The organism is Phycisphaerales bacterium (genome assembly GCA_040217175.1).
Lineage (GTDB): Bacteria > Planctomycetota > Phycisphaerae > Phycisphaerales > UBA1924 > JAHCJI01.
Map to the genome: position 1 here is coordinate 919,204 of JAVJNT010000001.1, position 230,686 is coordinate 1,149,889.

Annotated in this window: 196 protein-coding genes, 3 tRNA genes and 1 pseudogene (2 of these 200 running past the window's edge); 109 read left to right on the forward strand and 91 right to left on the reverse strand. The window is 68.4% G+C overall.

Annotated elements, in window-relative coordinates:
- The 5 genes from RIA68_03975 to RIA68_03995 form a co-directional block, all read right to left on the reverse strand.
- Window positions 1-1,640: the 5' portion of a hypothetical protein gene (locus RIA68_03975; protein ID MEQ8316593.1), read on the reverse strand. Its footprint begins 568 nt before the window's first position; only the first 1,640 of its 2,208 coding nucleotides appear in the window; the start codon lies at window positions 1,638-1,640; its stop codon lies off the left edge, out of view.
- 153 nt (window positions 1,641-1,793) lie between these two features.
- A complete protein-coding gene (locus RIA68_03980) occupies window positions 1,794-6,401 on the reverse strand; it encodes a tetratricopeptide repeat protein (GenBank protein ID MEQ8316594.1) in 4,608 nt (1,535 codons plus the stop codon).
- A 49-nt stretch (window positions 6,402-6,450) separates the two neighbouring features.
- Entirely contained in the window at window positions 6,451-7,350 is a 900-nt protein-coding gene (locus RIA68_03985; protein ID MEQ8316595.1) for an exosortase-associated EpsI family protein, read from the reverse strand.
- Window positions 7,347-8,315 (reverse strand): exosortase/archaeosortase family protein, encoded by a 969-nt coding sequence (locus tag RIA68_03990; GenBank protein MEQ8316596.1) that lies wholly within the window; start codon window positions 8,313-8,315, stop codon window positions 7,347-7,349. Before RIA68_03990 ends, RIA68_03985 begins: the two co-directional genes overlap by 4 nt.
- A 100-nt stretch (window positions 8,316-8,415) precedes the next feature.
- Complete coding sequence (locus RIA68_03995; GenBank protein MEQ8316597.1) at window positions 8,416-9,915, reverse strand: polysaccharide biosynthesis/export family protein; 1,500 nt, start codon at window positions 9,913-9,915, stop codon at window positions 8,416-8,418.
- 271 nt (window positions 9,916-10,186) lie between these two features.
- On the opposite strand from RIA68_03995, the gene lipA reads away from it, so the two are divergent.
- From lipA to RIA68_04010, 3 genes are read left to right on the forward strand one after another with little or no spacing between them, the layout of a single operon-like run.
- Window positions 10,187-11,284 carry a lipoyl synthase gene (gene lipA, locus RIA68_04000; GenBank protein MEQ8316598.1) on the forward strand — a complete coding sequence of 366 codons (1,098 nt, stop codon included), beginning with the start codon at window positions 10,187-10,189 and terminating at the stop codon, window positions 11,282-11,284.
- Between the two features lie 42 nt (window positions 11,285-11,326).
- Window positions 11,327-11,848 carry a hypothetical protein gene (locus RIA68_04005; GenBank protein ID MEQ8316599.1) on the forward strand — a complete coding sequence of 174 codons (522 nt, stop codon included), beginning with the start codon at window positions 11,327-11,329 and terminating at the stop codon, window positions 11,846-11,848.
- A 9-nt stretch (window positions 11,849-11,857) separates the two neighbouring features.
- Entirely contained in the window at window positions 11,858-12,985 is a 1,128-nt protein-coding gene (locus RIA68_04010; GenBank protein ID MEQ8316600.1) for a DMT family transporter, read from the forward strand.
- On the opposite strand, the gene RIA68_04015 is transcribed toward RIA68_04010, so the two are convergent.
- On the reverse strand, window positions 12,975-13,466 hold the full coding sequence (locus RIA68_04015) for a DUF4190 domain-containing protein (protein MEQ8316601.1): 492 nt from the start codon (window positions 13,464-13,466) through the stop codon (window positions 12,975-12,977). The two genes, RIA68_04010 and RIA68_04015, sit on opposite strands and share 11 nt — an antisense overlap.
- A gap of 69 nt (window positions 13,467-13,535) precedes the next feature.
- The gene (locus tag RIA68_04020) at window positions 13,536-13,811 is read right to left on the reverse strand and encodes a hypothetical protein (GenBank protein ID MEQ8316602.1); all 276 of its coding nucleotides are present in this window, start codon (window positions 13,809-13,811) and stop codon (window positions 13,536-13,538) included.
- Between the two features lie 309 nt (window positions 13,812-14,120).
- Here RIA68_04020 and RIA68_04025 point away from each other — a divergent pair, with 309 nt between their 5' ends.
- Genes RIA68_04025 through gmk form a run of 4 tightly spaced genes read left to right on the forward strand, consistent with a single transcriptional unit; the run spans window position 14,121 to window position 17,671 of the window.
- A complete protein-coding gene (locus RIA68_04025) occupies window positions 14,121-15,494 on the forward strand; it encodes a hypothetical protein (protein ID MEQ8316603.1) in 1,374 nt (457 codons plus the stop codon).
- Window positions 15,495-15,536: 42 nt separating this feature from the next.
- The gene (locus RIA68_04030; protein ID MEQ8316604.1) at window positions 15,537-16,616 is read left to right on the forward strand and encodes a lysophospholipid acyltransferase family protein; all 1,080 of its coding nucleotides are present in this window, start codon (window positions 15,537-15,539) and stop codon (window positions 16,614-16,616) included.
- A gap of 60 nt (window positions 16,617-16,676) precedes the next feature.
- Window positions 16,677-17,000 (forward strand): Asp-tRNA(Asn)/Glu-tRNA(Gln) amidotransferase subunit GatC, encoded by a 324-nt coding sequence (gene gatC / locus RIA68_04035; GenBank protein MEQ8316605.1) that lies wholly within the window; start codon window positions 16,677-16,679, stop codon window positions 16,998-17,000.
- Between the two features lie 29 nt (window positions 17,001-17,029).
- Window positions 17,030-17,671, forward strand: a complete 642-nt coding sequence (gene gmk, locus RIA68_04040) for a guanylate kinase (protein ID MEQ8316606.1) — start codon at window positions 17,030-17,032, stop codon at window positions 17,669-17,671.
- Here the strand turns inward: gmk and RIA68_04045 are convergent.
- Window positions 17,668-19,623, reverse strand: a complete 1,956-nt coding sequence (locus tag RIA68_04045; protein ID MEQ8316607.1) for a hypothetical protein — start codon at window positions 19,621-19,623, stop codon at window positions 17,668-17,670. The genes gmk and RIA68_04045 overlap by 4 nt on opposite strands.
- Window positions 19,624-19,672: 49 nt before the next feature.
- On the opposite strand from RIA68_04045, the gene RIA68_04050 reads away from it, so the two are divergent.
- The 3 genes from RIA68_04050 to rpiB all read left to right on the forward strand — a co-directional run bounded on the left by RIA68_04050 (window position 19,673) and on the right by rpiB (window position 21,438).
- Window positions 19,673-19,756, forward strand: a tRNA-Leu gene (locus RIA68_04050).
- A gap of 75 nt (window positions 19,757-19,831) precedes the next feature.
- Entirely contained in the window at window positions 19,832-20,950 is a 1,119-nt protein-coding gene (locus RIA68_04055; protein ID MEQ8316608.1) for a Sua5/YciO/YrdC/YwlC family protein, read from the forward strand.
- Window positions 20,947-21,438, forward strand: coding sequence for a ribose 5-phosphate isomerase B (gene rpiB, locus RIA68_04060; GenBank protein MEQ8316609.1), 492 nt, complete (start codon window positions 20,947-20,949; stop codon window positions 21,436-21,438). The genes RIA68_04055 and rpiB overlap by 4 nt, the downstream gene beginning before the upstream one ends.
- Window positions 21,439-21,447: 9 nt before the next feature.
- On the opposite strand, the gene RIA68_04065 is transcribed toward rpiB, so the two are convergent.
- Window positions 21,448-22,344, reverse strand: a complete 897-nt coding sequence (locus RIA68_04065) for an NAD(+)/NADH kinase (protein ID MEQ8316610.1) — start codon at window positions 22,342-22,344, stop codon at window positions 21,448-21,450.
- Between the two features lie 34 nt (window positions 22,345-22,378).
- On the opposite strand from RIA68_04065, the gene RIA68_04070 reads away from it, so the two are divergent.
- Window positions 22,379-22,756 carry a hypothetical protein gene (locus RIA68_04070; GenBank protein MEQ8316611.1) on the forward strand — a complete coding sequence of 126 codons (378 nt, stop codon included), beginning with the start codon at window positions 22,379-22,381 and terminating at the stop codon, window positions 22,754-22,756.
- 9 nt (window positions 22,757-22,765) lie between these two features.
- Here RIA68_04070 and RIA68_04075 read toward each other — a convergent pair whose 3' ends face one another.
- From RIA68_04075 to RIA68_04100, 6 genes are all read right to left on the reverse strand, one after another.
- A complete protein-coding gene (locus RIA68_04075) occupies window positions 22,766-23,140 on the reverse strand; it encodes a hypothetical protein (protein MEQ8316612.1) in 375 nt (124 codons plus the stop codon).
- Window positions 23,141-23,170: 30 nt separating this feature from the next.
- Complete coding sequence (locus tag RIA68_04080) at window positions 23,171-23,344, reverse strand: YqaE/Pmp3 family membrane protein (protein ID MEQ8316613.1); 174 nt, start codon at window positions 23,342-23,344, stop codon at window positions 23,171-23,173.
- 48 nt (window positions 23,345-23,392) lie between these two features.
- The gene (gene dpsA, locus RIA68_04085) at window positions 23,393-23,944 is read right to left on the reverse strand and encodes a DNA starvation/stationary phase protection protein DpsA (GenBank protein MEQ8316614.1); all 552 of its coding nucleotides are present in this window, start codon (window positions 23,942-23,944) and stop codon (window positions 23,393-23,395) included.
- Window positions 23,945-24,347: 403 nt separating this feature from the next.
- Complete coding sequence (locus tag RIA68_04090; protein ID MEQ8316615.1) at window positions 24,348-25,760, reverse strand: HAMP domain-containing sensor histidine kinase; 1,413 nt, start codon at window positions 25,758-25,760, stop codon at window positions 24,348-24,350.
- A gap of 46 nt (window positions 25,761-25,806) precedes the next feature.
- Window positions 25,807-26,496 (reverse strand): response regulator transcription factor, encoded by a 690-nt coding sequence (locus tag RIA68_04095; protein ID MEQ8316616.1) that lies wholly within the window; start codon window positions 26,494-26,496, stop codon window positions 25,807-25,809.
- Between the two features lie 53 nt (window positions 26,497-26,549).
- Window positions 26,550-27,551 carry a deoxyhypusine synthase family protein gene (locus tag RIA68_04100; GenBank protein MEQ8316617.1) on the reverse strand — a complete coding sequence of 334 codons (1,002 nt, stop codon included), beginning with the start codon at window positions 27,549-27,551 and terminating at the stop codon, window positions 26,550-26,552.
- A 232-nt stretch (window positions 27,552-27,783) separates the two neighbouring features.
- Here RIA68_04100 and RIA68_04105 point away from each other — a divergent pair, with 232 nt between their 5' ends.
- Entirely contained in the window at window positions 27,784-29,286 is a 1,503-nt protein-coding gene (locus tag RIA68_04105; protein MEQ8316618.1) for a S8 family serine peptidase, read from the forward strand.
- A gap of 62 nt (window positions 29,287-29,348) precedes the next feature.
- Window positions 29,349-30,065: a GC-type dockerin domain-anchored protein gene (locus tag RIA68_04110; GenBank protein ID MEQ8316619.1), complete on the forward strand. Its 717-nt coding sequence runs from the start codon at window positions 29,349-29,351 to the stop codon at window positions 30,063-30,065.
- A gap of 8 nt (window positions 30,066-30,073) precedes the next feature.
- Here RIA68_04110 and RIA68_04115 read toward each other — a convergent pair whose 3' ends face one another.
- On the reverse strand, window positions 30,074-30,961 hold the full coding sequence (locus RIA68_04115) for a class I SAM-dependent methyltransferase (GenBank protein ID MEQ8316620.1): 888 nt from the start codon (window positions 30,959-30,961) through the stop codon (window positions 30,074-30,076).
- 150 nt (window positions 30,962-31,111) lie between these two features.
- Here RIA68_04115 and RIA68_04120 point away from each other — a divergent pair, with 150 nt between their 5' ends.
- The 5 genes from RIA68_04120 to RIA68_04140 all read left to right on the forward strand — a co-directional run bounded on the left by RIA68_04120 (window position 31,112) and on the right by RIA68_04140 (window position 36,238).
- Window positions 31,112-32,491 (forward strand): UDP-glucose/GDP-mannose dehydrogenase family protein, encoded by a 1,380-nt coding sequence (locus RIA68_04120; GenBank protein ID MEQ8316621.1) that lies wholly within the window; start codon window positions 31,112-31,114, stop codon window positions 32,489-32,491.
- A 96-nt stretch (window positions 32,492-32,587) separates the two neighbouring features.
- On the forward strand, window positions 32,588-33,076 hold the full coding sequence (gene secG, locus RIA68_04125) for a preprotein translocase subunit SecG (protein ID MEQ8316622.1): 489 nt from the start codon (window positions 32,588-32,590) through the stop codon (window positions 33,074-33,076).
- 28 nt (window positions 33,077-33,104) lie between these two features.
- Complete coding sequence (locus tag RIA68_04130) at window positions 33,105-33,983, forward strand: YicC/YloC family endoribonuclease (GenBank protein ID MEQ8316623.1); 879 nt, start codon at window positions 33,105-33,107, stop codon at window positions 33,981-33,983.
- 4 nt (window positions 33,984-33,987) lie between these two features.
- Window positions 33,988-35,106 (forward strand): phosphotransferase, encoded by a 1,119-nt coding sequence (locus tag RIA68_04135; GenBank protein ID MEQ8316624.1) that lies wholly within the window; start codon window positions 33,988-33,990, stop codon window positions 35,104-35,106.
- Between the two features lie 22 nt (window positions 35,107-35,128).
- Window positions 35,129-36,238: a PDZ domain-containing protein gene (locus RIA68_04140; GenBank protein MEQ8316625.1), complete on the forward strand. Its 1,110-nt coding sequence runs from the start codon at window positions 35,129-35,131 to the stop codon at window positions 36,236-36,238.
- A 3-nt stretch (window positions 36,239-36,241) separates the two neighbouring features.
- Here the strand turns inward: RIA68_04140 and RIA68_04145 are convergent, their stop codons facing one another.
- From RIA68_04145 to RIA68_04155, 3 genes are read right to left on the reverse strand one after another with little or no spacing between them, the layout of a single operon-like run.
- The gene (locus RIA68_04145; GenBank protein MEQ8316626.1) at window positions 36,242-37,723 is read right to left on the reverse strand and encodes a glycosyltransferase family 2 protein; all 1,482 of its coding nucleotides are present in this window, start codon (window positions 37,721-37,723) and stop codon (window positions 36,242-36,244) included.
- Window positions 37,724-37,735: 12 nt separating this feature from the next.
- A complete protein-coding gene (locus tag RIA68_04150; protein ID MEQ8316627.1) occupies window positions 37,736-38,713 on the reverse strand; it encodes a carbon-nitrogen hydrolase family protein in 978 nt (325 codons plus the stop codon).
- Window positions 38,710-39,480, reverse strand: coding sequence for a hypothetical protein (locus RIA68_04155; GenBank protein ID MEQ8316628.1), 771 nt, complete (start codon window positions 39,478-39,480; stop codon window positions 38,710-38,712). The genes RIA68_04150 and RIA68_04155 overlap by 4 nt, the downstream gene beginning before the upstream one ends.
- A 57-nt stretch (window positions 39,481-39,537) precedes the next feature.
- Here RIA68_04155 and RIA68_04160 point away from each other — a divergent pair, with 57 nt between their 5' ends.
- Together RIA68_04160 and nth are read left to right on the forward strand one after the other, a co-directional pair.
- A complete protein-coding gene (locus RIA68_04160) occupies window positions 39,538-40,191 on the forward strand; it encodes a hypothetical protein (GenBank protein ID MEQ8316629.1) in 654 nt (217 codons plus the stop codon).
- Window positions 40,192-40,250: 59 nt separating this feature from the next.
- Window positions 40,251-40,787 (forward strand): annotated as a pseudogene (gene nth, locus RIA68_04165) (endonuclease III).
- 132 nt (window positions 40,788-40,919) lie between these two features.
- On the opposite strand, the gene RIA68_04170 reads toward nth, so the two are convergent.
- Window positions 40,920-40,993 (reverse strand) — tRNA-Arg (locus tag RIA68_04170).
- 51 nt (window positions 40,994-41,044) lie between these two features.
- On the opposite strand from RIA68_04170, the gene RIA68_04175 reads away from it, so the two are divergent.
- From RIA68_04175 to RIA68_04230, 12 genes are all read left to right on the forward strand, one after another.
- Window positions 41,045-42,358 carry a hypothetical protein gene (locus RIA68_04175; protein MEQ8316630.1) on the forward strand — a complete coding sequence of 438 codons (1,314 nt, stop codon included), beginning with the start codon at window positions 41,045-41,047 and terminating at the stop codon, window positions 42,356-42,358.
- A 209-nt stretch (window positions 42,359-42,567) separates the two neighbouring features.
- Window positions 42,568-44,901 (forward strand): S41 family peptidase, encoded by a 2,334-nt coding sequence (locus RIA68_04180; protein ID MEQ8316631.1) that lies wholly within the window; start codon window positions 42,568-42,570, stop codon window positions 44,899-44,901.
- Between the two features lie 145 nt (window positions 44,902-45,046).
- Entirely contained in the window at window positions 45,047-46,153 is a 1,107-nt protein-coding gene (pdhA, locus tag RIA68_04185; GenBank protein ID MEQ8316632.1) for a pyruvate dehydrogenase (acetyl-transferring) E1 component subunit alpha, read from the forward strand.
- A 404-nt stretch (window positions 46,154-46,557) separates the two neighbouring features.
- Window positions 46,558-48,804, forward strand: coding sequence for a hypothetical protein (locus RIA68_04190; protein ID MEQ8316633.1), 2,247 nt, complete (start codon window positions 46,558-46,560; stop codon window positions 48,802-48,804).
- Between the two features lie 18 nt (window positions 48,805-48,822).
- Window positions 48,823-50,394 carry an asparagine synthase-related protein gene (locus tag RIA68_04195; GenBank protein MEQ8316634.1) on the forward strand — a complete coding sequence of 524 codons (1,572 nt, stop codon included), beginning with the start codon at window positions 48,823-48,825 and terminating at the stop codon, window positions 50,392-50,394.
- A 9-nt stretch (window positions 50,395-50,403) separates the two neighbouring features.
- Window positions 50,404-51,027 carry an acyltransferase gene (locus tag RIA68_04200; protein MEQ8316635.1) on the forward strand — a complete coding sequence of 208 codons (624 nt, stop codon included), beginning with the start codon at window positions 50,404-50,406 and terminating at the stop codon, window positions 51,025-51,027.
- The gene (locus tag RIA68_04205; GenBank protein ID MEQ8316636.1) at window positions 51,024-52,349 is read left to right on the forward strand and encodes a glycosyltransferase; all 1,326 of its coding nucleotides are present in this window, start codon (window positions 51,024-51,026) and stop codon (window positions 52,347-52,349) included. Before RIA68_04200 ends, RIA68_04205 begins: the two co-directional genes overlap by 4 nt.
- Complete coding sequence (locus RIA68_04210) at window positions 52,349-53,797, forward strand: hypothetical protein (GenBank protein ID MEQ8316637.1); 1,449 nt, start codon at window positions 52,349-52,351, stop codon at window positions 53,795-53,797. The genes RIA68_04205 and RIA68_04210 overlap by 1 nt, the downstream gene beginning before the upstream one ends.
- On the forward strand, window positions 53,688-54,650 hold the full coding sequence (locus tag RIA68_04215) for a glycosyltransferase family 2 protein (protein ID MEQ8316638.1): 963 nt from the start codon (window positions 53,688-53,690) through the stop codon (window positions 54,648-54,650). The genes RIA68_04210 and RIA68_04215 overlap by 110 nt, the downstream gene beginning before the upstream one ends.
- Window positions 54,647-55,726 (forward strand): sulfotransferase, encoded by a 1,080-nt coding sequence (locus RIA68_04220; GenBank protein MEQ8316639.1) that lies wholly within the window; start codon window positions 54,647-54,649, stop codon window positions 55,724-55,726. The genes RIA68_04215 and RIA68_04220 overlap by 4 nt, the downstream gene beginning before the upstream one ends.
- A gap of 31 nt (window positions 55,727-55,757) precedes the next feature.
- Window positions 55,758-57,320, forward strand: coding sequence for a lipopolysaccharide biosynthesis protein (locus RIA68_04225; GenBank protein MEQ8316640.1), 1,563 nt, complete (start codon window positions 55,758-55,760; stop codon window positions 57,318-57,320).
- Complete coding sequence (locus RIA68_04230) at window positions 57,317-58,261, forward strand: glycosyltransferase (GenBank protein MEQ8316641.1); 945 nt, start codon at window positions 57,317-57,319, stop codon at window positions 58,259-58,261. The genes RIA68_04225 and RIA68_04230 overlap by 4 nt, the downstream gene beginning before the upstream one ends.
- Here the strand turns inward: RIA68_04230 and RIA68_04235 are convergent.
- Window positions 58,218-59,588: a DUF1015 domain-containing protein gene (locus tag RIA68_04235; protein MEQ8316642.1), complete on the reverse strand. Its 1,371-nt coding sequence runs from the start codon at window positions 59,586-59,588 to the stop codon at window positions 58,218-58,220. The two genes, RIA68_04230 and RIA68_04235, sit on opposite strands and share 44 nt — an antisense overlap.
- Window positions 59,589-59,726: 138 nt before the next feature.
- On the opposite strand from RIA68_04235, the gene RIA68_04240 reads away from it, so the two are divergent.
- Window positions 59,727-60,521: a phosphoribosylformylglycinamidine synthase subunit PurQ gene (locus RIA68_04240; protein MEQ8316643.1), complete on the forward strand. Its 795-nt coding sequence runs from the start codon at window positions 59,727-59,729 to the stop codon at window positions 60,519-60,521.
- A 674-nt stretch (window positions 60,522-61,195) separates the two neighbouring features.
- On the opposite strand, the gene RIA68_04245 is transcribed toward RIA68_04240, so the two are convergent.
- A complete protein-coding gene (locus RIA68_04245) occupies window positions 61,196-61,549 on the reverse strand; it encodes a hypothetical protein (GenBank protein MEQ8316644.1) in 354 nt (117 codons plus the stop codon).
- A 514-nt stretch (window positions 61,550-62,063) separates the two neighbouring features.
- Between RIA68_04245 and RIA68_04250 the strand changes: the two genes are divergently transcribed.
- The 4 genes from RIA68_04250 to RIA68_04265 all read left to right on the forward strand — a co-directional run bounded on the left by RIA68_04250 (window position 62,064) and on the right by RIA68_04265 (window position 67,477).
- Entirely contained in the window at window positions 62,064-62,666 is a 603-nt protein-coding gene (locus RIA68_04250) for a hypothetical protein (protein MEQ8316645.1), read from the forward strand.
- A complete protein-coding gene (locus RIA68_04255; protein MEQ8316646.1) occupies window positions 62,659-64,455 on the forward strand; it encodes a right-handed parallel beta-helix repeat-containing protein in 1,797 nt (598 codons plus the stop codon). The genes RIA68_04250 and RIA68_04255 overlap by 8 nt, the downstream gene beginning before the upstream one ends.
- Before the next feature lie 160 nt (window positions 64,456-64,615).
- Window positions 64,616-66,382, forward strand: a complete 1,767-nt coding sequence (locus tag RIA68_04260; protein ID MEQ8316647.1) for a GC-type dockerin domain-anchored protein — start codon at window positions 64,616-64,618, stop codon at window positions 66,380-66,382.
- A 387-nt stretch (window positions 66,383-66,769) separates the two neighbouring features.
- Window positions 66,770-67,477, forward strand: a complete 708-nt coding sequence (locus tag RIA68_04265; protein MEQ8316648.1) for a hypothetical protein — start codon at window positions 66,770-66,772, stop codon at window positions 67,475-67,477.
- 8 nt (window positions 67,478-67,485) lie between these two features.
- Here the strand turns inward: RIA68_04265 and hpt are convergent, their stop codons facing one another.
- Window positions 67,486-68,082, reverse strand: coding sequence for a hypoxanthine phosphoribosyltransferase (hpt, locus tag RIA68_04270; GenBank protein MEQ8316649.1), 597 nt, complete (start codon window positions 68,080-68,082; stop codon window positions 67,486-67,488).
- 138 nt (window positions 68,083-68,220) lie between these two features.
- On the opposite strand from hpt, the gene RIA68_04275 reads away from it, so the two are divergent.
- Complete coding sequence (locus RIA68_04275) at window positions 68,221-69,384, forward strand: DegT/DnrJ/EryC1/StrS family aminotransferase (protein ID MEQ8316650.1); 1,164 nt, start codon at window positions 68,221-68,223, stop codon at window positions 69,382-69,384.
- Here the strand turns inward: RIA68_04275 and RIA68_04280 are convergent.
- From RIA68_04280 to RIA68_04290, 3 genes are all read right to left on the reverse strand, one after another.
- Window positions 69,381-70,625 (reverse strand): sigma-70 family RNA polymerase sigma factor, encoded by a 1,245-nt coding sequence (locus RIA68_04280; GenBank protein ID MEQ8316651.1) that lies wholly within the window; start codon window positions 70,623-70,625, stop codon window positions 69,381-69,383. The two genes, RIA68_04275 and RIA68_04280, sit on opposite strands and share 4 nt — an antisense overlap.
- Window positions 70,615-70,965 carry a YciI family protein gene (locus RIA68_04285; protein MEQ8316652.1) on the reverse strand — a complete coding sequence of 117 codons (351 nt, stop codon included), beginning with the start codon at window positions 70,963-70,965 and terminating at the stop codon, window positions 70,615-70,617. Before RIA68_04285 ends, RIA68_04280 begins: the two co-directional genes overlap by 11 nt.
- A 104-nt stretch (window positions 70,966-71,069) precedes the next feature.
- Window positions 71,070-71,660: a biotin transporter BioY gene (locus RIA68_04290; protein MEQ8316653.1), complete on the reverse strand. Its 591-nt coding sequence runs from the start codon at window positions 71,658-71,660 to the stop codon at window positions 71,070-71,072.
- A 74-nt stretch (window positions 71,661-71,734) separates the two neighbouring features.
- On the opposite strand from RIA68_04290, the gene RIA68_04295 reads away from it, so the two are divergent.
- From RIA68_04295 to RIA68_04310, 4 genes are all read left to right on the forward strand, one after another.
- Window positions 71,735-71,821: transfer RNA gene (locus tag RIA68_04295), tRNA-Ser, on the forward strand.
- Between the two features lie 138 nt (window positions 71,822-71,959).
- Window positions 71,960-73,177: a hypothetical protein gene (locus tag RIA68_04300; protein ID MEQ8316654.1), complete on the forward strand. Its 1,218-nt coding sequence runs from the start codon at window positions 71,960-71,962 to the stop codon at window positions 73,175-73,177.
- 63 nt (window positions 73,178-73,240) lie between these two features.
- On the forward strand, window positions 73,241-74,026 hold the full coding sequence (locus RIA68_04305) for a GC-type dockerin domain-anchored protein (GenBank protein ID MEQ8316655.1): 786 nt from the start codon (window positions 73,241-73,243) through the stop codon (window positions 74,024-74,026).
- A gap of 155 nt (window positions 74,027-74,181) precedes the next feature.
- Window positions 74,182-75,327: an endonuclease/exonuclease/phosphatase family protein gene (locus RIA68_04310; protein ID MEQ8316656.1), complete on the forward strand. Its 1,146-nt coding sequence runs from the start codon at window positions 74,182-74,184 to the stop codon at window positions 75,325-75,327.
- Between the two features lie 177 nt (window positions 75,328-75,504).
- On the opposite strand, the gene RIA68_04315 is transcribed toward RIA68_04310, so the two are convergent.
- The gene (locus RIA68_04315; GenBank protein ID MEQ8316657.1) at window positions 75,505-76,194 is read right to left on the reverse strand and encodes an ANTAR domain-containing protein; all 690 of its coding nucleotides are present in this window, start codon (window positions 76,192-76,194) and stop codon (window positions 75,505-75,507) included.
- 104 nt (window positions 76,195-76,298) lie between these two features.
- On the opposite strand from RIA68_04315, the gene RIA68_04320 reads away from it, so the two are divergent.
- The 6 genes from RIA68_04320 (at window position 76,299) to RIA68_04345 (ending at window position 81,875) form a co-directional block, all read left to right on the forward strand.
- Window positions 76,299-76,805 (forward strand): BLUF domain-containing protein, encoded by a 507-nt coding sequence (locus RIA68_04320; protein ID MEQ8316658.1) that lies wholly within the window; start codon window positions 76,299-76,301, stop codon window positions 76,803-76,805.
- Window positions 76,806-76,850: 45 nt separating this feature from the next.
- A complete protein-coding gene (locus RIA68_04325; protein ID MEQ8316659.1) occupies window positions 76,851-77,693 on the forward strand; it encodes a pseudouridine synthase in 843 nt (280 codons plus the stop codon).
- Window positions 77,694-77,696: 3 nt separating this feature from the next.
- The gene (locus tag RIA68_04330) at window positions 77,697-79,232 is read left to right on the forward strand and encodes a YhjD/YihY/BrkB family envelope integrity protein (GenBank protein ID MEQ8316660.1); all 1,536 of its coding nucleotides are present in this window, start codon (window positions 77,697-77,699) and stop codon (window positions 79,230-79,232) included.
- Entirely contained in the window at window positions 79,229-79,456 is a 228-nt protein-coding gene (locus RIA68_04335; GenBank protein MEQ8316661.1) for a hypothetical protein, read from the forward strand. Before RIA68_04330 ends, RIA68_04335 begins: the two co-directional genes overlap by 4 nt.
- A 60-nt stretch (window positions 79,457-79,516) precedes the next feature.
- Window positions 79,517-80,086, forward strand: a complete 570-nt coding sequence (nuoB, locus tag RIA68_04340) for an NADH-quinone oxidoreductase subunit NuoB (GenBank protein ID MEQ8316662.1) — start codon at window positions 79,517-79,519, stop codon at window positions 80,084-80,086.
- Between the two features lie 79 nt (window positions 80,087-80,165).
- On the forward strand, window positions 80,166-81,875 hold the full coding sequence (locus RIA68_04345) for a hypothetical protein (GenBank protein MEQ8316663.1): 1,710 nt from the start codon (window positions 80,166-80,168) through the stop codon (window positions 81,873-81,875).
- A gap of 80 nt (window positions 81,876-81,955) precedes the next feature.
- Here the strand turns inward: RIA68_04345 and rpmH are convergent, their stop codons facing one another.
- A complete protein-coding gene (gene rpmH / locus RIA68_04350; protein ID MEQ8316664.1) occupies window positions 81,956-82,093 on the reverse strand; it encodes a 50S ribosomal protein L34 in 138 nt (45 codons plus the stop codon).
- Between the two features lie 283 nt (window positions 82,094-82,376).
- On the opposite strand from rpmH, the gene rnc reads away from it, so the two are divergent.
- A complete protein-coding gene (gene rnc / locus RIA68_04355) occupies window positions 82,377-83,120 on the forward strand; it encodes a ribonuclease III (GenBank protein ID MEQ8316665.1) in 744 nt (247 codons plus the stop codon).
- Window positions 83,121-83,135: 15 nt separating this feature from the next.
- Here the strand turns inward: rnc and RIA68_04360 are convergent, their stop codons facing one another.
- From RIA68_04360 to RIA68_04375, 4 genes are all read right to left on the reverse strand, one after another.
- Window positions 83,136-84,701, reverse strand: a complete 1,566-nt coding sequence (locus tag RIA68_04360) for an endonuclease/exonuclease/phosphatase family protein (GenBank protein MEQ8316666.1) — start codon at window positions 84,699-84,701, stop codon at window positions 83,136-83,138.
- Window positions 84,702-84,781: 80 nt separating this feature from the next.
- Window positions 84,782-85,732 (reverse strand): hypothetical protein, encoded by a 951-nt coding sequence (locus RIA68_04365; GenBank protein MEQ8316667.1) that lies wholly within the window; start codon window positions 85,730-85,732, stop codon window positions 84,782-84,784.
- 132 nt (window positions 85,733-85,864) lie between these two features.
- A complete protein-coding gene (locus tag RIA68_04370) occupies window positions 85,865-86,362 on the reverse strand; it encodes a hypothetical protein (GenBank protein ID MEQ8316668.1) in 498 nt (165 codons plus the stop codon).
- 18 nt (window positions 86,363-86,380) lie between these two features.
- Window positions 86,381-87,505, reverse strand: coding sequence for a class I fructose-bisphosphate aldolase (locus RIA68_04375; protein ID MEQ8316669.1), 1,125 nt, complete (start codon window positions 87,503-87,505; stop codon window positions 86,381-86,383).
- 188 nt (window positions 87,506-87,693) lie between these two features.
- Here RIA68_04375 and RIA68_04380 point away from each other — a divergent pair, with 188 nt between their 5' ends.
- A complete protein-coding gene (locus RIA68_04380) occupies window positions 87,694-88,257 on the forward strand; it encodes a hypothetical protein (protein MEQ8316670.1) in 564 nt (187 codons plus the stop codon).
- On the opposite strand, the gene RIA68_04385 is transcribed toward RIA68_04380, so the two are convergent.
- Window positions 88,207-89,472 (reverse strand): serine hydrolase domain-containing protein, encoded by a 1,266-nt coding sequence (locus tag RIA68_04385; protein ID MEQ8316671.1) that lies wholly within the window; start codon window positions 89,470-89,472, stop codon window positions 88,207-88,209. The genes RIA68_04380 and RIA68_04385 overlap by 51 nt on opposite strands.
- Before the next feature lie 120 nt (window positions 89,473-89,592).
- Here RIA68_04385 and RIA68_04390 point away from each other — a divergent pair, with 120 nt between their 5' ends.
- From RIA68_04390 to RIA68_04415, 6 genes are all read left to right on the forward strand, one after another.
- Complete coding sequence (locus RIA68_04390; GenBank protein ID MEQ8316672.1) at window positions 89,593-89,937, forward strand: DUF2089 family protein; 345 nt, start codon at window positions 89,593-89,595, stop codon at window positions 89,935-89,937.
- Window positions 89,937-90,293: a hypothetical protein gene (locus RIA68_04395; protein ID MEQ8316673.1), complete on the forward strand. Its 357-nt coding sequence runs from the start codon at window positions 89,937-89,939 to the stop codon at window positions 90,291-90,293. Before RIA68_04390 ends, RIA68_04395 begins: the two co-directional genes overlap by 1 nt.
- Window positions 90,294-90,333: 40 nt before the next feature.
- A complete protein-coding gene (gene purB / locus RIA68_04400; protein MEQ8316674.1) occupies window positions 90,334-91,833 on the forward strand; it encodes an adenylosuccinate lyase in 1,500 nt (499 codons plus the stop codon).
- Window positions 91,834-92,073: 240 nt separating this feature from the next.
- The gene (locus RIA68_04405) at window positions 92,074-92,718 is read left to right on the forward strand and encodes an RNA polymerase sigma factor (protein ID MEQ8316675.1); all 645 of its coding nucleotides are present in this window, start codon (window positions 92,074-92,076) and stop codon (window positions 92,716-92,718) included.
- Window positions 92,715-93,677: an anti-sigma factor gene (locus RIA68_04410; protein ID MEQ8316676.1), complete on the forward strand. Its 963-nt coding sequence runs from the start codon at window positions 92,715-92,717 to the stop codon at window positions 93,675-93,677. The genes RIA68_04405 and RIA68_04410 overlap by 4 nt, the downstream gene beginning before the upstream one ends.
- 57 nt (window positions 93,678-93,734) lie before the next feature.
- Window positions 93,735-94,808, forward strand: coding sequence for a transporter substrate-binding domain-containing protein (locus tag RIA68_04415; protein ID MEQ8316677.1), 1,074 nt, complete (start codon window positions 93,735-93,737; stop codon window positions 94,806-94,808).
- Here RIA68_04415 and deoC read toward each other — a convergent pair.
- From deoC to RIA68_04440, 5 genes are all read right to left on the reverse strand, one after another.
- Entirely contained in the window at window positions 94,793-95,602 is an 810-nt protein-coding gene (gene deoC / locus RIA68_04420) for a deoxyribose-phosphate aldolase (GenBank protein MEQ8316678.1), read from the reverse strand. The genes RIA68_04415 and deoC overlap by 16 nt on opposite strands.
- The gene (locus tag RIA68_04425; GenBank protein MEQ8316679.1) at window positions 95,562-96,488 is read right to left on the reverse strand and encodes an alpha/beta hydrolase; all 927 of its coding nucleotides are present in this window, start codon (window positions 96,486-96,488) and stop codon (window positions 95,562-95,564) included. Before RIA68_04425 ends, deoC begins: the two co-directional genes overlap by 41 nt.
- A 3-nt stretch (window positions 96,489-96,491) precedes the next feature.
- Entirely contained in the window at window positions 96,492-98,582 is a 2,091-nt protein-coding gene (locus RIA68_04430; GenBank protein MEQ8316680.1) for a site-2 protease family protein, read from the reverse strand.
- Between the two features lie 98 nt (window positions 98,583-98,680).
- Window positions 98,681-99,352 (reverse strand): thioredoxin family protein, encoded by a 672-nt coding sequence (locus tag RIA68_04435; GenBank protein MEQ8316681.1) that lies wholly within the window; start codon window positions 99,350-99,352, stop codon window positions 98,681-98,683.
- A 55-nt stretch (window positions 99,353-99,407) separates the two neighbouring features.
- The gene (locus tag RIA68_04440) at window positions 99,408-100,325 is read right to left on the reverse strand and encodes a protein-disulfide reductase DsbD family protein (GenBank protein ID MEQ8316682.1); all 918 of its coding nucleotides are present in this window, start codon (window positions 100,323-100,325) and stop codon (window positions 99,408-99,410) included.
- 101 nt (window positions 100,326-100,426) lie between these two features.
- Between RIA68_04440 and RIA68_04445 the strand changes: the two genes are divergently transcribed.
- A complete protein-coding gene (locus RIA68_04445; protein MEQ8316683.1) occupies window positions 100,427-100,963 on the forward strand; it encodes a rhodanese-like domain-containing protein in 537 nt (178 codons plus the stop codon).
- Window positions 100,964-101,059: 96 nt separating this feature from the next.
- Here RIA68_04445 and RIA68_04450 read toward each other — a convergent pair whose 3' ends face one another.
- Window positions 101,060-108,511 (reverse strand): hypothetical protein, encoded by a 7,452-nt coding sequence (locus RIA68_04450; protein ID MEQ8316684.1) that lies wholly within the window; start codon window positions 108,509-108,511, stop codon window positions 101,060-101,062.
- 426 nt (window positions 108,512-108,937) lie between these two features.
- Window positions 108,938-109,642, reverse strand: coding sequence for an amino acid racemase (locus RIA68_04455; GenBank protein ID MEQ8316685.1), 705 nt, complete (start codon window positions 109,640-109,642; stop codon window positions 108,938-108,940).
- A gap of 117 nt (window positions 109,643-109,759) precedes the next feature.
- Between RIA68_04455 and RIA68_04460 the strand changes: the two genes are divergently transcribed.
- The 4 genes from RIA68_04460 to RIA68_04475 all read left to right on the forward strand — a co-directional run bounded on the left by RIA68_04460 (window position 109,760) and on the right by RIA68_04475 (window position 113,172).
- A complete protein-coding gene (locus tag RIA68_04460) occupies window positions 109,760-110,269 on the forward strand; it encodes an iron-sulfur cluster co-chaperone HscB C-terminal domain-containing protein (GenBank protein MEQ8316686.1) in 510 nt (169 codons plus the stop codon).
- A gap of 18 nt (window positions 110,270-110,287) precedes the next feature.
- Window positions 110,288-111,631 (forward strand): CNNM domain-containing protein, encoded by a 1,344-nt coding sequence (locus RIA68_04465; protein MEQ8316687.1) that lies wholly within the window; start codon window positions 110,288-110,290, stop codon window positions 111,629-111,631.
- Window positions 111,628-112,596 carry a CNNM domain-containing protein gene (locus tag RIA68_04470; GenBank protein MEQ8316688.1) on the forward strand — a complete coding sequence of 323 codons (969 nt, stop codon included), beginning with the start codon at window positions 111,628-111,630 and terminating at the stop codon, window positions 112,594-112,596. Before RIA68_04465 ends, RIA68_04470 begins: the two co-directional genes overlap by 4 nt.
- Before the next feature lie 93 nt (window positions 112,597-112,689).
- Window positions 112,690-113,172, forward strand: a complete 483-nt coding sequence (locus RIA68_04475; protein MEQ8316689.1) for a thioredoxin family protein — start codon at window positions 112,690-112,692, stop codon at window positions 113,170-113,172.
- Window positions 113,173-113,187: 15 nt separating this feature from the next.
- Here the strand turns inward: RIA68_04475 and RIA68_04480 are convergent, their stop codons facing one another.
- Both RIA68_04480 and RIA68_04485 read right to left on the reverse strand, forming a co-directional pair.
- Window positions 113,188-115,284, reverse strand: a complete 2,097-nt coding sequence (locus tag RIA68_04480; protein ID MEQ8316690.1) for a hypothetical protein — start codon at window positions 115,282-115,284, stop codon at window positions 113,188-113,190.
- Window positions 115,281-116,414 carry a hypothetical protein gene (locus tag RIA68_04485; GenBank protein ID MEQ8316691.1) on the reverse strand — a complete coding sequence of 378 codons (1,134 nt, stop codon included), beginning with the start codon at window positions 116,412-116,414 and terminating at the stop codon, window positions 115,281-115,283. Before RIA68_04485 ends, RIA68_04480 begins: the two co-directional genes overlap by 4 nt.
- 137 nt (window positions 116,415-116,551) lie before the next feature.
- Here RIA68_04485 and RIA68_04490 point away from each other — a divergent pair, with 137 nt between their 5' ends.
- Entirely contained in the window at window positions 116,552-117,499 is a 948-nt protein-coding gene (locus RIA68_04490; protein MEQ8316692.1) for an MqnA/MqnD/SBP family protein, read from the forward strand.
- A 279-nt stretch (window positions 117,500-117,778) separates the two neighbouring features.
- On the opposite strand, the gene RIA68_04495 is transcribed toward RIA68_04490, so the two are convergent.
- Window positions 117,779-118,468, reverse strand: coding sequence for a hypothetical protein (locus RIA68_04495; GenBank protein MEQ8316693.1), 690 nt, complete (start codon window positions 118,466-118,468; stop codon window positions 117,779-117,781).
- 361 nt (window positions 118,469-118,829) lie between these two features.
- On the opposite strand from RIA68_04495, the gene RIA68_04500 reads away from it, so the two are divergent.
- From RIA68_04500 to tcmP, 3 genes are all read left to right on the forward strand, one after another.
- Window positions 118,830-119,042, forward strand: coding sequence for a hypothetical protein (locus tag RIA68_04500; GenBank protein MEQ8316694.1), 213 nt, complete (start codon window positions 118,830-118,832; stop codon window positions 119,040-119,042).
- 117 nt (window positions 119,043-119,159) lie between these two features.
- The gene (locus RIA68_04505) at window positions 119,160-119,912 is read left to right on the forward strand and encodes a phage Gp37/Gp68 family protein (protein MEQ8316695.1); all 753 of its coding nucleotides are present in this window, start codon (window positions 119,160-119,162) and stop codon (window positions 119,910-119,912) included.
- Window positions 119,913-119,965: 53 nt separating this feature from the next.
- Window positions 119,966-120,745: a three-Cys-motif partner protein TcmP gene (tcmP, locus tag RIA68_04510; protein ID MEQ8316696.1), complete on the forward strand. Its 780-nt coding sequence runs from the start codon at window positions 119,966-119,968 to the stop codon at window positions 120,743-120,745.
- Window positions 120,746-121,058: 313 nt separating this feature from the next.
- On the opposite strand, the gene RIA68_04515 is transcribed toward tcmP, so the two are convergent.
- Both RIA68_04515 and RIA68_04520 read right to left on the reverse strand, forming a co-directional pair.
- Window positions 121,059-123,899, reverse strand: a complete 2,841-nt coding sequence (locus tag RIA68_04515; protein MEQ8316697.1) for an insulinase family protein — start codon at window positions 123,897-123,899, stop codon at window positions 121,059-121,061.
- A 90-nt stretch (window positions 123,900-123,989) separates the two neighbouring features.
- A complete protein-coding gene (locus RIA68_04520) occupies window positions 123,990-124,337 on the reverse strand; it encodes a cupin domain-containing protein (GenBank protein MEQ8316698.1) in 348 nt (115 codons plus the stop codon).
- A gap of 60 nt (window positions 124,338-124,397) precedes the next feature.
- Here RIA68_04520 and RIA68_04525 point away from each other — a divergent pair, with 60 nt between their 5' ends.
- Window positions 124,398-125,696, forward strand: a complete 1,299-nt coding sequence (locus RIA68_04525; GenBank protein MEQ8316699.1) for a hypothetical protein — start codon at window positions 124,398-124,400, stop codon at window positions 125,694-125,696.
- Between the two features lie 2 nt (window positions 125,697-125,698).
- On the opposite strand, the gene RIA68_04530 is transcribed toward RIA68_04525, so the two are convergent.
- The 4 genes from RIA68_04530 to RIA68_04545 form a co-directional block, all read right to left on the reverse strand.
- Window positions 125,699-127,123, reverse strand: a complete 1,425-nt coding sequence (locus RIA68_04530; protein MEQ8316700.1) for a hypothetical protein — start codon at window positions 127,121-127,123, stop codon at window positions 125,699-125,701.
- A gap of 43 nt (window positions 127,124-127,166) precedes the next feature.
- Complete coding sequence (locus RIA68_04535; GenBank protein MEQ8316701.1) at window positions 127,167-127,976, reverse strand: spondin domain-containing protein; 810 nt, start codon at window positions 127,974-127,976, stop codon at window positions 127,167-127,169.
- Between the two features lie 101 nt (window positions 127,977-128,077).
- Window positions 128,078-128,521, reverse strand: coding sequence for a RidA family protein (locus RIA68_04540; GenBank protein MEQ8316702.1), 444 nt, complete (start codon window positions 128,519-128,521; stop codon window positions 128,078-128,080).
- A gap of 18 nt (window positions 128,522-128,539) precedes the next feature.
- Window positions 128,540-130,027, reverse strand: a complete 1,488-nt coding sequence (locus RIA68_04545; GenBank protein MEQ8316703.1) for an aldehyde dehydrogenase — start codon at window positions 130,025-130,027, stop codon at window positions 128,540-128,542.
- A 37-nt stretch (window positions 130,028-130,064) separates the two neighbouring features.
- On the opposite strand from RIA68_04545, the gene glyA reads away from it, so the two are divergent.
- Both glyA and RIA68_04555 read left to right on the forward strand, forming a co-directional pair.
- On the forward strand, window positions 130,065-131,378 hold the full coding sequence (gene glyA, locus RIA68_04550) for a serine hydroxymethyltransferase (GenBank protein MEQ8316704.1): 1,314 nt from the start codon (window positions 130,065-130,067) through the stop codon (window positions 131,376-131,378).
- A 351-nt stretch (window positions 131,379-131,729) separates the two neighbouring features.
- Window positions 131,730-133,034 carry a GC-type dockerin domain-anchored protein gene (locus RIA68_04555; GenBank protein ID MEQ8316705.1) on the forward strand — a complete coding sequence of 435 codons (1,305 nt, stop codon included), beginning with the start codon at window positions 131,730-131,732 and terminating at the stop codon, window positions 133,032-133,034.
- Between the two features lie 3 nt (window positions 133,035-133,037).
- Here the strand turns inward: RIA68_04555 and RIA68_04560 are convergent, their stop codons facing one another.
- Window positions 133,038-133,424, reverse strand: a complete 387-nt coding sequence (locus tag RIA68_04560; protein ID MEQ8316706.1) for a hypothetical protein — start codon at window positions 133,422-133,424, stop codon at window positions 133,038-133,040.
- Window positions 133,425-133,455: 31 nt separating this feature from the next.
- Window positions 133,456-134,955, reverse strand: a complete 1,500-nt coding sequence (locus RIA68_04565; protein MEQ8316707.1) for a PhoPQ-activated protein PqaA family protein — start codon at window positions 134,953-134,955, stop codon at window positions 133,456-133,458.
- 126 nt (window positions 134,956-135,081) lie between these two features.
- On the opposite strand from RIA68_04565, the gene RIA68_04570 reads away from it, so the two are divergent.
- From RIA68_04570 to asnB, 3 genes are read left to right on the forward strand one after another with little or no spacing between them, the layout of a single operon-like run.
- The gene (locus RIA68_04570; GenBank protein MEQ8316708.1) at window positions 135,082-136,416 is read left to right on the forward strand and encodes a hypothetical protein; all 1,335 of its coding nucleotides are present in this window, start codon (window positions 135,082-135,084) and stop codon (window positions 136,414-136,416) included.
- Complete coding sequence (locus tag RIA68_04575; protein MEQ8316709.1) at window positions 136,383-137,570, forward strand: hypothetical protein; 1,188 nt, start codon at window positions 136,383-136,385, stop codon at window positions 137,568-137,570. The genes RIA68_04570 and RIA68_04575 overlap by 34 nt, the downstream gene beginning before the upstream one ends.
- Before the next feature lie 10 nt (window positions 137,571-137,580).
- Window positions 137,581-139,332: an asparagine synthase (glutamine-hydrolyzing) gene (asnB, locus tag RIA68_04580; protein MEQ8316710.1), complete on the forward strand. Its 1,752-nt coding sequence runs from the start codon at window positions 137,581-137,583 to the stop codon at window positions 139,330-139,332.
- A 2-nt stretch (window positions 139,333-139,334) separates the two neighbouring features.
- On the opposite strand, the gene RIA68_04585 is transcribed toward asnB, so the two are convergent.
- From RIA68_04585 to ribF, 7 genes are all read right to left on the reverse strand, one after another.
- Window positions 139,335-140,150, reverse strand: coding sequence for an aldolase/citrate lyase family protein (locus RIA68_04585; protein MEQ8316711.1), 816 nt, complete (start codon window positions 140,148-140,150; stop codon window positions 139,335-139,337).
- Window positions 140,147-141,076 carry an aldo/keto reductase gene (locus RIA68_04590; protein ID MEQ8316712.1) on the reverse strand — a complete coding sequence of 310 codons (930 nt, stop codon included), beginning with the start codon at window positions 141,074-141,076 and terminating at the stop codon, window positions 140,147-140,149. Before RIA68_04590 ends, RIA68_04585 begins: the two co-directional genes overlap by 4 nt.
- Window positions 141,064-141,705 (reverse strand): sugar transferase, encoded by a 642-nt coding sequence (locus RIA68_04595; protein MEQ8316713.1) that lies wholly within the window; start codon window positions 141,703-141,705, stop codon window positions 141,064-141,066. The genes RIA68_04590 and RIA68_04595 overlap by 13 nt, the downstream gene beginning before the upstream one ends.
- Window positions 141,695-142,813, reverse strand: coding sequence for a polysaccharide biosynthesis protein (locus RIA68_04600; protein ID MEQ8316714.1), 1,119 nt, complete (start codon window positions 142,811-142,813; stop codon window positions 141,695-141,697). The genes RIA68_04595 and RIA68_04600 overlap by 11 nt, the downstream gene beginning before the upstream one ends.
- Window positions 142,814-142,908: 95 nt before the next feature.
- The gene (locus RIA68_04605; GenBank protein ID MEQ8316715.1) at window positions 142,909-143,721 is read right to left on the reverse strand and encodes a DNA methyltransferase; all 813 of its coding nucleotides are present in this window, start codon (window positions 143,719-143,721) and stop codon (window positions 142,909-142,911) included.
- Window positions 143,718-144,764, reverse strand: a complete 1,047-nt coding sequence (locus tag RIA68_04610; protein ID MEQ8316716.1) for a DHH family phosphoesterase — start codon at window positions 144,762-144,764, stop codon at window positions 143,718-143,720. The genes RIA68_04605 and RIA68_04610 overlap by 4 nt, the downstream gene beginning before the upstream one ends.
- Entirely contained in the window at window positions 144,761-145,762 is a 1,002-nt protein-coding gene (gene ribF / locus RIA68_04615; GenBank protein MEQ8316717.1) for a riboflavin biosynthesis protein RibF, read from the reverse strand. Before ribF ends, RIA68_04610 begins: the two co-directional genes overlap by 4 nt.
- Window positions 145,763-146,201: 439 nt before the next feature.
- Between ribF and RIA68_04620 the strand changes: the two genes are divergently transcribed.
- Entirely contained in the window at window positions 146,202-149,300 is a 3,099-nt protein-coding gene (locus RIA68_04620) for a proline dehydrogenase family protein (protein MEQ8316718.1), read from the forward strand.
- Window positions 149,301-149,418: 118 nt separating this feature from the next.
- Entirely contained in the window at window positions 149,419-149,802 is a 384-nt protein-coding gene (locus RIA68_04625; protein ID MEQ8316719.1) for a S26 family signal peptidase, read from the forward strand.
- Window positions 149,803-149,812: 10 nt separating this feature from the next.
- On the opposite strand, the gene ccsA is transcribed toward RIA68_04625, so the two are convergent.
- The 3 genes from ccsA to RIA68_04640 all read right to left on the reverse strand — a co-directional run bounded on the left by ccsA (window position 149,813) and on the right by RIA68_04640 (window position 155,457).
- Window positions 149,813-151,606 carry a cytochrome c biogenesis protein CcsA gene (gene ccsA / locus RIA68_04630; GenBank protein ID MEQ8316720.1) on the reverse strand — a complete coding sequence of 598 codons (1,794 nt, stop codon included), beginning with the start codon at window positions 151,604-151,606 and terminating at the stop codon, window positions 149,813-149,815.
- Window positions 151,603-154,152, reverse strand: a complete 2,550-nt coding sequence (locus RIA68_04635) for a hypothetical protein (protein ID MEQ8316721.1) — start codon at window positions 154,150-154,152, stop codon at window positions 151,603-151,605. Before RIA68_04635 ends, ccsA begins: the two co-directional genes overlap by 4 nt.
- Window positions 154,153-154,227: 75 nt before the next feature.
- Complete coding sequence (locus tag RIA68_04640) at window positions 154,228-155,457, reverse strand: amidohydrolase family protein (protein ID MEQ8316722.1); 1,230 nt, start codon at window positions 155,455-155,457, stop codon at window positions 154,228-154,230.
- A 249-nt stretch (window positions 155,458-155,706) separates the two neighbouring features.
- Between RIA68_04640 and RIA68_04645 the strand changes: the two genes are divergently transcribed.
- The 9 genes from RIA68_04645 to RIA68_04685 all read left to right on the forward strand — a co-directional run bounded on the left by RIA68_04645 (window position 155,707) and on the right by RIA68_04685 (window position 165,543).
- Window positions 155,707-156,588: an OmpA family protein gene (locus RIA68_04645; GenBank protein MEQ8316723.1), complete on the forward strand. Its 882-nt coding sequence runs from the start codon at window positions 155,707-155,709 to the stop codon at window positions 156,586-156,588.
- 90 nt (window positions 156,589-156,678) lie between these two features.
- Window positions 156,679-157,125 carry a hypothetical protein gene (locus tag RIA68_04650; GenBank protein ID MEQ8316724.1) on the forward strand — a complete coding sequence of 149 codons (447 nt, stop codon included), beginning with the start codon at window positions 156,679-156,681 and terminating at the stop codon, window positions 157,123-157,125.
- A 12-nt stretch (window positions 157,126-157,137) separates the two neighbouring features.
- Window positions 157,138-158,094 (forward strand): enoyl-CoA hydratase-related protein, encoded by a 957-nt coding sequence (locus RIA68_04655; protein ID MEQ8316725.1) that lies wholly within the window; start codon window positions 157,138-157,140, stop codon window positions 158,092-158,094.
- A 153-nt stretch (window positions 158,095-158,247) separates the two neighbouring features.
- A complete protein-coding gene (locus RIA68_04660) occupies window positions 158,248-159,099 on the forward strand; it encodes a hypothetical protein (GenBank protein ID MEQ8316726.1) in 852 nt (283 codons plus the stop codon).
- A 147-nt stretch (window positions 159,100-159,246) separates the two neighbouring features.
- Window positions 159,247-161,307 carry an acyl-CoA dehydrogenase family protein gene (locus RIA68_04665; GenBank protein MEQ8316727.1) on the forward strand — a complete coding sequence of 687 codons (2,061 nt, stop codon included), beginning with the start codon at window positions 159,247-159,249 and terminating at the stop codon, window positions 161,305-161,307.
- Between the two features lie 225 nt (window positions 161,308-161,532).
- Window positions 161,533-162,666 (forward strand): pyruvate dehydrogenase (acetyl-transferring) E1 component subunit alpha, encoded by a 1,134-nt coding sequence (gene pdhA / locus RIA68_04670; protein MEQ8316728.1) that lies wholly within the window; start codon window positions 161,533-161,535, stop codon window positions 162,664-162,666.
- Between the two features lie 9 nt (window positions 162,667-162,675).
- Window positions 162,676-162,867 carry a hypothetical protein gene (locus RIA68_04675; GenBank protein ID MEQ8316729.1) on the forward strand — a complete coding sequence of 64 codons (192 nt, stop codon included), beginning with the start codon at window positions 162,676-162,678 and terminating at the stop codon, window positions 162,865-162,867.
- A gap of 21 nt (window positions 162,868-162,888) precedes the next feature.
- Window positions 162,889-163,863 carry an alpha-ketoacid dehydrogenase subunit beta gene (locus RIA68_04680; protein MEQ8316730.1) on the forward strand — a complete coding sequence of 325 codons (975 nt, stop codon included), beginning with the start codon at window positions 162,889-162,891 and terminating at the stop codon, window positions 163,861-163,863.
- Between the two features lie 57 nt (window positions 163,864-163,920).
- Window positions 163,921-165,543, forward strand: coding sequence for a dihydrolipoamide acetyltransferase family protein (locus tag RIA68_04685; GenBank protein MEQ8316731.1), 1,623 nt, complete (start codon window positions 163,921-163,923; stop codon window positions 165,541-165,543).
- Here the strand turns inward: RIA68_04685 and RIA68_04690 are convergent.
- Both RIA68_04690 and RIA68_04695 read right to left on the reverse strand, forming a co-directional pair.
- The gene (locus RIA68_04690; protein MEQ8316732.1) at window positions 165,540-166,145 is read right to left on the reverse strand and encodes a hypothetical protein; all 606 of its coding nucleotides are present in this window, start codon (window positions 166,143-166,145) and stop codon (window positions 165,540-165,542) included. The two genes, RIA68_04685 and RIA68_04690, sit on opposite strands and share 4 nt — an antisense overlap.
- A gap of 127 nt (window positions 166,146-166,272) precedes the next feature.
- The gene (locus RIA68_04695) at window positions 166,273-167,013 is read right to left on the reverse strand and encodes a zinc ribbon domain-containing protein (GenBank protein ID MEQ8316733.1); all 741 of its coding nucleotides are present in this window, start codon (window positions 167,011-167,013) and stop codon (window positions 166,273-166,275) included.
- Between the two features lie 636 nt (window positions 167,014-167,649).
- On the opposite strand from RIA68_04695, the gene RIA68_04700 reads away from it, so the two are divergent.
- Window positions 167,650-168,294, forward strand: a complete 645-nt coding sequence (locus tag RIA68_04700) for a hypothetical protein (GenBank protein ID MEQ8316734.1) — start codon at window positions 167,650-167,652, stop codon at window positions 168,292-168,294.
- 97 nt (window positions 168,295-168,391) lie between these two features.
- On the opposite strand, the gene RIA68_04705 is transcribed toward RIA68_04700, so the two are convergent.
- Both RIA68_04705 and RIA68_04710 read right to left on the reverse strand, forming a co-directional pair.
- Entirely contained in the window at window positions 168,392-168,859 is a 468-nt protein-coding gene (locus tag RIA68_04705) for a thioredoxin family protein (GenBank protein ID MEQ8316735.1), read from the reverse strand.
- A 104-nt stretch (window positions 168,860-168,963) separates the two neighbouring features.
- Window positions 168,964-169,596, reverse strand: coding sequence for a hypothetical protein (locus tag RIA68_04710; GenBank protein MEQ8316736.1), 633 nt, complete (start codon window positions 169,594-169,596; stop codon window positions 168,964-168,966).
- Window positions 169,597-169,879: 283 nt separating this feature from the next.
- Here RIA68_04710 and coaE point away from each other — a divergent pair, with 283 nt between their 5' ends.
- From coaE to RIA68_04740, 6 genes are all read left to right on the forward strand, one after another.
- Window positions 169,880-170,500, forward strand: a complete 621-nt coding sequence (gene coaE, locus RIA68_04715) for a dephospho-CoA kinase (GenBank protein ID MEQ8316737.1) — start codon at window positions 169,880-169,882, stop codon at window positions 170,498-170,500.
- Window positions 170,501-171,156: 656 nt separating this feature from the next.
- Window positions 171,157-172,413 carry a transcription termination factor Rho gene (rho, locus tag RIA68_04720; protein ID MEQ8316738.1) on the forward strand — a complete coding sequence of 419 codons (1,257 nt, stop codon included), beginning with the start codon at window positions 171,157-171,159 and terminating at the stop codon, window positions 172,411-172,413.
- An 18-nt stretch (window positions 172,414-172,431) separates the two neighbouring features.
- Window positions 172,432-172,782 carry a hypothetical protein gene (locus RIA68_04725; protein MEQ8316739.1) on the forward strand — a complete coding sequence of 117 codons (351 nt, stop codon included), beginning with the start codon at window positions 172,432-172,434 and terminating at the stop codon, window positions 172,780-172,782.
- Window positions 172,783-172,817: 35 nt separating this feature from the next.
- Entirely contained in the window at window positions 172,818-175,382 is a 2,565-nt protein-coding gene (locus RIA68_04730; protein MEQ8316740.1) for a hypothetical protein, read from the forward strand.
- Entirely contained in the window at window positions 175,379-176,371 is a 993-nt protein-coding gene (locus RIA68_04735) for a hypothetical protein (protein MEQ8316741.1), read from the forward strand. The genes RIA68_04730 and RIA68_04735 overlap by 4 nt, the downstream gene beginning before the upstream one ends.
- 69 nt (window positions 176,372-176,440) lie before the next feature.
- The gene (locus tag RIA68_04740; GenBank protein MEQ8316742.1) at window positions 176,441-176,944 is read left to right on the forward strand and encodes a hypothetical protein; all 504 of its coding nucleotides are present in this window, start codon (window positions 176,441-176,443) and stop codon (window positions 176,942-176,944) included.
- On the opposite strand, the gene RIA68_04745 is transcribed toward RIA68_04740, so the two are convergent.
- The 3 genes from RIA68_04745 to RIA68_04755 are packed head-to-tail and all read right to left on the reverse strand — an operon-like array spanning window position 176,909 to window position 180,731.
- Complete coding sequence (locus tag RIA68_04745) at window positions 176,909-178,957, reverse strand: hypothetical protein (protein ID MEQ8316743.1); 2,049 nt, start codon at window positions 178,955-178,957, stop codon at window positions 176,909-176,911. The two genes, RIA68_04740 and RIA68_04745, sit on opposite strands and share 36 nt — an antisense overlap.
- Before the next feature lie 53 nt (window positions 178,958-179,010).
- Window positions 179,011-179,754, reverse strand: a complete 744-nt coding sequence (locus RIA68_04750; GenBank protein MEQ8316744.1) for a hypothetical protein — start codon at window positions 179,752-179,754, stop codon at window positions 179,011-179,013.
- On the reverse strand, window positions 179,751-180,731 hold the full coding sequence (locus RIA68_04755) for an ABC transporter ATP-binding protein (protein ID MEQ8316745.1): 981 nt from the start codon (window positions 180,729-180,731) through the stop codon (window positions 179,751-179,753). Before RIA68_04755 ends, RIA68_04750 begins: the two co-directional genes overlap by 4 nt.
- A gap of 223 nt (window positions 180,732-180,954) precedes the next feature.
- Here RIA68_04755 and RIA68_04760 point away from each other — a divergent pair, with 223 nt between their 5' ends.
- Window positions 180,955-182,709 (forward strand): response regulator, encoded by a 1,755-nt coding sequence (locus tag RIA68_04760; protein MEQ8316746.1) that lies wholly within the window; start codon window positions 180,955-180,957, stop codon window positions 182,707-182,709.
- A 36-nt stretch (window positions 182,710-182,745) separates the two neighbouring features.
- Window positions 182,746-183,771: a hypothetical protein gene (locus tag RIA68_04765; protein ID MEQ8316747.1), complete on the forward strand. Its 1,026-nt coding sequence runs from the start codon at window positions 182,746-182,748 to the stop codon at window positions 183,769-183,771.
- A 6-nt stretch (window positions 183,772-183,777) separates the two neighbouring features.
- Here the strand turns inward: RIA68_04765 and RIA68_04770 are convergent, their stop codons facing one another.
- Both RIA68_04770 and RIA68_04775 read right to left on the reverse strand, forming a co-directional pair.
- Window positions 183,778-184,800 (reverse strand): FAD-dependent oxidoreductase, encoded by a 1,023-nt coding sequence (locus RIA68_04770; protein ID MEQ8316748.1) that lies wholly within the window; start codon window positions 184,798-184,800, stop codon window positions 183,778-183,780.
- A gap of 96 nt (window positions 184,801-184,896) precedes the next feature.
- Window positions 184,897-186,492: a hypothetical protein gene (locus RIA68_04775; protein ID MEQ8316749.1), complete on the reverse strand. Its 1,596-nt coding sequence runs from the start codon at window positions 186,490-186,492 to the stop codon at window positions 184,897-184,899.
- A gap of 408 nt (window positions 186,493-186,900) precedes the next feature.
- Between RIA68_04775 and ald the strand changes: the two genes are divergently transcribed.
- The gene (gene ald, locus RIA68_04780; protein MEQ8316750.1) at window positions 186,901-188,013 is read left to right on the forward strand and encodes an alanine dehydrogenase; all 1,113 of its coding nucleotides are present in this window, start codon (window positions 186,901-186,903) and stop codon (window positions 188,011-188,013) included.
- Between the two features lie 66 nt (window positions 188,014-188,079).
- Complete coding sequence (locus RIA68_04785) at window positions 188,080-188,496, forward strand: hypothetical protein (GenBank protein MEQ8316751.1); 417 nt, start codon at window positions 188,080-188,082, stop codon at window positions 188,494-188,496.
- Window positions 188,497-188,499: 3 nt separating this feature from the next.
- On the opposite strand, the gene RIA68_04790 is transcribed toward RIA68_04785, so the two are convergent.
- From RIA68_04790 to RIA68_04830, 9 genes are all read right to left on the reverse strand, one after another.
- Window positions 188,500-188,979: a hypothetical protein gene (locus RIA68_04790; protein ID MEQ8316752.1), complete on the reverse strand. Its 480-nt coding sequence runs from the start codon at window positions 188,977-188,979 to the stop codon at window positions 188,500-188,502.
- 218 nt (window positions 188,980-189,197) lie between these two features.
- A complete protein-coding gene (gene erpA, locus RIA68_04795; protein ID MEQ8316753.1) occupies window positions 189,198-189,569 on the reverse strand; it encodes an iron-sulfur cluster insertion protein ErpA in 372 nt (123 codons plus the stop codon).
- Between the two features lie 128 nt (window positions 189,570-189,697).
- Window positions 189,698-190,120, reverse strand: a complete 423-nt coding sequence (iscU, locus tag RIA68_04800; GenBank protein ID MEQ8316754.1) for a Fe-S cluster assembly scaffold IscU — start codon at window positions 190,118-190,120, stop codon at window positions 189,698-189,700.
- 41 nt (window positions 190,121-190,161) lie between these two features.
- Window positions 190,162-191,400 (reverse strand): IscS subfamily cysteine desulfurase, encoded by a 1,239-nt coding sequence (locus tag RIA68_04805; GenBank protein MEQ8316755.1) that lies wholly within the window; start codon window positions 191,398-191,400, stop codon window positions 190,162-190,164.
- A 204-nt stretch (window positions 191,401-191,604) separates the two neighbouring features.
- Window positions 191,605-192,048: an ATP-binding protein gene (locus RIA68_04810; protein MEQ8316756.1), complete on the reverse strand. Its 444-nt coding sequence runs from the start codon at window positions 192,046-192,048 to the stop codon at window positions 191,605-191,607.
- A 26-nt stretch (window positions 192,049-192,074) separates the two neighbouring features.
- Complete coding sequence (locus RIA68_04815) at window positions 192,075-192,434, reverse strand: STAS domain-containing protein (protein MEQ8316757.1); 360 nt, start codon at window positions 192,432-192,434, stop codon at window positions 192,075-192,077.
- A gap of 148 nt (window positions 192,435-192,582) precedes the next feature.
- The gene (locus RIA68_04820; GenBank protein ID MEQ8316758.1) at window positions 192,583-195,837 is read right to left on the reverse strand and encodes a hypothetical protein; all 3,255 of its coding nucleotides are present in this window, start codon (window positions 195,835-195,837) and stop codon (window positions 192,583-192,585) included.
- 448 nt (window positions 195,838-196,285) lie between these two features.
- Window positions 196,286-197,659 (reverse strand): hypothetical protein, encoded by a 1,374-nt coding sequence (locus RIA68_04825; protein ID MEQ8316759.1) that lies wholly within the window; start codon window positions 197,657-197,659, stop codon window positions 196,286-196,288.
- 122 nt (window positions 197,660-197,781) lie between these two features.
- Window positions 197,782-199,050 (reverse strand): GC-type dockerin domain-anchored protein, encoded by a 1,269-nt coding sequence (locus tag RIA68_04830; GenBank protein MEQ8316760.1) that lies wholly within the window; start codon window positions 199,048-199,050, stop codon window positions 197,782-197,784.
- 243 nt (window positions 199,051-199,293) lie between these two features.
- Here RIA68_04830 and RIA68_04835 point away from each other — a divergent pair, with 243 nt between their 5' ends.
- Entirely contained in the window at window positions 199,294-201,636 is a 2,343-nt protein-coding gene (locus RIA68_04835) for a GC-type dockerin domain-anchored protein (protein ID MEQ8316761.1), read from the forward strand.
- Window positions 201,637-201,646: 10 nt separating this feature from the next.
- Here the strand turns inward: RIA68_04835 and RIA68_04840 are convergent, their stop codons facing one another.
- Window positions 201,647-202,408, reverse strand: a complete 762-nt coding sequence (locus RIA68_04840) for a hypothetical protein (protein ID MEQ8316762.1) — start codon at window positions 202,406-202,408, stop codon at window positions 201,647-201,649.
- Between the two features lie 71 nt (window positions 202,409-202,479).
- Between RIA68_04840 and RIA68_04845 the strand changes: the two genes are divergently transcribed.
- Window positions 202,480-202,830 carry a hypothetical protein gene (locus RIA68_04845; GenBank protein MEQ8316763.1) on the forward strand — a complete coding sequence of 117 codons (351 nt, stop codon included), beginning with the start codon at window positions 202,480-202,482 and terminating at the stop codon, window positions 202,828-202,830.
- Here the strand turns inward: RIA68_04845 and RIA68_04850 are convergent.
- Window positions 202,827-203,501, reverse strand: a complete 675-nt coding sequence (locus RIA68_04850; protein MEQ8316764.1) for an HAD hydrolase-like protein — start codon at window positions 203,499-203,501, stop codon at window positions 202,827-202,829. The genes RIA68_04845 and RIA68_04850 overlap by 4 nt on opposite strands.
- Window positions 203,502-204,287 (reverse strand): exodeoxyribonuclease III, encoded by a 786-nt coding sequence (gene xth, locus RIA68_04855; protein ID MEQ8316765.1) that lies wholly within the window; start codon window positions 204,285-204,287, stop codon window positions 203,502-203,504.
- A gap of 253 nt (window positions 204,288-204,540) precedes the next feature.
- On the opposite strand from xth, the gene RIA68_04860 reads away from it, so the two are divergent.
- The 3 genes from RIA68_04860 (at window position 204,541) to RIA68_04870 (ending at window position 208,609) form a co-directional block, all read left to right on the forward strand.
- On the forward strand, window positions 204,541-206,766 hold the full coding sequence (locus RIA68_04860) for a glutamine synthetase III (GenBank protein ID MEQ8316766.1): 2,226 nt from the start codon (window positions 204,541-204,543) through the stop codon (window positions 206,764-206,766).
- A 172-nt stretch (window positions 206,767-206,938) separates the two neighbouring features.
- Window positions 206,939-207,964, forward strand: coding sequence for a GC-type dockerin domain-anchored protein (locus RIA68_04865; GenBank protein MEQ8316767.1), 1,026 nt, complete (start codon window positions 206,939-206,941; stop codon window positions 207,962-207,964).
- A gap of 189 nt (window positions 207,965-208,153) precedes the next feature.
- Complete coding sequence (locus RIA68_04870; protein ID MEQ8316768.1) at window positions 208,154-208,609, forward strand: hypothetical protein; 456 nt, start codon at window positions 208,154-208,156, stop codon at window positions 208,607-208,609.
- Window positions 208,610-208,687: 78 nt separating this feature from the next.
- On the opposite strand, the gene RIA68_04875 is transcribed toward RIA68_04870, so the two are convergent.
- A complete protein-coding gene (locus RIA68_04875) occupies window positions 208,688-210,595 on the reverse strand; it encodes a chloride channel protein (GenBank protein MEQ8316769.1) in 1,908 nt (635 codons plus the stop codon).
- Window positions 210,596-210,754: 159 nt separating this feature from the next.
- Here RIA68_04875 and RIA68_04880 point away from each other — a divergent pair, with 159 nt between their 5' ends.
- From RIA68_04880 to fahA, 3 genes are all read left to right on the forward strand, one after another.
- The gene (locus RIA68_04880; GenBank protein ID MEQ8316770.1) at window positions 210,755-212,173 is read left to right on the forward strand and encodes a GC-type dockerin domain-anchored protein; all 1,419 of its coding nucleotides are present in this window, start codon (window positions 210,755-210,757) and stop codon (window positions 212,171-212,173) included.
- Between the two features lie 284 nt (window positions 212,174-212,457).
- Window positions 212,458-214,080, forward strand: coding sequence for a right-handed parallel beta-helix repeat-containing protein (locus RIA68_04885; GenBank protein MEQ8316771.1), 1,623 nt, complete (start codon window positions 212,458-212,460; stop codon window positions 214,078-214,080).
- Between the two features lie 508 nt (window positions 214,081-214,588).
- Window positions 214,589-215,986 (forward strand): fumarylacetoacetase, encoded by a 1,398-nt coding sequence (gene fahA / locus RIA68_04890; GenBank protein ID MEQ8316772.1) that lies wholly within the window; start codon window positions 214,589-214,591, stop codon window positions 215,984-215,986.
- Here fahA and RIA68_04895 read toward each other — a convergent pair whose 3' ends face one another.
- From RIA68_04895 to RIA68_04910, 4 genes are all read right to left on the reverse strand, one after another.
- The gene (locus RIA68_04895; protein MEQ8316773.1) at window positions 215,987-216,562 is read right to left on the reverse strand and encodes a DUF5698 domain-containing protein; all 576 of its coding nucleotides are present in this window, start codon (window positions 216,560-216,562) and stop codon (window positions 215,987-215,989) included.
- Between the two features lie 191 nt (window positions 216,563-216,753).
- Window positions 216,754-217,365 (reverse strand): PEP-CTERM sorting domain-containing protein, encoded by a 612-nt coding sequence (locus tag RIA68_04900; GenBank protein ID MEQ8316774.1) that lies wholly within the window; start codon window positions 217,363-217,365, stop codon window positions 216,754-216,756.
- A 260-nt stretch (window positions 217,366-217,625) separates the two neighbouring features.
- Window positions 217,626-219,239: a hypothetical protein gene (locus RIA68_04905; protein MEQ8316775.1), complete on the reverse strand. Its 1,614-nt coding sequence runs from the start codon at window positions 219,237-219,239 to the stop codon at window positions 217,626-217,628.
- Between the two features lie 77 nt (window positions 219,240-219,316).
- Window positions 219,317-220,447 (reverse strand): citrate/2-methylcitrate synthase, encoded by a 1,131-nt coding sequence (locus RIA68_04910; GenBank protein ID MEQ8316776.1) that lies wholly within the window; start codon window positions 220,445-220,447, stop codon window positions 219,317-219,319.
- A 177-nt stretch (window positions 220,448-220,624) separates the two neighbouring features.
- Between RIA68_04910 and RIA68_04915 the strand changes: the two genes are divergently transcribed.
- The 3 genes from RIA68_04915 (at window position 220,625) to RIA68_04925 (ending at window position 223,255) form a co-directional block, all read left to right on the forward strand.
- On the forward strand, window positions 220,625-221,776 hold the full coding sequence (locus RIA68_04915; protein ID MEQ8316777.1) for a rhomboid family intramembrane serine protease: 1,152 nt from the start codon (window positions 220,625-220,627) through the stop codon (window positions 221,774-221,776).
- A complete protein-coding gene (locus RIA68_04920; protein MEQ8316778.1) occupies window positions 221,776-222,417 on the forward strand; it encodes a hypothetical protein in 642 nt (213 codons plus the stop codon). Before RIA68_04915 ends, RIA68_04920 begins: the two co-directional genes overlap by 1 nt.
- Before the next feature lie 85 nt (window positions 222,418-222,502).
- A complete protein-coding gene (locus tag RIA68_04925) occupies window positions 222,503-223,255 on the forward strand; it encodes an SDR family oxidoreductase (protein ID MEQ8316779.1) in 753 nt (250 codons plus the stop codon).
- On the opposite strand, the gene RIA68_04930 is transcribed toward RIA68_04925, so the two are convergent.
- From RIA68_04930 to rpsL, 3 genes are all read right to left on the reverse strand, one after another.
- On the reverse strand, window positions 223,252-224,307 hold the full coding sequence (locus RIA68_04930; protein ID MEQ8316780.1) for a ThiF family adenylyltransferase: 1,056 nt from the start codon (window positions 224,305-224,307) through the stop codon (window positions 223,252-223,254). The genes RIA68_04925 and RIA68_04930 overlap by 4 nt on opposite strands.
- A gap of 73 nt (window positions 224,308-224,380) precedes the next feature.
- On the reverse strand, window positions 224,381-224,872 hold the full coding sequence (rpsG, locus tag RIA68_04935) for a 30S ribosomal protein S7 (protein ID MEQ8316781.1): 492 nt from the start codon (window positions 224,870-224,872) through the stop codon (window positions 224,381-224,383).
- A 156-nt stretch (window positions 224,873-225,028) separates the two neighbouring features.
- The gene (gene rpsL, locus RIA68_04940; GenBank protein MEQ8316782.1) at window positions 225,029-225,400 is read right to left on the reverse strand and encodes a 30S ribosomal protein S12; all 372 of its coding nucleotides are present in this window, start codon (window positions 225,398-225,400) and stop codon (window positions 225,029-225,031) included.
- A 113-nt stretch (window positions 225,401-225,513) separates the two neighbouring features.
- Between rpsL and RIA68_04945 the strand changes: the two genes are divergently transcribed.
- Window positions 225,514-225,861 (forward strand): MazG nucleotide pyrophosphohydrolase domain-containing protein, encoded by a 348-nt coding sequence (locus RIA68_04945; protein ID MEQ8316783.1) that lies wholly within the window; start codon window positions 225,514-225,516, stop codon window positions 225,859-225,861.
- A 60-nt stretch (window positions 225,862-225,921) separates the two neighbouring features.
- On the opposite strand, the gene RIA68_04950 is transcribed toward RIA68_04945, so the two are convergent.
- Entirely contained in the window at window positions 225,922-226,872 is a 951-nt protein-coding gene (locus RIA68_04950; protein ID MEQ8316784.1) for a sigma-70 family RNA polymerase sigma factor, read from the reverse strand.
- 340 nt (window positions 226,873-227,212) lie between these two features.
- Between RIA68_04950 and RIA68_04955 the strand changes: the two genes are divergently transcribed.
- From RIA68_04955 to RIA68_04970, 4 genes are all read left to right on the forward strand, one after another.
- The gene (locus RIA68_04955) at window positions 227,213-227,989 is read left to right on the forward strand and encodes a UvrB/UvrC motif-containing protein (GenBank protein MEQ8316785.1); all 777 of its coding nucleotides are present in this window, start codon (window positions 227,213-227,215) and stop codon (window positions 227,987-227,989) included.
- Window positions 227,990-228,004: 15 nt separating this feature from the next.
- Complete coding sequence (locus tag RIA68_04960; protein ID MEQ8316786.1) at window positions 228,005-229,327, forward strand: CCA tRNA nucleotidyltransferase; 1,323 nt, start codon at window positions 228,005-228,007, stop codon at window positions 229,325-229,327.
- Window positions 229,328-229,399: 72 nt separating this feature from the next.
- A complete protein-coding gene (locus RIA68_04965; GenBank protein MEQ8316787.1) occupies window positions 229,400-230,593 on the forward strand; it encodes a hypothetical protein in 1,194 nt (397 codons plus the stop codon).
- A gap of 28 nt (window positions 230,594-230,621) precedes the next feature.
- Window positions 230,622-230,686: the 5' portion of a hypothetical protein gene (locus tag RIA68_04970; GenBank protein ID MEQ8316788.1), read on the forward strand. The gene runs 1,252 nt beyond the window's last position; 65 of the gene's 1,317 nt are visible here — the first part of the coding sequence; the start codon lies at window positions 230,622-230,624; its stop codon lies beyond the right edge, outside the window.

A 230,686-nucleotide genomic window follows, 5' to 3' on the forward strand; every position in this document is an offset into this window, starting at 1 on the left:
GGCACGACCAGCAACGACTTGTGACCACCCGCCCGCATCCGCTTGAGCACGGAGCCGCGAACGTGGCGGTAGCTCTCGCTCATCGCCGTCAAGGGCTGCTCGGCAAACACACGCTCGGGCGTGTCGATGCGAGCGGGATCCTCGGTCGCGTGGGGCACCATGCCCAGGATGCGCACGCTGGGAAGCGCGGCGATGTCGGCCGGGCTCTTCACCCGCTGATCGACCATCTCGAGCAGGTACGCGCCGCCGGCAACGAGGCCAACGACGACAACCACGCCCGCGGGCACGAGGACGTAGATCTTCGGAAATGCCATCTGCGTCGGCACGCGCGGCGACTGGATGACGTCGACGCGTGAGGCCGTCGTCATCTGGCTGGTCGCTTCGAGCATCCGAAGATCGGTCTCGAAGTCCTGCTGCAGCGTCAGGATCTGTTCCATCCGCCGCTCGATGTCGCTCAGTTCGGTCTCGGCGTATACCAGCTCTTGCAGGCGCACGCCGAGCTCGCCGCGACGCTCGACCAGGCTCGCCATCTGCGCGCGCAGCTGCTGCTCGCCCAGGCGGAGCTGGTCGAGCTGGGTCTGGAAGAGCTCTTCCATCAGCTGCTGGCGCTGCTGGTCGAGGCTGCGCTCGAGCGCGGCGATCTGGTCGTCGATCAGGCGGATCGAGGGATTGTCAACGGCCAGACGCTCGAGCTCGGTCGCTCGACGGGCCTGCAAGAAAACGATCTGCGAGCGGAGGTTCTGGATGAGCGGTTGCAGCTCGACCTGTGCCCGCAGCGTGTCGTTGAACTGCAAGCCGCCGGGGTTACGCAGCTGTGCTTCCATCTCCGCCTTCTGGGCGAGCAGGGCCTCGAGCTGCAGCCCGATCTCCTGCATGGAGCCCAGCACGATCATCATCTCGGCCCGCTCCTGGCTCTGGTTGATGTCCAGGACGTCCATGCGGCGAGAGCTCACGATCTCGTTCCGGCGACGATCGGCCTGATCGAAGTCCGACTCGAGGCCCACGATGGCCTGCTCGATGGCCTCGCGGCGCTCGTTGGTCGACCGCGAACCGCGGCGACGAAGGTCCTGCAGATACGAGGCATTAACGACCTCGGCGAGCGTGGCGACCTCCTGCCGATCGCGCCAGCTCACGTTCATGCGGATGAAGTCCGTGCCCGCCATCACGCGGGCGTTCACCTGCTCCTCGAGCTCGAGCGCGGCCTGGCCGACGTCGACGACCCCGCCGGTCGTGAAGCGACCGATCCATTTTGGCGCCTCGTTCAAGAGGCGCGGGTTCTCGACGGCGCTCCGGAGCACGTTCTCGCTGACCATCATCGCCGCTTCGCTGGCCATGAATCGCTCGAACTCGTCGTCGTCGATCGTCATCTGCTCGGGGTTGGGCCGGGTCTGCGGCGGATAGCACTTGTAGATGACCGGCGTGCTCCACGTCGGCCGGAACTCAGCCAGCGCGAAGTGCGCCCCAGCGCCCAGGACGCCGCCCACGACGCCAGCGATGACGAACGCAAACTTGTACTTGCGCAGCACGCGAAGCGGATCGACGCTCGCCGCCGTCTTGGTGCCGATCTGGGCGCCCGACCCACCGCTGGGGCCGTGCGAGCCGTTCAGGGAACCGTTGGTCGATGTCGATGCGATCGTCATGCTGTTCTCTCGTCAATCGGGCCCGCACCACGCCGGACCCATGCTCTACGTCGGCCTTCTGCGCTCGCGTGTTCGGCCCGGGAACCATGTATCGGGCAATCAGTGTCCCTGGCGGCCCACGACGGGCCCGCGACGGGTCCGAAAACCTGCCGCCTAGCGACCCTCCAGGGCTTGCTTCAATTCGTCCAGGATCGACCGATACGCCTCGGCCCGGCCGCCCCAGGCCTCGAGCAAGGCCTCGGCGTCGCGGGCGTGCACCCGCGCGTCCTCGACCCTGTTGTTGGCCAGGTCCAGTTCTCCCTGGCGGATCTCGGCGAGCGTTTCTTCGGGCGTGCCACGCGCCACGGTCGAGAGCTGGTCGACGGCGCGCTGCGCCTCGTCGAGCTGGCCGCACTCGAGATACGCAACCGTGATCGTGCTCTGCACGATCGCCGGCGCCACGCCTCCGGCGGTCTTTGCTCGGCTTGCCAGCTCGATGGCCTCTTGGCATCCGTCGAGCTGGGTCGCCAGGACGTACGCGAGGTTGTTCAGCGCCTGGCCCGACTGCGGGTCGATCGCGATGACGCCCCGCCAAGCCTCGACCGCACGCTCGTAGTCCGCCCGCTCGTAGAGCTTGTCGCCCAAGAGCTGGCCCGAACGGATGGCGACGATGGGCTCGCGATCACCGGCCAGACGCGTGAGCTCGCTGAGCCCCTGCTGCTCGGTCGACGGATCTTGCAGCATGAGCGAGGCCATCATGATCTCGCCAACCCGCTGCGGCGTGCGCTCGGGCGCGAGCTGCAGCGCGATCTCCATGCGTACCGGATGCTGCTTGATGAGTGGCGCGAGCGCGTTGTACCAGCGAACGACCTCGGCCGGATCGTTCCGCACCATCTCGAACGACTGGCGGGCCTGCGCAACCGCACGCGGTCGATTGCCCTCCTGCATCGACAGGGCCGCCGCCATCAGCTGGAGCTGCCATGTTCCGGCGACGTTCAGGTTCGCGTCCGCCAGAACCTGACGCGCCTTGGCACGCCCCTGGCCCGTTTCCATGTTGAGCAGGTATTCGACGAACTGGGCCGCAATCTCTGGATTGCGACGCTGGGCGATCGCCTGCTCGAACAGGCGAATCGCCTCGCCCGAGCGACCCAGGTCGGCCATCAGGCGCGCCATATTCACGCGTAGGTCAACGTCGGCCGGATTGGCCTCGAGGGCCGCGTCGATGACCGACATCGCCCGCGGCGAGTCGCCATCCTGGACGAGTTGGCGGATCAACCGGTTGCGGAGTTGGCCCAGCCCAGGGTTGAGCTCCAAGGCGCGAGCCACGGCGCGAACGGCGTCGTCGTAGCGACCAAGCTCCATCGCGATCAAGGCCTGAAGGCGGTACGACTCCCACTTGCTCGGATCCTGCCGATTGGCCTCGGCAAGGTCCTCGCTGGCGTCTCGGAGCAGCTGCGATCGCTCGACGTCCATGAGCGACTCGTCCGATCGCACCTCGTCGTAGATGATCTCGGCGCGTCGGATGTAGGCCCTGGCCGAGTTGGGGTGCGATGCAAGGGTGTCGCTCACGGCCTGACGGGCCGCTGCGCGATCACCTCGCGCCAGCGCGAGGTCGGTCCGCAGGATGCCGGCGGCCTCGGACCGTGCCAGCGGACCCTCGAGGGCATCGATGGCCTGCTCGGCCTTGTCGAGCGCCTCGCCGCGGATGTACGCCTCGACGCGTGCGAGCTTCAGCATGCCGTCGGTGTCTTGGCCGCCGGCGATCAGCTCGTCGATGACGTCGACGGCCTCATCCGACCGGCCGGCGGCGAGCAGCAACAGCGCCAGGCGTCGACGGATCGGCTGGGTCTCGTCGGTGTCCTTATCCAGTGCGTTGCGGAGCTTGTCGATGGCAAGGGCCGCCTGGTTCTGGCTCTGCAAGAAGTTTGCGTAGCTCAGCACGTCGCGGGCATCGAGCTCTCCGGCTTCGTCACGCTTTGCCATATAGCCGTCGAATTGCGCAATGGCTTGCCGAAGGTCGCCCTGATCGGCGTGCCAGCGCGCGTCGAGCATGACGAGCACGACGTCGTCCTCGGCCTCGCGTAGCTCGTCGATGATGACGCGGGCCTTGTCCCACTCGCCCAGCTTCACGTACACGCTCGCGAGCGCGAGGTTGTTCTGCCGGTCGGTGGGATCGTCGGTGCGGATGTCCTCGCGGCGCAGCATGGCGACCATGGAGTCGCCCACCTGCGCTTCGAGCAGGAGCCACTGATTCAGGTAGGTCTCGTCGGCGCCGGCGATCCGCTGCGAACGACGCGCGATCTCGAGTGCCTGCCGCGTCCGGCCGAGCTCGGCCAGCGCGACGATGACGTCCCGCACGTTCGCCACGCTGTCGGGCTGGCGGCGCAGGATCTCCTGGTAGTCGCTGACGGCGTCTTCGACGCGGTTCAGGCTGCGGTAGACCTGGGCCCGCCGGTACAAGACCGGCACGCTCGTCAGGCCGTCGCCGATGACCGCGTTGATGAGCGCGAGCGCCTCTTCGCTACGGCCCTGGGCCTGCAGGAGATCGGATCGAAGCAGTCGACCGCCGGCCTGGTCGGTGTTGAGCTCGGTCGCACGATCGACCAGGCGGGTCGCCTCCTCGAAGTCTTCGGCTTCGAGAGCGCGGATGATCTGGGTCTGGATGACCTGGCTGTTGTCGGGGTCGATGGCGATCGCGTTTTGGAGGTGCCGATCGGCATCCTCGAGACGACCGTCCCGCATGGCCATGCGGAAGCGGATCATCTCCTCCTGCATGGGATCCAGATCGTCGGGCAGCTCGCCGCCCATGAATCGGAGCTGCGTGCTCAGCCGCTGGAGCAGCTGGTTGTCGGGGAACTTAGCCATGCCCTCGTCAACGGTGGCGATGGCATCATTGATCTTGCGCTGCATGCCCAGCACGGTCGCCAGGGCGTTGTACAAGCGCACGTCATCGCCGAAGCTAGCCATCGCTTCGCGGAGCATCTGTTCGGCCCGCTCGTACTTGGGGGCGACGCCGCCCTCGGTCTCGATCAACCGATCGACCTCGACGAGCAGCTGCTGGATCGGGTCGTCGGACTGGATCTGACGCGTTCGGATGAGGAAGTTGCGGCGTCGGTCCTGGATTCGCTCGTCGTCCGGCGCAAGCTGAGCCGCACGCTCGATCGACTCCCACGCACTCGTCGTGTCGCCGATGCGGTCCTGCAGGTCGCTGAGCTGGGCCCAGGCCTGGGGCACGTTGGGGCTGAGCTCGACGAACTTCTCGAGTTCCTGGACGGCCTGGCCGATCTGGTTGCGGTCCATGTAGATTCGGCTGAGCAGGAAGTGGGCCTGCGGATCGGCCCCTTGCGACTCGCGCTGGTATGACACGGCCAAGCCCTGGGCATTCGCCAGCTCACCCTTCATGTACGCGATGCGTGCGTCGAGCATCAGCACCGAGGGCGTGCCCTGGGGCCAGTACTCGTCGACGTCCTCGCGGTACTCGGCCACTCGTGCCAGCAGGGCGTCGCGCTCGTCCCCCTCGGCGGAACCGGCCATATCGATGGCGCTCTGGGCCCGCCGCAGCACGGCCTGGCCCCGCAGCAGCGTCAGGAGGATGCCCTCGAGGCTCACCGGCACCTGGGGCGCCGCCATGACGGCCTCGAACGCCGGAACGGCCCGCTCGTGGTCGCCGCTGTCGGCCGCAAAAACGCCCTCGAAGAAGGAGATCTTGGCCAATTCGCCCGGCTCGCCATCCGCAGCGGAACGAGCGGCTGCGAGCATCCTGTCGGTGAGCGGGATCTCGCTCGAGTCCGGCTTGGTCAGCCGCTCGAGGCGGTGCACGAGCTGCGCCACCGAGACGTCGAGCAACTCCGGCGGGCTCGAGAGGATCACGCGATCGACGATCGCCTCGACGCGTGGCTGGTACTCCGCGGCGAGGCTGATGTTGGCGCGCACACGCTCTTCTTGCGTGCGGAGCTCGCGCAGCGGAATGGCCGCAACCTGCAGGTCGTAGAACAGGCGGGCGATCAGGGCGCGCGGATGCTCGGGATTGTCGGCCAGGAAGTCGTCGAGCGTCTGCCGGGCTCGATCGAGGAACACCTGCGGATCGGTCCGGCTGCCGCGTGCGTCCTCGGCCTCGGCCATCAGCCACTCGTACAGCCCCACCGCCGCCTCGTCGTCGCTCGGATCAACGCGCAGGGTGGCCTCGAAGTCGAGGATGGTCTTGTCCTTGAAGTCCGGGTCGGCCTCGCCCGAGCCCGTCCGCATGTTGAGGTTGCTCAGCGCGCGGTAGCGCCGCAGGCGATGCCAGTCTGCCTGGTCGTCTTCAGCGGCAGCGGTCGCCAGGAACTGCTCGAGCGCGAAGTTCGTTTCGGCCAGCATGGCCTCCCAGCCCGTGCGGCCGCCGGCGCCGAAGACGTTCCTCTGTTCGTACTGGATCCGAAGGTACTTGTCCCACGCGTCGACGTTGGTCCGCTGGGCGCCGGCAAGCTGCCGCAACCCGGGCAGGTAGCTCCGCCAATACACGTCGGAGTACTTGGTCTGGGTCTCGGGCGTCAGCCGCTCGATCGACTCGATCCACGACTGCAGGTAGACGACGTTGGTCGGCTCCTTGTTGACGGCCTTGCTGAGGGTCTTCTCAGCCTCGACGAGGTTGCCGTCCTGGATGAGCTGCTGGGCGGCCTCGTAGTGGTCGGAGGCCGACTTCTTAACGATGAAGTACGCCGCGCCGGCCATGCCGACGAACACCACGCCGACGATGGTGCACAAGATTGCGACGAATTTGACATTTACGCGAGCCGCCATTGTCCGCCTCCGTGTCGCCCGCGATGACGCCCCTCGGACGCCGTCGCGCTTACCCCCGCGATGCGGGCCTCTTGTCTTTGTCTTCGGGCCAGACGCCCGTGGTAACTTCGGCCCAGTCGGGCACGCACAGCATGAGCTCGCCGAGGATGTCGTCCAACAGATCGCCGGCCACCTCGGCCAGCTCCTGAGGAGATTCCACCCGTTGGCTGTTGAACTGGACCTTCAGGTAGTATGCATAGTCGGTCTTCAGGTCGAAGGCCAGCAGCCGCACGCCCTCGGCGCTCGAACGGTGCTCGCCGTTGACGATGAAGAAGTAGCCGGCATACAGGCTGGGCGCGCCCGGAACCGTGAACTCGGTCACGCGCAACCGGATGTCCTGCGGATCGAGCGGGAGCAGCACGCGCTGGCCCGGTCGATTGGAGTAGCGACCGCGCGCCAGCGTGGTCGTAAAGGCCCGCCCCTGCATGACCTCGGGCGCATCTCGCATCGGCAGCCAGCGGCTGCCGTCGAGCGGCACGTCCACGACCGCGGTGCCACCGCCGATCTGCATGCCGCCGCCCACGAAGCATCGCTCAGGAATGTGCGGCACCGTATCGATCGAGCCCGTGTAGTACGCGAGGTGCACGTCGATGCGGCGAGGCACGTCGCCCTCGGGGTTCTTTTCTTCGTACGTCCTCGTCACGTAGTTGGTCGTGCCGAGCGTGTCTTCGATCTCGCCCGACTCGAAGCGGTCGGGCCCGACGCGACGCCAGTTGGGGCTCTCGGCCGGGACGTCCCGCATCTCCAGACCGGTGCGTGGGTAGATCGGGCTCTTCTGCAGATAGAGGTCGAGCGCTCGGATCGAGAGCCCGAGGACCGCGCCGGATGCGACGAGGAGCGTCACTGCCACCGACGCGGCGATCACGACGCCGCGAGGCAGGCCCAGGAGCCGCGCGCCTGGCTGGCTCATGCCTTCACCGCCTTCGCGTCCTGTGCAACCTCTTGCTCGGGCTCCTCGCTCACCACGCGGTTCAGGATCCACACCAGAAGCAGGAACACGGCTAGCCCAGGAATGAGCAAGAGCGTGCCGATGAGCATGTGGGCCTCACCGGTCGCGAGGTCCGGATCAACGAGGACCGTCAAGAAGCCCAGGACCGCCACGCGAACGACGTTCAGCGCGATGGCAACCGGCAGCGACAGGAGCACCACGGCCACGCGCTGCCACCACTGCCGGCACTGCGTCAGCGCGACGGCGGCCCCCAACGCGATGAACGCCACGACCATCCGCATGCCGCTGCACGCCTCGGCCACGTTGAGCTTGTGCGAGACGCCGGCCTCGTCCATGACGCTGATGATGTTGCCGTCGACCGAAGACTCGATGCCAAACGGGAATCCGAAGATCGTCAGCAGCAGGTAGCCGCCCTGGCTGGCGATGAGCTGGAGCTGGAACGTGATGGCGATCATCACGCGTTCGGAAATCGTGACGGCAAACAGGAGGAAGGCGATCGGCATGATCGCGATGCGCATCACGTGCGGGCCGAACACCAGCAGCACGAAGCCGAACACGGCCAGCACCAGCGCGAACCCCTGGAGCATGTGCGTCGGCACGCCCACGATGAAGAACACGTAGCACGCGATGCCCAGCAGCAAGGGCAGCAACCCGGGCCAGAAGGGCTTAACGGGCGCGGCCAGCAGCCGATCACGCCGCTGGTAGAGCAGGTACGCCGCGATCGCGGGCACGGCAAAGGCGTGGCCCCAATCGTCCAGGTGCTTGAAGCTGATGGTGCCCTGCACCAGGAACCACTCCCGGAAGAGCCAGGCAAAGCCAACCAGGGAGATCATGCCGAGCACCGCGACGCCCTGCCAGCGCAGCGAGCCGAGGGCCGCCGGAGCGCCCTGCTGGCTCATGCTCTGCGATGCCGACGCCACGCTCACGCGACACAACTCCCCTCTTGGGCTCCTGCCTCCGCCGGGGTGCTACGCCCCGGGCGCGGGCGTGTTCTGTCGTGTCCCGGGGAATCCCCGGAACCCTCCGCTAGAAGCGGCTATCCAGCGGCGGCGGGCCAAAGACGTCGTTACCGAAGTTCCGATCCAGCAGAAAGCCGAAGCCGTACGTCGCCCGGAAGCCGTTGCGAATGACCGCCAAGGGGTAGGTCCAAATGGCCGAGCCAACGTTGATGCGGTCGTTGGCCTTGAGGTAGATGTCCGGCTCGACGCCTCGATTGATGGCTCGAAGGTCCAACTGGATGATCGCCTGACGATCGTTGTCGAGCATCCGTACCAATTCGATGCGATCGGGTACGCCCAGCTGGTTCACCCCGCCGGCCTGGTCGATCGCCCGCATGAGCGTCAACCGCTGCGCGAGCGAGAAGCCGCCCGGCCGATTGACGAAGCCTGCGACGAAGTACAGACCGTCTGGCCGCTGGGGCACGCGGATGATGTCGCCCGGCTCGATGACGATGTTGTAGCGCATGTCGCCACGGATGAGCTTCTGCGCGGGAACGCGGATGATGCGCTGGGTGACGAGTTGGCCCGTCGAGGACTCGAAGGTCAGCACGCCGCTGCCACTGCCGGCACCCTGCCGCGCTGCCGTGCCCGGGTTGATGCGGACCCACTCGCCGTCGAGGAACATCCACGTCGTGTCATCGCCCAGTCCCTGGCTGTCCACCGAAGGCTGTACGCGGCGGCTTGGCTCATCGATCAAGTCGACGGCCGGCTGTTCGGCGCCTTCGGCACCGTCTTGGCCAACGCTGAACGTGCCCGGGCGAGCGCCGCCTTCAAGCAGACGATCGACGTCGTCGAGCAGGTCGGTGCCACTGGCCGGTGCGGGCGTTACGTCGTTACCGCCCATGTCGCGAGCGCCGAAGTCGACCTGTCGCCTCTCGGACAGCGGGATCTGCCGGATGACGTAGACCTCATCGATGCCCTCGCGGACCCAGCCGGCCTCGGCCAGCGCATCGACCAGGAACCAATCGGCCTTGGGGATCGGGAACTTGCCGATGCCGGCGACACCCCCCACCATCGTATAGGTCGCTTGACGACGCTCGAGCACGCGGACCAGCACCTGCGGCCTCGTCACGAAGTCGACGACGGCCTCAGATACGGCCTCGCGGATGCCGTCGGCGGTCAGGCCGGCGACCCGGACTTCGCCCACTTCTTCGAGGTACACCATGCCGCGGGTGTCCACGGCGGTGGTGAACTGGGCCGGTTGGCCGGCGGGACGAAGATCGAACACGATGATGTCCAGGAGGTCACCCGGCCCGATGCGATACTCGCGCGGGCGCGGCACCAGGTCGTCGGGCGTGACCTCGCTGTACTGGACGTACTCGTCGTCGGGCCCCTCGATGGCCGCAATGCGGTCGAGGATCGGCGCGGTGGTCGGCGTGACCTCCCACCGGCCCACCACGCTCTGGTCGAACCAGCTATGGATGCCGCAGCCCCCAAGCAGGGTGATGCCCGCGAGCATGGCGGGGGCGAGCAGTCGGCGGCCGCGTCCGGTGAGGCCGCCGGGAGTCGATCGTGTCGTGTCGGTCATCGGGAACGCACCCCTTGCCCTCTGCGAGAACACCGTCTCGTTCGCGTGGCACGAGCCTCCCTTGGCTCGGCCGCAGGTCTCGATTGTTATCAGGCCGACGCCCGAAAGCCGCCAGTGGCTGCAAACGCCCGGCCTGATGCCATACTCCAAGGCCGGCCAAGGGTTCGCCCCCGACCGCCACGATTCCTGCATCGTCACGAACCGGGTGCGGGCTGAGTCGGAACACCCGAGAACCGAACAAATCGTCGACCCGGCATTCCTATCCTCTGGGATGGCCGTTGCCCCGCAAGCAGACTCCCAGCCGACGCCGCCCGTGACCCAGCCGAGGCACGTCCGTCCGGCCGGGGGCAATCCCTTACGCCGCGTCGACAAGCCGGTGCTCAGCCTCACCAGCCGGGTCCTGAACAACGAGGGACCCCAGCACCTCGCCAACAAGCGCAAGCCCAGCTGGCTGAAGGCCAAGCTGCCCGGCGGGCCGGGCTACGAGAAGGTCAAGGCCATCATGGACGAGCACGGCTTGTTCACGGTCTGCCAGGAGGCAGGCTGCCCCAACATGGGCGAGTGCTGGGCCCGCGGCGTGGCCACCATCATGATCCTGGGCGACACCTGCACCCGGGCCTGCGGCTTCTGCAACGTCAAGACCGGCCGGCCCCCCGTGCTCGACAAGGACGAGCCCCGCCGCGTGGCCGAGAGCCTTCGGCTGATGCACGAGCAGGCCAAGCTCAAGCACGTGGTCATCACCAGCGTGAACCGCGACGAGCTGGCCGACGGCGGCGCGGGCATCTGGGCCGAGACCATCATGCGTGGCCGCGAGGCGTGCCCCGGCATGTCGCTCGAGGTCCTCATCCCCGACTTCGAGGGCAACTGGGCGGCTCTCCAGATGGTCATCGACGCCCAGCCCCACATCATCAACCACAACCTCGAGTGCGTCCGCCGCATGTATCCGGCCGTACGCCCGAGCGCGAAGTTCGACCGCTCGCTTGAGCTGCTCCGTCGCGTCAAGGAGCAGGGCGGCGTGGCCAAGACCGGCATCATGGTCGGCATCGGCGAGAAGGACGAAGAGGTGCTCGCCCTCTTCGACGACGTCCTCCAGGGCACCCGCGCTGCCGGCCCCGACGGCACCGAGGACGCCTGCGACATCCTCACCATCGGCCAGTACCTGCAGCCCACCCGCAACCACCTGCCCATCGATCGGTGGGTGCACCCGGACACCTTCGCGATGTACAAGGAAGAGGGGCTGAAGCGCGGCTTCAAGGTCATCGAGAGCGGCCCGCTGGTGCGGTCGAGCTACCACGCCGATCACCAGGCGGACGTCTTGAGCACGATTGAGGCGGAGCGGGCACGGCGCCACCACGAATCCACTCCATAAGAGTCGTCACGAACAGAGTCCGAAGGAGCCCTACCCTTCAACATGTTCAAAGCCGTCGCCATTCTCGTGCTGTACGCCGTCCTCGTAGTCGCCCTCGGAGTGCTCGCGTATAGCGACGCCCCGGAGGGCGCCAACGCCGCGACGGCCCTGATCGTGCCGATCGTCGTCGCCGTGGTCAGCCTGGGCTGTGCGGTGATGGCGCTGCTCATCCACAAGAATCGTCTGGTTGGCATGATCGGCATCCACGCGGGCATCGTCATCCCGCTGCTGGTGGCAATCGCCGTAGGCCACCGGGCGTACGTCGCCCACGAGGCCAGCAAGAGCTACCAGGAGGGCGTGTCGCTCTGGGAGCAGCGGGTGCAGGGCGGCGGCATCAGCACGCCGGCGGCGCGCGAGAAATTCTTCGAAGAAAACAAGTACCCCGAGTACGACAAGGGCTACCTCCGCGGTGCGCTCGTCGCCATCGCGGCCGTGAGCCTGCAGACGTTCGTCACCATGATCGTGGCGCGGCCCAAGCCGCCCGCCCGCAAGCCCAAGCCACGAGTCGAAGCCGATGCGTCCTGAGTGGCGCGCGTGACCGACGCTCCATCGAGTAGCACGAACGCCCCGAGCCAGCTCGGCGGCGTCTTCCTCGTCATCCTGACGCTGCTGGGCTGGTCGAGCATCCCGCTCTTCCTGCGATACTTTGCCGAGGACATCGACGGCTGGACCAGCAACGGCTGGCGCTACGGCTTCGCGGCCCTCATCTGGCTGCCCGTCCTGGTTGTCGTTGGCTTGCGGAAGAAGCTGCCCGCGGGACTCTTCAAGCTCGCCCTCGTGCCCGCGGCGTTCAACATCGTGGGCCAGGTGTGCTTCACGTGGGCCCACTACATGCTCGACCCGGGCATGCTGACGTTCGCGCTGCGGGCCCACATCGTGTTCGTTACGGTCGGGGCGGCCCTGCTCTTCGCGAGCGAACGCGAGGTCATCCGCCGGCCGTTGTTCCTGCTGGGCATCGTGCTGGTCGTCGGCGGCACGAGCGCGACGATCTTGTTTGCACCCGACAAGCCCTCGACCGCCAGCGAGGCCAGCGGCGTGCTGGCCGACAGCCCGGGCACGGCGCGACTCGTCGGCGTCACGCTCTCGATCGCGGCCGGCGGGCTGTTTGCCTGCTATGCCCTGAGCGTGCGCAAGTTCATGCAGGGCGTGAACTCGATCATCGCGTTCGCAGCCATCAGCCAGTACACCGCATTCGCGATGGTGGGCCTGATGCTGGGGCTCGGTACGGCCTACGGCATGACGGCCCTGCCCGACGCGTGGGCCGACGACGGCGCGCTCAGCGTGCTGGGCTTCTGGTTGCTGCTGGCCAGCAGCATCATCGGCATCGCGCTCGGGCACGTGGCGTACTACATGTCGATCAATCGCCTTGGCGTCGCGGTTGCCAGCGGCGTCATCCAGCTCCAGCCCTTCGTGGTCAGCATCGCCAGCCTCGTGATGTTCAAGGAACTGCTCACGGGCGGCCAGTGGGTCGCCGGCGCGATCGCCGTCGCGGGCGCGGGCTCGATGCTGTGGAGCCAGCACCGCGCGTCGCGAGGCAAGCCCCCGCTGCTGGCGATCGGCCGGCATCGAAGGTCAGTCATGACGCCAGAAGACCTGCCCGCCGATCACGTGGCGGCTGCGGCGGAAGCCGAAGACGAGCCCACGCCTGCAATCAGGGGTTGAACCCGCCCGCGGCAGCCATCAGGCCGAAGAAGCCGATCATGACGACCGTTCCGCCGATCTGCACGTAGCTCAGCACGAGTCCGATGATGGCCAGCACCTTGGCAGCTTGGTTGTTGTTGCCCTCGCGCTTCATCTTGCCCAGCGCCATGTGCCCCAGGATCGCGCCGGGAATCGCTCCGAGGATGCTGATGCACAACCAGGACGCAAGTCCCAAGCCAAACGCCCAGCCGGCCAGCGGCTCGAACGGCTCCTGCGTGCTGCCGATCACGGCGGTGGGCGTGACGGGCGGTGCCGAGTACGGCGGAGCCGTGGTGCTTGATCCCCCCAGGACTTCTGCGGCGGGCTTCCACTCGCTGGCGCCCACTTCGGCCACGAGCGCGCCATTGGCGAGCTTGCCCTCCTGGAACATCGAGCGGAGCTCGTCGAGCGGCACGGGGCCGGCCGGCTGGCGGTTCGCGTCGGTGTAGTAGTAGTCGGCCATGCTGGCGATCCCCCCGGTGCAATTTCGGACTGCGGACGCTCTGTCTTTCGGAAAACGCAACGCCGCGTGTCAGGCGGACGCTATCGCGACGATCATCAGGAACACGAAGAAGCCGTTGTACAAAGAGGCGATCGAGCCCAGCACGATGGCGACCCAAGCGTGGATCGCACCGCCCCACGCCTTGCCCTTCGATCGACGGCTCAGGCCGACGATGCCGAGCACCACGGCGGGAACCGCGAAGAGCAGCCCAAGCATCGGAAACAGGCCCACGATGCCGAAGTAGTAGCCGATGAGCGCGGCCGGGTTCTTGTACGGAATGATGCCGCCCGTGGCGTCCGGGGTCACGGCCCCCGGGGCTTGACCCGGGATGGCCTGCTGTTGGACCGGCGGCGGAGGCAAGGGTGGTACCGAAGGCGGGGTTTCCATGGACCACCGTTGGCCGCCACGAAGGCCGAGGCAAGGCCCGCAGATGGGGTCGGGCTTGACCCGGACGCTCTGCAGGCCCACACTTGGCACCCCGGTACGGGCAACAGGATTGCCCGATCCGGCGTATGAGACCTGCGTACGGTCCCGCCTTCTGGGCTGTTCGGCCCGTTGTCGGCATTGGTTTGGTACCGCACGAGTAACCCTTGAGTTGAGCAAAGGGGGCCCCAGATGGCCGGACGTGGTGGAGGAATGGCGATCTTCGCCGCGATTACGAGCATCCTGGTGGTGGTGCTGTTCGTGCTCACCGTGGTGTTCTACTTCCAGGCCGAGGCGGCCAAGCGCGACGTGAACAACATGGAGGCCGCAACGGCCGAGTTCATCCAGCCGGCCGAACGCTCGCAGGACCAGGTCCGCCAGCTCGTGGCCCAGGCCGCGGCCGACCGCAAGAGCCTGGTGGGCTACCTCGTCGACACCCGCCGCGACGTCATGCAGCGCGTGACCGGCGTGGGCGGCGACTCGCTGGCCCAGCTCAACGCCAAGCTCGACAGCGTGCCCGGTGCCGAAGACAGCGCCCTCCTGATGGTCGCCCGCGACGCCGTCCGCGAGAACGAAGACCTGCAGGCCCGGCTGAACCAAGCCCAGGCCGCCGTGACCCGCGCCCAGGAGAACGCCGCCAACGAGACCGCCCGGGTGGCATCGATCGAGGCCGGCTTCCAGGAAACCATCGACCGCCTGAGCGCCGAGGTCGCCGGCTACCGCGATGAGGTGGAGAGCCTCCGCAGCGAGTATGGCCAGGCTCGCCTGAGCATGGACAGCCGCGTCTCGGATATCCGCAGCCGCGCCGACGACCGCGTGTCGATCCTGGGCAGCCAGCTCGACCAGGCCCGCGCCGACTTGCGTGCTGCCGAGGAGCAGGTCCGCGAGCTTCGCGGCCAGGGCCGCAGCACGGGCGTTCGGCCTCGCCCCGAGGAGTCGCTGGTCGACGGCGTAATCGTTGCCGTCAACGAGCGCGATCGTCAGGTAACGATCAACCGCGGCTCGCGCGACAAGGTCACGCTCAACATGACCTTCGCCGCGTACAACGACGCCCAGGAGATCCGCCCCGACGCCCAGGGTAACTACCCCCGCGGCAAGGCAAACCTCGAGATCATCCGCGTGCTCGAGGATCGCTCCATCGCCCGCATCAACGGCTCGGTCGCCGGCCGCCCGCTGCTGCAGGGCGACGTCGTGGCGAATGCGGTCTACGACCCCAACAAGACCTACAAATTCGTCGTCTACGGCTTCTTCGACGCCGACGGCAACGGGATCGAGAGCTTCGGTGAGACCCGTGCGATCGAGGCGGCCATCCGAGGGTGGAACGGCGAGGTCGTCGATTCGCTCTCGGGCGACGTCGACTTCGTGGTGCTGGGTACTCGCCCGACGCTGCCGCCCCAGCCGGACATCACCGCGACGCCCGAGTACATCGAGCAGTACCAAGAAGCCCTGAATCGGGTGGAGCGCTACGACGGCCTGTTCGCCAGCGCCGTTTCGGCGGGCATCCCCGTGCTCAACCAGAACCGGTTCTACACGCTCGTGGGCAAGCCCTACGGCGACGTCCGCTAGGCTCGACCGCCAACGTCCCTCGCGGGCGCGCTATAAAACGCCGTGGCCCGCAAGAAGGACCTGCCCAACCGTGGATTGCCCGCCCCCGTCGTGATCGCCGGGATGGCGGGCGTTCGCATTTTCGTGGGTTCGCTCGCCGCTCCGCCGTGGCCGATCGTCCGCACCGTTGCCCGGTCTGCCGGTTGCTACTACGCGACGCGGGCGATGAACCGCAAGAGGCTCGACCGCGCCCGGACGCATTTGCGGATGGCCTTCCCGGATGCGAGCCCCGAGCGTGTCGAGCAGCTCGCCGTCGAGTCGTACCAGCACTTGTTCCTGCTCGGTGCCGAGATGGCCCGCAGCCCCCGCACGATGAGCACCGACAGCGTGCTGGGCCACGTCGAGTTTCACAACGTCGAGCGCGGGCTCAACGCCATCGTCTCGGGTCGCCCCTGCATCCTCATGACCGGCCACTGCGGCAACTGGGAGGTGCTGGCAACGACCGCCGCCCTCCTCGGCATCCCCATGCACGCGATCTATCGCCCGATGGACTTCGAGCCGCTCGACCGGTGGATCCGCCGGGAGCGAAGCCGGCCCGGCGTCATCATGGTCGACAAGTTCGGCGCCATGCACCAGCTTCCCAAGCTCATGGAGCAAGGCGCTTGCCCGGCCTTCGTGGCCGACCAGAACGCCGGCGATCGCGGCGTGTTCGTGCCGTACTTCGGCCGTCTGGCCAGCAGCTACAAGTCGATCGGCCTGCTGGCCATGAAGTTCGGGGCGGTCATCATCTGCGGGGCGGCCCACCGCATCCCCAGCAGCGACGGCGACACGCGGTATCGCTTCACCATCCACGACACGTTCGGCCCCGAGGACTGGTCGGAGCACCCCGACCCGGTCTTCTACCTCACCGCCCGCTACCGGCGGGCACTCGAGACCGCCGTGCGCGAGGCCCCCGAGCAATACTTGTGGATGTACCGCATCTGGAAGAGCCGCCCGCGGCACGAGCGGCTCGACAAGCCCTTTCCAGACAAGCTCAGGGAGCACCTGCGATTGCTCCCGTGGATGACCGAGGAAGAGGCCGCCGCGATCGAAGAGCGCAGCGAGCGCGACCGCGCCATCGTGCGAGAGGGCGGTCTGATTTAGTCTTGAGCGCTCCATAGCGGCCTCCGGCCGCACACTCGCTCGCGCGTAGAGTCGACACACATGAGCAGCGACGCCCCACCACCAGCCCAAACAACCATCGACGTCCGCAAGGTTGCTCGCCTGGCACGGCTCGACGTCGCCGATGCCGACGTGCCGGCGTTGACGCGCGAGCTGGCGTCGATCTTGGGCCACGCACGCGGGCTCGACGCGCTCGATCTCGACGGCGTCGAGCCGCTCTCGCACCCGAGCGACCTCGATGCGCCCCTCGCCGAGGACGTCGCCGGCGGCGAGTTGTCTCGCGACGCGCTCGAACACATCGCACCGAGCATGGATGGGTCGTTCATCGAGGTACCGAAGGTGCTGGGCGGCCAGGGCGGGGCCTGACGAGTCGCGGTCCCTCGCTACACTGGCCCATGTCCGAGCCCCCGCGACGACCAGCCGATCATCCGTCGAAGCACCGGCTGCCGACCGATACCGACGACGGCTTGCTCGTCGTCATGAGCGGCCCCAGCGGCGTTGGCAAGACGACGATCGCCCGAGCGGTCGACCGCGCGATCCCCGACGCGCTCTTCAGCGTCTCGGCTACGACGCGGGCCCAGACCAGCGCCGACGTCGAGGGCGTGGACTACCACTTCGTCGACGAGGCCGAATTCCGCGCGATGATCGAGCAAGACGAGTTTCTCGAGTGGGCCGAGGTCTTTGGTCGGCTCTACGGCACGCCCAGGGCCTGGGTCGACGAGCAGCTCCGGCGCGGCAGGGTGGTCATCTGCGATATCGACGTCGAGGGCGCCCGGCAGATCAAGGCCAAGATGCCCGATGCGCTGACGATGTTCGTCCTGCCTCCCAGCGAGGACGAGCTGCTCGAACGCCTCCGGGCCCGCAAGCGCGAGGGCGAGGACGCCATCCAGCGCCGCTTCGCCGAGGCCAAGCGCGAGATCGCCGCCGCCCGGGCCAGCGGCGTGTACGAGCACTTTCTCGTGAACGAAGACCTGGACGCTTCGATCATGCAAGCACTCGCGCTCGTGACCAACGCGCGGGCACGGACGAAACGCTAGCCACCGAGGTTGAGCAACGCCGCCTCGAGCGTGTTGCGCTCGGCGTCGGTGCGTGCGCGATTGAGCGCCGTTCGGAGGAGCGTGCGGCCCTCGCCGACGTTGCCCGATCGCGCCAGCGCCTCGGCCAGCTCACGAGCATCCTCGGCCAGCTTCTGCGGGCGCACGTGGGGCGAGAGCAGCCGGGCCATCGTGGCGGCGGCCTCGGGGTCTCGCAGTAGCGGCCGCAGGGCGTGCCAGGCCAGATCTTCGATGACCGTGCTGCCCTGCCGCGCAGCGGGCAGTCGTGCGAACATGGCGGCAACGGCCCGACGCTCGCCGGCCTCGAAGAGCGCGTGGATCGATGCCTCGGCCATGGTTACGCCGACGCGGCCGGGTTCGTCACGCAGGGTCGCAAGGGCGAGGTCGACCAGCGTTTCGTTGCGGCCGGCCATTCGCAGCAGCCACGCCGCATTGCCCAGATCGCCGGCGTCGATGGCGTCCTGGGCCAACGACTCGAGGGTCGCAGCGCCCGGGAGATCGGGCATCGTCTCGGCGGGCTTTCGCGCGCGTGGATCGAGCAACCAGAGCGGGTCGCCGAAGACCGCGAGCTTGCGGTTCTCCAGCAGCCCGTCCTCGCGGCCGGCGGCGCCGAAGGGAAACAGCGAGCCCAGCCGCGCCGCGTACGTCACCTGCGGGATGAAGCTCTGCAGGCCCGGCTCGTCGACCGACCCCATGTACGCGAAGGCGCCGCGCGACAGCCAGGCGCCGGCCACGCTCGTGTTCACGCCCGGCCGCTGGGCCGAGAAGGAGTGCACGAAATAGACCATCGCGGGCGTGCGCAGGATCGGGACGTCGCGCCCCGCGGCCGTGCCAGGCGAGAGGTGGAATTCGCTCATGCGGCCCTTGGTGTTCATCGCGATCAGGCCCGCAGCGATCGGTGATTCGGCCTCGCCGAGGAAGTTGACAAGGCCGCGCGAGCCCGCGTCGTTGATCGCGACGTCGAGCCCGATCTGCCCGTACAACTCGGCCGCCGACGAGAGGGCGTAGTTCGACCACGGCGGATCGCTCGGGTAGCTCTCGAAGAGCCACGCGCTCGTGGTCGGCAGGAAGAGGGAGGCCATCGCGTTGGCCGCCGTCACCGGCGACGAGCCGAAGACGTGGCCGCACCAGGCCCAGCGGTCGGCGTCGCGGGCGGCCGAGCCCGAGCGGCCGACGCGCGCCGTGACCGCAACCGTCCCGTGCCGTTCGCTGACCAGGCGCGCCGGCGCATTCATGCAGAGCGTGACGGCGTCGATCTCGTCGCCCAGCCCGGACCACTCGAGGCCGAGTGCCGTCAGCGAATCCTCGAGCGTCCTGCAGAACGCGTCGGCCTGCTCGTCAGAGATGGTTTGGTTGATGCCTCCGGGTGCGCTGAGCCACACGATCGGTTGCATGCGTGCGGCCGAAAGCGCCAGCGCCGCCGGCCAGGCCGCGTCGCCCTGCCCCACGACCACCACGCCCGGCGGCGGCGCATCGAGCGATCGCCAGCGGGCGATCAAGGCGGGCATGGGCTGGAGGCCCTCGGTCAGCGCTCCCCCCCACGCCCGGACGACGGCCTGCTCGATGGCTTCGCGTCGCGCCGCCGCCGTCCAGAGCTCAGCGACATCCCCGGCCGACCACCGCAGCACGCGACTGGGCTCGAAGGCGTTCACGAACCGGGCGATCGACTGGCGGGCAGCGGGCGTGCCGTCGTCGAGCAACACCGGGAAGCGGCTGGCCAGCGACCAGCGGGCGATCGCCTCGACGAAGCTCCGCTCGTCGGGCACGACGACGACGACGGGCGCGACCCCGACTGCCTGATCGACCGCCCGTACCCGAGCGCCCAACTTCTGCGCCGGCAGCAGGTCGTCGAACCGCTGCTGGCCTGGTTCGGCCTGGCGGGCAACCGCGACGGAAGCAAGAACGAGCAGCGTCAATAGTGTCCAGCATCGCATCGAACAACACTACGCCGAGGGCCCGTACCATCGGGCCGGCAGACTCGCCGCGGGCGTGGCGGAATTGGCAGACGCGCGGGATTTAGGTTCCCGTGGCCGGAAGGCCGTGCAGGTTCGATCCCTGTCGCCCGCATTGATCGGCCGATAGAGTGCCAGGAGGCCGTCCGTATCCCTGTCAACCGGCCCCGACCCGAGTGAGGATCGCAGCGTGACCCCAGAGACTTCTCCAACACGAATCGACGCAGCTCGCGACGCCGCCGCCGTGCTGGACCGCGGCGAGTTGGTGGTCCTGCGCACCGAGACGGTCTACGGGGTCTTCGCGCGCGGCGATCAGCAACGGGCCGTCGATCGGGTGCGGGCATTGCCCAGGCGGAGCGGGAGCTGGGGCACGCTGACCTGGCACGCGCCGAGCGTTGAAGCCGTGCTCGACGCCCACGAGCGTGCGTCGATCGAGGCCTCGCCCGCGTTGCGGCGCGCCATGCGGCGGGTCTGGCTCGGGCCGATCACGCTGCGCCTGCACGGCGAGGGCGTCCGGGAGCTGATCTCGGCCGCCGGACTCCTACCCGGCGTCGCGGACGCACAGGGCGACGACGGGCACGCGCTGTCGGTCCGCGTGCCCGACGATACGTGGACGGCGATGGCCTTGCAGGGTGCCGGAGGTCCGATCATCGGCGCGTCCGCAGAACCCATCGATACGGGCGAAGCGGCGACCCCGCCCGGCTCGTGCCCCAAGGGGCTCGAGCGCGTGGGCGTGGCGCTGGTGCAGGACGAGGGCACGACTCGCTTCGAGAGGCACAGCACGGTGCTGGACGTCCGGCCCGATGGCGATTGGTCGATGCGGGCCGAAGGGGCGCTTTCGATGCAACAGGTGACCGAGAAGCTGGCGACGCTCATCGTCTTCGTGTGCACGGGCAACACGTGCCGCAGCCCGATGGCACAAGCCATCGCCACCAGCCTGCTTGAACGCCGCGGGCAAGCGCACCGGGCCGTCGCAGTGTCGGCAGGCGTGGCAGCCATGAACGGCGCACGGGCCACGCCCGAGGCGGTGCTCGCCGCCGAAGCGGTCGGGGCCTCGCTGTCGGGCCACCGCAGCCAGCCGGCGAGCCAGGACCTGCTCGAAAGGGCCGACGTGGTCTACGCCATGACGAGCAGCCATGCCGATGCCGTTCGGGCTCAGATGCCGCCGGCGCAGCGTTCCAAGGTCCACACGCTCCTGGGCGGCGAAGACGTCGACGATCCCATCGGCGGGCCGCAGACGCTCTATGATGAGCTGGCGCGGACGTTCGTCGGAGCGATCGAACGCCGCCTCGAGGAACTGGGACTATGAAGATCGCCATTGGAGCCGACCACCGCGGCCACGAGGCCGCTCGCAGCCTGGCGCGGGCCCTTGAAAATATGGGCCACGAGGTCATCGTCCACAACGGCGGCGATGCCCCGGAGAATCCCCAGTCGTGTGATTACCCAGAACGAGCCCACCAAGTCGGCGGGCTCGTCGCCAGCGGTGGAGCCGACAAGGGCGTCCTGCTCTGCGGCTCGGGCATCGGCATGTGCATCGCCGCGAACAAGGTGGCCGGCGTCCGCGCGGCGCTCGTCCACGACGAGTTCACCGCGACCATGGCCAAGAGCCACAACGACGCCAACGTGCTGTGCCTCTCGGCCGACATGCTGGGGCAGCGTCTCATCGAGCGCATGGTCGAGGCGTGGATGACCGCCGAGTTCGAGGGGGGCCGACACGCCCGCCGCGTCGCCAAGATCCACGCCATCGAGCGCGGCGAGAATCCGTCGACCGTGAGCAGCGAGTCGGTCTCGGCCTAGATCCTGCCTCTATCCACCAGGCGTGCTCGCCCACCGCAGCTTGTGGATGAGCGTGTGCCAGTAGCTGCGATCAGGATTCACGACCAGGCTAAGCGGCCGGTCGCTCACCGTGACGCGCACGACGTCGCCGCGCTCGAGCGGCACCGAGTGCTGGCCGTCGAGCACGGCGCACGTGCCTGCCGTTGGTTCGTGGCCCTCGGCGTGATTCACGCGGTGCGCGACGACCTCGATGCAGCTTCGGCCCGGCACCACGATGGGCCGGAAGCTGAGCGAATGGGCTGCGATCGGCGTCACGACCATCGCCTCGAGCGTGGGTTCCAGGATGGGTCCGCCCGCGGCGGCGTTGTAGGCCGTGCTGCCGGTGGGCGTCGCGATGATCAGGCCATCGCCCGCGACGCGGGGTGCGCTTTCCGAAGGCGCGCCGTCGATGCACAGGCCAAGTTCGATCATGCGGAATGGAGCGCCGTTGCAGATCGCCACGTCGTTGATGGCGACCTGCCGGGCGATTTCCTCGCCCTTCCGCGATACGCGGGCTTCAAGCGCGGAGACCTTCCGGATCTGGCCTCGACCGGCCAGGAGGGTCGCAGCGTGCTTCGAGAACGCGTTGGCGTCGAACTCGGCCAGGAAGCCGAGCTTTCCAAAGTTGATGCCGAGCACGGCGACGCCTGCCTCCACGGCGCTCCGAGCCAGGCCCAGGATGGTGCCGTCGCCGCCCAGCACGATCGCGAGGTCGACGCCGTCCGCCAGAGCCGCGTGTTCGTCGGTCGAGTCGAATTCGCCCACCAGCCGGGCATGCGACTCGATTGCCCGGCGGACGGCTTTGGCGGCGTCGACGGCCTCAGGCTTGCCCGAGTTGACGACGAGCGAGACTCGGGTGACGGTCGGCGGGGCCGCGGGGTCGGGCATGGCGGATGCTATGGCCGCGTTCGTATCATGTCTGATGCACCACCCAGGCTCCAATCCGCTGGACATGCGGCCCGAGGACTTCGTCTGTGACTTCACGGGCCGCACGTGGGACGGGATGTTTCCCATGGTCGAGGGCCATCAGGGCAGCCTCATCTGCGGCGACGCGCTCCGGATCGCGTTCACCGAGGTCGTGCTGCTGGGCCACGATACCAAGCCCGCGGGCGCGACGTGCACGATGTGCCTCGAGGAACGCGACGACCCCGGCTGGCAGAGCCCGATGCCGGTCGGTGATCGCGACGAACCGGCGATCATCTGCCGCCGTTGCATACGCCAGAGCTCGACCCGACTGGAGAAGGATCCGGACTGGGACTGGACCAAGCCGACCCTCGACGTCCCCGCGACGCGCGATTGACGGGTGCCCTCAGGCCTGCTCACGTTCCTTCGACCGAAGGATGGCCGCCCAAAGCGTGGGGTTGACGAACAGCAGGAAGAGGCCAAGAACGCCCACGCCAAGACCGATCCAGCGGTCGGCGAAGACGGCTACCACCAGTGCCACCGTCAGCAGCAGAACGACACCGACAAACATCAAGCGGGCGACGGTCTTGGAATCCGAGTTTGGATGGGCCGGGATGCCTTCGGGCGAGGCCTCAGCGATCCGCCGCGCCCGCTCGTCAGCCACCGGCGGCGGCTGGTCGGGCTCCGACTGCGTCGAGTACTCGCGACGGTCTCGCTCCGCGTTGGCAGCGTTGGTGGCGGCCGGAGGGGCGCCATTACCCTTCTCAGGTTGTGCACTCACGAGATGAAGCCCTTTCCGGCGGAGCAGCGGTTAGCCGCTCGGCTCGTGCTTGGAGGCGATGAGCCAGATCGCATGGATCTGCCCGGGCAACCAGCCCAGGATCGTCAGGAGGATGTTGAGCCAGAAGTGCAAGCCGACACCGACCTGCAGCAGCGCCGCAACCGGTGGCAGGAAGATTGCCAGGATGATCTTGATGACGAGCAAGGCAGTGGCTCCTGTGTGGTGGCTCGCGGTCCCATCGTCTTTCGGACACTACGCCTCCTGAGCGGAGCCGTCGAGAGCCATGCCCAGGGAGTCCTCTCCCAGGAAGTGATCGAGGTGATGGGCCCGGTCTTCGACCTTCAAGAGAATCTTCTTGAGGAGCGTCTCGCTGCCAAAGTCGCCGTGCTCGGTGCACAGCCTGATCGTGCTGCGGAGCTTTGCGGCAATGTGGCCCTCGGCAGAACGATCTCGCTCGAGCATGTCGCGGATGCGGAAGACACCCTCTGGCTCGTGCTCGATGTAGGCCAGCTTCGACTGGCTCGTGGGGCTGCTCGTCGGCACCCCGCCAATTGCAGTGACGCGCTCCGCAATCGCGTCGAGTTGCTTGTGCACTTCGTTGTAGTTCTCTTCCAGGAAGTGATGGATGTCGCGGAACTGCGGCCCCTCCACGAGCCAGTGATGCTTTTGATACTGGTGGAAGAGCACGAAGAACGACGCGAGATGTGCATCGAGCTCGGGGATGATCTGCTTCGCTGATTCTTCGGGCAGATTGATCGGATTCTCTTCGATGAAGTCCGGGTCGCGCCAGGGAGTCGTACTCATTGTCTGATCCTTTCAAGTCCGTGATCAGGCCGTTTGCACGCCAGCACGTAGCGTGCATCGTGTTGATCACTAGGCGGTCGAGTTCCGCCCTGACTCTCGATCACCCCCTGAAGTGTTTGATCCCCTAGCGCGACCGAGGGATTTCCGCTTTGCGGCGTTTCGGACCTCGCTCTCGCTGCGATACAGCGCGGCCTTGGCCTGTTCGCCGAACTCGATGACGAGTAGTACGAGCAGCAGGAGCATGAGCGCCCCAAATAGAACGGGCAGGGCGTACACGCCTGAGCGACCATCGATGAAGATCGTCCGATAGCCAAGCCAAAGGCACGTCGGTACCAGAGCCAGGATGCACAGCCGTCTGGCCATACGCGAATCTTCGGTTCGCACGCTTACCGGCGGCTGAACATTACGTGAAACGCTCTTCATCTTGCGCGGGAGGTGCAGGCTCCTCTTGCTTGCGCTGCAGGCGGATCGAGAACTCGCAGCCCTTCTCGAGATTGCGTACGCGGACCTCGCCGTTGTGCAACTCAGCGATGCCGTGCGAGATCTGCAGGCCCAGACCCGTTCCGCGGCCGCGCCGCCGTTCCTCCACGCTCTGGGTAAAGGGCTCGAAGAGGCGCTCCATGACCTCGGGCGGCACACCGGGTCCAAAGTCTCGTACGCGGAAGATGACCCTCCGCTTGCGCAAAGCGCAGGTGATGCGGACGCTCGAGCCTCGCGGCGCGAAACGGATGGCGTTGCGGATGAGGTTGCCAATAGCGGTGTTGAGCAGGTCGGCATTGCCCTCGATCTTGGGCGGGTCTTCGCCGTCGTACAAGACGGGCTCGAGGCGCACGCCGTACTGCCGCGCCATCGCAACGCATCCGGCAACCGACTGCATCAGGATGTCGTTGGCATCGTGGCCCTGGGCCTGCACCGTGGTCTTGCCCTGCCGGACGCGCGTGAGCAGCAAGAAGCTCTCGACCATGCGGCCCAAGCGGTCCATCTCCTCTACTGTCGAGTGGACGAAGTCCGACAGTTCCTCGACGGTTGGCTGGCCGGCCATGAGCACCTCGCCCTCGGTGCGAACCACGCTGATGGGCGTCTTGATCTCGTGCGACACGTTGGCGAGGAAGCGGGCTTGGGCGTCGTACCCGGCCGAGATGCGTCGCATGGCTTGTGCCAACTCGTCGCGAAGGGCATCGAGCTCGGGCGCGCTATCTTCGAGCTCGATCGAGTCTTGTACGTTCTCGGCGGACAGCTCCTCGGCAAAGTGCTGCATCCGCCGGATCGGTCTCACGGCAAGGCCCGCGATGTACCATGCCGACACGCCCGAGGCGGCGACGCCCGCCGGCAAGAGCAGGAGCAGGGCGTTGGTGATGGTCCGCAGCGGAAAGCTGGCCTCACTGACCGGCGTGGCCAGGATGAGTCTCCCGGCCTCGCCGTACGGCTCGGCGGCAAAATAAAAGCCGCGAGCCCGCCCGGCATCACGCCGGCCGGCTTGGCCGAAGTCGCCGCTGTCGGTGGCGTCTCGCAGCAGATCGATTTCGACCGCATCGAAGGCGCCAAAGACCTGCACGCCCCGGCCGGCACGACCGTCGATCGCCGCGACGCGTCCGAACCAACGAAGCTGGATCTGGTCAGCGGTCAGCGTGGGAAGCAACTGGTCCGCGTCTTCGGGAGCCTCAGCGGCGATGGCGGCGGCGGCGTCGACGAGACGGGCCACGTTGTTGGCCCGCACGCTCTCGCGATGGAAGAGCACGATCAGCAGTGAGAGCGTGAGCTGCACGGCTACCGAGATCGCCACCACCCACAGCGTGATGCGTAGGCGCAGCGGCACGCGCGACCGCCACCCCCTCTGGACGGGCCCGTGGGCGTGCTCTTGGTCAGACGCCCGAGCGGGCATCGATCACGCCGAATCGATAGCCGGCGCCCTTGATCGTGTGGATGAGCTGGGTGTCGAAGCCGCGGTCGAGCTTCCTTCGGAGGGCCGAGACGTAGACGTCGATGACGTTGCTGGTGGGCTCGAAGTTCATGTCCCAGACTTTTTCGCCGATCTGGATGCGGCTCAGGACGCGATTCTGGTTGCGCATCAGGAACTCGAGCAGCGCGAACTCCTTGTTCGACAGCTCGACCTGCGTATCGCCCCGGGTCGCATGCCGGGTGTAGAGGTCCAGTTCCAGGTCGTCGCAACGAAGCACGCGGCTCTCGCTTGCCTCGCCCCGCCGCAAAATGGCCCGGATGCGGGCCAGCAACTCCTCGAACTGGAACGGCTTGGTGATGTAGTCGTCGGCGCCCGCGTCCAGGCCGTCGATCTTCTCTTCGATGGCCGACAGGGCGGTCAGCATGATCACGGGCGTCGCAACCTTGCGGCGGCGCAGGTTCCGGCAGACCTCGATGCCGTCGCGATCGGGCAGCATCAAGTCGAGTAGCACGAGGTCGTAGTTGCCACCGCTGGCGAGTTCCTCGCCTTCGTAGCCGGTGTTGGAGACATCGGCGGCGAAGCCGTGCTCGGTGAGCCCCTTCTGGATCGCGAGCGCCATCTTGGGATTATCTTCAATGACAAGGATGCGCATGCCAGGCCTCCGGACGCGAGAGCTAGTGTATTCCCGGCGTTGCCCGGCGGCAGCTACCAGCCCAGCACCCACCCGAAGATCAAGGGCGCCACGATGGTCGCGTCGCTCTCGATCATGAATTTCGGTTCACCCGCGCCGAGCTTGCCCCAGGTGATCTTCTCGTTCGGCACCGCACCGCTGTAGCCGCCGTAGCTCGTCGTCGCGTCGGACACCTGGCAGAAGTAGCTCCACCGCGGCACCCGCTTGGCGGCGTCGGCCGCGTCGCGGTAGAGGTCGTGGTTGATCGTCGGCACCACGCAGATCGGGAAGTCGCCCGCGATGCCGCCACCGATCTGGAAGAAGCCCGGGCCGCGCTGCTTGCCGGCCGCCGTCTTCTCGTACCACTCGATGAGCGAGGCCATGTAGCTGGTGCCGGCGAGCACGGCGTCCAGCGAGTATCCGCCGCGCGCGGCGTTGGCGACGAACATGTTGCCCAGCGTGCTGTCTTCCCATCCCGGTACGAAGAGCGGCAGGTCCCGTTCGGCCGCCGCCAGCATCCAGCTGTCCTTCGGGTCGATCTGGTACTCGCTCTCCAGGTCTCCGCTGCGGAGCAGGTCGTACAGGTACTGGTGCGGCAGCGACCGATCGCCCGAGTCGCTGGCGGCCTTCCAACGATCGAGCAGGTGCCCTTCGATCTTCTGCATGGCCTGCTCTTCGGGGATGCAGATATCCGTCACGCGCGGAAAGCCACCCTCGTCGAGCGCGACTTCGTCGGCCTCGGATAAGGCCCGCCAGTCGTGGATGGGCTTGTAGTGGTCGTGGGCGACGAGGTTGAAGACGTCCTCCTCGAGATTCGCGCCCGTGCAACTGATGGCGTGGACCTTGCCTCGGCGGATCATCTCGGCCAACGACCTGCCGAGCTGGGCCGTGCTCATTGCGCCGGCGAGGGTCAGGAACATCGGCGAGCCCCGGTCCAGGGTCTCCTCGTAGGCCTTGGCCGCCTTCACGACCACGCCGGCGTTGTAGTGGCGGTAGTGCCGCTCCATGAAGTCCCGCAAGGGGGTGGGGTTGGTCATCGGCGCGGCATCCTCGTGGGTCGGGGCGAGATCGAAGCTGGGCCAGCGTCCGGAAACGCGTGCATCGCCGGTGCTGGGCGGTCCGAACCGGCCACTGTAACGCCCCGGAGACCGGCGAGCGTAGTGGTCTCATGGATGCCGCGAGTCGGGCCCGCGGGGAGGTGGGCTCGCTCGCGGCGTCTTTCTTGGACTGCCCGCTTGGACTGCCAGGCGATCAACAGGAGATGCGATGATGCTCAGCAAGACGGTCCGTGGATCGACCCTCGTGGCGTTCGGCGTGCTTTTCTCGGCTCCGGCTCTGGCCGACGACGCGGTCGCATGGCCCGACGGGTTCACGCCATTCACCGGCCGCGTCGACCAGGCGGACGTCATGGGCGGGTACACGAGCGAAACGGTCCTGATCCGATTGGCGGCTGGCCGCGCGGTGGACGCTGCGGGCCTCCCGGGGGTCATCGGGCTCGAGCCGGCCTTCGACGCGGCACCGGCCGATGACGTCCTCGCCGAGCGGCACGGCCTGACCCGTCTCTATGTTGCCACGCTCGAGCCGGGCGCCGATGCGAAGCAGGCGATCATCGATCTGGGTGCACTTGCTGGCATCGAACGAGCCGAACTGCTCGGCATCGGCGGCGTGCTCGCCACGACGCCCGACGACCCCGACTTTGGCTTGCAGTACGGACTGCTCAACACCGGGCAGACGATCAACGGCGTCGTGGGCACACCGGGTGCCGACATCAACGCCAGCGAGGCGTGGGTCGTCACCACGGGCGATCCCGACGTGATCATCGCCATCGTCGACACTGGCGTGAGCCAGAGCCACCCCGACCTGCAAGACAACGTGCTGCCCGGGTACAGCTCGGTCGGCGGGAGCTGGGACGACGACATCTTCATCAGCCACGGCACGCACTGCGCGGGCATCGCCAGCGGAGACACCGACAACGGCATCGGCATCGCCGGCGTGGGCTGGGATTGCTCGATCCTCCCCGTCAAGGCGTTGGGCTTCCTCGGCACGGGCACCGAGGCCGACATTGCCGCCGGGGTGGTGTGGGCGGCCGACAACGGCGCCGACGTGATTTCGCTGAGCCTGGGCTCGCCCGACTTCGGCAGCGTGCTCGAGAATGCCTGCAACTACGCGGTCGACCTCGACGTCATCGTGGTGGCGGCCACGGGCAACACGCCGGGCGTGCCGATCTTTGCGCCTGCCAATTTCGACTCGACCATCGCCGTGGGCGCTACCGACAACCGCGACCGGATCGCGAGCTTCACCACGACGGGGCCCGAGATGACCGTGACGGCTCCGGGCGTCGACGTCTGGAGCACCTGGGACACGCTGCCCCTCTTCGGCCCTGCCGACGGGTACGCCTTCCAGAGCGGCACGTCGATGGCCACGCCGCACGTGGCAGGCACCGTGGGCCTGATGCGGAGCGTGAATCGCTCGATCTCGCCCGATCAGGTCCGCGCCATCTTCGAGGCGACCTCGGTCGACCTGGGTGCGCCGGGCTTCGATCCGACGTTCGGCTACGGCCGGATCGACGCGTTCGAGGCAGTGCTCGCCGCGGGCGGCGCCGCGCCCTGCCGGGCCGACATGGACGGCGATGGCTCGCTCACGCTCTTCGACTTCCTCGCGTTCCAGAACCTGTTCGACGCGGGCGACCTCGCCGCCGACTTCGACGGCGACGGCGACTTGACCCTGTTCGATTTCCTGGCGTTCCAGAACGAGTTCGACGCCGGGTGCTGAGGGATCGTCGGCGGCCCGGCGCTCGTTGGTGCCGTGGAGCCGACGCGACAAGGGGGTTCGACATGCTCAGGTCCATCGCAGCGGCTTCGCTGGTAGCGGTCGGTTCGTCGTGGGCGTTCGCCACGCCCTTCAACGACCTGCCCTCGTTCCTCGCGGCGGGCGGTGACGTGCAGCTCGTCGACTTCGACACGCTGCCCGACGGTTCGCCGACGGTGGTTGGAGAGCTGGGGTCGCTGTACGACGAGTACGGGCTCGAGTTTCCGCTGGGCAACTTCATCACCGACACGATCCTCGTGACCATCTCGCCGCCACGCACCTGGGATAGCGACACGCGGGTCGGGCAGGACATCGTGTTCGAGGTCAACATGACGCAGGCGGGCATCCGGGCCGTGGGTGCGCACAACGTCCGCTTCGGCTCGTTCCCCAACGGCGCGACGCTGCGGGCATTCGACGCCACGGGTGCAGAGATCGAGTCGGTCGACTCAGATGCAGACTTCGACACGCTGGACTTCTTCGGCCTCGTGACGGATGTCGACATCGCCCGCGTCACGATCACCGTCGACAACCCGATGGGCTGGGGACTGGACGATCTGTACGTCGGCGTGGGCGAGCCCTGCCGGGCCGACTTCGACGGCGATGGCTCGCTGACGATCTTCGACTTCCTGGCCTTCCAGAACGCGTTCGACGCGCGCGATCCCGCAGCCGACTTCGACGGCGACGGTGCGTTCACGATCTTCGACTTTCTCGCGTTCCAGAACGCCTTCGCGGCGGGCTGCTAGGCAGGGAGTCAGTCGCCCTCGTTCACGATGTAGGCGATCCAGGAGGCGTCCGCGTCGCCCTCGGTGGCGGGCTGGAAGTTGCCGTCACCGCCGCCGTCGCCGTCGTCGCCCTCCCAGTAGACCGTGGTCTTCGCGAAGCCGGCTTCGGCCAGCAGGTCGCGCAGCTCCGAGAGGTTCCACAGCCGCCAGTGGTAGGTGAAGGCGTTGCGCATCTCGGTGCCGTCCTTGAACTCGAAGTGGATGGCCGTGTCGAGCGTGGCGTCGATGGGGTTGTACTTGACCTGCTCCCAGATATACGTGAAGCCGCGGCACGCACGGCTCTCTTCCTGTTCCATCAGGCTCTCGTAGCCGCCGTAGCAATCCATGACGAAGAGACCGCCCGGTGCCAGGCTCTTGCGAACGGCCTTGAAGTACGACAGCAGATCGGCCCGCTGCATAAGCGCGTTGTAGCTGAAGTTCATTGCCAGGATGATGTCCATCTCGCTGCCGCGCTTGCCCGGCTCGCGCACGTCTCGGTTGCGGAGGGTCAGTCGTTCGCGCTGCTCCTCAGTAAGCTGAGAGAGCACGTGGTCGCGCCCCCACTGCAGCGTGGCCTCGTCGAGGTCGAGCCCGACGGCGATGTTCGTCGGCCGTCGGCGGACCCACTCGGCGCTCGTCTGGGCGGTGCCGCAAAAGTCCTCGCGGAGGCGGATGGCCTTGCGATCCCGGAGCGTCTGGTACGTCTCGTCGACGAAGTCGATCTCGCTCTCGACGTTCTGGACGGCGTCGGTGTAGAGCTGGTGGCGATCGGCCGTCGCGGCCGTCAGCTTCGGCGGCCGACCGGCATTCCTGCGGGCCGTGCGCTTCTTCGCGCGGGCGGACTTCGAACCGGACTTGTTCTTGGATTTATCGGCCATCGCCGACTGTAGCGGCTCAAGTCTGCCGGTGCAGGCCTCGATGAATCGACGAGGGCCTAGAGTCGCCCGGCCGGAGCTTGGCCGCGCCGCGCGAGGCGGATCGAGGGATGCGGGTCGCCCATCTGGAGCGGCCGTTCAGGGAGGATCGGCATGAAGCTGACGATGGTGGGCACGGGGTATGTTGGGCTGGTGACTGGTGTGTGCTTCGCGAACACCGGCAACGACGTCATCTGCCTCGACGTGCTGCGCGAAAAGGTCGACCAGATCAACCGCGGCGAGTGCCCGATCTACGAGCCGGGGCTCACCGAGCTCATGCAGCGCAACCTCAAGGCCGGCCGCCTCAGGGCCACCCTCGATAAGGACGAGGCCTACGAGGACGCCGAGATGATCTTCATCTGCGTGGGCACCCCCAGCGGAGCCGACGGCAAGGCCGACCTGAAGTACGTCATGCAGGCCGCCGACGACATCGCCGCCGTCATCAAGCGGCTCGGCCCGGGCCAGACGCCCAAGACCATCGTCGTCAAGAGCACCGTGCCCGTGGGCACCACGCTGGCCGTGCGGGACCGCATCCGCCAGACCGTCGGCGACATTCCCTTCACGGTGGGCGACAACCCGGAGTTCCTGAAGGAAGGCGACGCGATCATCGACTTCAACAAGCCCGATCGCGTCGTCTGCGGCGTCGAGCATCCGGAGGATCCGGACGACCTGACCACCAAGCGGTTCCAGGAGGTCTACGAGCCCTTTACCCGCAACGGGCACCCGATCTTCATCATGGACATCCCCTCGGCCGAGATGGTCAAGTACGCCAGCAACAACTTCCTGGCGACCAAGATCAGCTTCATCAACGAGATGGCGATGCTCTGCGAGCAGTTCGGCGCCAACATCAACCGCGTACGCGAGGGCATGTGCAGCGACAGCCGCATCGGCCACAAGTTCCTCTACCCGGGCCTGGGCTACGGCGGGAGCTGCTTCCCCAAGGACACGCTGGCCGTCATCGGCATGGGCGAGCAGGCCGGCTTCGACACCCAGCTTTCCAAGGCGGTTCACGACGTCAACCAGCGCCAGCGGGCGTTGTTCTTCGACAAGATCCTCGCGCACTATGGCGGCTCCTTGGCGGGCAAGACGCTGGCGTTCTGGGGCATCGCCTTCAAGCCCAACACCGACGACGTGCGTGAGGCGCCGGCCCTGACGCTCATGAAGCTCGCCCACGAGCACGGCGCGACCGTCCGGGCCTATGACTCGGTGGCCGACAAGACCGGCAAGCAGTCCCTCGACGAGATGGGCGTGCCCGCCGAAATCGTCGGCGACATGTACGACTGCCTCGAAGGCTGCGACGGCGTCGTCGTCTCCACCGACTGGGATGAGTTCAAGGCCCCCGACTTCGCACGCATGGGCCACCGCCTGGCGGAGAAGGTCATCTTCGACGGCCGCAACCTCTACAAGCGAGACCAGATGGCCGAGCTGGGCTTCAGCCACCACAGCGTGGGCCGGCCCAGCGTCCGGCAGGCCGGCGAGCCGCAAGGGGCCTGATCGGGCTCGGCTCACTCCGCCAGCGCCCAGCGTGGGCCCTACAGTCACGGCTCCCCGTCGGCCGTCGATCGGCGGGGCTGTCCCTTGGAGGTCTGAATGCCCCTGCTGCTCGCGTTGAACCCGGTGCTTTCGAACCTGCTCATGCTGGTGTTCATCGCCGTGGCGGTCATCATGATCCTCATCGTGCTGATCCAGCGGCCGTCCGGCGGCGGGCTGAGCGGCGCCTTCGGTGCTTCGAGCGGGGGCTCGGGGCAGACCGCCTTCGGCGCCAAGACCGGAGACGCCCTCACGCTCATGACCATCGCCACGTTCATCCTGTTCATCCTGACGGCGATCGTGCTGGTCTATGCCAGCCGGCCATCGTCCACCCCCACCGGCACGCCCGTGGCGGCACCCGAGGGCGAGCAGGTCCCAGCCGAACCTGCGACCGACGCGCCCGAGCCGGGCCTGGGCGACCCTGCGGATGCGCCGGCGGGCGAGACGTCAACCGACGAGCCAACGGACCCTGCCGACGGTCCGGAGACGGCCGATCCTGACCCCGAGCCCGAAACGCCAGCCAGCGGCGATCCGGAGCCCGGGTCGTGACCCGGCCTGTTCTCGTGCGGGGGCTCGCATGATCCGCAGCATGACCGGATTCGGCGACGCGCGGTTGGAGCGCGGCGGGGTGACCTACAGCCTCGAGGTCCGATCGGTCAACCATCGCTATCTCAAGGCGCAGGTCCGGCTTCCCGACGAATTCGCCCCGCTCGAAGGCGGTCTCGAAGAGACGCTTCGCGGCTTGCTCCAGCGCGGCAGCGTGACGGTGCGGTGCTCGGCCGAGGGATCGGCCAACGCTCAGGGCGGCGCGATCAACGAGTCAGTGCTCTCGGCCTACCTCGACGCCATCGACCAGGCCTCGGCAAAGGTATCTGCCGACCGAGCCACGCCAACGGTCGACATGGCGACGCTGCTCTCGCTGCCCGGGGTGCTGCATGCCGAGCCCATGGACGCGCGGCTGGCCGCGGCGAGGACGGCCTTTCAGGAGTTGCTGCCGCTCGCGTGCGACAAGCTCGTCGAGATGCGCGTGAAGGAAGGGCAGGCGCTCCACGCCGAGCTGGTCGAGCTCTGCGGCGTCGTATCGGCTAGCCTCGCGGTGGTGCAGGACCGAGCGCCCGAGGTCAGCAAGCTCTACGAGTCTCGACTGAAGGCCAGGATCGAGCAGCTCTTGCCCGAGTCGGACCCCGTCGACATCGTGCGTGAGGTTGCCGCCTATGCCGAACGCTGCGACGTGAACGAGGAGATCTCCCGCCTGAGTGGTCACGTCGAACAGTTCCTTGCCGGTATGGAAGAGGGCGGGCCCGTCGGCCGCAAGCTGGACTTCATCGCCCAAGAAATGCTGCGGGAAGCCAACACGATCGCCAGCAAGAGCCCCGATGCCGACCTTTCGCGGGCCGCCATCGACGCGAAGGCGGCGATCGACCGCATCAAAGAACAGGTCCAGAACGTCGAGTAGCGTCGTGGGCCGGGACGCACCACAGCAAGAGCAGGCTACGCCAGTCGATCCCGAGGTCCTCGCTGCGGCCGAAGCCCAAGCGGGCTTCGCGGTGGGTGAGGTGCACCATGTGCGCGTGCACTTTCCCATCGGACAGGTCACCAAGGCCGCGCCGCTGAACGCCGGCTCGCCCATGGCGCCCAAGATCGTGCTGATGGGCTCGCTCTCGGGCCCAGTCGTGCTGAAGCGGCTCGCGCCCGGGCGCGACGGACCCGAATTCGTGCACGTCATCCACTCGATCCACCGCCGGCTCGCGGCGCACGGCTTCCCGCTTGCTCCGCTGCTTCCCACGCGCGGCGGCGCGAGCGCGCTGCGGCTGGAGGGCCGGGCCTATGAGGTGTGCGGATTCGTGCGAGGCGGCAAGTGCGATCGCTCGTCGGTGCAGACGCGGCTCGCGGGCGAGGCGCTCGGTCGTTACCACGCGCTACTGGCCAATGCCCACGATCACCTCGGCGCGATGGGCCGTTCGATCGGCGAGCCGCTCACAGGCGTGTACCACGACGATGCGCGCATCCGCCGCGCACTGGCACGGCTGCCGCAAGCCCTGGACGCCCGCGGCGGCGACGAGCTGGCCGCCCGGCTCGGCTCGCTGTACGAGCGATCCGCGGCACGCGCCCGAGACGCCCTCTCGGGCGAGCGTTTCCAGATCGTTCACGGCGACTGGCACCCCGGAAACCTGCTGTTCGATCAGGACGCCATCGCGGCGGTGCTCGACCACGAGTCGGCGGGCATGGCGCCGGCGATGCTCGACATCGCCAACGGCGCACTGCAGTTCTCGCTGCAAGGGACCGGGGCCGATTTCCGACAGTGGCCCACGCCGCCGGATGCCGACAGGCTCGACGCGTTCCTGGCCGGCGTGCACGGCGGGCGGGCGATGATCGGGGTGCCGGGCGTCTCGCAGCAGTCGCTGGAAGGGCTTCCGTGGCTCATGGCCGAGGCGTTGATCGCCGAGGCGGCCGTGCCGATCGCCTCGTCGGGTGCGTTCCACGGCCGCGACCCGGCACCGTTCTTACGCATGGTGGCGCGAAAGGCCCAGTGGCTGGCCGATAACCCCGCCGACGTGCTCGACCACGCCCGGCCCTGAAGGACGCGGTACCATTGGGGCGATGTCACGCGCTCGTGGACATGTCGCCGCCGCCGTGTGCGTCTTGTGCGTGGCCGCGACCGCCGTCCGAGCACACCTGCCGCAGACGCCCGAAGACGAGGCCGCTCGCGAGGCCGTTGCCGCGCTGGCCAGCGAAAACTGGCCCGACCGCATCGCCGCCAGCAGCGAACTGATGGATCTCACCCGCGAGCTCGACCCCGCCCGCGCGTTGGGCGTGCTGGAGCGCGCATTGACCGACTGGCTCTCGGGCGAGCAGCGCGGCGACGGTGACCGAGCCGAGGTCCTCGCACGGTTCGAGCTGGCCGCGGTCGAGGCGTTCTTCGCGGCGCCGCGGGCGGGCCTCGGCATCACGTACGACTCTGCAGTCACGTCCCGAGGCGTCAGGCTGGGTGACACGGTCGAGGGATTCGACGCCCACGGCACGCTCCGTGGCGGCGACATCGTGCTGAGCCTGTCGGACGTTCCGATCGAGGCGCAATCGATGGACCTGGCCGTGGCGATCGCCTCGCACCTGCCCGGCGAGACCTGCACAATCTCGCTGTTGCGCAACGGCGAGCCCATGGAGGTCCGTGTCCGACTCGGGCGGCGAGGCGACCTCAGGGCCGCGGGCCAGCTCCGCGAGTCGGTGCTCCGGCGGGCCTGGGCGCTCCGGATGAACCGCCTGCGTGGCGGCGAAGACTCCGCCGCACTGGGCGCTGAACGGGCCCGCGCGATCACGGCGGCCCCGCCATCGGCCAACCCGCGACGGCTGCGGGTGACGATGCCAGACGTTGCGCTCGGCGGCGAGCCCGGCACGACAACGAATACCTACGCGGGCGTCGTCGCGCGATTCGCCGACGGCAATACGCCGGAAGACGCACTCCAACAAGAGCTTCGCCGCGTGCAGCGCGACCTCGCTCGGGCCTTCCAGCGGTCCAACGAAATCGAGGCGACCCTGCGTCAGCTGTTAGCCGAGGTCCGGATGACGGCAGATACGGCCGACGGCCGGGCGCACGCCCAACGGTTGCAGAAGCGGATCTCGGAGTTGCGTGAGCAACTGGCGTCGGTGCAGCAGGACCAGCGGCGGCTGGCAGATGAACGCAGCCAGATCTTGCGGGCGCTCAGCCAGTAGCCATCAAGGCTTTCGCCACACCCCGCACGTCCACGCATCCACCTCGCGTCCGCTGACCCCCTCCACTGCAACGAACGGTGTCAGCGGGTGCCACGAGAGCCCGCCGTAGGCAATGGACGCCACGCGCTCGAGGCCGGCTTGCTCCATGACCGCTCCGACATCGAGCCCCGCGGGGTGCGGGTGGGCCGCGAGCCATGCCGCGTCGTCGCGCTCGGTCGCAGTTGCCATCGACTGCACCCACGCCATGGCGGCGGGATCGACGATCCAGTCATGGTCCTGGCTGAGCTGCTGATCGATGAGGCGCTGCAATCCCTCGCAGTATGTTCGGAGCCCCGCATCGCACGGTCCGAGCTCTGCCGCCACGATGACGAGACCACCGGGCCGCAGCGCGGCCGTCGCATCGCCGACCACCGCTCGCGGGTCTGCCGAGCGGCTGAGCGCGTGCCAGAAGACCACAACGTCTACATCTGCGTCGTCGGCCGGCCGCATCGAGATCGGCAGGTCCTCGCTTGGCGCTGATCCGACCAGCCTCGTTCGGTAAGGCCGGCGTAGGAGCCCGCGGCCTCGCGGCACATCTGCCAGAACCGCCCGAAGCGGCGCCAGGTGGAACGCGGGGGGTGCCGGATCTCGTGCCACTTCGTTGCCGGCCGCGTCGATGCCCGACCATGGCAGCGCGAGCCGGCGCAGCACCGGCTCGCTCAGGCGCAGCTTTCGCACCAGGGCGTCGAACTCGTCGCTCGCGACCCTTCCAGACTCGCCCGACAGCCGATCCAGAAACGGACGACCGAACTCGATGAGCGACGCGACGATGCGTCGGTTGTCGGCGGTCTTCTGCTGCTCGTGCACCCGCATGCACGCGACGGGATGGTCGATCGACTCGAACCGCGCCCCGGCCTCGAGCAGCCCGAGCCACATTTCGTGGTCCATCGTGAAGTGATTGGCTTCGTTGAGCCCACCGATGCGCGCGAAGAGATCGCGGTCGAAGAAGGCCTCGGGTTGCACGATGAGTTGCCCCGCGAACCACCTCGTTCGCAGGCGGAGCAGGTTGGCCGCGTCGATGGGGTCGGGAGGCGTGGGCGCAAAGATCGTGTTACCGTCCTCGACGAAGCGGCAGCGGCCGACGAGCACATCCGGAGCGTCCTCAGCCGCGAGCCGCTCGAGCATCGGGCCGAGGGCGCCGGGCTCGAGCCAATCGTCGGCATTGAGCCACGTAGCGAAGCGCCCGGTCGCGTGGTCGAGCACGCCCCGATTGATCGCGGCGCTCTGGCCGCCGTCGGGCGCGCTCTGCCAATGCGTGAGATGGGTCGCATCCTCGAGCAGGGCAACCGTGCCGTCGGTGCTGCCGCCGTCCATGACGATGTGCTCGACGCCCCAACGCTGGGCCTCGGGCGTTGCGAGCTCGCGGGCGACCGACTCGAGGCACTCGGCGAGGTACTGCCCCTGGTTCAGCGACGGCGTCACGATGGAGAGCAGCGGCGCGGGCACGGCGGGGCGAGTCTACGACCGGTCGGCCGGGCCGTCCGCGGCCGATCCGTCGACGAAGCTCACGCCTTGACGGGAGCGGTCGACCGAGAGGCGGAGGACGTCAGGCCTCGCGTAGTGGCCCGAGGGATCGAAGTTCTGCCGCTCGGCCAGGACGGTGCTCGGATCGAGGTCGACGACGAGCAGTTCCTCTTTGCCCACGACCGGAGGGAGGACCCACTCGCCATCCGGACCGGCGACGCACGAGCCGCCGTCGTAGAAGCAGCCGTGCGAGACGCCTCGATCGATCCAGGACGCGCGGTGCGGCACATGCTCGGGCACGTCGGCGGGCCGGATGATCGCGCTGGCCGACACCACGTAGCTTCGTCCTTCGCGGGCGATGAAGCGGGTGATGTCCTTCGTGAGACGCTCGCAGCCGGGCCAGAGGGCGACGTGCAGGTCGACGCCCTGGTCGTGCAGGGCCGAACGGGCCAGCGGCATCCAGTTCTCCCAGCAGTTCAGCACGCCCATCGTGAACGGGCCAACGCGATGGGCGCGCAGGCCGTGGCCGTCTCCGGCGCCCCAGGCCAGCCGTTCCTCGTAGGTCGGTACGAGCTTGCGGTGGATGCTGCGGATCTCGCCGGCGTCGTCGATCACGACGGCGCTGCAGTAGATCGTGTGGCCGCCGCGGTCTTCGGCGCGTTCGGCAATGCCGATCGCGACCGTGGTGCGCGAACGCCTGGCCGCTTCCTGGATGGGTTCGAGGTGGCCCGCGCCGATCTGCACGGCCTGATCGAGGTATGCGGCATGGACGTCCTTGACGTCGGCGGCGTCGAAGCGCGAGGCGTCCTGGCGGGCGAGCCACAGCGGGTAGGCCGGCACGAACGTCTCGCCGAACGCGACGAGCGCAGCACCCGCCCGGCCCGCGTCGTCGATGGCCTTGACGACGCGCTCGATGGTGGTGCTGCGGTCGAGCAGCACCGGAGCGATCTGGGCGATGGCGACCTTGATCACGACTCATGCTCCTGCATCCCGAATGGCTCGGTGGCGTCGGTCCAAGCCCGCAGGGCGGACGCGGCGGCGCCGGTGGCATCTCGCAGCGAGCGAACGTCGGCAACGACCGTTACATTCGGGGCCGAGATCGAGAGCGCGGCGGCGTAGGCCGGCACGTCGAGTGTGCCGCCAGCCGAGCCTACCGGCACGTGGCCCGAGACGCCCGCGTCGCGCAGCCGGGCGGTCACGAGGCGGTCGCCGAACTGCGTCGCGGCCTTGGGCGCGCTCTGGTTGGCCATGATGGCCAGGGACGGGTCGAGGCCGAGATCACCCGTCTCGCGCGCGGGCCAGGCGTAGTCGGCCACGGCGACTTCGTGCCTGCGGGCGGCCGCTTCGATGACGGTGATCGCTTCGGGATTCGGCTCGACCGGCAGCACCACGCTCACAATCGCTCGCGTTTCGACGAGGGCCGTCAGCTCCCGTGCCAGGCCGATGGCGTCGACGATGGCCTCGGTCGCGCGCTCGACGTTCGGGCCCTCGGCAAGGTGCGCTGGTGGCAGCCACAGGTCGAAGCCCGTGCAGCGGAGCTGGTGGCGGCGCAGCAGGGCGGCGAGATCCCGGCGGGCCGAGCGATCGAGCGATCTGGGCCGCGTCTGCGGATGCGTCGCATCGAGCTGGACGGCCCGGTAGCCAAGCTCGGCGGCGAGCGCCACCGCCTCGCGCGCGGAGCCGTCGCGCCAGGCGCATAGGCCGAGCCCGAGCATCGCGTTGGAACCCTGCTGGAACACCCAATGTTGTAGGCCACGCGCGGCCGGACGCGGCGCTGGCGCTGCTAGGCTCTGCCCATGCAGCCAGTCGGTGAACGTCCGCCCCCCTACCGCCTCGAGGCCATCCAGGTCGCGGCCTGGGCCACGTGGTCGGGCGCGCTGCTCGTAACGGGGCTCACGGCGTATTTCGTGTTCACGCTGCTGAAGCGGCTCGACCCGACGCTACCCGATTTCTCGGCATACGAGGGGGAGCACTGGCGGCTGCTGGGCGGCTACGTGGCCGAGCGGCTGTTCATCGGGGCCGACGTCGTCGGGTTCCTGGCGATCTGCATCGGAGGCGGCGCGTTCGCTCTGGCCTGCTGGCGCGGCCATCCGCATCCGCGGTCGTGGACGGCCGCCATCCGCGCGTTGCTCGTGATGGCCATGGTGGGTATCATGACGTACCGGTTTGCCGTGCTTGACCCAGCGATGCAGGCCGATCTGGCGGCCTATCGGCAGGCGGCGGCTCTGGGTGATACGCAGAACGCCATCGAGCTGCAGCAGGCCTACGACGTGCACCACAGGACCGCCAGCAACGTCATGGTCGCGAGCCTCCTGCTCTCGCTGGGCGCACTGGGCTTCACGCTGGCGACGACGCGGCGCGTCATGACCGGCGCGGCCGGCGATCGCACGCCCGCCCCAAAACCCTCGAGGTTGCAGGAGCCCGAGCTGGCCAGGGGACCGCGGCGGTGACCGTGCGCACGCCCGACAACCCCCGTGGGTTGCGAGACCTGCCCTTCCGCGTGCCCGAAGTGACCAAGGCCGAGAAGGCGCGGGCCCGGCGCCTCGCCAAGGCCCTGGCCGAGCGGTACCCGGACGCGTACTGCGAGCTCGACTTCACCAGTCCGCACGAGCTGCTGATCGCCACGATCCTGTCGGCCCAGGCGACGGACGTGGGCGTGAACAAGGCGACGCCCGGGTTGTTCCGTGCGTTCCCGACGCCGCAGGACTACGCCAGCGCCACGCCGGCGAAGATCGAGAAGCACGTCCGGTCGATCGGGCTCTTTCGCAACAAGGCCAAGGCCATCCACGCGGCCATGACCAGCGTCGTCGAGGACTTCGGCGGCGAAGTGCCCCGGACCATGGACGAACTGCTCACCCTGCGGGGCGTGGCACGCAAGACCGCCAGCGTGGTGCTCGGAAACGCCTTCGGTATCAACGACGGGTTCGTCGTCGACACGCACATCGAGCGGCTGAGCAAGCGGTTCGGGCTGGCGCCCCAGGACGCGACGGTCGCGATGGTCGAGCGGCACCTGATTGCGCTCTTCCCGCGTGACCAGTGGGCCGACTTGAGCCACCGCATCATCTTCCACGGCCGGCAGGTGTGCAAGGCGAGGGGCTGGCTGTGCGAGGGCGACAGCATCTGCCGGCGATTCTGCGAGAACGCGCGGGGTAGCAAGGGAAGTGCATCGAAGGGGAAGCGAGCCCGCCGCGATTCGAACGCGGAACCTCTGGCTTCGGAGGCCAGCGCTCTATCCAGTTGAGCTACGGGCTCGGAGCGGTCGACCCTGCGTCGACCGACGGGCTCATGGTAAGGACACTCGTGGTGGCAAGCAAGGCCAGCCCCAGCCCACGGGCCGATCAGCCCGCCATGCTGCCAGCCCCGCTGTGGGCCGTCTTGTCGTTTACCTTCGCCGGCAGCGTGGGCACCGCCGTCGCCACGGCCGGCGTGCCGTTCCTGGCGCAGAGCGCGTATGGCTACGGCGAGACCAAGATCTTCCTGCTCGCGCTGCTGTACGGCGTGGTGTACATCCCCGGGGCGCTGGGCGTCGGGCCGGCGCTCCGCCGATTCGCGGCCCGGCACGCGTGGCTGACCAGCGGGCGGCTGCTGGCGGGCATCAGCATCGTGCTGGGGCTGCTGGCCGCGCTCCCGCTGCTGACGAGGCCGTCGGCCGAGGACGGCACGCTGGGGGCCTGGGCCATCTGGCTCATGATGGCGGCCCAGGGACTGCTCAGCGGTGCGACGTGGCCCATCGTCGAGAGCTACTTGAGCGGCGGGCGGCGCGGCCAGAGCCTGCGGCACGCCACGGGCTTGTTCAACATCACGTGGGGCACCTGCATCGTGGTGTCGCTGGCCGCGCTCGGGCCGTTCGTCCGGCCTCACCCGCTCGAGGCGCTCGCAGCGATGCTGCCGGTGTACCTCGCGTGCGCCTTGCTCACGATCTGGATGGGCCCCGAGCCCGCGCGCAGCCTGCCCGATGCGCACCCGACCAGGCCCGCCCGGTACAAGAAGCTGCTCTCGGTGTTCCGCGTGCAGCTTCCGACGAGCTTCCTCGTCATCGCGGTCCTCGAGCCGGCCTCGCCGTTCTTGATCGCCAGCGTGGCCATCGAGGACCCGTGGCGTGCACCGGCGGCCGCGATCTGGCTGGCGACGCGGGTGGCCACGTTCGTATTGCTCACGCGGTGGCACGGCTGGCACGGTCGCTGGGCCATGCCAATGATCGCGGCGCTGCTGCTGCTCGTCGGGTTCGCCGGCATCACGGTCGGCCCGAACATCGATGCAGTTGCGACGGCCCGCGTGCTGGTGCTCGGCGGGCTGGCGGTGCTCGGGCTGGGCGTGGGCATGATCTACACGGGCGCCCTCTACTACGCCATGGAAGTTGGCGACGCCGAGATCGACGCCGGGGGCAAGCACGAGGCATTCATCGGGCTGGGGTACTTGGGCGGGCCGCTGGTGGGCCTGATGGCCTACGGGTTCGCGCAGCCGCACGGCCCGATCGCGACGAGCCCGAGCCTGCTGCTGCTCGCGATCGCCGGGTCGCTGGTGGTGGTGCTGGGATTCGGATCGGTGGCGTGGGCGTTCGCGTCGGGCAGGCGGGAGTCGGCGGCGCCGATCGGCGACGATACGGGAGATCACTGATTCCGATAGCTTTCACCCTGGGTGGTGAACGCCACGCGGCTCGGTTGCGAATAACTGAGGACGGGTGACGGTACAACCATCCCCGACGATCCTTGTAGCTGGGCGAGATCGCAAGCCGCAGGGGTCCATCGAGCCGATGCGATGGCTTGCGGCCCGATCATGCGGCACGATCCTGGATGGATCGTGGGCGAGAGACGTCAGGAGGCACTATGCGACAGACCGGAACGAGCACGCGCGTCTTCACCACCGCGGCGGCACTGCTGGCCGCCCTCGGCGCAGCGGTCGCGTCGCCGACGGCCCTGGCCTCGCAGAACACGGCCGTCGAGCAGGCCAAGACGGTCACGGCTCAAGACGAGCGCGTGTGGTCGGACGATCTGTGGGCCGCTGCGACGCGTGGCGACCGGTCTGCGTTCCACAAGCTGCTCCGGTCCGCCGCCGACGACGTGCGTGACCCCATGCTCGCCGACGTGGCCGAGGCACTGGGCATCGCCCTCGACGAGCACACCATCGCGCGACACGAGAAGGTCGAAGAGCACCGCGAGACCGTCCGCGCGACGCTCGAAACGCTTGCGAGCGAGCCGGAGCCGCGCGAGCGTGAGGAGTCGCTGCTCGAGGGCATGAGCGCCGCAATCGCGTTGCACATGCTGGCCGACGACAAGGAAGGCGTGCTGGAAGAAGGACCGGTACAGGAGCTCGTTTCCGCGGCCGATGCCGAAGCGAGGCTGGCCGAGCAGGACGGCCGGTGGTACGCCGCCGCCGAAATGTTCGAGCGCCTGCATGCGCTGTACGAGGATGAGGGCACGTACCTGGGGGACCGCAAGCGGCAGCTCAAGCGGCTCTCGCTCGTCGCGACGTATGCGCCCGAGCGCAACCACGAGCTGCGCAGCCTGCGGCTGGTCGAGACCGGCGAAGAGGCCCTGCCCCCCTACAACCCGGCGGGCAACTCGGTCGACGAGCGGCTCGAGGACATCGAGCCGCTGATGCTGCTGTACGCCATGGTCAACGCCGACCGGCACCACGTGTCGGGGTCGGCGATGAAGGACCTGCTGGTGTCGGGCCTCAAGGGCCTGCGCCTGCTGGCCGAGACCGAGGATCTGTACGGACAGTATCCGCAGCTCGCCGACGAGCAGGCACGCGCGCGGTTCATCGAGGAACTCGCATCCGCGGCCGCCGACCTCGAGCGGGCGCCCGTCGCCAACGACCGGACGATGCAGACCGTGGTCCGCAACGTGCAGAGCTGGAACCGGCAGACCGTGCGGCTGCCCGAGACGCTCGTGTTACGGGTGTTCGGCGATGGCGCCATGCGGGCGCTGGACGACTACACCGAGATCATCTGGCCCTACGACGTCCGCCAATTCGAGCGCAGCACGCGCGGCAACTTCAGCGGCATTGGTGTTTCCATCCAGATGAACAACAAGCGTGAGATCCAGGTCGTTACGCCGCTGGACGGCACGCCCGCACAGCGTGCCGGCGTGCGGGCCGAGGACGTCATCACCGCCGTCAACGGCGAGAAGACCTTCGGCATCTCGCTCAACCAGGCCGTGGACAAGATCACCGGCCCCAAGGGCACGCCCGTGGATATCACCGTCCGCCGCGGCGAAGAAGACGCCGAGGAAGAGGTGACCTTCACGATCGTCCGCGACACCGTCGAGCTCAAGACCGTGAAGGGCTGGGAGCGTGTCGACGCCGTCGAAGACAACTGGGACTGGATGATCGACCCGATCTACGGGATCGGATACGTCCGCCTGACCGGCTTCACCGAGAACACGACCGCCGACTTCGACAAGGCACTGGCCGAGATGGAAGAGCAGGGCGTGCAGGGCTTGATCCTGGACCTGCGGTTCAACCGCGGCGGCTTGCTCGATCAGGCGGTCGAGATCACCAGCCGATTCGTGGACTACACCAAGAGCCAGCGCACCTTCGGGCAGGTGGTCGTCTCGACCCGCAACGAGCGGACCGACGGCACCGGCATGGCCCCCGAGCGCCTGCAGCGCCGCAACTCGTTCCTGCCCGAGATCCCCGTGGTCGTGCTCATCAACGAGGGCAGCGCGTCGGCGAGCGAGATCGTGGCCGGTGCCATCCAGGACTACGCCGAGCAGTCGGCCGCCAAGGCCGTGGTGCTGGGCCAGACCAGCTTCGGCAAGGGCAGCGTGCAGAACGTGCTGCCGATCGACCCCAACCGCCGCTCGGCACCGCGGGCGCTCATGAAGCTCACCACGCAGTACTACGTGCTGCCCGGCGGGCGGATGATCCACCGCGTGCCCGGCAAGGTCGAGCACGGCGTGGTGCCCGATCTCTCGGTGTCCATGCTGCCCGACCAGGTGGCCGAGAGCCTGATCCTTCGTCAGGAGGCAGACGTGCTGGTGCTCGACGAGGACGGCAACCCGCCGGCCATCGAGGACCGGCCCGATCCGTCGCGCTTGATCGACGAGTCGATGGACCTGCAACTCAACGCCGCCCTCGTGCTCCTGCAGTCTCAGACGCGGCCGACGGCCGGTGCGGCGGCGATGCTGCCCGCCGACGCCGATCGCAGGACTCCCTGAGCACGCGTGCATCTCGGGCGACTTGGGGTGGCCGGCGCGTTAGACTTGGGCGTGCCGGCCGCGCGTGCGCCCTGCCGGAGACCGAATCCTGACGTGCCCGGGCTGGCGGCAGCCTGGCGCAGCCCCCGGGGAGCAGCGACCGACCATGGCCCAAGCCACCACGAATAGCGCCGACGCCTCTTCCGCCGGAGCCAGGCCCAGCGACTCCCTGGACAACGACACGCTGGTGGGGTGGCTGCGGTCGATGCAGCTCATCCGCGAGTTCGAGACGCGTACGCAGCAGGCCTACCAGCAGGCCAAGATCGGCGGCTTCTGCCACATCTACTCGGGCCAGGAGGCCTGCGCCGTCGGCACCATCGGCTGCACCAACCCCGATGACCCGGTGATTACGGCCTACCGCGACCACGGCCACGCCCTCGCGCGCGGCATGACGCCCCGCGTGTGCATGGCCGAGATGTACGGCAAGATCGACGGTTGCGCCAAGGGCAAGGGCGGGTCGATGCACATGTTCGACAAGCCCAACCACCTGTACGGTGGCCACGGCATCGTCGGCGCCCAGACGCCGCTCGGCGCGGGGCTCGCGTTCGCCACACGCTACGAGTGGGAAGTGCTCGGCACAGGCTCGAAGAAGGTGTGCTTGTGCTACCTGGGCGACGGCGCCGTCGACCAGGGCGCGTTCCACGAGGCCCTGAACCTCTCGTCGCTGTTCGGCCTGCCGGTGATTTATGTCATCGAGAACAACGGCTACTCGATGGGCACGTCGATCGATCGGCATACCGCGAACCACAAGGACCTGATCTCGCGCGGCAAGAGCTACGGGATTCACTCAGTCCAGATCGACGGGCTCGACATTCGCGACGTGTACGACCAGTTCAAGCCCGTGGTCGATCGCTGCCGCGAGGAGCAGGAGCCTGCCTTCGTCGATCTCTTGACCTATCGGTACCAAGGACACTCGATGAGCGACCCGCAGAAGTACCGGACGAAGGACGAGGTCGACGAGTACAAGGGCAAGGACTCGATCGCCGCCTTGCTCGATCACCTGATGAACGATCGGGGGGTCATGGACGAGGACTCGTGGAAGACGATGCGGGGCGAGATCCGCGACATCGTCAAGGATGCGGTGGAGTTCGCCGAGTCGGCCGAGGCCCCGGACGTGGAGGCCGAGCTTTATTCGGACGTCTTCGTCTATCCGCAACCAAATCTGAGTCCGACTCGGGACTACGTGCACGGCTCCAAGAACCCGCTGCTCTAGCGGCACTTAGGAATCCGCCGCGAGTCGCGCCGCGCGTACGCCTCGTAGAACTGCACACGAACATAGGGAAACACCCCATCGCGGGATGAGCGTTCGTTCATCCGATGTGCTGTATGGTTGCCCCTTCCGCAGAGAGGCCCGCCGGCGTCGGTGGCTCTCGCGGGCGGCCCCGGCATGGATGTCGGAGCCCGTTCAGGCCCTGGACCTCGAAGCATCGCGTCCAGGGCTGGTCACGACCCACACCTTATCAGGCAGGCAGTACCGCTTCGGTTCGTTGAGATTCTCCGGATTGTGCGGCTCGGGCAAGGTCGAAAAGCCCAACAAGCCGGGCAAGAAGCCGAGACTCGTGGGCGATCGGAATGGAAGCTGGTGGTGCGTCCTGGTGTGGGGCGCTGGAGGACACGATGCTTGATCGCCGCCGTTCTGTAACGGCCATCTTGATGGCCGCTTCTGTGATCGCACTCCCCACGAACCTCCTGGCATCACAGGAGAGTGGTGAGGACAGCAAGGCAGAGAATCGCAACTCGCTGCAGCGGGACGCCCGCGCGACCAAGGAGCAGTTGGAAGCTGCTCGAACCGCCGACCCGCGTTTCTTCCTGACCGGCCCGAGTTCCCAAGCGCTGACGTCCAGCCGCACGCGGGTGCGTGCATCGGGCCTCCGCCGCCAGTACACGGCCGAGGAGCTTGCCGAGATCCGGGCCGCCAGGATGCGGCTGATCCGGGACATGGGCGCCGGCCCCGCTCAAGACCCAGGCGGCGTGGTCCTCAGCCACCCGACGCTCGGCCGCATCACCATCAGGATGCCCGGCGTGAATCCGCTCCCGCCAATCGGCACCGGGCCTGGCTCGATGCAGCAGCCCGTCCCGGGGGTACTCGCCGGTCCGAGCCCGACCGCGGGCACGTACTCGTCGGACCCGGTCGGGGGCTCGAAGGGCGGCGGATCGGGCGACTTCCCCGTTCTGCGTCCGGGGTCGGGCTTCGCCGGCCCGACGCCGCAGCCCGCGGCAGTGGGCAACCCCAGCCTGCCGGGCTACGACGCCCAGGCGATCGCACGGTGGGACGTCGTGCCCTACCAGGACTTCGACGACAAGTTCCACGTGGGCGTGGTTGCGTTCCACATGAACGGCATCGACCGCGTGGAATTCAGCGCGAACGGCGGTCCCTGGTCGCCGGTCACCGAGATGAAGCTCAATCCGCGCACGAACGTGTGGGAGTACACGGTGATCGTGGACGCGAGCGACTTCGATGACGGCCTCGTCGAGATCCGCGCTCGCGCGTTCCCGAAGCTTGCGGGCGAGGTCCGCGTCCTCGGTGGCCCGCTCGACGGCCACAACGACGGCTCGATCGACTTCCGCAACGGCGTGCATTCGATGTTCCTGAACGCGAACGCCGGCGGCAGCCTGCCCAAGCACGAGGTGTACGCCGATGCCCAGAACGGCAACGACGACACCGGCGACGGAACCCGCGACAACCCGTACCGCACGCCCGTGCACGCGTTGGCAACGATCACGGCCGAGCACGGCAGCTCCGACGGCGCCGTGTGCTACCTGCTGCCTGGCGAGTACGTCTGGGAGGGCATCCGCTTCCCCGACGACATCGAGACGATGTACCGCTGGGCCAAGGTGACGCCCGCGCCCGGCGTCGAAGCGGACGAGGTCAAGTTCGTGGACAACGAGCCCGCGGGCTTCCGCACCCGCCTGATCCGAGCGCACAACGTAACGATGACGGGCGAGGGCACGCCGCGCACGGTCCGGTCCAAGGACACGTACTTCTGGCTGAGTAACTCGACGATCGTGGGCGATACGCGCTTCGAGGGCGGAGGCATCGCATCGGGCAGCAACGACTGGGCGGGCATCTACGGCACGGACGTCCGAGCCATCGAGGTCCGCTCGCCGTTCCGCTCGTCGACGTTCGTCCGAAACGTCGAGGCCAGCGGCTTCTCGGATACGCCCTTCGGCTCGGATACGCTCGTGATCAACGCCGACGTCCGCGACTTCACGCGGAACCCTGACGGCACGCACGCGGACGTCTTCCACTGGTTCTGGCGCGACGACATGGATCGCGAGAACCGCCTCATCTACAACCTCCGCGTCTACGAGTTCCCGCTCCTTGGATTCCTCATGAATCCCATCCGCGGCGGCGAGCAGGAACTCGAAGACGTCGCCATCGTAAACGTCCACATCTCCAAGGACGAGGCCAGCGTCGGCTCGAGCATGTGGAACTTCGACGTGGACCACCTGGTCATCTCGGGACTCCAGCTTCCCGACCAGACCTTCCGATTCGACGTCCACCGCCAGGACGACGACGGCGAGCTGACCATCACCAACCTCTCGGTGTCGAACAGCATCTTCGCCAAGATCACCGGCAACGCCCTGCCCGAGGACGGACGCTTCCGCAACATCCACGTCATCGACGGCCAGTCGCACATGGCCTGGGTGCCCCCCGGTGTGAACATCACCGAGGGCAGCGTCCACGGCGGCGACACGCGTGAGGCCATCTTCGTCAGCCCACGCAGCAAGAATTACCAGCCACGGCCTTCGAGCATCGTGTGGGGCCGAATCCCCGCGGCCGACCTGCTGTCGCCCGCCGACGTCATGGGCCGTCCCGCTCGCGGCGACATGGTGTCCCTAGGCGCCTACTTCGGCGGCTGATCGGCGAATAATCCGCCGATGACACCCACCACCAAGATCGATCACCCGCGGCGAACCTTGCGTTCGCCGTGGGTGCTCTTGCGTGGTGAGGCATCGACGCTGCCCGGGTTCTCGGCGTCCGAAGAGGTCGGCCGATGGAGGCTCCTGACCAGAGACGGATCGCGACCGGCGGGCTTCGAAGTGGGCGAACAAGGTTGGAGCTATCGCTCGCGACCCTTCTCGCATGCGGCAGCATGGCACGCGACGTCTGCCGACGGGTCGATCCGAGCGCTCGGCAGCGATCCGGCCATCCTTGCCCGAGCGATTGGTGCACGGCCCGATCCATCGTCGCTCGTCGATGACCTTGTCCTGGGGTTCCGGCCAGATGGGCGATCGCCGTACGAGGGAATCTCGCCGTGCGGTTCGGCAGATGCGATGGTGTACGGGCCAGCGGGCGTCGAAGTCGTGCCCCAATCGAACGATCCGGAGCCCCTCGCAACGCTCGGCGAGCGCATCGCGGCTTCCATGAACGACGGAGCCTGCCTCGAGCTCACGGGCGGCGTCGACAGCAGGCTGCTGCTCGCCCTCGGTATTGGCTCGGGCGGAACGCCCGGTCGAGCGTTCACCATCGGCGACGACGGCGATCCGGACGTCCGCATCGCTCGCGCGTTGGCTGACGAGCTCGGCATGGAACATCGGACGCTGGCCATTGACGCCGACGAGGCCGACGAGGCTCGGCTGCTCGACGATACCCGCGCGTTCGTGGACGAGAGCGGGCAGGTGTGCAACGCCGCGGCCTATGGCTGGCTTCCGTCGATGTTCCGCCGGCTCGAGGACTTCCGTTCCGAGCAACTGTCGGGCGTGGGCGGCGAGGTTGGCGAGGGGTTCTATTACACGGGGCTCGATCGACTGTTCGAACTGGTCAACTCGCCGCGGCTCTGGCTCCGGGCCCGGGCCGTCGTCGATGGCGGCAGATGGGCCCGCCTATTCGAACCCGGAGTGTGTTCTCGTCGGCTGCGCGAGGTCGCACGCGAACGCACGGAACTGTACGAACGCAAGCCCTGGCGACTTCGCACCGACGACTTCTATCTGCACGCTCGCATCCATGGCTGGGCGGTGCCGGTCATCCGCGCATCGGCCGCGTGGTACCAGCCGATCACGCCGTTCCTTTCGGCCGAGTATCTTGCCTGGTCAAAGTCCTTGTCGGCCCAGCAGCGCCACGGCCGTGCCGCCCAACGCGAGCAGATCGCTCGGCTGGCCCCGCAGATCTCGGGCATCCCGTACGCAGCCTCGCTGCCGCCCCAACGGGGAGGCAAGCTTGCCCGCCGGGTGGCCAAGGCCCGGCGCCTGGCGGGCCGGGTGCTGCCGCGCCCGAGCGAGCAACCCGAGCGGTGGGCGGCGACGGCGGGTTCCCTCATGCGGTCGCTCGATGGTGCCGATAGTGTGGTCGATCGCCTGCGTACGCTCGATGGCGTGCGGGTCGACCGCGTCGCGGAGGTCTTGGCGTCCGACCCCCGCACGAGCGCCCACGCGATCGGGGCCTTGCTGACCATGGCCCATGCGATCGATCGGCTGTCGGACGCGCGACCACCAGACGACCGACCGGCGTAGGAACACCCCATGAGCGCACCGCAAGCCATGCCAGTGCCTCAGGAGTATCCCAAGCGAACGCTGCCCGTCCGGATCGTGAACCGCGTGTACAGCACCGCGACCCGGCTGCTCTGGCGGTCCCGGCTCCACGGCCTGGGCCGGGGCGCGTACGTGCACCATACCAGCAGCTTCGTGCGGCCGTCGCGCATCTCGATCGGGCCGCAGGTCACCCTGTTCCGCGGCGCACGCATCGAGGCCGTCGGCGCCGGGCCGGGTCCGCAGGTCGTGCTCGGCGAGCGTGTCTCGATCCAGCGTGACGTGCACATCGGCGCCTGCCAGAGCGTCGAGATCCTCGAGGGTACCGTCTTTGGCTCGGGCGTGTACGTGACCGACCACGATCACGACTACCGCGATCCAAAGCGCGGGTACTTTGGCACGGGCGAACTGCTCGCGGCCCCCGTGCGCATCGGCCCGAGGGCGTGGATCGGGGAGCGCGCGATCATCCTGAAGGGCGTCACGGTGGGCGAGGGCGCGATCGTTGGCGCAGGGGCGCTGGTCAATCGCGACGTGCCGTCGTACTGCATCGCCGTCGGCGTACCGGCGAAGGTGATCCGCCGGTTCGACTTCGAGCAGGGCCAGTGGGTGGCGGCGTGAACGGGCGACGCGTGGCCATCGTGTCGTACTACTTCCCGCCCATCGGCGGCGCGGGCACGCAGCGGGCCGCCAAGCTGTGCCGATACCTCGGCGAATTCGGCTGGACTCCGACGGTCGTCTGCTGCGCCCCCACTGGCGACGGAGCGGCGCGCGGCGTTTCGGCCGCGTATCTCGATGATCGCATGGCCGACTCCGACGTACCCGTCGGCACCCATGTCGAACGCATCGAGGGCGAGGACCATCGGACCTGGCTCGACAAGGCCCAGGCGTACGTCGAATCGCTCGTCAAAGGGCAACAGATCGACGTCGTCCTGGTCACGATGTCGCCGTTCTGGATGGCGCCGCTCGCGGAGCGACTGGCCAGCCGCGTGCCCGTCGTGGTCGACCTTCGCGACCCGTGGGCCCTGGACGGCGTGCCCATCTACCGCCACAAGTGGCAGTGGAAGACCGACTTCGAGGCGATGGCTCGAACCTTGCGGGCCGCGAGCCACGTGGTGATGAACACCGACGAAGCCCGGCGTGCGGCCTTGGACGCGTTCGATGGTCTGGATGCCGACTGCGTGTACGTGATCACCAACGGGTTTGATCGCGCCGACTTCGAGGCCGCCGAGCCAGCAGATCGTCCCGATGGCGCGAGGTTCGTGCTCGTGCACACGGGCACGTTCCTGACCGGCCAGGCCGTCGCACCCGCCGGCGTGGTTGGGCGGCTGAAGCGAACGATCCACTATCGTCCCGAGCCGATCCGCCCCCTGGGGCGTTCGGTGGGCCCGGTGCTCGAGGCCATCGACCTCCTCCGAAGCGAGCGGCCCGAGCTGATGGAGGGCTTCCGCTTCGTGCACGTGGGCAACCTCGACGCGGCGACCAAGGCGTGGATCGACGCGAGCCCGGCGAAGGACCTGGTCGAGCCGGTGGGCTACCTGCCGCACGACGCTTCGATCTCTCGCCTCTTAAGCGCCGATGCTCTATTCCTGCACCTGCACGGCCTGCCGCCCGGCCACCGGGCCCGCATCGTGCCTGGCAAGACGTACGAGTACCTTGCCAGCGGCCGGCCCATCCTGGGCGCGCTGCCCGAGGGCGACGCTCGGGACCTACTGATGGGTCGCGAGCGGTGCTTGCTGGCCGATCCCTGTGACGCGCGGACCATCGCCGACGCACTCGCCACGCTGATCGAGAGGGGCGGCGATCTCGCCGAGCGTCCGCTGAGCGATCCAGGACTGGGTCGGTTCGAGCGGCGCGAGATCGCGCGCCGGATGGCCGGGGTGCTCTCCACCGCCATCGGCGCGACGCCGGCCGAGGCCCCTGCCACGGCGGGTGCGTCGTGATGGCGCTGACCTCCATGCTCGCGCAGATCGCTGGCAGCGACCTGGACTACACGAACCAGACGTCGGTGCACCCGGTCGGCCTGCTCGTGCTGGGCGTGCTGGGCGTGCTGGTGTTCACGCTGCCCCGGCGCTGGTCGCTGGCGCCGCTGCTCGTCCTGGCGTGCTTCGTGCCCGCGGGGCAACGCATCGCGCTGCTCGGGCTGGACTTCACGTTCCTCCGGCTGCTCGTGATCGCCTACTGGGTACGGATCCTGGCGTTCCGAGACTACAAGGGACTCCGGTTGGTAGCGCTCGATTACGCCGTGGGTGCGTGGATCCTGATCGTCTCGCTGGTGTTCGTGCTGCAATGGGCGGGCGTGTCGGCGGTCATCAACCGCGCGGGATACATCTACGAGTCGCTTGGCATCTACGTCACGTTCCGGTGCCTGCTGCGCTCGTGGGCCGACGTCGAGCGCACCATCGTGATCCTGTCGCTGGTAGCCCTGAGCTGCGCGGGCTTCTTCATGATCGAGAAGCAGACCGGGTACAACATGTTCTCGGTCATGGGCGGGGTGCGCACGTATACCCAGGTGCGTGAGGGTCGGCTGCGCGCCCAGGGTGCCTTCAGCCATCCCATCATGGCCGGCTGCTTCTTCGCCATCGTGCTCGTGCTGGCCTCGGGGCTCTTCATGAATCGCCGCAAGCGGGCGACCGCGATGGCCGGGTGCATCGCCTCGGCCACGATCGTCATCATGTGCGCGTCGAGCACGCCGCTGCTCGCGGTGCTCTCTGGCGGCGTCGGGATGGCCTTCGCCTGGATCCGCGAGGTACTCCGGCCGTTCCGCTATGCGTTGGTCGTCATGCTGGTGATGCTGCACTTCGTGATGGAAGGCCCGGTGTGGGCCCTCATCGCCCGCGTGAGCGCCGTGGGCGGCTCGACCGCGTGGCACCGCAAGCACCTCATCGACAAGACCGTCGAGAACTTCGGCGAGTGGGCCATCCTGGGCACCCGAACGACCGAACACTGGGGCTACGGCCTCCAGGACGTGACCAACCAGTACATCCTCGAGGGGGTCCGGGGCGGCGTCTGGGGCATGGCGGCCTTCGTCGTGGTCATCGTCCTCGGATTCCGCGCGGTCGGCAAGGCCCTCAGGAGCGAACCGAATCGCCAGGGGCTGTTCTGGCTGAAGTGGGCCGTCGGCGCCAGCTTATTCACCCACTGCATGGCGTTCATCGGCGTCTCGTACTTCGGCCAGACCCGCGTGTCGTGGTTCCTGACGCTCGCGCTGGCGGCCACGATCTCGCAGTTGCCCAGCATGAAGCCGCGCCCGCGGAATCCCAACGGGAGCCAATCCAGCAATGACCAACGACTCGCGCGTGGCCGTCCTCGTCATCAGCTACAACACGAAAGAGATGACCCTCGCCTGCTTACGCACGATCCGCGAGGGGGCGAGCGCGACCAGCCATGAGGTGATCGTCGTCGATAATGCGTCGAGCGACGGATCGGCCGAGGCCATCGAGCGCGAGTTTCCCGACTACCGCGTGATCGCGTCGAAAGAGAACCTTGGATTCGCGCGTGCCAACAACCTGGCGGCGACGCACGCGACCGCCGAGCGCCTGCTGTTGCTCAACCCCGATACGCTCGTCGATCCAGGCGCGATCGATGCGCTCGTCGGATTCGCCGACCGCACGCCCGACGCTGGCATCTGGGGCGGGCGCACGCGGTTCGGCGATGGTTCGCCCAACCCGACGAGCTGCTGGCGCCGGCCGACGCCGTGGAGCGTGTTCTGCTCGGCCACGACGCTCGCGGGGCTGTTCAAGGGCTCACGGCTGTTCAATCCTGAGTCGGTCGGCGTGCTGCCCGACGGCGCGGAGTTGTCGGTGGACGTCGTGACGGGCTGCTGGCTGCTGATCGACCGCCGACTGTGGGAAGAGCTCGAGGGCTTCGACCCGGCGTTCTTCATGTATGGGGAGGACGCCGACCTCTGCCTACGGGCCCGGGCCCGAGGCGCCCAGCCGATGGTGACCGCGAGTGCCGACATCGTGCACTACGGCGGACAGTCCGACACGGTGAGGCCCGATAAGATCGTTCGCCTCTACACGGCACGGCGCCAGCTCTATGCCCGGCACTGGGGCAAGGGCTGGCAATGGTGGGCCGATATCGGGCCGATGATGAACGTGTTGAGGCGCCGGGCCGTGGCGCGGCTCCGCGGCATGCTGGGCAAGGGCAAGCCCGGTAAGGAGCCGCGGACGTTCGACGAAGTCTGGGCGCGGCGGAAGGAATGGACGGGCTTGAGGGCCCTCGGAGAGCCGGAATCGTGAGCGAGCAGGCGGGACATCCGGGGCCGATCTTCATCTGCGGGCCCTCGCGCTCGGGCACGGCCATGGTGCGCGCCGCGCTGAACCTGCACCCGCTCGTCCACCTGAGCGGCGAGACGCACTACTTCGACGACCTGCGCGTGGCGCTCGGCGCCGGTGGCGACGGGCCGCTCTCGCCCGAACAGGTCTCGCAAGCCGAGGAGTATCTGCTGGCCCTGGGACACCGCCCCTACAGCCATGGCGGCGATCCGGACAAGGGCCGCGTATCTCGGCAAGCGTTTCGCGAGCGGGTGAGTGCTCTTGCGGGCGACGGCCCGCCGACGGCCGACCTCTGTCTGCGGGCGTACTGCGAGCTCGAGGCCGAGCACCATGGCAAGACGATCTGGGGCGAGAAGACGCCGCGCCACATCTTCCGGATCGATGACATCCTGGGTGCTTTTCCCGAGGCGCGGGTGATCTGCATGATCCGCGACGTGCGCGCCGTGGTGGCGTCATACCGCGATTGGAAGAACCAGGGCGGATTCGATTTCGACAAGGACCCGGGTCACAAGGCGACGCTCGAGGCCGACCACCGGCGCGCGAAGAAGTCGTACCACCCGATCATCATCGCCTCGCTCTGGAACGGAGCCATGCGATCGGCCCTGGCCGCCGAGTCGCGGTTCGGCAAGGACCGCGTGCGGCTGCAGCGTTTCGAGGACGTGGTGGGCGATCCGGACGCGAAGATGCGCGAGTTGCTGGACTGGCTCGAGTTGCCCTTCGACGAGGCCGTGCTCGACATGCCGATGTCCAACAGCAGCTACGAGGCGTTTACCGAAGGACGCGGCGTCTCGAAGCAGCCGGTCGATCGCTGGAAGAGCAAGCTGACCGGCGGCGAGATCGCCGTGATCCAGCGGGTGAGCGGCTCGCTGATCGACCGGCTGGGGTACGAGCGCGTGACCGGTGTTTCGATGGCGGCTTCGCTAAAGCACTACGCGTCGTTCCCGGCGGCCGTGCTCCGGGCGTTCCGCGCCAATCGTGCTCGCATGGGCAGCCCGATGAAGTTCCTGTGGCGGCGGCTGCGGCCGATGTTGCAGGGGTGACCCCCGCGAGCAAGGAAGCTATCGCGCCGCCATGTCGAGCCTGCCCACGCACAACCCGCCGCTGAAAGAGCCCGTCGGAGCGGAGGATCCACACCGGCGGTACTTCTCGACCGACCACCTCATGGGTGATCTCAAGGGTCGATCGCTGCGCGGTGGCACGGTGACGCTGACCGCTCAGACGCTCAAGTTCGTGCTGCACATGGGCTCGACGGTCGTGCTCGCGCGGCTGCTGCTGCCCAGCGACTTCGGCCTGATCGCGATGGTGATTGCCGTTACCGGATTCGTCGAGATGTTCAAGGACGCGGGCCTGTCGACCGCCACGGTCCAGCGCAAGGACATCACGCACGCGCAGGTCTCGACGCTCTTCTGGATCAACGTCGCACTCGGCTTCGTGGCGACCGCGGTAATCGCGGCGCTCTCACCGTTGATTGCCGCGTTCTATTCGCAGCCGGCGCTCGTGCCCATCACGCTCGTCCTCGCGACGGCGATGATCTTCGGCGGCCTGACGACGCAGCATCAAGCGCTGCTCCGCAGACAGATGCGCTTCAAGGCACTGGCGATCATCCAGGTCTCGGCGATGACTTCGGGCATCATCGTGGCGATCGTGATGGCGGTGCTGGGCTTTGGCTACTGGGCGCTCGTTGGGAACATCTGCGCTGCAGCGGCCACCAATGCCGTGCTGGTGTGGGTGTTCTGCGACTGGCGTCCGGGCCTGCCGAGGCGGGGCAGCGGCGCCATGTCGATGCTCAAGTTCGGCGGGAACGTAACTGGGTTTTCCTTCCTCAACTACTTCACGCGGAACGCCGACAACGTGATCATCGGGTTCGTGATGGGAAGCGGCCCTCTGGGAATCTACTCGAAGGCGTACAACCTGCTCATGCTCCCGATACGCCAGATCAACGCACCCGTCGGCGCCGTCATGGTGCCTTCGCTGAGCCGGCTGCAGGACGAGCCGGCACGGTACAAGCGCGCCTACCTGCAGGCAATGAGCGCGCTCGCCATGGTCGGCATGCCGGTGGTCGTCGTCGCGTACGTGCTCGCGCACGAGATGGTGCTGCTGCTGCTCGGCGACGAGTGGAAGGAAGCTGCGACGGTCTTCCGCTGGCTCGCGCCGGCGGCGCTCTTCGGCACCGTCAACGTGGCGCCGGGTTGGTTGTGCGTGTCGCTGGGCAAGCCCCAGGTCCAGGTTCGATGGGCGTTGATGTGGGCGCCGATCACGGTGTCGGCGTTCGCCATCGGCGTGCACTGGGGCGTCGACGGCGTCGCCGCCGCTTTCAGCCTGTCGTGGTGCATCGGAAACTTCGTGTTCATCGCCATGGCCTGCCACGGCTCGCCCGTGCGGAAGCGCGACCTCGCCGCCCGGCTGGCGCCGCAGCTCACGGCGTCGCTGCTGTCCGCGGCCATCGGCTTGCTGGTGCTGTGGGCGATCGCCGGGCCGGTACCATCCGCCATCGCACGCATCGCGATCGTCGGGCCGCTGGTCGGGCTGGCGTATCTGGGCGTGCTCTGGCTCATTCCCGGCAGCCGTGCGCAGCTCACGACGCTGCTGCGCGATGGCGTCAAGGCGGCCGCGACGAAGGGTGGCGCTTCATGAGCGACACGCCCGCCATCACCGTCATCATCCCCAGCAAGAACGACCACGAACGACTGGCCGGCTGCCTCGCCGCACTTCGCGCACAGTCGCTCGACGCGAGCCAGTTCGAGATCATCGTGGCCGACAATGGGTCGGATCCATCGCTCGAATCGCTCGCGGAGGAGCATGGCGCGAGGTACGTGCTCGAGCCCGAGGGCGGCTCCTACGCGGCCCGGAACGCGGCGCTCCGGCTCGCACGCGGCGAGATCATCGCCTTCACCGACTCGGACTGCATCCCCGCCGAGGACTGGCTGGAGCTCGGGCTCGCGGCCCTGGCCAGCCGCGACGGCCGCGTCGACCTGCCCGACCTGATCGCGGGCCGGATGGAAGTCTTCGCCCGGGACGCCGACGCCCCCACCGCCGCCGAGATCTACGAGATGCTCTTCGCGTTCCCGCAGCAGGCCTACGTGCACGGCGACTCGTTCGGCGTGACGGCCAACCTGTTCGTGCGCTCCAAGGTCTTCGAAGCCGTTGGCGGGTTCGAGGATGGGTTGCATTCCGGAGGCGACCGCGAGTTCGGCAGGCGCGCGGTACGCGCGGGCTTCAACCTGAACTACGACTCGGCGTGCGTCGTGTGGCACCCCGCTCGGCATTCGATCGAACAACTCTACAAGAAGCTCGACCGCGTCATCGGCGGGCTGACTGACTCGGAGCTGACCGGCACCCGCGGCGCGCGGCTGGCCGAGCAGCGCGCAAAGCATGCCCTCAGGCCGCCGATCGGCCAATGGCGCAAGGTCTGGCGTCGGAAAGACGCCAGCTTCAAGCTGCGTCTTGCAACCTGCGTGCTCATCGCGCGGCTGCGATGGCGGACGGCAGCGCTGTATCGCGAGGCGGCGCGCTCGCTGGCTTCGCCGGCTCCTACGCCTCCGCCCCGACCGGAAGGTCGCTCGTCAGCGGGTTGACGAACAGGCCCGTGGCGAGCTTGGGGTAGAAGAACGTCGACTTCTGGGGCATGAGTTCGCCCGCGGCGCCGATCTCCTTGACGGCCTGCAGCGGCGTCGGCCGCACGATGACGGCGACCTGGGCGAAGCCGGCGCCACCGCCGGCACCGGTCTCTTGGCCGCTGGCGATCTCCATGACCTCGGGCACGGTGTGGGGGAAGGCCCACTTGACGGCCTCGCCGTCGTTGAACTTGGGCTCGCAGATCTTCTCCACGATCAGGTGCTGCACGAGCGCGACGTCCAGCTTGCGCCAGGCCTCGGGCTTCTCGCCGAACTTGTCGGCGAGCGGGTCGCCGTCCTTCAGCGTCAGCACGACGCACTCGTTGGTCGCCAGGTCGATGAGCCCAAGCACGTTCTTGCCGGGCGCAAACCGCTTGTCCATGTGCTCTTCGATCTGGCCCGGCTCGCGGCCGACGCGGTCGAGAGTGAAGTAGTTCTCCAACTCGCTCGCGAGCTTGCCGAAGTCGTAGTCCTTCATGCCGCCCAGCACGCGGTGCGTCGCGCCGATGGCCAGGCCCGGGTCGCTCATGCCCACGAGCACGATCATCGTGCGGCGAGCGGGGTGGTCGGGGCCGATCTCCTTGCCGCCCTCCCCGAGCTTTGCGAGGTAGTTAATCGCGGTCGTGTAGCGGTGGTGGCCGTCGGCGATGAACACGTCCTCGCCCTGCAGGGCCTTCTCGTACGCCGCGAGCGTCTGGTCGTCGCTGATCGTCCAGACCTCGTGCAGCACGCCGTCACCCATATCCGCCGTCATGTCGGCCGGGCGGCTGTCCATGACGCTCCGCACGAGCTCGGTGGCGGCGCCGTCCTCGTCGGCGTGCAGGCCGAAGATGGGGCTGAACTGCGTCGCGCTCGCTTCCATCAGGGCGAAGCGGTCCTGCTTGGGGCCGCTGAAGGTCTGCTCGTGGGGAAGGATGCCGCCGCCGTCGCGCGGACCAAAGGGGCGCGTCTCGACGGTACAGGCCATGCCCGCCCGCTGGTAGCGCTGGCCCAGGAAGTCGAACGTCTGGCGATACGCGAACATGCTGGGCTTTTCGGTCTGGCTCAGCGTGCCGTCCTCGAGCCAGCCGCGGTACATCTCGGCGGCCTTGGTGTAGGCCTCGGGCGGGCCCAGCTCCTTCGCCGGCGTGTGGGGGAGGTCGATGGCCACGATGTTGGCCTGGCTCTTCTCGAGCAGCTTGGCCTTGCCGCGGGCATCGAGCACGTCGTAGGGCGGGGCGATGGAGGCGCTCACGTCGCCGGTGCCCTGGTTGAACTGGACGGCGCGGAAGGGGAACACGGCGGGCATGGCAAGGCCTCCTGACGATCGGGCGACGCGCTGTAATGGTGCAGGGCAGCCACCGGCCCCGCCGGCCCAAGGATATGCCCGATGGCCCCCGGAGGCGTCCGACGCGGACCTTCCTGCAGCCCCGCCATACACTCGCCCATGGCACGAGCGTTGGTCATCCGGGCGGCGGGCATCAACTGCGACGAGGAGATGGCGCGCGGCTTCCGCATGGCCGGGGCCGACGTCGACCTCCTGCACGTCCGCGCCATCGCCAATGACCCCGGCCGGCTCGACCGCTACTCGGTGATCGGCTTTCCCGGCGGCTTCAGCTACGGCGACGACGTGGCCTCGGGCCGCGTGCTGGCCCTGCTCGTCCGCGAGAAGCTCTACCCCGCCCTCCGCCGGGCCGCCGAGCGGGGCGTGCCGATGATCGGCATCTGCAACGGCTTCCAGGTGCTGACCCAGGCGGGGCTGCTCCCCGGTCCGGGCGCCGACGAGCAGTGGAGCCACGAGCCGCACGAGCCGGGCATCGCCCTGTGCGACAACCAGCTCGGCCGCTATGCCGACCGCTGGGTGCGGCTGCACGTGAACCCCGAGAGCCCCTGCGTCTGGACGCGCGACCTTCATCACGATCCGAGCGGCGCGTTCATGCTCCCGGTCGGCCACGGCGAGGGCCGCTTCGTCGCGCCGCAGGCCACCGTCGACGCGCTGCTGGCCAGCGGCCGCGCGCCGCTGACGTACCTGGACAACTTCAATGGCTCGGCCGGTGCCATCGCGGGCGTGTGCGACGCGAGCGGCCGCATCTTTGGTCTGATGCCCCACCCCGACCGCTACCTCGATTGGACGCGCCACCCCCACTACACGCGATTGGACCGCGAAGCGATCAAGGGCGAGCCCGCCCCGGGCCTGCGCCTGTTCATCAATGCGGTGGAAGCGGCGGCCGTCGCGGTCTGAAGCGCGCCGCGCTAACGCACTTGGCGACGCAGCCCCCTCGGAGCACACGGCGCTCGGCTCGAACACGATGCGCCGTGCGCGTCGCGGTTCACGGGCGGGCGTGAGGCCCACGCTCGGTGGAGCCCGGCAAAAGCAAGCGGACCCGCTGCACGCAGCGGGCCCGCCGGCCGACGGTCGTCTCGGCCCCGAAGGCCCGAAAGCGAGTTGCTAGGGAGAACTGCTCGCCCGTCTTCTCTAGTTTACCTCCGAGACGACGATGATGCCCGATTCCCTGGGGAAAGGAGCCGAAGGGGCCCGCCTGGAGCGTCTGGGGCGATCGAGGCCGCGAAAGCTCGCCGGAGGCACGTCCGACGCGGGCCGCGGAGCCGACGCGAGGCATCCGCTCGTGGCGACCGAATCGAGCCCATGTGGTCGAGAGACTGCCGCCGCCCACCGGCCCGCCCGCGAGGAGCCGCGACCGGTGGGCGAGCGAACAGTTCTCCCTCGGCGGCGAGTATACCCGAAGTGCGCAATTCCTGCGCACGTCTCGACGTTCTCCGAGAAAAACCTTGCTCGTAACGACCGCGCGCACGCTGCAAGAAACGAATTCTGTCGGTAACGAGCGCGATTCGGCGCATTGCGCGGCCACTCATGGCCGCGCGCCGTTCGTCTGCGATGCTTGCACCGGCGCGCCTTCACGTTCGTTCGGCGAGCGTGCGGATGAGCCGGGCCAGGAGCTCCAGCTCGGCCGCCGCGTTGGCGTCGCCGTCGACCCCGGCTTGCTGGCCGCGGAACGAGGCGAACGCCATCGACCACCCGACGGCGATGCCCCGCGACTCGAGGCGGCCCTGGAGGCCCGGGCCGTCTTCGTAGCGCAGCTCGGCGTCGAGCAGCGCGGCATCGAAGCGTGTGGTGTCGTGCTCCAGCCGGGCCGCGTGCCGCCAGAGCGTGACGGTCGCCTCGTGCCCCATCGACGCGACGACCAGCGCGACGGCCGCCGCCGCCTCGGCATCGCTCGACACGATCAGGAAGTGCGCCGCGTCGGTCACGCCAGGGTGGCTCCCGCACGGCCCTCCGCGGCCGCGAGGACCGCGTCGGACCGATCGACCGCGCGACCGCCCGCCCGGACGCCCGCCGGAACGCACGCGGGCCCGCCTGGTCGCGGGCCCGCGCGTCGACGGTCACCGGGGCACGCACCGTGCCCGCTGGAAGAGAAGGCAAGCGTGACGCGTCGCCGCGAGGATATTCGAGGGGCACGCCGCCGTCGCCGCCCGCGACGTCGCCAGATCCCCCACCCTAACCGGCCCCGGGCCGGATGCGCCGCCTCCGCGAGACGCGATCGGCCCCCGCGGCGATCCGGGACGAAGCCGCAACCGGCCGGCGCGTGTGCATCGACGCCGAGGACGCGTCGGTGGACACGTTGCAGGCCAAGGCCCACCAAGCACGCCCCAGAGTCTCGAACATGTTGATTCCCCGCTCCGGTGGTCGAAGGCGGGATCGGCGGTAAGGTCCTAAGAGCGAGCGGCCAACGCCGCCATCCTGTTGCCAGGGAGGTTCACTCTTATGCGCATGCTTCGAACCGTGGCCGTGGTGTTGGCTACGGCGGCCGCTTCGGCCCAGGCCGCACTCGAGCCAAGCGGGCTCCGTATTCTCGTGGACGACGAGACCCTCCTGCCCGGCGAGTCGACCACGATCCGCCTGGAGGCCTTCTTCGACTCGGCCCAAGACTACTGCATCGGTGGAATCGGAACATGGCTCGATTCATCAACCGGTGCCGCGGGCCTGTCCGATCTGCGGCTCATTGGCCCGTTGCTGGGACCTGGTGCCACTGCGGGCAGCCCGGGCGAACATGGAGTCCGGGGCATTCAAGCCGGCCAGATCAACGCCCTGGGCGACATTTACGGCGACCCGAGCAACCCGATCGCGTTCTGGGAAGCCACGTACACCGCGCCAGTGGACGTGGCCGCGCCGTTCGACGTCATGCTCGAGACTCGCACGTCGCTCTTCTACGTGTATCCGTATAGGTACTCGGCCGGCACCGAGAGCCGCCTGGATGGCTTCGTGGACGGCACCGCAACCATCCGCGTGATCCCGGCGCCCGCTGGGGCAACGCTGCTGGTTGGCGTCGTCTTCGCTAGCCGACGCAGGAGGATCGAACATGCCTAGGCCGGTCCTCTGCTTCTCGGCGCTGCTCGTGTTGTTTGCCACGCACGCCCATGCGCAGACTCCCGTGGGCGGTACCATCGACGTCGACACCACCTGGGCGCTGGCTGACAGTCCCTTCAGCGTGACCGAGACGGTGCGCGTCACCGGCGACGCGACGCTGACCATCCAGGCGGGCGTCGAGGTCGCGTTCGAACCGGGCACGTTCCTTTCGATCGACAGCGGCGTGCTGGTCGCGCGGGGGACGGCGTCCAGCCGGATCGAATTCCTGCGCGGCCGGGGCGTCATGCTGATGCCCGGCGCTGACTCGGCCGTACTCGACCCAGACACGGGCGCCTACGTCTCGGGGACGGTGCTTGAGCACGTCGTTTTGCAGTACATCGACGCGGAATTCGGGGCGGCCCTAGAGATTAGCTTCACCGAACCGCTGCTCCGCCACGTCTGGATCCGGGAGGTGACCGGCATGGGCGTGGAGATCGTCGCGAGCGAGGACGTCGACGTCCGGCTCGAAGACCTGAGCATCTCGACCACGAGCGAGTCCGGTTTGACCATCAACGGCGGACGCTCGGCCACGCTCGAGCGCGTCCGCGTGGGCAACGTCGCCATCGCCGATCGCCAAGGCGCCGGCATGCACCTCGCGATCAACGATCGCCGCGACCCCACGCCGGCCGAGCCAGACATCGTGCTCATCGATTGCGAGGTCACCGACGTATCGGCCCGCTGGGGCCTGGTCACCGGGGGCGGCTGGCTCGAGACGCGCAACCTCGTCATCGAGGACTGCGATGGCGATGGGCTGGCCGCCAGCACGCGCCGGTTCGACTTGTCCGGCTGCCGCTACGAAGCCAACACGCGGCACATCTCCATCCGATCCGGCGCGGGAACCATCAACTCGGGCGTGTTCCGCCGCGGGGGCGGCGTCGGCGTGGCCGGGGCCGAGGTCACCGGATGCCGCTTCGAGGACAACAACGGCACCGCCCTCTCGGGCGCCACGGTCGTGCGCGACAATCTGTTCCTCAACAACCGCTCCACCGGCGATGGCGGCGCGCTCGCGCTCTTCGGCTTCGTCGACATCGACGACAACCGCTTCGAGGGCAATAGCGCCGTGCGGGGCGGGGCCATCTTCGCCAACGGCAGCATCGTCTCGGGGGGCAACACCTTCGTGCGCAACAGCGCCAGCTTCGGCGGCGCGGCGTGGCTCGACCAGGGCGTGCGCCGGTCCATCCTGGGCGAGCCGGGCAGGCCCGACGTGTACCTGGACAACACCGCGTCCGAAGCCGGCGGGGCGCTCTACGTCGTCGCCGACGAGGTGGACTTTGCCGCCAACGAGTTCGAGGGCAACCAGGCCGTCTTCGGCGGGGCCATCGCGGTCGATCCCTTGGGTTCGGCCCTCTACCTCAACCGGCCCGAGGGCGGCGTTGGCAACCGATTGGTGGCCAACCACGCCCTCTTCGGCAGCGACATCTACCTGTTCCGGCCCGACCCGGCCTTCCCCACCGCCGATACCGACGCCCGGTGCGTCGACTGGGGCACCAGCGACCCTGCCGCCGTCGCCGAGCGCATCTACGACGCCGCAGATGCGCCGGGGCTGCCCGAGGTGCTGTACCTGCCGCTCGGCCCGTTCGTCGATTGCGTGCCCGACTTCGACGGCAACGGCGCCCTGACCATCTTCGACTTCCTGCTGTTCGCCAATCTCTTCGAGGACGGCGACCCGCGCGCCGACCTGGACGGCGACGGCGAGCTGACGCTGTTTGATTTCCTGTCGTTTCAAACGGCCTTTGACGCTGGATGCTAGCTCGATCTGTCGCCTCGCCGGCGGGGCCATGTGCGCGCCTCTCCCGTCGCGGGCCTGAGTTTCGATTCCTGGACTCTGCCGGCGACAACGTTCCGAGCTCAATGAGGAACGCAGTCATGAAAAACTCATCGATGAGGACCCCACTGATGAGGACCCCACCATGCCACTCCTGAGCCGTCTCATCTTCTCCGTCCTGGCCTCCCTGGCCGCCCCCGCCCTCGCGCTGGCCCAGGCACCGTGCGCCGATCCCATGGCCATTTGCCTGCCCGATCTCGACGGGACCACCGGCGTCCGCTTCGACGGGACCGATACGCTGGGCCAGACCGGTGCGTCCGTGGCGTTCGCCGGCGACCTGAACGGCGACGGCATCGATGATCTGGCCATTGGCGAGCCCGACGCCGGTGGTGGCGACGGCGGACCAGGCGCGATCTACCTCGTATATGGGCGCGCGATGCCGTTTGCCCCGAGGGCGTCGCTCGAGTCGCTGCCCCCGGGCGTCGCCACACGCGTGACCCCGCCCGATGGCGTCGTCGGCCTCGGCTTCTACCTCGCCGCCATCGGCGATCTCGACGGCGACGGCTACGACGACCTTGCCATCGGCTGCTACGACCGAACCGAGGCCATCGGCCGGGCCTACGTGCTCTTCGGCCGCCAGGGCGGCTTCCCCGCCAACGTACGTCTGGACGATCCGGGCGTGCGGACGCTGGCGCTCGCCTCGGGCAGCCCGCTCGCGGTTGCGGCCGTCGCCGTCGCGCCGGCGGGCGACTTCAACCACGACGGCTCGCCCGACCTGGCGCTGGGCGCGCCCAACGCGGGCGTGGGCGGGGAGGCCTACGTGCTCTGGGGCCGCGAGGTGCCGGGCGGAAGCGAGCCCTTCCCTCCCTCGCTCACTCTGGGCTCCTGGCCGGCCTCGGTGGGCCTGACGCTGCGCGGCGGCGCCGGGCAATACGCCGGCTCGTCGCTGGCGGGCGCACCCGTTGGCATGACCGCCGACGCTAACGGGGACGGCGTGGACGACCTCCTCGTCGCCGCGCCGCGCACGGAGCCGGCCGGCCGGGACGGGGCGGGCCGGGTGTACCTTGTGTTTGGCTCGCCTTCCCACGGGCTGGGCTCCCCCTCGATCGATCTGCCCGCGCTTCCCCTGGACGCCGGCGCGCGCTTCGACGCCCTCGAGGAACGGACGGGCATGTTCCCGAGGTTCCTTGGCGACCTCAACGGCGACGGCCGCGATGATTTCGGGCTCTTTTCGCCCGCGTACGGCCCCAGCGGCTCGGTCGATGGCAGGGCCTGGATCCGGTTCGGCCGACCGCCGCATGATGGCTTCTGGCCGATCGAACCACTGTGGATCCCCGATGCCTCGAGAGGGACGGAGATCAGCGCGAACTTCGCTGGTACCAGATACTTCGGCACCAGCGCGGCGGCCATCGGCGACTTCGACGGCGACGGCCTTGACGATGCGATCGTCGGCGCCGCCCTCACCTCCTACTCCGATCCATGGCTCGTCGAGCCCGGCCGCGCCTTCATCCTGCGCGGTGCCCGCTCGTGGCCGGCCTTGTTCGATCTAGGCTCACGCCGCGACCTGTACATCCCCATCGACTACGACGTGTGGGGCCAGAACGTTGGCTGGTCCGTCGACGGCCTGGGGGACTTCAACGGCGACGGCCTGAACGATCTGACGCTGGGCGGCCCGGGGCGGCGGGGCAGCGGTGGTGAGCCCGGCTCGGCCTTCGTCGTCTTCGGCGGAGACGCGGGTGGACCGGGGTGCCCGGCCGACGTCGACCGCGACGGCGTGCTGACCGTCTTCGACTTCCTGGCGTTCCAGAACCTCTTCGACGACGGCGATCTGCGCGCCGACCTCGACGGCGATGGCGAACTCACGCTCTTTGACTTCCTGGCGTTCCAGACGGCGTTCGACGCGGGGTGCTGAGGATTTTCTCGTCGCTGCGCCGGCGGGGCCGGACCGCCCGCCGACTCGCCCACCCGCCGCCCAAGCCCCGGCCGCCGTCCGTTCTTGCCCGGCGGCCGCCCTCGCCGTGACGGACCGTGCCTTCGTAGCGAAGGCACGCGGAGCGGCACGGAAGGCGTCCGTCGGCGGGCCCGGGGGTGCCGCCTGGGGTCCAGACCCGGCCGCCGCGGGCGGAGTGGGCCCTGCGCTTGCACCCGCGGCGGCGTTCTTCGCCGTGTTTCCGGCTCGGGCTCAAGCGTCGCATCCTTCATGCCGATGCCAGGACGGCACGAACGCGTCGGGATCGCGGCGCGGCGGCGGTCCGCCGCAACGCGAGGACGACCAGCAGCAAGACGGGGAGCGACCGCGATGGCACGCCGAGCACCGAAGGACGACGCCATGTTCCTGGACACCTGCCGCGCCCTGGCGACGCGCTGGGACGCGGGCACGCCCGGCGACATCGGCCTGTCGTCCCAGCAGGTGGACGCGCTGGTCGAGCTGCTCGAGGAAACCACCGAGTGCACCCGCGAGTACGCGGCGTATCGGAGCAAGGCCAGGGCCTCGAACGACGCCCGACGCGAGGCGATGGCGCGGCTGCGGCGCGCGTTCGGCGCACTCGTGCAGACCATCGACGGGTACGCCCGGTACACGGGCAACGCCGAGGTGTACACGCTGGCGGCCATCGCGCCGCCCGCCAAGGGCGCCCCCCGCGGCACGCCGCCCCGTCCAGTCCCCATCGACGCGAGGGTGCTCAACGGCGGGGCCATCGAGGTCAGCTTCAAGGCCAGCGGCGACGGCGCGGTGTACGAGCTCCAGCGACAGGCCGTGCCCATCGAGGGGCCCGCCGGACCGTGGGCCACGATCGCCAGCGGCGCCAGCAAGCGGTGGATCGATGATTGCCCGCCACGGGGCGTCGCGGCCGTCTACTACCGCGCCCGCGGCGTGCGCCCGTCGCGCCGCGGCACCACCGCCAGCGAATGGAGCGAGCCGGCCACGGCGACCTTCGGCCGCGAGAAGGTAGCGGCCGAGACGAGTCCAACCGAGGCGCCCGAGCCAGCGGGCGATCGCGCGGCCTGAGGATCGGCTCAGCCGCCCGGCTGGCGCAACACCGCAATATTCGGCAGATTCCGATACCACCCGTCGTAATCGAGCCCGTACCCGACCACGAACGCATCGGGCACGTCGAAGCCGACGTAATCGGGCGTCATGTCGACGGCGCGCTCGACCTCCTTGCGCAGCAGCACGGCGGTGCGCACGCTCGCGGGGTTGGTCGCCGCGACGAGGTCGCGGACGGCGGCGAGGGTGCGGCCGCTGTCGAAGATGTCGTCGACGATGAGGACGTGCGCGCCCGTCAAGGATTCGGTCGGGCCCGAGCCCCCCATGTCACTCAGCCTCACGCCCTGGCTCGTCGTCGCCCTGCCGGGGTAGCTGGAAGCCTCGATCAGTTCGAGCCGCAGCCGCATGGGCATGGTGCGGACGAGGTCGGCGGTGAAGACCAGGGCCCCGGTGAGCACCGGCACGACGACGAGGCGGTCGGCCCCGGTGGTGAGCTCGAGGTCGCTGGCGATCTGGGTGCCCATCTCGGCGACGCGCATGGCGATCCGCGTGCGGTCGATCAGGATGCGCTCGATGTCGCCCTGGAAGTCCGGGTGGGCGTCGGGATGGGGGTCATGCGGGACCATGGCGGCCACTGTAGGGAAACCGGAGGCTTCCGGCGGCGCATGGGCCGGCAGGGGCCGCGTCCCTATCATTCCCATTCGCCCAAACGACGGGCCCGCGCCCCCGCGTTCGCGGGATCCGCAGGGCCCATGGAGAGACTGATGACCCAGGCCACGGCCTCAACGCTCGCGCTCGATGGCGGCGCTGCCACCTTCGATTCCCCGGTCGCCTTCATGCGGCCCCAGCTCCAGCCCCAGGACGTCGAGGCCGCCCACGAGGTCCTCAAGAGCGGCATGCTGCGGGCGGCGGGCAAGTGCGGCGAGCTCGAGACGCGGTTCGCCGAGGCCAGCCAGGCGAAGCACGCCCTGGCCTGCGCCAACGGCACGTGCGCCCTGCAACTCGCCTATCGCAGCCTGTTCCAGCGCGGCGACGAGGTGCTCGTGCCCGCGTGGACGTACATCGCCACCGCCAGCATGCTGGTGGCCGAGGGGATGACGCCCGTGTGGGTCGACAGCCTCGAGGACACGATGCAGATCGACGTGGCCGACGCGGCCAAGAAGGTCACCAGCAAGACCAGGGGCATCGCCGCGACGCACCTGTACGGCATGCCCGTCGACGTGCACGCGATCGCCGAGCTCGCCAAGGCCAACGACCTCAAGGTCGTCTACGACTGTGCGCAGAGCCACCTCGCGACCGTCGACGGCGAGGGCATCGGCACCTTCGGCGACGCCTGCACCTACTCGTTCTACGCCACCAAGAACCTGGGCACGGGCGAGGGCGGCATGATCACCGTCAACGACGACACGCTCGGCCACGACGTCGCGCTCCTTCGCAGCCACGGCGAGACCGACAAGTACCTGCACGAGCGCATCGGCTTCAACTATCGCATGAACGACATCACCGGCGCCATCGGCTGCTCGCGCCTCGACCGTTTGCTCGACGAGACCAACGCCCGCCGCGCCGCCGCCGACCACTACGACACCGTGCTCGGTGCCATCGACGGCGTCCTGCCCCCCGGCCGCACGAAGGGCGCCGACTCGGCGTGGCACCTATACACCGTGAAGCTCGACCTAGACCAGTTCACCTGCGACCGCGACGCGTTCACCAAGGCGCTCAGCGCCGAGGGCGTGCCGACGGCCGTGCACTACCCGCGCTCCCTGACGCACCAGCCGGCGTTCAAGGACTACGTGAGCGATCATCCCCCGGTGGCCGAGGCGTTGGCCAGCAAGGTCTTCTGCCTGCCCATGCATCACGAGCTCCATCACGCGACCATCGACCGCATCGGCGAGGCGGTGGCGAAGGTGGCGGCCGCCTACCGCCGCTAGGTCGCCGGCAGCATCGACAGCCGCGACTGCACGAACATCCGCTGCGGCTTCGCGCACGGCAGCGTGAGCGCCCGCTCGAAGCACGCGCGGGCCTCTTTCGTGCGCCCCGCACGCCTCAGCAGCTCGCCGCGCACGACGTCCGCATGGGCGTAGCGCTCGAGCGGGCCGATGGCGTCGAGCTCGGCCAGGCCCGCGCCCATGCCCTTCGCCATCGCAATCGCGACCGCCCGGTTCAGCCCCACCACCGGTCCGGGCTTGATCTCGCGCAGCAAGTCGTAGAGCGAGACGATCTCGCGCCAGTTGGTCTCCTCGAAGCTCGCCGACCGCGCGTGCACGGCGGCGATGCCGGCCTCGAGGTGGTATGCCGTCAGCTCGTCGCCGCTGGCCGCCCGCTGCAGGTGGTGGAAGCCGCGGACGATCAGGCCGCGATCCCATCGAGATCGGTCCTGATCTTCGAGCAGCAGCAGGCCGCCCTCGGCGTCGCTGCGCGTCTCGAGCCGCGACGCGTGGAAGAGCATGAGCGCCAGCAACGCGTGCGCTGCTGGGCTGGCGGTACGCTCGTCGCGCACGAGCATCGCACCCAGGCGGCAGGCTTCTTCGAACCGGTCTCGCCGGATGACCTCGTCGCCCTCGCTCGCCGAGTATCCGTCGTTAAAAAGCAGGTACACCGTCTCCAGCACGCTCCGCATCCGCGGCTCGAGCTCGTCGGCTTCGGGCATGTCCATCGAAGCCCCGCTGTCGCGGATCGCCCGCTTGGCGCGCACGAGCCGCTGGGCGGCCGCCGACTCGGTGACGAGGAACGCCCGGGCGATCTCCCCCGTGCCCATGCCCGCGACCAGCTTCAGCGTGAGCGCGACGCGCTGCTCGGCCGGCAACGAAGGATGGCAGCACATGAGCATGAGTCGGACCTGCTCGTCCAGCTCGCCGTACGCCCGGGCGTATGCGTTGCGCTCGATCCAGTCGCGCAACGCGGGCTCGTGCCGACGCAGCGTGGCATCTCGTCGCAGGGCGTCGAGGGCCCGCCGCCGGGCGACCTGCGTCAGCCACGCGGTCGGGTTGTCGGGCACGCCCTTGAAGCGCCAGCGGCGCAATGCCTCCAACAGCGCCTCTTGGACGACGTCCTCGATCAGGTCGAGCTTGCCGGGCCCGAAGATGGCCACGAGCGACGCCGACAGCCTGCCCGACTCGTGCCGGAACAGGTGGTCGACGAGCGCAAAGACAGCGCCTTCTTCAGACGGCATCGATCTGGCGGACGTGGGTGGCGCAGCCATACTTCGCGTGCGGGCTGTGGCGGGCGATCTCGACGGCCTCGTCGTACGACTCGGCGTTGACGATGAAGAAACCGCCCAGCACCTCCTTGCTCTCGGCGAAGGGACCGTCGGTGACGGTGACGCCCGCGCCGTTGCGGGTGAGGACTTTGCCACCCTCATCGGCCAGCTTCTCGCCGGCGGCGAGCTTGCCGGCCTGGCCGAGTTGCTGCGCCCAGGCGCCGTACTCCTGCACGATCTGCTGCATCTGCTCGGGCGACACGTCGGCGTAGTCGGCGGGGTTGTCGAACAGCATCAGCAAGAACTTCGGCATGGTGGACTCCTTGCGGTTTGCGCAGCCGCAGGGGAGGTGCGGCCGCTGGGTTCATCTCGTAGACGAACAGGCCCTCCCGGATTCGACAGACAATCGCTGAAAATCTACCACACCCGCCGCACGCACCACGGCGCAGCAGCCAGCCCGATGAGCACGGCGATGACGCTCTTGACCACCATGCCCGGCAGGAAGGGCAGCATGCCGCCCTCGACGGCCCGCTCCAGGGTGAAGCCGCGGACGATCGCCAGCCACGGCACGCCCATCGCGAAGATGACCGCGTGGGCCGCCAGCACGGCCGCCACGATTGCGAGCCAGCCGCGGGGCAGTCCGTCGGATCGCCGCACGATCATGCCCACGATCGGCTGGCACGCGACGAACCCGACGATGTAGCCGCCGGTCTGGCCCAGGATGACAGCCAGCCCGACCGACTCCTCGGCGAACAGCGGCACGCCCACGACGCCCGCTGCGACGTAGAGCAGCATGCTCAGCGAGCCCGCTCGCGGCCCGAGGCACAGGGCCGCCAGCACCACGAAGAGCGTCTGGAGGGTCATGGGTACGCCGTCGGGCGGAAGGGGCACGCTGACGTACGCCCCACCGGCGGTGAGCAGGGCGAAGCCCGGAATCCCCAAGGCCCAAAGCTGGGCCTTGGAGAGGGCGCCTTCGTGGGCCGGGCTGGCGTCGCGGATCGTGGCCATAGGACCGACATTGTTGGCACCCGTCAGGCTCGCCAATGGCCTCCTGGCGGCCTACAGATTGCCTTCCCCATCCCGGAGAGGTGGCGGAGCGGTTGAACGCGCCGGATTCGAAATCCGGTATGGCCTTCGGGTCATCGGGGGTTCGAATCCCCCCCTCTCCGCTTGCTCAGGCCCCGCCCTCGGCGGGGCTTTTGCATTGGAACAAAGCTCAATGACGCCAGCTGCCCGATAACCACGAATTGCGTGGGCGTTTCAGAAACTGATATTGAAATCAGACGGATCTGGGTTATGCTCATTCCATGCCGGCTACGTTCCAGGATGAGACGACGGCGGTCGTCGCCGAGATCCGCGACCTGTTCGCGCAGGTGATCGAGTCGACGTGCGGCAGCTCCATCGGCCTGTCGGAGGTCTGCGACGGCTTCGGCATCCATCGCAAGCTGGCATGGCAACTGACCAAGGTTGCCTACGGCGAAGACCCCTTCCAAGCCGCCCGCTACATGCCCACGCCCAAGGGCATCCAGACATGGATTCGCTCGGCCGCTGCACGCGGCGTCGATGCCACGCTGCTCGCCCGCGTCGTTGAGGGATCGTCGAAGTTCGAGGGACTCGTCGAGACGCACGCGGGCAGTCGTACCGCGATGGACATGCTCCTCGAATCGTGCGTGGAAGAGCCGAGCGAGGAGATCGACGTTCGCTGGCGCCAGCGGGCCTTCGAGGGCAACGGATACGTCTGGGGCGTGCAGGCGCGCACGATGGCGGCCTTCGCGATCCTCGCGCCGTCGACCACCAGGCGCGGCTGGCTCGACGTCGCCCAGGTCCGCAGCCTCATCGACTTCCGCCGCACGCGCCCCGATACGCGCTGGATGATCGGTCAGGGCACCGTCACGGGCAGCGGCGACACCGCCGGCTTGCCCGACCGCCAGCCGCTGGACCCCGACTCCGCGCGAAGGGCTGGCGGCGTTCCGGTCATCGGCGAGTTCACGAGTGATCCGTTGCCCGAGCTCGAGCGCCGCAACGCCGAGCCGCCGGTCGTCATCGACGAGTTGCTGCCGGGGCAGATCGGCCAGGCTGGTCAGGTCACCATTACGACAGGCGAAGTGATCCGCAATCTTGCGCCGGCGTTCGCGACCGAACCCGGCCAGCGCGCCCACTTCGGCACGGGCGTCGGTACGCCTGCCGAAGCGATGCTCTACGACCACTTCGTGCACAAGGACCTCTTCGAGGGCGTGCACCGCGAGCTGTGCGTCTTCGGCGAGGTCGGGCGGCCCTACACGCACGACGAGCGGGACCGGCTGCGCGTCCCCGAGCAGGTCCAGCACCTGGGCCGCGGCCTGGCGAGGGTGCACACGCCCGATGCGCCCGGCTATGCGCCGCTGCTGCGGTACGCATTCGGCCGCTGCGACTGGGACGCGGGCGATTTCGACCTATACCGCGTGCGCATGGCCTACCCGCCGCTGTCCACGTCGGTGATGATCCGCCACGAACTTCCCGAGCCTCCGGAGTGGCTGGAGGCTTGACCATCGATCTCGTACGCCTGGGGGCCGACTCGCACGAATGCAGAACTTACCTGGAGGCATGAAATGACCACGTTCCGCTCCGCAACCCTTGCCGTCCTGTTGGCGGCCCCCACCACCGCGCTCGCGCAGACCGTCGACTTCGAGGACCTCGCCGAGGGCTTTTACGGCTCGACGTTCGAGTACGCCGGCATGTTCTTCCAAGACATCAACCAGGTGTCCGGCGTCTTCCCGGATGGATCGACCTTCGGCCCGCAGGAGTTCGACGAGGTCGTCATCGAGGATGCAACGTTCTTCTACGACGACTTCCCCGCGTGGGGCAGCCCCGAGAACGCGCTGACCTTCGGCAACGCCTTCGTGCCGGGCGACAACCTCTCGATCGGCCGCATCTCGTCGGCGACCATCGTGCTCGACGAGGACCAGACCAGCGTCTCCATGGACATCGCCTACTACCAGGATGGCCCGTGGGGCGGCATCGTCGTCCACCTGGACGCCATCAAGCTGGGCGAGGTCGTCGGCAGCGCCGACACGATCACCATCCGCGACGGCGGCGGCCGCGACAGCATCGCCCTGGGCGAGCTCAGCATCTCGGGCGTCGAGTTCGATGAGTTGCACCTCTACGCCACGTTCGGCAGCGAGTTCAGCCTGCCGCGCATCCTCATCGACGACATCGCGTTCGGCACCGGCTGCCGGGCCGACTTCGACGGTGACGGCAGCCTCACGCTGTTCGACTTCCTGGCCTTCCAGGACGCGTTCGACGCGGGCGATCTCGCCGCCGACTTCGACGGCGACGGCAGCCTCACGCTGTTCGACTTCCTGGCGTTCCAGAACGAGTTCGACGCCGGCTGCTGATCAACCGACGAATTCGCACGGTTTCCTATCCGCGACGGCCCGCCTCTTCTCCCTGGGGCGGGCCGTTGCACGTGGTGATCGGCGGAATGGACTCGCGCAACGCCTAACATCGCCGTCGCGACAGGGATGCGGCGCCCGCGCGAGAGAGGCCATGCATGCTCAACGCGGTCTTGTGGTACGTGGCCATCTCGCTCACCGGCCCGCTCGTCGTGCTGACGCTCGCCCCGCTGGTGCTCACGACCGGGTCGTGGGTCGTCCGAGCCTGGGACTTTCCTCGTTTGCAGTTGGCCGCGTTGACCTCGGTACCAGCAGTGCCGCTGCTCGTCATCATCTTGCGAGACGCAGGGGCATGGTTCGCTACCGCCTTGCTCATCCTGCTCTTCGTGATGGCGGCTTCGGGCGTCGTGCAGTTGCTGCCATTCACCCGGCTGTGGTCGCGAGAGGTCGAGGGCTTGGGCGAGGCTGCACGCAACGAGGATTCGCTTCGCATCCTCGTCGCCAACATCCGCTACGAGAGCCGGCAGTTCGAGGCGGTCTCGGACACCATCCTCGAGGCCGACCCCGATCTGCTCCTCCTCATCGAGATCGACGAGACGTGGCACGGCGAATTGCATTCGCTCGCGCAGGGCTATCCGCATCGCATCGAGTCGATCGCGGACGAAGGCCTCGGCCTGGCCTTGTGGTCCAGGCGACCGCTCGGCCAGGGAGGGATCGAGCATCTCATCAGCGAGCGTCGGCCGTCTATCGTCGCCGAGGTGGAGACACAGGACGGCCGAACAATCAGGTTCGTCGGCCTGCATCCCACGCCGCCTGGCCTCCGCGACAGTACCGGCCAGGATCGTCGCGACAGCAACGTCCGGGATGCCGAACTCGTGCTGCTCGCCAGGCGCATTGCCACGGATCCGAACCGCAACTGGATCGTCGCGGGCGATTTCAACGACGTCGCCTGGTCGCACACGACGCGGTTGTTCAAGCGTCTCAGCGGGATGCTCGACCCTCGGGTCGGACGCAAGCTCATGAACACCTTCCACGCAGGGCGGTGGTACCTCCGGTTCCCCGTTGATCATCTCTTCGTCGCTCCGGGCACTCGCATCGGCCGCCTCGATCGCGTCAGGCTGCCCGGCTCGGACCACTTCGGCCTGCTGGCCACGATTGCCCTTGAGCCGAGGTCCGAAACGAGGCCTGCAGATCCGGACAGCGACGCCGATGACGCGCACGAAGCCGCCCATGCGGTCGAGCGAGGGGCCGAGGACGCCGGAGCGAGAGGCGTGAAGTCCGGAGACCCGACGCGATCGATCTAGGGTGATCACGTACTGGTTTCCGGGTCATTACGTATATGTCGGTTGATTTCCCGGATTCGCCGGGCAACGCTTCGTGGACCCTGCCGACGCAGCCAGGGACTGACTCCGAGTCGCAACACGTCGTCTCGTTCGTTCAGCCCGTTGCGTTGGCCCAGATCCATGACCACTCTCGAGACATCACGCGCGTCCGCCCTCTCGAGCATCAGATGCACAGGGCGACGATCCTGCGGCAGGCTGGAAGCTTGGCCCGTGCTCGAGGATGCCCTGAGCGACCTCGACGAGCTTGGTCCGGGCGTTCTGGGCTCGCGTGCGCAGGATGGCGAAGGCTTCGGCCTCTTCGACCTGTTGGTCGGCCATGATGGCGCCCTTGGCGCGTTCGATCACCTTGCGATCCGCGAGCGCCTGCCGCAGCGAATCGACCTCGCCGGCGAGTTCTTCGAATTGCTCGAATCGCGCCCGTGCGACGACGATGGCCGCCTCGAGATCGATCGGATCGATCGGCTCGACGAGGTAGGCCATGACATGGTCGGCCATGGCCTTCTGCACGAGGCCCAGCGAACGCCGCTCGGCGACGATGACCGTCGGCACCGGCTTTTCGGATCCCAGCTTGACGGCGGCTTCGATTCCGTCGCCGTCGGAAAACTCGATACCCGTCACGATCAACTGGGGCCGCTTTTCGGCGGCCGCCTCGAACATCGCTTGGATCGTGTTGCACCGACACAAGACGGCGTGCCGACGTCCGACGATGGACGCGAGTTGCTCGACCATCTCGCCTCGACCGTGGGCGACGATGACGGCGAGCCCATGCAGGGCCTCTGCGGCTCCTTCGACGGCCGCGTGCTCTCCGTGGGGTTGGTCGGCGTTCATCGCGGTCTCCATCTCTCGGGCCCTGCGGGGCAGTCCACGACCGACCAGTGTACCCGCCGCCCGCTCGAGCGGGCACGTTCGACCCCAGCCGAATGAACCCAGAAATGAGCTCACAGATCTTCCAACTCGCCTATGTCAGCAAGCGTCGTTCGAGCGTCACCGATGAAGATATCGTTGATGGCATCGTACTGCCCGCGATCACCAAGAACCGCTTGCTCGGCCTCACGGGGTGCTTGTGGTTTGACGAGCATCACTTCTTCCAGGTGCTGGAAGGCGCTCTCGATGCCGTGGAATTGATGTACGAACGCATCAGCACCGATCGGCGGCACGAGTCGATCACGCGCATCCTCTGCGAAGACACCGGCGGGAGACGCTTCGAGCGCTTCGGCATGCGGGCGATACGCTCGGATGCGGCCAGATCGATGCCCGAACTGGTTACGGCCTATAGCGAGGGACGGTCGATTTCCGTCGGCCGTGCGGCCCCCTGGTGGAATCCGCTCGCGCGGTCCGACCGCCGAGGACGGGATTCGGCGACGGCGGTCGAGCCCCTGTCGCTGGCCCGACGCGTCATCGATGAACTCGCCGGCTGGTCCGACGCGACCCCGGCGTAGCGCCCCCTGCCAACGGCCACGGTCCACGCTCGCGTACTATCCGCCGTGCCGCAGCCCGACTCCACCGCCGCCCCCCAGGGACAGGAACGACTGCACCGCGTCCTCGCCGATGCGGGCGTGGCCAGTCGCCGCGCCTGCGAGCAACTCATCCGCGAGGGTCACGTCGAGGTCAACGGCGAGATCGTGACCGAACTGCCTTCGTTTGCCGACCCACGACGTGACGACATCCGCGTCAACGGCCGCCGCATCCGCACGCCGGATGCCACGGTCACGGTGCTCCTGAACAAGCCGACCGCCACGCTCACCACCGCCGCCGACGAGCCGGGCATGGACCGCCGCACGGTGCTCGACATCGTGCAGCACCCACTCGCGCCCCGCCTATTTCCGGTCGGGCGGCTCGACTACGACACCACGGGGCTGCTGATCCTGACCAACGACGGCGAACTGGCAAACCGACTTGCTCACCCGAGGTACGAGATCCCCAAGACCTACCGGGCCATCGTCAGCGGGGTGATGACCAAGGAGAGCCTGGCCGACCTGGAGCGTGGCGTCGTCCTGGCCCACCGCACGCAGGGCAAGACGCAGGGGGCCGAACGCACCCAGCCCGTACGGGTGACCGTGACCAGGCAACTGCGCGACCGGGCGCACCTCGAGATCACGCTGACCGAGGGCCGCAACCGCGAGGTCCGCCGAGTGCTCGCCCGCGTGGGATGCCCCGTCCGAAAGCTCGAGCGCGTCGCCATCGGCCCGGTCAAGCTTGCCGACCTCCGCCGCGGCCATTGGCGAGACATTCGCCCCAGTGAGCTCAAGTCGCTCAAGAAGGCCGTTGGCCTCCTCGAGGGTGGCCGTCGCGGTGGACAGAGCAGGCCACGAACGGGGAGGTCGTAGTCCATGGCCGGACTGCCCGACTGGCTACGGCTGCCCAGCAGCGAAGAAATGGCACGAGCGACCTACGTCAGCCGCATGGCGCTGCGCTCGCTCTTGAAGACTCGGCTCCCGCAGATGGCGGCGGCGCTCGCCTATCGCACGCTCTTCGGTCTGCTGCCGATCAGCATCGTCGCGCTCGTCATCGTGCGCATGTTCGTGGGCGACGACGACCTAAAACGGCTCATGGAGCAGGCCGTTCGGTTCACGGGCATCGCCGAGGTGATCCAGGCCGAGGTCGGCCAGACCACGCCAGACGATCCGAGCGACGACGCACCCGTGCGGCCCTCGGTCGGCGGCGTGCTCACGATGCCGGGTCCGTTCACGTCGTCCATGCGGTTGCACGCAGCCCTGGCCATGGTCGGTACGCCCGAGGACATCGAGGAGCGTGGCACGGGCCTGCTCAACCCGCCCGAGCCGTTGGATCCGACCCCGCAGAGCCTCGACGACCTCCTGCAGGGCTGGGTCGACAACTTCGGATCGGTTCGGTTCGACGCCATCGGGCTCGTCGGCGGCCTCGTGCTCATTTATGCCGCGCTCGCGATGGTCGTCGAGGTCGAACGCTGCTTCAACCAAGTGTGCCGCGCCAAATCGGGACGGAGCTGGACCCGCCGAATCACGCAGTACTGGACGCTGATGACGCTCGGGGCCATCCTCATTGCGCTGACCTTCCTCGTGAGCGTGCAATTCCGAGAGTGGATTCGCGCCATGGCGGGCGACGGGGACGCATTTGGCCGATTCATCGTCGGTGCGGCGGGCTTCCTCGTCACCGTCGCTATCAGCACGGGGCTGCTGACGCTCGCCTACATGATCTTGCCCAACCGTCGCCTCCGCCTGCGCCCGACGCTCGCGGGCGCCACGGTTGCCGCCATCGGATGGGAGGCCGCCAAGTGGGGCTTCACGCAGTACCTGGGCTTCTCGACGAACTCAACCTACGCCACGCTGTACGGCTCGCTCGCGCTCATCCCGATCTTCATGCTGTGGGTCTTCTTGACGTGGCTCATCATCCTCTTCGGGCTGCAGGTCGCGTATGGCGTGCAGATGCTCGAAGACGGCATCGAGCAGGACGAGGACTCCGACGATCCGGCCCTGATGCTCGCCGGACCGGGCTTGCTCATCGACGCCGCAGCCGCGATCGGCCGGCGATTCGCTGATGGGCAGGGCGCTCGGACGTCCGACGTCGCCGACGAGCTGGCCCTCGCCAACGACCAGTGCTCGAAGATCATCAACGCCCTGCAGCGCGGCGGATTCGTGAAACAACTGGACAACGGCGGAGGTTTTACCTTGTCCAAGCCGGCCGATCGAATCCGCCTGGCCGACATTGCGACGGCCGCACCCTCGCCAGTCGCCTCGCGGCAGGGGTCCGCGGCGTCCCGGCTCAGACGGTCGGCCGTCGAGTCGTTGGGAGAAGAAACCCTACAATCTCGCCTGGCCGAGGCAGCGGAAAACCAGGATGGCTCAGCCAACGTATCGAAGGACGGGAAAGAACGCGAGGACGCATGACACGCAGCCGAATCATCAAGGGCTCCATCTTGACCGCCACCGCGGGAGTGCTTGCTCTGGGTGCGGGTGGTTGCTATCGGAAGGTCGTGGATTCCCGGGGCATCGGGGCCGATAGCACGAAGCTCCGCAGCGAGTACGAGAGCCGGCCGCTCGACTTCATGACCACCGAGAGCCGAAGAGACAAGCGTGAGGTTCGCCCCGCACGCGAGCGTGAACGGCCCTGATCCGAGGTATGTGGAGCCTAAACTTTCGTCACGCTCGTCATTCCTGATTCGGGAGCCACCATGGGCATCGAAGCCGCACTTCCTACCGACGCCATCCTGACCACGCAACTCCAGCGTGTCATCAACTGGGCCCGGCGCAGCAGCATCTGGCCCATCCCCTTCGCGACCGCGTGCTGTGGCATCGAACTCATGGCAACGGCGTCGAGCCGCTATGACCTCGCCCGATTCGGCATGGAACGCATGAGCTTCAGCCCGCGGCAGAGCGACCTCGTCATCGTCGCCGGCCGCATTGGCATCAAGATGATGCCCGTGCTCCAGCGCATCTATCAACAGGTAGCCGAGCCCAAGTGGGTCATCTCGATGGGCGCGTGCGCTTCCACCGGCGGCGTGTTCGACACCTACGCCACCGTCCAGGGCATCGACCAGTTCATCCCCGTCGACGTCTACATCCCCGGCTGCCCGCCCAGGCCCGAGATGCTGCTCGAGGGCATCATGGCCATCCAGCGGATCATCGATGAGGACGGGATCCCGCCTCGCGGCCCCGGCGGCAAGCGCGTGCCGCTCGGCATCGCCGTCCAGCCCACGCACCAGGCAACCCCCCAGCCCGTCGGCGTGCGCATCGGATCCTGATCCGATCGGCTTCCGACAATCTGGCTCGGCGGCCGCGTCGAGGCCGACTTCGACGCGTTGGGGTGGAACAATCCCCGACATGAAGTACCCACGCCTGACGTCGTTCGTCGCACCTGCGCTGCTCCTTGCGAGTTCGGCTTGCCTCGCGCAAGAGATCGCCCCGGCGACGCCACGCGAGGCCGCAATCGAGCAACTCGCTGACGATCCAGCGGCCGCGCTTGCTGCGGCAACTCGCCAGCGCGACGCGGCCATCGCGGCCTGGCCAACGACCCAGGTCGCCGACCTCGTCGACGCGGTCGAGCACCACGCCATCGTCGCGATGATTGGTGATCTTCCGGCCTCGGCCCGGAGCCTCATGCTCGATGTTTGGGCATCGCACCCGGAGTTCGTCGGCGCGCTCGCCCGCGTCATCACCGACACGAACGACGGATCGTCGGTCGCCACCATCGCACAGGCCATCGCGGTCGGCCAGCCGGACGCATTGAGCGACTACCCCGAACTGGCCGCGGCGGTGTGCGTCGTGCTCGACCGGCCGCGCGAGTACCCCGGGCTCGGATCGATCCTGCCTGCGGCGCCGGATGTTTTCGAAGCCCTCGTGTTCGCACACCAGGACCGCCGCGTCATGGCGCTACCGCTCGACCGGCTGCCCGCCGAGGTGCTTACGTTCATGACCGACAGCGCCCTGACGGGCGAGGGCATCCGCACGATCATCCAAGATCGCCGCCAGCGCGAGCCCTTGGAGCTGTACCGTCTGGTTACGTACCGACAAGCAAGCCTGCTCGAAGGCGAAGCGGCGCTGCCCCCCGAAGAATTCAGCTTCGAGCGCATCCAAGAGCGCGGCGGGCTCGGGCCGCTCCGCAGCTTCTACGCCGAGCAGTTGGGCCAAGCCTTCGGCTATCCCGTCGCACTCGCAACCGGCCATCTGGGCGACGAGCGCTTCCTGGCGCCCGTCTTCCTCGAGCAGGGTCGCCGAGGCTACCTCTGGAACCTTGACGCCATTGCCGACCATGCGGGCCTGGCGTTCGGTGCGACGCAGCATCCGGTCACGAACGAGCCACTGCCGCTCGCCGAATTGCTTCTGACCGCCGATCTCGCCGAAGCGGGCCCGGCATCCACTCGCACGGCGTGGGCCTTGCATGAGGCTACGCAGTCGGCCGCACCGAGCGTCCGCCCCGGTCTGATTTCGGCGACCGTCGATGCTACCCCCGGATTCGCCGACGCGTGGCGCGCCTGGCTCGTGCTCCAGCTCGAGCAGGCTTCCGGCGAGCCCGACGGCGTCCAGCGGGTGCTCACCGACTTCTTCGGTCGCCTCGATCGGCGCTCACCCCTCTTCGCCACGCGCACGGCGCTGGACGCCATCGCCGAGATGGACGATGACCAACTGGCCGTGCTCGAGTGGCTCTCGCTCACGGCTCGACGTGACCCCCATCGCTACGCGGCCGCCCAGCTTGCCCTCGGCGACCTGCTGCTCTCACAGGGCGATCGTGCTGCGGCGAGCAAGGCGTACGAGGACCTCGTCAATCGCCAGGCCGACGAGACGCCACTGGCCCTCGACGCAATCTCTCGGCTCGACACGATGTTCACCCAGGACGGTCGGGCCGATGAGCTGCTCTCGTTCTACGGCCGGACGCACCGCCGCTTTCGCGCCCCACGAACGTCGCAGGAGGCCGAAGTCCGGGCCAGCGGGTTCATGGTCGTCGGCGAGCGGTACGAGGCGCTCCTGCGCGCCGCCGGGCGAGACCGCGAGGCCGACCGCCTGCGTCGCCAGCTCGACCGCGCGATTCCGTAAGCGCCCACCTTACGCAAAAGCCCCAGCAAGGCTGGGGCGGATGATCGTCGCTGGATGGTGTCGAGCGGGGTGCTTTGAAATCACTTCTTGAAGTTGATCGCGCGGCCGATGCGGCGGCGGCGGTTGATGATCTTGCGGCCGCCCTTGGTCCGCATGCGGGCGCGGAAGCCCATCTTGCGGGCCCGAGAAAGCTTGCTGAGGCGACGGGGATAATGCATGGCTCGAAACCTCGGGATAACCCTTGCGTACCAGTCCATCCGCTCTGCGGGGCGGTGAGTATAGGCCATGCGTTGACGGGGGCCAAGCATTGGGCAAACATGCCCAGATCGCGGCTCAAAATCGCTTGGCGACAGGCCGATGATCGTGTAGACTGGATTGATCCGGGTTCCCGCATCCCGCCGTCGGCGGTGCACCGTGCTGGTCGACCGCGAGATGCTGGAATCACCTGGCTGTTGTTCGAGCCGGCCGCCTCCGGATGGTGCCGGTGATGCCGAGGTGTCCATGCAAGATTCCGGCGAGCTGTGCGTCGAGACCGCCGAGCGCGCGATCGGCTACAGGTTCAAGAACTCATGCCTGCTGGTGAAAGCGCTGACGCACGCGTCGGTCACCGATGCGCGCGTCGACTCGAACGAGCGGCTCGAGTTCCTGGGCGATTCGGTCCTCGGCCTCGTCACGAGCGAGCGCATCTTCACGCTCTTTCCGAACCTGCTCGAAGGCGAGATGACCAAGATCAAGTCGACGGCCGTCTCGCGACGGACGTGCGCCGACATCGCCGATGCAATGGGCCTGATCGAGCTCCTGCTGCTCGGCAAGGGCATGCGGGCCGGCGCGCCGCTGCCACGCTCGCTGGCGGCCGCGGCGCTGGAAGCCATCATCGCGGCGATCTACCTCGACGGCGGACTCGACGCGGCCCGCGAATTCCTCGCGCCGCACCTCGACCCGTGCATCCAAAAGGCGGCGCGCCTGGGCCACCAGGAGAACTTCAAGAGCGTGCTGCAACAGCACGCCCAGCAGCAGCTCGGCTCGACCCCCCACTACCGCGTCATCGACGAGCAGGGGCCCGACCACGCCAAGAGCTTCAAGATTGCCGTCGAGATCGACGGCCACCAGTACCCCGCGCAATGGGGCCAGAGCAAGAAGCGGGCCGAGCAGCTCGCGGCCCTCGAGGCGCTGCGCGAGTTCGGGCTTATCGAGCGGACCCATGACGGCGAGATCCGGCTCATCGAGCCAGCAGACGCCAAGTAGGCCGGTTTTCCAGGACTACTCCAAGGGACGAACGTCGAGCACCACCGGCAGGTGGTCGCTCGCGGCCGTATCCCCGGCGTCGAGGCCCAGGCGTGCCAGTGCGGCCTCGCTCAGCACGCCCGTGTCGAAGACGAACGCGTTCACGGCCTCCGACGTCGCGTCGCTGTACAGCAAGAAGTCGAGTCGGCCTGGCGTGAACGTGTTGCCCGCGTCGTACCAGGTAAACATGGCCTGGTCGCCCAAACGCATCGGCTCGCTCACGGCCAGCGCCGATCCATCAAGATCCGCACCGGCGGCGATCGCGTCGAGCGGCGGACGCGAGCCAACCAGATTGAGGTCTCCGCCCAGGACCACGCCCCACGCCTCGCTGCCCGCGCCCTGGCCGAGCGCCTCGGCCACCAGGTCGGCGATGGCGGCTGCCTCGGCCGAGCGTTGCCGGTCCTCGCGGCTGTCCTTGGTGCCGCAGCACTTCAGGTGCGTCGAGCCGACGGCGAGCGGCCCCAACGGGGTGTCTGCAAGCCCACCGACGAACCGTAGTGCGTTCTGGGCGTTGACGGGGTTGGGCGTGTCGAGCGGCGTCAGCACCGAGAGCGGGTGTTTTGAGGCAACCGCCACGCCCCAGGCCGGGCCCTTGAGCACGTGCCAGTCGGTCGCGTCGTCGACGTGAGCAATGAGCCACGCCTTGATCGCGTTGGCATCGCCCTCGACCCACTCCTGGAACAGCAAGACGTCGGGATCGAGCGCGCTGATGACGCGTGCGAACGGCTCGGGATCCTTAACCGGGCTCGAATGCTCGACGTTGTACGCGACGACACGCACCGAGTCGTCGGGCCGAACGGGCACACGGGCGTCCTGCTTTTCCAGCGGCCGGGCGGAGGTCGCATCGAGCTCGAACGGGTCGGCCCAGGCGGTCACTCGCCCACGCCCATCGTGCATGACAACGACGCCGGCGATTCGGCCCGAGCCGCCCAGGCCCGGCGTTTCGAGACCCAGCCGCTCGGCCGAGCCGCGATCGATGCGGACCTCGTACCACTCGGCCGCATGCGTGGGCGTGAACGAAAAGCCAAGGTCCTCGTGCTTCACGACGCGGGCCGTGCCGTCGGGCTGGTGTACGCGGAACATGACGCCCGAGCCAGGTCTGGGCGCGTCGACCTCTCGCGGCGAAAGGATGATCTCGATGTCGGCGCCGATGCCGCCGCGGACGACGGGGTCCTCAAGCGTCCGGCCCGTCTCGGGGTTGCCGTCGGCGTCGAGATAGATCGCCACGGGCGTGTCCATGCTCTGCAGGGTGCGCGTCGGGCCCTCGAGCTTGAATCGCAGGTACAGCCAGTTGGCGTCGGCCACCGCGGCGACGTCTTCAGGCCATTCGCTGACGTCGCCATCGAGCGTTACCGTCTGGCTGCCGCTCCAGGAGACCGGCTCGAGCACGGTCACGGCCGTCGCGGGCGCGGTGGGCGGTGTCGTGGCGGTCGAGACCGTCTCGGCGGGCGGCGACTCCTCGGAGCAGGCCGCGAGGACGAACCCAGTCAGGGCCAGGCCGAGGGCGAGCGGGCGGATCGAGCGAAGGGCGTGTCGGTTCATCGCACAACCGTACCCCTGCGAAGCGGGGGCAGGCAAAGACTCACGAAAACCTCACACTCGCCAGACCGACGCAGAGCGGATCACCCGCCGCCGGCGACCATCGCCGTGATGATCGTGGCAATCATGCCCACGCCCATGACCAGCGTGAGCACGATGAGCCAGCGCTGGGCTCCGGTCAGGGCCCGCCCGATGCGGGCATCCCGCTCGGCCTCGTGGCGACGCATGGCGTCGATGGCGGACGCCAGACGGTCGTTGGTCCCAGAGACGGCCAGGATGGTCTGGTTGATCTCGGTCAGGCTTTGGGCGAGCTTCTCCTCGCGCTGCGTGGCGCGCTCGATGGCCTTGAAGATCTCGTCGAGCCTCGAGCTCTGGGCCGAGAGGGCCCGCTCGACCTTCTCGTGGCCCTTGAACTGGTTGGCCTTGAGCTCGTCGATCGATGCCAGCATGGTGTCGATGCGCTCGCGGATCTCGGGCAGGGCGGCGGCCGACTCCCGGATCTGGTCGAGCACGCCCATGGCCTGGTCGAAGCGACCGCCCTGGGCGTCCACGTGCGTGCGCAGCTTCTCGATGAGGTCGACGACCTCGCCGATCTCGGGGCCGGTCGCCTCGGGCACGGACTCGGACACGGGCGCAATGTCCTTCGGCTCCGGAGCTGCCGCAGGCTTCGTCGCAGCCTTCGGCTCGGGGCGAACCAGCCCCAGGCTCGAATCATCCATATCGTCGATCAGCGAACTGGTGCCCAGCGCGAGATCGTCGTCGGGCTCGGTCGGCTTCTCGGTGGGGCGATCGGGTGCGAACACCTCAATGGGCTTTGCCGGCGAAGCAGGAAACTTGGGCTTGTCGGCGACCGCGGTGGCGGTGCCGGAGGCCGCGGGCTTGCCTGCGAGCTTCATGGATGCGGTAGCTCCGGGCCGGGGCGCTGTACGCCGGTCCTTTGCGGGCCGGCTCGCCTTGGGCTTCTTCTGGGGCAGGGGCTCGCCGGCGTGCTGCGGGTGGGTCAAGACGCGCATGAATCGTTGGAACAGGGTCAACTCGTCGCTCCCTCGGTAGACCTGTGCAAACCCTGGCGTGACTCCCACGCCAGACCCTGTTTGTAGCATCGACCGGCCGCGAGCCGGGCCGCCAGAATCCCACGTTTGCTGAAATCTCGCGAGGATTGGCGGCTATCGCTCACGCACGGCCGTCGAGACCGTGGTCGAGCTGATGCGGCTCTCGTCCTGGAACTGGACCTCGAGCCGGCCTTGGCGCAGGCTCTGACCCTCGCGCACGCCCTCGCCGGTCGCGCGCAGCGAGAAGCGGATCGGCGTGACCTCGCCCGCGGGGATCGGCGTCTCGAAGCGGTAGACCCGGTAGTCGGTCGCGGGCTCGCTGGTTGTGAACGGCGGCTCGACCCGATCGACCGAGAAACCCATCAGGAACCCCATCTCGATGGTGATCGCCGACAGCACGCGGTCTTCGGGACCATCGTTGCGCACGCGGACGGTCATCTCGATCGAATCGCCGACCTGAACGCTCTGGGGCGTCTCGGCGCTGACGTTAATCCCCTCGGGCGCCCAGATGATGTATGGCCCCAAGAACCAGACTGCAACGCCCCACGCCGCGAGCGAGGCGACGGCGACCATCGCACCGACGACGAGGATGACCTGGATCGCGCGCTTCATCTCGGGCTTTTGGCTCGCTTAGGCAATGGTGACGTTCGAGTCGAGGTAGACGTCCTGGATGGCGTGGAGCAGCGCAACGCCGTCCTTCATGGGTCGCTGGAAGGCCTTGCGGCCCGAGATCAGCCCCATGCCGCCGGCGCGCTTGTTGATGACCGCCGTGCGGACGGCATCGTGCAGGTCGCTCTCGCCCTTGCTCTCGCCGCCGGAGTTGATCAGCGGCACACGGCCCATGTAGCAATTCGCCAGCTGGTATCGCACCAGCTCGATGGGGTGGCCGCCCTGACCATGCTCGTCGCCGCCGGCGAGCTTGGTGTAGATCTCGTTGCGGAACTTGCCGTAGCTGCTATCACCGGTGTTGAGCGCCACGTAGCCACCGTTCTTGGTCGCGAGCTTCTGCTTGACGATGTCGGCCTGGATCGTCGCGCCCAGGTGGTTGGCCTGGCCGGTCAAGTCGGCGCTGTCGTGGTAGTCGGTCTTCTTGCCATCCGGCCCGGTGGCCTTGAATGCGTCGTTGCGCGTGTAGCACCAGAGCACCGTGACCATGCCGAGCGCGTGGGCGTGGGCGAACATCTCGCTGACGTACTGGATCTGCTCGCGCGAGTTGTCGCTGCCGAAGTAGATCGTCGCGCCCACCGCAATGGCGCCCATCTCGTAGCACTGCTGGACCGTGCCGTAGAGCGTCTGGCTGTGCACGTTGGGATAGGTCAGCAGCTCGTTGTGGTTGAACTTCACGAGGAACGGGATCTTGTGGGCGTACTTGCGCGAGACCGAGCCCAGCACGCCGAAGGTCGAAGCCACGGCGTTGCAGCCGCCCTCGATGGCGAGCTTCACGATGTTCTCGGGATCGAAGTACGCCGGGTTGGGCGCAAAGCTGGCGCCCGCCGAGTGCTCCACGCCCTGGTCGACGGGCAGGATGCTGACGTACCCGGTGCCTCCGAGGCGGCCGTGGTTGAGCATGGTCTGGTAGTTTCGCAGCACCGGCACGGGCCGGTCGCCCTGGGCCACGACGCGGTCGATGAAGTCGGGGCCGGGCAGGTAGAGCGAGCCCTTGTCGAAGCCCGTGGCCGAGTAGCCCAGCAGGCCGTCGGCCTCGCTGCCGAGGATGGAGGCGATGTCCGTACTGGAGGCTGTCGCGGCGGTCATGGTGGTCACGGTGCGTGGCTCCGGAAAGTCTCGTGGTGCGTGGAGTGGCATGATAGGGCGTGGCCGACCGATAGGGGTTCTACTATTCGGGTACTGCAAGGCCCCAACGGTGGCCGACTGATGGCTGGCGCCGCACCACTCGTGGGGTTTGGGCTTCGCCGCCAGACTCGAACAACAAGGAGCCGTTCATGGAGATGCTGCTCTCGCTCTGGCTGCCGATCCTGGTGGGCGCCGTCGTCGTGTTCTTTGCGAGCTTCCTGGCGTGGGCGATCCTGCCCCACCACAAGCCCGACGTGAAGTACCTTCCCGACGAGGACGCGTTGTTCGCGCTGCTCAAGGCCCAGAACGTCGAGCCGGGCCAGTACATGTTCCCCAAGTGCGAACACGCCGACGCCAAGAACCCCGAGATGCTGGCCCGCTACAAGGCCGGCCCGTGGGGACTGCTCCGCGTCTGGCCGAGCGAGGTGAACATGGGCAAGAACCTCGCGGCGACGTTCACGCTGTTCCTGATCATCACGGCGGTGATTGGCTACCTCGCCGGCGTGGCGTTGCCGAGGGGCGCCGAGTTCATCGACGTCTTCGCTTTCACCGCCATCGCAGGCGTGCTCGCACACACGGCCGGCGGCATGCTGGGCGAGGTCTGGTTCACCAAGCCGCTGCGAGCCAAGGTCATGGACTTCGTCGACGGCGTTGTCTACGGCCTACTGACCGGACTCATCTTCGCCCTGCTCTGGCCCGGCCTGCCCGCCTGAGGGTTCGTCGAGCGTGTCGCGCAACGCTCGGAGCGCGACGCCGACTGCCTGATCGCACGCCTGCGCCGCATTCGGCCCGGCGGCGTTGGTGGTCGCCAGCATCACCCAGTCTCGCTCTGGCGCGATCCACGCGGTAGCGAACCACATGGTGTTGCTGCCGTTGTGGGTGAGAGCGATGCCGCCGCCCTCGCCGTCGCCCGCCCAGCCACGCCGTCCGACGATCCACCCGGCGGCGAACGTCTCGACCGGCCGATGCAGCTCGGCATAGTCCTCTTTGCTCAGGCCGAGGGCGTCGCGCCGGCCTTCGGCAAAGTCGTCGCCCCGTGCGTGGGCCATGCAGAAGCGGCTCCACGCATCGAGCGTCAGGTGCATCGTGCCGGCCGGGCCGAAGGCCGCGGGGTTGTCCGCGGGCAGGCCCCTGGCCCCGGGCTCGGGGAGCTGCGGCGTCCACGGCAGGTTGCCGCGCCGGCGGTGGCCCATGGGCTGCGCGGGCGCACTCGCGTCGTCGCCGGCGGGCGGAGGACCGAAGCCGAACTCGCCCGCTTCGATGCCCAGCGGCGTGAGCACGCGCTCGACGACGAGCTCTTCGTAGGCCTGGCCTCCCAGTCGCTCGGCGATGACGCCGGCGACCATGTAGCCCAGGTTCGAGTAGCGGCCCTGCTGGCCCGGCCCGGGCGCGCTCGACGCTTCGGACAGGCCCTCGAGGATCGCGGCCTCGCGGCCGACTCGCGCCTCCTCGTCGAAGAGGCGGAGCATCAGCACGCCCGACGGATTCGGCGGGAGCCCGGCCCGGTGGCGCACGAGGTCGGCGATGGTCGCGTTGGCCGCCGTCTCGCTCATGTCGCTGGCGAAGTCGGGCAGCGCCTCGGCGAGCGTGTCGGTCCAGGAGAGCCGGCCCTCGGCCACGTACGTTGCCAGCAGCGTCGCGGTGATCGCCTTGGTGCACGAGCCGATGTGCCAGAGGTCGCCGGGCTCGATCGCGGCCTCGCTGCCCTCCGCGCGCACGCCGGCGTCGGTGCTGGCGACCGTGACGGCTGACCCCGCCTCGGCGTCCCACGCGTAGCCCCGGGCCGACATGCCGGGCAGGCCGTTCTGGAGGCGGACGACCTCGAGCGGCCCCGCCAGGGGCTGGTCAGTCTCGTCCTGTGCGAGCGTGGCCGGTGTGGCCAGGACCAGGGCGGCGGCGAGCAATGCAGTGCGGAGGGACGTGAGCATGCGAGAGCGTACCGGCTGGTCGAGAGGCCGTGGCACCCTCGCTCTCGACGAAGCTTGCATTTTTTTCATTGGCTACTTGACAATATTCAAAGTGTCTGCATAATCTTCAATGTGACCTTGATGAATACAAAGCCAGACGTCCCTTCGAGCCCATCCGGCAGCTTGGCGGGATCGCCGTTGGCCCGGGTGCCCGCGGAGGACCTGGCGTTGATCATCGAGTTTGTTTTGTGTTCCGGTTCGCTCAAGGACCTGGCCAAGCGGTACGGCGTCAGCTATCCGACCATCCGCACGCGGCTGGACGGCGTCATCGAGCGGTTGCGGGCCGCGGTCGAGGATCGGCCGCGGGATCCGCTGGCCGAGGCCTTGGCCGAACTCGTCCAGCGTGGCGAACTGACGGCCTCGGGCGCCCGGCGTGTGCTGGCGGCGGCCAACGAACGAAACCAGAGCGAAAAGGGGGTGTCGTGATGGATCCGTGGTTTACCGAGCAAGCGGCGGGATTCGTGGGCGCGGTCGTGGGCGTGATCTATGGCGCTGGATTTGGCGGGCTGGGTGGGGGGATCGGCGGACCGCTGGCGGCCATGGGCAAGGCCCGGACGCTGGTGGTGGGCACGTTCGCCGCCGGCTGCGCGTTCGGCCTGGCGTTGGCGGCGACGGGCCTGGTGGCGCTCGTGCTCGGCCAGCCGTGGTACGTCTGGTTCGTGTTCCTGCTTCCCGGCATCACGGGCACGCTGCTGTTCGGCCTGCTCACGCCGATCATCCGCGCTCGCTACGCCCATGCAGAGCAGCGCAAGCTGGACGCGGCGGCGATTCGGGGCGCGTGATCGCTCGGGTTTGGGTGCTCGCGCGAATATCATCGCGTGCATGACGACCAATCCCAACGACACCTACACCTCGCCGCTCGCCGCCCGCAACGCGTCCCCGGAAATGCTCCGTATCTGGAGCCCGCGGCACAAGTTCAACACCTGGCGTCGCATCTGGCTCGCGGTGGCCGAGGCCCAGCACGAGGTGACCAAGAATTGGGATACGCCGCTCGTGTCCCGGGAGCAGGTCGACGAGCTGCGAGCCGTCGTCGAGCGTGGCATCACCGACGAGGAGCTCGCCCGCGCGAGCGAGATCGAGCGGGATCTTCGCCATGATGTGATGGCCCACGTCCACTGCCTTGGTGAGCAGTGCCCGAAGGCGAAGGCGATCATCCATCTGGGGTGTACGAGCCAGGACGTGGTGTGTAATGCGGATTTGATTGCCTTGGATCGCGCTGCTTCGCTCATCCTTCCCAAGATCGCGCGCACCATCCTGGCGTTCTGCGAGCAGGCCCGTCGTTTTCGCACAACAGCCACGCTCGGGTTCACCCATTATCAGTCCGCACAGCCGGTGACGGTCGGGCGTCGGTGCGCCGTCTGGGCCCACGACCTTGAAGTACTCGAGTACCGGGTGCGACTTCTGCGCGAACGAGGGTTCATCCGGTTTCGCGGCATGCGTGGGGCGACGGGCACGCAGGCCTCGTTCCTCGCGCTGTTTCGCGATGACCATGGAATGGTCGACCGGTTCGAAGAGCTCGTCGTCGAGCGCTTGGCCACCGGCGGACACGACCGCCGAACGCACGGCATCATGGGCCAGACGTATCCGCGGTTCGTCGATAGCTATGTGCTGGCCGATCTTGCGAACGTCGCCTCTGTTCTCCACAAGATCGCCACCGATATCCGCCTGCTCTCCAACCGCAAGGAGATCGACGAGCCCTTCGGATCCAAGCAGATCGGCTCGTCGGCCATGCCCTACAAGCGCAACCCGATGAAGTGCGAGCGGATTTGCGGGCTGACGCGGTTCGTGATGAACCTGGTGGGCAACGCCTACGACACGGCCGCCACGCAGTGGCTGGAGCGCACGCTCGATGATTCGAGCAATCGCCGGCTCTCGCTGCCCGAGGCGTTCCTTGCCCTCGATGGCGCGCTGGATCTCATGCACCAAGTCGCGTCGGGATTGGTCGTGCACGAGGCGATGGTTCGCAAGAACCTGATGGCCGAGCTGCCCTTCCTGGCGACGGAGAACATCCTGATGGAGGCCGTCAAGGCCGGCGGCGATCGCCAGGAGTTGCACGAGAAGATCCGCGTCCACGCCCAGGCGGCGGGCATGAAGGTGAAGCAGGAAGGCCTGGACAACGACCTCATCGAACGCCTGCGCGCCGACGACGCGTTCGCGCCAGTGCACCACCTGCTGACCGAGGATCAACTCCTCGACCCGATGAAGTACGTGGGCCGCAGCGTCGAGCAGACCGAGCGGTTCCTCAAAGAGGTCGTCGAGCCACTCAGGGAGCGGTACGGGGACGAGCTTGAGAAGCTTGGGGGCAGTGACCGGGGGGTGTGAACTCGGCCTCCAGCTCCACCGCCGTCGCGTAGGGCATCGTGTCGGCCTTGATGAACGGGATCAGCGGGATGTCGGGCTTGCACCCGGCGAGCGTGGCCAGGGCGCAAGAGCAGGTCACGGCAAGGGTCACACGCGGGCACTTTCGTCGACGCATCGGGGCCTCCTCGGGCTCGACCCTTCTCGGCGGTCCGAGGCCACACCGGCCAGAATTCGCGGCGTGCTTTCGATAGGATGCCCCCGATGACCGCTCATGGGCCGTCTCTTGACGGCACGGACCATCCCGCGATCGCGACGCACGAAGCCACGCTGCTCGAGCGGATCGCCGACGGCGATGGCTCGGCCGTACGGCCCCTGATCGACTCGTACGGCGGCTTCGTGTGGAGCATCGTGCGGGCCCGCTTCCCCGGCTCGTCGCAGCAGCAGGACGCCGAAGAGGTGGTCCAGGACGTGTTCGCGTCGATCTGGAAGGACGCCGGGCGGTTCGACCCGGCAAAGGGCAGCGAGAAGACCTTCATCGCGGTCATCGCCCGTCGCCGGGTGGTTGATCGCTTGCGACGCGTCGGGGGATCGCGCGAGATGGCGGTCGAAGCCGAACACCTCGACGTGGAGGTCGACGCGCGACCTCCGGCGGGGGTGACGAGCGAGGCCGAGGACGTCCGAAAAGCCGCGCAGGCGTTGGAGGGCCTGCCGCAACCGCAAAGGATGGTGCTCCGATTGTTCATCGTTTCGGGCCACACGCACGAACAGATCGCCGACGCCACCGGCATCCCGCTGGGGACCGTCAAGAGCCACATCCGCCGTGGATTGGCAAGGGTTCGTGAGCAAGTGCGGTCCGAGGGCATCGAATCGACGAGCGAGCAAGCGAAGCGGGGGGCCTCAACATGAGCGAGCAGCGCCCCACGAGCAACGCCGGATTCGAGCCCCCCACCGCCGATGAGCAGGCCGAAGCCATGGCTCTGGCGAGCATGACCGAGGACGGGCGCTTGCCCGAGTCCCTGGCGGCGGTCCTGGAAGAGCAAGGACGGGCGGCGATGCGTGAGCGCACGGAGCAAGGTGTCGATCGGGTGGACGCGCACCAGTTCAAGCCTACGCGGGTGCCCTGGGCGATCCTGGGCATCGCGGCGGTCGTGATGGTGGGCTCGGGCCTCGGTCTGGCCGTCCTGACGGTGACGATGCAAGGCAAGAACGAGCGCATCGCCGAACTCGAGACGCAGCTCTCCCGGGCGCGGGCGCAGGCCGAGCAGAACGAGACGTTCCTGGCCCAGGTCCGCCAGCAGCTCGAGTCTCGCACGGGCGAGCTGGGCGAGGCCCAGACGGCGCTCGCTGCGGCCCAGGAGCAGCGTCTCCAGATGGCCGAGCGGCTCGCGAGCGTCACGAGCAACCTGCAAGAGGCCGAGCTGCGCATCGCGCGGTACGAGGAACCCGTCGACCCGGCGACGCTGGCGGCCGATCGTCAAAAGCTGCTCGATCTACCCGGCTCGGTCCGGCTTGCGTGGACGCCCTTCGACCTGCCAGACGATCCTGCGCTGCAGCAGGACGTCACGGGCGACGTTGTGTGGAACGACGAGCTCGAGCAGGGCTACCTGCGCTTCGTGAACCTCGACGTGAACGATCCGGCCAAGGAGCAGTACCAGATCTGGGTCGTCGATGATCGTGGCATGGAGCAGAAGGTCTCGGGCGGCGTCTTCAACGCGACGGCCGACGGCGAGATCATCGTGGCGATCGATCCGTCGCTCGACCTCGGCCGCGTGGCGCTGTTTGCCGTCACGGTCGAAGAGCCGGGCGGCATCGTGGTGCCCGATCTGCGACGTCGCGTCGTGGTCGCCCCCCGCGACGGCGGGTGAATCCTGGTTCATCGTCCATCGGTGGCATTGCCGGGTCTCGTGTCATAGCGTGCCGGTATGAGCCGCATTCTTACGATCGCGTCGGCCTGCTTGCTTCTCGTGGCCTGCGTTTGCAGCGCGCAGGACTCGGCGGCTGAACCACCCGAGACCCTGCGCGTGTCTACCACGCTGACGCCGCCGTTCGTGATCGACGACGGCGACGCGGGGCTGCGGGGCATCGACGTCGAGCTGTGGAACCGCGTGGCCGATGAGTTGGGCGTACAAACCGAGTGGCACGTGACGACGCTGCAGGACGCGCTCGACTCGGTCGCAAGCGGCGAGTCCGACGTGGCCATCGCGGCGCTCACGATCTCGCGTGAGCGCGAGGCTCGACTGGACTTTACGCACGCGTACTACAACACCGGGCTCGGCATCGCCGTTGGCAGCGAGTCGTCCGGGTCCGGGCTTCTTTCCATTGCTCGTGGCCTGGTCAGCCTCGCGTTCCTGCAGGCCGTCGGGGCGCTCGGGCTCGTGCTGCTCGTGAGCGGCCTGCTCATGTGGCTCTTCGAGCGCAAGGCCAATGCCGAGCAGTTCCCCAAGGGCGTCAAGGGCCTTGGCGACGGCTTCTGGTGGAGCGCGGTGACCATGACGACCGTGGGCTACGGCGACAAGGCGCCCGTGACGTTCCCGGGCCGCGTCGTCGCGCTCATCTGGATGTTTACGAGCATCATCATCATCGCGGCATTTACGGGCGGCATCGCGAGCGCCATCACGGTGGGCGCGCTCGATGACCAGGTCCGCGGACCCGAGGACCTGCCCGAAGTGCGCGTCGCGGCGCCGGCCGGCACCACGGCGGTGGAGTACCTGCGCCAGAACGGCGTGCGCCCGACCGAGGTGGCCTCGATCGACGAGGCGCTCGAACTGCTCGCGAGCGACGAGGTCGACGCGGTGGTGCACGATGCGCCCGTCTTGCGTTCACTTGCCCAGGAACGCAATGGCATCCGCGTGCTCGAGGCGACCTTCGCGCCGCAGAGCTATGGCATGGCCCTTCCTCAGGGCAGCGAGCGACGCGAGGAGATCAACCGGGCCATCCTGGCCGAGACAAGCTCGGCGGCGTGGCAGGAGCTGATCGAGCGTTACCTCGGTCCCTGAGCCATCGACTCGGCGAGCGCCGCGAGCAGGCTGGAGGCGCCGATGCGGAAGCGTTGCGGATCGGGCGCCTTCCAGCCGTCGTGGTCGCCCATCATTTCGTGGGCCTGCGACCAGTAGGCCATCGCGTCCGCGCTCGTGCGCACGCCGCCGGCGGGCTTGAGGCCGATGCTCGGTCCACCCGCCCGCTGGTGTTCGTCGAGCACGCGGAGCATGACGCCCGTGGCTTCGAGCGTGGCCGCTGGCAGGGTCTTGCCCGTGCTGGTCTTGATGAAGTCTCCCTCGCTGAGCAGCGGCACGACGAGCTCGCTCGCGCGCCGGATGTTGGCGGCGCTGCCAAGCTCGCCGGTCTCCAAGATGACCTTCAGGAACGCACTTCCGATGGCAGCGCGGATCTCGCGGACTTCTTCGACGACTGCGTTCGTCCGGCCTGCAAGGAATTCGCCCCGGCTGATGACCATGTCGATCTCGGTCGCGCCGTGCTGGACGGCCCACGCCGCCTCAGCGACGCGGATCGAGAGCGGGCTCATGCCGCTCGGGAACGCCCCGGCGACCGACGCCAGGCCGACGGTCGAGCCCCGCAGCGCCTCGGCCGCGGCGGGCACCATCGTCGGGTAGACGCAGATGGCGCCGACGGTTGCCGAGCCGTCGCCCAGCGGGTCGAGGCCCTTGGCGCACAGGTCGCGCACGCGTTCGGCCGTGTCGGTCGCCTCGAGGGTGGTCAGGTCGAGCACGCCGACGAGCCGGCGGAGCAGGTCAGGATCGAGCGACGGCGTTGATGGCGGCGGTGTACTCACGCTCCATCGTCGCACGGCAGCCGGCGTCCTTCCACAGGTTCTGGTGCGTTCCGCCGGGAATCTCGACGAATCGGCCGTTCGGGCTGGCCTCGGCGATCTGACGGCCGTCGATGGTCGGGCAGGTCGGGTCCTGGTCGCCGTGCAAGACGAGCAGGGGGCACTGCAGATTTGCGGCCAGTTCGGCTCGATCGAACACGGGGCAGCTGGCGTTCGTCAGGCCGGGCCCGGTCCACCTTCCGCACGCGGCCAGGCCGACGTAGGCCAGGGCGGGCTTGAGGTTGAGCCACACGGGCGACCGCTGGAAGCGCATGACGTTCCGGGCGGGGGTGACGGGAAGTCGATATGGCGCCTCGACGATGACCTGCGCGACGCCCTCGCACTGCGCAGCGGCGGCGATGGACACGCCCGAGCCCATCGACGAGCCGCAGAGCACGATCGGCCGATCGCCGCCGACGCGTTCGATGAGGGCAAGCAGGTCTTTCGTCTCCAGCACGCCCAGCGTGCACCGGCCGCCGCTCTCGCCGTGGCCGGGCATGTCCCAGAAGACCACGCGCGAGCACAGGCCGCACAACAGCGGCAGCCTGCGGATGGCGTGGACCTTGCCGCTGCTCCAGCCGTGGGTGACGATGGCGACCGGGCCGTCCTCGGCTCGTCCCTTGACGTCCCAGACCGCGAGGTCGCGGCCCTGGCTCTGCAGCGTCCACGCCTCGAACTCATGCGGATCGTCGAGCTCGCCCGGATCGCCGGGCCGCCCGCGGGAAACGGCGCTGGCGTACGTCTGTCTGGCCGGATGCGTCAGCGTGCGCGCCGTCAGGAACACGAGCAGCAGCCAGTACAGCACGGCGCCGACGGCGAGCAGCAGCAGCAGGCCCAGCACGCTTTCCACCGGTCAGAGCCCGGTGAAGACGTTGCGGATGTCGTTGAACGTGACGAGCAGGAACGCCGCCCCGATGAGCAGCAGCCCCACCACCGTCGCGAAGCTTTGGATGGCCTCGGGCACGGGCTTGCCGCGGGCCCACTCGAACAGGATGAACAGGAACTGTCCGCCATCGACGATCGGGATCGGCAGGAAGTTGACGACGGCAAGGTTCACGCTGATGAGCGCCATGAAGAACAGCAGCCAGATGATCCCGCGATCGGCGATGCGCGTACCCAGGTGGGCGATGCCGACGGGGCCCTTGAGGTGCTCGACCTTGACGCTGCCCTGTACGAGCCGAGCAAACGTGAGATAGGTCATCATCATCACGCGGTGCGTCTCGGCCAGGCCCACGCCGATGGCGTCGATCGGGCCCTCGGCCTTCAGCGTGAACTCGGCGGGCCGGAAGACGCTGAGCAGGCCGGGCGGCGGGCCGAAGCCAAGCGCGTGCAGTTCGTTGACCTGCTCGCTGGTGAGCGTGAGCGTGCGCGGGATGGTCGTTCCGTCGGCATCAGGCAGACGCACGGCGATGCCGACCTCGGCGTCCGACCCGCTCGCCAGCGCCGTCGACGTGGCGTCGATCAGGGCGGCGCGGATCTCGGCGAAGCTCGAGACCGGTCGGCCGTCGATCGAGGCGATCTCCAGGCCCGGGCGATCGATCGCCGCCGGCTTCGCTTCGACTCCCGAGGGCGGGAGCGAGACGCGGGCCGAGTCGAGGTCTTGCGCCGGGAAGAAGCCGATGGTGCCGTCGCGCTTCACGCTGGCGGTAAGCTCGACGGGCGCGCCGTCGCGGATGACGACGATGGGGATGCGCTCGCCCGCGCGACGCTTGATCTCGGCGATGCCGGCGGTGATGCTCGGGTACTCGACCGACCCGAGCCGCGCGAAGAGGTCGCCCGTGCGCAGGCCCTGCTCGTAGCCCCGGGCCGTCGCGTCGAGCTCGGCCACGGTCATGACGGGCGTGAGCCCGAGCAGGTGCGTCTGGGGCGACCGGGCGCCCGAGGGCATCTCGACCATGGCCTCCTGGTACACCGCACGGGGCTCGAGCGTGGCGCGATGCGACGCCTCGCCCTGCTGGAATTCGAGCGTGACCGGGCGGCCGCCGGACTCGGCAAAGACGTCGGCCAGCTTGCCGGAATCGCTGATCGGTTTCGAACCTTGGCCGGCGATGGCCACCGTGGCGAGCGTGGCGCCCGGCGGCACGCCTTCGAGGCCGATCTGCCGCATGACGCGGTCGTAGGACTCGCGGTCGCCGCCGTCGTCGAAGAGCCGGGTCGAGCGCGCGGGGGCGACGCCGATGTCCTGGAGGTTGGTCAGGTCGTTCTTGCGGGGCATGACCTCGAAACGGAGGGGCTCGTCGAAGCCGTCGCGCTCAACGACGACGCCGATGGGCTTGCCCGGGGTCGCCATTGCCGTGGCGAGCATGAGGTCGTTGAAGCTGCGGGCCTCGCGATCGTTGACGCGTAGCACGGTGTCGCCCGATTCGAGGCCAACCGGCACGATCGACGGGTCTTCGGGCTCGGCAGCGGCGGCGGGTCCGTTGACGGCGACGATGCCCAGGCGAGGCGGCTCGGTCTTGAGGCCGACCATGAAGACGAACATGAAGATGAACGCGGCCAGCACGACGTTGGCGACGACGCCCGCCGAGATGACGACCAGCCGCTTGGCGGGGTGGCACGTCTGATAGCTGTCGGGCGCGTGGCTCACGGCGCCGGGGTTGGCGTCTTCCTGGCCCAGCATCTTGACGTAGCCGCCGAAGGGCAGCCAGTTGAGCCGGTATTCGGTCGGGCTGACGTCCGGGGGCGCCTGGTCGTGGACGGTCAGGCCGCGATCGGCCAGCATCGCCCGGTACGCCGGCTCGCTGCTGCCCCGGCGCAGGCCCAGGCCCTTGCGGTAGCTGAAGAGCGCCGGACCGAAGCCGACGGCGAAAGCAAACACCCGGATGCCCGCCCAGCGGGCGGCGACGAAGTGGCCCAGCTCGTGGATGACGATGATGAGCCCGAAGCCCACCACCACCAGCAGCAGGTCGAAGAGCGTCGAGAGCAGGGGGAGGAACTGCGGCATGTCCGAATCATAGATCGGGCGCGGGCGGGGGCCGCCTGCAGCAAAGCCCGGGCGGGCGTGTCATCGCCGGCCCGGGCAGAGGGCACAAGCAGGGACGTTCAGTTGCTGTACTTGACGGTGCAGCCGTAGGCCTGCGTCCGCGGCGTTGCGACGGTCTCGCCGGCCATGTAGGCCTTGAGGGCCTCGGCGACGTAGTTGACCTCGCCCATGGTGCGGGGGCTGGGGTCGCTGTCGATCGCGCCGTGGTAGACCACGGTGCCGTCCTTCGCGACGACGTACATCTCGGGCGTGCGCTTGGCGCCGTAGGCCTTGCCGACCTTGCCGTCCATGTCCATGAGAACGGGGTAGGTGATCTTGAAGTCCTCGATAGCCTCCTTGTTGGTCTCGATGCCGGCGCCCTGCTTGCCCTCGGCGCCGGAGTTGATGGCGATCCACACGACGCCGTCGTTCTTGTGCTCCTTCGCCAGATCGGTCATCGTGGTGGCGTTTCGATGGTGCTTCTTGACGAACGGGCAGCCGGGGTTGAACCACTCGATGACCACGGCCTTGGTGCTGTCCTTGGCGAGGATGGCCTTGAGGCTGTGCTCCTTGCCCTCGGTGTCCTTGAGGGTGAACATCGGGGCCTTCTCACCGGCCGTCACGCCCTGACGCGCCGACTGGCCGTTCATGTTGCCGTCCTGGCCAGCCAGCGCGACCGAGAGGCTCGTTGCCGCGGTCATCGCCGCAATCGTGCCGACCATCGCCATGCCATTCCGTTTGAACCAACCCATGATGGGCTCCTTTCCAAGGGGCCGCTCGTGCGGCCGTGCGTTCTGAGCGAAGGATCTAGCCGCCGCCGTCGGAGTGCCCCCCGACGCGCTGGCGGACGCGAGAAACGAGTGCAGAGTGTGCCGGAGCACGGAAGCCGTCCGGCCCGGCGTCGATCTGGTACGACCGCAATTCGCCCGACGCGTCCTTCACCGCGAGCACGCCGACGAGGCGGCGTTCGCCCTGCGTGGACTCGGACCGACGCTCGGGCGCGAGGCGGAGGCGCATGGAGTCGCCGCCGGCGTGTGCGTCGTCGAGCATGGACACCAGCGCCACCGATGAGCGCGCGGGGTAGAAGGCCAGCGAGGTTGCGCCTGGGGCGCGCACCGTCGCGGCGTCTTCGCTCCAGGCGATCGTAAAGTCGTCGGGCAGTGCAGAAGGCAACACGGGCCGAGGCAACCGAGATGCCGCAACGGCTATGTCAGATCCCGGGCGCAACCGGCCGGCTTCTTCTCGCGAGTCGCCGGCGACCGTGACTTCGATGGTCACTGACCCGAAGCCCGGCAGGCAAAGTTCGTTGCACACCAGCCACTCGACCTTGCCGGCGATTTTGAGCATCGTGCCCGCTTCGACGCCGGGCTCGATCGTGATCGGCACGAGGATGGTCGGGGTGCCCTCGTATACGTGGTCGAGGATGTCGCCGGGCGAGACGTAGCGCTTTGGCGTGGGCCAGAGCAAGGGCCCAACCGTCACGCCCTTGGGCAGCGTCCAGTCGACCTCGGGGGCGAAGCCGGTGTCGTTGCGGCCGTTCCAGTAGATGTGCCAGCCCTCGCTGAGCTCGAATCGGAGGCCGAGGAGCAAGGTCTTGCCAGGTGCGGCTTCGTCCGACTCGGCGACGAGCGAGACCTTTGATACCTCGCCGGCGTCCTGCGCCAGGGCAAGTTGGCACGTGCCGACGAGAACGGTGCACGCTGCGATGGCAATTCGTTTGAGCAAGCGCACCTCCAGCGGCTCTCCCGCACGGATGATCACCGCATAACGTGTCGGGCCCGGACGATATTTCCCAGGGCAGCGGAAAGCCAATCCAAGGATACAGGATGCCCCCTACCGGCAGGAAAACCTCGCTTCGCCATGATGCCGGCCTTCGACGGACCCGTCACGCCGCGACCGTCGTTCTGGCGGCCACGGCCGGTTTCACCGGCTGCAATTCCGGCATCACCGACGCAGACATCGAGAACATCTCCCTGACCGAAGTGCGCCTGCTCTGGCTCGAGCAGCGCGAAGAGCCCGGCGAGCCGTTGTTGATCCTCATCGATCCCAGGCGTCGCGACGCGTTCGAGCAGGCCCGCCTGCCCGGAGCCCTGCACGTGACGCTGCCCGACATTGCCGAGCGGACGCGGGTGGATCCGAGCGTCGCCCGATTCGAGCACATCGTGGTCTACGCCGAGGGCCCGGGCGCCCTGTCGGGCCGTGCGATGACCAAGCGCCTTCTGGTGCTGGGCTACGACCAGGCACGATTGTTCGGCGGGGGCGTGATCGAGTGGTCGGACGCTGGGTTCCCGGTCGCCTCGGGCGAACCGGAGAACGAGCCAGCGAGGCCGCAGCCGCGCGACGTCCGCCGTCCGGTTCCCTGAGCCACGGCCCTCCAACCGACGCGAACGACAACGCCCCCGGGATCGACCCGGGGGCGTTGGTGTTTCAAGCGACTTCGGCTCGCCGCGCCGGTCGCATCAGGTGACGATGCGCTCGAGCGGGTTGGTCAGGCCAAGCGGCGCACCGGCGTTGGTCCAGCCGCCGTCGAGGACCAGGTCGTAGTGCGTCAGCGAGGCGATGATCGGCAGGTTCGAGCTCACCTGGATCGAGAAGAAGTTGAGCATCTGGCGGTCGATGATCGGAGCGAACGTATCCAGGCGGAGGTTGTTGAAGCTGCCCGCACCGACCTGACGGACGGTGTTCTCGGTGGTGCCGTCGTTGAAGAAGAGCGTGATCTCGACGGCGATCGACTCGCTGGTTGGGTTGAAGAAGCTGAGCGTCTCGAAGTAGGTCAGGCCGGCCTCCTCGCTGTTGAGGAACGCGTCGCCGAAGAACCACGTCGAGGCGGCGGTGTTCTGCGTCGCGATGGCGTTTGCATCGCCGTTCTGACGCTCGAGCGCGACGCCCGCCAGGGGCAGGCCCGACTCGATCGTGAGGCCGGCAGCGACGTCGGCGGCGAGGCTGAGGTCGCCCGCACGCAGGACCAGCGTCTGGCCCGCGCCGATCTCTCGCGAGACCTGCACGCTGGGCAGTGGCGCGGTGATGTAATCGCTAGTGATCGTGACCGTCGTGGCCGCGTCGCCCGGGTTGTAGAGCGTGAGCTCGCCGGTGACCTCCGAGCCCGAAGTGAAGCTCGGGACCACGTTGAAGGTCGCGCCGCCGGTCGGATCGCCCAGGACGCCGAAGGCCTCGCCGTTGACCAGGTCGTACTGGCTGAGCGCGGCGACGATGCCCATGCTGTCGGTCACCGAGCCGTTGACCGGCTCGCTGGTGAGCGTGGCGCCGAAGACGCCCAGGGGCAGCTGGCCGAGGCTGCTCAGCTCCCAGCCGCCGCGGCTGGACGCCTCGACGGTCTGCTGGATCTGGACCTCGGAACCAAGGACGACGGTGCTGAGCGTAACGACGACGTCGTGGTCGTTGGGGTTGAAGAAGACGACGAAGGACTCGACCTGGCCCGGGCTGCGCTCAAGGCGGCCGAAGGCCCAGGTATCGCTGGTGACCGGGGTGAACGCCTCGCCCACGGCGCCCTCGAAGTCGTAGTGCGAGAGCGTCGCGCCGAGCTGGCCGTCCGACTCGATCACGATCGAGTACGGCTCGTTGACCGCCACGCCCGGCAGGACGAAGTTGCCACGCTCGGCGATGGTGACGCCACCGCGGCTGCCCGGGGCGAGCACCTCGTTCTCGACGATGGTCATGTCGTCGAGCTCGGGGTTCTCGTAGAACAGACGGATCGTGTAGCTGACCGACTGGCTCTGGCTGGGGTTGCTGATCGAGACGAACTCGCTGATCGACTCGTTGACGAAGCCCTCGGGGTAGTAGAGGAAGAACGTCTCGGGCTGGGTATCGACACGCAGCGTGTACTCGCCGGTGGCCGAGTTCAGGCCGCTGACCAGCAGGAAGTAGGGCGTGCCGGTGCCGACGATGTCGAACTCGACCGAGGCGTTGACGCCCTGGAAGCCGGTCGTGTCCTTCGCGATCTCGACGGGCGTTCCGCCGCCGCCGAACTGCTCGAAGACGGTGAGGTCGACGTCCAGCAGCGCCCCGCTGGGCGTGACGACCTGCACGAAGGTCCGGCCGCCGTCGAGCGGGTTGATGCGGAAGAGGTCGCTATCTCGCTGGGGATCGATGCGGCCGGTGATCTCGGCGTTGCCGGTGCGCTCGTCGAGCTCGATCACGGTGGCCTGGCTGAACTGGCCGCGGTTGGCGTGGTCGTCGCCCGGCGTGGGGATGACGTCCGGCGTCGGACCGTCGACGGTGACCGTGTAGGCACCCGTCGGGAACATGCCGGAATCGTCGAGTTCGACCAAGAGGAAGAACCGCTGGCCGGCTGCGCCGGAGACCAGGATATTGGTCTCGATGATGCCGTCCTCGGCCGCGAGGTCGCCCGCACCGCCGTCGACGATCTGCGTCAGCAGGCTGGTGCCCGCGTCGAAGACGCTGAGCACCGGCGTCACCATCTCGCCGGTCGCATCGACGCGAACCACGTGGTTCTGCGGCGTCGCGGAGGCGTCGACGATGGTCTCGAAGAAGAAGAGGTCGGTGTCGTTGACGGTACCGATCACGCCGTCGGCCAGGCCATCGCCGGTTTCGGTCGAGAGTCCAATCTCGCGGGCGATCTCGAACTCGCCCTCGTTGGGCGTCTCGTCGGCGGTCGGCGTCGTCGCGTTGAGCGAGTAGGCGCCCGTGTCGGTCGTCACCGCACCGGTTCCGTCGCTGCCGACCAGCACGTAGTACTGGGCCGAGCGAACGACGTCGAATCGGAAGCTGGCGGCCGAGAACGGGGCGTCGGGACCGACGACCGTGGCGTCGGTGCCCGTACTCAGGTTGGTGACGGGGTTGAACTCAGAGTCGAACACGCGGATGGTGGGCCGCAGCGTGCTCAATTCGTTGCTGACGGCCGACAGCAGCGCCTCGCCACCGCCGGGTGCGGTGAAGACGAACAGGTCGGTGTCGTCGGAGGTCTCGATGAGGCCCGCACGCTCACCCTGGCCCGTGAGCGGTGCCACGTTCAGCGGCGAGGCGAACGCGAATTCGCCCGCGTCGGCATGGTCGTCGGTGGGCGTCGAGGTGATCGTCAGGTCGTAGGTGCCGCTCGAGGCCTGCGGGTCGGCGCCCTCGACGACGACGTAGTAGTCGTTGTACGTCCGCATGGTGGCGGTCGACGTGCGGTCGGCGCCGGTGACGGGGAACGTCACGCGAGCGTTGACCGTGCCGGCGTTGATGTCGTCGTTGAAGGCGATCTGCAGGAAGATCTGGTTGCCGGCCGGATCCTCGCTGACCTCGTAGACGCGCACCAGCGGGTCGAAGCCGAAGCTGGTCGACTCGACGTCGATGACCAGTTCGTCGTAGCCCGGCGTGGTGAAGCGGAAGATGTCGGTGTCGCCGGGGGCGTCGATCGCACCGGACACCTCGCCCAGGCCCAGGAAGTCGCGGATCTCGATCTCGCTCGCGTCGATCGGACGCTGCACGTCGGCGAAGTCGTCGGTTGCCGGAGCGCCGTCGACCTCGACCGTGTACTGGCCCTGCAGGCCCACGTTCGCATCGACGCGAATGATGTAGCGATCGCCCTTGTTGGCGAAGAACGTCACCTCGGCTGGCGCGTCACGCGTCGCCGCGGTCGGGTTCACACGGATGTTGCCCTCGCTGTCGTAGATGGTCACGCGGGGCTGGAATTCGGTCGGCACGTCTGCGGCGACGGTGACGGTGACGTCGCCCGTGCCCACGGCGTACGCGAAGAACGCGTCGTTGTCCTCGACGCCGCCGGCGCGCGTCCGGATCTCTCCGCGGATCTCGCCCTGGCCCATGTTGTCGATGGCCATCGGCGTGTCGTACGTGTAGAAGGGGAAGAACAGTGCGCTGAAGTCCTGGTGGTCGTCGGCGAACTCGAGGTTCGGCGAGCTGTTGATGAGCAGCTCATACGAACCAATCGCCCGGCGCCAATCGACCAGGTCGGGGTTGCCGAGGAACGAATCGAGCTGGCCGCTCTCGACCACGATGAAGTAGACCTCGCCGCGGACGGTGGGCACCACCACGCGCGGGTCGACGTTGTTGAACACGCGGCCGTCGATCTCGGTATCGCCCGCTCCGTAGAGCGTGTCGCCCACGAGGTCGAGCGTTCCGACGGGCTGCTGGTTGCGGACACCGGCGAAGCCCTCGTTGTCGTTGTTGCTTGCTAGGAGCTGCAGGTCGTTGTTGAACACCCGGATCTTGCCGTCCAGCGGGCTGTCGTAGGTCTTGTTCTCGATGCGGCGATCGAGGGCCGGCGGGAAGACGTTGAGGTCGAGGATGTCTTCGACGAATTCGTCGCTGATCTGCTGGGTCGCCAGGCGGATCTCGGTCATGCCGTTGTCCGGGGCGCGGAAGAAGTAGATGTCGAAGTCGCTGATGTTCTCGATGACGCCGAGTTCCTGGTACTGCGTGACCAGGAAGCCGCTGGGCGTCACGTCGAACTGCCGCACCTGGAAGGCGGCATTTGGCAGCGCGAGGAAGTTGCGTCCGTCGCCCGAGCCCGTCGAACCGAGCACGATCTCCGGAGCTGCATCGAACTCGGCGCGGACCAGGTCGGCGCCACCGGGCTCGAAGTACTGGCTGATGACGTCGTCGAACGTGCCATCGCCGTCGATGTCCGGCGGCAACGCATCCGTGTTGAGAGTCAGGTTGTACCGGCCCTGGCCACCGACCGAGCTGATCTCGAGGTAGTAGGTCTCGCCGGCCCAGAACTGCGACTCTTGGCCGTCGCCGATGTCGATGACCAGGTCGTCGGCGCTGAAGTCCGGCGACTGGAGCGACGGGTCGAAAGCGCCCGACGGGTCGGGGAACGGCGGCGCGATGGTGTCGTTGGTGTACACCACGCGGAACGAGGAGTCGTAGATCCGCACGAACGTATTTGCGCCGGGCAGGAAGTCTGGGCTGATGACGAGTTGCAGGCCGGTCGCCGGGCGATCGGCGCGGTCGAACTGGTTGGGCACCTCGTCGTTGAAGTTCTCGAGCGCAAACACCGTGTCGGTCGAGCCCAGGCCCATCGGCGTCCACGTCCAGACCAGCAGGAACGGATCGAACGTGAGCTGTGCCATGCGCGAGGTGACCTGACCGTCGGCCACCGTGAACTCGCCGCCTGCGTACAGCACGGGGTTCTCGGCGAACGGAGCGGTACCGACGCCGAATTCCTGGTCGATGAACACGTTGAGGCTGTGCACCGGCGCGTTGAAGTCGACCGGCCCGCCCGCGGGCAGCGCCGAGCCGAGCGAGGCCCAGCCGCCGGCATAGGAGCCGATGAAGTTGAGCGGCTGGCCGCCGTCGGTCGCGGTGAAGTCGCCACCCACGATGACCTCGTCGGCCAGGTCGGTGCCCGAGCCGTCGCGGTCCCAGGCTTCGAGCGCACGGACCGTGTCGTTCACGCCACCGCCCATGAGGTCGAAGACGAACTCCCCGGGCCCCATCGCAGCATCGGGGTCGACGCTGACGAGGATGACGTTGTTGGCCCCGTTGCCATCGAAGTCGTCGAACGTTCCGCCGATCGCGATCGCCTGGATGGGATCGCCCATGTCCTGCGGGATCTCGAACGTCTTCATGTCCAGAATGATGCCGTCGCCGGCGCCGAGCCCGACCGAGAACGTCGGCCCCGCGACGAGTCCATCCTCATCATCGACCACAACCGACTGCACGACGCCGCCGTCGCCGGCGTAGTAGAGGCCGAGTTCGTTCGGATCGCCCATCGCCGGGTCGGCCGGATCCCACACCTCGATGGCGTAGACGTTTCCGGCCGCGGCGGGTGCCGCAGGCGGCAAGGCCGCGAACGTGCCGTCGGCGATGAAGTCGCCCGGCTGGACCGTGAACGACTGGATGCCACCGGTGAATTCACCACCAACGATGAGGTTGCTCTCGACGTCGTCGTCGGGATCGAGATCGAACACGGCGAAGTCGTAGACCGCGCCATTGAGCCCGCCGGCAAGCGGCGTGAGCACGAACTCTTCAACGCCCGGGGTCGGGTCGTAGGCATACGCCGCAATGAACGGCGCCGGCTGGAAGTCGGCGAACTGGAACTCGCCGCCGAGGATGAGCGCCGTGCCACCCACTTCGGCGTCGGGGTCGTAGGTCCACGACTCCATGGCGTAGATCGTCATGTCGACGCCCGCGCGAACGGGCCACCAGTCCTGCGCGTCCCAGATGCCCAGGAAGCTGCGCGTGAGCGGACCGCCCGTCTCGTTGTCGGTGCCTCTGATGATGAAGTCGCCCTGGCCGCCAGCGAAGAGGGCATCGCCCGCGTCGTCGTTGTCGCCGGGGTACGCACCGAGCATGTCGACCGGCACCGTGAACTGGAACAGGTCGGTGTCGCCGAAGTCGTGGATGCGGCCCGTGCCCAGCGCCGACTGCACGTACGAGCGATCGGCGACGGGGTTGACCACGTCGGGGAACATGCCGTTCGGGTCGACGAAGGTGCGGGTGTAGAGGAACGGATCGCTGAATCGCAGCGGCGTCGCGAGCTCGAATTGGCGGCGGACCAGGTCGAGCTGGTCGGGGTTGGTGTACCCCTCGGTCGGGCTGAACTCGATCTCTTCGCCCGAAAGATCCTCGCCCTCGAGGCGGTCGACGTGGTCGTCGATGTCCTGGGTCGGGATGAACGTGTGGTTGCTCTCGATGAGCAGGTCGTACTGCCCGCCGGGCGGGTTGTCGAAGGTCTCGACGACGACGAAGTACTCGGTGTTGCTCTCGAGTTGGATGCGAAGGTCGGCAATGCCCGCCAGGTCGCTGAAGCCGTCGAGGTTGGCGTTGCCGTCGTACAGGCGGACGGCCGGCTCGGGCAGCGGCACCAGGCCCGTGCCCACGGCGCCCACGAAGCTCAGGCCCGAGCCCTGCGTGGTGAACCGATAGATGCGCGTGTCGAACGCACTGGCGATCGCGTCGGTCGTCTGGCCGCGGCGGATGACCGGATCGATGTCGACTTCTGTTGCCGCCATCTCGGCGTTGAGCTGGTAGATGCCCGTCGAGCGGGTGTCGCCCGCGTCGAAGCGGTCGCTCCGGACGCGAACAAAGAACACGGCGTCGGCGGCCGACTCGACGATGTCGAAGCCGGTAAGCAGCCGGCCCGTATCGCTGTCGCCCGTCAGGAAGGTGCCCTGCTCGTCGTAGATGTCGATGCGGGTGTCCAGGTCCGAGGGCGGCATCGCCGGCAGCGCTGCGTAGAACGTCGCCAGCGAATCGAAGGCCGCATCGCTGCCGGCCTCGATGCGGTAGACCACGTCGTCGCCGACGAGCGTGATCGAGCCGGAGGCAAAGCCCGCGCCGAAGCGATCCGGCGCCATCGCCATCGGATCGGTCTCGATGACCAGATCGGTGTTCGAGATCGCGTCCACTCGCACGGTGTACTCACCCGTGGTCATCATGCCCGCGTTATCCACGTCGCTGAGCACGCGCACGAAGTAGGTCTCGCCGGCCTCGGCCAAGAAGCCCGCCCAGCCGTCGGCAAACAGCCCATCTGAGAGTTCACCCTGCGACGAGCCCTGAGCGACCAGCATGCCATCGATGTCGTAGATCTCGACGCGCGAGTCGAGGGCCGAGCCGCCCGCGACGTTGATCGTGTCCGCCCACACGGTGACGAAGTCTGTCTGGGGCGCCTCGAAGCGGAACAGGTCGTCCGCGAGGCTGGGCGTGACGTCTTCGATCTCGCCGTCGACGGTGCCCTCACCGGTCACGCCGTCGAGAACGATCTCGGTGCCCGAAGTCGGCGTCAGGGGGAGCTCGAAGCTCGGGTGGTCGCCGCCGAGCAGGATGCGCGACTCGAGTTGCTCGACGATCTGGCCCGGACCGGATCGCTCAGCCGAACGCGGTTCTCCCAGAGCCTTGCCGGCCGAGCGATACAGCGAACGGAGGCGGCCAAGGCCGAATGGGGACTTGGCGTGGCGGGACGAACCGGTACGTTGGCCACTCATGGTCATGCTCCAGTTATGGATCGGCGTCAGGCCGGCTGGTGTGCTCGTGGGACCCGTGGGAGGGTGGGTGCGGTTGCCATCCTGCCCGAGGGCTGGTCGGTCAGGGGGCCTGCTTGTCCGCCGGTGGGTTGCTCACCGGCACGCTCACGTGGGGCGGGATGCAGGGCCTGCGCTCGACCGTGTACGTCCTCGGTCGGCGAAGGATACCGCCTGTCGACGGCTCCCGCCTTGCACGCGGATCTGCTCGGAGTCAGGATACCAGCGGGCACCCCCACTTGTCCAGCCCATTTTCGAGACTCCGGGCGCTCGGCTGGCATGTATTCGCCGCCGGGGAGCCTCGGGTTGCAATCCGTGCGATATCGAGAAGGGGCTCTCGGAGGCAGCCGACGCTCGCCGATCGCGATGCGTGTACGGTGCCCGTCCGCATCAACCCGCCTCCGGTCCGACGGCCATGCGGACGGCCGTCACCACCTGGATCTCGCCCGGGTCGTACAGCGGCAGCGGACAGTTCGCGCTCGACAGCAGGAGCGGCACCTCGCTTGAGCCCATCACGATGGCCTCGGCCCCCCGATCGGCCAGACGCCCGACGATCTCGCCCAACCGCTTCCGCGAGGCTTCCCGGGTCTCGCCAAGCACGAGTTCCTGGAAGATGATCGAATCGACCTCGTCGACCTCTTCGGGGCTCGGGGTCATCACCTTGACGCCCCGCAGGCCCAGGTGCGTCTGATAGGCCGATCCGTTGGTGACCATGCGGGTGCCCAGGATGCCCACGCTCTGGCGGCCGTCTTCTCCGACCTGATCGGCAAGCAGCTGGGCCATCGTCAGCCAGGGGATGGGGCAGCCCGTCTCGGCCATCTGGACGGCATGCTGGACCACGTGGTCGGGCGTCAAGCAGAATTGGGCTCCCGCGGCTGCGAGGCACTCGGCCGAGCGGCGGAGCAGCACGCCCACGCTCTCCCAGTCCTGCTCGCCGATGGCCCGGAGGTACTGGTCGAACGGCTCGCCGTGCATCGTGACGCTGGGGCGATTGTCCGGCAAGGTCATCTGCGTCGCGTGGCGGTGGAACTGGCGGTACGTGAGGGCGGCGCCTTCGGGACTGACGGCCACGATCCCGACGTGTTGTGATGGCAAGGCTGGCCTCCATTCCCGTCGGCCCCTCGCGAAGCCGACCCCTCCGCCACGACCATCCTCGCCGATCCGAGGCGACGGGTCAACCCCAAATCGCTGGCGGCCTATCGTCAACGCGGCATGGCATCGAGCCCGTTTGACATCCTCGGATTGGCCGTATCGTTCGATCTTGACCGATCAGAAATCGAACAGGCTTACCTCGCCCGCATCGCCACGGCCCACCCGGATCTCGCCGGCCAGCAGGATTCGGCCGATCCTTCCACGCTCAACGAAGCTCGGGCCACGCTGCTCGATCCCGAGCGTCGGGCTCGGGCCGTTATGGCGATCCGGGCTCCGCAGGCCAAGGCCCCCCCGTTATCGCCTGAGTTCCTGGCCGAGATCCTCGAGGTCCGTCAGGACGCCGAGGAAGCGATGGCATCCGACGATGAGGACGCCGTCGCGCGATGGCGTCGGTGGGCGGCCGACCGACGGGCCGACCTGGCCAGCGAGCTTGCCAAGCTGCTCGGGCCGGGCGATGGACCTCTGGACGACGTGCGTGCGGCAACGGCCGCGGGCGTGCTCCAGCAGTGGCGGTATTTCGAGCGGATGCTCGAGCAGGTGGGCGTGCCGGCGCACGCGCCCGATGCCTGAGTCGCCGCAGGCCCGCCCATGACACCAACGCCCGATATCTCGACCGAACCGCTGGCCCAGGGCGCTCAGGCAGCTGCCGAGAGCGGCGGCGGGCTCGCCGTCGGCCTGATCGTGCTGATGTCGGGCCTTCTGGTCGCCTCGGCCGCGGCCTCGGGCAGCGAGACGGCGATGTTCGGCCTGACCCACGGCGAGCGCGTCGCGCTGCGCCGCCAGGCACCGAAGGCGGCGGGCATCATCGATGAGCTGCTCGCCAAGCCGCGTCGGCTGCTGATCTGCGTGCTGCTGCTGAACATGGTCGTCAACGTGCTGTACTTCGCGGCGGCGGCGCTGCTGCTGCAGACCACGCGCTCGCCGTTGCTGGGCGTGGTGGCGGCCGTCACCCCGCTTGTGGCGATCATCCTGTTCGGCGAGATCCTCGCGAAGCTCACGGCGGACACCTTTCGAACGCGCTGGGCGCGGATCGCCGCCCCGCTGCTCATGTCGGTGAGCCTGGCCCTGGGCGGCCTGTTGATGGCGATCGACGCGCTCATCGTCGCGCCGCTCTCGCGCCTGATCCACATGGCGCCCATCGATGCGCCGCACGACGCGACGGCGGTGCGCACGCTCATCCGCGCGGGCGCTCATGGCGGAACGATCGACGACCATGAGCAGGAACTGCTCGAGGGCGTCGTCGGGCTGAGTCAGGTGCGTGCCCGCGTGGCGATGACGCCCAGGCTCGACCTGCCGGCCGCCTCGCCTCACATGCCCATCGGGGACATGGTCCAGCTCGTGCACCGGACCGGCGCCCACAGGCTGCCGATCTTCGACGACGCGGGCGCGACGATCACCCGCATCCTCGACGTCAAGTCGACGCTGGCCCGCGGCCGGCCGATGCTCGAGAAGCCGATCTACGTGCCCGAAAACGCACGGCTGGACCGCGTGCTCAATCAGCTCCGCGAGCGCAAGGCCCGGACGGCGGTGTGCGTCGACGAGCACGGCGAGAGCACGGGCCTGCTCGACTATGCCGACCTCTTGCGTGGGCTGGTGGGCATGCCCATCGAGCACGGCGAGACCGGTGCCGACGGCATCATCATGGTGGGCCTTGGCTGCTGGAGCGTGCCGGGGCGGATGCCCGTAGGCGAACTCGCGCGCCTGTTCACTGAGCACCGCGTGCAGGACTTCGACCTGCCTCCCGAAGCGGTGACGATCGCCGGCGCCGTCATGGCGTCGCTCGGGCGGCTCGCTCAGACGGGCGACGAGGTCGACTTCGGCCCGGTGCACGTCGAGGTCGAGGTCGTCTCCGGTCGGATCATCGACCGCGTGCTGCTCCGGCTGTCGTCCCAGACGCTCGATGCGCCCGAGCAGCCGGGGGGCGCAAAGTGAGCGGCGGCGAAATCATCCTGTGGTCGCTCGTCGCGTTGCTAGGCCTCATGGGCTCGGCGCTCGCCAGCGGTCTGGAGATGGGGCTGTACTCGCTCGGCCGGCTCGGGCTGGAGACCAGGGCGCTGGGCGGCGACCACGCCGCCATGATGCTGCGCACCGAGATCCGGCGCACCGATCGGCTGCTCTCGACGCTCCTGGTTCACAACAACGTGTGCAACTACATCGGCGTGCTGGGCGTCTCGGCCCTGCTGGGCGCCGCGGGCATGGGCCCGATCCTGACGCTCGTCGTGCAATCGATCGTGGTGACACCAATCATCCTGGTCTTCGGCGAATCGCTACCCAAGGAGCTCTTCCGCACGGGCGCCGATCGACTGACCTACCTGTTCGCGCCGATCCTTCGCGGTCTGCGGGTGTTCTACGTGCTGCTGGGCGTCGTGCCGCTGGTCATGCTGGCGGGTCGAGCCATGACGAGGCTCATCGGCGGTGCGGGACTGGGCGGGTCGTCCGATGCGCGGCAACGCATGGCCAACATCCTGAAGGAAGCCGGCGGGCCCAGCGGCATGAGCGACGAGCACTCGACGCTGCTCGATCGGGCGCTCGCGCTCGGCCGCGGCCGCGTGGGCGACGAGATGCTGTCGTGGTCGATGGCCCAGAAGGTGCACGCCGACTGGTCGCACCAGCGCATCCGCCGCGCCCTCGGGCCGACCCCCGCGACGACGGTGCCCGTGACCGATGGCCACGGCCGGGTGCTGGGCGTGGCGTCGGCCATCTCGCTCCTGGCCGGCGAGCCGACCGAGCCCGATCGCCTGCGGCCGGCGGTGCTGGTCTCTCCCGATACGCCGTCGGTCGTCGCCATCCGCCGCATCCTCGCGGCCGACGCCGACCTCGCGATCGTGGTGCAGAACGCCAAGCCGGTGGGCGTCGTGACGCTCAACGACCTGACCGAGACGCTGCTGATCCAATAACCCGGCGAAGCGAATCCGTGAATACCACTGGCGATTTTCGGGTTGGGCAGTGTCGAACCGCCCGTTGAATGCGACGCACCGAAGGGACCCGCCATGCACACCGCCAACACGCCCGCCACCATGATCTCGACCCGGCCGGGTCGTGCGATCGGGAGCATCATCTTCACGGTCGCCATCCTCATCGCCGCGGGCCTGCTGCTGGCACGCATGGGCATGGGTGGCGGCCAGGCGGAAGCAGCGCCCGAATTCATGCCGGTGACGACCGACCTGTCCTCGGTCGTGCTCAGCGGAGACCAGCCCGTCGTCGCGGTGGTGACCGCCGATTGGTGCGGGCCTTGCCAGGAACTCAAGCGCACGACGCTCAGCGACGAACGCGTGCGGTCGCTGCTTGCCAACCGCTCCCAGCCGGTGATTATCGACGGCACCGACACGAAGATCGCGATGCCCACCCTCGAGCAGCTCGGCGTCCGGGCCTTCCCGAGCACGGTCGTGCTCGAAGATGGCAAGCCGGTCGCGATGCTCGAGGGCTACGCCAGCGCGGACAAGTACCTGGCATGGCTCGAGCAGCAGCTCTAGCGTGAGGAACGACCTTCAGCGCTCGAGGCTTCGCTCAACGGCGCCCAGCCGTCCGGCCCACGGCGAGCCACCCAACTGGGAATCCACGCCTCGGAGCTTGAGCAGGTAGCCGCGGATCCGGGCTTCCATCTCGCCGATGGCCTGACCGCGATCGGAGCGCGTTCTTCGTTCATCGGCGAGCAGTTCAAGCAGCCGAGTCCACACGAACCAGTACTCGTCCCTGGCGTCCGGCCGTAGCCTCGACGAAGCTTCGAGATACGTGGCAAAGGCCCGTTCTCTCGAGCCCAGCACGTCGTGGGCCCGTGCCCGAAGGATGATCGCGTCGATGCCCTGCACGTCGCGGACGGCGTCGAGGACGCCCACGGCATCTTCTCGTCCGCCGCGATCAAGCAGGGCCTGGGCGACGCGCATCGCCAGGGCTTCCTGATCAATGTCGGTCGCGTCGGGGTGGGCCTTGGCAAACGAGAGCGCGGCCTCGAGCGTTTGGAGCGACGGCGCATCGTCCGTCGCCCGTTGCACCAACAACGTGTGGGCAGCGCCGGCGAGCGCAATGGCGTTCTCGCGTACGGCCGGGTCGTCGCTCGTCATAGCGGCCTCGGCGAGTTCGAGCGCGCGTTGCCAACCCTCGCCCGCCGACATCAGGCTTGCGGCCAGACCCAGCCGCCATGGATGGGCCGATGCGTGTCCCGGAGCGCGTTCGATTGCGGCGGCCAGGAGGGCGCGAGTCTGCGCCGGATCCAACACGTGACCCGAGGGACCCAACGCGCGCGTGGCGCTCGCGGACAGCAGCCCCTCCAGGTTCGCGTCCTGCTCCCCGAGCAACGCCACGACCAGCGACAGGGCCCGGGCACGACGCGATTCCGACTCGCTGGTGTCCTCGGTGCGTTCCGCGGTCGCGAGCAGGAGTCTGGCGAGCAACTCTCGGGCCGGGGTCAGTTCGGCGGGCTCCGGGTCTTGCTCCGCGGCGTGATCGACCACGTGGGACAGGAGCTCCATGGCTTGCTCGTCGAGGCCCGGCTCGTTCTCCGCAATGAGCGCCCGGGCCGCGCGCAGCGTGACGTCGGCGGCCACGCCCCGCCACTGGTGCCCGCCCTGGGCGAGCGCCGACAGCCGTCCGTTGGCAAGCGATGCCCGCTGCGCTCTCGAACCGCCGAATTCGGATCGTTCTTCGAGTTCGATCAATGCCCGGCCGGCCCGCTCCAGTTCGCCCGCCTCCGCGAGGACGCGAGCCTGCGCTTCGACCGCGAGCACGTGCAGGGCCGCATCGATGCCACCGGTCCGATCGACGAACGGCGACCTGCTCGCGGCCTCGGCGATGGCGCGCACCTGAGCGTCGACGCCTCGCTCGAGCCGAGCCCGCAGCAGGGCCGCCTCGGCGTGCGTTCGCGAGCCGGAGGGGATCGGCCCCGCAGACAGCACACGCCCGAGAGCGTCGATCGCCGGCTGCTTGCCGCCGGGCTGGTGGATGAGGGCGATCGCCAACGCCGTGTCGCGGATGGCCTCGGCCTGGCTCGATTCCACACGCAGGCCCTGCAGCTGGCTGATGGCGTCCTGGGGCGTGGCCCCCTCGGCGCCGCCGGCGATGCGGAGTGCCGCGGCCCGACCCATGAGCAGGGGGCGGCGCACGGCCAGCTCGATCTCGGCCAGCCGGCGGTTGAGCGTGCGATCGCCCGGTGCGAGCTCCCCACCGTCCTCGATGATGCTGCGCTGTCGCTCGAAGCGGGCCTCGATCTGCTCGCCTGCGCGGCGTGCCAGCTCGTAGGCCGTCTCGGCGGCGCGGACCGCCTCGGCCCGCTCGCGTTTGCCTTGCATGCCGACGACCAGCCGGGCATCGTCGAGCGCGAGCGTCAGGCGGGCGAGCTCGTCGGCGGCCTGGTCGAGCATCCAGATCGCCGCGTACGAATCCGACGGCAGGGCCGTCATCAGGGCCCAGCGTTCGCGGATCGCCCGGTCGAGCGCCGCCTTGCGTTCGCTGGCGGCAGCGCCGTCGCGGTTTGCGTCGGCGATGGCGGCCTCGACCCGCGCGACCATGGCCGCCCGTGGCGAGTCGGCGTCCTGCGCTACGGCGCTCGACGCGAGGAAGACGATCGCTGCAAGGCTCGCACGCATCATCGCCGGCGGAGCTCCGATTCTGGCAAGAGTCGGTACGAGCCCGGCCCGCCGCCGTGCTCGCGGGCGATGGCGCGCATTACGCCGGTCGGGTCTTCTTCGAGGAACTGCACGCACTTGACCTGCACGGGCCGCGCGGGCGGGCCGAAGATGCTCTTGCGCACCGGATTGGCGCGGTCGAGCTCGGCGAGGATCGCCTCGCGGCCCGGGCCCCAGTCGCCGCCGCGCGTCCGAGCGCCGCTGCCGTCGGTCCGGCGGATGCTCCGCGAGAGCAGGAACACCACGTCGGGCTCGCGATCGATCGCGGCGAGCAGGCCGTCGAGCGGGTTGCTCGCGCCCCGTGCCCGCACGCTGTCGAGCCAACCGAACAGCTCGGCCTTGCTGCCGGCCGTCGCGCGGCGGAGGCCCTCGGGCGGGAACGCGCGGACGCCGCCGCCCTCGTCGCCGGCCCGGCGCCCGAAGAGCACCACCGCGAACCGCTGGTCGTCGGCGAGGGCCGAGACCGAGCGTCGCACCTCCTCGAGCACGAAGGGCAAGCTGGTGATCATCGCCCCGCTTCCGTCGACGGCGTACACCACGCTCGACGCGCGGCTCGCCGAGACGCCGGCGAAGCTGGCGCCGTCGAGCGCCGGGGCCTGCGCGCTCTCGCGGAGCGCGTCGAGCGGCGACGCATCGCTCGTGCCCCGATCGAGCAGCGGCGCGGCCGTGCCCGGCGTCGTACCACGATCGAGCGGCGTGGCCTCGGCCTGCGGGACCGGGGCCGCCGCGATGCGCTCCAGGGCGCCGCCCAGCCGGCTCGAGACGGCGGCGCTGCGCTCGGCCTCGCTGGTTTCCGTCCGATCGGGCTGGTCTGGTTGCTCGGGCCCGGCCGGGTCGGTGGCCGGCGCGAGCGCGAATTGCTCGTTCTCGCCGACGTCGACGCCCAGGTCGAGGCTGATGACCGAGCCCCCGCCGTGCTGGGCGACGCCGCGGAGCGCCAGGGCCAGCAGCCCGAGCACCGCCGCGTGCACGCCGATGGAGACCAGAACGGAGATCGCCGAGCGGGCCGGGCGAGACTCGATGGCCGGCAGCCGCGTGACCAGCGTGGCCCCGGCCGCGTTCGCGAGCCGGCCGAGCGTCGCGACGCGGCGCAACCATTCAGGTGCGGTACCGCGCGACGACGGTCGGTCCCCGCGCGCCTCTTCCCGCCCCTTCCGTGGTCCGGGCCCGTACCAGTGCCGCATGCCCCATCGTACGGTCTTCGTGCGCTCCCGGTGCACTATCCTGCACCATGACCCAGCCGCCCACCGGAACCCAGCAGGTTTCCCTCACGCTCGCCCACTCGCCCGATGCCGACGACATGGCGATGTGGTGGCCGCTGACCGGGTTCATCTCTCCAGAGAGCGGGTCGAACAAGCTGCTCCGCCCCCCCGCCATCGACGCCGGCCGCTTCACGTTTACCCCCAGGCCCGAGGACGTCGAGCGCCTCAACGCGACGGCGCGGAGCGAGCCCCTGGACATCACCGCCATCAGCGCCGCGGCGTGGCCGGCGCTGTCCGACCTCTACGTCATCACCGACTGCGGCGCGAGCTTCGGCGAGGGCTACGGGCCCAAGCTCGTGGCCCGCGAGGACTCGCCGCTGCACTGCGACGGCTGCGTCCGGGCCCAGAAGCCAACCATCGCCATCCCCGGCGCCCGCACGACCGCGGCGCTCGTGCTCAGAATGGTCCTTGGCGATGCCCGCGAGGAGACCACCCTCGTCGAGATGCCCTTCCAGCAGATCGCCCCGGCCGTGCTCTACGGCCGCGTCGGCGCGGGCGTGCTCATCCACGAGGCCCAGCTGACCTACGAGAGCATGGGCCTCAAGAAGCTGCTCGACCTGGGCGCGTGGTGGACGGAGAGAACCAACCACCCCCTGCCGCTGGGCCTCAACGTCGTCCGCACCGCGCTCGACGCCGAGCACGGCGCGGGCACCGTCGCCGAAGTTAGCCGGCTCTTGAGCGAGAGCGTCGCCCACGCCCGCGCGAACCCCGAGGACACCCGGGCCTACCTCAAGCTCCACGCCGCGACCCGCCCCGAGTGGCACGACGACGAACTCCTCGATCGCTACCTCTCGATGTACGTCAGCGAGCTGACGGCGAGCATGGGATCGACCGGCCGCGCGGCGCTCGCGAGGCTCTACGAGGAGGGCGCACGACACGGCCTGTTCGACCGCGCGGCCGAACCGGTGGTCGTCTAGCGACACGCGCCGCATCCAGCGCCGCAGCATCCGCCGAGCGAGTCCTCGAGCGAAGAGCGCATGCGGAGGCGCGGCGGCCCCCGGCCGCCCGGGCGCAAGCCCGCCAAGCGAGTCCGCGAGCGCCTCAAGAACACCCTCATTGCGAGAGCCCCGGCGCAGCGACCCTGTCTTCAGGGGCGCTCCGCCGGGGCGGCGGAAGTCGGCGCTCCCCAGATAGCAAAGGGGAGCGCACCGAGCGCTCCCCTCACATGGGACGCAACTTTCTGGATCACACGCGTCCTACGACGCCTTCTTCGCCTCGACGCCACTGGGCGCCTGCTCGACCAGCGTCGACTGGTTGCCGGCCCCGAACTGGATGGCGAACTGCGCCAGGCCGCCGTCCTTGGTGGACGTCTGCGGCGTGATGCGGTAGGCCACCTCGGTGGTCCCAAGCGGGATGCCCGAGTCGACCAGCACGCGGTCCTTGAGGGTGACGAACGGCACAAACGGCTGGCCCGTGCCACCGACGCGCCGGTCCACGCGGTAGGTCACCGCGCCGACGCGCGCCGGGTTGGGGCACGCGAAGCGCACGGTCAGGTCGCCGCCGATGGACAGGCTGTGCTTGAACATCGTCGGCGTGCCGGGCGCGGGCGTCGCGGTGCGATCGGCCGGCGGGGGGACGACCGCGGCCGTGTAGATGGCCTCGGGGTCCTCGGCGTTCTTGGCCGTCGAGCGGATGATGCTGACCTGGCCGCTTGCCAGGCTGCGCATCGAGGCGACGGCGTCGTCGAAGGTCGCCACGGCGTTGCGATAGGCCGTCTTGGCGTTGATCTTGGCGGTGCGGGCGTTCGCGGCCGCGCTGGCGAGCGCGCTCAGCTCGCCGATGGTCGCCGGGTCGAGGTTCAGGAGCACGGCGTTGTCGGTCCAGGGCGTGATGTGGGCCTGGACCCAGTTGATGGCTTCTTCCGGTCTGCTTGGGATGGTGCTCATGGTCAGGCTCCGATCGTCATGTGTGGTGCGAGGTTGGCGACCGAAACGAGCCGGGCCGCCGACGGCTGTGCGATCGCGTTCTTCATCAGAATCGCTCCACGCGGCGACCCCCATCACGAGCAGGCGACCGCAGGACTCCGAGACTCGCCCCACCACGACGGCGGGACCGAGAACGTCATCGAGCGTTCTGGGACGCGACTTGACCCGAGCCCAAGGAGTTCCGAGCCAGTATTTTCCCGTATGCCCCGGGCCAATAGCCGGGCCCGCGTAGCCGTTCGCCATCCATCTAGGAAAACCGCTCTCACGGCAGCGCCAGGGCGGTTCGTGGTCCGACGAAGCGCAAAAACGGCGCGAGTTTTTCATGGTGGAGCCCATCCTTCCCATGAAAAACTCCGGCCCCACCATGAAGCCGCGCGACTTTTCCATGGAAGACTCCGGCCACGCCATGAAGCGACGCGACTTTTTCATGGAGCGGCGCGGGTTCTTCATGGAAAAGTTCGGCCGCGCCATGGAGCGGGATGCGCTTTCCATGAAGATGTGGGAGCGTCCTATGAGGGTACCGCCTGCTGTCTGATGGCCTCCGCGCGTCCCGTCAAGCGGGAAACACCACATAGTCGATAGGCGTATGTTTGGCAGAGCGACCGGATGCGCTCGCCGTTGGACACCTCGTCGGGGAAGAGGGAGGGCGGCCGTGGCACAGGGATCGACCATCGAATGGACCAGCGCGACGTGGAACCCCATCGCGGGCTGCACGCCGGTCAGCCCCGGGTGCCTGAACTGCTACGCCGCCCGCATGGCCCTCAGGCTCGAAAAGATGCAGAAGGGGACCGGCAAGTACGTCGGCACCGCCGGCAAGGCCAGGGACGGACGGCCCGTGTTCACTGGCCGGGTGAACCTGGACGAGGACGCCCTCGACCTGCCACGCTCGTGGAAGCTCGGCCGCACGATCTTCGTCAATTCCATGAGCGACCTGTTCCACGACGCCGTGCCCGCGGTATTCGTGCGACGCGTCTTCGACGTGATGGAGCGATGCCCCCAGCACAGCTTCCAGGTGCTCACCAAGCGCCCCCACCGCGCCCTCGAACTGGCCGGCCGGCTGCCGTGGCCAGACAACGTGTGGCTCGGCACGAGCGTCGAGACGGCCAGGTACTACGAGCGCATCCGCCTGCTCCAGAAGATCCCCGCCCGCGTGCGCTTCCTCTCGTGCGAACCACTGCTGGGCCCGCTGGCCCGCATGCCGCTGAAGAACATTCACTGGGTCATCGTCGGCGGCGAGAGCGGGCCGGGGGCGCGGCCGATGCAGGGTTCGTGGGCCCTGCAGATCAAGAACCAGTGCGAGGCCAAGGGCGTGCCGTTCTTCTTCAAGCAATGGGGTGGCGTGCGGAAGAAGGAGACGGGCAGGGAGCTGGAGGGGCGGACGTGGGATGAGATGCCCGAAGCATAATGCGACGATCGCGTGGGGGACGGTGAATGGAAGTATCAAATGACGGCTTGTACATGTCGGAGGTCGGCCGGTGGTCAAAACGCAAGTACCACTTTTTGAGCAACTACCTGAACATGTTCTCGACGGGCATGAAGAACAAATGGCCGCAGCGACACTATGTCGACCTGTTTTCCGGGGCGGGACTGGCCCGCCTCCGTGATCAAGGCGAGATCGTCGTCGGAAGCCCGCTCATCGCCGCCAGGGTACGTGACCCGTTTACGAAGCTGCACTTGTGCGAGGCCGATCCCAAGAAGTTCGAAGCACTCAAGCAGCGGATTTCTCGTGAACCACTCGCCACTCCACCGCAACTCGTGCATGGGGACGCGAATCGATGCATCGATGAGATCGTCGCAGACATTCCGCCAGCGGGTGCGCTAACACTGGTCTTTGCGGATCCGTACGGCTTGCACTTCGACTTCGATACCGTTCGCAAGCTTGCCGATCGCAAATGCGACCTAATTGTGCTGCTCGCGGACAATATGGACGCGTTGCGCAACTGGTCCGCGTACTACCAGCATGACCCCAACTCGAATCTTGATCGCTTCATGGGTGAGCCCGGATGGCGCGACGTCCTAAAGGAGTCGCCATCGGAACGGCTCGCCCAGAACCTGCGCGACCGATACTGCGACCGCCTGCGATCGCAGGGCTTTCAGTTCTTTGGGTGGGAGCGCGTCGTCAACGATCGGAATCGAGATATCTACACGCTGCTCTTCGCCTCGTCGAACAAGCGCGGGCTCGATTTCTGGGGCAAGGCCAGCGCCACCGACGAGGGAGGGCAACGGCGGCTGTTTTAAGAACATTGGTCCGCGTGCTCACGCATGCGGCTCGGACGAAGGCCAGGGCAACTCGTTCTTCGTCGTCTTCCTCACCCCATCCCCGTCTTCTCTGCGCCTCCGTGCCTCTGTGGTGAACTCCCTCTTCCCACGGTGAGGCACGCGTGCCGACGCACGCGGCTCGGATGGAAGACCCCTCACCCCGGCCCTCTCCCCGAAGACGGGGAGAGGGAGGCGGACCGCGGCCGCTTCGGGGCCTTCGCGACCTTCGCGTTCGATCCTCTTCGCTCGTCCGTCCCCTCGCTCGCGCGAGGGGCTCGTGAAGGCCGGCGACTCAGCCGTCGCCGTCGCCGCCCGGCGAGGCCGGCCGCACGATGATCTTCATCCGCCCGTCCTCCACCGCGTACTTCGCGAACACGTCGCGTAGCTCGGCGGGGGTGAACGAGCCCAGGGCCTCGCGCTCCATCGCCATCTCGTCGAGCGAGCCGCCGAGGTAGTCGAGCGTCTGCAGCTCGCGCAGCCAGGCGGCGGGGTTGCGGACCGTCTCGTCGTGCACATTGCGCAGCTGCTCGACGGCGATCGCCAGCTCCTCGTCGGTCGGGCCGTCGGCGGCGAACGCCTCGAACATCGAGCGGACCTCGTCGGCCAGCAGGTCGGCCGTCGCGGGGTCGGTCGTCGTCTGGACGCTGAGCAGGCCGAAGCCGGGCCACGTGCGGGCCGTCCGGTGCGAGACGCTGGGGCTGTAGGCGTAGCCGAGCTCTTCGCGGATGCGATCAATCATGCGGCTGTTGAGCACGCGCGCCGCCAGCCGCAGGGCCCGCACGTCGCGCGTGTCCCACGCGTTCGCCCCGTAGTAGCCGGCGACGACGTAGGCCTGCGGCGTCGAGACGTCGGGCTGCTTCAAGAGCTCGATGGGGCCTTCCGGCCGTTCCATCTGCCGCGCGTCCCAGTTGGTCCGGTCCGACACGCGCGGCCGCGACTCGAGCGAGCCGAGGTAGGTGCGCACGAGCTCGATGGTCGCCTCGACGTCCAGGTCGCCGACGATGGCGACCTCCATCGGGCCACTGAGCTGCTCGTCGAGCCAGGCCTGCGCGGCTGCGGTGTCGATCGCCTCGATGCGGTGCTTGGGCGTCAGGCCGGGCCGCGAGTCGTCGGCCGGATACATCGCCTCGATGACGGCCTTGAGCGCCGCGCCCTGGGGCATGGTGTCGAGCATCTCGAGCGTGCGGAGCTGGCCGCGGCGCCACTGCTCTGTTGCAGCGTCCTCGACCATCGGGTCGGTCAGCAGCAGGTGGCTGAGCGTGAAGGCGTTCTCGAGCTCGTCGGGCGTCGTGCTGAAGCCGATGGTCAGGCCGTCGGCGTTGGAGCCGCCGCGGACGCGGGCCTTCCAGCCCGTCGTCAGGTCGTCGATCTGGGTCGAGCTGAGCCCGCCCGCGGCGGGACGCGCGAGCGCCGTCGTCGCCGCGTCGGTCAGGCCGCGGGTGTCCTCGCCCTCGTGGACCAGCCCGCCGAAGACGTGGATGGAGCCGAGGACCTCGCCCTGGCGTTCCGTCATGCGCTTGACGTGCACGCGGACGCCGTTGTCGAGCCAGAGGCTGGTGACGCCGGTGTCCTCGTGGGTGGTCGTCTCGGCGATGCCGCCGGGGGTGGGCGTCTCGTCGAGCAGGCGCTCGGCGCGGGCCTGGGTTTCGTACGGCTCGGGCTCGGCGCGCAGCGCGGCCTCGCCGGCGGCCAGTAGCTCCGACTCGGTGGGCGTGTTCTCGTCCTCGCGCGTCTGCAGCGTGAAGACGGCGTCCTCGAAGGCGAACACGTCGCGGAAGTCTTCGTTCGTCTCTTCCAGCGTGACGCCGGGGAGCAGCTCGCGGAGCAATTCCAGTTGTTGCGCGACGCTCATGAACGGCTCGCCGCTGGCGATCGAATCGACGACCGCGCCGCGCAGCAGCCGGCTCGGCCGCGTCGCCTCGCCCTCGACGGCGCGCTCGGCGCTCGAGAGCAGCCGGCGCTTGGCGTCCTCAAGCTCGGGCTCGGTGAAGCCATGGATCGTCGCGCGGCGCACCTCGCGGCCGATTTCCTTGAGCACGTCCTTCCAGCGGCCGTTCTCGCTGCGGCCGGTCGCCTGCGTCCACTGGATGGCCCCGGCGAAGTCGCCCGTACTCACGCTGCCGCCGAGCATGCTGAGCTCGCCGTCCTGCACGCCCTCGCCCAGCCGGTCGTTCATCATGGCGGTGGCCAGCGACCGGACCAGGTCGTCGCGGTACTGGCCGACGGTGGTCGTCGGCCCGCCGGGCACGTCGATGAAGTTGATGGCGACCTCTTCGCGGGTTTCCTCGGGATCGCTGGCGACGATGGCGCTGCGGCCCTGCGTTGGCACGACGCCCGCGTCGCGCGGCTCGGGACGCGGGACGAACTCGCCTTGGCCGAAGAGCTCCTTGATGGTGCCGGTGACATCATCGGGCGTGACGTCGCCGACGACGAGCAGCGTCATGTTGCTGGGCACGTACCAAGTGTCGTAGTAGCGCTTGATGGGCTCGAGCCCCGCGGTCGTCAGCACCTCTTCGGTGCCGATGGGGATGCGCTGGCCGAACTCGCTCTCGGGCGCGATCCGCTCGATGAGGTCGTAGAGCACCCGCTGCTGGGGCGAGAGGCTCGCGCGGCGTTCCTCCAGGATGATCTTGCGCTCCTGCTCGATGCCGCTCTCGGGCAGCAGCAGGTTGTTCGCCACGTCGCTCAGGAACAACAGCGCCGGGTCCACCATCTCCGGCTCGGAGCTCGGCAGGCTGATCGTGTAGCCCGTGCGGTCGAAGCCCGTGACGGCGTTCTGGTGGCGGCCGAAGGAGAGGCCCAGGTTCTCGAAGAACGGGCGCACGGTGCCGGGCGGATAGTTGGTGCTGCCGGCGAAGGCCAGGTGCTCGAGGAAGTGGGCCAGGCCGCGCTGGTCCTCTTCTTCGTTGAGCGAGCCCGAGTGCACGTGCAGCCAGAGTTCGACCCGCTCGGGCGGCTCGGCGTTGGGCACGATGACGTACTCCAGGCCGTTGTCCAGCGTGCCGCGGACGAGGCGCGGGTCTTCGGGCAGCGGCCGGTCGCGTTCGACCTGCTGGGCCGAGGCGGAGGCGGCCGCGGCGAGCGAGAGCACGACGGCGCACGGGCGGGCGAGGCGATGGGCGAGCGTGGTCATGGTGCAGGATAGGGATGCGCGAGCACCCCCACCCATGTTGAAAGGGGGCCGCAGGGGCCGCAGTCGGCCGCAGGGAGCCGTCGGGGCCGCTCAGCCGTGGGCGTCCACGCCCGTCTTCTCGCTCACGGGGCTGAAGAGGTCGAGGATGCGGCATCGCTCCAGGGCTTTGCAGGCGTGCGGGAGGTTGGGCGGCAGCACCAGCACCTGTCCGGCGGAAACCGTAACCTTCTGGCCTTCCCCGATCGTGAATTCCGCACTGCCCTCGAGCATCACCACCATCTGCTCGTTCTCGTGGCTGTGGCTGGCGACCTCGAAGCCCGGGTGGAGGACGACCTCGCTGATCATCATCCGCTCGCCCAGGATGCGGCGGCGGTCGATCAGGGGCATGGGCGAGTCGGTGGGCAGGTCGGCGAGGGTGTGGAGGACGTGGTCGGGCATGTGGCAGGCTACGCCTGGCATCGACCGCAGATTCGTGACGAATCGACGCGGATTCGTGGTATGCTGCTCGGAGCAGGCCGCGGCGCCGGCCTGCACGAGGAGCACGACATGCCAAGCCTCAGGTCACTGACGATCGCCACGATCTCGCTCGCGTCATGCCACGCCGCGCTGGGACAATTCACCGGAACGACCGCGCCGCCCGGCACTACCTTTCCTTCGGCCGTGAAGGTCGCGCGCCAGGCGCCGATCGTCGCGAGTTCGGTAGGACCCGTCGTCGCGGTCTGGGATCCGGCGGGCGGCGTCGTGCTCGTCGCCGCGCCGACCAGCGGCTTCGCGTCCGCCATGCCCGAGGCGCTCGCCGCCGACGGTGCGTCGCTCATCGGTCTCATGAACACGACGGGCGGCGCCACCGCGCCGTTCTTCTGGACGCCGCTCGGCGGCACCATCGACCTTACCGGATTCCTTGCGCCGGCCTCGGCCCAGCTGCGGCTTACCGACGTGTCCGCACCAGCGGTCGGCGCCGGGACGGTCATCGGAGACTTGATCGCACCGACGACGACGGGCCTCCAGCGGCAAGCCTTCACCCTGCCGCTCGGCGGACTCCCGGTGCCTATCGGCGACCTGCCGGGCGGGCTGGACAGTTCGACGGCGATTGCGGTCGACGCATCGGGCCGATTCGCCGCGTGCAACGGAAATTCCTTGCTCGGCGCCGAAGCGTTCGTGCACGATGCGACCACCGGCGTGCGGACGCCCGTCGGCGCACTTTCGGCCGGTCCGACGTTCCTCTCCGAGGCACGCGATATCAGTTCGGACGGCAACGTCGTCGTCGGATTCAGTCTCAACGCGGCCGGGGTGCCGATCGCCTTCCGCTGGACGGCGGCCACCGGCATCGTGTCGCTCGGGACGCTTCCCGGAGGATTCATCTCGCTCGCCACGGCAACGAACGCCGACGGCTCGATCATCGTTGGCGTGGGCGACGATGCCACCGGCGTCGCGCGGGCATGGATCTGGACAAGCCGGTGCGGGCAGATGCGCGACTTGCAAACCGAGATCATCACGGTCTACGGGCAAGCAAACGCGGCCGGATGGCTGCTCGACGTCGCCGATGGCATGAGTGACACCGGGTTCGTCGGAGGCAGCGGTCTCGATCCGCTCGGCGTTCGACAGGTCTGGACGAGCCAGATCGCGCGCTGCTGGGCTGACTTCAACGGGGACGGCATGCTGACGCCGGCCGACGCCACCGCGTTCAACACCGCATTCATGGCTGGCTCGATGCGTGCGGACTGCGACTGCGACGGCGTGCTCACCGTGCTCGACATCACGTGCTTCAACGCCCAGTTCTCGGCGGGGTGCCCGTAGGGTCAGTCCGCGGTGAGCTTGGACCGCAGATCTTCGAACCCGGGCTTGCCCATCAACGCAAACGTCGCCTTCTTGCCGAGCTCCACGGCCGGCTGGTTGTAGGCGTCGACGCCCAGCATGAGGCCGGCGTACGCGGTCGCCACCTGCCAGAGCATCATGAACTCGCCCACGGCGTGCGGCGTGACCCCGGGCAAGCGGATCGTCAGGTTCGGCCGGCGGCTCTCGGTGAGGGCATACTCGGTTGCCTTCTTCTCAGCGACAAGGAGATTCGCGAGGCTCGAGCCCTCGAGGTATGCCAGCGCCTCTTCACCCAGGCCTGCGGGGATGGGCGCCTCGTGCGCGAACTTCTCGACCTCGAGGAAGATCGCGACCTTGTCGTTGGGCCCCTCGCGATAGAGCTGCACCTGGCTGTGCTGGTCGGTCGCGCCCAGGGCCTTCACGGGCGTGAAGCCGGCGTACGTGATGCCCTGCACGCCCTTGACGATCTTGCCCAGGCTCTCGGCCCAGAGCTGACGCCACCAGTCGGCCATCAGGTAGAGCTGATTGGCGTAGGGCATCATGACGTGTACGGTCTTGCCCTGCCGCTGGCCCAGCTCGACGAGCACGGTCGCGAGCATGGCGGCGGGGTTGGCATGCAGGTCTTCGCTTCTGCACGCGTGCTCCATCGCGGCGGCGCCGTCGAGCAGGCCGTCGACGTCGATGCCGCAGAGGGCGCACGAGATCAGCCCCACCGGGCTGAGCGCACTGAAACGCCCCCCGACGCCCTCGGGCACCGGCAGCGTCTCGTAGCCCGCAGCGTCGCAAAGGCGCCGCATCGTGCCCTTCTCGGGGTCGGTGACGGCGATGAGCCGATCGGCATGGCCATCGCCCCGCGCCTTCTGGAGCATCTCACGCACGATGAGGAACTGCGCCGCCGTCTCGGCCGTCTCGCCGCTCTTGCTGATAACCACGAACAGCGTGCGGTCGAACTTCGGGTCTTCGCTCGTGATGAGCGAAAGAGTCTGGTGGAACAGCACGGGGTCGGCGTTGTCGAGGACGAACAGCCGCGGGTGCGTCCGTTCCCTCGTCAGGTTGTGCATGAGCGGGTTGAGCGCGCTCTGTAGTGCGATGTTTCCCAGTGCGCTGCCGCCGATGCCAAGCACCACGACGTTGTCGAGCTGGCCCTCGTACTGCTTGGCGATGGCCTTGACGGCCTGCACGTGCTCGTCGCGCATCGCCCCCTCGGCCAGCAGCCGCCACCGCTCCCAACCGGTCCCGCGAGAGGCTTCGAGCCGTTGCGTCAGCACGGTCGCTGCGTGCGCTGCGGGCCCGTCGGGCGCGAGCACGTCGGGGTCGAGACCATGATCGTGCACGGCCGTGCTCAGGCAGCGGCCCGTGTCCAGTGAGAGCGAGGTCTGGCTTGTCGAGCTTGAGGTCGGGGCGGGCATGGCCGAGGGTAGACGCGCTGCCCCCGGCCCGGCCCGAACGCGATCAGCAGCCGTCGGCGAAGGCGTTCTGGTATGCCAGGAAGTCGAAGATGGTCAGCGACCCATCACCATCGAAGTCGGCACGCGGATCGCCGGCATCGAACAGGTTCTGGAATTCGAGGAAGTCGAAGATCGTGAGTTCGCCGTCGCCGTCGAGCTCGGCGGCGCACTCGACGCTCAGGAGCTCGATCGTGTACGTGCCCAGGGCGGGCGTGCCGGTAAAGGGGAACTCGTCGGCGATCTGGCGGATCGGCTCGGCGGGGTTCGTGTCCATGTTGGGCGAGGTGTAGGTCGTGCCCGAGTCCGTGCCCGAGTCGTAGGGCCACAGGTCGAACACGATGTTCTGGCGCCAGCCGCCGTCGTCGCGCAGGTCCAGGCCCTGCGTGCCGACGTACCAGTCGGGACTCGGCGCGATCATGGTCACGAGCGTAAGCAACGGGAACTCGCTCGAGGTCTCGAACGTGAGAGAAACGCTGCCGGGGCTGAGGCGGATGGGGCCACCGACGATGTCGATCCCGATCATGCCGTCGGTGGCCATCTGCGAGATCTCGAAGAGCAGGAGCGACGTGCTGCCGGTTTCGGCCATGACCTCCATGCCAGGGCTGGCAAGCTCACCAGCTTGCCAGATGAGGCCGGGCTCGGCGTGCGTCGCACCCACGAGCGGCGAGAAGTGCGGGTTGCGCGGGAAGTCGACCGGGTGGGTCGCCTCCGACCACGTCGAATCGAACGTCACGCGGTAGGTCGCGCGAGACTGGGCGTGGACGGTCGAGGCCAGGCAGGCGGTCAGGCAAGCTGCGGTCAGGGTGCGGCGCATGGGTGGGTCTCCTCTTGGGCGATTGTAACGCGTCTGGCCGTTGGGTCGGCCCTCCAACCAAACCCTTGCGCGCCGTTCGCAGGTTTTCGGCCCTCGACCGGTCAGCCGCCGCGAATCTGGGCGATGACCTTCAACTCCACGGCGATCGGGGCGTTTCCGCCCTGCGGCAGGCGGCTGACCTCGATGGTCGTGCGGCACGGATTGGGTTTTCCCTCGCCGGCGAAGAAGTCCTTCCAGAGCGCGTTGAAGGCCGCGAAATCGCGCGGGATGTCCGTCAGGTAGACCTGCACGTCGACGACGTCCTCGAAGCGGGCCCCGCCGGCCTCGACCACGGTCCGCACGTTCTCGAAGCACGCTCGGCACTGGGCTTCGAAGTCGTAATCAACGAGGTTGCCTGCGTCGTCGAGCGAGACGCCGGGCACGGTGTTCTCACCCGGCTTTCGCGGGCCGACGCCCGAGCAGAAGAGCAGGTCGCCGACGCGCCGGGCGTGCGGGTAGGCGCCGACGGGCTTGGGCGCGGCATCGGTCGAGATTCGATCTGACATGTCGTTTCCCATGGGAGATCACTCCCCGAGGTTGATCGTCACGCTCTTGGGTTCGGTGAAGAAGCGCATCGCCTCCCACCCGCCCTCGCGACCCACGCCGCTTTGCTTCACGCCGCCGAATGGCGTGCGCAAGTCACGGAGCATCCAGCAGTTCACCCACACGATGCCGCTCTCGAGCGCCGCGCTCACGCGATGGGCCCGCGTCAGGTCCTGCGTCCACACGCTGGCCGCAAGGCCGTAGGACGTGCCATTGGCCAACTCGATCGCCTCGGCCTCGGTCTCGAACCGCTGCACGGCGCAGACTGGGCCAAAGACCTCTTCCTGGATGATCGCACAGTCCTGGCGGACGCCGTCGAGGACGGTGGGAAGATAGAACGCGCCGTCTCGCACACGGTCAGGGAGCGCCTCGGGCGCCCCACCGCCGGTGAGCACGCGAGCGCCGTCGGCAATGGCCCGCTCGACGTAGCCCGCGACCTTGTCTCGATGATCGTGGCTTACCAACGCTCCGAAGCGTGTGTCAGAATCGAGCGGATCACCGGGCACCAAGGCCTTCGCATCCGCAACCAGTCGCTCGACGACCGCTTCGTACACGCCCGACTGGACCAGCACGCGCGAGCCGCACAGGCAGATCTGGCCCTGGTTGCTGAAGGCAGCGCGAGCGACGTGCTGCGACACCTGCTCGATGTTCGCATCGTCGAACACCACGAACGGGTTCTTGCCGCCGAGTTCGAGCGAGGCCGGCTTCAGGTCGCGCCCGCAGGTCTCGCCGATCCAGCGGCCGACCTTGGTCGAACCGGTGAACGTCACGGCCGCCACGCCCGGGTGCGTCACGATGCTGGCGCCCGCCGGCTCGCCGCGGCCGTGCACGATGTTCAGTACGCCCGGGGGCAAGACGGCTGCAGCCTTCTCGCCCAGCATGCTCGCGGTGGTCGGCGTGAGCTCGCTCGGCTTGGCGACGACGGTGCACCCCGCCGCGAGCGCCGGTGCGATCTTCCACGTGAGAAGGTACAGCGGCAGATTCCAGGGGCTGATGGCCCCCACCACGCCCTTGGGCCGGCGGAGCGTGTAGCCGAGCATCTGCCCGGGCACGTCGTGGCTCTCGCTGGCGTACTGGCTCGCGGCGGCGGCGAAGAACCGCAGATTTCGCACCGATCGCGGGATGTCGATCGACCGCGCGACGGTGATCGGCTTGCCGCTATCGACGCACTCGGCGTGGGCAAATCGGTCGAGGTCGGCCTCGATCGCGTCGGCCAGCGCGTGCAGCATGGCGCCGCGGTCTTCGCCCGAGAGACCGGCCCACTTGTCGAACGCCCCGGTCGCGGCGTGCACGGCGGCGTCTACGTCGGCCGGCGACGAATCGGGCACATGGCCGATCGCCCGACCGGTCGCCGGATCAATGTTCTCGATGGTCTTTGAAGCCGTGCCGGGCGCGTTACCGATCCAGTTGCGGACCTCGTGCTGGGTCTCTCGGTGGTGCTGAGGGATGGTCCCGGCGTGCTCGCCCATGGGGGCACTGTAGAGCCTCCGAACCTATACTGGACGCATGACGACTGCCCAGCATTCCGTGCACGACGCCGGCATCGACCTCATCCGCGGCCAAGACCCCGACGTCGCGGCCATCATTGACGCCGAGTCCGAGCGACAGGCCACGACCATTGAGCTGATCGCCAGCGAGAACCACGCCTCGCCCGCGGTCATGGCCGCGGCAGGCTCGTGCATGACCAACAAGTACGCGGAGGGCTATCCGAGCGCCCGCTACTACGGCGGCTGCGTGCACCACGACGCCGTCGAGCAACTGGCCATCGATCGTGCGAAGCAGCTCTTCGGCTGCAATTTCGCCAACGTACAGCCACACTCGGGCGCGCAGGCGAATGCGGCGGCATTCCTCGCGCTGCTCAAGCCCGGAGACACGTTCGCCTCGCTCGTGCTGGCCGACGGCGGGCATCTGAGTCATGGCCTCAAGGTCAACATGAGCGGCAAGTGGTTCAACCCGGTGCACTACCCGCTGCACTATGACGAGAGCCACCCCGAGTTCGAGCAGATCGACTATGACAAGGTCGCCGAGGTCTGCCGCGAGCACAAGCCCAAGATCCTCATGTGCGGCTACTCGGCCTACCCGCGCGTGATCGACTTCAAGCGCTTCCGCGAGATCGCCGACGAGGTTGGCGCACTTCTCTTCGCCGATATCGCCCACATCGCCGGCCTGGTCGCCGGCGGGGCCCACCCGTCGCCCTTCCCGCACGCGCACCTCGTGACGACGACGACGCACAAGTCGCTGCGTGGCCCTCGCGGCGGCCTCATCCTGACCAACGACGAAGACATGATCAAGAAGCTCAACCGCGCCGTATTCCCCGGCATGCAGGGCGGCCCGCTCATGCACATCGTCGCGGCCAAGGCCGTGGCGTTCGGCGAGGCGCTCAAGCCCGAGTTCAAGGCCTACGTGCAGCAGGTCGTTGCCAATGCACGCACGCTCGCCGCCGCGCTCGTCGTGCACGGCTACCGCATCACCAGCGGCGGCACCGACAACCACGTCATGCTGGTCGACCTTCGCACGAAGGATGCCGAACTCACCGGTGCCGACGCGGAGGTCTGGCTCGAGCAGGGCGGCCTGATCTGCAACAAGAACGGCGTGCCCCAGGACCCACGCCCGCCGAAGGTCACCAGCGGCATCCGCCTTGGTGCGTGCGCCGTGACGACCCGCGGCTTCGGCGAGGCCGAGATGCGCCAGGTCGCCGCCTTCATCGACCGCGTGCTGACGGCCGGGCTGAAGGGCGAGGCCGAGCTTCACGCCGAGGCATCGGCGGTGCGAGAAGAGGTGCGGCAGATGTGCAGCGGGTTCCCACTGCCGGGGCACTAGTCCGCCAGACAGCCGACGAACACGATGCCGCCCGCGCCAGCCTGACGTCCTAGAACACGACGCAGCTTCGATTGCCGACTCGGTCCGAAGCCTTGCGAGTACGACGACATGGCCTGATTCCGCAAGCGTGCAATCCGCCACAACGATCGCCAGCTTACCAACCGCCCCGCACGGCGAACTCGGCGTCGTGAACGCGTGACTCCGGGCCGACGATCTCGGCGGCCCCGTCGGGCCAGATTCTCGTAGCACGCGATGGCCAGTTTCGTGTATCCTGAGGGGAGGTCAGGAGGGCGCCTCGGCCGTGCGTCCTCTGCCAGCGTTCATGGTGACCACGAGCAACGGAGCCCGAGCATGCCCACGACCCTTCGTATCTCCGCCATCGCTTGCCTGCTTCCTCTCGTAGGCACGGTCTGTGCCCAGCCTACCTACCGCATCATCGACCTCACCGACGTCACGCGCGACCCGCTGGGGCTCACGATCGTCGACGCGACCTTCGTGAGCGAAGACGGCGTCGTCGTCGGCATTGGTTTCGAGCCCGTTGAAGGGAAGCCGGTGGCCCTGCAATGGACGGACGAAGGCTCGGTCGTCGAGGTGTTACCGCTCTTGCGCGGCGACGACAATGCGAGCGAAGCGTGGGCGATCGATGCGCAGGGCCGCCCGCTCGGAACGTCCGACCGCATCGTCTTCGAGGGCGGGCCCGGGCCGATCCGCATCATCCAGGACCCCGTCGCCGTGCGCTGGAACGACGACGGCGATCCGCAGGCGATCGCCGATCTGCTCGCCGCCCCGCCGCCGTATCAGCTCGCGAGCGTGCGCGGCTCGAACGACGCGGGCACGCTCATCGGCTGGGGCCGCGAGCCCAGCGGCACCGGCGGCCTGGACTTCCGCGGCTGGCTGCTCGACGGCGACGGCGCGCTGACCGACCTTGGCGAGCTCGACCGCCCGCTCGCGATCACGAGCAACGACCTCGTCGTGGGCTACCGCAGCACGGGCCAGGACAAGGCCTTCGCCTGGGACGCCGGCACGCTCACGAACCTGCACGACCATCCGTCGCTCACCGGCGTGACCAGCCGCGCGTTTGATGCCAACGGCGCCGGTCTCATCGTGGGCGAGGCGCAGTTCGACATCAGCCAGCCCGAGTACGCCACGCTCTGGCAGGATACGGGCTCGGGCTACGAGCCGATCCACGTGCTCGACGGCCTGTTCGTCCGGCCGCAGGGCGTGGCGCGTTCGATCACCGAGGACGGCACGATCGTCGGCTGGTGGGCCGGCCTCGCGACGCCGCCGTTCGTGGGCATCCAGGCGTTCATCCTGCCCGATGGCGTGGGCGGCGAGTTCTACCCGCTGTTCGACCTCGTGCCCGACGCGGCCGCGCTGGGCTGGGAGAAGCTCCAGCGGGCCGACCACATCAACGAGAACGGCTGGATCGTCGGCACCGGCGTCCGCGACGGCGTGCTCGGCCACGGCTTCCTGCTCATCCCGATCGCGTGCGCCCCGGACATCGACGGCGACGGCTCGCTCACCATCTTCGACTTCCTTACGTTCCAGAACCTCTTCCAGGACGGCGACCTGGCGGCCGACTTCGACCGCGATGGCTCGTTGACGATCTTCGACTTCCTGGCCTTCCAGAACGCGTTCGACGCCGGGTGCGAGTAAGCCTCAGTCCTTGGGCTTGGGCACGTGCTGGTCGATCAGGATCGGATTGCCGTCCGGATCGACCATCGTCACGTGTGCAACGCCTTCGCTCGCGTCGTCGGCTCGCTCGATGAGCGTGATGCCCTTGGCCTCCAACTCTCGCTGCAGTTCCCGCACGTCGGTGAACGCGGCCGGGTGATCGCCGCGGCTGGCCCAACCGGGGTTGAAGGTCAGGATGTTCTTCTCGAACATGCCCTGGAAGAGGCCGATGGTCGCCTCACCGTTGCGCAGGATGAGGTAGTTGTGGGCCTCGTCGCCGCCAATAGGCGTGAAGCCGAGCTTCTCGTAGAACGCCTTCGAGGCGGCCAGGTCCTTCACGGCGAGGCTGATGGAGAATGCACCGAGTTGCATGGCGGCTCCAGGTTAAGGTCAAGGAATGTGATCACGGATCGAACGGAACGGGCGCTTCTTCGGCGTCCGACGGTTCGGCTTGGAAGGAGTGCTCCAGCACGTCGGGAATGACCTGCATCTGCGTCGTGAACACCAGGGGCAGGCCCTGGCCCTCGACGTCGTAGCGATCCTCGACAATGAAGGCCGTGTAGCCCGCCTCGGGCTTCTCGATGCGAAGGTGGTACGCGCCCTCGTGCTCGCCGTCTTCTTCGGGCAGCAGCATGCGCATCTTGAAGGGCTTGCCGACGACCTCTTGGCGAAAGTCGCGCGCGTCCGGGTTCGTCGCCTGCCACAAGGTCAGGCGGCGCAGCGTGACCCGTTCGTCGAGAATCTCGACGCGCATGACCCACTCGACCGCCTCGTCAGTCTGCTCGATGACCTCGACGCGCAGCGTGGGCAGCTGCACGTCATTCAAGATCGCCTCGTAGAAGCCGATCGCCGAGAAGATCGCGTCGGCGTTCCGGTCGATCGCGTGGTCCCAATTCTGCAGGATCCGGAGCCTGGTCACGCCAGGCAGGTCGTCGATCCAGTACCTGGGCGTATCAGGCAGGAAGTACTCGTCGCCGCTGGTGTTCAGCACGAACTTGGGCATGTCCAGCCGATCGCGGAACAGATACGGGTCGACGATGCGGCGAAGCTGCTCGCCAAAGGGCGTGTCGAGCTGCTGCATCAGGTTGCGTCCGGCGTAGTCCCCGATGGCCGGCGCGAAGAAGCCGTAGGCCCCGTAATGGTGCCGCATGGTCGCCGGCAGGTTCAGCGTGTCGATGACCATCGGGATGATGCCGCGCACGCGGTCGTCGACGGCGGCCGTCAGCCACGACGTCCAGCCGCGCTTGCTGCCACCCGAGACGACGAACCCCCCGATCTCGTGCCCGCCTGCCTCCTCGGTATTCGCAAACGCCTGCACCGCGTCCATGGCCGCCACGACCGACTCGACCATCGCCTGGTGGATGATCCATCCATCGTCGTCGGTCCGCTTTGCGATCATCCAGCTCTCGGCCAGCAGGTCGTCCTCGAAGCGGCCCTCGCCGAGCGAGCCGTCGGGCTCGGGGAGCGCGAGCGGCTGGTTGGGCACGTTGGGCACGGCCGCCACGATCGTGCCGGTCGCCTGCGCGATCACCCAGAGCTCTTGCTGCAGCCGGCTCGGCGGACCATCCTGCCTCTGACCGCCGCCCACGAGCAGCAAGGCCGTATCGTGCTTGACCTCATCGGGCACGACCACCTGCATCATGTGCGTCCACTCGGGGTAGTCGACCTCGCCTTCGGCACGCCACGTCTGGCTCGTCAGATCGATGGCGAACCCCGTGAACGCTTCTCGCCCCTGGCCGCCCGCGTACGCCTTGACCACCTTCCATTCGAACGAGTCGTCTCGCTCCTGGGTGTAGCGATCGAGGGGTGAGTCTCCCACCGGCACGGTCGGCTGTGCACCGCCTTGGGCGCACGCAGACATTGGCAGCAGGCACGACAACAGCATGACGGCGGCTCGCTTCATGGGCGATGCTAGCAACGGCCGTCGGCGGTTGACCCCGACGGGGCCGGTCCGTAGCTTGTGCCCGGCGAGGGATCCGGGGTCCGGATCGGGCCATGACTCGCGGGCCGAGACTCGAGGGAGGCACGCATGACCCTGCACGCCGAGACGGTGCGCCGACTCGACGAGGACGGCATCGAGTTCCTTCTGCTGCAGTTCGTCGACCTGACGGGCGCGGCCAAGGGGAAGCTCGTGCCGCGCAGCCAATTCGATCGCGTCGCCGCCGAAGGCGTGGGCTTCGCCGGCGCGGCGGTCGTCGGGCTGGGCCAAGGTCCCCACGACCCAGACGTCATCGCCATTCCGGATCTCTCGAGCTACAGCCGACTGGCATGGCAGCCCAACACCGTGCGCTTCGCGTGCAGCCTGCAGGTCGGCGGCGCCCCCCACCCCTGGTGCGCGCGGTCTCGCCTGGAGCACGCCCTCAACGAACTCGCCGGCGAAGGCATGCGGCTCAACGTCGGCTTCGAGCCCGAGTTCTTCCTCGTCCAGCATGGGCCACGACGCCTCGAACGCTGGGACCCCGCGGGCGTCGATACGCTCAACAAGCCCGCCTACGACGTGCGCTCGATGTCGCCGGCCCTGGGCTACCTGCAGTCGATCTTCGACGCCCTGCACGAGCTCGGCTGGGAGGCCTACCAGGCCGACCACGAGGACGCCAACGGCCAGTTCGAGATGAACTTCGGCTACTGCGACGCGCTGCGCGCGGCAGACCGGGTGGTCTTCTTTCGCTTGCTGGCCGCCGAGCTGGCGCGTCCGCTGGGCGCGATCGCCACGTTCATGCCCAAGCCCTTCGCCGACCTTACGGGCAGCGGCCTGCACGCCCATCTCCACGTCGCCGGCGCCGACGGCGCAAACCTGTTCGCGGACGAGAACGATCCGCACGGCCACGGGTGCTCGCCGCTCGCGTACGCGTTCATTGCAACGACGCTTCGCCACGCAGCCGCGCTTTGCGCTCTCACCAGCCCCACGGTCAACTGCTACAAGCGGCTCGGCCCGACCGTCCGCACGCCGCCGACACGCTCGGGCCATGCCTGGGCCCCGCGGTCGGCCACCGTCGGCGGGAACAACCGCTCGCACATGATCCGCATCGCCGGGCCGGGCAACATCGAAGACCGCTCGGTGTCCTCGGCCTGCAACCCCTACCTCGCCCTTGTCGCTTACGCCCGGCTGGCGAGCCTTGCCGCTCGCGCAACGGACGCCGAGAGCCTCACGCCCGACGATCGCAACGCCTTCGAGCAGGCGGGTCTGCCCGCGCTGCCGGCCACGCTGGCCGACGCGCTCGACGCGTTCGAGGCCGACACGGAGCTCACCGGCGTGCTCGGCCAGCTCGCGAGCGAGTTCATCTCCCTGAAGCGCACCGAGTGCCTGGAAGCCCACGGGCACGTGTCCGCGTGGGAGGTCCAGCGGTACCTGACGGCGTGGTGAGCAACGGGCCCACGCCGCGCCTGCTGTTCGTCAGCGAATTCGCCGGCGACGACGACTGGCACTATCCGAGCGTCGCCGCCGCACTCGCCGCATTGCCCGAACTAATTGAGTGCTCGCCCGTCCGAGGCTTCTCGACCAACCGCACGGGCGGCGGCCTGCACTTTCGGCGACTGCTCAACGGCGCGTGGGTCTACCTGCGGCTGCCCTTTGCGCTCGCCGCGTCTATGGCGCGCCGCGAATCGGTCGCGATCGTGTGCATCACGACGCCCCCAGGCATCCACCTCTGGTGTGCACTGCTCGGCAGGCTCACCGGCACGCCCGTGGTCTGCTGGCTGATGGACTACCACCCGGAGATCGAGGCACGCTGGCTGGAGCAGCGCGAGTGGGGCCGGCCCGGCGCGCGGCTGCTGCGCTGGCTCGATCGGCGGGCCCTGCGATGCTGCCGGGGCATCATCGCGCTCGACGACGCCATGGCGAGCCTGTGCCGCAGCCGTGCCCCGGCCGTGCGGGTCGAGTCCTTCCCGACCTGGCCCAGCCGAGAGTTGTCAGGCCTCGAACCCGCGCAGCCCGGGCGACGCGATGCCAAAGAGCTCGAATTGCGCCTCTTGCACGCCGGCTCGCTCGGCCGAGCCCACGACCTCGACGCCCTCTCGCGCCTGCTCGACGCGATTCCGGTCCGCTGCCGCCTCACGCTGCTGGGAGCGGACGAGCGGACGCGCCGGGCGTTCTCTGCCCTCGCCACCTCGCACGACGTAGACCTGGTCGTGCGCCCCCGGCTCGCCCCCGAGGCGTTCGCCAAGGCCCTCGCCACGAGCGGCGCCGACTTCGGCATCGTGCTGCTCAAGGACCGATATGCCGGCCTCGTCAGCCCCAGCAAGTTCACCGCCTACGCGGCCGCCGCCATCCCCGTGCTGACGATCGGCCCGCCCGGCACGACGGCCCATCGCCTGGCCGCCGAGTTCGGCGCGGGCGTGCACCTGCCCAACGACCCGGGCAACGACGAGCTCGTCCGCGCGGCCGAGCAACTGATGGACCCTGCCGCCCGTACCACCTTCCGATCGCGCGCCGTCGAGGCCCGCGACTGGCTGCGCCGGTACGATGCCGAGGCGTTCGCGGCGTTGCTCGCCGACATGGTGCATCCGGACGGGGCGTAAGGGGGTCGGCATGTGCGGCATCGCCGGCGTCTTCAACTGTCCCGCGGTCGGCCCGTCCGACGTCCAGAAGATGGTCGACGCCATCGAGCACCGCGGCCCGGACGAGAACGGCGTGCACGCCTGTTCGCGGGTCACTCTCGGCCACGCCCGGCTGGCCGTCGTCGACCCGGTCAATGGCGGCCAGCCCATGTGCAACCACGACGGGACCGTGTGGGTGGTCTTCAACGGCGAGATCTACAACTTCGTCGAGCTGCGCGAAGAGCTCAAGGCCAAGGGCTATCACTTCAAGTCGCGGTGCGATACCGAGGTATTGGTCCACCTGTGGCGAGAGCTCGGGCCCGACATGCTCCACCGCCTCAACGGCATGTTCGCCTTCTTCGTGTGGGACGAAACGCAGGATCGCGGCATGCTCGCACGCGACCGCGTGGGCATCAAGCCCTGCTACCTCATGCCCTACGAAGGTGGATTGGCATTCTGCAGCGAGATCAAGGGCCTGCTGACCCTGCCCAAGGCCCGCCGCGACCTCCACGCCGATGCGTTCGTCCGCACGCTGGCGTTCAACTATGGCGCCTCCGAGCAGACCTGCTTCGACGGCATCACCCACCTCTCGCCGGGCACCTACGTGCTCTTCGAGGGCGACCGCCGGCACGAGCCGCGCACGTGGTGGCGATGGCCTTTCGAAGGCGAGCGCACCTCGGCGAGCTACGACGAATTCACCGAGCTGCTCGACGACGCGGCACGCATGCAACTCCGCTTCGACGTGCCCGGCGGCTTCCTGCTCAGCGGCGGGGTCGACTCGGCGGTCGTCGCCCACCACGTCATGGCCCGCGAGCCGACCAAGGACCTCGCGGCCATCTCGCTGGACATCGACCTGCCCGGCTTCGGCGAGTTCGAGCACGCCCGCGCGGTCGGCCGGGCGCTGGGCCTCGAGCCCGTCCCCGTCCGCGTCACGCCACAAGCCATCGCCGACAACGCCCTCAACGCCGTGCACCACGCCGAATTGCCCCACGGCGACTTCTCGTTCATCCTGTTCTACATGCTGGGCCAGCAGGCCAACTCGATGGGCCGCATCGTGCTGTTCAACGGCGATGGTCCCGACGAGATCATGCTGGGCTTCCGCCACAACGCGAGCTTTTGCACCGACGACGCCCTCGACGAGCACTGGGCGTCGCGATACCTGCCCATCCTTCGCTACACCGCCGACGCGGAGCTACGGCGCGTGCTCAACGCGGACCTGCTGGCCAAGGCGGGCGAGCCGGCAGACGCCTTCGCGGAGGCCATCCAGCCCTGGGCCTCGCTCTCGCCGCCCGAACAGATCGCGGCGTACGAATGCACCCGGCTCATGCCGATGAACTCGTTTCCCAAGGGCGACCGCATGGGCGCGTGCTGGGCGACCGAGGGCCGCTCGCTGTTCCTCGACCACCGCGTGCTCGAGCTCTTCGCCCGCTTGCCCCTCGACGAGAAGATTCGGGGCGGCCTGAGCAAGCGCTACCTCAAGCAGTACGCCTCGGAGCTACCGATGAACATCGACTTCGCCCGCCCCAAGACCATGCCGACCACGCCCATCGGCGAGTGGCTGCGCCGCGAGCTGTACGACTGGGCCCGCGACATCCTCGCGAGCGCCGACGCGTCGGTCTTCCGGCGCGACGAACTCCTCGCCATGCTCGACGAGCACCGCGATGGGGCCCACAACCACACCCGGCCGCTCCGCGTCGCCATCATGGCTTCGCTCTGGCTGCAGCACTTCCGAGTCACGGCCTAAACCTACGGCACCGCTGCGGCGTCGATGGCCCGTTGCAGCTTCGCCCAGCCTTGTTGTGCCTCCCCGGCCGTCCGCGCCGAAAACGCATCCGCCGCGCTCCGCACTTGATCGACCTCGGCCGGCAGGTCGATCGCCGCCCGCACGCCCTCCAGCGTCTCGGCCCCATCCCGGAACGCCCGCGACAAGATCACCCGGCTCGCGCCACGCCGAAGGTACTCGCCGAGCAGCAGGTCCGCCGGCACGTCGCCCGTGCCCATCCGCCCGATGCCACCGATGCCGAAGGGCTTGCCGCTCTCTTGCAGGTCCTCGCAGAGCGCCCCGAATCGCTCGTCCAGCATCGCCCGGAACAGGAACCGCTGGCCGAAGCTGAGCGCCAGGTCATTCAGGCCAACGTACGCCTCGCCAACCCCGTCGAGAGCCATGACCGAACGCGCGATGGCGGCCGCCTCGGCCGTCTCGACGAGCGGCACCACCACCGCCCGGCCCGATGCCGCCTCGCACGCACGAGCAATCTCCTCCGCAGTGCGAAACATCGGCACCATCACAAAGTCGGCACCCGCCGAGATAACCGCGTCGACCTCGTCGGCGGTTCGCTCCCATGGCGCGTTGATCCGCACCAGCAGCCGGCCGGCGGGAACAACCGCCCGTACACGCGACACGTCCTCGAGCTGCGAGTCCGACAGGTGCATGCCAAGCCCGCGCTGGCGGTCGGCCTTGCCGCGCGTCTCGAGATCGACAAAGACGCGGTCCACGCCGCTCTGGATGGCGCACCCCGCGAGTGCTGGATCGCTCGTGACCATGAGCAGCACCAGACTCACGCCGCAGCCCCGGCCGCCTCGATCGACTCGAACTCGTCCCGCGTCAGCGGCTCGATGACCCTGCAGTTCTCGCCCGCCTGTGCGGCGGACTTGGTCCCCAGGATGGCGCACGAGCCCGGCAATGCGTCCAGCAACCACCGGGTGGCGACCTGTCCGATGGTCGCGTCTCGCTCGCGGGCGATGCCCCGCATCGCCTCGACCCGCGCGAGTGCCTCGCCCAGCATCGGCTCGCGGAAGAGCACGCTCCGCTGGCGGACGTCGGCGCCCGCGAAGCGATCGTCGGCTGCGTATCGCCCCGTGAGCAGCCCCTGACCGAGCACGTTGTAGCACAGGGGCGTCATGCCGTGCCGATCCCGCGCCGCGCCGAGCAACTCGAACGACGCTCGCTGGATCATGCTGGCAGGCAGTTGCAAGCTCACCAGATCCACCGCGCCCAGAGCTTCCCGGACCTCGTCGCCGGTGAAGTTGCACACGCCGACGGATCGCACCTTACCCTGCTCCCGACACCGGGCGAGCGCCACGACCGCATCGGCTACCGGCGTGTTCCCGTCGGGCCAGTGCACCTGCACCACGTCGAGCACGTCTCGCCGCAACCGCCGAAGGCTGCCCTCGATCGATCGCTCGATGGCCTCCGGTCGGATGTCGCGCCACGTGCGACGCTCGTCGTCCCAGCACAGCCCGACCTTCGTCGCCACGACGACGCCCTCGCCGGCGGGGATGGCCTCGCCCACGATCGACTCGGCACGACCCAGCCCATACACGTTCGCGACGTCGACGAACGTCACGCCAGCATCGACCGCCGCTCGCAACGCCGCGACGGCCTGGTCCCACTCGACCGGCCCGTAGTCATGCCCCGCGATGCCCGCACATCCAAAGCCGATGCGTGAGATCATCGGCCCGTCGCGACCGAGCCTTACGGACTCCAAGCCGCGGCTCCGCGCCTTCGGTGCCGCCCGCGACCCACGAGCGCCACGGCCGTGCCCGCCATGATCTTCAGGTCGCCCCGCGTCGATTGCGAGTGCACGTACGCCGCGCGGAGCCGGGCCTTGTGCGGCACCACCGTCGACCGGTATACGGCTTCCGGGTCGGGCCCCGCGAGCACGTCGTCCAGGTCGAAGAACGCGATCGACGCGTAGTCGGTCAGGCCGGGCCGCATGCCCGTCGGCTGGGCCTCGAGCGCCGACCCGGGCAACTCGGGGCGCGGCCCCACCAGGCTCATGTCGCCGAAGAGCACGTTGACCAACTGGGGCAGCTCGTCGAGCTTGTGCCGCCGCAGCGTCCGGCCGACGCGCGTGATGCGGTCGTGGTACACGCCGCGATCGCTCTCCTCCACGCGCATGCTGCGGAACTTGAGCATCGTGAACTCGCGGCCATCGCGACCGACGCGGCGAGAGCGATACAGCGCCGGGCCGGGCGAATCGAGCCGTACGAGCACCGCGATCAGCAGCAGCGCCGGGCCGAGCACGACCAGCGCGATCGCCGACACTACCGCGTCCATGCCGCGCTTGAAGGCGCGCCGCAGGCCGAGCCGCGCGATGCCGAGCCTAGTTCGCATCGGCCACCCCGCTCGCCGCCGGATGGCACTCGACCATCGCCATTGCTCGGACCAGGCATTCGCCCACCCCGTCGACGCCCGTCGACGCCGCGTCCTCGAGCATCGCGATCGCGCTCTCGACCAGTTCGGCATCCACGATCGGACCCTCGGCCCGCCTGATGCCCGGCACGCCCGTCGCCACCGGATGCTCGTGCGACTCGAAAAGACGCTCGTCCAGTTGCTCTCCGGGGCGCAGGCCGACGAACTCGACGGCGTCCGCCGCGTCTCGGCCGGCCAGTTCCGCCATGCGGCGGGCGATGCGCTCGATCGAGACGGGCTGGCCCATGTTCAGCACGAACACCTCGCCGCCGGCGCCCAGCGACGCCGCGCGAGCGACGAGGGCTGCGGCCTCGGCCAGCGTCATGAAGTACCGCTCGGCCCGGGAATCGGTGACCGTGAGCCGCTCGCCGAGCTCGAGCTGGCGGGCGAAGACCTCGAACACGTTGCCCGACGACTCGATGACGTTGCCGAACCGCACCGACGAGAAGCGGCAGCCCGCGTCCACCGGCCGCGTCCGCAGGTACAACTCGGCCAGCTTCTTGCTCGCCCCCATCACGCCCGCCGGCGACACGGCCTTGTCGGTCGAGACCATCACCAGCCGCTCGCTGCCCCAACGGTCGGCCGCCTCGGCCACGCACCGGGTGCCGAGGACGTTCGACCGGACCGCTTGCCGCGGGTGGACCTCGAGCATCGGCACGTGCTTGTACGCCGCGGCGTGCAGCACGACCTGAGGGCGGAATCGCTCGAACACGTGGTCGACGAACGGCTCGTCGCCGACGTCGCCCAGGCAGATCTCTCGCGGCACGGACGTGCTGGCAAGGTCGAGGTCGAGCCGGAACTGGCCTGCCTCGCTCGCGTCGACCAGCACCAGCCGCTCGATCCGGCCGCCGGCCAAGCGCCGGGCCAACTGCCCACCAATGCTGCCGGCACTGCCGGTCACCAGCACGGTCCGCCCCGCGAGCGCATCGAACGCGTCGCCGATCGCCTCGATGCCATCAGCACCGAGACCGCGCCACCGCAGCACTTCGGTGCCGATTCGGTCGATGATCGGGTACGGGCCAGGGGACATGCACGCTCTCTCGGGCCCGGCGCGCTCCGATCGCCGGGTCGTGGGTCGTCTATCCCTCAAATATGCCACAAGCCTCAGGGTTTCGCCAGCCCGCCTCAGGCTTCTTTCTTGAAAATCAGCAGGTAGTTGAAGCCGCGGATGAAGAAATTGTCCCGGGCCGCCGCCTGGTGGCGGTTGCCCTGCCGCAGCTTCGCGTTCCGGCGGACGACGCAGACGACGTCGATCGGCCGGAAGGCCTCCCGCAGCATGGCGAACAGCTCGAAGCCGATGGGCATGAAGGTGCCTCCCCCGCTCCCTTTCGGTCCACCCTTCTGCTTCCGCCACGAGTCGCTAACGTAGACCGCCAGGTACCGCCGGTCCTTCAAGACGCGGTACACCTCGTCGAAGACCCCCGCCATCGCCTCGTAGTAGGCCGCCTGGCTCGAATCGAGCTTGCCGATGCAGTCGGGGTGGTTGCTGTAGTCGATGTGCGTCGAATAGGGCGGGTCGAGGAAGACGAAGTCGGCCGACGCGTCCTTCACCGGCAGCTCGCGGGCATCGCTTTGCTTGATGTCCGGCCGGCTGGGCGCCAGGTCGTAGCCGATGCCCTTCCGCCCCATGTCCGCGCACACGTCCAGCGTCGTCCCGCCGCCGCACATCGGGTCGAGCACCACGTCGCCCTCGCGCGTGTACCTATCCAGCAGCTGCCAGATCACCCAGCTCGGCGTGCCGCCCGTGTACGTCTTGTCGCCCTGGACGGTCTTGGCCCCGTCGTAGTGCTGGCTCGGGTAGGCCCAGAGCGTGGTCGTCATGGGCCGCATGGGCGGACGCTTGCCCGGGCGCACCTTCGGGTCGCCCGCGACGTCCTGCCAGCGGGGCGGCCCGGGCTTGGCTCGTTGTGGACCTCGCTCGGGGCCGCGCTCGCTCATGCCTGCCGGCTCTGGGCGATCAGCTCGAGCAGCTTCGCCTCGGTCTCATCGAGCGACAGCTCGCTGCGAGCCCCGGCGGCGCGGATGTGCCCCCCGCCGCCGAACGCGCCGGCCAACTGGGCAACATCGGGCCCGTCCACCTTGCTGCGCATGCTGATCTTGACCTTCTTCGAACCGTCGCCCTCGGGCGGCAGCTCCACCAGCACGATCGCCACCCGCACGCTCTTGACCGCCAGCGCCGGGTCGGCAAAACCACTGGTCATGCCCACGCTCGCGCCGATGCTCGTGATGTCCTCGGCGGAGACCTTCACGACCGCGACGCCCAATTCCTCGTGCAACGACAGCGAGCCGAGCGCCTTGGACATGAGCTTCAGACGCTGGATCGGGTCGCTCAGCATCGTCATCTTGACGAGCCTGGGATGCTCGGCCCCGGCCTGCACCAGGTCCGCCGCCAAGCGCAGCACGTGCGGCGTCACGCTGGGGTGGCGGAACCAGCCGGTGTCCGTCCCCAGCCCCAGCATCAGCGGCTCGGCGATGTCCAGCGGCAGGTCGCTCGCGCTCTCGATGCCCAGCAGCAGCGTGCAGATCTCCGCCGCCATCTCGCACGCCGCGGCGGCGTCGCTGTCGATCAATCGAGCCTCGGCCACGTCCGGCGAGCCGCTGCGGTGGTGGTCCAGGACCGCCACCCGGTCGGCCTTGCCCGCGATCCAGGGCTTGTACGGCTCGAGCTGGCTCCACGCGCCGGTGTCGCACACCAGGCACTTGTCGAACGGCGCGGGCGGGTCGCCCGCGTCGAGGTGCACCCACGCAGCGTCGCCCAGGATCTCATCCATCCACGGCGGGAGTTCGCCCGCGTACGCCAGTTGCACCTCGACGCCCGCCGCCTTCGCCGCTCGCGCGATCGCTAGCGTGCTGCCGACCGCGTCGCCGTCGGGCCGCGAGTGGCAGATGACCAGCAGCCGGCCCGCCCCGCGGACCCACTCGGCCAGGTCCCCGGGCGTGATCGTCGACTCGTAGGCGGGGCTCTCCGTGGCGCTGCTCATGCGTTCTGTTCCATTTCCTGCCACGAGGGCACGGTCGTCGCGAGGCACTCGTTCGCACGCTGCACGTCGCGCGACAATTGGGCCGTGAGTTGTTCGATGCCCCCGAAGCGGACCTGGTCGCGCAGCCGCGAGACGAAGGCGATCCGAAGCGTCCAGCCGTACTCGGGCTCGTCGCTCCCGCGCTGGTAGCCGATCAGGTGGGCCTCGACGCGGCGCTCCGTGCCGTCGAAGGTCGGGCGCTCGCCGACGTTGACGGCGCACGGGATCGTGCGCCCGTCTTCCAGCGTCGCGATGCACGCGTACACGCCCTCGCCCGGCGGCATCTGCTCGCTCCTGACGTTCGCCGTCGGGAAGCCGATCGTCCGCCCGCGCTGGTCGCCGCGCACGACCTCGCCGACGAGCTCGTAGGCGCGCCCCAGCACGCGCCCCGCGTCGGCGACCCGGCCCTGCTCCAGCAACCACCGCACGCGGCTGCTGCTGGCGGTGACGACCGTCTGGTCGTTCAGCGAGACCTCGACCGGCTCGACCACGCGCGCCGAGAAGCCGCGCGACGCACCGAGTTCGGCCAGGGCGCGAACGTCACCCGCCCGCCTCGCGCCGAACCGGAAGTCCGGCCCCTCGACGACCGCCACGGGCTGCAGGGGCGCGAGCACCGCGTCCACGAACCGCTCGGGCGTGAGCCCCAGCAACTCCGTTGAGGGTTCTAATCTGAGCACCTCGTCGGCCCCGGCGTCCAGCAGCAGGTCGGCTCGGTCCTCGAACGCCGTCAGCCGCGCGGGCGCGCGATCGGGATCCAGCACGGCCCTCGGCGAGGGCTCGAACGCGAGCGCGACGACCCTGGCGTCTTTGTCTTGGCCGTCCGCGATCTCGCGGGCGGTCTCGATCAGCCGCCGGTGTCCCAGGTGCACGCCGTCAAACACGCCGATGGTGAGGACGGACGCCCCGCCTGATCGGGTCGTGTTCGGAACATCGCCGTTGGTGTCACTGGCGGGCGGCACGGGGGCATCGTACGGCCCCTGCGAGCCGCCAGAGCGGTTGGGCCGTCCGATACCCTGCTTCCGGAGGCCTTGCCAGTCGACTGGAAGCTCTTCCCAGTCGACTCGGAGCTCTTGCCAGTCGACTGGATGCTCTTTCCGGTCGACTAGAAGCTCTTGCCAGTCGACTGGGAACTCTGGCCAGTCGACTCGGAACTCCCGCCAGTCGACTGGCGGTCCATGCCGGTCGACTCGGAGGCCTTCCCGGTCGACTCGCCGATCTTCCGGCGCACGCCGGAACGCCCGCCGCGCACCCCCGCGGCCAACCCGCGCACGCGTCCCGCCCGGCGAAGCCCGCCCGCCGTCCCCCGTACAATAACGATGGCCCCCGCGACGCTCGCGCCCCGGGCCGATTGCGCACGCCCAGCGACGAGCCATTCGCCTCGCGAGGACCATCGATTCCATGGCCATCTTCAGCCGCAAGCAGCCCCGCCCCATCACCCCCGACGCCGCCCGGCCCAGTGGCGCCAACGGCTACGCGACGCCCGACAACGGCCACGCCGGCGACCCGATCGACCCGGCCATCGCCGCCATCGGCTCCGACATGCTCGCCCGCGCGCGCAAGCACAAGGCCGGCCTGCTCAGCAAGAGCTTCTACTCCGACAAGCTCATGGACTGGTCCATGCGCGATCATGGTTTTAAGGTCGAGATGTTCCGCTTCGTCGACACCTTCCCCGTGCTGACGACCAGCGACATGGTCCACGAGCATTTGGTGGATTACCTGGGCCAGGACCACGTCACCATGCCCCCCGGCATGGACCTGGGCCTCAAGGCCGGCAGCCTCGCCAAGGGCCTGATGACCAAGACGATCTCCGGGCAGATCGAGGGCATGGGCAAGAAGTTCATCGCCGGCACCGATGCGCAGAGCGCGCTGCCGGGGCTCAAGAAGCTCTGGGATAACGGCATCGCCTTCAGCGTCGACCTGCTGGGCGAGGCCTGCGTGAGCGACGAGGAGGCCGACGCGTACAAGGCCAAGTACCTGGACCTCGTCGAGAACCTGCCCGAGGACGTGAGCGGCTGGAAGAAGAACGACCGCCTCGAACGCGACCACCTGGGCGGCATCCCGCGCACGAACGTCTCGATCAAGATCAGCAGCCTGAGCGCCAAGTGCGACCCGATCGATACCGCTGGCGCCATCAACGACCTGATGACCAGGATCGTGCCCATCCTGGAGCGCGCCCGCGACACCGGCGTGTTCGTCAACTTCGACATGGAGCACTTTGCGCTGAAGGACCTCACGCTCGAGCTGTTCTTCAGGTGCTGCGAAGCCGTCGACTTCCACGCCGGGCTGGCCATGCAGGCCTACCTCAAGAGCGGCGTCGCCGATGCGCAGCGCGTGAGCGAGTGGGCGCAGCGGACTGGCCGCATCGTCACGGTGCGCCTGGTCAAAGGCGCGTACTGGGACAGCGAGACGATCCATGCCGAGCAGGAGGGCTGGCCCTGCCCGGTCTGGAACGCCAAGTGGCAGACGGACCAGTGCTTCGAGGACATGTGCAAGGTGTTCCTCGACCACTGCCCCGTCGCGCCCGAGGCGAGCGGCATGGGCCCGACGCACCTCGAGAGCGGCTCGGGCGGCGTCAAATTGGCGCTTGGAAGCCATAATGTTCGCTCCATCGCCGCCGCGCTCGCGTACAGCGATTCCAAGGGCCTGCCGCGCACCGCCATTGAGCTCCAGATGCTCCACGGCATGGCCGACCAGCTCAAGCACGCCTCGAGCGACATGGGCCTGCGCATCCGCGAGTACGTGCCCGTCGGCGAGATGATCCCCGGCATGGCCTACCTCGTTCGCCGCCTGCTCGAGAACACCAGCAACGAGAGCTGGCTCAAGGCCGGCTTCCTCGACGAGGCCGACGAGAAGACGCTGCTCGCCCGACCCGCCCCTCGCCCGGGCGACCCGACGGCCATCGACGACCTCTACAAGATGGCCGCCGAGCGCCACCACCTGAGCAACGCCGATCCCGGCGTCGGCGACGGCAAGGCCTTCACCACCGAGCCGCTTCGCGACTTCTCACGCAAGGACGTCCGCGAGCGCTTCGCCAAGGCCGTACAGGCCGCCAGCGTCCCCGCCGTCGCCAACGACCGCACGCCCGAGCAGGCATCCGAGATAGTCGCCAAGGCGGAGCGAGCCTTCCCCGCCTGGCGCGAAGCCGACCCGCGCAAGCGCGCCGCCGTGCTCGTGCGCGCGGCCCAGGCGATGCGCGAGCGCCGCGATGAGCTCAGCGGCATCATCATCAAGGAGAACGGCAAGGACTGGCGCAACGCCGACGCCGACGTGGCCGAGGCCATCGACTTCTGCGAGTACTACGCCCGCCAGGCCGTCGCCCTCTTCGACCGCCACCGCCTCGGCCGCTTCATCGGCGAGCTCGACGAGACCTGGTACCAGCCCCGCGGCGTCGCCGTCGTGATCTCGCCCTGGAACTTTCCCCTCGCGATCGCCTGCGGCATGACCACCGCCGCGCTCGTCACGGGCAACACGGTGATCCTGAAGCCCGCCGAGCAGACGCCCGCGATCGCGAAGGTCTGCTTCGACATCTTGAAGCACGCCCTCGACGCCGAGTTCGGCGGCGCGCACGAGGGGGCCTTGCACTTCTGCCCTGCCCCCGGCGAGACAACGGGTGCCGCCCTCGTCCGCGACCCGCGCGTGTCGCTGCTGTGCTTTACCGGCAGCAAGGCGGTGGGCCTGGACATCATCAAGGCCGCCGGCGTCACGCCCGAGGAACAGCAGCACGTCAAGAAGGTCGTCTGCGAGATGGGCGGCAAGAACGCCATCATCGTCGACAGCAGCGCCGACCTCGACGAGGCCGTGCTCGGAACACGCCTCAGCGCCTTCGGCTTCCAGGGACAGAAGTGCAGCGCGTGCAGCCGGTGCATCATCGTCGATCCGCAGGGCCCGACCGGCGAGCACACGCAGACCTTCATCCGCCGACTCGTCGCCAGCACCAACTCGCTGGTCGTCGGCGACCCGACTAGGCCCGGCACCGACGTCGGCCCGGTCATCGACGAAGAGGCCGCCGGCAACATGCGTCGGCACATCGAGACGGCCAAGAAAGAAGGCCTCACCCTCGAACTGGCGATGCAGGCCCCCGAAGGCCTCGAACAAAGCGTCGGCAAGCCCTACGTCGCCCCCCACATTTTCAGCGGCGTCACGCCCGACAGGACGCTCGCCCGCCAGGAGGTCTTCGGCCCCGTCCTCGCCATCATGCACGCGAAGACCTACGACGAGGCCCTGAAGATCGCCAACGACCACCCGTACAAGCTCACCGGCGGCGTCTTCACCCGCAAGCCCACGCACATCGAGAAGGCCAAGCGCGACTTCCGCGTGGGCAACCTCTACATCAACCGAGGCATCACCGGCGCCCTCGTCGCCCGCCAGCCCTTCGGCGGCTTCGGCATGTCGGGCGTGGGCAGCAAGGCCGGCGGCGTCGACTACCTGCTCCAGTTCGTCGAGCCCCGCGCGAGCTGCGAGAACACCATGCGCCGCGGCTTCGCCCCCGAGCTCTGACGCCTCCCCCCCAGCCGAGCAAGCTCGTGACAGCCACGGGCCCTGAACCCGGGCGTCCGGCGGCCCGTATCTCCGATACACACCCGTGGGGACGGGCGTCCTCGGAAAGGATGTCGCCATGCCATCGCAAGACGCACGCGTGCCGCACGCCCGGGCCGGCCGCTGGCCCCGCCGCCTCCAACGCGCCGGCTGGGGCGTCGCCATCGCCCTGCTGCTCACCATCGGCGTCCGCAGCGCCGTCGCACAGGTCTACGTCGTGCCGACGGCCGCCATCGAGCCCGAGATCCCGCGCGACAGCCGAGTCCTGGTTTACAAGCTTGCCTCGCGCTACCAGCCCGGGCAAATCGTCGCCTACCACCACGCGCCGGGCATCGTCTGGCTCGGCCGCGTCGAGTCGTTCGACCCCGGCCTGCGCACGCTCACCATCAGCCGCAACGGCACCGGACCGGTGGTGATCAGCAAGGACGTCGTCGTCGGCCGCGTCGTGCTCGGCACGCGCTGAGCGATCAAACTCACGCGTACGCGTGCAGCCCCGCCAGCAGCAGGTTCACGCCGAAGTACGTCCACAGCATGATGCCAAAGCCCGCGACGCTCAGCCACGCCGTGAGCAGCGCCTTGCCCTGGCCCATGATCAGCCGCACGTGGATCACGATGAGGTAGACGATCCACGTGATGAGCGCCCAGGTTTCCTTCGGGTCCCACGCCCACCAGCGGCCCCACGAGTGGTCGGCCCACCACGCGCCGAGCAGGATGCCCACGCCCAGCGTCCAGAAGGCCAGCTGAAGCGCCGTCATCTGCGCCTTGTCCAGGTCGTCGAGCGTGCGCGCGAGCGTCGTGTCCTCCGCGACCGACGCCTCGCCGTGCAGCGCCACCGCCGCCGCCTCGCGCGCCGACTGCCGGCGGCTCATGAGCGACACCAGCAGATAGAACACGCTGCACAGGAAGCCAACCGTGATGAGCCCGTAGCTTACCAGCACGGTGGTCACGTGGTACTTCAAGAGCACGCTCGTATTGAGGATCGCCGCCTCGCGGCCGATCGTCTGCCCGGGGATCGCCGTCTGCGTCGCCGCGATGAGCACGAGGAAGCCAACCCCCGCGGCTGCCGCGCCGAACAGCCACTGCCGCTTGACGAGCATCAGCCCGACCGCCACGATCGCCGCGAACAGGCTCAGCCCCACCATCGACTCGAACTGGTTCTGGATCGCGAACCGCTCGGCCACCAGGCAACGCAGCGTGAACCCGATCGCGTGCAGCGTCACGGCCCCCACGAGCAGCCCCACGCCCGCGCCGATGAGCCAGCGACGCCCCGTGCCAAAAGCCAGCACCAAGGCAACGAAGCTCAGGCCGTACGCCCACATGCCGATGTCGAAGAAGTCTCCGCGGTTGTACGCCAGCTCCATCCGCGCCCGGCTGACCGGATGCGTCTGCGGGTTGATTGCCTGCAGCTCGCGCGCGAGCTCGGCGATGGCGACGTTCGCCGCATCGGCATCCAGATCCCGCCACGCGCGGCCGAGCTCGAGCGCCGCGACCCTGGCCGGATGCGACTCGGGCAGGTCCTCGATGTGCACCCACTGTTCTTCGTTGGACTCGGGCGCCACCACGCGGAGCATCGCCCCGGCTCCGGCCGCAACGCGGAGCGCGTTGTCGGCCTCACCCAGCGACCGTCGCACCGGCTCCAGGTGCCCGTATCGCTCAAAGATCGGCTGGCCCAGCGTCTCGACCATGACCGGACTGACGCGGGTCATGCGCAGCCACAGGTCACGCCGTTCGGGGTCGTTCGGGAACGCCGCGTCGAGGAAGTACTCGCGCAGCGGCAGGTAGTCGACGGCGATCAGCGGCCGGTCGGCGTAGTGCGCCGGGTCGATCGAGAGGTCGAGCAGCACGAAGAGCGGGTCGAACCGGCCCTTGTCGAAGCGCTCGGGGTCGGCGATGGCGTACCGGTCCGCCTCGGTATCGAGCGGCGCGGCACCCTCGGCCAGCACGAGGTCCTCGAATCGCTCGCGGCCCGTCAGCGTCCGCATCAGTTCGAGGGCCAGCGTGTCGAGGATCTTGACGCGGCCGTCATGGAAGACCGCCGTCGCCCGCAGCGGGCCAAAATCGAGCGCCGACGCGAACGCGGCCTTCTGCTCGGGCGTGCGGTTGACGCGCTCGCGGAAGTTCAGCGGCGGGCCGAACGGCGCGTCGTGCCCGTGGGCGTCGACCTCAGTGCTCGGCTCGGGGTGCTGGTTGCCCGCCGGCTCGAGCTGGCCCCACGCCGAGCACGCCACGATCAATGCCGCCAGGATTCCCAGGACCACGCGGGTCATGCCATCTCCTTCTCGAGCCTGGGCTCGTGCGCCGGCTCGACCTCCGAACCAACCTTCGCTTCGTTCCGGGCGACAACCTTCGCCGCGTGCGCCGCCGCCAGCTTCTCCTTGCGTCGCTTGAGCATCCAGGGCTTGACGTAGAACGCCCAGGGCACGCCTACGCCCATCAAGATCCCGCCGAGCGCAATCACGTGGATGCCCGGGTTGTTGCCCACGTGCAGGATCGTGAACTGCGCGTACGGCTCGGGGATCACGCCCTCGTCGGCGAGTGCCTGCGTCCGCTCCCAGCCCTGGGCATCCCACCCGGCCTGGGCAAACTTGAACTGCGCCGGATCGAGGCGCGAGCCCAGGAACCCGATGGTGTTGCCGGCCACGCCCCGCTCGTCGCTCCACACGAACGGCGCGCGAAGCGGGGCATTGAGCTGCGTCTTGTGCGTGTAGGGCCGGAACCACTGGTTCGTGCCGCTCGGCTCGACGTGGATGGTCGATCGATAGTCCCGCGGAGCGCCCCGGTGGTCGTACGCCACCATCTCGAAGTCGACCATGCGGATCTGGAAGCCAGGCAGCGTGCGTCGAGCCCTCGCGAACGCCAGGCGCATGCTCCGCCCGTCGGGCAGCGCGATCCGCGTCGCCTCTTCCTGCCCGACGTTCAGATACTTCATGAACGGCACCCACACGATGCGGGACCACTCGCCGAGCGACACCTCAACGGCCATCATCGCGCGATCGTGCGTGCCGATGAACTCGCCCTCTCGGTCGATCTCCGGAACCGGGATCGGTCGTTCAATTTCCCTCGCATGGGGCCACGACTCGCTGCGCCGCAGGCCCAGTCCCTGAACGATCTCGAACCGCTCGCCGATGGGCACGTCCTCGAGCACGCGCACCGTGTTGCCCGGCTCACGGATCGCCACGCGCGTGGTGCCGTCGCCTCGATCATCGAAGACGACGTGGAGGCCCGTCAGGTCGAGGTACCGCACGCGGACGAGCGATTCGTCGGCGTCTTCGCGGTTCGGGCGACCGTCGGCCAATTGCTCGCCCTCGCGCTCCCCCTCACGGAGGTCCTGGCTGATTTCGGGGAATCGGGAGTAAACCCAGCGCGTCACTTCGTCATCACCGCTCGCGATCTTGACGATCGCAACGCTGCTGGTCGATTCCTCGAATCCCGGCGTGATGATCGGGAACGGCGGCTCGGGCAGCAACTGGTCGACCTCGAACTGCAGCCCGCCCCACTCGAAGGCAAGGCCCTCGCTTACCGGCACGACGGTCGGCGTCTCTTCGCCCGGCATCGTGATGGCTAGCGCGTGCCGAGCCTCCGAGGGCGCCGGCGCCGTCTTCTCCCGCCACGCCTGCTCGTCGAGGCCCTCGCGGTACTCGATCGTCAAGAACGGAAGCTGCGATGCCCGCAGCCGCGGCCGGTCGGGAACGAAGTAGAAACGGAACAGCGGCCGATCGCTCCGGACCAGCTCGCCCTCCGGCGTGACGTCGCTGAAGAACTCGACGAAGTGCACCGGGGTGGCATCATCGACCGCCGGCTCGGCCGGCGTCCAGTCCGTGCGCACGTCGGCGTACGGCGCGTACCCGACGATACTCAGATCCACGTCCAAGTCACTCACGCCCGTGAGCGTTTGTGGCACGGCGATGTCGAGCGAGCGTTCCGGCACGTCGAGCGGTCGGATGATCTCGGCAGTCTCCAGTGCGCTCCGGCCGATGCCAGCGTCCAGGTCGTACGGGTTGTATCGCGGCACGCCCTTGAGCAACCGCTGGTCCCAGCCCCGTCCCTGGTTCACCCACAGCGCGACCTGGCCGCGGTCGTAGAAGCCGGCCTGCGGCGGACCATCGGTCGGCAGGCCGTCGGCCCCCGTCGGCCCGGCCAGCAGCAGGACGTCGCCCTCGAGCTTCATCGAACCGTAGTAGATGCTGCCCAGCCCGAGCAGGATGATGCCGGTGTGCACCGTCAGCACGCCGAGGTTCGGCACGTTGAACGCGATGCGCCGCACCGTGCTCACGATCATCGTCAGCACGAACAGCACCAGCACCACCCGCAGCGGCCACCACGAGTAGAACTCCAACTCGGTCATCTCGAAGAACGGCAGCCGCCGCACCGTGACGTCTGCAAAACGGTCCGAGACCGAGCCTAGCACGCGGAAGCCTTCGCCCGTCGCCGGCTCGTACCGCAGCATGGGCCACGCGAGCGCGTGCCAGCCGACCATCGCCACGACGGCCCCGACGAGCAACGCCGAGAACGTAAAGAAGAACCGCCAACCGCGCTCGCTGCGGCGGCTCGCGAGCCTCGCGACCAGCATCAGTGGCGTTGCGACGAGTGCCATCGCGAGCACGAGCGTGAGCCCGTACACGCCCCACGTCAGCCCGTCGACCAGCAGCCCGACCGGCAGGCTTGCCAGCGCTCCGTAGATGGCCACAACGACGAGCAATCCCACGCCGAACAGCACGCTGCTGAACAGCCGCAAGATCAGACGCAGCGGCGTGAGCACCCCCGTGAGGTGCTCGTCGTCCCATCGCTTGACCTGCTGCCACTTTCGGCTCATTGCGTCTCCGGGGCCGCGTTGATAATAGGTTCCAACCCGCCTTCGCATTCCTGCGAAGCCGGAAAATCTCTCCCGCTACAGGAACGAAATCGGCCCCTGGGACACCACCAATGCCCGTGCGGCATCGCCCTGATGGCTCTCAACGGCGATCAGGCCCAGGACCTTGGAGTCGGGCCGGAGCAACTGCTCTTGCAGCCCAAGGATCGAGGGTCCGTGCACGTACAGCATTTCGAGGAGGGACGACGGATCCGTCCCATCGCGGTGATGGAGCAGCCGCGCCTCATCGAGCACGCAGATGCCGCGCGGTACGATGTCCGCCGCCGGCAGGTTGATGACCGAATCGGTGCCCAATGCCACGGGCACGCCTGCCGCAAGCAGGTCTCGATAGCGATGCGGCCCGAACGCCTCGGGCGCGCCGAAGTACGCCGACGCCCGCGGGCAGTACGCGGCGCTGGCACCGCTTTGGGCCAGGCACGCGATGTCGGCCTCGTCCAGGTCGTTCAGGTGGACGGTCAATACGCCTTCGAGCACAGCAGCGGTGAACTGCACCGGGCTCTTGCCGGTGCCGAACTGGGCTGCGATCTCCGGGGTCCACTGCCCGAGGCCCTCGAGGAAGGTGCGGATGGGCCCGGTCGCCTCTCCGAGCATGGCACGCTCGGAGGGGCTTTCGGCAAGGTGCGTGCACATGGGCAACCCCGCCCCACGTGCCCGGCCGTAACCCCCCAGAGAAACCGAGTACGGCGCGTGCGGGCTCAGGCCAAGCCGGACGGACTCGGGGTTGAAGGCCTCTGCTCGCTCCAGCGCGGCGTCCACCCCGGGCGAGCCGTCGGCCGACAGCCCAAAGAACTCGAGGTACGAGACGCCCGACATGCCGGTCTCGTCCAGGACGCGTGCCGGGGCGAGCGATGGCGCCCCGTTCACCGAACCGGCGATGTCCCCCACGGCCGCCGTGCCGCCGGCGAGCAGCATGTCGACACCCGAGCGCACGCTGGCGGCGATGGCCGCGTCGTCGGCGAGTCGGCCGCGCCGCACCATGTCGATCCACGCGGCGAAGCCGCCCTCGCCCATCGGCTGGGGGCCGATGTGCGTCAGGTCGAGATGGGCGTGGGCGTTGACCAGGGCCGGCGCGACGACCTTGCCCGGCAGCTCATGGTGTTCGGCGGACGCCCACGCGGGGTGGTCGCGAACGTCGTCCTGCGTGCCGATGGCGAGCACCCGACGGGACCGCGCGCCTGTCGTTTGCACGAGCAGGCTGTCGCTTGCGCGCACGGTGCCGCGGGCGTCGGCAATTCCTGCGCATCGCACCGAGAAAACACGCCCGGGCTCGCCCGAGGCGGCATATCGTGATCGCGCAGGTTGCGCGGGGTCGGTGGAGGAACCACGCTTCGCGCCTGCATCGTCGCTTGTGTGATGGGCTTCGTGCATGCACTCCGATAGTACGAACGGCGCGCATCGCCCACGCACGCAACCGCCCGGAACGGACCGGGCACGCACCCGCCGCGACGCGGGACCGATCGACCGGGCCACACGGCCGGACAAGCACGGAGGATCCAGATGACCGGCACTTCGAAGACCATCACCCGTTCGCTCGCCCTGCTCGCCCTGGGCGGCCTCGCCTTGACCACCCTGGGCGGCTGCGTCAGCCAGAGCCGCTTCGACGCGGCCGAGCGCGACAACCGCATGCTCCGCGACCAGCTGGCCCAGCTCGAGCAGCAGAGCGGCAGCTATGACGGCCAGCTCGAGAACGAGCGCCGCCTCCGCCAGCAGGCCGAGGCCGCGGCCGCGCAGGCCAACGAGGCCCTCGCCGGCGCCCAGGACAACCTGACCGAGATGGAGCGCCGCCTCCGCCAGCTCGGCGAGCAGGTCGACAGCGTCGCCCTCATGGGCCTCGATCGCCGCACCGACCAGGCCCTGCGCGACCTCGCCCGCAAGTACGCCGGCCGCATCGTCTACGACCCGGATCGCGGCATGCTGCGATTCTCTAGCGACCTGACCTTCGCCAGCGGCAGCGATGCCGTGACCGCCCAGGGCCAAGAGAGCCTGTCTGACCTCGCCGAGATCCTCAAGGCCCCCGAGGCGACCGGTTACGAGCTCGAGATTATCGGCCACACCGATAGCGAACGCATCAGCCCGAGCACGGCCCAGCGTCACCCGACCAACATGCACCTGAGCGCTCACCGCGCCATCTCGGTGCGCCGCCAGCTCGTGAACATGGGCCTGCCCCCGAGCCAGATCCAGGCCAGTGGCTGGGGCGAGCACCGCCCGCTCGTGCCCAACAGCACGACCGGCGGCACGCCGCAGAACCGCCGCGTGGAGATCTTCATCCGCCAGAGCACCGGTGGCTCCCAGGGCAGCTTCGCGACCATGCCCAGCACGATCGATGCTCCGATCGACGACGCCCGCGGCACCAGCGGCCGCGGCCCGATCGACAAGTAAGCGATCGGTGATCTAGAACTCGCAAAGCCCGGGTGTAAGCCCGGGCTTTGAGTTGCGCGGCGGGCGGTTTTTGTCGTGCAACGATCCTGCATGCCTCTCGGCCTCTATCCCTACGGCAACTGGGAGCCCTTCCCGCACAACGCCGGTTGGCGCGCGATGTTGCGCCAGCGTCGCGGGTTCAAGGAACGCTCGCGCTGGTCGCTGGTGTGGACGAAGGTCGACTGGAACGCCTTCCCCGAAGGAGGGGTCTTCGGCCACGACCGAGAGTGGTGCGTCGAGCGAGAGATCTACGCCACGTGCACACACGCTGGCGAAGACCTCTTGCTCATCAACTTGGCGTGGGCGGGCTGGCCCGATCCGCCCGAGTGGGGCCTGTGGTCGCGAGCCGAGCATAACCGTTCGGCCCGGTGGCATCCCTGGGGGCACTTTGCCTTGATGCCCGATGCCTGGACCGTGCCCGAGCCGGACGAGTTGGGCCCGTCCGAGGGCCGGGGGCAGCATGATGATCAGAGCGTAGACTCGCCAGATTATCCCTAGGAGGCCCTACGCATGACCACCCCACTGCCCGTCCATACCGACGACCGTGGCACCCCCGTCCTCGTCGTCGAACTCACGCAGGACGCCCCCGTCGTCGTGCTCGACCGAGCGCTGCTCGAGGCCCTCGACGCCACCCTTGCCGGGCTGAGCCTCGACGGCGTCGCCGGCGTCGTGCTCGCGAGCGCGTCTGAGAAGGTCTTCGTCGCTGGGGCCGACCTCAAGGCCGTGCGCGACCTGAGCGACGCGGACCTGCACGCGTACCTCGAGTTCGGTGCATCGGTCTTCGCGAAGTTCCACCAGATGCCCGTGTGGACGGCCGCCGCAATCAACGGCGCGGCCCTCGGCGGCGGGCTCGAGCTGGCAATGCACTGCGACGGGCTCATCGGCGCGCCGGGCCAGAAGCCCTACCCCGTCGGCTTGCCGGAGGCAGGGCTGGGCATCTGCCCGGGCTGGGGGGGCACGAATCTGCTGCCAGCCCGCATCGATCCGGCGACCGCCATCCGAGCCACCGCCGCCGGCACGCCCATGCCCTACCCCGACGCCGCCGACGCCGGCCTGTTTGACCTGATCGCCCAAGACGCGACCCCGCCATCGAGCGGCCTGCGGTCGCTGGCGGCCGACTGGATCCGCGGCCAGGGCGCTCCACCCACGCGTGACGGCGCCCCCTATCGATGGATCGGCCGCGAGGCCGGGCCCGTCCGCGAGGCGCTCAAGGCCGTCGAGGCCGACCTGCCCGACACCGGCCCGGGCGCTGGGCCCGCCAAGGCCGTCGCCGAGGCCGTCGCCGTGGGCTTGGGCACCCCCAAGGACGACCCCGCCCTGAACCCCGGTGAGACCGGCGGGCCCGGTGGCAGCGCCGCCGGCGGCTGGCAAGAGGCCCTCCAGACCGAGCGACACCACCTTGTCCGCTTGCGCCACGAGCCGGCTGGCCGCGCGGCCATCGAGAAGTTCTTTAGTAAGAGCAAGTAGGTAAGAGCAAGCAAGCCAACACCGACCCACGCGTCCTCACGCCGGGACCCGACCTGCAGGCACGGCCGCTGGTTCGCCAAGAACAACGCGTCACCAAACGCTCGCGCAGCGTCGCACATCGCCAATCGTGCGGCGCTGACCAACAATCGCTCGATGGGCGATGATCATCGCCAGGATGCGGACACCATCCCCGCCGGCGTTGCCTGCACCGGCTGCCGGTACGAGCTGGCCGGCCTGCCGCGCGGGGGCGTGTGCCCCGAGTGCGGGCTCGACGCCCCGGCGTCGTGGCCGGTGTACGACCTGCGTCGATGCGCGCGGCCGTACGTCGCGAACGTGCTGGATGAGCTGCGGGTGCTCAACTGGGTGACGATTGCCGCCTGGGTCGTGCTCGCCTCGGCGGCGATTGCCGGCCTTGGCGCGGCGTTCGAGGGGCGCGGCGGCGGCGTGGCGATCGCGGCAATGTCGTTCGGCCTGCTGGCGGTCGCCGGGCTCGTGCCGCTGCCGCTGCTGGTGCTGTACGCCTGGAGCGCACTGGCGCAGCACCCCAACACGAGGACCGCGCCGGGCGGCGCCGAGCGAGTGCGGCTGGGGCGGGCGCTCCTCGTTGCGCAGCTCGGCCTGTGGGGCGTGCTCGGGCTCGGCTTGCTGGCCGGCTTTTTGGATGTGCGGGTCGCCTGGCCGGCCTTCGTCGCCGCTATGGCCATCGCCCTGATCGGCCTCGGCTGGGCGTGCCTCGAGGCACTCGCCTACGCCGCCCACGTGCTCGACCGCGCGGGCAGGGCGTGCGCGGGCAGGGCTGTGGTCCTGGGCTGGGGCTTTGCCTTCGTCGTGCTGGGCGTCGTCGCGGCGGGGTCGGCGTTCGTCGATCTCGGCCGGCCGCTGGCCCTCACCGCGGCTTCGGTCGCCTTGCTGGGCCCGGCAACGGCCCTGGCACTGCGACTCGCCCGTGCGCGGGCCGTGGTGGGCGTGATCGCGGACGGCAAGCGGGCCCCGGACACGCCCTGAGCGGGCCTATGCGTGCTTTCCCCCACCGTCCGGTGGCCTTCCGAAACCAGACCACGGACGCTCGCCCGGGGTGGTTTTGGACTCAATAATGCGGACGAGACATGCACGCACCGCTGCGGGCAACAGGCATCGGGCTCGGTTGGCCCGATGCCCGACGGCATCCGTCCGGATTCCTGCCCCGGCGTGCCCGGCGACGCGACCAAGGAGCTCTACCAGATGGCCGACCTGAAGAACATGAAGGGCGTTTCCGAGGCCGACCGCAAGCTGCTCGAGGAAGCCGAAGAGCTACTAGGTGCCGAGCCCGAGTCGATGGGCTTCGCCAAGAACCTCTTCTGGGGCCGCTTCCGCGAAGACCTGATGCTGCCCTACCCCGAGCCGTCGGCCGAGGCCAAGAAGGAGTGCGACGAGCTCGTCGAGCGCCTTGAGACTTACCTGAAGAACGAGCACCCGAGCATCCAGATCGACCAGGAGCAAGAGATCCCCCGTTGGGTGATTGATCGGCTCTTCGACTTGGGCGTCCTCGGCATGACCATTCCCAAGGAGTTCGGCGGGCTGGGCATGGGCATCACGGCGTACAACCGCGTGCTCGAGACGATCGGCAAGTACTGCGGCAGCACCGCCGTGCTCGTGAGCGCCCACCAGAGCATCGGCTGCAAGGCCGTCATGCTCTTCGGCACCGACGAGCAGAAGAAGAAGTGGCTGCCCAAGCTCGCCAAGGAGTGGGTCAGCGCGTTCTGCCTGAGCGAGCCCAACGTCGGTTGCGACGCCGGCGGCCAGGAGACCCGCTGCGAGGTCTCCGAAGACGGCGAGTACTACATCCTCAACGGCGAGAAGAAGTGGGCGACGTCGGGCGCGATCGCCGGCCTGTTCACCGTCATGTGCAAGCAGAACATCGACGGCAAGGACAAGGTCACCGCGCTGGTGTGCCACCCGGACATGCCGGGCATCGACATCTACTCCAAGAACCGCAGCAAGTGCGGCATCCGCGGCACGTGGCAGGCCCGAATCCGCTTTAAGGACGTCAAGGTCCCCAAGGCCAACCTGATGCACAAGGAGGGCCGCGGCCTGAACGTCGCGCTGACGTGCCTGAACTACGGTCGATGCACGCTGAGCGCCGGCATGCTCGGCGGCGCCAAGCGCGCCATGGACCAGGCCATCCGCTGGAGCCAGACGCGCTACCAGTTCAAGGCGCCCCTCGCCGACAAGGACCTGGTGAAGCAGCGCATCGCCCACATGGCAGCGCTGACCTACGCGATGGACTCGGTGCTCTACATGACCACCGGCATGCTCGACCGCCACGACGAGGACATCATGGTCGAGACGGCCATTTGCAAGGTCTTCTGCTCGGAGATGGGCTGGCGCGCGGTCAACGACGCGGTCCAGATCATGGGCGGCGAGAGCTACATGACCGAGAACGAGGTCGAGCGCATCTTTCGCGACAGCCGCATCAACACCATCGTCGAGGGCAGCAACGACCTGATGTGGTCGTTCATCTTCGGCTACGGCGGCAAGCAGCTCGGCGAGGCCATGCTGGGCGTCAAGCTCAAGGTCGACTGGGACAAGGACGAGAGCTTCGGCCAGAACCTCAGCCGCATCGTGCCCAACCTGATCCAGCCCAAGATCATCAAGGCCGCCGTGCCTCTGGGCGCGCAGGTCTTCCTGGGCATCCGGCCCAAGGCCCCGAGCATCTCCAGGGTCCACGCGAGCCTGCGTCCGCAGGCAGACCGCCTGGCCAAGCTGATCCGCGAGCACAGCCACCAGTTCAAGATTACCTCGAAGCGCTACGACGCCGAGCTCGTCAGCCGGCAGGTGCCCCAGGCGCGTCTCGCGCTCAACGCCATCTACCTGCATGCCTTTGGCTGCACGCTGAGCCGCCTGGACAAGGACATCCGTGACGGTCTCACCGGCCCGGAGATGGAGCGAAACCGCGCCGCGGCGATGCACTTCTTCGACCTGGCCGAGACGTGGATCCAAGCCAACTGGCGCGAGCTGTACGAGAACGCGGACGACACGCTGTTCAAGGCCGCCGACGCCGCGCTGGCCCACAACGCCACGATGCCGGCAGACAACTTCATCATCCCCGAACGCACGCCGACCGACCAGCGCGGCGAGGGTCGGAGCGTGAACCAGGACGCCATCAAGCAGTTCCCCGGCGACAATGCCGCGCAGAAGATCGGTCTGGAAGCCCACGCGGGCGCCGCCAGCTAGATCACCGGATTCCGTTCGCGGGCCGCCGACCGATCGGGCCGGCGGCCCCTATCATCACCCTTCGGGGGCTCTCCCGATCGCCATCGGCCGGGCGCAGACTCGTGCCGACCCCCACTGGTCCGTTGCACCGACCGGTGCACCTGGGGGCCGACGGCTATCGTGCGCTCCCTGCCGCAGTGACCACCCCGCCGGGCCATTCGGCCTCGCGTAGACAGGAGCCGACCCATGCCACGCAAGGTCGCCTACAAGACGCAGATCGAGCACCTGCAAATCCTCGACGAGAACGGCAAGCTCGACGCCAAGCTGGCCAAGGAGCAGGGCAAGAACCTGCTCAGCGACGAGCAGGTGCAGCAGGCCTACGAGCACATGACCATCTGCCGCCAGTACGACGAGGTGGCCTTCAAGCTGCAGCGCTCGGGCCGCATGGGCACGTTTCCCCAGAACAAGGGCCAGGAAGCCGTCGCCATCGGCAGCGCCCTGGCCGCCCGCAAGGGACAGGACTGGCTCGTCTCGGCCTACCGCGAGAACGCGGCGCTCTTCATGCACGGCCTGCCCATGCACTACGTGCTGACGTACTGGATGGGCGACGAGCGCGGCAGCAAGATCCCCGAGGGCGTCAAGATCACGCCGCTGAGCGTACCGATCGGCACGCACATGCTGCACGCCACGGGCATCGCCTGGGCCAGCAAGATGCGCAAGGAAGACAGCGTCGCGCTGACCTACTTCGGCGACGGCGCGACCAGCGAGGGCGACTTCCACGAGGCGGCCAACTTCGCGGGCGTCCTGAAGGTCCCGTGCATCTTCATCTGCCAGAACAACTCCTGGGCCATCAGCGTGCCGCGCGAGAAGCAGACTGCCTCGGAGACCTTTGCCCAGAAGGCGCTCGCGTACGGCTTACCGACGATCCAGGTCGACGGCAACGACCTCTTCGCGGTGTACGCCGCCACGCGACAGGCCCACGAGCGTGCCCGCAAGGGCGAGGGCGCGTCGTTCATCGAGGCGGTGACCTACCGCCTTGCCGACCACACGACCGCGGACGACGCGTCGCGCTACCGCGACACCAAGGAACTGGATTCGTGGAAGGCCAAGGACCCGCTGATCCGCCTGCGGAAGTACCTCGAGAGCAAGGACCTGTGGAGCGACGAGCAGCAGGAAGCGCTCGAGGCCAAGGCCAAAGCCATCGTGCAGGAGGTCGTCAAGACCGCCGAGGAGATGCCCAAGCCCGACGTGGACGACATCTTCGACTACACGTTCGCCGAGCTTCCCGAGAGCCTGCGCGTGCAGCGCGACACGATGCGGACCACGTCGCTGGGCCAGAACCCCGAGCAGGCCGGGCTTGGCGCCAGGGCGGCACGGTAGGAGTTGCGCATGACCTCAAGTGATCTCAAGATCTCTGCATCTGCTCTCGCTGAAATCGAGCAAGCATTGCATTCGTACCACGATCAGGTTGAGTCGTCATCGATGGCAGAAAACACCAAGAAGACCTATTTGCGTCACGCGGATACTTTCGTCCGCTGGCTTAAGGGCGACTTTGAACCCGGCGAGCGAGTTTCGCTCTAGTAATTTGAAGGATCGCTCAGCATGGCTGAACTCAACCTCGTCCAGGCCATCAACCTCGCCCTCGCCCAGGAAATGGAGCGCGACGATCGCGTCATGGTCCTGGGCGAAGACGTCGGCCTCAACGGCGGCGTCTTCCGCGTGACCGACGGCCTGCAGAAGCGCTTCGGCGAGGACCGCGTCGTCGACACGCCGCTCGCCGAGAGCGGCATCCTGGGCACCTCCATCGGCCTGGCCATCAACGGCATGCGACCGGTGCCCGAGATCCAGTTCGAGGGGTTTCTTGGGCCGGCGTACGACCAGATCGTCCACCACGCCGGACGCATGCGCACCCGCACGCGCGGGGCCGTCACCGTGCCGCTGACCGTCCGCGTGCCCGTTGGCGGCGGCATCCACGCGCCCGAGCTGCACAGCGATTCGCCCGAAGCGATCTACAGCCACCATGTCGGCCTGAAGGTCGTCATGCCCAGCACGCCCTACGACGCCAAGGGCCTGCTGCTGGCGGCCATCCGCGACCCCGATCCGGTGATGTTCTTCGAGCCCAAGCGCGTGTACCGCAGCTACAAGGAACAAGTCCCCGAGGACGACTACACCGTCGAGATCGGCAAGGCCAAAATCGTCAGCGAGGGCGACGACGTCACCGTCATCACCTGGGGCGCGACCGTGTTCCAGGCGCTGGCCGCACTCGACGAGCTGCCCGAGGACGTCAGCGTTGAGTTGATCGACATGCGCACCATCTACCCGATGGACGAGGACACGATCGTCGAGAGCGTCATGAAGACCGGCCGATGCGTCATCGCCCACGAGGCCCCGCGCACCGCCGGCATGGGCGCCGAGATCGCGACCATCCTGCAAGAGAAGTGCTTCCTGCACCTGGAGGCGCCAGTGCAGCGCGTGACTGGTTTTGATACCGTCATGCCGTATTACAAGCTCGAGAACCACTACCTGCCCGAGTCGCCGCGCATCAAGGAGGCCATCGAGCAGGTGCTGGCCTACTAGGCTCACGCGCCGCTCGCGACACCCGCCGAACCGACCGCAGACCAATCGAGGATTCCCATGGCCGGCAAAGTCTCTTCTGATCCCAACATCTTCCTCCTTCCGGACATCGGCGAGGGCCTGCAGGAGGCCGAGGTCATCAAGTGGCTGGTCAAGGAGGGCGACGCCGTCGAGGAGCAGCAGAGCCTCGCCGAGGTCGAGACCGACAAGGCGCTGACCGAGATCCCCTCGCCGCGCGCGGGCGTCATCAAGACCCTTCACGGCAAGGACGGCGACGTGATGAAGGTCGGCGAGCCATTCGTGAGCTACGAGGGCGGCGAGGGAAGCGCGGCCCAGCAGCCGACCCCCCAGCCGGACAAGACGAAGAAGCAGCCGCCGAAGAAGGGCGACCCCACGCCCGCCGAAAACAACGGCTCGGCCGCCCGCGAGGACGACGGCACCGTCGTCGGCAAGATGAGCGCCGACACTCCCGGCCTCACGCGGCAGGAGGGCAAGGCCCTTGCGACGCCCGCCGTGCGTCGCAAGGCGCGGGAGATGGGCATCGACATCAACGCCGTGCCGGGCTCGGGCATCGGCGGCCGCGTGCTCGAGAAGGACCTCAAGGCCTTCGAGCAGTCGGGTGGAGGGTCCGGCGGCACGACGCAGAAGCCCGCGACGTCGCCCAGCGCCACGCCCGACGCCGGAACGACGCGCAAGCCCATGCCGCGCCCGCAGGCCCAGCCGCAGCAGCAGTTCCAGCAGCAGCCCATGCCCCAGTACCAGCCCCAGCCCCAGCAGCAGATGGGCTACGGCATGCCGCAGCAGCAGATGGGAATGCCGTATGGCATGCCCATGATGATGATGCCCGTGCCGATGATGATGCCGTTCCCGGGCATGTACCCCGGCATGGGGGGCATGGGCGGCGGCGTGCCGATGGCGCCCGGCTACGTGCCCGCCAGCGTGCGGCCGATTCCCGATCCCGCCCAGCAATCCAAGGCTGTTTCGGGCAACGCGAGCACCGCCTTCCGCGGCGTGCGGCGCACCATCGCCAGCAAGCTGCGCGAGAGCGTGGACACGGCCGTCCACTTCACCGTGATGGACGAGGCCGACGTGACCGACCTGGACGCGCTGCGCCGCCAGTTTGCCGAGGCGGGGACGAAGCTCAGCTTCCTGCCGTTCGTCGCGGCGGCGGTCTGCAGGGCCATCGCGCCGCGTGCCGGCGGCCGCTTCGGCGCGCTCAACGCTCGCGTGGAAGGGAGCGGCGAGAGCCAGGAGATCGTCGAGCACCACGCCGTGCACCTGGGCATCGCCACCGACACCGACGCGGGCCTCATGGTTCCGGTCATCAAGAACGCCGACGCGCTCGACGTCGCGAGCATGGCGGGCGCCATCGCCAACGCCGCCAACGGCGCACGCACCCGCTCGGCCGCCCGCGAGGACCTGTCGGGCAGCACCTTCACCATCAGCAACGTCGGCAGCCACGCCGGCATGTTCGCCACGCCGGTGATCAACGCCCCCGAGGTCGGCATCCTCGCCGTCGGCAAGGTCTACGACGCCGTCGTCGTGCGTGACGGCCAGGCCGTCGTCGGCAAGAAGATGCCCCTGAGCCTGGCCTGCGACCACAGAGTAGTGGACGGCGCGACGGCGGCGCTGTGCCTGGCGGAGATCGTCAAGCTCCTGCAGGAGCCCGGCTCGATCGCCTAACGGCTCCGCCGACGCCGCGCGGCGGGAATCATGAGCCCGGCAAGCACCAGCGCACCCGCCGGCGCCGGCACGATCTGGATCCGCGCCGTGCCCTCGGCGAAGTCGTCGAGCCTCGACTCCGACAGCGGGCTACCGGGCCGCAGGTACACGTTGAATCCCGTCGTCCGGGTCGAAAAGTCGATGAACAGCGGCTCGGAACCGGCCACGGGCGCCGTGTACGTGACCTCCCAGAACGCGATCGGGTTCGAGTCGTCGCCGTAGATGCCGCCCACTCCGTGGAGCTGACCGCCGCGGATGCCGTCGAATCCATCCGCGACCGGCACCCCCGCAGCGGTGCCGGCGCCATCCATAGGCGACACCAGCCGTGGGTCGCTCAGGCCGACCCGCCCCTCGCTCGAGAAGAACGACGTGGCGACGCTGGCCATGCCGTACAGGGCCGGGTCGAAGTAGGCCTCGAGCCGGATGGTCGTCGACTCGCCCAGCTCGAGCGTCGTGTCTTCCACCACGATGTTCACGCCGTTGCGGGCCGGCTGACCGTGGGCGAGGGCGGCCAGCCCCAGCAGCGTCGCCGCAGCCATCGCGATCGGGATCCGGTTCGTCATGATTTCCTCCTTGCACGTTGCGACGCACCGCCGCGACGATGCAACGGGGGGAGGCGGCGACGGGCGTTGCGATGCCTGGAACCTACCACGCGTTCGGCCGGCACGCAAGCCGATCGACGCGAGCCTGTCAGATGGCCATCGCTGGCCGCCGTCGGGCCACGACGCGCGCCAGCCCGCACTCGGGGCACGCCTCGACGCCATCGCCAAGCTCGTAGCCGCACGCCGGGCACAGGCCACGCCGTGCGCGGCGGCGGAGCCTTCGCCAACGCACGAGCGAGAAGGGCGTCAGCACGAGCACGCCGTAGAAGAGCGTATTGCCCAGCAGGCCCGGCCACAGGGGCAGGTAGGGGACCGACCAGTCCCGGCCGAGGGCGCGGAACATCCAGAGGCCGGGCGTGCTCGCGCTCGCACCCGGCGGCGACGCCGCGGGCGCTGCGGGAAGGATGGTCACGTGCAGGCGGCCGTGCGCCGCCCGCAGCGGCCAGCCGGTCTCGAGCGCCATCACGCCCCCGCCGTGCTCGTCCAGCAGCTCGGCGATGGCCGGAGGCCTCGGGTCCTCGTCCACCACGTTCGAGATGGCGCGCCGGTGTGCGCTCGGATCGCCCGTCTCCCCGACGTACTGCATGCGCCAGATGCGCACGTCCGCGCCGATCGTGTGGCTCGTCTTGGCCGTCGTCATGTGCTGACCCGCAAAGTAGAAGGCGGTCGTCTGCCGCGGCAGGGGGAGCCCCGGCGGGTCGTAGGGCGCCGCCCCAACGACCACGCTGCCCGCCGCCAGCACGACGCCAACCACTAGCGACACGATCACGAGCCGCCACGTGATCACGCGGGGTCGGCGCGGCGTCTTCGCTTCGCGGCGGTGGCGCATGGGGGACGGTAGGAAGTTGCGGGCGCACGGCGCGTCGTGACGAGCCCCCGGCGTGAGCCGGGGGGCATGGATGCGCGGACGATCGCGGCGTGGTCATGCCCCCTCGCTCACGCGAGGGGCTCGTAAGCGTGTGATCCTGGTGCGCAGGCGGCCGTTCGATGCGCGTAGGAAGACCGTCCAGAGGCGCAGGCACGCTCCCTATGCCCGCAGGTGACGCTTCCTTGGGCGCAGGAACGCTTCGCGTGGGCGCAGGAACGCCATCCATGGGCGCAGGGAGAGCATCCAGGGGCGCAGGAAGAGCATCCAGGGGCGCAGGAAGGCCGTCCATGGGCGCAGGAATCGTTCCTGCGCATCGGTATCGGACGCCCGGGACCGGCGGGCGGCGGGCGGGGCGATCGGCCCCGGGCGTGGTTCTCGTGGCGTGGCGATCGGATCCGCAGGACGAACGCCGAATGTAACTTTCTGCCCGAGCAGAACTTATAAGAAACTTTCCGAAAACTTGCATCTCGGACCAAAGTCGCCCGCGCAGGCCGTCGATCAACGTCTCGGCCCCGGGCGTGTGACCCGCGGCCACCGTGACTCGTGGGCGTCGGCCGGCTTGGTCGGGCCCGGACTCTTGCAGACTGGAGATTCGAAATGGGTACGAACTTGCCCGCCGAGCGCGGGCCCGCACTCGACTGGATCAACGCACGACTGGACCCCTGGGAGACCAACGCGGCGGCGATCGGCCTCGAACCGACCGACCCCGCCGCGCTGGTCGCCCTCGCCGGCGCGGCTGATGACGCCAGGCTCGCCGCGGATGCGGCCCGGAGCACGTCGAAAACAAAAACTCTGGACTGGTACGACAAGGCCGACGCGGCGATGGACTTTGCGCGCGAGCTCATCCTGAAGATCAAGTCCGCGGCGGCCAGCGATCCGCAGGTGTACGTCCTCGCCCAGGTCAGCCCCAAGGCCAGCCCCGGCGAGACGCCGCCGCCGGAGATCCCCAGCGACGTCAGGGCCGAGCTGCTCGACCAGGGCCGCGTGCGGCTGACGTGGAAGGGCAAGGGACCGCGCGGCACGTTCTACATCGTCAAGCGCCGGCTGCTCAACGAGAACGCCTTCACGGTCATCGCGACCGTCACCGACAAGGTTTTTACCGACGAGAGCCTGCCCTTCGGCGCCGACAAGGCCGTCTACGCCATCGATGCGCAGCAGACCGACAAGCTGGTCTACGGGCCAGAGAAGAACGTCCAACTGGGCGTCGGCAACGGGCAGCAGGCGAGCGAGCAGGCGGCCTGAGCCGCCCGCACGACTCCAGACCCACATCACGACGCCGCGGCGCCCGTTCGGGCCGCGGCGTTCGGTTTGCGCGCTCGCTTCGTTTTGATCTTCTCGCTCAGCTGGCCTGCGCGATCGCGTCCTGCATCGTCTGGCGGATCTGCGCGGTGCTCGCGCCGCCGCCGGCGATCTGGCCGAGCACAGCGCCAGAGTCGGCGTCCAAGAGGTAGATCACGCCGGTCGTGCCGCCGTTGCTCTCGCCCAGGCTGGCCAGGCCCGCGTCGGCCAGGGTCTGCGTCGCAGCCGGGTCGCGGCGGTCGGTGTAGTCGGCCACGATCACGCGGACGCTGTTGTAGGGCAGGTCGGTCAGGGCCTCCTGGAACTTGGGCTCGAGCTGCTTGCAGGGGGCGCACCAGTCGGCGGTCATCATCACGGCGACGACCTCGGCCCCGTTGGCGGTGCTCGCCAGGCTCTGCTTGTCGGCGCGGCTCATGCTCGCGGTGTCGCCCGACGCGGTGATGGCGCAGGCGGAAAGCGAGAGCGAGGCGGCCACGATCGACGCGGCAATGGCGGTGCGGATGGGCATGGCGGGGTCTCCTGCTCGAGGGCGTGCGTGCCGGCGGCGGGCCGCCCGCCCCACGGCGGGACCCCCGGCGGCGTCCTCCGGTGAGAGGAGGTCGCGCCGGGGGTTTATTCCCGCCAGCGGGCGAGCGAGAGCCGTCGCACGAGGGCACGGCCGCGGGAGGGCGGCTCGGGCGGGCGGCCGGGCCCGGGACCCGCGCCACCCCCATCGCCGCCATCGCCCCCATCACCATCGAGCCCGCCGGCCTCGGGCCCGCCGGCATCCCCGACGCCCGATCCGGCCTCGCTCACCTGCGCGAACGCCCGGGCGTAGGCCTCGCCCACCTCGGCCAGCGAGACCTGCCGGAGGTCGAGCGTCGCGATGGGCGAAACGCCCGGCTCGGGCGGCCCGGCGTCGGGGTCCTCAGAAACCGGCGACGCGACGGCGATGGCCGGACGCCGCACGACCACGAACGGCAGCGCGACCGCGACGACCAGGAGCGGCGTACCCGCCGGCCCGCCGGGATGCGCCGGGCCGAACTCGTGCTGGGCCGCCTCGGGCAAAACGCTGACGCCCTGCCGCTCGATCTCGCCGGTGCACTCGTCGACGCGGAAGGCCTCGCGGTGGACCACGAAGACCGCCACGAACTGGCCGGGCCGCACGTCCTCGGGCGCGAGGCGGCGGACGACGCCCTCGGCCGCGTCTTCGGCGGCAAAGGGAAGGACGGCGGGGATTGTGCGGGGACGCTGGTAGTCGGTCATGGTGCACGCTCCCGCCACGCTGGCGCTCAGACAGAGCGCGCACGCGGCTTCGCGAGAAGTGAAACGGAACGAATCTGGATGAACGGGGAAGGCGTGGCCTCAGCCGTGGGCGAGGCGCAGGAACCGCGGACGCCAATCTCGGGCGCGCACGATGCCCGCGGGCCGGCTGGCCCTGGCGAGTCGTGATGTATTGAGCGCCTGCATCGCACGGTTCCTTTCGGGCCGCCCTGAACGTGGGCGGGGAGAATGATTCCCAGCCCCGCCGGCGTGTCAACTATTCCCCATGACGAACGAACGTTTTCTGGTGCTGGGCCTGGCCGGCGGCATCGGCAGCGGCAAGAGCGCCGTCGCGGCCGTCCTCGGCGAGCTGGGCTTCGTCGTCAGCGACTCGGACGCCGGCGCGCGGGCCGTGCTCGAACGGCCCGAGGTCGTCGCCGAGCTCGTGCGGGCGTTCGGCCAAAGCGTGCTGGACGCGAGCGGCAAGCCCGATCGCAAGGCCATCGCCGACGCGGTATTCGGCGACGAGGCTCGGCGACGGACGCTCGAGCAGATCGTCCACCCGAGGCTGCACGAGCAGCGCGCGCAGTTGATCGAGGCGGCCCGCACGCGCGGCGCGGCCGGCGTGGTCATCGACGCCCCACTGCTGTTCGAGGCCGGCGTCGATGCCGAGTGTGACGCGGTCATCTTCGTCGACACGCTCAGGGCGGTGCGGCTCGCGCGCGTGATCGAAGGCCGGGGCTGGACCGAAGCGGAACTCGCCCGCCGCGAGGCCGCCCAGATGCCGCTCGAGGAGAAGCGGCGGCGGAGCCAGCAGGTCGTCGCGAACGACGGCGACATGGACGCCCTGCGAGCTCGGGTGCGGGCGGCCGTGGAGGCCATTCGGAGCGATCCAGGCAGGCCATAGGCCACGCATCCAAGCGACATCTGCGGGCGTTTGCCCGGCCCGCGGATCGTGGCTATGGTCATGCAGCCACGCGAGCCGTGGCGACCCTTTCCCTTGCCAATCCGGGCGATTCGTCGGGCACGCGTTACGTCGCCCCGCCCCCGTGTTTGTTGGCCGTTGTCAGGCTATTGATTGGCACGCAGCCGTGGTCAAACGCCGGCGACTCGCCGGCCCCGCGTTGTCGCTCGTGGCGACGCCGGCCACGCCCGATCTCGATTCCAACCTCCCAACCCGCACGTACATCCTGCGAGGACGCCATGGCGAAGACCACGCCCGCCGAGAAGCGCGAGACCCAGCGCGAAGCGAAGAGCGAAGAGAAGCGCGACGACAAGCGCGAGGAAAAGCGCGAGAGTCCGCGTGACGACGGCGCGTCGACTGCCACCGCCGAGCCGCGGGACCGCGACGGCGGCGGCAGCGGCGATCGGCCCCGCTCGCGCTCCGGCGGCAGGCGGGACAGCAACAACGACGGCGGCGGCCGACGCAAGCGTCGCAAGCGCAAGGGTGGTTCGTCGGGCAACTTCGACCACGGACTGCCCAGCGACGACGAACTCGAGCGTGAGGCCGCCGAGATCGAGAAGATCGCCGCCAAGGCCGACCCCAAGGCGCTCAAGGAAGCCCTGAGCATCAGCGACCTCCAGCGGATGGACCTGGAAAAGCTCCAGAAGCTCGCCAAGAAGGACGGCCTGGAGGACTACGACGGCCTCACCAAGCAAGACCTCATCTTCAAGCTCTTGAAGCTCCGCGCCGCCAGCCAGGGCTTGCTCGTCGGCGATGGCACGCTCGAGATCATGTCCGACGGCTTCGGCTTCCTTCGATCGGCCGAGCAGAGCTACCTGCCGGGCCCCGACGACATCTACGTCAGCCCGAGCCAGATCCGCCGCTTCGGCCTGCGCAAGGGCATGGTCGTCCGCGGGCTCATCCGCCCGCCCCGCGAGAGCGAGCGCTACTTCGCGCTGCTCCGCGTCGACGAGGTTAACGGCCGCGAGCCCTCGGCCGCCCACAAGCTCAAGCAGTACGAAGACCTCACGCCCCTGCACCCCGAGGAACGCTTCAACCTCGAGACCGGGCCCGAGACCGTCGAAACGCGCATCATGGACCTGGTCGCACCCATCGGTAAGGGCCAGCGCGCCCTCATCGTCGCCCCGCCGCGCACGGGCAAGACGGTGCTGATGCAGAAGATCACCCAGGCCATCACGACCAACCACCCCAAGGTCAAGATCATCGTGCTGCTCGTCGACGAGCGGCCCGAGGAGGTCACCGACTTCCGGCGCAACACCAGCGACGACGTCGAGGTGGTGGCCAGCACCTTCGACGAGCCCGCCACGCGCCACGTCCAGGTGTGCGACATGGTCATCGAGAAGGCCAAGCGCATGGTCGAGTTCGGCGACGACGTCGTCATCCTGCTCGACTCGATCACCCGCATGGCCCGCGCGTACAACGCCGAGCAGCCCCACTCGGGCAAGATCATGTCCGGCGGCATCGACGCCAACGCCCTGCAGCGGCCCAAAAAGTTCTTCGGCGCCGCCCGCGCCATCGAAGACGGCGGCAGCCTCACCATCATCGGCACGGCGCTCGTCGAGACCGGCTCCAAGATGGACGAGGTCATCTTCGAGGAATTCAAGGGCACGGGCAACAGCGAACTGCACCTGGACCGCAAGCTCGTCGAGAAGCGCGTCTGGCCGGCCATCGACGTCGGCTCGAGCGGCACCCGCCGCGAGGAGCTCCTGCTCGACCCCAAGGAGCTCGAGCTGACCTACAAGCTCCGCAAGGTCCTCAGCGACATGAACGTCGTCGAGGGCATGGAGCTGATCCTCAACCGCCTCAAGAAGACCAAGACGAACGCGGAGTTCCTGATGACGATGCAGCTGGGCTAGGTGCCGTATCGTCCGGCGATGCCCGAGGGCCCGCCCATGCCCGAACTCGACGCAGCCCGCCCCGTACTGCTCTCCAGGCGACTGAGCACCGCCGCGCTGGCCCTGGTGGCCACGCCGTGGGCCGGGGCTCTGGTGGTCGCGGGGCTCTGGCTGGTGTTCAGCGCGGGGCCCAGATGGCCGATGTTCTCGGAAGCGGCCACCCTCGGGGGCTGGACGGCCATCGCCATGGGGACCTTCGTCTTCATGTTCCTCGTGGCCGACCGGGTCTTCCCCAGGGCGGCCCGGGCGATGGGCTGGGCCTGCGAGGTCGTCCTGGTCGCCCTGTTCTGCATCGGGTTCGTGGCCACGGCCTGGGCGATCCTGTCCTGAGCCACGCCGGGAACCCGTCGTGTTGGAGGTGGTTCGTGACGCGATCGTTCCGGCTGGCAGTCTGTCTCTCCCTCGGCCTCGTGGCCTTGCTCGCGCCGCGCGCCGCCGCCCAGCCGACGCCCGAGCCGCTCGAGGACTACGCCGCCTTCGGCCTTTCGCGCATCGCGCTGCTCGACCTGCGCATGCAGGGCAGTCCGACCGAGGACGACTACCGCATCGCCATGCTCGGGCTCGACCTCGCGCGCACGTATGCGCCGAGCGAGCCGATCCTGCTCCGGCGACAGATCGAAGCGGCCTGGTCGGCGGGCCTGGACGACCGCGCCCTCGAACTCACCCGCCAGCTGATCAAGCTCGACCCGGCCGACGACGTCGCGCTGCTCCGCGTGGTCGCGGCGGGCATCGAGAACATCCAGACGGTCGAGGAGCGCTTGAGTGCCTACGAGCGGCTGCTGCGGGCCGAGAGCGTCTCCGCCGCCGTGCGCAGCCGCCTGGCGCTCGACGCCGCCTTGCTCGCGCGTGAGACCGGCAACGAGCGCCGGTTCGTCGACCTGCTGGCCACCGCGGCCGAGCTCGATTCGACCAACAAGGAAGCCGCCGCGCTCGCGCTGGCGTACTACGACCAGGCCGGCGGTTCGTCGGTCGGCCGCGTCGAAATGCTCGCCAACCTGCTGCTGGCCGACCCGGTCGATCCGCAGGTGCACGCCCAGCTCTCGGACTTCCTCGCCCGAAACGGTGCGTTCGAGCAGGCCATCCGCTTCCATGATCACCATCAATCGCTGTTGCTGGCGGCCGGTCGCCGGCCGCAGGCGGCCGCGGCACTCCGAAGGACGCACCTTCGGTGGCTGGCCTTCGGCCCCGCCGGGCTGGCCGACGAGCTCGAGCTTCCCGTGCTTCAAGAGCGGTCCAGGCTGGCGCGCATGCTTCGCATGATGCGTGAGCGTGGGGAAGAAACCCAGGGCATGCAGCAGCCCGAGGACATCCTGCCCCCGCCCGACGCCGCCCTGCTGCGCATGGTTCTGGCCGACGCCGGCGACGATCCCACCGCCGCCAGCCGCGCGTCGGAGGACCTTCGCGGCTCCACGGCCGAACGCCTGAGCCAGATGCTCCTGGCTACCCAGGGCGATCGCGACCAGGCCCGCCGCGTCGCGCTGCTGGCCACGCAGGTGCGCGCCGAGACGGCGCTGTCCATGGTGCTCTCGGGCGTGCAACTCGAGCTGGTCCGCGTCGATATCAGGCAGGCCAACGAAGCAATGGATCGCGCCCTGGCCGACGAGGCGATCCTGGGCGAGATCGACCCGGCCATGATCGTGCCCGCCCAGGAGCAGCTCGGGCTTGTCGTGGCGCTCATGGACACCATCGACGCCGCCGGCACGCCCGAGGCAGACGAGCGGCTGGCAGACCTGAAGCGCCGAATGGATGAACGCACTGCGCCGATGGCGGCGCTGGCCTACGCCCACGCCCTCATCGTGCACCAGCGCACGCTCGACGCGGTCCCGCTCCTGCGCCTGATCATCCGCGAGGATCCGGCCTCGACGTGGGGTGCCTGGGCCCATCAAGAGCTGCTCGAACTGGGCTTCGCGTCGCCCTACCCCGACGCCGACGCCATCGCCGCCGCGGCCCGCGCCATTCCCGACTGGCTCGACCGCATGGTCGAGAAGCCCGAGAACTACATGGAGATGTCGGTCGAGGCGATCGAGTCGAGCGAGCACGTCACCGACATCACCCGACTGCGGCTCACGCTGCGGAACAACTCGCCCATCCCGCTGGCAGTCGGTCCCAGTTCGCCCATCAACAGCCGCCTCCTGCTGTCGCCCGTGCTCGATGCCGACCTCGACCGCCTCACGCCGGTCGCGATTCCCGAGGTCAGCAGCATTGACACACGCCTGCGCCTCATGCCGCGCGAGCGGCTGGTGATCGACGTGTGGGCGGGAGCCGGCCTCGCAGGCTGGTACCTCGAAGCGGCCGGCCAGCGGACCACCCGCACGCGCTGGCGAGCGCTGCAGGGATTCATCTATACGCAGGGTGCGAGCTATCAGCCCGGCCCCATGTGCCTGAGCGCCGAGACGGGCCTCATGGTCCGACGCCCGCTTCCCGAGATCAACCTCGGCGGCCAGCGCATCATCACGCGGCTGCTTGCCGACGACCCCGCCGTCGTGCCGACCATCTCTGCGACCATCAAGAGCGCCCTCATCGGGCCGGGCACGCCCCCGCGAGGGCGGGACCCCGAGCCCTTCGTGCCGGTGATGCAGGCCGCCGGCCAGCGGCTCGCCCAGTCGCCCGAACTCGTGCAGATCACCATGATGGTCGCCCTGCCCAACGGCAAGATCGCGCGCGCCGCCGAGCCCTTCGACCGCATCGCGCTCGACAATGCCGTTGCCCCGATCGGCCTGGCGACGGCCCTGCTCACGCGTGCAAGCGACCCCGATGATCCCGCATTCGCCCGCGCGTTCGAGAGCGAAGACGCGAGATTGCAAGAGCTCGCCGGTCTCCTGCAGGCACGGCTTCGCGCCGGCGGCCGCAGCTACGCAAACTACCAGGGATTCGGCCCGCCCCAGTCGAGCCCGCCTGCGGGCGCGACCACGTCTTCCGCCACGCCATGAGCAGCCGGCCCGGCCAGCGCGGACAACGCTCGGCCGCAGGCCGGATGCGCACGCTGGCGGCCAAGGCCAACCGCTGGCGGCAGACGCGTTGGTTCCGCATCGCAGGATTCGTCGCGGGCGCGGCTCTGGTCGTCCTTGCCGTCGTGGCGGCCCTGCGGCAAGATCCGCAGGCAATGCATCGCTCGATCGAAGCGTTGGGTGATCACCCCTGGTGGTTCGTGCTGCTGTTCGTGACGCTGCCGCTCCTCAATTGGCTGAGCATCTCGGCATCGATCTGGTTCCTGCTCTCGCGCTTCGGCACGCTCGGGGTTCGCGAGACGTCGGCCCTCGTCGGCATGGCCTGGTTGCTCAACTACCTGCCGATGCGCCCGGGCATGGTCGGCCGCGTCGCATACCACAAGGCCGTCAACGGCATTCCCGTCCGCAAGACCGGGCAGACCCTGCTCGAGGGCGCGGTCATCACGGCGGTCGCGAGTGGCGTGATGCTGCTCGGAGCGCTGTTCCTGCGGGGCTTCTCGCCCTTGGTCGCGTGGCTCGTGCTCGTCGGCGGGCCCACCGTCGTTGGCGGCATCGCCGCGGCGGCGTTCTGGCATGCCAGGCCCGTAACGGCTCGCTACTGCGCGTCTGGTGCCCTGCGCGTCATCGACATGGCGATCTGGGCAGGCCGGTACGCGCTCGCATTCGAGATCGTCGGCACGCCCATCGACCTCTCGGCGGCGCTCATCCTCGCCGTGGCAAGCCAGATTGCCATGCTCGTGCCCTTCGCCGGCAACGGCCTTGGCCTGCGCGAGTGGCTCATCGGGGCACTCGCCGCCGGCCTGCCCGCGGCCATGCTTGGCGGAGGCGATGCGGGCCTGTCGGCCGGCCTGACCGCCGATGTGCTTAATCGCGTGGTCGAGGTCCTGGTCGCCGTGCCGCTCGGCCTGACCTGCCTCGCACTTATCGCTCGTCGATTGCGGCATCGAACCCGCCTGGGCACCCCACCCTAGCTCATGGCCTTCCCTAGGCCGCCTCGATCGGCGACGGGCAGGGACCTGCTTCGTTTATAATGGTTGAGCGTGCTCTTGTTCGTCTTCTATGCAGTAGCCGTCTGGTACGGCGCCGTCCGCTGGCGGTACAACTGGCGAGGCTTCGTCTGGGTGACCGGGGGGCTGGTCGGCGTCTTGGGCGTCATCCAATTCCACGTGCTCCTGAACGCTTGGACGAACTACGAGATCTACCTGCCGGTGTTGCAGACGCTGCTGTGGAGCTACCTCGGATTGGTCGGCCTCGTTGGGTACTTCATCGCGTGCATTCCCCAGGCTCGCAAGCCTTGGTGCTGCCACAAGTGCCACTATGACCTCACCGGCGTGCCCGGCTTCGCAGAGGTATGCCCCGAATGTGGCCGACCAATCGACGACGAAACGGCCGCGGCGGCCGAAGCTCGCGCGGCTTCGATCGTGGCCTCGCCCGTTCCCGTCGGTGTGCCGCGCAAGCCGCGCGACATGGCCGACCTGCTGGACCACTCGAGCCTGGGCCATCGCGAGTCAGCGGCGAAGGAGTCGCCAGCCGCCGCCGAGTAGCAGGATGACGGCCGGCACGCCGAGCACCAGCCCCCACCGCAGCGCCGCAAGAACCCGATCGTTCAAGTCTCCGATCATCGCGACGCTCGACGAGCTGACCGTTGGCGCGATGAACTCATCTCGGCCCGAGAGCCACAGGACGGAGGCGTCGAGCAACGCGAGGTTGGCGGGATAGCTCCCCACCATGCGGCCGTCGACGCTCTGGCCCGCGCTCACGATCTCGTCGGCCAGCCAGTCGTTGCTGCCGATGACCACGACTCGTCCGAAGTTGTCGCCGACGTCACGCTCGGCCGCCCACGCGATCGTCCATGGCCCGTCGACGTCGTCGGCTTCGATCTCTCGCTGCGGCGGATTGGACACACGCGGTCGCTCCGCGCGTGGAACGCGCCGATACCCCGACCACCTCGACTCGGCCCACGTGAACTCGTCGTCGACGACCAACAACGGCCACGCCGTGCCATCTCCCTCGTGCACGATTGGTACCGACCACGGCGCGTACGCCAGCAAGCCGGCAGTCGCGTTCTGGAGCGGGTGCTCGCCGCCCTCGGCCCGCACCAGCACGTCGTGCTCGACGACGTCGCCCTGCGGCGGCTTGCTCATGATCGCCAGACCCGACTCGGCCCGCAAGCCGAAGGCCGCCAGCGCAGCCCCCGTCGCATCGACCCCGCCCCCTACGACGACCTCGCTCGGCGTGAGGTTGACCAGGACGGGCTCGCCCGCGTCGACGAGCCGCTGCACGAGCGAGCCGAGCTGGGCCACACGCTCGTCGGGCCGCGCGGCGAGCGGATCGGGCGACCGGACGCTCGTGTTGGTGTTGAGCACGAAGTGGATCACCGGTCGTGCGCGCGTCGGATCGAGGCCGGCGAGCCCCGGCGCATCCGGCTCGAGCAGCACCGGCCATTCGACGACGTCGATGCCCTGCCGCCGGAGGTGTTCGATCGCCACGCCGAGCGCGCCGGGACGCTCGATGAACCGCGCATCCTCGGCGTGCGCGACGACCACGATCGGCCGCCGCGGATCGATGGCCGTCAGCATGGCCGTGGCGACGAGGCCCTCGACCCGACCGCGAAGCGATGGCGCCGTCGCGGCCTCGGGCCTCAGCACGCCCGGCGGGGGCAGTAGCGTGGGCGCATCGATGGCGACCGCACTGCTGGGACCCACGAGCACGGCGGCCGCGGCATCGCCCACCGATCGCAGCACGCGTACCACGTCGAGCGTCGGCAGGCGCTCGGCAGCCTCGGCCGCCGACGCGCACAGGTCCCTTGCCGGGCCCGCGGCCCGTTCGACTTCGCTCGCGGCCCTTCGCAGGGCCTGCGAATAGGCCGGGTCGCTCGCAATAACGCGGGCCTCGTCGGCAAGGATCGCGAGCTGGTCGGCGGCATCGCGCACGGGCGCGGCCATCGCCGAACGGGCCCGATCGATCGCCGGCACCTCGACGCCTGGCACGATCGCACTCTGGAGCTGGGCCTGCACGTCTTCGACGACGCCTCGCAGGTCGGCCGCCAGCCGCGGCGCGGTCTGGGCGCGCGAGCTCATGACCGAAGCCATCTGCGGCTGCGCTTCGCCTGCCGCGTCCGCGGCGTTGCTGAGGCCGGGCGTCACCGCCTGCTCGACCAGGTCCGCGGCGCGCTGCAGTTCCGCCGCCGCACGAAGCAGCGCACGGGCGTGGGCCTCGATGCGTCCTGCCTCGCGCTGCGCAAGCCTCTGCCCGAGCGACTGCACGCCCTGACGCGCGTTCTCGCCTTCCAGGGCCGTGAGCGTGAATCCGCCAGCGGCTTCCATCTCTTCGCCCACGTCGAGCAGGGCCTGCCACGCCCGCGGATCGACACGCGTGACGTCGGCTGCCACGACCAGTTCGTACCCGGCGTCGGCCGACGCGGCCTCGATGAGGCGTTGCGTCTGCGGCGCCAGGCGGTGTTCGCCCGTGGCCGTCACGTCGAGCCGGACGGCATGGCGGTCGGCGATGGCGATCAGGAACGCAGCCGCCACGCCGTTCGCCGCGAAGAACGTCATCGCGAGCCACGCGACGGACAGACGCCTCCGCCAGGGTTTCCTGCGTGCGCGCGTCACAGCCACCTCCGCACGCCGAGGCACATCGAGGCCGCAAGCACGAACCAGCCCGTCAGGACCACGAAGAACGCCACGTCGCCCGTGTCGATCACGCCCTTGGCGAAGCCCTCGAGCCGATCGGTGATCGCCAGCGTCGCGAGGGCATCGCCGATCGACTCTGGTGCACGCGTGCGCCCAGCCGTCGTCGCCAGCAGCCACACAAAGAGCGCCAACATCGCCCCCAGAAAGCTCAGCGTCTGGCTGGCCGTCAGCGTCGACGCCAGCAAGCCCACCGATAAGAACAAGAGCCCCAGCAGCGTCACGCTCAGGTACCCCGCCAGCAGCGGACCGGCGTCGGGCATCGGGTCGCTCAGCGCCAGCAGCACGGCCACGAGCGGCAGCGTGCTACCGAGCAACGCGAGCAGGAACAGGCCCGCGCCAATGAACTTGCCCAGCGCGAGCGAAAGGTCGGTCGCGGGCGAGGTCGCCAGCAGCTCGTAGCTACCCGTTCGGAGCTCGTCGCTGAACAGCCGCATCGAGATGGCCGGCGCGATGGGCAGCATGAGCCAGGCCGCGGTCGCGAAGAGCGGCCGCATCGTGGCCGGGGCCCCGGGCACGAGCACGAACTGCACGAACATGCCCCCCCACAACCCGGCGTACAGCGCCAGCACCAGCCAGCCCACCGGCACGCGGAACAACGCCACGAACTCGCGCCAGGCAATGGCCCACGTGCCGCCGATCGTTGTGCGAACGAGCCTCACGCGACCCTCCCGGCCTCGATAGCGCCCGGCCCTTGCTCCATGAGGCTCAGGAAGAGCGACTCGAGCGACGCACGCTGCCGCTCGAGCAGGCGGACCTCGGCGTTGGACTTGGCCAGGATCCGGCCGATCTGGCGGCGGAGATCGGTCTCGGAGACGGTGCCCGGCTCGAAGCCGATGCGCCAGCGGACGGCGGCGCCGTCGAGCTCGCGCGACACGACGCCGGTCACGCCCTCGATGGCCTCGACCGTGCGCGCCGAGGCGGCAGCGCTGCGATGGTCGGCGAACCCCGCCTCGCACACCAGCTCGTGGTCGCCCCGGGCCAATAACTCGTCCAGCGGCCCCTCGGCGCACGGCTGGCCGCTGGCCAAAATGACCACCCGATCGCACGTCCGCTCGATCTCGGGCAGGATGTGGCTGCTGACCAGCACGGTGCGGCCCTCGGCCAGCCGGCGGATGAGCGAGCGGGTCTCGGTGATCTGGCCGGGATCGAGCCCGTTCGAGGGCTCGTCGAGCACCAGGACCGCCGGATCGTGCAGGATCGCCGTCGCCAGCCCCACACGCTGCTTGTAGCCCTTGCTCAGGCCGCCCACGCGGCGGCGACGGACGGATTGGAGCACGCAGGTATCGATCGCCTCTTCGACCGCGCGGCGGCGGTCCTTCCCACGCAATCCATGCAGGGAGGCCCGGAATCGGAGCAAGGCCTCGACGGGCATCTCGCCGTAGGTCGGGGCCGACTCGGGCAGGTAGCCGATGTGCTGGCGAACCCTGATCGGATCCCGGGAAGCATGGATGCCCTTAACACGGACCCAACCGGCGTCGGGGGCCGTATATCCGGTGATGATTCGTATGGTCGTGCTCTTTCCCGCACCATTGGCCCCCAGCAGCCCGGTCACCTGGCCCGGGGGTACGTCGAAGCTCACGCCGTTCAGGGCGTGCACCCGTCCGTAGCTCTTCTGGAGGTTGCGGGCTTCGATCATGGTCCGAGTATCGGCGGGTGAGGCGATCTGGATCGATTGGCCGGGCTGTCCGGCCGGGATGGATTCTTCGCGGGAATGGGTTTATCCGTTCGGATGAAACATGATGGCGTCAAATGCCGATCTTGGGGGCTGGTCAGGGAAGGGCTGTCGCGAGCAGCATGGGCATTCCTCGCCACGCGGCCCGCTACAGTTCGCCTCCGGGGCGTGTTTGGGCAGGGTGGCAATGGGTGATCCGGCGTACACCATCCTGATTGTCGGCAGTTCGGAGGCTCCCGCTTCCGCGCTCGAGCCGCAGGACGAGCAGATCGCTCGCGTGGAGTATTGCGCCGCCGACGAAGCCCGCCAGAAATCGGCCGAGCTCCGCAAGGGCGGCGGCCGCGTGGTGGTGATCCATCAGGGCCAGATGCTCCCCGAATTCAGCGAGATGGATCGTGCCTACGCCCTCCTCGACGCCGTCAACGAGGGCGTTTGTCTGATGGGGCCCGACGGCTCGATCGTCTGGGCCAACGCCTTCTTCCGCACGCTCGACCCCGAAGTGGGCGACCGCGTCCGCAACGCCGCCAAGGACAGCTTCAAGTGGCTGATCGAGCGTCGCGACCTCCGCGGCCGGTGCACGACCCGCAACGTCGAGATCGGCGACGACGAGTCCGACAGCTGGTACGAGGTCGTGATCTCTCTGGCCCAGGGCGAGGGCGCGGGCGTGGCCGACACCCGCATGGTCGCCGTCATCCGCGACGTGTCCGAGTCCCGCCGGCTCGACCGCAAGATGACCGCCATCGAGCAGGCCGGGCGAGACCTCGTGTCGATCGATCCCGAATTCGTCCGCTCCAAGAACGCGATGGAACGCCTGAGCGTGCTGGAAAATCGGATCATCGAGACGGCCCACAAGCTGCTGCACTTCGACCACTTCGCAATCCGCCTGATCAACGAGAAGACCGGCAAGCTGGAGTTGGTCATCTCCGAGGGCCTGAGCCCCCAGGCAGCCGAGCTCGACCTCTATCCCTCGCGTCAGGGCAATGGCATCGCCGGCTTCGTCGCATCGACGGGTGTGAGCGAGGTCTCCAACGACGCCGCCCACGATTCGCGGTTCCTCCCGTGCCTGCAGGGCGCCAGCAGCGCCATGGTCGTGCCGCTCCGCCTGCACGACCGCGTCATCGGCGTCCTCGACGTCGAGGCGATCAAGCCGGGCGCCTTCGACGAGGAAGACCGCCGCTTCGCCGAGCACTTCGCCCGCCACCTGGCCATGGCCCTGCGCGTGCTGGACCTTCTGGTCGTCGAGCGCTGCGAGACCAACGCGACGGTGTCTGGCCGCATGCAGGGCGAGCTGCGCGAGCCGCTGGACGACATCGCCGACATCGTCGACCAGATGCGTGAGAAGGCCGAAGCCGATCCCGAGCTTGCCGCCCGCCTGGGTCGGATCGCGGGCGACGTTGATTCGATCCGCGACCGGATGCGTCGCGTGGCCGAGGGCCCGCGGGCGCTGCTTGGCGTGGAGCGTGCCATGGCCGCCGCCGGGCACGAACCACTGATCGAGGGCCGTCGCGTGCTGGTCGCCGACGACGAGCCCGCCGTCCGCCGCGTCATCGCCGACGTGCTGCGGAACCGAGGTGCGACGGTCGACGTGTGCGACAATGGCGCCGCCGCCATCGAGAAGGTTCGCGAGGCCGCGGCCGCTGGACGGACGTTCGACCTGGTCATCAGCGATATCAAGATGCCCGATCGCAACGGGTACGAGGTCTTCTCCGCCGCCCGGCGCTCGCTACCCGACGTGCCGGTGATCCTGATGACCGGCTTCGGCTACGACCCGAGCCACAGCATCGTGCGAGCCTCTCAGGAGGGGCTGCAGTGCGTGCTGTTCAAGCCCTTCCAGGTCGAACGCCTACTGGAAGAGACTCGCTCTGCGCTCGAAAAGAAGGACGGAGACGGCGATGGCGCTGGGTCGGACTCCACCGACCAGCCCGACCACCAGACGGTGTAACCGCAACCGAAAGGCACGCGGTTCATACCATCGTGCATGAGCCCCATCGACCCCCGGGAACTTGGCCACGGCCTGACGCCCTCGGGCTCCTTCGAGGAGGGGTACCGCTGCGTCAAGTGCAAGTACGACCTCTCGGGACTGCCGCAGGGCACGATCTGTCCCGAGTGCGGCACGGCCAATTCGCGTGTGAGCTACGACAAGAAGCGCGGCACCGGCATTTCCCGGGCCCCGATCGAGTACGTACGAACGCTCGGGCTCTGGCTGTGGCTGGCCGCCTTCGCCCTCATCGGTACCTGGTTTGCTGGTGCAATCGCGGCCATCCTTCCCCATCCGGTGACGTTCGGCTTGCGGCTGGTCGTGGCCGGCGGCTGGATCGCCGCGGTCTGGCTGGCCACGAAGCCGAAGCCCGATCGCTTCGCGCCGGGGACCAAGGACGCGTTCGATGACCACCGCCTGCGCATCGCGGCAGTCGCATGTCAGGCGATGTGGCTCGTCTCCATCGGCCTGCAGTCGGCCGCCTGGTTTATGACCAATCAGGACGTCATCAACGTACTGATGTTTTCGGCGGGCCTGGCGAGGACGGTCGCGGCCGCGGGGTTCGTGCCGCTCGGCATCATGCTGGCCTCATTGGCCAACTGGATGGGCGACGCCGAGGCCGAGGGCCGGTGCCAGGCCGCATCGTGGCTCGTTGCGTTCTACGGCGTGGGCGTGCTGCTCGCGAGCGTCGTCGGGTTCATCGGCATCTTCTACGTCCTGTTCTGGATCGCATACCTCGCGGGCGTGATCATGCTGGCCATGAGCTTGTTCGCGCTGGCACGCGCCGCCAACTGGGCCGTGCAGAACAACAAGCACAAGCGCGTGGTCTCGGGCCGCCGAGCGGTCATCGAACGCGAACGCGCCGTCGCCGCCGAGGCTCAACTCGAGGACCGTCTTGCGGCCATCGACGCCGGCGACCGTGCCCGCGCCGGCCGGGACGGCGTGCCACGAGACGTGCCCGTCCCCAAGAGCCACACCATCGATCGCGGCGACGGGACGCAGCCGTACGAGGTCAAGGACGAGTAGGACGGATTACGCCAGCGCGTGCTCGCCCAGCCAGTGCTCGGCGTCGAGCGCCGCTTGGCAGCCCATGCCGGCGGCGGTGATGGCCTGGCGGTACTTGGCGTCGGCGACGTCTCCGGCGGCGAACACGCCGGGGATGTTGGTGACGCTGCTCCGCTTCTTGAGGTCGATGTAGCCGGCCGAATCGAACTCCAGTCCACTCTCACGCAAGAACTTCGTCGCCGGCGTATGGCCGATGGCCACGAACATGCCGCTGACCTCGAGCTCACGCCGTTCGTTGGTCACGGTGTCTTCGAGCACGACGGCGCGGATGACGTCTCCACCGGTCGCCTCGTCCTTCTTGGAGAGCACGTCGACCACGACGCTGTTCCACACCATCTCGACGTTTGGCTTTCCCAGCGTTCGCTCCTGCATGACCTTGCTGGCGCGCAGCTCGTCGCGGCGGTGCACGATGTAGACCTTCGACGCAAACTTGCTGAGGTGGTGGCCTTCTTCCATGGCCGTATCGCCGCCGCCGATGACGGCCACGGGATTGTCTCGGAACATGGGCAGTGCGCCGTCGCACACCGCGCAGGCCGACACGCCACCACCGGTCTGGGCGAGGCGCAGTTCGCTTTCCAAGCCAAGCCAGTTGGCCGTTGCGCCGGTGGCGATGACGACCGCGTGGGCGCGAATGACCTCGCCGCGAGCCGTCGTCAGCGTGTGCGGCTCGGTGTGATCCTTGTTGAACTCGACCGTCTTCACGTCATCGTTCATGACCCGCGCGCCGAAGCGCTCGGCCTGCTTCTGGAAGAGCGTCATCATCTCCGGGCCGGCGATGCCCTCGGGGAAGCCGGGGTAATTCTCGACGTCGGTGGTCAGCATGAGCTGGCCGCCGGGCAATACGGGGCCGGGGTCCTGCTTCGGCACGCCGATGATGCAGAGCGGGTCAAGCTGGGCCCTGGAGGCATAGAGGGCCGCCGTCCAGCCGGCGGGGCCCGAGCCGATGATGACCAGCTTCTCGATGTTCGCGTCCTGCCCGTTCTCGCTCATGGATGGCCTCGCTGATTCGTAGGTTGATGGAGAGAGATCAATCGCAAGCGGGCCCGGGATGTTCCCGAGCCCGTCGACGTGCCGCCTACCGATCGATCAACGCAGCTCGCCCTCGGCCTGCAGGAACTCGCGATAGAGCGAGATGACCGGCGGCCAGATGAGGTAGTCACCGTCGTAGAGCGACCGCGTGTTCTCGCGTACCCGGCGGGCGGTGTCGTCGTCGAGGTCGGGACCGGTGGACCAGACCACGAACTCGTCATCATCGAGCCCAACTCCGATGGTGAAGTTGCGCTGGTTCAGCATGATGATGTCGATGGCGAGCGGCTCGGGACCCACGGCCGGATCGACCGCCTTGTCTCGCGTCGGCACCATGTATTGGAACTCGCTGACCAGCGGTCGGTTCCGGTTATCACGGATCGGGCCGAACGGGTCGACCTCTCGCTCGGGCAAGATCTGCGGCCGAAGACTGGTGATGTTCACCGGCAGCGTGCGTAGGCGGGTCTTGTATGCCATGACCGCCAGCGCCGAACGCGTTCCCGCGACCTCGGTACGCAGGATGCGTCGCTCGTTGAACAGGCCGGTTATCTCGGGCACGACCGCAAGCACGACGCCCTCGGTGATGGGGTTCAGGCGGTCATATTCGCGGACGAGCTTGTGGCCCGGCGCAAAGTCGTTCTGCGTCCAGAGCTGCGACCAATCGTTGAACACGTCGTTCACGCTCTGACGCGTCGCAAAGCCGTCGCCGTGGATGGTCTGGAGCTGCGTCCACAGGCCCGCCTCGCTGAACCGACGGAGGGGGCGGTCGCTCGTGCTCAGGGCGCTCATGGTCGGAGCGAAGCGGTCTGTTGGGCGGCCACGCTCGTCGAAGATGCGCGAGAGCACTTGCTCGGCGCCGATGCGGTCGCCCTCGGGCAGGCGCAGCCGGTCGATCATCAGGAAGCCGCGGCGACCCGGATCGATGCGGTTGATGACCTCGGTGAGCTCGTCATACGTCAGTACCTGCTGGTCCGACGTGTAGTCGATGTACGCGATGTCGCGCACGCGGATGGCCGCGTCGATCATCGTGCGGTAGCCCCACGCCACCTCTTCGTAGAACTCGCGGTTGGCCATCATGCGGCCAAGGTGCAAGACGTCGACGAGCACGTCGAGTGCGCCCGCCGGATTACCTTCGTCCAGCCGCCGGCTCGCTTCGACGTGCGCCAGGATCACCACGTTCGTGAGCTTGGGGAGGAACCGAAGGTCGGCGGACGTCAGCGTCGGCGGATCGCCCAATTCGCTATACAGCCCGGCGCGCACGAGGTCGACCGAGACGCCGTCGATGCCGTAGGGCTGCGCGATGACCATCGAGTCGGGGAACATCGCCTCTTGCGTGATCTCGTCGAGCGCGGAGAGCACACGCTGCTGGGGCTCGGCGGCGGACCACTGCGATGCGTCGGACCAGCCTCGCAGGCCCGGGCCCAGCAGCATCGCGTCGATGGGGCGCCCTTCTTCGATGACCGAGACGACCGCCGGCGGCTCCTGCATGCCGATCATGGCGGGGAACAGCACGGCGTCGGCTCGCTGGTCTTGCGGGATGGCGCGATTTGCCTGGTTGATCCGCTCGATGAAGTCGACGCCCTGCGCCCGGGCCGCGACCGGCACCGCGAGAGCCAGCACGGCCGCCAGCACGGCCCCTCGCCGAACGAGGGGCATGCGAGCCGTGAGCCTGGAAGCGAGATTGAAGCACATGCGGGGCTGCCTCCGAGATCGTCGAACAGTCGGCGCCCCGGCCCGGGGCGTCGAGGGGGCGTATATGCCCGGGCCGGCGACGGCGCTACACGGAAACGCGGCCGCAGCATGCCCCGGGGCGGATACTAGCCGAAACCCCCCGCGACGGCAGCCCGTGCTCCGATGATCAGGCCGGCCATCCCAGGCCCAGCCGTGCGGGCCCGTCGGGCATATCATCCTCGATGCGCGCCGACCGGCCCGGAGGGCCGTGTCCGTCGGCCCGCACACCGGCCCAACGTGCGTTCCCCAAGCGTCGCGGACAGCACCTGCCAGGGCCACGGAGTTCGGGCGCGTGGCCGCGCGACCCAGGGTTGCGTAGAGGAGTTTTCGAGCATGATCGTTGGCGTCCCGACCGAGGTCAAACCAGACGAATACCGCGTGGGCCTGATGCCGGTTGGCGTCGACCTGCTCATCCGCGACGGCCACGACGTCGTCATCCAGGCCGGCTCGGGTCTGGGCATCGGCTTCGAGGATTCGGCCTACGAGAACGTGGGCGCCACCATCGCCAAGACGGCCGAAGAAGTCTGGGCCAAGGCCGACATGATCGTGAAGGTCAAGGAGCCCCAGCCCATCGAGTGGCCCCACATGCGCGAGGGGCAGGTGGTGTTCACCTACTTCCACTTCGCCGCCGATCGCGACCTGACGCTGGCCTGCCTCGACCAGAAGATCTGCGCCGTCGCCTACGAGACGCTCGAGGCGCCTGGCCTCAACGGCAAGCCCACCCTCCCGCTGCTGACGCCCATGAGCGAGATCGCCGGCCGCATGGCGACCCAGGAGGGTGCCAAGTACCTCGAGCGCCCCCAGCAGGGCCGCGGCGTGCTGCTGGGCGGCGTGCCGGGTGTTGAGCCCGGCAAGGTCCTCGTGCTCGGCGGCGGCGTCGTGGGCACCAACGCGGCCAAGATCGCCAGCGGCATGGGCGCCGACGTCATCATCATGGACATCGACCTCGACCGCATGCGCTACCTCGAGGACGTGATGGACGACAACGTCACGACCATCTACAGCGATCCGCACGCCATCCGCAAGTACCTGCGCTGGGCCGACCTGGTCATCGGCGCCGTGCTGCTGCCGGGCGCGAAGGCGCCGAACCTCGTCACCCGCGAAGACCTCAAGATCATGCCCGAGGGCGCGGTCATCGTCGACGTCTCGATCGACCAGGGCGGCTGCGTCGAGACCAGCCGCGTGACGACCCACGGCCAGCCCACCTACATCATCGACGGCGTCGTGCACTACTGCGTGGGCAACATGCCCGGCGCGGTCGCCCGCACCAGCACGCACGCGCTCAACAACGCGACCATCCCCTGGGCCCGCCGCCTGGCGAAGGTCGGTCCGCACGAGATCGCCGCCCGCGACGCCGGCTTTGCGATGGCCATCAACTGCGACGACGGCCGCCTGCTGAACCGCCCCGTCGCCGAGGCCCACGACCTGGAAGTCGCCACGGCCTGATCGAACAACGAGTACTCAACCAGGCCCGGGCGCAAGCCCGGGCTCTTCGTGCGCGTACGGTCGACGGTGTCTGGTGCTGCGAAGCAAGGCATCCCGAGGGCGCTCAAGCGCCGGGCCAGGTGGTACGCCTTGTGCTACGTCGTCGGCGTTTTGCTCTTGTTTGCGGGCCTGATCATTGGACGAACGTGGAACTCCACGTGGCCCATCGTCATCGGCGGGTTCGGCGGCGTGATGCTCTGGTTCTCGGCGCTGCTCGCGCTGGTGCTCCTGCAAGTGCGAGACGTCCGGCGGGTTCGCAGCCTTGGTGGACTCGTGTGTACCGAGTGCTTGTACGACATCAGCACGCTCCCGGCCTCGGGCAACTGCCCTGAGTGCGGCACGCGCTACACCAAGACCGACGTCATCAGGCAATGGCGCAACGCCGACCGCTCGTACCAGGCCAAAATGATGTACGCTCAGGAGGAAGATGACGGCGGTGCGTGATCGTCACGCCGCCGGCAGGTCGGCCTCGCCGAACAACCGAAAGCACTTGCGCCGGAGTATCTGCCCCGCCAGCGTCATGTCGTCGACCGACAGGGCGATCGTGGCCGTGCCATTGGGCAGGCTCATGAGCGGGTAGGCAAAGTGGATGTTGAGCTCGGCGCCCAGCAGCGACAGGCACAGGCTCTCGAGACTGTGGCCCTCGCTGAGCTCGACCACGAGCACTTCCTTTTCGCCGTAGGGCAGCCTTTGTTCCTTGAGGATGCGTGAGGCGATGGCGGCCCGGTTGGCGATGATGCGGACGACGGCGTAGTCGGACGCCTCGTGCACGCTGAGGGCACAGATCTTGGCAGCCGACCGGTCGAACGCGTTGACCAGCTCATGCAGCCTGCCCACCCGGTTGTCGAGGAACACGCTGAACTGCGTCACCGTCGGCGTCGCGTAGCCCTGCGTGGTTTCAAGCGGCGTCGCGCTCTGTGAGCCCATCGAGAGTCCTTCCCCAGTCGGTCCTGAAGCCGCCCGAGAGCCCCGAGCGGCATCGACCCCCGCGTCCAGGTTGGGGCCGCCTCGCAACCAGTCTGTCGGCCGGTGTTTCGGCCAAGAACAACAGTACCCGCCAGAGCGGGTACGGGGGAACCACGTTGAGCGTTGCGGCTATCGGCGTGATTGGGAGTTCCCACCACGCCCGATCCGCCGATGGTGCCTCAGGCCGAGAAGCTCGAGCCGCAGCCGCAGGTGGCCGTCGCGTTGGGGTTCTGGAAGACGAAGCCCCGGCTCATGATCTCGTCCTTGAAGTCGACGATCGTGCCGTGCAGGTAGAGCAGGCTCTTGGGGTCGCACACCACGCGGATGCCATGCTGCTCCATGACCTCGTCGGTGTCGCGGACGGCTTCGGTCAGGTCGAGGATGTAGTTGAAGCCCGAGCAGCCCCCGCCCTTCACGCCGACGCGCAGGTGCACCTTGGCGGCGTCCAGTTCCTGCTCCTCGACGATCCGTTGGATCTCGGCGGCGGCCTTCTCGGTGATCTGGACGGCGTTGGTGTCGGCCTGGCTGGGGTTGGCGGAAGTGGCGGTCATGGGTGCTCCTGCGATGCGTTCGGCGATTCGTGGCTTCTCCGAGGAGTATAACGGCTCCTGGGCCCGATCTGTTCAGCCAATGAGCGGGGATGTCCCGGTTTCCCGCCCGATCGGGCCCGCCCGGGCCGTCAGTGGGCGTGGGCCGCCTCGGCCGCCTGGCCGTTCTTGGTCTTGTAATCGTCGATGGCGGCCCGGATGGCGTCCTCGGCCAGCACGGAGCAGTGGATCTTGACCGGCGGCAGGCTGAGTTCCTCAACGATCTGGGTGTTCTTGATCTCGAGCCCCTCGTCGACGGTCTTGCCCTTGAGCCACTCGGTTGCCAGGCTGCTGCTGGCGATGGCCGAGCCGCAGCCGAAGCACTTGAACTTGGCGTCCTCGATCTTGCCCGTCTCGTCGACCTTGATCTGCAGTTGCATCACGTCGCCGCACTCGGGCGCGCCGACGAGGCCGACGCCCACGTCCTTGCGCTCCTTGATCTCCTTCTGCGTGCCGAAGCTGCCCACGTTCCGCGGGTTCTCGTAGTGATCGATGACCTTGTCGCCGTATGCCATTGCTGGCCCTCCAATCGCGGCTTGGCCGCGTCCATAACCGTTTAGTGAGCCTGCCACTCGATCTTGGTGATGTCGATGCCCTCGTTGTGCATGTCGTAGAGCGGGCTGAGCTCGCGGAGCTTCTCGACGGCCGCCACGATCTTGTCGACCGCGTAGTCGACCTCGGCCTCGGTCGTGAATCGCCCCATGCTGATTCGCAGCGAGCTATGGGCCAGGTCGTCGCCAACGCCAAGGGCCTTGAGCACGTAGCTGGGCTCGAGGCTGGCGCTCGTACACGCAGACCCGCTGCTCATGGCGATCTCCTTGGTGGCCATCATCAGGCTCTCGCCCTCGACGAAGCCGAAGGAGATGTTGGTCAGGTGGGGCAGCCGCTTGTCGGCGTGGCCGTTGACCTGCACGGTGTCGAGCTTGCTGGTGATGCCCTCTTCGACCTTCTTGCGCAGGGCAAGGAGCCGCTCGCGCTCGTCGTCCATCTCGGCGGCGCACAACTCGCAGGCCTTGCCCAAGCCCACGATGCCCGGCACGTTCAGCGTACCCGAGCGGAAGCCTCGCTCCTGGCCGCCGCCCTCCTGGAACGCCGTCAATCGCACGCGCGGCTTGCGGCGGCGGACGTAGAGCGCGCCCACGCCTTTGGGCCCGTACATCTTGTGGGCGCTCAGGCTGAGCAGGTCGATGTTGTCGGTGTTGACGTCGGTGGGCATCTTGCCAACCCACTGCGTCGCGTCGGTATGGAAGACGGCACCGCGATCGTGGCAGAGCTTGCCGATCTCGGGGATCTCGTTGATCGTGCCGAGTTCGTTGTTCGCCCACATGATGGTTACGAGGATCGTGTCGTCACGCATCGCTTCCTCGACCATCTTGGCAGTGATCAGGCCATCTCGACCCGGCTGCAGGTAGGTGACGTCGAAGCCTTCCTTCTGCAGCCGCTTGCACGGATCGAGCACGGCCTTGTGCTCGTGCATGGCCGTGATGATGTGGCCGCGCTTCTCGCTCCCGGCGGGCGCCTTGGCGTACATGCTGGCGGCGCCCTTGATGGCCAGGTTGTTGCTCTCGGTGGCCCCGCTGGTGAAGATGATTTCCTTGCGGTCGGCTCCGATCAGATCGGCCACCTGTTGACGGGCGGTATCGACGCCGGCCTCGGACTCCCACCCAAAGCTGTGATTGCGGCTTCCGGGGTTGCCGAAGGCCTGGGTGAAGTAGGGCAGCATCGCCTCGACCACGCGGGGGTCGGTGCGGGTCGTGGCGGCGTTGTCGAGATAGATGGGAAGGTCAACGGCCATGGGTTCTCCGTGGTGCGGCGGCTGCCGCGTCTCGAGTCGACCGATCGGCTTCGGGGCCTGAGGCACCCACTCCCGGATCGTCAAGGGGACCTGGATCGGCCCTCCATTTAGAACAATTCTAGTTTAGTGCTCATGCTTCCCAGCCGCAAGGATCGACCGTGGGCTGCGGGGATTCCCGACGGACCGGTAGAGGGTCCGCGGCAGCTAGTTCTCGGTCTCAGCGGGCCGCTCGTAGACCATCTCGAGCCGGCGGCCGTGGTTTTTGAAGTTAGCATGAGACATGTAGGAGCGAATCAGCAGCAGCCCTCGGCCTCCCGGTCGAGTGAGGTTCTCCTCGGCGGTCGGGTCGGGTACGTCGGCGGGGTCGAAGCCCGGCCCGGGATCCTCGACGGCGATCCGGACGCACTTGGTGTCGACGCCGTAGTCGACGGTAATGGGCGTGTCGTCGGGCAGGTCTCTGAGGCCGTGACGGAAGGCGTTGGTCATCGCTTCCTCGAGCGCGAGGCGGACGGCGAAAGTGGCCGACTTTGGATAGCCGTTCTCCTGCATGGCCAGTTCGATGGACAGCCAGAGGCGATCGATGCGCTCCCGGTCGTTGGTGACCCGGGCCGAGTCGCTCACGCTGGCCTGCTCATCACGGTGTGCCATCCGGTCCGCCCTGGAAAGTCGATCGGTCAGTCGAAGCTCTGCAACGCGCTCTCGGTGTCCTCGTGGATCGTAAAGATGCGGTCGAGCTTGGTGATGCTGAAGACTTCCTGGATCTGCGGATCGATATCGGCAAGGCGGAGCTGGCCCGAACGATTGCGAATCTTGTGGTGGATGGTGATCAGCGTGCCCAGCGCGGCCGAGGACATGTGGTCGACGTTGTTGAAGCTGATGAGCAGCTTGGGATTGCTCGAAGCGTCGATGACTTCGGTGATCTCATCGCCGATGCGCTGGATGCTTGCCTCGTCGAGGATGTTGCGGTCGAGGAACTCGACCCGCGTCACCCCGTCCTTGTCGGTGATGCGCAAACGTGTCTCTTCGGCTGGCATGCTGGGCTCTCCGAGTGGGCTGGGCGGATCGGGCCTTCGATCCCCCGTGGCGCAAGCGTAGCAACAACGCCCGCCCCGGGCTGTCCCGGCGCGGGCGTTATCTGGTGCTTTCTGGGCCCCGACGGAGCGGGGATCTCGGCAGATCGGCTTAGAACGGGTTCAGGCCGCCGCCCATGGCCGGGAAGTTGCGGGCCTCCTGCTCGCTCTGGATCAGCACGGTGGGCTTCATCAGGATCAGCAGGGTCTGCTCTTCCTTGCTCTGGATGCGGTTGGTGAAGAACCGGTTGATCACGGGCAGCTTGCTCAGCAGCGGCACGCCCGTCTCGACCTCGAACTCGCTCACCAGGCGCTGGCCGCCGAGCAGCAGCGTGCCCTCGTCGGGCACGGTCACCGTCGTGCGGACGCGGGTGACCGTCACGGTCGGGAGCTGGATGAACGACTGGGTATCGGCCGAACTCACCAGCGTGCCGCCCGCGACGGCGGTGACCTGCTCGGACGCGAATCCGTCGATCTGGGCCAGGCCCGCGTCGACGTTCATCGTCACGTAGCGACGGTCGCTGGAGATGGTGCCGCGGACGAGCAGCGTGACGCCCTCGGTAGCGACCTCGACGGTCGGGTCGAAGCCGACGGCGCTGTCGCTGACCACCGGCTCGAGGTCGCCCACGTACGCCACCTGCGTCGCGACGTAGATGTTGGCAAGCTGTCCGTTCGTCAGCGTCAGGCGCGGTGCCGTGAGCTGGGTCGAGCGGCGGTCGGCCTGCGTGGCGCGGACGAGGAAGTCGACCTGCACGTCATCGAGGAACTGGCCCGCCACGCCCAGGGCCGGAGCGGCGCCCAGGATCGTGCTTGCCAGGCCCTCGGTCGGGGCCAGTGCGCCGGCCAGGCCGAGCGAGTTCTGGCCCGCACCGATAAGGCTGGTGTTGGTCGGCGCCGCCACCGGCTGGGTGACCTGCTGCGCGGCGTTGCCGCCGCCGACCACCGTCCGGCGTCGGCCGCTCGGACCGGCAAAGTCGAAGAAGTCGCTGGGCAGGAGGCTCGGATCGTTGGCGGACGCGGTCTGGAACTGGTCGGCCTTGGCGTTGAAGTAGATGTCGAGATCGAAGCCGATCTGCTCGAAGTAGTCCTGGTTGACCAGCAGGAAGCGGGTCTCGACGTTGAGCTGCAGCGCCTGCTGGGCGCGGAGCTTGTCGAGCAGGCCGCCGATCTGGCGGTGGGCCTTCGACGTGGCGCGGATGATCAGCAGGCCGCGGTAGGGCGTGATGGTCCAGCGACCTTCGAGGAATCCGCGGTCCTCCTCGATGTTGTTCTCGACGATCTCGATGATCTCGTTGATGCGGTCCTCGAGTGGCGTCTCGTCGATCTCGTTGTCGCCCTGATCCTGGAAGGGGCTCTGGCCGCCGCCACCCTGGCTCGCCTGCAGCGCCTGCTGAAGGTCGATGGTGGGCACGTCGGGGTAGTCGGGCACCTCGTGGAGCAGGTCGTTGATGTCGTAGATGCCAACGGCGGTCTTGTCGAGCAGCGCTTCGGCCGAGGACACGGTCAGCAGGCCGTCGATGATGGCCCAATCCGCCGCGTTGAAGTCGTCGGTGCTGGCCTTGGCGAGCAGGCGATCGAGCGCGGTCGTCGCGTCAACCGTGCTGGCAAGGCGGAGCGTGACGGGCGTCTGGCGATCGATGCCGATGCGCTCGAGCGTCTCCCAGTCGGCGTCGATGTCGACCTCGGCCTGCCTCGCGATGAAGGCCAACGCGCTCTCGAGCGGGTTGTCCTGCAGGTTCATCTGCACGCGGCTCGACTCGAGCTGCGCGAGCACGCGCCGGTTCTCGGCCGAATCGACGAACTCGGCCTGCGCCTCGCGGCTCTGGCTGATGGCCGGCCAGTTCTCGGGGTAGTTCACCACGTCCAGCGGGGGGATGAGGGCGCGCTCGGCCTCGATGCGGAAGCGTGCGAAGTTTCCGTCGCGGCGCTTCTTGATCTCGTTGTAGTCGACGTAGATCAGGATGTTCTCGTAGGCGTTCTTGAGCAGGAGACCCGACGGGTTGATCGGATCGATGAGCAGGAGCTGCTCGATGGTGTCGAGGGCCTCGCGGTACCGCATGTTCATCTGGTACTCGCGAGCCTGGTCCAGCAGCAGGTTGATCGTGCGCTGACGCTCGTTACGCTGGCGGTCGGCCCGGTCTGCGGCTTCTGCCTGGGCGCCGCGATCGAGGGCCTCTTGCTGCTCCTCTTGGATCCGGATCGCGGCAGACTCGATGCGAGCCTGCAGGTCGTCGAGCTCGTCGATGCGAGCCTCGAACTCGGGCTGGCCGAACACGTCGCGGTTGCGCTGGAAGTCGATGCGCGTGCGCGAAAGCTGCGCGCGGGCGGCTCCCAGATTACCCTGGGCGAGCTGACGCTCGGCCTCGTTCACACCAACGCGGAACTCGGCCAGCGCGTTCTGACGGACCAGGTCGCGGGTCGTGCCGATGCCCTCCTGGCTGCTGGGGCGACCCGAGAGCCGCACGTCGATCTCGTCGATGCGGGTGGCAACCAGGTCACGCTCTTCGGGGGTCAGCAGGTCCTGGTTGGCGCGGACGATCACGTAGAGGCGGCGGGCTTCGGCCAGCTGCCCCGCCTCGAATGCCGCGTTGGCCTGGCTCAGGTTGGCCCGGGCCTCTTGCTGGATGGCCTCGCGGAACAGCTGCTGCGGGTCGCCCTGCTGGCCGCCGGCCTGTCCATCCTGACGGCCGCGAACCACGCCCGCCTGCACGCCCGCCGCGGCGGTGGCGCTGGCGTCAAAGGTCGTCCCCGCCTTGCGCTCGGCGTCGGCCACGCGCAGTTCCATCCGGCTGAGCTTCTCGCCCTGCTTGCGGTCGAGGTCCAGCCCCGCACGGCGGACGACAGCAAGCTGTGACTTGGCCTGGGCGTAGCGGCCGGCGTCGAGGTCATCGGCGGCCTGGTTCAGCGCGTCGGCGACGAGCGGACGCAGCGTTTCCTGGCGGCGATCGATCTGGCCCTTCGCGTCCGCAGCACGCGTCCAGAGCACCGAGCCCTCGTCGGTGGCCTCGAGCACCGACGCGACGCGCGTCGCGGCGAAGGCCAGGTTGCCCTCGGCGATCGCCAGGTCGGCCTGCTGCAGCGCGATCTCCAGGCGGTCGGCACCCGAGATCTTCTCGCGGACGTTCCGGAGCGCCACCAGCGTCTCGGCCCGCTCGTCGTTGGAGCCGGTCGCATCGCTGAGCGCGGTCATGAGCGTGGCCTGCGCCCGCACGAACTGGCCCTGGGCCATCAACTGATCGGCCTGGGCACGCGCCTCGGCCAGGGTGGCAACGCTCGTGTCGTCTGCCAGGGCCGCGAAGGCCGAGGCGTGCAACGAGGTGGCCAAGGCCAGTGCGAGGAGGCGACGGGGGGTCCTGCTGGTGCTCATGCCAAGCTCCAAAGTGTGCGGGGTGGGATCGGCGGGCGGGAATAGGGCGTGGGCCGCTGTGGGTCGTATCGGTGTCGGACGTGTACGCGTGGGTCCGTGGCTCGTTACCGGAGGGCCATCATTGGCACGTGTCGGCCGCCCGGCCCGGGGCGGGCGGGGCGTCGAGCCCAGTTCGTCGGCCTCGTGCGGAGGCCCTCGGGCGGACTGTTGGGAGGTGTTCGCGTGTGCGGGTGGTGTCCCGTGAGCGGCTCCCGTGTGCGGCCCCGGGTGTGCCCGAGGCTGGGGTGTTCGATTGGTACCCGAAGCACACGCCCCGGGATGCACGCTCGGGCCAGAAACTGGCCCAGACTTGAGCGGGTGGAGGATAAACACCACCCCCCGCCAGAGCAACTCCCCATTCTGTGGCGTCGCGCGACCGGGCACGCCCGAACCAGAAAAGGGTGGCCGGCTATTCGAGCCAACGGCTCGCGAGGATCCGTCCCGGCGCGTCATTGGCGAGCGCTTCTTCGAGCAGCTTGGCGATCTGCGGCGGCTCGGCAGGGTCGGGAACGTCGAACGCGTCGCCGTCCCCTGCACCCTCGCCCGTCCCGCTCGGCGGCGTGGGCGTGCTCGATGATCGGGATTCGGGCGGGGGCGTGACCAGCGGCGCGGGCTCGCTCGATCGGGCCATGTGCGCTTCGGGCGGGGATGGTTGGTTGCCGGGACGGCCACTCGGGGCCGACAAGATCGCGACCAACTCGCGTCGCCAGAGCCGATCGGCCGAGATCACACGCGGACCGAAGCCGTCAGCGGCCGAGGCGCCCTTCGGACCGTCCGGCAGTTGCTCGGCGGCCTGGACGGCGAGGTCTTCGGCTTCGCGCCAGCAGCCGGCGGCCAGCAGGACCTCGGCGTACCGGATTCGGTCCGCCGCGGATTCGCGAGCCTGCGGCTCCGTGGGGTTTTGTTCGCCCGACTTGGGGGCTGCCGAGGCCTCATCCGAAGTCTCGGACTCGTCCGGCACGGGTGGATCGACCCTGACCAGGCACCGCCAGCCCGTGACGCCCAGGTCTCGGCCGTCGTCGTCGAGGTTTCGCTCGACGTCGATGTTGAGCGTCATGCCCCAGAGGTCGACCAGCGCCTCGGCGACTTCTTCGGGCCCGGGCAACTCGGGGCGGTCGTCGGGGGTCAGCAGCACGCTGCGATGCTCGTGGCTCACCGCGTCGGCGGCCATGACCTCGACCTGCGGCCGGCCATCGGCCTTGCGGGCCCGGGTGCTGGCGGCGGGGCCGGCGCCCGGCGCGGCGCCGTTGGTCGAAGAGCCACCAAGATTCGGCAGCTCGAAGGCCGCGAGCAGCCGATCGACCCGTTCCTTCTCGGAGGTCTCGACGCGGACGGTCAAGACCTTGTGCTCGTCAAGGAACAGGTACATGAACGGCTCCTCGCTCATGGCCCCGAAGCCGCACAGGCCGTCCTCAAAGAGGAACGGCTCGTACCACCGCAATCCGTCGTAGAGGCTCTCGACCCCCACCAGCTCGTAGGCGATGTAGGGATCGATCTCGCGGAAGGCGTCGTTGCCCAGGACGTCGAGGATGGGATAGATCCGCCCTGGCAGCAGGCTCAACAGGGCCGAGCTCAGGGGCCGGAGGCGTTCGGCCGACACCAGCACCTCGTAGACGTAGCGGTCGGGCCACTCCTCCCACTCCTCGTCGCCGTCGGCGGGCTCGAAGTCGACGGTGTACCCGCTGGTGGGCGCGATGGGCTCGACCGGATAGACCCCCAGCGGGAAGGCGAAGCCGTTGACGCGGACACGCTCGAGGGCAGGGTTGAGCAGGCATCGGTGCATCGGGGGATGCTAGGGGGAGGCTGAGAAGCGACGGAGCGACGGAGCGACTGAGGGAACAAGGAAGGGGACCGATCTCGGGCCCCCTTCGTCGCTGCGTCGCTTCGTGCCTTCGTCGCTTCTCCTCAACACCCCGCCGCAAACGCGTCCTGGAACGCCAGGAAGTCGAAGATGGTCAGCTCGCCGTCGCCGTCGAAGTCGGCGAGCGCGTCGCCGTCCTGGAAGAGGTTGAGGTAGGTCAGGAAGTCGAAGACCGTGAGCGAGCCGTCGGCGTCGAGGTCGGGGCGGCAGATCTCGCAGGCGAGGTCGAAGACGTGGGCTGCCCCGACCTTCACGCCCTCCACGAACTCGTCCCGAGCGCCGACGACAGCCGATCGACCATTCGTCGCAACGGCAGCGCCGAAGGGAGCCGACGGAGTCTCGGGCAGCAGGCGGGCACGCTGCGACCACACGCCGTCGCTGTCCCTGGCGAACGCGTAGGCGACCCCGATCGCGCGAAGCGTGCGCTGACCCGGGGCACCGGCCACGATCAGGTCGCCGTGCAGATCTAACGTCTCGCCCAGGCGATCGACGCCCGTCGGGTCGCGGTGCGTCATGTCGCCACGAAACACCCACTGGTCGCCCTCGAGTTCGTAGACGTACACCGCGCCCTGGGCGTTGGTCTCGCGATCGGCCGCGTAGCCTCCGACCGCCAACCGACCGCCATCGGCAGCGAGGGCCGTTCCGAACCCGGTGCCGTCCGCCGCGTCAAAGGGGATGAGCTTCTGGTGGTACGTGAGCGTGCCATCGATCTCGCGGCGATAGACGTACACGGCACCACCGAAACGCGCAATGGCGTCGTCTTCTCTTGCACCGATGAACGCCCAGTCGTCCTCGATCGCCATGGCGAGCCCGAATCGCGTGCGCGTGCCCGCACCGTCGGGGCGTGTGAGCCGCTGCCGGTAAGCCCAGCCGTCGCTGGCCTCCTGGAACACGGAGACGACCTCGCGAAGGTCGAACACCATCGCAAGATCGCCCTCGGTCGCGACGACGCCGCCAAAAGCAAATCCGAATCCCGGCTCGGGCGGCGCGATCCGCCCGGTTTCCACCCACTCGTTGCCGTCGAAGTCGTACACGAATACCCCGCCGGCGTCAGGCTCGGCAAGGCCGGCGCCCGTGTCACCGACCAGGAGGCGATCCCCGTCGAGACCGAGCACGGCAAAGGTATTTTCTGCGGTTGCATCCGGAGGCACCAGCATCTGGAACCGATGCCACCGGCCATCGCGCCGCTCGTACGCGTGCACCGCGCCCGTGGCGCAGACGAACGGATCGCCGCACAGCGTCGCTGCGCCTGGGTCAGAGATTAGCAGGTGGGTCTCGTTCATCGCCACCCGAGAGCCGAACGCGGTGCCCACGGGCTCCGGAGGGGGCACGAGGCGATCGATCGGGCACTGGGCGAGGGCAGCGCTGATCAGCAGAGCACCTGAGACAGCGGGAAGTAGTGAGTCCACATACACATTTTGACCGAATCCCGCCTTCGATGCAAACAAATCTCGACAGCTGCCGCGAGGCCGGCCCCGTCGGAGTTGCATCGAGCGACGATTTCTGGTATCTTGGGCGATGTCGGCCCACACCCGGCGACTGGGGGGTATTCCACCGTGGACGCAACTCGCACGCATTGTGCCGCTGGCTTGCTGGTGGCTGGCTTCCTGCTGGTGCTGGGCTCGATCGGCCTCGCCCGGCCGGCCCTTGCCCAGGAGCCCTGGCTCGAGTTTGGCCCCCACCACTGGGGCGTGCGGCTGCACGCCGAGACGAAGTCGGTGCTAGGCGTGCCGTTTCCGCAGCAGCTCCAGGTGTGGTACCCCGCGACGGCCCAGGGCGAGGGCACGCCGGTGGCGACCGACGGGGCGCCGTACCCGGCCATCTTCTTCCAGCACGCCGGCGGGTCGGACTACACCTTCTACGACTACCAGTTCAGCCGCCTGGCCAGCCGGGGGATGATCGTGGTGTCCATGCGCCATGACCACGTGCCCTGTTCGGTCTCGTGCCACCGCGAGCTCTTCAGCGTGACAATGGACCAGGTGTTCCAGGAGTGGAACACCAACCCGGACCACTGGCTCTACCAGCGGGCCGACGAGGACCGCATCGGCTTGAGCGGGCACTCGCACGGCGCGGCGTTCAATGCCGTGCTCGACCATCGACCCATGAATCCCTCGGGCGACTACGAGATCGACGCGGTGTCGCTGCTGGCGCCCTGCCCGCACGTGCCGATCTCGAGGTACCTTGACACGTTCGATGGCATGCCGCCCTTGCAGCTCATCTATGGATCAAAGGACGAGTGCGGCTGCACGGGCACGGGGCAGGGCATTGCGATCTTCGAGCCCGCGCAGAAGCCCAGGCATCACGTGTACGTCATCGGGGCCAGCCACTGGTCGTTCTGCGAGGGCGGATCGGTCGCGCCCGCGACGATCTCTCGCGAAGACGCGTGGCGGGCGTCGGGCGCGGCGCTCGCGGCCTTCCACGAGTACCTGTTCTACGGCAACCAGGACGCGCTGCCCTACCTGCGCAACGAGCTGCCGCTTGTGGTCGACGGGCCCGAGGTGCGATACCAGTTCCAGGAGCGCTCCGACTTTGCCATCGACACGTTCGAGGACACCAACGGCATGTCCTTCGAGCACGGCGTGGGCATCTCAGGCGTGCCGGGGCAGACGTACGTCAACGGATTCCTGGGCGACACGTTCGTCGACGTCGAGGCCGGCGTGCAGCTCGTTCGGAATCAGATCCAGGACCTCTTGCCGCCGGCGGGCGGGCCGTACAACGTGCTGTTCTATAAGGACCTCAGCCTGGCGCCCGACGCGTACGACATCGCGATCGACCGCGAAGAGGCGGCCGGGCTGTTCAACGTGCTGATCAGGACGGGCAGCGACGCCGAACTGGAGGACTGGTTGCGTACGAGCCAGTGGGATCTGGTCGTCATGGCGCGCCAGGGCGGCTCGCGGTCGGCGACGCTGCCGTTCGACGACGAGCTGGCCGCGTTCATCTGCGGCGGCGGGAAGGCCATCCTCTCGGACTTCCGCATCGACTCGGCGTCGGCCCAGGCAACGTTCGTGTGCGCCGACTCGGGCTTCGACCAGACCACCAACTGGTCGATGCTGCGTTCGACCAGCAGCCTGTTCGAGGGCACGCTGATGCTGCGCAACCCGGGCTGGGGCATCTGGACGTATGGGCTTACGCCCGGCGACGACTCGGTGGTGTACGCCGAGAACGAGCTGACGTCGGCCCCGGGCGTCCACGACCCGACGTCGAGCACGCTGGGCTTCGAGGTCATCGCCGACGGCTTCGAGACCTTCGACGAGGCGTTCATGCTCGACCCGGCCAAGGGGCTGTACCACCCGACGTGGGGGCTCGAGTTCGCCTGGATCGGCGTTGGCGCGTCGTTCGCGCACATGCTGACCGAGGACGGCGGGCCGGGCTTCGACGCCCGCGGCTGGTCGGACCTGACCTTCCGCATCCTGCAGGTCCATAACGACCCGCTCAACCCGCCGGGGGCGACGAAGGACCTGACGATCCGCCTGACGGACACCGACGGCGACTCGGCCCAGCGCCGGCTGTCGGACGCCGTCCAGGGCGCGCTGCGTTCGTCCGTCGCGCCCGCCGTGACGGTGGACCGCAAGTCGATCTTCGAGACGTACCGGTACGCGCTCGCCGAATTCACCGCCGCGAATCCCGACCTCGACCTCGACGCGCTCGAGTCCATCTCGTTCGTGTGCGACCGGACGATCGCGGGTCGTTGCTTCATCGACGACCTGTCGTTTGCGGTGCCGCAGCCACGCTGTCGGGCAGATCTTGACGGCGACGGCACACTGACGATCTTCGACTTCCTCGCGTTCCAGAACCTCTTCGACGCCGGCGATCCGCGCGCCGACTTCGACGGCGACGGCAGCCTCACGCTGTTCGACTTCCTTGCGTTCCAGAACGCGTTCGACGCGGGATGCCCGTAGATCTCCTGGCCTACTTCGGACCCATCAGCCCGTTGAGCGTCGGGATCCCGGTCGTGCCCAGCGAGACGAGCTCGCCCGTCGCAGGGTCGATGCGCCAGAGGTCGGCGTCCGCGCCCTTCGCGTCGGCTGCGTAGAGGAAGCCTCGGGCGAATGCGAGGGCGTCGGCGTCGGGGATGGGCAGGTTGGCGATCAGCGTTGCCTCGGCGGTGACCGTGTCGATGCGGTAGAGCGCGTTGGAGAACCTCGTGCCCGCGCTGCCCAGGGCGAACAGTTCGCCGTCGGGAGAGAATGCGATCGCTTCGATCATCTTGACGCTGCCTTCTCGACCGACCACAGGACCGATCAGCGCCGTCGCGCCCGTGGCCGGATCGATGGTTCGCAGTTGCATGCCCGGCAGGAGCGCGAGGAACCGACCGTCGGGCGAGCGGGCCAGCCCCCGGCGGGTGACCCACACGTCGACGTCGAGCCGGACCGAGTCCACGACGACGCCATCGGTGAGCCGAAGCGTGTGCACGACGTTGGCCCGCCGGTCGATGGTGCAAGCCATCGGAGCGCCACCTGTTCCCTTGCCCGAGTCGGTGAGCATGGCGAGGTCGGCATTCGAGGCAACCGGCTCGATGCGACCAATGGGCGCACCCGGACGGCCGAAGTGGATGGCGTAGAGCGTGTTGTCGCGCGCCGAAAGGGCATACAGGTCGGGTGCCTCCCGAGCGCTGCAGCCGCTCAACGCCATGACCATGCCGAGCACCAACGTGAACATCGTGGCACGCATGGTCGGAGTGTACCGGGACGCCGCAGCGTGGCCACTCGGCCGTGACACGCCGGTGACCGTACGCTTCCAGCATGGCCGGACTCTTCGATGGCACCGCACTGGAACGGCCCGTGACGTGCGAGCGTTGCGGAAAGGCGGTTGGTGCGTGCTCGTGTTCCGCCGTCGACCCAAAGGCGCTCAGCCCGCGCGTGCGACGTGAGAAGCGGCGTGGCAAGTGGTGCACGATGGTGGCCGAGTTGGGGCTCCCTAAGGACGACGCGAAGGCGCTGCTCAAGGAGCTGCGCTCGGGGCTGGGCACGGGCGGGGGACTGGGCGACGAAAAGGGGAGCTCGATCGAACTCGTGCTGCAGGGCGACCACCGCGACGCCGTCGTCGAGCGACTCAAGGCGAAGGGATATCAGGCCAAGGCAGCCGGCGGCTAGGCGAACGCGTCGCGTACGGCCTCCAGCAGGGAGTCAGCCACGCGCGCCGTGGTACCGTCGGCGGCGGCTTCCAGTTCGGCTCGGTCATGGGCACCGCAGGTCAGGCCGTACACGCGGCCGCAGCCTGCATCGAGCCCGCTCTTGATGTCGACCGGCGTGTCGCCCGCGTAGGCGACCGCCGACGGGTCGGCCTGGCCGAGACGCTCCATAGCCTCGAGGATGAGGTCCGGGGCGGGGCGTCCGTTCGCGACCTCGTCGCTGCCGACCAGCACCGCGTAGTTTAGCTCCGCGATCTCGAGGACCCGTTCGGCCGGGGCCCGTGCAAAGCCCGTAACGAAGCCGACGGTGACGCCCGCATCTCCAAGCAGTGCCATCGCCTCGCGCACGCCGTCGAGCACGGGCGGCGGGTGCTGGGCGACCGATTCGAGCATGAAGGCATCGAACGCGTCGGTCATCCGCTCGATGAGAACGCGGTCGCCCGCCCGCGCCGGAGCGTGCCGCTCGACCACCTCGGCGAACAGCTGCGCCTTCTTGCGGCCCGTGCTGACCCGGATCTCCTCGGCCGAGACCTCGGCGTTGAGCAACTCGCAATAGACGCGATGAAAGACCGCCTCAAAACAGCCCGAGCGGACGACGGTGCCGGAGATGTCCAAGAGGAACGTCGAAATCACCTACGGCGTCCAATCAAAGTCGGCGATGACCGGCGCGTGGTCGCTGGGCTGCTTGCCCTTGCGCTCGTCGCGGTCGACGCGGGCGTCGGTGCAGGCCTTTGCCAGGTCCTGTGTCGCGTAGATGATGTCGATGCGCAGGCCGTCGCCCTTGGGGAAGGCGAGTTGGCGGTAGTCCCACCAGCTATAGATCCCTCCCTCGGGGTGCTTCTCATGCAGCGTGTCGATCAGGCCGAAGCCCTCCACGTTCTTCAGGCCTTCGCGGGCCTCGGGCACGCAGTGGGTGGTGCCCTCCCACTTCTCGAGCTTGGCGACGTCGCCGTCGTAGGGCGCGACGTTCATGTCGCCGGCGACGATGAGTGGCTCGGAGGGCTCGTGGCGCGCGTCGAGCAACGCACGGAGGCGCTCCATCCAGGCGAGCTTGTACGCAAACTTGTCGCTGCCGACCTCGCCACCATTCGGAAAGTAACCGCAATAGATCCGCACGCCATCGACCATCGCAGAGATGAGCCGGGCGTGGGGGTCTTCGTCGCCACCGTCGCCCTCGAAGCCGCGAACCACGTCAGTGGGCTCGGCCTTGCTCAGGATGGCCACGCCGTTATACGTCTTCTGGCCGTAGACGGCGGCGTGATAGCCCAGCCGCTCGAGGTCGTCGGCGACGGGCTCCGGCAGTTCGGGGGCCTTGAGCTCCTGGAGGCAGACCACATCCGGCTCGTGGCGTTCGAGCACGCCCGCGAGCCGCTCGGCCCGGACCTTGACGGAGTTGACGTTCCACGTGATGACGCGCACGGAGCGATGCTAGCATAAATCGCCCCTCACGGCCTGTTCGGGCGGAGAGCCCGATTCGGCCCCGTTTGTTCGGTGTTTCGATGGTTTTTCTGACCGTCCGCCTTGGCCCCGGCCGACCGGGGGCATAGACCTTCGTAGTACGTTTGGAATATGGCTCGGAAGCTTGGTCCGGCGTGTAGGCCGGACGGGCCCGAGCGTCCCTAGCTGGCGTCCTCGAGGGCGTCGGCCCCGTAACCGGAAGGATGCACTCGCCGTGCGCACTGGTATGACGATGGAGCAGGATCCCGCGTCGAACGTCCACAAGGCCCAGGCACGACCCGCGCCGCAGGACCGCCACCACCACAAGCAGCCGTCCGCCCAGCCGATCGCGCCGGCCTGGGACCACGCCGAAGACGACTTCGCTCGCGACGTCTTTACCGACGCGATGATGCGTCGCCGGCTCCCCAAGGACGCGTATCGCAAGCTGCAGCAGACCATCCAGCACGGTGAGGCACTCGACGCCACCATCGCCGACGCCGTGGCCGTTGCCATTAAGGAATGGGCGATGGCCAACGGCGCCACGCACTTCACGCACTGGTTCCAGCCGCTCACCGGCCTGACCGCCGAAAAGCACGACACCTTCCTCAAGCCCGACGGCGACGGCGGAGCCATCAGCGAGTTCACGGGCCAGGCGCTGGTGCAGGGCGAGCCCGACGCGTCGAGCTTCCCCAGCGGCGGGCTCCGCACGACCTTCGAGGCCCGCGGCTACACCGCGTGGGACGCCACCAGCCCGGTGTTCCTCAGCCGCTTCGGCGACACCGTCACCCTGTGCATCCCGACCGCCTTCGTGAGCTGGACGGGCGAGGCCCTCGACAAGAAGACGCCGCTGCTGCGCTCGATGGACGCAATCAACACCCAGGCAATGCGCGTGCTACGGGCGCTGGGCGAGGTCGGCGAAACAACTCGCGTGTTCTCGACCGTCGGCGCCGAGCAGGAGTACTTCCTGGTCGATGCGGCTGCCGCCGGTACCCGCCCCGACCTGAAGATCTGCGGGCGGACCGTCTTTGGCGACACGCCCATCAAGGGCCAGAAGCTCGATGACCACTACTTCGGTTCGATTCCCGAGCGCGTGCTGAGCTTCATGAGCGAAGTCGAATCGATCCTGTATCGCAAGGGCGTGCCCGTCGCCACGCGGCACAACGAGGTTGCGCCCGGGCAGTTCGAGATCGCGGCCCACTTCGAGCCGGCCAACGTCGCGTGCGACCACCAGATGCTCGTGATGGAAACGCTCCGCCGCGTGGCCCCGCGTCACAGCTTCGTGTGCACACTGCACGAGAAGCCCTTCGCCGGCATCAACGGCAGCGGCAAGCACGTCAACTGGTCGCTGGCGACCGACGACGGCCGCAACCTGCTGAGCCCGCAGAGCGAGCCCCACGCCAACCGCCTGTTCCATGCGTTCCTGGTCTCGGTCATACGAGCCGTCGACCTGCATGCCGACCTGTTGCGGGCCAGCATCTCGAGCGCGGGCAACGACCATCGCCTCGGCGCCAACGAGGCCCCGCCGGCCATCATCAGCATCTTCCTGGGCGACATGCTAACCGACCTCGTCGAGCAGTTCGCCAGCGGCGGTACGGCCAGCAGCTCGCGCAAGGGCGACACCATGGACCTGGGCGCAACGACGCTCCCGGAGTTCATCCGCGACGCGGGCGACCGAAATCGCACCAGCCCGTTCGCCTTCACCGGGAACAAGTTCGAGTTCCGGGCGGTCGGTTCGTCGGCGGCCATCGCCTTCCCCGTCACGGTGCTTAACACCATCGTGGCCGAGAGTCTTGCCGGTTTCGCCGACGAACTCGAGAAGGCCGACGACGTCCAAGAGACGCTGAGCCAAATCATCCAGCGCGTCTCCACCGAGCACAAGCGCGTGATCTTCAACGGCGACAACTACTCCGACGAGTGGGTCGTCGAGGCCGAAAAGCGTGGCTTGCCGCACATCACCTCGTCCCCCGAGGCGTTCCGCTCGCTGGCCAACGACAAGAATCGCACGCTGTTCAACGGCCTCGACGTACTCAGCCCGCTCGAGACCCAGAGCCGGGCGAACATCTTCGCCGAGAAGTACGCCACGCAGGTGCGCATCGAGGCGTTGACCCTCCGCAACCTGAGCAAGACCGCCATCCTTCCCGCAGCGGTCCGGCAGCTCCGCGAGCTCGCGGGGGCGGTATCGGCGCTGTCGGCAGCCGACGTCGACCCGGGCGAGAACCGCGTTGCTCTCGAGGACCTGGCGGGCCTGGTCTCCGGGCTTCGACGCGACCTCGACGAGCTCGACGCCGTGCTCGATCAGGACGAACCCGAGTACGCCCTGGACCTGGCCGAGCACGCGCACGCCCACCTCATCCCCGTGATGGAGGCGGTGCGAAGCAAGGTCGACGCCATGGAGAAGGTCGTGTCCCAGGACCTCTGGCCGGTGGCCGACTACAACGAACTGCTCCTCGTGCAGGCCTGAGTCCGAGCAATCACAGTCTGACGGAGTACCGGGGCCCAGATCGATGTCCGGGCCTTTCCCTTGCGCCGGCATCGGATGCTGACGCAGTTTGCTCTTGTGTGCGGGCCCGGCTTCGGGTACGCTGGAGTGCCCCGACGACCGGAGGCACTCAATCACGTAAGGAGAACGAGACATGCTTATTCGGACCATATCTGCCGGGCTCGTTGGCTCGGCCATCGCCACCACGGGCTTCGCCCAGGACGCCCTGCTGCTCGTCGTTGACTCTGGCGCCGACACGGTCGCCGCGTTCGATCCGTCGGACGGCAGCCTCGTCGACCCGGCGTTCATTGACCTGACGTCGCTCGACCCCGGAACGCCCAAGGGCGTTGCCATGGTGGGCGATGAACTCTGGGTGAGCGACCAGCTCCGCGATCGGATCGATCGCTTCACCATGGACGGCGACTACATCGACACCATCGGCGGACAGGTCCCCGGTGGCGGACTCGACAACGTGCGCGGCGTCATGGTCATCGGCGACGAGGTGTGGGTCGCCAACGCGGGCACGAACAACGATGCCCCGGGCAACGCGTTCGTGCAGATCGATCCCTCCACCGCCACGATCACCGGCAACTTCACGGTGGACACGGGTCCGTGGTTTGCGCTGCCCTTCAACGGTGAGATCCTCATCAGCTTCAGCGGCGACTCACGGATCGACCGCGTGGACGACGAGGGCACATTCCTGGGCGCATTCCTGCCCTCGGGCTCGCTCAACTTCCTGCAACAGATGAGCGAGACCAGCGCCGGCACGGTGCTCGTCGGGGCGTTTAGCTCGCCGTCGGGCGTGTGGGACCTCGACTCGGATGGCGACGTCATCGGCGCGATCGCGGGCACCGAGGATTCCGGTGCTCGCGCAGGTTTTGAACTGGGCGACGGCAACATCCTCTGGACCAACGGCGCCGGGGTGAACATCAGTGATCCGGTCTCGGGCGCTACTTCCAACGTCCTTGATGGAAACGGCCAGTACATCCTGCTGCTCGGCGAGGTCGAGCCGTGCTACCCCGACTTCGACGGTGACGGCCAGTTGACGATCTTCGACTTCCTCGCGTTCCAGAACGCCTTCGACTCGGGCGACCTCATCGCCGACTGCGACGAAGATGGGTCGCTGACCATCTTCGATTTCCTCTGCTTCCAGAACGAGTTCGACGCCGGCTGCGAGTGAGCCACCGCCGATTCGACCCCAAGGGCCGTCCGATCGGGCGGCCCTCTTTCGTGGCATCGAGACCCTTCTATTTTCCAAACAAATCAGTCGACTTTCCGGCGGCGAGCGGGTAGCATCCCTCAGCGGGGCCGGGGGGGCCCCGTACCCACCCCACCGCCGGTGCAACGCCGGCAACCTTGGAGAAGGAACATGAGCGCCACCACCATCGACGCCAGCAAGACCCAGGAGAGCATGAAGGTCGGCAAGCGGCTCGTCGAGCTCTGCCAGCAGGGCGAGAACCGCAAGGCCATCGAGGAGCTGTACGCCGACAACGTGAACGTGCTGGAGGCCATGGACCCCAGCAGCATGCCCGGCTACGACGACATGCCCGACGACGCGAAGAAGGCCCACTGCACCGGCCCGACGAGCAAGGACCAACTGCTGCAGGGCAGCGATTGGTTCTTCGAGAATCACGAGATCCACGGCGGCGACGTGCAGGGCCCCTACCCGCTGGGCGACGAGTTCGCCTGCTTCATGCGCATCGACTGCACGCCAAAGGTCGGCCCGATGGCCAACCAGCGCATGGACATGCAGGAAGCCTGCGTGTACAAGGTGAAGGACGGCAAGATCGTCGAGAGCCGCTTCTACTACGGCATGGACTGCTGAGTCGCACTCGAGGCAGACGGAGATCGAGAGACGTCCCAGTGCGAGCCCGCGTTCTTCACGGACGCGGGCTCGTCGTCACTAGAGTTCTTCTTCCAGCGCCCGGCGGTAGCGCTCGAGCACGGCCGCGCGGGTCACGAGACCAAGCGGGCGGCGGTGGCCGGTCAGGTCGGGCGGACCCAGGAGGGGCAAGCTCGCGATGTCGTCGTCCTCGAAGCGCTCGAGCACGACGTCGAGCGTGTCGGTCGTAAGCACGGCTGGCAAGTCGCTGCGCATCAATTCGGCCACCAGCAGGAGCGGGATGGCCTCGCGGTCGATGAGCGCGGTGCGCATGTCGCGGCCGGTCACCATGCCGATGTAGTCGCCCTGGCTGTCGACGACGACGAAGTCGGGCACGCGGCTGTGGGCGTGCAGCGTGATGATCTTGCTGAGCGGATCGCTGGCGTACACCGGCTCGCCCGGCAGGGGCACCACGGGCACGCTGGTGGCCGAGATCTTGCGGAGGATCGCCAGGTCGCCCGTGCGGCCGATGCGGAGGCCGGCCCGCCGGAGCGGGTGCGTATAGATGTTGTCGCGGTCGATGGCCTGGGCCAGGAGCGTCGAGACGACGGCTGCGAGCATGATCGGCAGCAGCACGTACGGATCTCGCGTGAGCTCGAACAGCATCAGGATCGCCGTCAAGGGGCCGTGCGTGCTGCCCGCGACGACGGCGGCCATGCCGACCAGCGCATACGCGGCCGGACTGCTGTCGGCCGGCAGGAGACCGACGCGCTCGAGCGTGATGCCCAGCGCCGCTCCGCCGGCGGCGCCGATGAACAGGCTCGGCGCGAACACGCCGCCCGACCCACCGCTCGAGAGCGTGACGCTCGTCGCAAGAGCCTTGAAGACCACCAGGAGCCCGATCAGCCAGATGGCCATGGGCAATGCGGCGCTGGCGTGGGCGTCGTGGGCCGTCGCGTGCTCACCGACCTGCGATGCCGCGTCTACGACCTCGGGTGCAGCGCCGTAGCTGGTTGGCTCGAGCAGCCAGCGGATGGTCTCGTAGCCGTTGCCGAAGAAGCTCGGGATGTCGGTGGCCTCGCTGGCCGGGTCGCCGCCGGCGGCGCGGACCATGAGGATCCACGCGACGCCCAACACGCCCAGGATCAGGCCGCCCGTGATGGGCGCGACGAACCAGTGCAGCTTGAGCCGGGCGTACAAGTCTTCGCAGGCGTGCAGGCCCCGGTTGAACCCGACCGCGAGCAGGCCGCAGATGAGCCCGAGCACGATGTAGTTGGGCAACTCGAGCGCGGTGAAGTTGAGGTTCTCGAAAGTCGAGACGGTGAAGATCGCCTCGTTCTGCCCCTGGGCCATGTGCGTGACGGCGGCGGCAAAGACCGCCGAGACGACGATGGGCGTGAAGGTCTTGAGCGAGAAGTCCCGCAGCAGGATCTCGAGCGCGAAGAAGACGCCGGCGATCGGTGCGTTGAAGATCGCGCTGATGCCCGCCGCCGCGCCGCAGCCGACCAGCGTCATCATCTGCTCGCGGCCGACGCCCAGCCGCTGGCCAACGACCGAGCCCGCCGTCGCGCCGATCTGCACGATGGGCCCTTCCGTGCCGGCCGACCCGCCGCTGGCAACCGTCGCGATGCTCGCGGCGACCTTGGTCAGGCCGACCCTCGCCGGGATGTGCCCGCCCTTTTCGATGAGCGCCCGCATGACCTGCGGCACGCCGTGGCCGCGGGCGTCGCTGGCGAACAAGCGGACGAGCACGCCGGTGAGCGCCATGCCGACGACCGGACCCAGGAACAGCAGCCAGATGGGAAGCTCGATCTGGGCGTGGCGGACCTGCTTCTCGGCGTAGTGCAGGGCCTCGGCGAACCCGAGCGTGCCCAGGCCCGTGAGCGTGCCCACGACCGCCCCCATCGCGACGACGTACCACTCGCGCTTCAGACGCAGTCGCTTGGCGAGCGTCGGCAGGAAGCCCGGGCTGGCGGCGGAGTCGGCCATGGGAACTGGCAATATAGCGAGGCCGGCGGGCCGTGTAGACCCCTCAGGCCACGCGAGAGCCGCTGCGGCCCCGGGCTCCCCCTATTTCGCAGGTGGGAGACGGATCCCGTGCCCAAGCATGCCGTAGCGAGGAACGACTCCGACGGAGGGAGGATCGACATGAATGATCACGGGAAGAGGCGGATCTGGACTCGATGCACGGCGGCAACCGTCGTTGCCTGCAGCGCCGGACACGCGCTCGCACAGGTTGAGTACCGGCAGGCACAAGAACTCACTTCGCCGGCGCTCGCAACCGGCGATGCGTTCGGCACCGCTATTGCGCTCTTTGGCGTCGATGCGGCGGTCGCGACGTTCCTGACCGAGACGGTGTACGCCTACGAGTTCGACGCAGGCGGCCGGCTCGTCCCGCTCGAGACGCTCACGGTGCCCGAGCCGGGCGGCTTCGGCGAATCGCTCTCGATCGGCGGCGAGTGGCTCATCGTCGGGGCGCCCAAGACCGACATCACCGACTTCAACCAGGGGGTGGTCTACCTCTACCAGAGGCGTGACGGCGGGTGGCGCAGCCGCGGCCGCGTAAACTCCAGCGACTTTCAACAACTGGACAACTTCGGCACCGACGTCGACCTCACCGACGACGGCGCGTTCTTCGTCGCCGGTGCGAAGTTCGACGACGACGCCGGAACGAGCAGCGGCGGCGCCTACGTCTTCGAGCGCAGCGGCTCGTTCTTCTTCGAGGCCCAGAAGCTCCGACCGGCGGGCCTGCAGATGGGCGATCAGCTCGGCCGCGCCGTCGCCATCGATGGAGACCTGGCCGTGGTCGGCGCCCCCTTCGCCACGCGGCGGAGCGATCGATTGTTCGAGGGCCGCGCCTGGGTCTTCCGCCGCGAGGGATCGCGGTGGGTCGAGGCCGCCGAGCTCTCCGTCGACGTGCCCGGCCGCGACCTGTACTACGGCGTGGCCGTCGACGTCAAGGACGGCTGGATCGCCGTCGGCACGGGCCGCGCCCGGGCCTTCGTCTACCGGCCCGAGGGCGACGGCTGGGTGCAGGAGGCCGAGGTCCGGCCCAGCTCCGGCGGCTCGGGCCAGTTCGGCACGCGGGTCGAGCTCGACCTGTCGGCGGCCACCGCGGGCGAGGGCGTGCGGCTGATCGTCGGCGACCAGACCGCAGGGTTCGACGGGCTGCTCGACCGCGGAGCGGTGTACGTGTTCGAGCGTGGATTCGGGCCCGGCGGCGAGCCGCTCTGGCCGCTCGCCCAGAGGCTGGACGTCGACCTGCCCGAGACGGGCGACCGCCTGGGCCTCGGCCTCGCATCGCACGACGGGCGCGTGCTCGCGGGCGCTCGATTCCGCGACGTCGACGGCGTCGCTGGCGCGGGCTCGGCCTTCCTCTTCGAGGCGGGCGAGGTCGCGTGCCGGCCCGACCTCGACGGCGACGGCTCGCTGACCATCTTCGACTTCCTCGCCTTCCAGTCGGCCTTCGACGCGGGGGACCCCATCGCCGATTTCGACGGCGACGGCGATCTCACGCTGTTCGACTTCCTGGCGTTCCAGACCGAGTTCGACGCGGGCTGCGAATAGCCCGAAGCGGTCCGAGACGGGCTTGATCAAGGCACGTCGCGCCCCCGCGTGCTGCGTGTCCTGTCATTTGTGTGTGGCTTCGGCGCGGAAGCCTGCTGTTCCGCTGCAAGACCCCGCCTCCTGATCGACGAGATCCGCGATCCACGCACGCCCGAACTTCGCCATCAGCCAGTCGTCTACCATCGTGCATCGGCACGAACGCCGCGAGGGCCACCGGCCGACTGTGGGGAAACGACATCATGAGACTCCAGCACCGCACTCGAGCGCAGCTTGTATTGCCGGCGATGCTCGCATCGCCCGTGGTTGCTTTGGCCGATGAGCTGATCGTGCCGAGTCCAGCCTTCCGCGATATCGCCGCGGCCGTCGCGGCGGCCGCCCCTGGTGACGAGGTGGTGCTGCTGGACGGCGTTTTTGAGACGCCCGCCGACCGCAACATCACCGTTGGCGTGCCCATCACCATTCGGTCGGCCTCAGGCGATGCCAGCGCGGTCGTGCTTCGAGGTCCGGAGGGCACGTTCCCTTTCCCGACCGATCGCGCGTTCATCATCGAAGCCGCGGTCACCATTCAAGACATCACGTTCGATCGCTTCTGGGGTGACGTCGGTGGGGCCATCGTTGTCGATGGGGCCGACCTGACCGTCGAGCGCTGCGTATTCGATGGCAATCGGACGGGCGACGAGTTTGGGTGCCAGGACCGGCTGGGCGGGGCCATCGCCGTGCGCGGCGGGGGATCGCTCCTTGTCGCGGACAGCACGTTTACGGGCAATGGCGCGATCCATCCCGGCTGCTCGGGCACGGGCGATGCCCGGGGCGGGGCCATCCACATGAGCGGCGGTACGCTCAAGATCTCGAACAGCAGCTTCCAAGCCAATTCGGTCAGTGCCAATCTCTCGGGCTCGGGCGGGGCGCTCCACGCCCAGGACGCGGATGTCACGCTGACCGGCTGCGTGTTCGAGGGCAACAGCGTCCGCGGGGTCAACGTCGGCGGCGGGGCCATCGAAGCGCAAGGCGGCACGCTGGTCATCGTCGACGGCGTCGTCCGCGGCAACGAGGCCAACGGATCGGGTGACGACTTCGCGAGTGCCCGGGGCGGGGGCATCGCCGCCCGCACCGAAACCGATCTGGTCAACGTGATCATCGAAGGCAACACCGCCACCAGCGAATGGGGCTCCAGTGGCGGCGGCGTGCTGGCCACTGGCCCGCTCACGGCGGCCAACATCGTCCTCACCGGCAACGAGGTGGCGATCGATCTTGCCTGCGACGACTTGATCTACGAGCCGTTTGCCATCGGCGGCGGGTTATTCGTTGGCGCCGCGGCCGAGTTGGCTCATGCCACGATCACGGGCAACACCTCGGATTGCCAGGGCGGGGACGTCGCGGTCGGCGATCGCGGCTCGCTCGCGCTGCGCAACGCCATCGTCCGCGGCGACATCGAAGGGGCTTCCATCGACGCGCTCTACAGCAACGTCACCGGCGGGCTGCCCGGTGAGGGCAACATCGACGCCGAACCAACGTACACCGACGGCCTGCGGCTGGCCAGCGGCTCGCCGGGCGTGGATGCCGGGGCGGTCGCCCTGATACCCAGCGATGGCTTCGACCTGGACGGGGACGGCGTGTTCTTCGAACCCCTGCCCTTCGACCTGGACGGGGCCGCCCGCCAGGCCGACGACCCCGTCACGCCCGACACCGGCTCGGGCCCCGCCCCCATCCCCGACATGGGCGCCTACGAGTTCGCCGACGCCTGCGCCGCGGACCTCGACGGCGACGGCGAACTGACGATCTTCGACTTCCTCGCGTTCCAGAACGCGTTCGATGCCGGCGACCCCCTGGCCGACTTCGACGGGGATGGCGAGCTGACGATCTTCGACTTCCTCGCGTTCCAGAACGCCTTCGACGCGGGCTGTTGAAGCTTCGCTTGGTCGGGCGGAGCCGGAGTTTCGCTTGGTCGGGCGGAGCCCTCCGGGCGCGAGGGAGAGGATGTTGAAGGTCCGGTAGGTTGAAGGGTTGGAAGGTGGGAAAGTCCGGATCGCCCGCCCGCGCCGGGCCTTCCTTCCACCTGTTTGGACCTTGCACGGAAAAACGGTCTCAAGCGGCTCTCAGGGCCGATCGGGCGTCCGAGAAGGCACGTCAGACATCACGAAAAGCTGACCGGAGGTCATGATGGCGTGCCCTGCGGTCATGTTTGCTTAGGGAAACATGACCGCAGGGCACGCCGAGGTGACCAAAGCGTGAGGGAACATGGCCGCAGGGCACGCCGAGGCGACCAAAGCGTGAGGGAACATGGCCGCCGGGCACGCCGACGTAGTCGACGACGAGGGCGTGGAGGCTCCCGCGTGCCCCGCCACGACCACCGGGCCCCCGGCTCTACACTGCCCCCCACCCGACACGCCCCCTGCCGCCCCCTTCGGAGCATCCATGGCCGACCACCCGACCCACCCCCACTACCCGATCGACGAGACCCACGACCCGAGCCTGGAGAGCTGGGTCGAGCGCGCCAACGACCCGGGGACGGACTTTCCGATCCAGAACCTGCCGCTGTGCATGATCGCCGCGCCCGTGGAGGACGAGCCAGAGGCGATGAGCGTGCACCCGGCGGTGCGGATCGGCGACATGGTGCTCGTGCTCGACATGCTCGCGCACTTCGAGATCGTCGATGGTTCCGACGATGCGTGGCAATGGCTGTTCGTCGAAGACCTCGCCGAGCAAGGCCTGACCGGCCGCGTCCGCAAGATCGTGCAGGACCTGTTGAAGAAAGACAACGCGACGCTCCGAGATCATCCCGATCGCGACCAGATCGTCGTGCCCGTCGACGAGGTCTCGTTGGGCGTGCCGCTCATGGACCTGGGCGACTACACCGACTTCTACGCCTCCCTCTACCACGCCACGAGCGTCGGCAGCATGTTCCGCCCCGACAACCCGCTGCTGCCCAACTACAAGCACATCCCCATCGGCTACCACGGCCGGGCGTCGAGCATCGTCGCCAGCGGCACCGACGTGCGCCGGCCCGTCGGCCAGCAAGCGCCCGGGGAAGACGGCGGCGCGCCGAGCTTCGGGCCCTGCAAGCTGCTCGATTACGAACTGGAGATGGGCGTGGTCGTCGGGCGCGGCAACGAGCTCGGTGACGCCATCGACATCGCCGATGCCGAGAAGCACATGCTGGGGCTGTGCCTGGTCAACGACTGGTCGGCCCGCGACCTGCAGAAGTGGGAGTACCAGCCGCTGGGCCCGTTCCTGGCCAAGAGCTTCGCGACGACGGTGAGCCCTTACATCGTGACGATGGAGGCGCTCGCGCCGTTCCGCACGCCGGCCTTCCAGCGCGACGCCGGCGATCCGTCGCCGTTGCCGTACCTCACGAGCGAGGGCAACACCGCCGCGGGCGGCTTCGACATCACCCTCGAGGTCTTCCTCGCCAGCGAACAGATGCGAAGCAAGAGCATGGACCCGGTCAAGATCAGCACCGGCAACTTCAGGGACATGTATTGGACGCTCGCCCAGATGCTCACCCACCACAGCAGCAACGGCTGCAACATGCAGCCCGGCGACCTGCTTGCATCGGGGACGGTGTCAGGCAAGACAAAGGACAGTCGCGGCTGCTTGTTGGAACTCACCTGGAACGGCGACGCGTTCGCCAGCCCGCCAAAGCTGGTGCCGGGGACGGACCGCACGCCCATCACCCTGCCCACCGGCGAAGAGCGCAAGTTCCTGGCCGACGGCGACGAGGTGATCATCAAGGGCTCCTGCGAGCGCGAGGGCTTCCGGCGGATCGGGTTTGGCGAGTGCCGGGGCATCGTGACGCCCGCTCGCTCGGTCTGATCACTTACGAAGCTGCCCGAAGCGCCAGGGCTTGTCGGCCCCGCGGACGCTCGCGACGCCGATGGAGCCGCTGACCTTGTCGGCCCGCTCGACCGACACGATGGCGTCGGGGGCGATCCTCGCGACCCTGTCCATGACGTCGGGCACGATCTTCCGCTTGATGGCAAGAAAGACGATCTCGACCGGGCCCTCACGCGAGAAGCCGCCGCCACCGCCGTGGCCATCGATCTTCGTCGCGTGGTAGCCGTGGCGGCGCAGGCGTTCGGCCAGCAGCAACTCGGGCCTCGGATTGATCACGCGGATGACGCGCCAGCCGATCGCCAGGCGTTGCTCGATGCTCATGCCCACCAGCGTCCCGACGGCGAAGCCCGCGCCGTACGCGACCAGCGCCACGATGCTGTCGAGGTAGGCGATGGCCTTGCCCACCGCGATCACCCAGATGATCACCTCGAAGAAGCCCAGGAGGGCCGACACGTACTTGTGACCGGCCATCACCATCATCATGCGAACCGTGCCGATGGGCACGTCCAGCAGGCGGGCGCAGAAGATCAGGACGACGATGTACCACTCGGGCATGGGCGATGCCTCGCTTTCTGTGGCAATCGTCCCACGGTCGCCCGGGGTTTCAACGATCGGCAGGCGGGGAACGCCTCGCGATGGTCGATCGCATCGGGCGAGCACGTGCGGGGTGCTCGAGCAGCAACGAAAAACGGGCCCGCACCGAGGTGCGGGCCCGTGGAATCGCGTGCGTGCTGATGCGGGTCGTATCAGCGGCGGCGACGAGCGGCGACGAAGCCACCCAGGCCGAGGAGCGCCAGCGACGAAGGCGCGGGCACCCAGAGGAAGTTGGGGCCGAGGCGGGCCAGGTTGGTCGAGTCCTCGGTCGGGAAGGTGAAGCCCAAGCTGCCCTCGGAGGGGAACACGCCGTTGGTGTCGCTGATGCCGTTGAGGTCCAGCGTCGCCGGGCTCGAGAAGTAGCTGTCGTTGTCATCGGCGGTGTACAGCGCGCCGGCCGTGTACCGCTCGCCAGCGACGAGGTTGAAGGGGGTCACGGCCTCGTAGCGGAAGTCGCCGATCAGCGTGCTCGAGGGCATGACCATGACCGAGCCCAGGAGGGCCTGGTCCGAGTTACGCCAGATGCCGACCATGTGGGGCGAGTCGAGGGCGCCGTCGCCGTCGTTGCTCAGGATGCCCAGGTCGGTGACGCTCATGTCCACGTCGGCGGTGAAGCGGAAGCCGACCACGTCGCCGGTGCTGCCGCCGTAAAAGATCGGGAACGACGAGCCGCCGGTAAACCCGTCGACCGCCGCGACCTGCGCGGTGGCGACGCCGGCCGTACCGGCGATCACCGCGAGGCCACACAGTGCCATCTTGTTCATGTCTTATCTCCTCGAACGTCTCGTGAGGCCCGGCGACCCTATCGCCTGGCCCTCCTCCTCCCAAGACCCGAACGCACGCACGCACCAGGCCGAGGGTCTGCTTCTCCATAAGCAGGATACCTGCGAGGGAGATATGTCAGAAACGAAAAGTGCAAGGGAAATCGGAAAAATAAGTTATGGGCGGCACGATCGTCATAAGCGGGGCAAGCTCGTAAGACTTTCCCCTCAGAAATCAAGCGCCCGAGGCCCCGGGGCCCCGATCAGGGGAAGCTGTCGTAGAAGGCGTCGAGGTCCGCTTTCATCTTCTCCAGCGAGGGCTGGTGCACGTACATCATGTGGCCGGCGGGGTAGTACGCCAGATCGATCCGGTCTCGGTACTCGGGGTCGAGCTGCATGCGGTTCAGCGTGGTCTCGGCGGCAAAGAACGGCGTCGCCAGGTCGTGGTGGCCCATCGCGACGAACACGCGCGCATGCGGCTGGCGGTGCATGGCGTCGCGCAATCGGTCGGCCACGCTGACGTAGCGGTCACGGCCCGCGCTGCCGTAGTCCCACGGCCACACGCTGGTGAGGATCTCGTAGGGCAAATCGCTCTCGTATCCGAGTTCGCCGCGGACGTATGCGTTGAGTGCCTCGGTGTAGTTGCTGCGGATAGCTTCGTAGCTTGCGTCGTACTCGTAGCGCTCGCCCGCGTGGTCGCCGTCGATGCCCAGGAACCGTGCGTCGAGGCGACCGACGGTCTTGCCGCGGTGGCGGAGCAGCTCCTTGCTGAATCGGCCCTGGCTGATGCGCAGGTCCGCGTCTTCGAGGTACTGCGGGCTGAGGCCCGTGAGCTCGCTCAGCGTCGTGCGGACGCCGTTGCGCTCGGCCTCCGACAGGCTCGCTCCGCGAAGCAGCGCTGGCAGGTACTCGTCGAGCGCGAAACGGCGCGCCTCGGCGATCACGTCTTCGACCGGGCGATCCTGCCACTTCTGGGGCAGTGCCTCGTGGTAATGGGCCGTGGCGGAATAGCTTGGCAAGAACATCGGGAAGGGCAGGTCGTTTCCGTCACCGAAGCGGATGGTCTGGAACTCGAGCACCGGACTGACGAGGATGACGCCCGTCGTCGCGATGCCGTGGCGGCTGTGCAGCCGCTGCATGAGGCCTGCCGCCCGAGTCGTTCCGTAGCTCTCGCCAGCGATGATCTTGGGGCTGCCCCACCGCTGCTCTCGGGTGAGGTACGTGCGGATGAAGTCTGCCACCGCGTCGAGGTCGCTCTCGAGTCCATGGAACTCCTTCTCGCTCGTGTCGCCCTCGGCCCGCGAATAGCCGGTCGAAACCGGATCGATGAACACGAAGTCGCTCTTGTCGAGCAGGCCGTGGGCGTTGGGGATCACCGTGTACGGCGGCGCACCAGGGTTGCCGACCTCGTCAGCGTACTGGACACGGCGCGGGCCGAAGATGCCCAGGTGCAGCCAAACGCTGCTCGAGCCGGGGCCGCCGTTGAAGCTGAAGGTGATCGGGCGGTCCACCGCGTCGTAGTAGCTCGGGTTCCCGGCCCATTGGATCTGCCCCTTGTAGCCTTGGGCCCTCATCTCCGCTTCGCGATCGGCGCGGCGTTCCTTGACCTCTTCGGGGCTGCGCATGCGCCGATATGCCATGTAGAACAGCTTCGCCCGCGGCTCGCCCTCGTCATCGACGAGCGTGAGTGTGTCGGCCGTCGCCGTGTAATAGATCATCTCTCCGTTGATCTCGACGCTGTGCCGCGTGACGCTGGGGGCGTCGGGGTAGCGCTGGAAGGCGGCCTTCGCGGCGGGCTCCGCGTCCATGGCGTCTTGGGCAAATCCGGAGCACGCCAGCACGGCCAGGCTCACGCACGCAATCAAGGTCTTCAACATGGCCCATGCTATGTATGGCGGCACGAAAAAACCCCTCGCTCGTGCGAGGGGCTCGTATCCGATTCGGAATGCAGGTCTTACCGCTTCTCGATCGCCGTGTACTCGACCTTGTGCGGACCGACGTAGTTGGTCGTCGGCCGGAAGAGGCGGTTGTCTTCGAGCTGCTCGATGACGTGGCCACTCCAGCCGGCCAGGCGGCTGAGGGCGAACATGGGCGTGAACAGGTCGAGCTTCAGGCCGATGCAGTGGTACGTCGTGGCGCTGTAGAAATCGACGTTTGGGTAGATGCCCTTCTTGGCGACCTCGCGCTCCATCACCACCTCGATGGCGTGGCTCTTGTCGTACAGGTCCATGTTGCCGGTGTCCTCGGCAAGCTGCTTGGCCAGGGTCTGCAGTTCGCTGGCCCGCGGGTCCTTGGCCTTGTACACGCGGTGGCCGAAGCCCATGATCCGGTCCTTGTTCTTGAGCTTGTTCATGACGTAGGCCTCTGCCTCGTCGACGCTCTCGAGCTCGTTGAGCATGACCATGACGCCCTCGTTGGCTCCGCCGTGCAACGGGCCGCGGAGGCTGCCGATGGCAGCCGTCATCGCGCTGTACAGGTCGCTCAGCGTCGAGATGACCACACGGGCCGTGAACGTCGAGTTGTTCAGCCCGTGGTCGGCATGCGTGATCATGCAGATGTCGAAGGCCCGGGCCATCGCGGCGGTGGGCTTTTCGCCATTGAGCATGTACATGAAGTTCTCGCTGAAGCCCAACGACTTGTCCGCCGGCACGAACGACTCGCCCCGGCGGTGGCGATCGAACGCGGCAACGATGGCCGGCGTGGCGGCCAGGATCTTCAGGGCCTTGTCGCGGGCGGCAGGCACGTCGTTCGCATTCGGGTTGTCATCGAACAGCGAAAGCGCGCTCACCAGCGTCCGCAGCACGTGCATGGGCTGGGCGTCCTTGGGCATGCCCTTGACCATGTCCAGCACGCCCTGGGGCGGGTCGTAGTTGGACCGAAGGTCCTTGGTGAAGGCGTCGAGCTCGCCCTGGGTCGGCAGCTTCTTGTTCCAGAGGAGGTAGACCGTCTCCTCGAAGGTCGACGAGCGGGCCAAATCGCCGATGGCGATGCCGACGTACTCCAACACCCCCTGCTGGCCGTCGATGAAGGACATTTCGGTCTCGGCGGCGACGACGCCTTCCAGGCCTTTGCTGAACTCGGGCATCTTCTGCGATCCTCCTGCGGGGCGAAGTTCGGGGGTTGTCTCGTGGCCCGGAACCGGCCCGGGCTGGGGCCGGCAGTCTAGCCGGGCTGCTCGCCCGGGGAACGCCCGATGCGGGCTGTCCGCGGGCCCCCGGGCACCCCTTCGGTACGGCCGGCAGCCATTGCGGTACCATCGGCCGTGCTGATCCCCTTGGGCACCGACCGACCGCTCCGCCGAACGCCGGTGGTGACGTACGCGCTGCTGACGCTGAACGTCGTCGCGTTCCTGGTGCAGTCGGCCATCACGAAGGATCCGCTGGCTCCCGTGGGCGGCGACGTGGCACGCTTCGTGCTCATCCCGGGCTACACCCCCTGGTGGACGTGGCTCTCCTACGCCTTCCTGCACGGCAATCCGCTGCACCTGCTGGGCAACATGCTGTTCTTCTGGGTGTTCGCGCAGGCCGTTGAGGATCGCCTGGGCCACGTCGGCTTCGCCGCGTTCTACCTGATCGGAGCGGTGGCCGCTGCCGGGGCGCATGCGCTATTCAGCAACGCAGGCGTGATCGGTGCCTCGGGGGCGGTTGCGTGCTGTACGGGCGCGTACCTCGTGATGTTCCCCAGGGCCGACGTCAAGGTCCTGTTCATCCTGTTCGTGAGCGTTTCTCTATGGCCCGCGTGGCTGTTCATCGCGCTTGCCATTACGTGGGACGTCTTCACCTGGGCGCGCGGGGGGCTGGGCGTCGCGGTCGAGGCGCACTTCGCGGGCTATCTCTACGGTGCGACGATCGCCTTCGTGCTCCTCGCGACGCGGGTGCTGCCGCGCGAGCCCTACGACCTGTTCACCGCGATCAACCAGCGCCGCCGCCGGGGGCAGATCCGCAGCGCCGTGCAGAGTGCCGGGTGGGACAAGCCCATGGCGACCAAGCCGGTGCGCGAGAAGCCCAAGACACCCGCCGAGAACGCCGCCGAGCTGCGCGCGGGCATCGAAAGTGCGTTGAAGGCCCGGAAGCCAGGCTCGGCCGCGACGATGTACCGCAAGCTGCTCCAGGACCATGCCGACACGGAGACGCGACTGTCCAGAGACGTCCAGCTCGATCTGGCCAATACGCTCTACCAGAAGTCGCAGCACGAGCTTGCCGCTTCGGCCTACGAGGGCTTCCTGCGGGCCCACGGCAACGACGGCGAGGCGCCCATGGTGCGCGTGCTGCTCGCTCGATTGCTCGCCGACCACCTTGGCGATGCGACGAAGGCCAAGTCGCTGCTGCGGCAGGCGCTGCTCGAGCTCAAGGACGAAGAACTCAAGGCCGTCGCGCAGCGCGACTTCGACGCACTCTCGCGGGAGGCCACGTAATGCCCAGGACGAGGATCAAGATCTGCGGCGTGCGCGACCAGAAGACGGCCGAGATCGCCGCCGATGCCGGAGCCGACGCCATCGGGCTCGACTTCCGACCCGACGCCTCGAGCCACGTCGATCCGCAGCTCGCCGCCGACATCCTGGCCTCGCTGCCGCCGATGACGACGGCCGTCGCGGTGTACGCCGATCCGACGCTCGACGACTTCCTCGATACCGAGGCCGTCTGCCCGGCGCCCTACAGCCAGCTCCACGGCTCGGAGAAGGACAACCTCGTACGCCGCATCGGTCCGGACGCCATCAAGGCCGTGCGTTACGACGCGGCGACGCTCGACCAGACGCTCCGGCACTGGCACGGAATCGAAGAGGTCTGCGCGACCTTGATCGAAGCGCCGCCGGGCGCCGATTGGGCCGATCTCGCCCCGAAGCTCAGCCGGTCGATCGCCCTGTCGCAGGCTCGAATCATCCTGGCCGGCGGACTGACGCCGGACAACGTCGCGGGCGTGATCAAGGCCGCAAGGCCCTGGGGCGTCAGCGTTTCTCGCGGCGTCGAGGGCAGCCCCGGGACCAAGAGCCCCGACCTGGTCCGAAAGTTCTGCCGGGCCGTGCGCCGGGCCGATGCCGCCGGAGAGCCGGAATAAACGATTGATGCAGGTGCATTCATCTGGACTGCCGCCGGCTTCGCCGCGGCGGCCGGGCTCGAAACCCCTCCGGAGGAGACGACAGATGAACACCAACACCATTGACGTCAAGGGCAAGGTCGTGCTGGTCACCGGCGCCAACAGAGGCATCGGCAAAGCGATCACCGAGGGCCTGCTCGAGGCCGGCGCCGCCAAGGTCTACGCGGCCGTTCGCCGGCCCGAGAGCGCCCAGCCCCTGATCGATACCTACGGCGACCGCGTGGTTGCCGTACCGTTCGACCTGACCGATGAAGCGACCATCAACGATGCAGCCGAGAAGGCTTCGGACGTCGAGGTCGTGATCAACAACGCCGGCGTGCTTCGCACTTCAAGCGCGCTCGCCGACGACGCGTTCGAGTCGCTGGAATTCGAGATCGATGCCAACGTGTTCGGCCTGATGCGCACGGCCCGCGCCTTCGCGCCGGTGCTGAAGGCCAACGGCGGCGGCGCACTCGTGCAGCTCAACTCGGTGGTGTCGATGAAGACCTTCCCGGACTTTGCGACCTACTGCGCCTCGAAGGCGGCCTCGTACGCCATCACGCAGGGCCTTCGCGCCCAGCTCGGCGAGCAAGGAACGGCGGTCTACAGCGTGCACCCCGGCCCCATCGCCACCGACATGGGCAGCCAGGCCGGCCTCGACGACGTCGCCGAGCCGCCCAGCCTCGTCGCCGACGCGTTGCTCGAGGCCTTCAAGAGCGGCGACTTCCACGTCTGGCCCGACAGCATGGCCAAGCAGATCGGCGAGGCCTACCAGAGCTTCTCTGACAACGTGGTCACCGCCGAGATGGCCGAGGCCTAGGCCCCGATAAGCCTCGCGTAGATCGACCGCGCTTCGGCGAGGTCCTCGGTGCCCGAGACGATCGCGCGTCCATCGGGAAACACCGTCAGGCCGAACCGCTTTTCGCCCTGCGTCGCCTCGGCCTTCAGCAATGGGCCGATGCGCCTGCAAGGGCCAAACGCTTCGAGCCGGCTGGCCAGTTCGTCGAGGCCGATCGTCGCGCCGGGTGCGGGCGACACCTGCACCGCGTCGCGCCCGCACAGCGCTTGCGCCGAGCTTCCGCTCACGCCGTCGAGCGCGTCGAAGCGCCGCTGCCCGCAGCATCGGCACGCGGCGCGATCGGCCGCGATTTCGGCGAGTGCGAGGCTGCGGTGCGTGCCGGTAAAAAGATCGAAATCGAGCATGGCGCCGCCGAGCAAGTCTGGCCTGCCCAGCAGGACCTTCATCGCGTCGGCGGCTTGGTGTGCCGCGACGATCGATACGGCGGGCCCCAGCACGCCGGCGGTGTCGCAGGTCGGCGTGCTGCCGGGCGGCGGCGCCTCGGGCAAGACGCAGCGGAGGCAGGGCGTCGAGTGCTCGCTATCGCCGGGCACGAACGTCGCTGCCATGCCGCGGCTGGCGATGACGCCGCCGTAGACGTAGGGCACGCCGAGGTTGACCGAGACATCGTTGAGCAGGAAACGCGTCTCGAAGTTGTCTGTGCCGTCGAGGATGGCGTCAACGCCCTCGGCGAGACCTTCGATGTTCTCGTGCGTCGCGTCGGCGGCGATCGGCTCGACCGTGACGCCCGAGTTGATCGCCCGCAGCCGATCGGCCGCCGCGAACGCCTTGGCCTTGCCTACGTCGGCCTCGGCGTACAGCACCTGCCGCTGCAGGTTCGTGGGCTCGACCACATCGCGATCGACGATACGCACGTGCCCGACGCCCGCGCGCACGAGGAGGTCGGCCTGTGCACACCCCAGCGCGCCGCACCCCACGATGACCACGCGGCCGCGCGCGAGGCGTTCCTGGCCCGCGCGCCCGATGTCGGGCAGCAGGGTCTGCCTGTGGTAGCGATCGAACTGCCGATCCATACGCCAAGGCTACGCGCGCCAAAAAACCGCGAGCGAACTCGCGGCCTTGACGGGGGACAGTCGCGAGGCAGGCTTATGCGAAGTGGGCGAATGCCTTGTTCGCGTCGGCCATGCGGTGGGTCTGGTCGCGGATGGTCATGGCCTTGCCCTCGCCGCGGGCGGCGTTGTAGAGCTCGTCGGCCAGGCGGCCGGCCATCGGGCGGCCCTTCTCGCCGCGAGCACTGGTGATGATCCAGCGGAAGGCCAGGCTCTGCTGGCGGCGACCCTTCACCTGCTGGGGCACCTGATAGTTAGCGCCACCGATGCGCTTGCTGCGGACCTCGACGTACGGCTTCACGTTGTCGATGGCCATGAGGAACAGCGTGATGGCGTCCTCGGGCGCGTCGGGGTTGTTCTCTTTCTTCAGCTTCTCGTCGATCAGGTCCATCGCGTCATACACAACACGCGTGGCGCGGGTCTTCTTGCCGTCGCGCATCACGCAGTTGATGAACTTCGCCAGGGTGATGTCGTTGTAGCGAGGATCGGGACGAAGCTGATCCTCGGACGCGGTGATGCGACCGGCCATGCGAGACTCCTTTGGCTCATCCGTCGACGCAAGGCCGACCGTGTGTTCACCCCGCCCCGATGAGGCCAGCGAGCGGGATTACTTGCCGTTTGTCAAACGAGACTACAGACGAATGCCGCGCCCGCACGCTCTCGCGCGCCGGCCGACGGAGTTGGCTTACTTGCCCTTCTTGGTGCCGTACTTCGAGCGGCCCTGCTTGCGGCCGTCGACGCCCAGGCTGTCCTGCGCGCCACGCACGACGTGGTACCGCACGCCGGGCAGGTCGGGCACGCGACCACCGCGGACGAGCACGATCGAGTGCTCCTGCAGGTTGTGGCCCTCGCCGCCGATGTAGGCCGTCACTTCGCGGCCGTTGCTCAGGCGAACACGGGCCACCTTGCGAAGCGCCGAGTTGGGCTTCTTGGGGGTCATCGTCTTCACGCTCAGGCACACGCCGCGACGCTGCGGGCAGCCTTCGATGTCACGCACCTTGGACTTCACCTTGGGCGTGCGGCGGGGGTTGCGGCAGAGTTGGTTGATCGTCGGCATAGGCGACTGCGTTCCTGGCGTTTGGGTCGTCGATCCACGGCGAAACCCGCCGAAACCGCTCGGCGGGGCCCCGAGTATAGCGCCCACGCCCGCCTGGGGTCTACCGTCGCGGCATGACCGACGGCGCCCCCACGAGCCAGCAAGGCCCAGAATCCGCTCCCGACATGACCCTTCGGGACTTCCAGCGGCTCATCCGAGAACGCTACCACGCGACCGACAGCGCCCGGGGCGTGCCGGGCACCTTCATGTGGCTCATCGAGGAGGTCGGCGAGCTGGCGACCTCCCTCCAGGACTGCGCTCCGGACCGAAACCCGAGCGAGGCCGACCGCGCCAACCTGGAAGAAGAGTTCGCCGACGTGCTGGCCTGGCTGACCACGCTGGCCAACATCGCCGGCGTCGACCTTGGCAAGGCCGTCAGCAAATACACCGACCCGGGCCGGGTCGAGGGCGTGAAGCACTAACGGGGAAATGAAAAGCCCGGGCTCGTGCCCGGGCTTGGTAATTGCAAGATCGAGCCAGCCTTACCCGGCGCTGCGGGCGCGGGCGGCGGCGGCCATGGCGCGGGCCCGGGCACGCTGCGGGCTCAGCGGGTCGCCCGTGCGGGTGCGGTTCTCGCGGAAGAACCGGCTGGGCCGCTCGTCGGTGAGCTGGGCGTTCAGCCGCGTGATCGCCTCGTCGACGATCTGGCGGACACGTTCGCGGCTCAGGCCGACGCGCTCGGCGACTTGCTTGAGCGTGAGCGGGTCGCGGCCATCAAGCCCGAATCGGGCGTTGAGGATCGCCGCCTCGCGGTCGTCGATGGTCTCCATCAGGCGACGCAACGTGCCGAGCTCGTCGGCCTGCAGCGGCCGCTCGCTCGGCGGCGCGTGGCGGTCGTCGGCGACCACGTCGGACAGGCCCGGCGTGTTATCGTCGCCCGAGACCGGCTGGGTCTGCGCCCGCGTCGCACGGATGGCCCGGCGGATCGCCCGAACCTTCTTGACCGGCAGGTCCATGGCCTCGGCGATCTGCTCGATCGAGGGGGCAAAGCCCGACTCGCCCTCGAGCTCACGCGACACCTGCCGCATGCGGGCGATGAGCTCGACCATGTAGGCCGGCACGTGGATCGGCCGCGAGGCATTGATCAGGGCCCGCTTGATGGCCTGCTTGATCCACCACGAGGCGTACGTGCTGAATCGGGCGCCCTGGTCGGGGTCGAACCCTTCGACGGCCCGCATCAGCCCGATGTTGCCTTCTTCGATCAGGTCCGAGAGCACCAGGCCGCGATTGGCGAAGTTCTTCGCGATCGCCACGACCAGGCGAAGGTTCGCCCGGATCATCTGCTCACGCGCGTCGGGGCAGTTCTCTCGCTGGATCCGATAGCCGAGCTCCCGCTCTTCGTCGGCGGTCAGCAATGGCGTTCGCTTGATCTCGTCAAGATAGAGCTGCAGTTCGGAGCGCAGCCCCGAGCTTGCAGACTGGTTACCGGTCATCGCACTCACACTCATCCCACCTTTCGCGATGTGCCCCACGAGAAACAACGGGCAGCACACCGTCCTCCTACCACGTATTCGCCCGCCAGCCGCAACGGATTCATCGAGCTACCGCGCAAGTCGCTCAAATCCATTCCGGGCGTGCGGACGCCAACGAGGTTGGGTTCACCCAACAGGCGAAGATAATCCGCCTGTGCCGAAGCCCGGCTTGCCTCTCTCCTCAAAGAAGCGCGGGTTTGCGGCGTCAGCGAACGCGGGTGAGTCTTCCTCGAGCACTATGCTACCCAGAGACCCCGCCCCGCTGCAAGCCTATTTGAGCCCCATGAACCCGAAATCATCGATGAACCGCGACATATCGGACATTCTCGAGGACTGGCCGTTTGACCGCACCAGACCCAACATTCGCCTGATCCAAGGCGAGGACGGCGAGCCTTTGCTCCAGGTACGACTGGACTTAGGGCTCTTGCAGATGCACGTGGACGGTCGCCCCGATGGGCGATTGGCCCATGGTTATCGGAGCATGCTCGAATACTTCGAAAGCCTGGCCGATGATGCGGACGTGCTGGCCGAGGAGGGCGGCGTCGGCGAAGGGTTCTCGCTCTCGCCGGACGACTGCAAGATCCTGCGCGAGGAGGCGGCCCAGTACTACCACCGCTACGTGGCGCTACTGGTGCTCAACGACTTCGACGGCGTGATCCGGGATACCGGACGCAACCTGCGGTTGATCGAGTTCCTCCAGAAGCACGCCCGGGAGGACAACGACCAGCGTTCGATGATGCACTACCGGCCCTTCATCATCACCGTCCGGACGCGTGCCCTGGCGGGCCAGATGATCCGAGCGAACGAGACCAAGGCAGCGGTCGCCATGATCGACGAGGGGCTCGACGGTTTGCAGCAGGCGTTTGCCGAGGTGGGCGAGCCCGAGGCATTCGAGTCATCGGCCGAGCGTCGCACGCTCGTGGGCATGCGGGAAGCCATCCACCCAAAGCTCATGCCCAGCCAGGCGGCCGAGCTCGAGTCCCGGCTCGAGCGGGCGCTGGAGGCGGAGAACTACGAACTGGCCGCCATCCTCCGCGACGAGATCAAGTCGCTCCGCGACCATCCGCCCAAGGCCTGAGCCGGTGCCTTCGCGATGACGACACAGCCTTCCATGGAACCCGACGGACGTGCGGCAGCGATCGCCGTCGTGAAGAAGCTGCGCGCGAAGGGGCATGAAGCGCACTTTGCCGGTGGATGCGTCCGCGACGAATTGCTGGGCCTTGAGCCCGGCGACTTCGACGTCGCGACCGACGCCACGCCCGACCGGCTGACGAAGATGTTTCGTGCGGCCAGGCTCGTGGGAGCCCAGTTCGGCGTGGTACAGATCCGCTCGATGGGCGTTTGGACCGAGGTGGCCACGTTCCGGAGCGACGGCGTGTACTCCGATCGCCGGCGACCCGACGACGTGTCCTTCGGCGACGCCCAGGCCGACGCCGAGCGGCGGGACTTCACGATCAACGCGCTGTTCCTCGATCCCTTGGCCGAGGAGGCCGATTGGACGACGCGGCCCGGGGGCGGACGCGTCGCGGGCCGGGTGATCGACCTCGTTGGTGGGCTGGCTGACCTGAGCGCGGGCATCGTGCGCGCCGTGGGCGATCCGCACCGCCGGCTAGCCGAGGACCACCTGCGGGCGCTCCGTGCCGTGCGGTTCGCAGCCAGGCTTGGCTTCGAGATCGATCCCCAGACGGCGCACGCCATCGCCGAGCATGCGCGCGAGCTCGAGGGGGTCAGCCGCGAACGGATCGGCGGCGAGCTGCGCCGCATGCTGGCCCACGGTTCGCGGCGGCGGGCGGCGGCGATGCTCGAGCAGCTCGGCCTCGACGGCCCGATGCTGGAGGCGCCGGCCATCGGCGCCGGACGGGCCCATCCGAGGCTCGGCGCGCTGCCGGCCGACGCGCGGACGATGGTCTCGCTCGCGGCGTGGTTGCTCGATCGCGGGAAGGGCGGCGAGTCTGAACAGGTTCGGCCACTCGTGCACCAGGTCCGGCGGGCCCTCTGCCTGAGCAACGACGAGTCGGCAATCCTCTCGGCCTGCCTGGCCAGGCGGCTGGAGGTGCTGGCGGGATACGAGGAGATGGGTAAGGCGCGTCAGAAGCGATTGGCCGCCTCGGCCGGTTTCCGCGAGGCGCTCGCCGTGATCCGAGCCGAAGATCCAGGCCTCGAGCGAGGCGTCGCCGAGCGGGTCGAGGCCCTGGCGGCCGAACCAGGGGGTCTCGCGCCCGACCGTTGGGTGACCGGCGACGACCTGATCTCGCTTGGATGGCGTCCAGGACCGGGTTTTGCTCGGGTCCTCGAGGACCTGTACGACCTTCAGCTGGCCGGAGAAGCCCCGGATCGAGCCTCGCTCCTGGAACATCTGGCGGCGATGGGCGTCGAACCTGATGGATCGGAGCCGGATCCTGGCAACGATCCATAAGGAAGAACCAACTCTGGTCCCCGGGGCGAGGGGCTCGACCCGGGGCCTGCAATCGATGGAGGCCCGATCACGATGAGCACGCACGAGAGTGGAAGGCGAGGGCTCCGCGACCGCCTGCGGCAGGCTTCGGCGGGAGCGATGGCGGCATTGCTGCTGGCGGCTGCCCCGGCGATGGCCCAGCAGGAGCCGGCAAAGGTCTACAGCTTCACGGCCGACGGCTGGTTCGGCAAGGACATCTCTTTCACGCCGCTGACCGAGGCGATGGAGGAAGCCCGCTCGCTGGATGCCGACTACATCATCATCAAGGTCGACGTCGACTGGTTCCAGCGCGGAGACCCGCTTGAGCAGGAGCTGTCAGACGATTCGGGCATCTTCGACATCTTCGGGATCCGGCCGATCCGGCCCGTGTTTACCGAAGAGGCCCTGCAGGTCTGGGACGAGAAGCCCCAGATCGTGTTCTGGGTGAAGAACGCGATGGGCAGCGCGGCGTTCCTGCCGTTCCTGGCCGACACGATGTACTTCCACCCCGAGGGCCGCATCGGCGGCATCCGCGGCGTGTACCTGCAGTTCCGCACCGGCGACGAGGTGGTGAAGGAGAAGCTGGTGGCCGCGAGCCTGGCGACGGCCAAGGGCATGGTGATCGCCTCGGGCTACGAGCCCAAGCTCATTGAGGCCATGGCCCGTGGCGACTACACCCTGTCGTACCGCCTCGAGGGCGGGCGGCCGGTGTATCTCGAGCGCGAGCCGCAGAGCACCGACGAGTTCTTGCTGACCAACAACGCGTTGGACGAGAGTCGGCAGGACTCCATCCAGGACCTGGCCCGCGGACGCGGCACGAACTGGCTGACGCTGGACGCCGACACGGCCCGCGTGCTGGGCGTCTCCAAGGGCACGGTCAGCACGATCGACGATCTGTTGTTCGAGCTGGGCATCGCCCGCAACTACGAGATGGTTGGCGACGGCGACCGGATCATGAACAGCTGGGCGGACGGCATCGAGCGGACCGAGAAGTCCCTCGACCGGCTGTGGCGCGAGTACAGCGAGATCCAGGTCGATGCCGACGAGTGGAGCGAGCGTCGGCGCCAGCGCGGCCAGCAGCGTGCCAAGCTGCAGCAGATGATCGGCCTGCTCGAACGCTACAAGGAGGCGATCGTTCCCTACCACATCGAAGTGTTCCGCAACTTCCGAAGCCCCGACCAGCTCATCTCGGAGTTCCGTCGCCGCCTGCAGCGGATCGAACTCGAGCAGATGGCCGACGAGCGCTGATCGCACGCAACGACCCGGAGATTGACCCATGAAGAAGTTTGCTTCCAACACGTGGCGCCGGATGGCGATGGGCGCCGCCTGCGCCGTGGCCGT

What these genes read in the sequence shown, in the direction of transcription:
- RIA68_03980 (MEQ8316594.1), bottom strand. Translation starts at nt 6,401, where the DNA reads ATGGCGGCTCGCGTAAATGTCAAATTCGTCGCAATCTTGTGCACCATC.
- RIA68_03985 (MEQ8316595.1), bottom strand. Translation starts at nt 7,350, where the DNA reads ATGAGCCAGCCAGGCGCGCGGCTCCTGGGCCTGCCTCGCGGCGTCGTG.
- RIA68_03995 (MEQ8316597.1), bottom strand. Translation starts at nt 9,915, where the DNA reads ATGACCGACACGACACGATCGACTCCCGGCGGCCTCACCGGACGCGGC.
- lipA (MEQ8316598.1), top strand. Translation starts at nt 10,187, where the DNA reads ATGGCCGTTGCCCCGCAAGCAGACTCCCAGCCGACGCCGCCCGTGACC.
- RIA68_04005 (MEQ8316599.1), top strand. Translation starts at nt 11,327, where the DNA reads ATGTTCAAAGCCGTCGCCATTCTCGTGCTGTACGCCGTCCTCGTAGTC.
- RIA68_04015 (MEQ8316601.1), bottom strand. Translation starts at nt 13,466, where the DNA reads ATGGCCGACTACTACTACACCGACGCGAACCGCCAGCCGGCCGGCCCC.
- RIA68_04025 (MEQ8316603.1), top strand. Translation starts at nt 14,121, where the DNA reads ATGGCCGGACGTGGTGGAGGAATGGCGATCTTCGCCGCGATTACGAGC.
- gatC (MEQ8316605.1), top strand. Translation starts at nt 16,677, where the DNA reads ATGAGCAGCGACGCCCCACCACCAGCCCAAACAACCATCGACGTCCGC.
- gmk (MEQ8316606.1), top strand. Translation starts at nt 17,030, where the DNA reads ATGTCCGAGCCCCCGCGACGACCAGCCGATCATCCGTCGAAGCACCGG.
- RIA68_04045 (MEQ8316607.1), bottom strand. Translation starts at nt 19,623, where the DNA reads ATGCGATGCTGGACACTATTGACGCTGCTCGTTCTTGCTTCCGTCGCG.
- rpiB (MEQ8316609.1), top strand. Translation starts at nt 20,947, where the DNA reads ATGAAGATCGCCATTGGAGCCGACCACCGCGGCCACGAGGCCGCTCGC.
- RIA68_04065 (MEQ8316610.1), bottom strand. Translation starts at nt 22,344, where the DNA reads ATGCCCGACCCCGCGGCCCCGCCGACCGTCACCCGAGTCTCGCTCGTC.
- RIA68_04070 (MEQ8316611.1), top strand. Translation starts at nt 22,379, where the DNA reads ATGCACCACCCAGGCTCCAATCCGCTGGACATGCGGCCCGAGGACTTC.
- dpsA (MEQ8316614.1), bottom strand. Translation starts at nt 23,944, where the DNA reads ATGAGTACGACTCCCTGGCGCGACCCGGACTTCATCGAAGAGAATCCG.
- RIA68_04095 (MEQ8316616.1), bottom strand. Translation starts at nt 26,496, where the DNA reads ATGCGCATCCTTGTCATTGAAGATAATCCCAAGATGGCGCTCGCGATC.
- RIA68_04100 (MEQ8316617.1), bottom strand. Translation starts at nt 27,551, where the DNA reads ATGACCAACCCCACCCCCTTGCGGGACTTCATGGAGCGGCACTACCGC.
- RIA68_04105 (MEQ8316618.1), top strand. Translation starts at nt 27,784, where the DNA reads ATGCTCAGCAAGACGGTCCGTGGATCGACCCTCGTGGCGTTCGGCGTG.
- RIA68_04110 (MEQ8316619.1), top strand. Translation starts at nt 29,349, where the DNA reads ATGCTCAGGTCCATCGCAGCGGCTTCGCTGGTAGCGGTCGGTTCGTCG.
- RIA68_04115 (MEQ8316620.1), bottom strand. Translation starts at nt 30,961, where the DNA reads ATGGCCGATAAATCCAAGAACAAGTCCGGTTCGAAGTCCGCCCGCGCG.
- RIA68_04120 (MEQ8316621.1), top strand. Translation starts at nt 31,112, where the DNA reads ATGAAGCTGACGATGGTGGGCACGGGGTATGTTGGGCTGGTGACTGGT.
- secG (MEQ8316622.1), top strand. Translation starts at nt 32,588, where the DNA reads ATGCCCCTGCTGCTCGCGTTGAACCCGGTGCTTTCGAACCTGCTCATG.
- RIA68_04130 (MEQ8316623.1), top strand. Translation starts at nt 33,105, where the DNA reads ATGATCCGCAGCATGACCGGATTCGGCGACGCGCGGTTGGAGCGCGGC.
- RIA68_04140 (MEQ8316625.1), top strand. Translation starts at nt 35,129, where the DNA reads ATGTCACGCGCTCGTGGACATGTCGCCGCCGCCGTGTGCGTCTTGTGC.
- RIA68_04160 (MEQ8316629.1), top strand. Translation starts at nt 39,538, where the DNA reads ATGCAGCCAGTCGGTGAACGTCCGCCCCCCTACCGCCTCGAGGCCATC.
- RIA68_04180 (MEQ8316631.1), top strand. Translation starts at nt 42,568, where the DNA reads ATGCGACAGACCGGAACGAGCACGCGCGTCTTCACCACCGCGGCGGCA.
- pdhA (MEQ8316632.1), top strand. Translation starts at nt 45,047, where the DNA reads ATGGCCCAAGCCACCACGAATAGCGCCGACGCCTCTTCCGCCGGAGCC.
- RIA68_04190 (MEQ8316633.1), top strand. Translation starts at nt 46,558, where the DNA reads ATGCTTGATCGCCGCCGTTCTGTAACGGCCATCTTGATGGCCGCTTCT.
- RIA68_04195 (MEQ8316634.1), top strand. Translation starts at nt 48,823, where the DNA reads ATGACACCCACCACCAAGATCGATCACCCGCGGCGAACCTTGCGTTCG.
- RIA68_04200 (MEQ8316635.1), top strand. Translation starts at nt 50,404, where the DNA reads ATGAGCGCACCGCAAGCCATGCCAGTGCCTCAGGAGTATCCCAAGCGA.
- RIA68_04210 (MEQ8316637.1), top strand. Translation starts at nt 52,349, where the DNA reads ATGGCGCTGACCTCCATGCTCGCGCAGATCGCTGGCAGCGACCTGGAC.
- RIA68_04215 (MEQ8316638.1), top strand. Translation starts at nt 53,688, where the DNA reads ATGACCAACGACTCGCGCGTGGCCGTCCTCGTCATCAGCTACAACACG.
- RIA68_04225 (MEQ8316640.1), top strand. Translation starts at nt 55,758, where the DNA reads ATGTCGAGCCTGCCCACGCACAACCCGCCGCTGAAAGAGCCCGTCGGA.
- RIA68_04230 (MEQ8316641.1), top strand. Translation starts at nt 57,317, where the DNA reads ATGAGCGACACGCCCGCCATCACCGTCATCATCCCCAGCAAGAACGAC.
- RIA68_04235 (MEQ8316642.1), bottom strand. Translation starts at nt 59,588, where the DNA reads ATGCCCGCCGTGTTCCCCTTCCGCGCCGTCCAGTTCAACCAGGGCACC.
- RIA68_04240 (MEQ8316643.1), top strand. Translation starts at nt 59,727, where the DNA reads ATGGCACGAGCGTTGGTCATCCGGGCGGCGGGCATCAACTGCGACGAG.
- RIA68_04250 (MEQ8316645.1), top strand. Translation starts at nt 62,064, where the DNA reads ATGCGCATGCTTCGAACCGTGGCCGTGGTGTTGGCTACGGCGGCCGCT.
- RIA68_04255 (MEQ8316646.1), top strand. Translation starts at nt 62,659, where the DNA reads ATGCCTAGGCCGGTCCTCTGCTTCTCGGCGCTGCTCGTGTTGTTTGCC.
- RIA68_04260 (MEQ8316647.1), top strand. Translation starts at nt 64,616, where the DNA reads ATGCCACTCCTGAGCCGTCTCATCTTCTCCGTCCTGGCCTCCCTGGCC.
- RIA68_04265 (MEQ8316648.1), top strand. Translation starts at nt 66,770, where the DNA reads ATGGCACGCCGAGCACCGAAGGACGACGCCATGTTCCTGGACACCTGC.
- hpt (MEQ8316649.1), bottom strand. Translation starts at nt 68,082, where the DNA reads ATGGTCCCGCATGACCCCCATCCCGACGCCCACCCGGACTTCCAGGGC.
- RIA68_04275 (MEQ8316650.1), top strand. Translation starts at nt 68,221, where the DNA reads ATGACCCAGGCCACGGCCTCAACGCTCGCGCTCGATGGCGGCGCTGCC.
- RIA68_04280 (MEQ8316651.1), bottom strand. Translation starts at nt 70,625, where the DNA reads ATGCCGTCTGAAGAAGGCGCTGTCTTTGCGCTCGTCGACCACCTGTTC.
- RIA68_04285 (MEQ8316652.1), bottom strand. Translation starts at nt 70,965, where the DNA reads ATGCCGAAGTTCTTGCTGATGCTGTTCGACAACCCCGCCGACTACGCC.
- RIA68_04290 (MEQ8316653.1), bottom strand. Translation starts at nt 71,660, where the DNA reads ATGGCCACGATCCGCGACGCCAGCCCGGCCCACGAAGGCGCCCTCTCC.
- RIA68_04300 (MEQ8316654.1), top strand. Translation starts at nt 71,960, where the DNA reads ATGCCGGCTACGTTCCAGGATGAGACGACGGCGGTCGTCGCCGAGATC.
- RIA68_04305 (MEQ8316655.1), top strand. Translation starts at nt 73,241, where the DNA reads ATGACCACGTTCCGCTCCGCAACCCTTGCCGTCCTGTTGGCGGCCCCC.
- RIA68_04310 (MEQ8316656.1), top strand. Translation starts at nt 74,182, where the DNA reads ATGCTCAACGCGGTCTTGTGGTACGTGGCCATCTCGCTCACCGGCCCG.
- RIA68_04315 (MEQ8316657.1), bottom strand. Translation starts at nt 76,194, where the DNA reads ATGAACGCCGACCAACCCCACGGAGAGCACGCGGCCGTCGAAGGAGCC.
- RIA68_04320 (MEQ8316658.1), top strand. Translation starts at nt 76,299, where the DNA reads ATGAGCTCACAGATCTTCCAACTCGCCTATGTCAGCAAGCGTCGTTCG.
- RIA68_04330 (MEQ8316660.1), top strand. Translation starts at nt 77,697, where the DNA reads ATGGCCGGACTGCCCGACTGGCTACGGCTGCCCAGCAGCGAAGAAATG.
- RIA68_04335 (MEQ8316661.1), top strand. Translation starts at nt 79,229, where the DNA reads ATGACACGCAGCCGAATCATCAAGGGCTCCATCTTGACCGCCACCGCG.
- nuoB (MEQ8316662.1), top strand. Translation starts at nt 79,517, where the DNA reads ATGGGCATCGAAGCCGCACTTCCTACCGACGCCATCCTGACCACGCAA.
- RIA68_04345 (MEQ8316663.1), top strand. Translation starts at nt 80,166, where the DNA reads ATGAAGTACCCACGCCTGACGTCGTTCGTCGCACCTGCGCTGCTCCTT.
- rpmH (MEQ8316664.1), bottom strand. Translation starts at nt 82,093, where the DNA reads ATGCATTATCCCCGTCGCCTCAGCAAGCTTTCTCGGGCCCGCAAGATG.
- rnc (MEQ8316665.1), top strand. Translation starts at nt 82,377, where the DNA reads ATGCAAGATTCCGGCGAGCTGTGCGTCGAGACCGCCGAGCGCGCGATC.
- RIA68_04360 (MEQ8316666.1), bottom strand. Translation starts at nt 84,701, where the DNA reads ATGAACCGACACGCCCTTCGCTCGATCCGCCCGCTCGCCCTCGGCCTG.
- RIA68_04370 (MEQ8316668.1), bottom strand. Translation starts at nt 86,362, where the DNA reads ATGAAGCGCGCGATCCAGGTCATCCTCGTCGTCGGTGCGATGGTCGCC.
- RIA68_04375 (MEQ8316669.1), bottom strand. Translation starts at nt 87,505, where the DNA reads ATGACCGCCGCGACAGCCTCCAGTACGGACATCGCCTCCATCCTCGGC.
- RIA68_04380 (MEQ8316670.1), top strand. Translation starts at nt 87,694, where the DNA reads ATGGAGATGCTGCTCTCGCTCTGGCTGCCGATCCTGGTGGGCGCCGTC.
- RIA68_04385 (MEQ8316671.1), bottom strand. Translation starts at nt 89,472, where the DNA reads ATGCTCACGTCCCTCCGCACTGCATTGCTCGCCGCCGCCCTGGTCCTG.
- RIA68_04390 (MEQ8316672.1), top strand. Translation starts at nt 89,593, where the DNA reads ATGAATACAAAGCCAGACGTCCCTTCGAGCCCATCCGGCAGCTTGGCG.
- RIA68_04395 (MEQ8316673.1), top strand. Translation starts at nt 89,937, where the DNA reads ATGGATCCGTGGTTTACCGAGCAAGCGGCGGGATTCGTGGGCGCGGTC.
- purB (MEQ8316674.1), top strand. Translation starts at nt 90,334, where the DNA reads ATGACGACCAATCCCAACGACACCTACACCTCGCCGCTCGCCGCCCGC.
- RIA68_04405 (MEQ8316675.1), top strand. Translation starts at nt 92,074, where the DNA reads ATGACCGCTCATGGGCCGTCTCTTGACGGCACGGACCATCCCGCGATC.
- RIA68_04410 (MEQ8316676.1), top strand. Translation starts at nt 92,715, where the DNA reads ATGAGCGAGCAGCGCCCCACGAGCAACGCCGGATTCGAGCCCCCCACC.
- RIA68_04415 (MEQ8316677.1), top strand. Translation starts at nt 93,735, where the DNA reads ATGAGCCGCATTCTTACGATCGCGTCGGCCTGCTTGCTTCTCGTGGCC.
- RIA68_04430 (MEQ8316680.1), bottom strand. Translation starts at nt 98,582, where the DNA reads ATGCCGCAGTTCCTCCCCCTGCTCTCGACGCTCTTCGACCTGCTGCTG.
- RIA68_04435 (MEQ8316681.1), bottom strand. Translation starts at nt 99,352, where the DNA reads ATGGGTTGGTTCAAACGGAATGGCATGGCGATGGTCGGCACGATTGCG.
- RIA68_04445 (MEQ8316683.1), top strand. Translation starts at nt 100,427, where the DNA reads ATGCCCCCTACCGGCAGGAAAACCTCGCTTCGCCATGATGCCGGCCTT.
- RIA68_04450 (MEQ8316684.1), bottom strand. Translation starts at nt 108,511, where the DNA reads ATGAGTGGCCAACGTACCGGTTCGTCCCGCCACGCCAAGTCCCCATTC.
- RIA68_04460 (MEQ8316686.1), top strand. Translation starts at nt 109,760, where the DNA reads ATGGCATCGAGCCCGTTTGACATCCTCGGATTGGCCGTATCGTTCGAT.
- RIA68_04465 (MEQ8316687.1), top strand. Translation starts at nt 110,288, where the DNA reads ATGACACCAACGCCCGATATCTCGACCGAACCGCTGGCCCAGGGCGCT.
- RIA68_04475 (MEQ8316689.1), top strand. Translation starts at nt 112,690, where the DNA reads ATGCACACCGCCAACACGCCCGCCACCATGATCTCGACCCGGCCGGGT.
- RIA68_04480 (MEQ8316690.1), bottom strand. Translation starts at nt 115,284, where the DNA reads ATGATGCGTGCGAGCCTTGCAGCGATCGTCTTCCTCGCGTCGAGCGCC.
- RIA68_04490 (MEQ8316692.1), top strand. Translation starts at nt 116,552, where the DNA reads ATGACCCAGCCGCCCACCGGAACCCAGCAGGTTTCCCTCACGCTCGCC.
- RIA68_04495 (MEQ8316693.1), bottom strand. Translation starts at nt 118,468, where the DNA reads ATGAGCACCATCCCAAGCAGACCGGAAGAAGCCATCAACTGGGTCCAG.
- RIA68_04500 (MEQ8316694.1), top strand. Translation starts at nt 118,830, where the DNA reads ATGGTGGAGCCCATCCTTCCCATGAAAAACTCCGGCCCCACCATGAAG.
- tcmP (MEQ8316696.1), top strand. Translation starts at nt 119,966, where the DNA reads ATGTCGGAGGTCGGCCGGTGGTCAAAACGCAAGTACCACTTTTTGAGC.
- RIA68_04515 (MEQ8316697.1), bottom strand. Translation starts at nt 123,899, where the DNA reads ATGACCACGCTCGCCCATCGCCTCGCCCGCCCGTGCGCCGTCGTGCTC.
- RIA68_04520 (MEQ8316698.1), bottom strand. Translation starts at nt 124,337, where the DNA reads ATGCCCGACCACGTCCTCCACACCCTCGCCGACCTGCCCACCGACTCG.
- RIA68_04525 (MEQ8316699.1), top strand. Translation starts at nt 124,398, where the DNA reads ATGCTGCTCGGAGCAGGCCGCGGCGCCGGCCTGCACGAGGAGCACGAC.
- RIA68_04530 (MEQ8316700.1), bottom strand. Translation starts at nt 127,123, where the DNA reads ATGCCCGCCCCGACCTCAAGCTCGACAAGCCAGACCTCGCTCTCACTG.
- RIA68_04535 (MEQ8316701.1), bottom strand. Translation starts at nt 127,976, where the DNA reads ATGCGCCGCACCCTGACCGCAGCTTGCCTGACCGCCTGCCTGGCCTCG.
- RIA68_04540 (MEQ8316702.1), bottom strand. Translation starts at nt 128,521, where the DNA reads ATGTCAGATCGAATCTCGACCGATGCCGCGCCCAAGCCCGTCGGCGCC.
- RIA68_04545 (MEQ8316703.1), bottom strand. Translation starts at nt 130,027, where the DNA reads ATGGGCGAGCACGCCGGGACCATCCCTCAGCACCACCGAGAGACCCAG.
- glyA (MEQ8316704.1), top strand. Translation starts at nt 130,065, where the DNA reads ATGACGACTGCCCAGCATTCCGTGCACGACGCCGGCATCGACCTCATC.
- RIA68_04555 (MEQ8316705.1), top strand. Translation starts at nt 131,730, where the DNA reads ATGCCCACGACCCTTCGTATCTCCGCCATCGCTTGCCTGCTTCCTCTC.
- RIA68_04560 (MEQ8316706.1), bottom strand. Translation starts at nt 133,424, where the DNA reads ATGCAACTCGGTGCATTCTCCATCAGCCTCGCCGTGAAGGACCTGGCC.
- RIA68_04565 (MEQ8316707.1), bottom strand. Translation starts at nt 134,955, where the DNA reads ATGAAGCGAGCCGCCGTCATGCTGTTGTCGTGCCTGCTGCCAATGTCT.
- RIA68_04570 (MEQ8316708.1), top strand. Translation starts at nt 135,082, where the DNA reads ATGACCCTGCACGCCGAGACGGTGCGCCGACTCGACGAGGACGGCATC.
- asnB (MEQ8316710.1), top strand. Translation starts at nt 137,581, where the DNA reads ATGTGCGGCATCGCCGGCGTCTTCAACTGTCCCGCGGTCGGCCCGTCC.
- RIA68_04595 (MEQ8316713.1), bottom strand. Translation starts at nt 141,705, where the DNA reads ATGCGAACTAGGCTCGGCATCGCGCGGCTCGGCCTGCGGCGCGCCTTC.
- RIA68_04600 (MEQ8316714.1), bottom strand. Translation starts at nt 142,813, where the DNA reads ATGTCCCCTGGCCCGTACCCGATCATCGACCGAATCGGCACCGAAGTG.
- RIA68_04605 (MEQ8316715.1), bottom strand. Translation starts at nt 143,721, where the DNA reads ATGAGCGAGCGCGGCCCCGAGCGAGGTCCACAACGAGCCAAGCCCGGG.
- RIA68_04610 (MEQ8316716.1), bottom strand. Translation starts at nt 144,764, where the DNA reads ATGAGCAGCGCCACGGAGAGCCCCGCCTACGAGTCGACGATCACGCCC.
- RIA68_04620 (MEQ8316718.1), top strand. Translation starts at nt 146,202, where the DNA reads ATGGCCATCTTCAGCCGCAAGCAGCCCCGCCCCATCACCCCCGACGCC.
- RIA68_04625 (MEQ8316719.1), top strand. Translation starts at nt 149,419, where the DNA reads ATGCCATCGCAAGACGCACGCGTGCCGCACGCCCGGGCCGGCCGCTGG.
- ccsA (MEQ8316720.1), bottom strand. Translation starts at nt 151,606, where the DNA reads ATGACCCGCGTGGTCCTGGGAATCCTGGCGGCATTGATCGTGGCGTGC.
- RIA68_04635 (MEQ8316721.1), bottom strand. Translation starts at nt 154,152, where the DNA reads ATGAGCCGAAAGTGGCAGCAGGTCAAGCGATGGGACGACGAGCACCTC.
- RIA68_04645 (MEQ8316723.1), top strand. Translation starts at nt 155,707, where the DNA reads ATGACCGGCACTTCGAAGACCATCACCCGTTCGCTCGCCCTGCTCGCC.
- RIA68_04650 (MEQ8316724.1), top strand. Translation starts at nt 156,679, where the DNA reads ATGCCTCTCGGCCTCTATCCCTACGGCAACTGGGAGCCCTTCCCGCAC.
- RIA68_04655 (MEQ8316725.1), top strand. Translation starts at nt 157,138, where the DNA reads ATGACCACCCCACTGCCCGTCCATACCGACGACCGTGGCACCCCCGTC.
- RIA68_04660 (MEQ8316726.1), top strand. Translation starts at nt 158,248, where the DNA reads ATGGGCGATGATCATCGCCAGGATGCGGACACCATCCCCGCCGGCGTT.
- RIA68_04665 (MEQ8316727.1), top strand. Translation starts at nt 159,247, where the DNA reads ATGCCCGACGGCATCCGTCCGGATTCCTGCCCCGGCGTGCCCGGCGAC.
- pdhA (MEQ8316728.1), top strand. Translation starts at nt 161,533, where the DNA reads ATGCCACGCAAGGTCGCCTACAAGACGCAGATCGAGCACCTGCAAATC.
- RIA68_04675 (MEQ8316729.1), top strand. Translation starts at nt 162,676, where the DNA reads ATGACCTCAAGTGATCTCAAGATCTCTGCATCTGCTCTCGCTGAAATC.
- RIA68_04680 (MEQ8316730.1), top strand. Translation starts at nt 162,889, where the DNA reads ATGGCTGAACTCAACCTCGTCCAGGCCATCAACCTCGCCCTCGCCCAG.
- RIA68_04685 (MEQ8316731.1), top strand. Translation starts at nt 163,921, where the DNA reads ATGGCCGGCAAAGTCTCTTCTGATCCCAACATCTTCCTCCTTCCGGAC.
- RIA68_04690 (MEQ8316732.1), bottom strand. Translation starts at nt 166,145, where the DNA reads ATGACGAACCGGATCCCGATCGCGATGGCTGCGGCGACGCTGCTGGGG.
- RIA68_04695 (MEQ8316733.1), bottom strand. Translation starts at nt 167,013, where the DNA reads ATGCGCCACCGCCGCGAAGCGAAGACGCCGCGCCGACCCCGCGTGATC.
- RIA68_04700 (MEQ8316734.1), top strand. Translation starts at nt 167,650, where the DNA reads ATGGGTACGAACTTGCCCGCCGAGCGCGGGCCCGCACTCGACTGGATC.
- RIA68_04705 (MEQ8316735.1), bottom strand. Translation starts at nt 168,859, where the DNA reads ATGCCCATCCGCACCGCCATTGCCGCGTCGATCGTGGCCGCCTCGCTC.
- RIA68_04710 (MEQ8316736.1), bottom strand. Translation starts at nt 169,596, where the DNA reads ATGACCGACTACCAGCGTCCCCGCACAATCCCCGCCGTCCTTCCCTTT.
- coaE (MEQ8316737.1), top strand. Translation starts at nt 169,880, where the DNA reads ATGACGAACGAACGTTTTCTGGTGCTGGGCCTGGCCGGCGGCATCGGC.
- RIA68_04725 (MEQ8316739.1), top strand. Translation starts at nt 172,432, where the DNA reads ATGCCCGAGGGCCCGCCCATGCCCGAACTCGACGCAGCCCGCCCCGTA.
- RIA68_04735 (MEQ8316741.1), top strand. Translation starts at nt 175,379, where the DNA reads ATGAGCAGCCGGCCCGGCCAGCGCGGACAACGCTCGGCCGCAGGCCGG.
- RIA68_04745 (MEQ8316743.1), bottom strand. Translation starts at nt 178,957, where the DNA reads ATGACGTTCTTCGCGGCGAACGGCGTGGCGGCTGCGTTCCTGATCGCC.
- RIA68_04755 (MEQ8316745.1), bottom strand. Translation starts at nt 180,731, where the DNA reads ATGATCGAAGCCCGCAACCTCCAGAAGAGCTACGGACGGGTGCACGCC.
- RIA68_04760 (MEQ8316746.1), top strand. Translation starts at nt 180,955, where the DNA reads ATGGGTGATCCGGCGTACACCATCCTGATTGTCGGCAGTTCGGAGGCT.
- RIA68_04765 (MEQ8316747.1), top strand. Translation starts at nt 182,746, where the DNA reads ATGAGCCCCATCGACCCCCGGGAACTTGGCCACGGCCTGACGCCCTCG.
- RIA68_04770 (MEQ8316748.1), bottom strand. Translation starts at nt 184,800, where the DNA reads ATGAGCGAGAACGGGCAGGACGCGAACATCGAGAAGCTGGTCATCATC.
- RIA68_04775 (MEQ8316749.1), bottom strand. Translation starts at nt 186,492, where the DNA reads ATGCCCCTCGTTCGGCGAGGGGCCGTGCTGGCGGCCGTGCTGGCTCTC.
- ald (MEQ8316750.1), top strand. Translation starts at nt 186,901, where the DNA reads ATGATCGTTGGCGTCCCGACCGAGGTCAAACCAGACGAATACCGCGTG.
- RIA68_04790 (MEQ8316752.1), bottom strand. Translation starts at nt 188,979, where the DNA reads ATGGGCTCACAGAGCGCGACGCCGCTTGAAACCACGCAGGGCTACGCG.
- erpA (MEQ8316753.1), bottom strand. Translation starts at nt 189,569, where the DNA reads ATGACCGCCACTTCCGCCAACCCCAGCCAGGCCGACACCAACGCCGTC.
- iscU (MEQ8316754.1), bottom strand. Translation starts at nt 190,120, where the DNA reads ATGGCATACGGCGACAAGGTCATCGATCACTACGAGAACCCGCGGAAC.
- RIA68_04805 (MEQ8316755.1), bottom strand. Translation starts at nt 191,400, where the DNA reads ATGGCCGTTGACCTTCCCATCTATCTCGACAACGCCGCCACGACCCGC.
- RIA68_04810 (MEQ8316756.1), bottom strand. Translation starts at nt 192,048, where the DNA reads ATGGCACACCGTGATGAGCAGGCCAGCGTGAGCGACTCGGCCCGGGTC.
- RIA68_04815 (MEQ8316757.1), bottom strand. Translation starts at nt 192,434, where the DNA reads ATGCCAGCCGAAGAGACACGTTTGCGCATCACCGACAAGGACGGGGTG.
- RIA68_04820 (MEQ8316758.1), bottom strand. Translation starts at nt 195,837, where the DNA reads ATGAGCACCAGCAGGACCCCCCGTCGCCTCCTCGCACTGGCCTTGGCC.
- RIA68_04825 (MEQ8316759.1), bottom strand. Translation starts at nt 197,659, where the DNA reads ATGCACCGATGCCTGCTCAACCCTGCCCTCGAGCGTGTCCGCGTCAAC.
- RIA68_04840 (MEQ8316762.1), bottom strand. Translation starts at nt 202,408, where the DNA reads ATGCGTGCCACGATGTTCACGTTGGTGCTCGGCATGGTCATGGCGTTG.
- RIA68_04845 (MEQ8316763.1), top strand. Translation starts at nt 202,480, where the DNA reads ATGGCCGGACTCTTCGATGGCACCGCACTGGAACGGCCCGTGACGTGC.
- RIA68_04865 (MEQ8316767.1), top strand. Translation starts at nt 206,939, where the DNA reads ATGCTTATTCGGACCATATCTGCCGGGCTCGTTGGCTCGGCCATCGCC.
- RIA68_04870 (MEQ8316768.1), top strand. Translation starts at nt 208,154, where the DNA reads ATGAGCGCCACCACCATCGACGCCAGCAAGACCCAGGAGAGCATGAAG.
- RIA68_04875 (MEQ8316769.1), bottom strand. Translation starts at nt 210,595, where the DNA reads ATGGCCGACTCCGCCGCCAGCCCGGGCTTCCTGCCGACGCTCGCCAAG.
- RIA68_04880 (MEQ8316770.1), top strand. Translation starts at nt 210,755, where the DNA reads ATGAATGATCACGGGAAGAGGCGGATCTGGACTCGATGCACGGCGGCA.
- RIA68_04885 (MEQ8316771.1), top strand. Translation starts at nt 212,458, where the DNA reads ATGCTCGCATCGCCCGTGGTTGCTTTGGCCGATGAGCTGATCGTGCCG.
- fahA (MEQ8316772.1), top strand. Translation starts at nt 214,589, where the DNA reads ATGGCCGACCACCCGACCCACCCCCACTACCCGATCGACGAGACCCAC.
- RIA68_04895 (MEQ8316773.1), bottom strand. Translation starts at nt 216,562, where the DNA reads ATGCCCGAGTGGTACATCGTCGTCCTGATCTTCTGCGCCCGCCTGCTG.
- RIA68_04900 (MEQ8316774.1), bottom strand. Translation starts at nt 217,365, where the DNA reads ATGAACAAGATGGCACTGTGTGGCCTCGCGGTGATCGCCGGTACGGCC.
- RIA68_04905 (MEQ8316775.1), bottom strand. Translation starts at nt 219,239, where the DNA reads ATGTTGAAGACCTTGATTGCGTGCGTGAGCCTGGCCGTGCTGGCGTGC.
- RIA68_04910 (MEQ8316776.1), bottom strand. Translation starts at nt 220,447, where the DNA reads ATGCCCGAGTTCAGCAAAGGCCTGGAAGGCGTCGTCGCCGCCGAGACC.
- RIA68_04920 (MEQ8316778.1), top strand. Translation starts at nt 221,776, where the DNA reads ATGCCCAGGACGAGGATCAAGATCTGCGGCGTGCGCGACCAGAAGACG.
- RIA68_04925 (MEQ8316779.1), top strand. Translation starts at nt 222,503, where the DNA reads ATGAACACCAACACCATTGACGTCAAGGGCAAGGTCGTGCTGGTCACC.
- RIA68_04930 (MEQ8316780.1), bottom strand. Translation starts at nt 224,307, where the DNA reads ATGGATCGGCAGTTCGATCGCTACCACAGGCAGACCCTGCTGCCCGAC.
- rpsG (MEQ8316781.1), bottom strand. Translation starts at nt 224,872, where the DNA reads ATGGCCGGTCGCATCACCGCGTCCGAGGATCAGCTTCGTCCCGATCCT.
- rpsL (MEQ8316782.1), bottom strand. Translation starts at nt 225,400, where the DNA reads ATGCCGACGATCAACCAACTCTGCCGCAACCCCCGCCGCACGCCCAAG.
- RIA68_04945 (MEQ8316783.1), top strand. Translation starts at nt 225,514, where the DNA reads ATGACCGACGGCGCCCCCACGAGCCAGCAAGGCCCAGAATCCGCTCCC.
- RIA68_04950 (MEQ8316784.1), bottom strand. Translation starts at nt 226,872, where the DNA reads ATGACCGGTAACCAGTCTGCAAGCTCGGGGCTGCGCTCCGAACTGCAG.
- RIA68_04955 (MEQ8316785.1), top strand. Translation starts at nt 227,213, where the DNA reads ATGAACCGCGACATATCGGACATTCTCGAGGACTGGCCGTTTGACCGC.
- RIA68_04960 (MEQ8316786.1), top strand. Translation starts at nt 228,005, where the DNA reads ATGACGACACAGCCTTCCATGGAACCCGACGGACGTGCGGCAGCGATC.
- RIA68_04965 (MEQ8316787.1), top strand. Translation starts at nt 229,400, where the DNA reads ATGAGCACGCACGAGAGTGGAAGGCGAGGGCTCCGCGACCGCCTGCGG.